At 61.0% G+C, this 230,686-nt stretch carries 205 protein-coding genes, 2 tRNA genes, 4 pseudogenes and 1 riboswitch (2 of these 212 only partly in view); of the genes and pseudogenes, 93 read left to right on the top strand and 118 right to left on the bottom strand.

The annotated features are described in order from the left end of the window. The 4 genes in view from lepB to rpoZ are tightly spaced (at most 36 nt apart) and all read right to left on the bottom strand, a layout consistent with a single transcriptional unit that may run on beyond the window. Positions 1-468, bottom strand: partial view of a signal peptidase I gene (lepB, locus tag GRO01_RS02475; protein WP_083541329.1) — the 5' portion only. The gene continues 327 nt to the left of window position 1, outside the view; only the first 468 of its 795 coding nucleotides appear in the window; it begins with the start codon at positions 466-468; its stop codon lies beyond the left edge, outside the window. A gap of 30 nt (positions 469-498) precedes the next feature. Then, positions 499-951, bottom strand: a complete 453-nt coding sequence (acpS, locus tag GRO01_RS02470; protein ID WP_062508711.1) for a holo-ACP synthase — start codon at positions 949-951, stop codon at positions 499-501. Between the two features lie 4 nt (positions 952-955). Further along, a complete protein-coding gene (locus GRO01_RS02465; RefSeq protein WP_062508702.1) occupies positions 956-3,253 on the bottom strand; it encodes a RelA/SpoT family protein in 2,298 nt (765 codons plus the stop codon). A gap of 36 nt (positions 3,254-3,289) precedes the next feature. Further along, positions 3,290-3,685: a DNA-directed RNA polymerase subunit omega gene (gene rpoZ / locus GRO01_RS02460; protein WP_024716831.1), complete on the bottom strand. Its 396-nt coding sequence runs from the start codon at positions 3,683-3,685 to the stop codon at positions 3,290-3,292. A gap of 200 nt (positions 3,686-3,885) precedes the next feature. Here rpoZ and GRO01_RS02455 point away from each other — a divergent pair, with 200 nt between their 5' ends. Next, positions 3,886-4,494 carry a LabA-like NYN domain-containing protein gene (locus GRO01_RS02455; RefSeq protein WP_062508700.1) on the top strand — a complete coding sequence of 203 codons (609 nt, stop codon included), beginning with the start codon at positions 3,886-3,888 and terminating at the stop codon, positions 4,492-4,494. Further along, positions 4,491-5,054 (top strand): uracil-DNA glycosylase family protein, encoded by a 564-nt coding sequence (locus GRO01_RS02450; RefSeq protein WP_062508698.1) that lies wholly within the window; start codon positions 4,491-4,493, stop codon positions 5,052-5,054. The genes GRO01_RS02455 and GRO01_RS02450 overlap by 4 nt, the downstream gene beginning before the upstream one ends. 24 nt (positions 5,055-5,078) lie before the next feature. Here GRO01_RS02450 and msrQ read toward each other — a convergent pair whose 3' ends face one another. Together msrQ and msrP are read right to left on the bottom strand one after the other, a co-directional pair. Next, a complete protein-coding gene (gene msrQ, locus GRO01_RS02445; RefSeq protein ID WP_231490207.1) occupies positions 5,079-5,705 on the bottom strand; it encodes a protein-methionine-sulfoxide reductase heme-binding subunit MsrQ in 627 nt (208 codons plus the stop codon). Further along, a complete protein-coding gene (gene msrP / locus GRO01_RS02440; protein ID WP_062508696.1) occupies positions 5,705-6,643 on the bottom strand; it encodes a protein-methionine-sulfoxide reductase catalytic subunit MsrP in 939 nt (312 codons plus the stop codon). Before msrP ends, msrQ begins: the two co-directional genes overlap by 1 nt. Positions 6,644-6,723: 80 nt before the next feature. On the opposite strand from msrP, the gene GRO01_RS02435 reads away from it, so the two are divergent. Continuing rightward, positions 6,724-7,596, top strand: a complete 873-nt coding sequence (locus GRO01_RS02435) for an NAD(P)-dependent oxidoreductase (RefSeq protein WP_062508812.1) — start codon at positions 6,724-6,726, stop codon at positions 7,594-7,596. Between the two features lie 68 nt (positions 7,597-7,664). After that, positions 7,665-8,273 carry a superoxide dismutase gene (locus GRO01_RS02430; protein WP_011253320.1) on the top strand — a complete coding sequence of 203 codons (609 nt, stop codon included), beginning with the start codon at positions 7,665-7,667 and terminating at the stop codon, positions 8,271-8,273. 90 nt (positions 8,274-8,363) lie between these two features. On the opposite strand, the gene yajC is transcribed toward GRO01_RS02430, so the two are convergent. Further along, positions 8,364-8,708 (bottom strand): preprotein translocase subunit YajC, encoded by a 345-nt coding sequence (gene yajC, locus GRO01_RS02425; protein ID WP_024716829.1) that lies wholly within the window; start codon positions 8,706-8,708, stop codon positions 8,364-8,366. Positions 8,709-8,827: 119 nt separating this feature from the next. On the opposite strand from yajC, the gene GRO01_RS02420 reads away from it, so the two are divergent. Next, positions 8,828-9,697 (top strand): ATP-binding protein, encoded by an 870-nt coding sequence (locus GRO01_RS02420; RefSeq protein WP_062508694.1) that lies wholly within the window; start codon positions 8,828-8,830, stop codon positions 9,695-9,697. A 64-nt stretch (positions 9,698-9,761) separates the two neighbouring features. Here GRO01_RS02420 and GRO01_RS02415 read toward each other — a convergent pair whose 3' ends face one another. Then, positions 9,762-12,161, bottom strand: coding sequence for a TonB-dependent receptor (locus GRO01_RS02415; RefSeq protein WP_062508692.1), 2,400 nt, complete (start codon positions 12,159-12,161; stop codon positions 9,762-9,764). 254 nt (positions 12,162-12,415) lie between these two features. Between GRO01_RS02415 and GRO01_RS02410 the strand changes: the two genes are divergently transcribed. Further along, the gene (locus GRO01_RS02410) at positions 12,416-13,576 is read left to right on the top strand and encodes a Rieske 2Fe-2S domain-containing protein (protein WP_231490205.1); all 1,161 of its coding nucleotides are present in this window, start codon (positions 12,416-12,418) and stop codon (positions 13,574-13,576) included. 1 nt (position 13,577) lies between these two features. After that, on the top strand, positions 13,578-14,585 hold the full coding sequence (locus tag GRO01_RS13695) for a bifunctional GNAT family N-acetyltransferase/(deoxy)nucleoside triphosphate pyrophosphohydrolase (RefSeq protein WP_062508690.1): 1,008 nt from the start codon (positions 13,578-13,580) through the stop codon (positions 14,583-14,585). 1 nt (position 14,586) lies between these two features. On the opposite strand, the gene GRO01_RS02400 is transcribed toward GRO01_RS13695, so the two are convergent. Then, positions 14,587-15,480 carry an SMP-30/gluconolactonase/LRE family protein gene (locus GRO01_RS02400; RefSeq protein WP_062508687.1) on the bottom strand — a complete coding sequence of 298 codons (894 nt, stop codon included), beginning with the start codon at positions 15,478-15,480 and terminating at the stop codon, positions 14,587-14,589. Positions 15,481-15,579: 99 nt separating this feature from the next. Between GRO01_RS02400 and GRO01_RS02395 the strand changes: the two genes are divergently transcribed. Beyond that, on the top strand, positions 15,580-16,350 hold the full coding sequence (locus GRO01_RS02395) for a competence/damage-inducible protein A (protein ID WP_062508685.1): 771 nt from the start codon (positions 15,580-15,582) through the stop codon (positions 16,348-16,350). Positions 16,351-16,396: 46 nt separating this feature from the next. Here the strand turns inward: GRO01_RS02395 and GRO01_RS02390 are convergent, their stop codons facing one another. The 3 genes from GRO01_RS02390 to GRO01_RS02380 all read right to left on the bottom strand — a co-directional run bounded on the left by GRO01_RS02390 (position 16,397) and on the right by GRO01_RS02380 (position 18,800). Continuing rightward, on the bottom strand, positions 16,397-17,371 hold the full coding sequence (locus GRO01_RS02390; RefSeq protein WP_062508683.1) for an acetyl-CoA carboxylase carboxyltransferase subunit alpha: 975 nt from the start codon (positions 17,369-17,371) through the stop codon (positions 16,397-16,399). Positions 17,372-17,434: 63 nt separating this feature from the next. Continuing rightward, the gene (locus GRO01_RS02385) at positions 17,435-18,370 is read right to left on the bottom strand and encodes a tyrosine recombinase (RefSeq protein ID WP_083541328.1); all 936 of its coding nucleotides are present in this window, start codon (positions 18,368-18,370) and stop codon (positions 17,435-17,437) included. Between the two features lie 10 nt (positions 18,371-18,380). Further along, positions 18,381-18,800, bottom strand: a complete 420-nt coding sequence (locus tag GRO01_RS02380; RefSeq protein WP_062508679.1) for a hypothetical protein — start codon at positions 18,798-18,800, stop codon at positions 18,381-18,383. A gap of 60 nt (positions 18,801-18,860) precedes the next feature. Here GRO01_RS02380 and aroB point away from each other — a divergent pair, with 60 nt between their 5' ends. The 8 genes from aroB (at position 18,861) to mtnK (ending at position 29,076) form a co-directional block, all read left to right on the top strand. Then, the gene (aroB, locus tag GRO01_RS02375) at positions 18,861-20,552 is read left to right on the top strand and encodes a 3-dehydroquinate synthase (protein WP_083541327.1); all 1,692 of its coding nucleotides are present in this window, start codon (positions 18,861-18,863) and stop codon (positions 20,550-20,552) included. A 316-nt stretch (positions 20,553-20,868) separates the two neighbouring features. Continuing rightward, complete coding sequence (locus tag GRO01_RS02370; RefSeq protein ID WP_062508677.1) at positions 20,869-22,008, top strand: OmpA family protein; 1,140 nt, start codon at positions 20,869-20,871, stop codon at positions 22,006-22,008. A 168-nt stretch (positions 22,009-22,176) separates the two neighbouring features. Continuing rightward, positions 22,177-22,740 carry a GtrA family protein gene (locus tag GRO01_RS02365; RefSeq protein ID WP_062508675.1) on the top strand — a complete coding sequence of 188 codons (564 nt, stop codon included), beginning with the start codon at positions 22,177-22,179 and terminating at the stop codon, positions 22,738-22,740. An 81-nt stretch (positions 22,741-22,821) separates the two neighbouring features. After that, positions 22,822-25,461, top strand: coding sequence for an alanine--tRNA ligase (gene alaS / locus GRO01_RS02360; RefSeq protein ID WP_062508672.1), 2,640 nt, complete (start codon positions 22,822-22,824; stop codon positions 25,459-25,461). Between the two features lie 116 nt (positions 25,462-25,577). After that, positions 25,578-26,261, top strand: a complete 684-nt coding sequence (locus GRO01_RS02355; protein ID WP_062508670.1) for a carbonic anhydrase — start codon at positions 25,578-25,580, stop codon at positions 26,259-26,261. Between the two features lie 17 nt (positions 26,262-26,278). Then, on the top strand, positions 26,279-27,121 hold the full coding sequence (locus GRO01_RS02350; RefSeq protein ID WP_174787389.1) for an endonuclease/exonuclease/phosphatase family protein: 843 nt from the start codon (positions 26,279-26,281) through the stop codon (positions 27,119-27,121). Positions 27,122-27,193: 72 nt separating this feature from the next. Continuing rightward, positions 27,194-27,892, top strand: a complete 699-nt coding sequence (locus tag GRO01_RS02345; RefSeq protein WP_062508668.1) for an NUDIX hydrolase — start codon at positions 27,194-27,196, stop codon at positions 27,890-27,892. Further along, positions 27,889-29,076, top strand: a complete 1,188-nt coding sequence (gene mtnK / locus GRO01_RS02340; protein ID WP_062508666.1) for an S-methyl-5-thioribose kinase — start codon at positions 27,889-27,891, stop codon at positions 29,074-29,076. Before GRO01_RS02345 ends, mtnK begins: the two co-directional genes overlap by 4 nt. 37 nt (positions 29,077-29,113) lie before the next feature. Here mtnK and GRO01_RS02335 read toward each other — a convergent pair whose 3' ends face one another. Both GRO01_RS02335 and rpsD read right to left on the bottom strand, forming a co-directional pair. Beyond that, complete coding sequence (locus GRO01_RS02335) at positions 29,114-30,661, bottom strand: peptide chain release factor 3 (RefSeq protein WP_062508804.1); 1,548 nt, start codon at positions 30,659-30,661, stop codon at positions 29,114-29,116. 166 nt (positions 30,662-30,827) lie between these two features. Beyond that, the gene (gene rpsD, locus GRO01_RS02330) at positions 30,828-31,445 is read right to left on the bottom strand and encodes a 30S ribosomal protein S4 (RefSeq protein ID WP_062508664.1); all 618 of its coding nucleotides are present in this window, start codon (positions 31,443-31,445) and stop codon (positions 30,828-30,830) included. Between the two features lie 364 nt (positions 31,446-31,809). Here rpsD and GRO01_RS02325 point away from each other — a divergent pair, with 364 nt between their 5' ends. After that, complete coding sequence (locus GRO01_RS02325) at positions 31,810-32,280, top strand: BON domain-containing protein (protein ID WP_062508662.1); 471 nt, start codon at positions 31,810-31,812, stop codon at positions 32,278-32,280. A gap of 102 nt (positions 32,281-32,382) precedes the next feature. Then, positions 32,383-33,511, top strand: a pseudogene (locus GRO01_RS02320) (MFS transporter). Here the strand turns inward: GRO01_RS02320 and GRO01_RS02315 are convergent. Then, entirely contained in the window at positions 33,465-34,859 is a 1,395-nt protein-coding gene (locus GRO01_RS02315) for an MATE family efflux transporter (RefSeq protein WP_062508660.1), read from the bottom strand. The pseudogene GRO01_RS02320 and the gene GRO01_RS02315 sit on opposite strands and share 47 nt — an antisense overlap. 85 nt (positions 34,860-34,944) lie before the next feature. Here GRO01_RS02315 and cysS point away from each other — a divergent pair, with 85 nt between their 5' ends. The 4 genes from cysS to GRO01_RS02295 are packed head-to-tail and all read left to right on the top strand — an operon-like array spanning position 34,945 to position 38,965. Beyond that, positions 34,945-36,303 (top strand): cysteine--tRNA ligase, encoded by a 1,359-nt coding sequence (gene cysS, locus GRO01_RS02310; protein ID WP_062508658.1) that lies wholly within the window; start codon positions 34,945-34,947, stop codon positions 36,301-36,303. A gap of 2 nt (positions 36,304-36,305) precedes the next feature. Further along, positions 36,306-37,082, top strand: a complete 777-nt coding sequence (locus tag GRO01_RS02305) for an RNA methyltransferase (RefSeq protein ID WP_062508656.1) — start codon at positions 36,306-36,308, stop codon at positions 37,080-37,082. Between the two features lie 4 nt (positions 37,083-37,086). Beyond that, positions 37,087-38,088: an ion channel gene (locus GRO01_RS02300; protein WP_371857369.1), complete on the top strand. Its 1,002-nt coding sequence runs from the start codon at positions 37,087-37,089 to the stop codon at positions 38,086-38,088. After that, a complete protein-coding gene (locus GRO01_RS02295; protein ID WP_231490202.1) occupies positions 38,081-38,965 on the top strand; it encodes an aldose 1-epimerase family protein in 885 nt (294 codons plus the stop codon). The genes GRO01_RS02300 and GRO01_RS02295 overlap by 8 nt, the downstream gene beginning before the upstream one ends. A 41-nt stretch (positions 38,966-39,006) precedes the next feature. Here the strand turns inward: GRO01_RS02295 and gltX are convergent, their stop codons facing one another. From gltX to alkB, 5 genes are all read right to left on the bottom strand, one after another. After that, on the bottom strand, positions 39,007-40,341 hold the full coding sequence (gene gltX, locus GRO01_RS02290) for a glutamate--tRNA ligase (protein ID WP_062508653.1): 1,335 nt from the start codon (positions 40,339-40,341) through the stop codon (positions 39,007-39,009). 99 nt (positions 40,342-40,440) lie between these two features. Further along, complete coding sequence (locus GRO01_RS02285) at positions 40,441-40,905, bottom strand: hypothetical protein (RefSeq protein ID WP_141306747.1); 465 nt, start codon at positions 40,903-40,905, stop codon at positions 40,441-40,443. After that, a complete protein-coding gene (locus GRO01_RS02280; protein WP_081108444.1) occupies positions 40,902-42,104 on the bottom strand; it encodes a nicotinate phosphoribosyltransferase in 1,203 nt (400 codons plus the stop codon). Before GRO01_RS02280 ends, GRO01_RS02285 begins: the two co-directional genes overlap by 4 nt. Next, positions 42,101-43,492, bottom strand: a complete 1,392-nt coding sequence (locus GRO01_RS02275; protein WP_062508649.1) for a class II 3-deoxy-7-phosphoheptulonate synthase — start codon at positions 43,490-43,492, stop codon at positions 42,101-42,103. The genes GRO01_RS02280 and GRO01_RS02275 overlap by 4 nt, the downstream gene beginning before the upstream one ends. 47 nt (positions 43,493-43,539) lie before the next feature. Then, positions 43,540-44,193, bottom strand: coding sequence for a DNA oxidative demethylase AlkB (gene alkB, locus GRO01_RS02270; protein ID WP_062508647.1), 654 nt, complete (start codon positions 44,191-44,193; stop codon positions 43,540-43,542). Between the two features lie 219 nt (positions 44,194-44,412). Between alkB and GRO01_RS02265 the strand changes: the two genes are divergently transcribed. Together GRO01_RS02265 and GRO01_RS02260 are read left to right on the top strand one after the other, a co-directional pair. Next, the gene (locus GRO01_RS02265) at positions 44,413-44,820 is read left to right on the top strand and encodes a hypothetical protein (protein ID WP_174787388.1); all 408 of its coding nucleotides are present in this window, start codon (positions 44,413-44,415) and stop codon (positions 44,818-44,820) included. 64 nt (positions 44,821-44,884) lie between these two features. After that, positions 44,885-45,709: an alpha/beta fold hydrolase gene (locus GRO01_RS02260; protein WP_062508643.1), complete on the top strand. Its 825-nt coding sequence runs from the start codon at positions 44,885-44,887 to the stop codon at positions 45,707-45,709. A 6-nt stretch (positions 45,710-45,715) separates the two neighbouring features. On the opposite strand, the gene GRO01_RS02255 is transcribed toward GRO01_RS02260, so the two are convergent. The 3 genes from GRO01_RS02255 to GRO01_RS02245 form a co-directional block, all read right to left on the bottom strand. Continuing rightward, entirely contained in the window at positions 45,716-47,755 is a 2,040-nt protein-coding gene (locus tag GRO01_RS02255; protein ID WP_062508640.1) for an FUSC family protein, read from the bottom strand. A gap of 80 nt (positions 47,756-47,835) precedes the next feature. Continuing rightward, positions 47,836-49,230 carry a glutathione-disulfide reductase gene (gene gorA / locus GRO01_RS02250; RefSeq protein ID WP_062508638.1) on the bottom strand — a complete coding sequence of 465 codons (1,395 nt, stop codon included), beginning with the start codon at positions 49,228-49,230 and terminating at the stop codon, positions 47,836-47,838. 25 nt (positions 49,231-49,255) lie between these two features. Next, positions 49,256-50,143 carry a ferredoxin--NADP reductase gene (locus tag GRO01_RS02245; protein ID WP_062508636.1) on the bottom strand — a complete coding sequence of 296 codons (888 nt, stop codon included), beginning with the start codon at positions 50,141-50,143 and terminating at the stop codon, positions 49,256-49,258. Between the two features lie 135 nt (positions 50,144-50,278). Here GRO01_RS02245 and GRO01_RS02240 point away from each other — a divergent pair, with 135 nt between their 5' ends. Then, on the top strand, positions 50,279-52,789 hold the full coding sequence (locus tag GRO01_RS02240) for a helicase-related protein (RefSeq protein ID WP_174787387.1): 2,511 nt from the start codon (positions 50,279-50,281) through the stop codon (positions 52,787-52,789). A gap of 36 nt (positions 52,790-52,825) precedes the next feature. Here GRO01_RS02240 and GRO01_RS02235 read toward each other — a convergent pair whose 3' ends face one another. The 10 genes from GRO01_RS02235 to GRO01_RS02190 form a co-directional block, all read right to left on the bottom strand. Beyond that, positions 52,826-53,239, bottom strand: a complete 414-nt coding sequence (locus tag GRO01_RS02235) for a helix-turn-helix domain-containing protein (protein ID WP_231490200.1) — start codon at positions 53,237-53,239, stop codon at positions 52,826-52,828. Between the two features lie 435 nt (positions 53,240-53,674). Beyond that, positions 53,675-54,415 (bottom strand): META domain-containing protein, encoded by a 741-nt coding sequence (locus GRO01_RS02230; RefSeq protein WP_062508634.1) that lies wholly within the window; start codon positions 54,413-54,415, stop codon positions 53,675-53,677. A 12-nt stretch (positions 54,416-54,427) separates the two neighbouring features. After that, complete coding sequence (gene serS, locus GRO01_RS02225) at positions 54,428-55,690, bottom strand: serine--tRNA ligase (protein ID WP_062508632.1); 1,263 nt, start codon at positions 55,688-55,690, stop codon at positions 54,428-54,430. Positions 55,691-55,717: 27 nt separating this feature from the next. Further along, a complete protein-coding gene (gene tatC / locus GRO01_RS02220; RefSeq protein ID WP_011253278.1) occupies positions 55,718-56,503 on the bottom strand; it encodes a twin-arginine translocase subunit TatC in 786 nt (261 codons plus the stop codon). Continuing rightward, positions 56,500-57,102 (bottom strand): hypothetical protein, encoded by a 603-nt coding sequence (locus GRO01_RS02215; protein ID WP_062495815.1) that lies wholly within the window; start codon positions 57,100-57,102, stop codon positions 56,500-56,502. Before GRO01_RS02215 ends, tatC begins: the two co-directional genes overlap by 4 nt. A gap of 9 nt (positions 57,103-57,111) precedes the next feature. After that, complete coding sequence (gene scpB / locus GRO01_RS02210; RefSeq protein WP_062448566.1) at positions 57,112-57,723, bottom strand: SMC-Scp complex subunit ScpB; 612 nt, start codon at positions 57,721-57,723, stop codon at positions 57,112-57,114. Further along, the gene (locus GRO01_RS02205) at positions 57,699-58,463 is read right to left on the bottom strand and encodes a segregation and condensation protein A (RefSeq protein WP_062508630.1); all 765 of its coding nucleotides are present in this window, start codon (positions 58,461-58,463) and stop codon (positions 57,699-57,701) included. The genes scpB and GRO01_RS02205 overlap by 25 nt, the downstream gene beginning before the upstream one ends. Positions 58,464-58,473: 10 nt before the next feature. Then, positions 58,474-59,595: an SPOR domain-containing protein gene (locus GRO01_RS02200; RefSeq protein ID WP_062508628.1), complete on the bottom strand. Its 1,122-nt coding sequence runs from the start codon at positions 59,593-59,595 to the stop codon at positions 58,474-58,476. Then, positions 59,592-61,400 (bottom strand): arginine--tRNA ligase, encoded by a 1,809-nt coding sequence (gene argS / locus GRO01_RS02195; RefSeq protein ID WP_062508626.1) that lies wholly within the window; start codon positions 61,398-61,400, stop codon positions 59,592-59,594. Before argS ends, GRO01_RS02200 begins: the two co-directional genes overlap by 4 nt. 43 nt (positions 61,401-61,443) lie before the next feature. After that, positions 61,444-62,607 carry a deoxyguanosinetriphosphate triphosphohydrolase gene (locus GRO01_RS02190; RefSeq protein WP_062508625.1) on the bottom strand — a complete coding sequence of 388 codons (1,164 nt, stop codon included), beginning with the start codon at positions 62,605-62,607 and terminating at the stop codon, positions 61,444-61,446. 233 nt (positions 62,608-62,840) lie between these two features. On the opposite strand from GRO01_RS02190, the gene GRO01_RS02185 reads away from it, so the two are divergent. Then, entirely contained in the window at positions 62,841-63,185 is a 345-nt protein-coding gene (locus tag GRO01_RS02185; protein ID WP_062508624.1) for a HesB/IscA family protein, read from the top strand. A 4-nt stretch (positions 63,186-63,189) separates the two neighbouring features. After that, positions 63,190-63,966, top strand: coding sequence for an exodeoxyribonuclease III (xth, locus tag GRO01_RS02180; protein ID WP_062508623.1), 777 nt, complete (start codon positions 63,190-63,192; stop codon positions 63,964-63,966). Positions 63,967-64,006: 40 nt separating this feature from the next. Here xth and GRO01_RS02175 read toward each other — a convergent pair whose 3' ends face one another. The 5 genes from GRO01_RS02175 to GRO01_RS02155 all read right to left on the bottom strand — a co-directional run bounded on the left by GRO01_RS02175 (position 64,007) and on the right by GRO01_RS02155 (position 69,556). Next, the gene (locus GRO01_RS02175) at positions 64,007-64,279 is read right to left on the bottom strand and encodes a YXWGXW repeat-containing protein (protein WP_062508622.1); all 273 of its coding nucleotides are present in this window, start codon (positions 64,277-64,279) and stop codon (positions 64,007-64,009) included. A gap of 199 nt (positions 64,280-64,478) precedes the next feature. Continuing rightward, positions 64,479-65,042, bottom strand: a complete 564-nt coding sequence (locus tag GRO01_RS02170) for a ferritin-like domain-containing protein (RefSeq protein WP_062502168.1) — start codon at positions 65,040-65,042, stop codon at positions 64,479-64,481. A gap of 129 nt (positions 65,043-65,171) precedes the next feature. Beyond that, positions 65,172-66,968, bottom strand: coding sequence for an aspartate--tRNA ligase (aspS, locus tag GRO01_RS02165; RefSeq protein ID WP_062508621.1), 1,797 nt, complete (start codon positions 66,966-66,968; stop codon positions 65,172-65,174). A gap of 81 nt (positions 66,969-67,049) precedes the next feature. Continuing rightward, positions 67,050-68,633 carry an FAD-dependent oxidoreductase gene (locus tag GRO01_RS02160; RefSeq protein ID WP_062508796.1) on the bottom strand — a complete coding sequence of 528 codons (1,584 nt, stop codon included), beginning with the start codon at positions 68,631-68,633 and terminating at the stop codon, positions 67,050-67,052. A gap of 143 nt (positions 68,634-68,776) precedes the next feature. Next, the gene (locus GRO01_RS02155; RefSeq protein ID WP_062508794.1) at positions 68,777-69,556 is read right to left on the bottom strand and encodes a DUF2076 domain-containing protein; all 780 of its coding nucleotides are present in this window, start codon (positions 69,554-69,556) and stop codon (positions 68,777-68,779) included. A gap of 154 nt (positions 69,557-69,710) precedes the next feature. Between GRO01_RS02155 and GRO01_RS02150 the strand changes: the two genes are divergently transcribed. The 3 genes from GRO01_RS02150 to GRO01_RS02140 are packed head-to-tail and all read left to right on the top strand — an operon-like array spanning position 69,711 to position 74,674. Then, positions 69,711-70,589, top strand: a complete 879-nt coding sequence (locus tag GRO01_RS02150; RefSeq protein ID WP_041112029.1) for a glycine--tRNA ligase subunit alpha — start codon at positions 69,711-69,713, stop codon at positions 70,587-70,589. Then, positions 70,582-72,636 carry a glycine--tRNA ligase subunit beta gene (glyS, locus tag GRO01_RS02145; RefSeq protein WP_062508620.1) on the top strand — a complete coding sequence of 685 codons (2,055 nt, stop codon included), beginning with the start codon at positions 70,582-70,584 and terminating at the stop codon, positions 72,634-72,636. Before GRO01_RS02150 ends, glyS begins: the two co-directional genes overlap by 8 nt. A gap of 4 nt (positions 72,637-72,640) precedes the next feature. Further along, positions 72,641-74,674, top strand: a complete 2,034-nt coding sequence (locus GRO01_RS02140; protein ID WP_062508619.1) for a DUF2075 domain-containing protein — start codon at positions 72,641-72,643, stop codon at positions 74,672-74,674. Here the strand turns inward: GRO01_RS02140 and rodA are convergent. The 5 genes from rodA to GRO01_RS02115 all read right to left on the bottom strand — a co-directional run bounded on the left by rodA (position 74,671) and on the right by GRO01_RS02115 (position 80,513). Beyond that, positions 74,671-75,861: a rod shape-determining protein RodA gene (rodA, locus tag GRO01_RS02135; protein ID WP_062508617.1), complete on the bottom strand. Its 1,191-nt coding sequence runs from the start codon at positions 75,859-75,861 to the stop codon at positions 74,671-74,673. The two genes, GRO01_RS02140 and rodA, sit on opposite strands and share 4 nt — an antisense overlap. Further along, positions 75,858-77,867 carry a penicillin-binding protein 2 gene (mrdA, locus tag GRO01_RS02130; protein WP_062508615.1) on the bottom strand — a complete coding sequence of 670 codons (2,010 nt, stop codon included), beginning with the start codon at positions 77,865-77,867 and terminating at the stop codon, positions 75,858-75,860. The genes rodA and mrdA overlap by 4 nt, the downstream gene beginning before the upstream one ends. A 77-nt stretch (positions 77,868-77,944) precedes the next feature. Next, on the bottom strand, positions 77,945-78,511 hold the full coding sequence (locus tag GRO01_RS02125; RefSeq protein WP_062508613.1) for a hypothetical protein: 567 nt from the start codon (positions 78,509-78,511) through the stop codon (positions 77,945-77,947). A 5-nt stretch (positions 78,512-78,516) separates the two neighbouring features. Continuing rightward, positions 78,517-79,446, bottom strand: a complete 930-nt coding sequence (gene mreC, locus GRO01_RS02120; RefSeq protein WP_062508610.1) for a rod shape-determining protein MreC — start codon at positions 79,444-79,446, stop codon at positions 78,517-78,519. Between the two features lie 17 nt (positions 79,447-79,463). Beyond that, positions 79,464-80,513 carry a rod shape-determining protein gene (locus GRO01_RS02115; RefSeq protein ID WP_062033912.1) on the bottom strand — a complete coding sequence of 350 codons (1,050 nt, stop codon included), beginning with the start codon at positions 80,511-80,513 and terminating at the stop codon, positions 79,464-79,466. Positions 80,514-80,797: 284 nt separating this feature from the next. On the opposite strand from GRO01_RS02115, the gene GRO01_RS02110 reads away from it, so the two are divergent. Continuing rightward, the gene (locus GRO01_RS02110) at positions 80,798-81,052 is read left to right on the top strand and encodes a YMGG-like glycine zipper-containing protein (RefSeq protein ID WP_062508608.1); all 255 of its coding nucleotides are present in this window, start codon (positions 80,798-80,800) and stop codon (positions 81,050-81,052) included. A gap of 48 nt (positions 81,053-81,100) precedes the next feature. Next, positions 81,101-81,589, top strand: coding sequence for a hypothetical protein (locus GRO01_RS02105; protein WP_062508606.1), 489 nt, complete (start codon positions 81,101-81,103; stop codon positions 81,587-81,589). Positions 81,590-81,614: 25 nt separating this feature from the next. Here the strand turns inward: GRO01_RS02105 and GRO01_RS02100 are convergent, their stop codons facing one another. From GRO01_RS02100 to GRO01_RS02090, 3 genes are all read right to left on the bottom strand, one after another. Next, positions 81,615-82,382 (bottom strand): sulfite exporter TauE/SafE family protein, encoded by a 768-nt coding sequence (locus GRO01_RS02100; protein ID WP_083541323.1) that lies wholly within the window; start codon positions 82,380-82,382, stop codon positions 81,615-81,617. Between the two features lie 165 nt (positions 82,383-82,547). Then, a complete protein-coding gene (locus tag GRO01_RS02095; protein ID WP_062508604.1) occupies positions 82,548-84,119 on the bottom strand; it encodes a 2-isopropylmalate synthase in 1,572 nt (523 codons plus the stop codon). Between the two features lie 208 nt (positions 84,120-84,327). Further along, on the bottom strand, positions 84,328-85,152 hold the full coding sequence (locus tag GRO01_RS02090; protein ID WP_141306745.1) for an N-acetylmuramoyl-L-alanine amidase family protein: 825 nt from the start codon (positions 85,150-85,152) through the stop codon (positions 84,328-84,330). Positions 85,153-85,710: 558 nt separating this feature from the next. Between GRO01_RS02090 and GRO01_RS02085 the strand changes: the two genes are divergently transcribed. Then, on the top strand, positions 85,711-88,503 hold the full coding sequence (locus GRO01_RS02085) for an Rne/Rng family ribonuclease (RefSeq protein WP_062508790.1): 2,793 nt from the start codon (positions 85,711-85,713) through the stop codon (positions 88,501-88,503). 89 nt (positions 88,504-88,592) lie between these two features. On the opposite strand, the gene GRO01_RS02080 is transcribed toward GRO01_RS02085, so the two are convergent. Together GRO01_RS02080 and xseA are read right to left on the bottom strand one after the other, a co-directional pair. Beyond that, positions 88,593-88,955 (bottom strand): hypothetical protein, encoded by a 363-nt coding sequence (locus tag GRO01_RS02080; RefSeq protein ID WP_062508599.1) that lies wholly within the window; start codon positions 88,953-88,955, stop codon positions 88,593-88,595. A gap of 36 nt (positions 88,956-88,991) precedes the next feature. After that, complete coding sequence (xseA, locus tag GRO01_RS02075) at positions 88,992-90,545, bottom strand: exodeoxyribonuclease VII large subunit (protein WP_062508597.1); 1,554 nt, start codon at positions 90,543-90,545, stop codon at positions 88,992-88,994. A 66-nt stretch (positions 90,546-90,611) separates the two neighbouring features. Between xseA and purD the strand changes: the two genes are divergently transcribed. Together purD and GRO01_RS02065 are read left to right on the top strand one after the other, a co-directional pair. Next, the gene (purD, locus tag GRO01_RS02070) at positions 90,612-91,841 is read left to right on the top strand and encodes a phosphoribosylamine--glycine ligase (RefSeq protein ID WP_062508595.1); all 1,230 of its coding nucleotides are present in this window, start codon (positions 90,612-90,614) and stop codon (positions 91,839-91,841) included. Beyond that, entirely contained in the window at positions 91,838-92,527 is a 690-nt protein-coding gene (locus GRO01_RS02065) for a hypothetical protein (RefSeq protein ID WP_062508593.1), read from the top strand. Before purD ends, GRO01_RS02065 begins: the two co-directional genes overlap by 4 nt. Here the strand turns inward: GRO01_RS02065 and GRO01_RS02060 are convergent. Genes GRO01_RS02060 through polA form a run of 3 tightly spaced genes read right to left on the bottom strand, consistent with a single transcriptional unit; the run spans position 92,507 to position 97,619 of the window. Beyond that, positions 92,507-94,162 carry an ABC transporter substrate-binding protein gene (locus GRO01_RS02060; protein WP_062508591.1) on the bottom strand — a complete coding sequence of 552 codons (1,656 nt, stop codon included), beginning with the start codon at positions 94,160-94,162 and terminating at the stop codon, positions 92,507-92,509. The genes GRO01_RS02065 and GRO01_RS02060 overlap by 21 nt on opposite strands. Next, positions 94,163-94,771: an SCO family protein gene (locus GRO01_RS02055; RefSeq protein ID WP_062508589.1), complete on the bottom strand. Its 609-nt coding sequence runs from the start codon at positions 94,769-94,771 to the stop codon at positions 94,163-94,165. Positions 94,772-94,784: 13 nt separating this feature from the next. Then, the gene (polA, locus tag GRO01_RS02050) at positions 94,785-97,619 is read right to left on the bottom strand and encodes a DNA polymerase I (RefSeq protein WP_174787386.1); all 2,835 of its coding nucleotides are present in this window, start codon (positions 97,617-97,619) and stop codon (positions 94,785-94,787) included. Between the two features lie 116 nt (positions 97,620-97,735). Between polA and GRO01_RS02045 the strand changes: the two genes are divergently transcribed. Together GRO01_RS02045 and GRO01_RS02040 are read left to right on the top strand one after the other, a co-directional pair. Beyond that, positions 97,736-98,707: an alpha/beta hydrolase gene (locus GRO01_RS02045; RefSeq protein ID WP_231490198.1), complete on the top strand. Its 972-nt coding sequence runs from the start codon at positions 97,736-97,738 to the stop codon at positions 98,705-98,707. An 88-nt stretch (positions 98,708-98,795) separates the two neighbouring features. Continuing rightward, a tRNA-Arg gene (locus tag GRO01_RS02040) sits at positions 98,796-98,872 on the top strand. Between the two features lie 113 nt (positions 98,873-98,985). On the opposite strand, the gene GRO01_RS13505 is transcribed toward GRO01_RS02040, so the two are convergent. Then, positions 98,986-99,237 (bottom strand): site-specific integrase, encoded by a 252-nt coding sequence (locus GRO01_RS13505; protein WP_264787742.1) that lies wholly within the window; start codon positions 99,235-99,237, stop codon positions 98,986-98,988. Between the two features lie 49 nt (positions 99,238-99,286). Here GRO01_RS13505 and GRO01_RS02030 point away from each other — a divergent pair, with 49 nt between their 5' ends. Further along, positions 99,287-99,787 carry a hypothetical protein gene (locus GRO01_RS02030; RefSeq protein WP_062508587.1) on the top strand — a complete coding sequence of 167 codons (501 nt, stop codon included), beginning with the start codon at positions 99,287-99,289 and terminating at the stop codon, positions 99,785-99,787. A 344-nt stretch (positions 99,788-100,131) separates the two neighbouring features. Here GRO01_RS02030 and GRO01_RS02025 read toward each other — a convergent pair whose 3' ends face one another. Continuing rightward, a complete protein-coding gene (locus GRO01_RS02025) occupies positions 100,132-100,725 on the bottom strand; it encodes a hypothetical protein (protein WP_141306741.1) in 594 nt (197 codons plus the stop codon). A 159-nt stretch (positions 100,726-100,884) separates the two neighbouring features. Here GRO01_RS02025 and GRO01_RS02020 point away from each other — a divergent pair, with 159 nt between their 5' ends. Both GRO01_RS02020 and GRO01_RS13690 read left to right on the top strand, forming a co-directional pair. Continuing rightward, positions 100,885-101,634 carry a C1 family peptidase gene (locus GRO01_RS02020; protein WP_062508585.1) on the top strand — a complete coding sequence of 250 codons (750 nt, stop codon included), beginning with the start codon at positions 100,885-100,887 and terminating at the stop codon, positions 101,632-101,634. Beyond that, entirely contained in the window at positions 101,631-103,280 is a 1,650-nt protein-coding gene (locus tag GRO01_RS13690; protein ID WP_062508583.1) for a collagen-like triple helix repeat-containing protein, read from the top strand. The genes GRO01_RS02020 and GRO01_RS13690 overlap by 4 nt, the downstream gene beginning before the upstream one ends. A gap of 230 nt (positions 103,281-103,510) precedes the next feature. On the opposite strand, the gene ade is transcribed toward GRO01_RS13690, so the two are convergent. Continuing rightward, the gene (ade, locus tag GRO01_RS02010) at positions 103,511-105,208 is read right to left on the bottom strand and encodes an adenine deaminase (RefSeq protein WP_062508581.1); all 1,698 of its coding nucleotides are present in this window, start codon (positions 105,206-105,208) and stop codon (positions 103,511-103,513) included. A 58-nt stretch (positions 105,209-105,266) separates the two neighbouring features. Next, positions 105,267-106,103: a pantoate--beta-alanine ligase gene (gene panC, locus GRO01_RS02005; protein ID WP_062508579.1), complete on the bottom strand. Its 837-nt coding sequence runs from the start codon at positions 106,101-106,103 to the stop codon at positions 105,267-105,269. Positions 106,104-106,177: 74 nt separating this feature from the next. Between panC and GRO01_RS02000 the strand changes: the two genes are divergently transcribed. The 4 genes and pseudogenes from GRO01_RS02000 to GRO01_RS13770 all read left to right on the top strand — a co-directional run bounded on the left by GRO01_RS02000 (position 106,178) and on the right by GRO01_RS13770 (position 112,456). After that, the gene (locus tag GRO01_RS02000) at positions 106,178-107,401 is read left to right on the top strand and encodes a TIGR03862 family flavoprotein (protein ID WP_062508577.1); all 1,224 of its coding nucleotides are present in this window, start codon (positions 106,178-106,180) and stop codon (positions 107,399-107,401) included. A 4-nt stretch (positions 107,402-107,405) separates the two neighbouring features. Then, positions 107,406-108,846, top strand: a pseudogene (locus tag GRO01_RS01995) (helicase HerA domain-containing protein). A gap of 108 nt (positions 108,847-108,954) precedes the next feature. After that, complete coding sequence (locus GRO01_RS01990) at positions 108,955-111,336, top strand: TonB-dependent receptor (RefSeq protein ID WP_062508575.1); 2,382 nt, start codon at positions 108,955-108,957, stop codon at positions 111,334-111,336. Between the two features lie 11 nt (positions 111,337-111,347). Continuing rightward, positions 111,348-112,456, top strand: a pseudogene (locus GRO01_RS13770) (glycerophosphodiester phosphodiesterase). 73 nt (positions 112,457-112,529) lie between these two features. Here the strand turns inward: GRO01_RS13770 and GRO01_RS01980 are convergent. The 11 genes from GRO01_RS01980 to tkt all read right to left on the bottom strand — a co-directional run bounded on the left by GRO01_RS01980 (position 112,530) and on the right by tkt (position 125,032). Continuing rightward, complete coding sequence (locus tag GRO01_RS01980; RefSeq protein WP_062508571.1) at positions 112,530-113,057, bottom strand: type 1 glutamine amidotransferase domain-containing protein; 528 nt, start codon at positions 113,055-113,057, stop codon at positions 112,530-112,532. 57 nt (positions 113,058-113,114) lie between these two features. Further along, positions 113,115-114,557 carry an aldehyde dehydrogenase gene (aldA, locus tag GRO01_RS01975; protein ID WP_062508779.1) on the bottom strand — a complete coding sequence of 481 codons (1,443 nt, stop codon included), beginning with the start codon at positions 114,555-114,557 and terminating at the stop codon, positions 113,115-113,117. 139 nt (positions 114,558-114,696) lie between these two features. Continuing rightward, the gene (locus tag GRO01_RS01970) at positions 114,697-115,569 is read right to left on the bottom strand and encodes a LysR family transcriptional regulator (protein ID WP_062508569.1); all 873 of its coding nucleotides are present in this window, start codon (positions 115,567-115,569) and stop codon (positions 114,697-114,699) included. 51 nt (positions 115,570-115,620) lie between these two features. Further along, on the bottom strand, positions 115,621-116,148 hold the full coding sequence (locus GRO01_RS01965) for a YaiI/YqxD family protein (protein WP_062508567.1): 528 nt from the start codon (positions 116,146-116,148) through the stop codon (positions 115,621-115,623). Positions 116,149-116,151: 3 nt separating this feature from the next. After that, complete coding sequence (locus GRO01_RS01960; protein WP_062508775.1) at positions 116,152-116,688, bottom strand: gluconokinase; 537 nt, start codon at positions 116,686-116,688, stop codon at positions 116,152-116,154. Between the two features lie 2 nt (positions 116,689-116,690). Beyond that, a complete protein-coding gene (gene rpiA / locus GRO01_RS01955) occupies positions 116,691-117,386 on the bottom strand; it encodes a ribose-5-phosphate isomerase RpiA (protein ID WP_174787384.1) in 696 nt (231 codons plus the stop codon). Next, on the bottom strand, positions 117,383-118,123 hold the full coding sequence (gene pgl, locus GRO01_RS01950; protein ID WP_062508565.1) for a 6-phosphogluconolactonase: 741 nt from the start codon (positions 118,121-118,123) through the stop codon (positions 117,383-117,385). Before pgl ends, rpiA begins: the two co-directional genes overlap by 4 nt. Beyond that, positions 118,120-118,980 (bottom strand): Cof-type HAD-IIB family hydrolase, encoded by an 861-nt coding sequence (locus GRO01_RS01945; protein ID WP_174787383.1) that lies wholly within the window; start codon positions 118,978-118,980, stop codon positions 118,120-118,122. Before GRO01_RS01945 ends, pgl begins: the two co-directional genes overlap by 4 nt. Before the next feature lie 106 nt (positions 118,981-119,086). Continuing rightward, positions 119,087-120,085 carry a phosphogluconate dehydrogenase (NAD(+)-dependent, decarboxylating) gene (gene gnd, locus GRO01_RS01940; protein WP_062508563.1) on the bottom strand — a complete coding sequence of 333 codons (999 nt, stop codon included), beginning with the start codon at positions 120,083-120,085 and terminating at the stop codon, positions 119,087-119,089. A 3-nt stretch (positions 120,086-120,088) separates the two neighbouring features. Next, the gene (locus tag GRO01_RS01935) at positions 120,089-122,962 is read right to left on the bottom strand and encodes a bifunctional transaldolase/phosoglucose isomerase (RefSeq protein WP_062508561.1); all 2,874 of its coding nucleotides are present in this window, start codon (positions 122,960-122,962) and stop codon (positions 120,089-120,091) included. A gap of 12 nt (positions 122,963-122,974) precedes the next feature. Continuing rightward, positions 122,975-125,032, bottom strand: a complete 2,058-nt coding sequence (gene tkt / locus GRO01_RS01930) for a transketolase (RefSeq protein WP_062508559.1) — start codon at positions 125,030-125,032, stop codon at positions 122,975-122,977. A 122-nt stretch (positions 125,033-125,154) separates the two neighbouring features. On the opposite strand from tkt, the gene GRO01_RS01925 reads away from it, so the two are divergent. The 4 genes from GRO01_RS01925 (at position 125,155) to GRO01_RS01910 (ending at position 128,204) form a co-directional block, all read left to right on the top strand. After that, on the top strand, positions 125,155-126,174 hold the full coding sequence (locus GRO01_RS01925; RefSeq protein ID WP_231490196.1) for an MBL fold metallo-hydrolase: 1,020 nt from the start codon (positions 125,155-125,157) through the stop codon (positions 126,172-126,174). 51 nt (positions 126,175-126,225) lie between these two features. Further along, complete coding sequence (locus GRO01_RS01920) at positions 126,226-126,726, top strand: ankyrin repeat domain-containing protein (RefSeq protein ID WP_172492894.1); 501 nt, start codon at positions 126,226-126,228, stop codon at positions 126,724-126,726. Further along, a complete protein-coding gene (gene hisC, locus GRO01_RS01915) occupies positions 126,723-127,790 on the top strand; it encodes a histidinol-phosphate transaminase (RefSeq protein ID WP_062508555.1) in 1,068 nt (355 codons plus the stop codon). The genes GRO01_RS01920 and hisC overlap by 4 nt, the downstream gene beginning before the upstream one ends. Positions 127,791-127,928: 138 nt before the next feature. Then, positions 127,929-128,204 carry a hypothetical protein gene (locus GRO01_RS01910; RefSeq protein WP_024716948.1) on the top strand — a complete coding sequence of 92 codons (276 nt, stop codon included), beginning with the start codon at positions 127,929-127,931 and terminating at the stop codon, positions 128,202-128,204. A gap of 52 nt (positions 128,205-128,256) precedes the next feature. Here the strand turns inward: GRO01_RS01910 and GRO01_RS01905 are convergent, their stop codons facing one another. Continuing rightward, positions 128,257-129,141 (bottom strand): glycosyltransferase family protein, encoded by an 885-nt coding sequence (locus tag GRO01_RS01905; RefSeq protein WP_231490194.1) that lies wholly within the window; start codon positions 129,139-129,141, stop codon positions 128,257-128,259. A 21-nt stretch (positions 129,142-129,162) separates the two neighbouring features. On the opposite strand from GRO01_RS01905, the gene GRO01_RS01900 reads away from it, so the two are divergent. The 3 genes from GRO01_RS01900 to GRO01_RS01890 all read left to right on the top strand — a co-directional run bounded on the left by GRO01_RS01900 (position 129,163) and on the right by GRO01_RS01890 (position 131,488). Then, on the top strand, positions 129,163-130,446 hold the full coding sequence (locus GRO01_RS01900) for an aminopeptidase (protein ID WP_062508553.1): 1,284 nt from the start codon (positions 129,163-129,165) through the stop codon (positions 130,444-130,446). Further along, a complete protein-coding gene (locus GRO01_RS01895; RefSeq protein ID WP_062508767.1) occupies positions 130,443-131,006 on the top strand; it encodes a hypothetical protein in 564 nt (187 codons plus the stop codon). The genes GRO01_RS01900 and GRO01_RS01895 overlap by 4 nt, the downstream gene beginning before the upstream one ends. 65 nt (positions 131,007-131,071) lie before the next feature. Continuing rightward, positions 131,072-131,488, top strand: coding sequence for a hypothetical protein (locus GRO01_RS01890; RefSeq protein WP_062508550.1), 417 nt, complete (start codon positions 131,072-131,074; stop codon positions 131,486-131,488). Here GRO01_RS01890 and fliJ read toward each other — a convergent pair. Further along, positions 131,485-131,910, bottom strand: a complete 426-nt coding sequence (gene fliJ, locus GRO01_RS01885; RefSeq protein ID WP_062508548.1) for a flagellar export protein FliJ — start codon at positions 131,908-131,910, stop codon at positions 131,485-131,487. The genes GRO01_RS01890 and fliJ overlap by 4 nt on opposite strands. Positions 131,911-131,923: 13 nt before the next feature. Then, the gene (gene fliI / locus GRO01_RS01880) at positions 131,924-133,282 is read right to left on the bottom strand and encodes a flagellar protein export ATPase FliI (RefSeq protein WP_062508546.1); all 1,359 of its coding nucleotides are present in this window, start codon (positions 133,280-133,282) and stop codon (positions 131,924-131,926) included. A gap of 190 nt (positions 133,283-133,472) precedes the next feature. On the opposite strand from fliI, the gene GRO01_RS01875 reads away from it, so the two are divergent. Beyond that, positions 133,473-134,219 (top strand): response regulator transcription factor, encoded by a 747-nt coding sequence (locus GRO01_RS01875; protein ID WP_062508544.1) that lies wholly within the window; start codon positions 133,473-133,475, stop codon positions 134,217-134,219. 73 nt (positions 134,220-134,292) lie between these two features. On the opposite strand, the gene glmM is transcribed toward GRO01_RS01875, so the two are convergent. From glmM to secA, 16 genes are all read right to left on the bottom strand, one after another. Then, positions 134,293-135,651 carry a phosphoglucosamine mutase gene (gene glmM, locus GRO01_RS01870; protein WP_062508542.1) on the bottom strand — a complete coding sequence of 453 codons (1,359 nt, stop codon included), beginning with the start codon at positions 135,649-135,651 and terminating at the stop codon, positions 134,293-134,295. Positions 135,652-135,747: 96 nt separating this feature from the next. Beyond that, a complete protein-coding gene (ftsH, locus tag GRO01_RS01865; protein WP_062508540.1) occupies positions 135,748-137,652 on the bottom strand; it encodes an ATP-dependent zinc metalloprotease FtsH in 1,905 nt (634 codons plus the stop codon). A 171-nt stretch (positions 137,653-137,823) separates the two neighbouring features. Then, positions 137,824-139,005 (bottom strand): tRNA lysidine(34) synthetase TilS, encoded by a 1,182-nt coding sequence (gene tilS, locus GRO01_RS01860; RefSeq protein ID WP_062508539.1) that lies wholly within the window; start codon positions 139,003-139,005, stop codon positions 137,824-137,826. 62 nt (positions 139,006-139,067) lie between these two features. Further along, complete coding sequence (locus GRO01_RS01855) at positions 139,068-139,937, bottom strand: tetratricopeptide repeat protein (RefSeq protein ID WP_062508534.1); 870 nt, start codon at positions 139,935-139,937, stop codon at positions 139,068-139,070. A gap of 143 nt (positions 139,938-140,080) precedes the next feature. Beyond that, the gene (gene pal / locus GRO01_RS01850; protein ID WP_062508532.1) at positions 140,081-140,560 is read right to left on the bottom strand and encodes a peptidoglycan-associated lipoprotein Pal; all 480 of its coding nucleotides are present in this window, start codon (positions 140,558-140,560) and stop codon (positions 140,081-140,083) included. 286 nt (positions 140,561-140,846) lie between these two features. Continuing rightward, positions 140,847-142,358: a glycoside hydrolase family 32 protein gene (locus tag GRO01_RS01845; RefSeq protein ID WP_062508530.1), complete on the bottom strand. Its 1,512-nt coding sequence runs from the start codon at positions 142,356-142,358 to the stop codon at positions 140,847-140,849. Positions 142,359-142,463: 105 nt separating this feature from the next. Continuing rightward, a complete protein-coding gene (gene tolB / locus GRO01_RS01840) occupies positions 142,464-143,825 on the bottom strand; it encodes a Tol-Pal system beta propeller repeat protein TolB (protein ID WP_062508529.1) in 1,362 nt (453 codons plus the stop codon). A 16-nt stretch (positions 143,826-143,841) separates the two neighbouring features. Continuing rightward, complete coding sequence (locus GRO01_RS01835; RefSeq protein ID WP_141306739.1) at positions 143,842-144,837, bottom strand: energy transducer TonB; 996 nt, start codon at positions 144,835-144,837, stop codon at positions 143,842-143,844. A gap of 12 nt (positions 144,838-144,849) precedes the next feature. After that, a complete protein-coding gene (tolR, locus tag GRO01_RS01830) occupies positions 144,850-145,290 on the bottom strand; it encodes a protein TolR (protein WP_062507451.1) in 441 nt (146 codons plus the stop codon). Positions 145,291-145,293: 3 nt separating this feature from the next. Then, the gene (tolQ, locus tag GRO01_RS01825; protein ID WP_172492883.1) at positions 145,294-146,085 is read right to left on the bottom strand and encodes a protein TolQ; all 792 of its coding nucleotides are present in this window, start codon (positions 146,083-146,085) and stop codon (positions 145,294-145,296) included. A gap of 29 nt (positions 146,086-146,114) precedes the next feature. Beyond that, positions 146,115-146,540 carry a tol-pal system-associated acyl-CoA thioesterase gene (gene ybgC, locus GRO01_RS01820; RefSeq protein WP_041111982.1) on the bottom strand — a complete coding sequence of 142 codons (426 nt, stop codon included), beginning with the start codon at positions 146,538-146,540 and terminating at the stop codon, positions 146,115-146,117. A gap of 52 nt (positions 146,541-146,592) precedes the next feature. Further along, positions 146,593-147,642 carry a Holliday junction branch migration DNA helicase RuvB gene (ruvB, locus tag GRO01_RS01815; protein ID WP_041111981.1) on the bottom strand — a complete coding sequence of 350 codons (1,050 nt, stop codon included), beginning with the start codon at positions 147,640-147,642 and terminating at the stop codon, positions 146,593-146,595. Then, entirely contained in the window at positions 147,639-148,241 is a 603-nt protein-coding gene (gene ruvA, locus GRO01_RS01810; RefSeq protein ID WP_062507449.1) for a Holliday junction branch migration protein RuvA, read from the bottom strand. Before ruvA ends, ruvB begins: the two co-directional genes overlap by 4 nt. Continuing rightward, entirely contained in the window at positions 148,238-148,744 is a 507-nt protein-coding gene (gene ruvC, locus GRO01_RS01805; RefSeq protein WP_062507447.1) for a crossover junction endodeoxyribonuclease RuvC, read from the bottom strand. Before ruvC ends, ruvA begins: the two co-directional genes overlap by 4 nt. Then, the gene (locus GRO01_RS01800; RefSeq protein ID WP_062507445.1) at positions 148,741-149,490 is read right to left on the bottom strand and encodes a YebC/PmpR family DNA-binding transcriptional regulator; all 750 of its coding nucleotides are present in this window, start codon (positions 149,488-149,490) and stop codon (positions 148,741-148,743) included. Before GRO01_RS01800 ends, ruvC begins: the two co-directional genes overlap by 4 nt. Before the next feature lie 34 nt (positions 149,491-149,524). Continuing rightward, complete coding sequence (gene secA / locus GRO01_RS01795; protein WP_062507467.1) at positions 149,525-152,296, bottom strand: preprotein translocase subunit SecA; 2,772 nt, start codon at positions 152,294-152,296, stop codon at positions 149,525-149,527. A 314-nt stretch (positions 152,297-152,610) separates the two neighbouring features. Here secA and GRO01_RS01790 point away from each other — a divergent pair, with 314 nt between their 5' ends. From GRO01_RS01790 to GRO01_RS01770, 5 genes are all read left to right on the top strand, one after another. Continuing rightward, a complete protein-coding gene (locus GRO01_RS01790; RefSeq protein ID WP_062507443.1) occupies positions 152,611-153,549 on the top strand; it encodes a peptidylprolyl isomerase in 939 nt (312 codons plus the stop codon). A 4-nt stretch (positions 153,550-153,553) separates the two neighbouring features. Further along, entirely contained in the window at positions 153,554-154,789 is a 1,236-nt protein-coding gene (argJ, locus tag GRO01_RS01785) for a bifunctional glutamate N-acetyltransferase/amino-acid acetyltransferase ArgJ (protein WP_062507442.1), read from the top strand. A 98-nt stretch (positions 154,790-154,887) separates the two neighbouring features. Continuing rightward, positions 154,888-156,117 (top strand): NAD(P)/FAD-dependent oxidoreductase, encoded by a 1,230-nt coding sequence (locus GRO01_RS01780; RefSeq protein WP_062507440.1) that lies wholly within the window; start codon positions 154,888-154,890, stop codon positions 156,115-156,117. Between the two features lie 79 nt (positions 156,118-156,196). Beyond that, positions 156,197-156,946 (top strand): 2OG-Fe dioxygenase family protein, encoded by a 750-nt coding sequence (locus tag GRO01_RS01775; protein WP_062507438.1) that lies wholly within the window; start codon positions 156,197-156,199, stop codon positions 156,944-156,946. Positions 156,947-156,998: 52 nt separating this feature from the next. Then, positions 156,999-157,538 carry a hypothetical protein gene (locus GRO01_RS01770; RefSeq protein ID WP_174787382.1) on the top strand — a complete coding sequence of 180 codons (540 nt, stop codon included), beginning with the start codon at positions 156,999-157,001 and terminating at the stop codon, positions 157,536-157,538. Positions 157,539-157,560: 22 nt separating this feature from the next. On the opposite strand, the gene GRO01_RS01765 is transcribed toward GRO01_RS01770, so the two are convergent. Continuing rightward, positions 157,561-157,634 (bottom strand) — tRNA-Gly (locus tag GRO01_RS01765). A 109-nt stretch (positions 157,635-157,743) separates the two neighbouring features. After that, positions 157,744-157,823: riboswitch (SAM riboswitch) on the top strand. Between the two features lie 72 nt (positions 157,824-157,895). On the opposite strand from GRO01_RS01765, the gene metZ reads away from it, so the two are divergent. The 4 genes from metZ (at position 157,896) to GRO01_RS01745 (ending at position 161,325) form a co-directional block, all read left to right on the top strand. Further along, positions 157,896-159,089 (top strand): O-succinylhomoserine sulfhydrylase, encoded by a 1,194-nt coding sequence (gene metZ, locus GRO01_RS01760; protein WP_174787381.1) that lies wholly within the window; start codon positions 157,896-157,898, stop codon positions 159,087-159,089. A gap of 41 nt (positions 159,090-159,130) precedes the next feature. Further along, entirely contained in the window at positions 159,131-159,604 is a 474-nt protein-coding gene (apaG, locus tag GRO01_RS01755) for a Co2+/Mg2+ efflux protein ApaG (protein WP_011253193.1), read from the top strand. Between the two features lie 85 nt (positions 159,605-159,689). Beyond that, the gene (locus GRO01_RS01750; RefSeq protein WP_062507432.1) at positions 159,690-160,856 is read left to right on the top strand and encodes a bifunctional 2-C-methyl-D-erythritol 4-phosphate cytidylyltransferase/2-C-methyl-D-erythritol 2,4-cyclodiphosphate synthase; all 1,167 of its coding nucleotides are present in this window, start codon (positions 159,690-159,692) and stop codon (positions 160,854-160,856) included. A gap of 34 nt (positions 160,857-160,890) precedes the next feature. After that, complete coding sequence (locus GRO01_RS01745; protein ID WP_062507430.1) at positions 160,891-161,325, top strand: lysozyme inhibitor LprI family protein; 435 nt, start codon at positions 160,891-160,893, stop codon at positions 161,323-161,325. An 80-nt stretch (positions 161,326-161,405) separates the two neighbouring features. Here GRO01_RS01745 and GRO01_RS13675 read toward each other — a convergent pair whose 3' ends face one another. From GRO01_RS13675 to aat, 11 genes are all read right to left on the bottom strand, one after another. Continuing rightward, entirely contained in the window at positions 161,406-161,537 is a 132-nt protein-coding gene (locus GRO01_RS13675) for a hypothetical protein (RefSeq protein ID WP_255314061.1), read from the bottom strand. Positions 161,538-161,691: 154 nt separating this feature from the next. Then, entirely contained in the window at positions 161,692-162,387 is a 696-nt protein-coding gene (locus GRO01_RS01740; RefSeq protein ID WP_062507429.1) for an ATP12 family protein, read from the bottom strand. Next, the gene (locus tag GRO01_RS01735; RefSeq protein WP_062507423.1) at positions 162,384-164,924 is read right to left on the bottom strand and encodes an AsmA family protein; all 2,541 of its coding nucleotides are present in this window, start codon (positions 164,922-164,924) and stop codon (positions 162,384-162,386) included. Before GRO01_RS01735 ends, GRO01_RS01740 begins: the two co-directional genes overlap by 4 nt. Then, on the bottom strand, positions 164,921-165,928 hold the full coding sequence (locus GRO01_RS01730; RefSeq protein ID WP_062507421.1) for an RluA family pseudouridine synthase: 1,008 nt from the start codon (positions 165,926-165,928) through the stop codon (positions 164,921-164,923). The genes GRO01_RS01735 and GRO01_RS01730 overlap by 4 nt, the downstream gene beginning before the upstream one ends. After that, a complete protein-coding gene (locus GRO01_RS01725) occupies positions 165,925-167,334 on the bottom strand; it encodes a replication-associated recombination protein A (protein ID WP_141306791.1) in 1,410 nt (469 codons plus the stop codon). The genes GRO01_RS01730 and GRO01_RS01725 overlap by 4 nt, the downstream gene beginning before the upstream one ends. Positions 167,335-167,460: 126 nt before the next feature. Continuing rightward, positions 167,461-170,661: a DUF3971 domain-containing protein gene (locus GRO01_RS01720; protein WP_231490047.1), complete on the bottom strand. Its 3,201-nt coding sequence runs from the start codon at positions 170,659-170,661 to the stop codon at positions 167,461-167,463. Positions 170,662-170,787: 126 nt separating this feature from the next. Further along, positions 170,788-171,294 (bottom strand): thioredoxin-dependent thiol peroxidase, encoded by a 507-nt coding sequence (bcp, locus tag GRO01_RS01715; RefSeq protein WP_083541205.1) that lies wholly within the window; start codon positions 171,292-171,294, stop codon positions 170,788-170,790. Positions 171,295-171,357: 63 nt separating this feature from the next. Beyond that, positions 171,358-171,735, bottom strand: a complete 378-nt coding sequence (locus tag GRO01_RS01710; protein WP_062507415.1) for a hypothetical protein — start codon at positions 171,733-171,735, stop codon at positions 171,358-171,360. A 165-nt stretch (positions 171,736-171,900) separates the two neighbouring features. Then, complete coding sequence (locus GRO01_RS01705; protein ID WP_141306790.1) at positions 171,901-172,503, bottom strand: hypothetical protein; 603 nt, start codon at positions 172,501-172,503, stop codon at positions 171,901-171,903. 2 nt (positions 172,504-172,505) lie between these two features. Next, positions 172,506-173,432, bottom strand: a complete 927-nt coding sequence (locus tag GRO01_RS01700) for a DUF4412 domain-containing protein (protein WP_062507410.1) — start codon at positions 173,430-173,432, stop codon at positions 172,506-172,508. Then, positions 173,429-174,091, bottom strand: coding sequence for a leucyl/phenylalanyl-tRNA--protein transferase (gene aat, locus GRO01_RS01695; RefSeq protein WP_062507463.1), 663 nt, complete (start codon positions 174,089-174,091; stop codon positions 173,429-173,431). The genes GRO01_RS01700 and aat overlap by 4 nt, the downstream gene beginning before the upstream one ends. Positions 174,092-174,196: 105 nt before the next feature. Between aat and GRO01_RS01690 the strand changes: the two genes are divergently transcribed. Beyond that, complete coding sequence (locus tag GRO01_RS01690; protein ID WP_062507408.1) at positions 174,197-174,400, top strand: hypothetical protein; 204 nt, start codon at positions 174,197-174,199, stop codon at positions 174,398-174,400. On the opposite strand, the gene GRO01_RS01685 is transcribed toward GRO01_RS01690, so the two are convergent. After that, the gene (locus GRO01_RS01685; protein ID WP_062507406.1) at positions 174,387-174,776 is read right to left on the bottom strand and encodes an MAPEG family protein; all 390 of its coding nucleotides are present in this window, start codon (positions 174,774-174,776) and stop codon (positions 174,387-174,389) included. The two genes, GRO01_RS01690 and GRO01_RS01685, sit on opposite strands and share 14 nt — an antisense overlap. Before the next feature lie 27 nt (positions 174,777-174,803). Next, a complete protein-coding gene (locus tag GRO01_RS01680; RefSeq protein ID WP_062507404.1) occupies positions 174,804-175,643 on the bottom strand; it encodes an EcsC family protein in 840 nt (279 codons plus the stop codon). Positions 175,644-175,772: 129 nt separating this feature from the next. On the opposite strand from GRO01_RS01680, the gene GRO01_RS01675 reads away from it, so the two are divergent. Continuing rightward, complete coding sequence (locus tag GRO01_RS01675; protein WP_062507402.1) at positions 175,773-176,291, top strand: hypothetical protein; 519 nt, start codon at positions 175,773-175,775, stop codon at positions 176,289-176,291. A 12-nt stretch (positions 176,292-176,303) separates the two neighbouring features. On the opposite strand, the gene GRO01_RS01670 is transcribed toward GRO01_RS01675, so the two are convergent. Then, on the bottom strand, positions 176,304-176,720 hold the full coding sequence (locus tag GRO01_RS01670; protein ID WP_062507461.1) for an EVE domain-containing protein: 417 nt from the start codon (positions 176,718-176,720) through the stop codon (positions 176,304-176,306). Between the two features lie 162 nt (positions 176,721-176,882). Between GRO01_RS01670 and GRO01_RS01665 the strand changes: the two genes are divergently transcribed. The 13 genes from GRO01_RS01665 to GRO01_RS01610 all read left to right on the top strand — a co-directional run bounded on the left by GRO01_RS01665 (position 176,883) and on the right by GRO01_RS01610 (position 189,998). Beyond that, on the top strand, positions 176,883-177,644 hold the full coding sequence (locus GRO01_RS01665) for a heme ABC transporter permease (RefSeq protein WP_062507400.1): 762 nt from the start codon (positions 176,883-176,885) through the stop codon (positions 177,642-177,644). Beyond that, the gene (locus tag GRO01_RS13270) at positions 177,641-177,808 is read left to right on the top strand and encodes a hypothetical protein (RefSeq protein WP_167494559.1); all 168 of its coding nucleotides are present in this window, start codon (positions 177,641-177,643) and stop codon (positions 177,806-177,808) included. The genes GRO01_RS01665 and GRO01_RS13270 overlap by 4 nt, the downstream gene beginning before the upstream one ends. Beyond that, positions 177,805-178,308, top strand: a complete 504-nt coding sequence (gene ccmE, locus GRO01_RS01660) for a cytochrome c maturation protein CcmE (RefSeq protein ID WP_062507398.1) — start codon at positions 177,805-177,807, stop codon at positions 178,306-178,308. The genes GRO01_RS13270 and ccmE overlap by 4 nt, the downstream gene beginning before the upstream one ends. A gap of 7 nt (positions 178,309-178,315) precedes the next feature. Continuing rightward, positions 178,316-180,295 carry a heme lyase CcmF/NrfE family subunit gene (locus GRO01_RS01655; protein WP_062507396.1) on the top strand — a complete coding sequence of 660 codons (1,980 nt, stop codon included), beginning with the start codon at positions 178,316-178,318 and terminating at the stop codon, positions 180,293-180,295. Positions 180,296-180,307: 12 nt separating this feature from the next. Continuing rightward, complete coding sequence (locus GRO01_RS01650) at positions 180,308-180,862, top strand: DsbE family thiol:disulfide interchange protein (RefSeq protein WP_062507394.1); 555 nt, start codon at positions 180,308-180,310, stop codon at positions 180,860-180,862. Continuing rightward, entirely contained in the window at positions 180,859-181,329 is a 471-nt protein-coding gene (locus GRO01_RS01645; RefSeq protein WP_062507392.1) for a cytochrome c-type biogenesis protein, read from the top strand. The genes GRO01_RS01650 and GRO01_RS01645 overlap by 4 nt, the downstream gene beginning before the upstream one ends. A gap of 5 nt (positions 181,330-181,334) precedes the next feature. Next, positions 181,335-182,075, top strand: coding sequence for a c-type cytochrome biogenesis protein CcmI (ccmI, locus tag GRO01_RS01640; RefSeq protein ID WP_062507390.1), 741 nt, complete (start codon positions 181,335-181,337; stop codon positions 182,073-182,075). Beyond that, positions 182,072-182,353 carry a hypothetical protein gene (locus tag GRO01_RS01635; protein WP_062507388.1) on the top strand — a complete coding sequence of 94 codons (282 nt, stop codon included), beginning with the start codon at positions 182,072-182,074 and terminating at the stop codon, positions 182,351-182,353. Before ccmI ends, GRO01_RS01635 begins: the two co-directional genes overlap by 4 nt. Before the next feature lie 130 nt (positions 182,354-182,483). Beyond that, entirely contained in the window at positions 182,484-183,482 is a 999-nt protein-coding gene (locus GRO01_RS01630; RefSeq protein ID WP_062507386.1) for a hypothetical protein, read from the top strand. 55 nt (positions 183,483-183,537) lie between these two features. Then, positions 183,538-184,434, top strand: a complete 897-nt coding sequence (locus tag GRO01_RS01625) for a DMT family transporter (protein WP_062507383.1) — start codon at positions 183,538-183,540, stop codon at positions 184,432-184,434. Between the two features lie 125 nt (positions 184,435-184,559). After that, positions 184,560-185,963, top strand: a complete 1,404-nt coding sequence (locus GRO01_RS01620; RefSeq protein ID WP_062507381.1) for a class II fumarate hydratase — start codon at positions 184,560-184,562, stop codon at positions 185,961-185,963. A gap of 123 nt (positions 185,964-186,086) precedes the next feature. Then, entirely contained in the window at positions 186,087-187,571 is a 1,485-nt protein-coding gene (locus GRO01_RS01615; protein ID WP_062507379.1) for a S10 family peptidase, read from the top strand. A 204-nt stretch (positions 187,572-187,775) separates the two neighbouring features. Further along, positions 187,776-189,998: a histidine kinase dimerization/phosphoacceptor domain -containing protein gene (locus GRO01_RS01610; RefSeq protein ID WP_231490043.1), complete on the top strand. Its 2,223-nt coding sequence runs from the start codon at positions 187,776-187,778 to the stop codon at positions 189,996-189,998. Positions 189,999-190,081: 83 nt separating this feature from the next. On the opposite strand, the gene purF is transcribed toward GRO01_RS01610, so the two are convergent. The 3 genes from purF to GRO01_RS01595 are packed head-to-tail and all read right to left on the bottom strand — an operon-like array spanning position 190,082 to position 192,313. Then, positions 190,082-191,521, bottom strand: a complete 1,440-nt coding sequence (gene purF / locus GRO01_RS01605; protein ID WP_062507377.1) for an amidophosphoribosyltransferase — start codon at positions 191,519-191,521, stop codon at positions 190,082-190,084. A gap of 26 nt (positions 191,522-191,547) precedes the next feature. Next, a complete protein-coding gene (locus GRO01_RS01600) occupies positions 191,548-192,111 on the bottom strand; it encodes a CvpA family protein (RefSeq protein ID WP_062507374.1) in 564 nt (187 codons plus the stop codon). 1 nt (position 192,112) lies between these two features. Next, positions 192,113-192,313: a hypothetical protein gene (locus GRO01_RS01595; RefSeq protein ID WP_244926363.1), complete on the bottom strand. Its 201-nt coding sequence runs from the start codon at positions 192,311-192,313 to the stop codon at positions 192,113-192,115. A gap of 428 nt (positions 192,314-192,741) precedes the next feature. Between GRO01_RS01595 and GRO01_RS01590 the strand changes: the two genes are divergently transcribed. Next, a complete protein-coding gene (locus GRO01_RS01590; RefSeq protein WP_062507369.1) occupies positions 192,742-194,604 on the top strand; it encodes a Hint domain-containing protein in 1,863 nt (620 codons plus the stop codon). A 116-nt stretch (positions 194,605-194,720) separates the two neighbouring features. Here the strand turns inward: GRO01_RS01590 and hemA are convergent, their stop codons facing one another. Then, entirely contained in the window at positions 194,721-195,938 is a 1,218-nt protein-coding gene (hemA, locus tag GRO01_RS01585; RefSeq protein WP_062507367.1) for a 5-aminolevulinate synthase, read from the bottom strand. Continuing rightward, positions 195,935-196,894: a LysR family transcriptional regulator gene (locus GRO01_RS01580; RefSeq protein ID WP_062507366.1), complete on the bottom strand. Its 960-nt coding sequence runs from the start codon at positions 196,892-196,894 to the stop codon at positions 195,935-195,937. Before GRO01_RS01580 ends, hemA begins: the two co-directional genes overlap by 4 nt. Positions 196,895-196,993: 99 nt before the next feature. Here GRO01_RS01580 and GRO01_RS01575 point away from each other — a divergent pair, with 99 nt between their 5' ends. Together GRO01_RS01575 and GRO01_RS01570 are read left to right on the top strand one after the other, a co-directional pair. Beyond that, the gene (locus tag GRO01_RS01575) at positions 196,994-197,698 is read left to right on the top strand and encodes a pirin family protein (RefSeq protein WP_062507365.1); all 705 of its coding nucleotides are present in this window, start codon (positions 196,994-196,996) and stop codon (positions 197,696-197,698) included. A gap of 163 nt (positions 197,699-197,861) precedes the next feature. Continuing rightward, positions 197,862-198,260, top strand: a complete 399-nt coding sequence (locus GRO01_RS01570; protein WP_062507363.1) for a YidB family protein — start codon at positions 197,862-197,864, stop codon at positions 198,258-198,260. Between the two features lie 45 nt (positions 198,261-198,305). Here GRO01_RS01570 and GRO01_RS01565 read toward each other — a convergent pair whose 3' ends face one another. Next, positions 198,306-199,277 (bottom strand): EAL domain-containing protein, encoded by a 972-nt coding sequence (locus GRO01_RS01565; protein WP_231490038.1) that lies wholly within the window; start codon positions 199,275-199,277, stop codon positions 198,306-198,308. 290 nt (positions 199,278-199,567) lie between these two features. On the opposite strand from GRO01_RS01565, the gene GRO01_RS01560 reads away from it, so the two are divergent. After that, the gene (locus tag GRO01_RS01560; protein ID WP_062507359.1) at positions 199,568-200,851 is read left to right on the top strand and encodes an MFS transporter; all 1,284 of its coding nucleotides are present in this window, start codon (positions 199,568-199,570) and stop codon (positions 200,849-200,851) included. Here GRO01_RS01560 and GRO01_RS01555 read toward each other — a convergent pair. From GRO01_RS01555 to GRO01_RS01545, 3 genes are all read right to left on the bottom strand, one after another. Next, positions 200,848-202,455: an NAD(P)/FAD-dependent oxidoreductase gene (locus tag GRO01_RS01555; protein WP_062507357.1), complete on the bottom strand. Its 1,608-nt coding sequence runs from the start codon at positions 202,453-202,455 to the stop codon at positions 200,848-200,850. The genes GRO01_RS01560 and GRO01_RS01555 overlap by 4 nt on opposite strands. Then, positions 202,455-203,072, bottom strand: coding sequence for a TIGR00645 family protein (locus tag GRO01_RS01550; protein WP_062507355.1), 618 nt, complete (start codon positions 203,070-203,072; stop codon positions 202,455-202,457). The genes GRO01_RS01555 and GRO01_RS01550 overlap by 1 nt, the downstream gene beginning before the upstream one ends. Before the next feature lie 64 nt (positions 203,073-203,136). Further along, on the bottom strand, positions 203,137-203,718 hold the full coding sequence (locus GRO01_RS01545) for a DJ-1/PfpI family protein (protein ID WP_062497638.1): 582 nt from the start codon (positions 203,716-203,718) through the stop codon (positions 203,137-203,139). Positions 203,719-203,878: 160 nt separating this feature from the next. Here GRO01_RS01545 and GRO01_RS01540 point away from each other — a divergent pair, with 160 nt between their 5' ends. The 3 genes from GRO01_RS01540 to GRO01_RS01530 all read left to right on the top strand — a co-directional run bounded on the left by GRO01_RS01540 (position 203,879) and on the right by GRO01_RS01530 (position 207,507). After that, positions 203,879-204,934, top strand: coding sequence for a cation diffusion facilitator family transporter (locus GRO01_RS01540; RefSeq protein ID WP_062507353.1), 1,056 nt, complete (start codon positions 203,879-203,881; stop codon positions 204,932-204,934). A 9-nt stretch (positions 204,935-204,943) separates the two neighbouring features. Then, positions 204,944-205,837: a cation diffusion facilitator family transporter gene (locus tag GRO01_RS01535; RefSeq protein ID WP_141306737.1), complete on the top strand. Its 894-nt coding sequence runs from the start codon at positions 204,944-204,946 to the stop codon at positions 205,835-205,837. Between the two features lie 200 nt (positions 205,838-206,037). Beyond that, positions 206,038-207,507: a chloride channel protein gene (locus GRO01_RS01530; protein WP_371857368.1), complete on the top strand. Its 1,470-nt coding sequence runs from the start codon at positions 206,038-206,040 to the stop codon at positions 207,505-207,507. A gap of 27 nt (positions 207,508-207,534) precedes the next feature. Here GRO01_RS01530 and GRO01_RS01525 read toward each other — a convergent pair whose 3' ends face one another. Further along, complete coding sequence (locus tag GRO01_RS01525; protein ID WP_062507349.1) at positions 207,535-208,344, bottom strand: acid phosphatase; 810 nt, start codon at positions 208,342-208,344, stop codon at positions 207,535-207,537. A gap of 157 nt (positions 208,345-208,501) precedes the next feature. On the opposite strand from GRO01_RS01525, the gene GRO01_RS01520 reads away from it, so the two are divergent. Next, positions 208,502-208,804 carry a SelT/SelW/SelH family protein gene (locus tag GRO01_RS01520; RefSeq protein WP_062507348.1) on the top strand — a complete coding sequence of 101 codons (303 nt, stop codon included), beginning with the start codon at positions 208,502-208,504 and terminating at the stop codon, positions 208,802-208,804. Positions 208,805-208,813: 9 nt separating this feature from the next. Here the strand turns inward: GRO01_RS01520 and GRO01_RS01515 are convergent, their stop codons facing one another. Further along, positions 208,814-209,185: a response regulator gene (locus tag GRO01_RS01515; protein WP_062507346.1), complete on the bottom strand. Its 372-nt coding sequence runs from the start codon at positions 209,183-209,185 to the stop codon at positions 208,814-208,816. A gap of 25 nt (positions 209,186-209,210) precedes the next feature. Then, the gene (locus GRO01_RS01510; RefSeq protein ID WP_231490049.1) at positions 209,211-211,232 is read right to left on the bottom strand and encodes a GAF domain-containing protein; all 2,022 of its coding nucleotides are present in this window, start codon (positions 211,230-211,232) and stop codon (positions 209,211-209,213) included. Positions 211,233-211,617: 385 nt separating this feature from the next. Between GRO01_RS01510 and GRO01_RS01505 the strand changes: the two genes are divergently transcribed. Further along, positions 211,618-212,613, top strand: coding sequence for an MIP/aquaporin family protein (locus GRO01_RS01505; RefSeq protein ID WP_083541207.1), 996 nt, complete (start codon positions 211,618-211,620; stop codon positions 212,611-212,613). 43 nt (positions 212,614-212,656) lie between these two features. Here GRO01_RS01505 and GRO01_RS01500 read toward each other — a convergent pair whose 3' ends face one another. The 3 genes from GRO01_RS01500 to GRO01_RS01490 are packed head-to-tail and all read right to left on the bottom strand — an operon-like array spanning position 212,657 to position 216,004. Continuing rightward, positions 212,657-213,697 carry a WD40 repeat domain-containing protein gene (locus GRO01_RS01500; RefSeq protein ID WP_062507342.1) on the bottom strand — a complete coding sequence of 347 codons (1,041 nt, stop codon included), beginning with the start codon at positions 213,695-213,697 and terminating at the stop codon, positions 212,657-212,659. Then, positions 213,694-214,692, bottom strand: coding sequence for a CobW family GTP-binding protein (locus GRO01_RS01495; RefSeq protein WP_062507340.1), 999 nt, complete (start codon positions 214,690-214,692; stop codon positions 213,694-213,696). The genes GRO01_RS01500 and GRO01_RS01495 overlap by 4 nt, the downstream gene beginning before the upstream one ends. A 19-nt stretch (positions 214,693-214,711) precedes the next feature. Beyond that, positions 214,712-216,004: an O-antigen ligase family protein gene (locus GRO01_RS01490; RefSeq protein WP_062507338.1), complete on the bottom strand. Its 1,293-nt coding sequence runs from the start codon at positions 216,002-216,004 to the stop codon at positions 214,712-214,714. 90 nt (positions 216,005-216,094) lie between these two features. Between GRO01_RS01490 and GRO01_RS01485 the strand changes: the two genes are divergently transcribed. Further along, positions 216,095-217,093, top strand: coding sequence for an aldo/keto reductase (locus GRO01_RS01485; protein ID WP_062507453.1), 999 nt, complete (start codon positions 216,095-216,097; stop codon positions 217,091-217,093). A 5-nt stretch (positions 217,094-217,098) separates the two neighbouring features. Here GRO01_RS01485 and GRO01_RS01480 read toward each other — a convergent pair whose 3' ends face one another. Next, positions 217,099-218,187: a glycosyltransferase family 4 protein gene (locus tag GRO01_RS01480; RefSeq protein WP_141306735.1), complete on the bottom strand. Its 1,089-nt coding sequence runs from the start codon at positions 218,185-218,187 to the stop codon at positions 217,099-217,101. Between the two features lie 211 nt (positions 218,188-218,398). Between GRO01_RS01480 and GRO01_RS01475 the strand changes: the two genes are divergently transcribed. The 3 genes and pseudogenes from GRO01_RS01475 to GRO01_RS01465 all read left to right on the top strand — a co-directional run bounded on the left by GRO01_RS01475 (position 218,399) and on the right by GRO01_RS01465 (position 223,242). Then, positions 218,399-219,997: a putative bifunctional diguanylate cyclase/phosphodiesterase gene (locus GRO01_RS01475; protein WP_062507333.1), complete on the top strand. Its 1,599-nt coding sequence runs from the start codon at positions 218,399-218,401 to the stop codon at positions 219,995-219,997. Between the two features lie 535 nt (positions 219,998-220,532). Further along, positions 220,533-221,293, top strand: a pseudogene (locus GRO01_RS01470) (IS5 family transposase). 374 nt (positions 221,294-221,667) lie between these two features. Then, positions 221,668-223,242 carry a glycosyltransferase family 61 protein gene (locus GRO01_RS01465; protein WP_083541168.1) on the top strand — a complete coding sequence of 525 codons (1,575 nt, stop codon included), beginning with the start codon at positions 221,668-221,670 and terminating at the stop codon, positions 223,240-223,242. Positions 223,243-223,609: 367 nt separating this feature from the next. On the opposite strand, the gene GRO01_RS01460 is transcribed toward GRO01_RS01465, so the two are convergent. Next, positions 223,610-224,569, bottom strand: coding sequence for an IS481 family transposase (locus tag GRO01_RS01460; protein WP_062506963.1), 960 nt, complete (start codon positions 224,567-224,569; stop codon positions 223,610-223,612). Between the two features lie 207 nt (positions 224,570-224,776). Next, positions 224,777-225,976 (bottom strand): HAD-IIIA family hydrolase, encoded by a 1,200-nt coding sequence (locus tag GRO01_RS01455; protein ID WP_231490009.1) that lies wholly within the window; start codon positions 225,974-225,976, stop codon positions 224,777-224,779. 162 nt (positions 225,977-226,138) lie between these two features. Between GRO01_RS01455 and GRO01_RS01450 the strand changes: the two genes are divergently transcribed. From GRO01_RS01450 to GRO01_RS01435, 4 genes are all read left to right on the top strand, one after another. Beyond that, the gene (locus GRO01_RS01450) at positions 226,139-227,593 is read left to right on the top strand and encodes a glycosyltransferase family 4 protein (RefSeq protein WP_062506964.1); all 1,455 of its coding nucleotides are present in this window, start codon (positions 226,139-226,141) and stop codon (positions 227,591-227,593) included. Beyond that, positions 227,590-228,963, top strand: coding sequence for a glycosyltransferase family 4 protein (locus GRO01_RS01445; RefSeq protein ID WP_062506965.1), 1,374 nt, complete (start codon positions 227,590-227,592; stop codon positions 228,961-228,963). Before GRO01_RS01450 ends, GRO01_RS01445 begins: the two co-directional genes overlap by 4 nt. 157 nt (positions 228,964-229,120) lie before the next feature. Continuing rightward, entirely contained in the window at positions 229,121-230,224 is a 1,104-nt protein-coding gene (gene mtnA / locus GRO01_RS01440) for an S-methyl-5-thioribose-1-phosphate isomerase (protein WP_062506966.1), read from the top strand. Positions 230,225-230,279: 55 nt separating this feature from the next. Then, on the top strand, positions 230,280-230,686 hold the 5' end (the start) of the coding sequence (locus GRO01_RS01435) for a DUF2272 domain-containing protein (protein ID WP_062506985.1). Its footprint extends 514 nt past the window's final position; the window shows 407 of its 921 coding nt (coding positions 1-407); it begins with the start codon at positions 230,280-230,282; its stop codon lies off the right edge, out of view.

The following is a 230,686-nucleotide window of genomic DNA, read 5'->3' as shown; positions in this document are numbered from 1 at the left end:
GCGGTCGCCGCTGAGAAGACGGTTGTTTTCGTCTAAAACTTCGTAGTGACCCAGTGACGTACGGGGGACTTCGATACCATTGAGGATCAGCTTGCCGCCCGTAACCTGAATATGATCGCCGGGCAGGCCGATGATGCGCTTAATGTAATCCACCGACGTATCACGCGTGAAACGGAAAACCGCAACATCACCACGATGAGGCTCGGAACTTAGAATCCGGCCGCTGAAGACATTCGGGGAGAACGGGAACGAGAAGCGCGAGTACCCGTAGCTGAACTTCGAAACCAGCACGAAATCGCCGATCTGAAGCGTCGGGATCATCGAGCCGGACGGGATATTGAAAGGCTCCACTACAAGCGATCGCACGGCGAAGACAGCCAGAAGCAGCACGCAGAAATAGCGGATGCTCTCGCCCAGCGTCTCTTCGCGGCGTGCGGGCTTGTCGCCAGCACTTTCTGAACCCTGCACGGGCCTGTTCTCCTTGGTCATGAGACGCTCTTAACGCAGCTTGACGGCGTTGGCGAGCGCTTCAATCGGTGCAGTCGATCCCGGAGGAACGGATTGGATAATGACCTGCGCAAGAGCGAAGGGAGGATCATCGGTCAGACTGACAAGAAGCTGTGTGTCCTGTCCTGCTGGCGTCAGTCGCTGAAGGGCCTTCTGCGCGCCGCCTGAAAGGCGCAGTTCGGGCGCGCCGCTCGGGCCATTACAGATCCCGATGTCCTGAAGCTGAACGCCCTCTGCAAAACCGGTTCCCAGCGCTTTTGCACAGGCTTCCTTCGCGGCCCAGCGCTTGGCATAGCTGCCCATCCGCGCAGCGCCCGAAAGGCGGTCAGCGTGGGTTCGCTCAGTCTCGGTGAAAACACGTTTGAGAAAGCGGTCACCGAAACGTTCGACACTCTGTTCAATACGCGAGATCATGCACAGGTCCGTTCCCATGCCGAGGATCACGTGCTCATCCCTTGGCGCGCTCGACCTGCATGACGCCTACAGCCGTGCGGAACGCTGCGATCAGGGATGACAGATGGCGCAGATCCTTCACTTCAAGATCCACGAGGATTTCCATGAAATCGAGCTGGCGGTTTACGATCTTGAGGTTGATGACGCTGCCATTGTGCTTGGCCGCAACATTGGTCAGCGTCGCAAGGACTTCAGGCTCGTTGGCCGCCACAACGGACAGACGGGCCGTATAAGGCTCCGCACCCTGACGGCGACCAAGGGCCTCGTAATCCCAGTCCACTTCCAGAAAGCGTTCGGGCGTATCGGCAAAGCTGGACAGATTCTGGCAGCCGCGGCGATGGATGGTCACGCCCTTGCCCTGCGCGATGATCCCGACGATCGGATCACCTGGCAGCGGACGGCAGCATCCCGCAAAGCTGACGGCGATACCTGAACCGATTCCCTTGATCGTACTGCCTGAATGGGCGGCCGTGTTCTTGGAGCCCGCATGCCCTGCGCCGAGCATGAGGGACTGGCCGAAACGCGGAGACAGGCCCGGCACCATTCTCGGCGCACGCACACTCTGACGCAGTTCCGGATAGGCCGTATTGACCACATCCTTGGGGCCAAGCTGACCGTTTCCAACCGAGACGTACAGGTCTTCCACCGATGCCTGACGCAGTTCCTTAAGAATTCCGTCGAGAACTTTTTCAGAACCGTCCACACCCTCCTGACGGAAGGCCTTGGCAATGGCAGCACGGCCGTTATCCAGATGGACCTGACGCTGCTGCTGCGCCACGAAACGCCGGATACGGGCACGCGCCTTGCCGGTTGCGACAAAGCGCTCCCAGGACGGGGATGGCGTGCCGCCACGGGCCGTCATGATCTCGACCTGATCACCATTCTGCAGCTCATGCCGCAAAGGCATCAGGCGACCATTGACCTTCGCACCCACGCAGGTATCGCCGACCTGACTGTGCACGGCGTAGGCGAAATCGACGGGCGTTGCGCCGCGCGGCAGGGAAATCAGCTGCCCTTTGGGCGTGAAGCAGAAAACCTGGTCCTGATAGAGCTCGAGCTTGGTGTTCTCAAGAAACTCGTCGGGAGCCTGACTGTCTTCGAGAATTTCCAGCAGATCCTGGACCCAGCGCAGCTTGCGGGTCGGAGCGCCGAACGCAGACGACAGGGCAGCGGCTTCGCGCTCGCTCGGGGTCGCATGTTCCTTGTAGGCCCAGTGCGACGCCACACCGTTTTCAGCCAGATCGTGCATTTCCGCGGTCCGGATCTGGACCTCGATCTTCTGGTTGCGCGGATGACGCAGGGTCACGCCGGTATGAAGGCTCTGGTATCCGTTGGCCTTGGGCGTGGAAATGTAATCCTTGAAGCGCCCGGCGATCATCGGATAAGCGCCGTGGATCGCTCCAAGCGCCATATAACAGGCATCGCGCGTCGGCACGAGCAGACGAAACGCCATGATGTCTGAAAGCTGTTCGAACGCCACGTTCCGGCGCTGCATCTTTTCCCAGATCGAATAGGGCGATTTCTCACGTCCCGTAACCTCGACCTTGTCGATCCCGGTTTCGGCACACAGGGCCATCAGTTCCTGACGGACCTGCTCGATAACGTCCGCCCCCTGCCCGCGCAGAAAGTTCAGGCGTGCTCGAATCGTCGCGTCGGCTTCGGGCTCAAGCTGGGCAAAGGAAAGGTTCTGAAGCTCCGTCTTGACGCGATCCATACCGATACGCTCGGCGAGAGGCGCATAGATATCCATGGTCTCGCGCGCGATACGCTGTCGGCGATCCGTGCGCTGCACATAATGCAACGTGCGCATGTTGTGCAGACGGTCGGCCAGCTTGACGATCAGAACACGGATATCCCGCGACATGGCCAGGACGAGCTTGCGGAAGTTCTCGGCCTGCTTGGTACGGTCGGACTGAAGTTCAAGCCGGGTGAGCTTCGTCACGCCATCGACGAGAGCCGCAACATCCTCGCCGAAACGGGCTTTCAGGGAGTCACAGGAGACGCCGGTATCTTCAACAGTGTCATGAAGCAGACCCACCATGATGGACGTTGCGTCCATGCGGAAACCGGCAAGGATATTGGCGACAGCGATGGGATGAGTGATGTAGGCATCGCCATTATCGCGGCGCTGCTCATTATGGGCATTGGCCGCAACATCATAGGCGGCTTCGATCCGGGACAGATCGGCAGACGGATCATAGCTTTCAATCCGTCTAAGCAGTCCGGCAATGGACGGTTTGAAATCGCCGGATGCTACGGGCGAGAGCGCATTTGGAGGAGATGCATCAGGCATGAAGCATGTCCTCCTTTCAATGAACCCTGGCAGAAATCAGCGGCGACCCCGGCCACCCAGTTCGGCTTCGATGGCTGCCGCTTCATCAGCGGACATGTTCTCGGCCATATGAGCATGTTCTTCTTCGGTGGAGACATCCTGCAGACCGAAAATGTTCTGGTCCGTCGGGATAAGATCCAGCACTTCTTCGTCAACAGGCTCCGGCTCCGGCGCACGGGCCAAGGAGCGGATGATGCCTTCGCGAAGGACGGGCAGGCTCACCTTGTCTTCGGCGATTTCGCGCAGGGCAACGACCGTGTTCTTGTCGTTTTCACGATCCAGACGGATTTCCTCACCGCGCGACAGGCCGCGTGCACGCTGGGCAGCGAGCAGAACCAGTTCAAAACGGTTAGGAACCTTCTCGATGCAATCTTCGACGGTTACGCGCGCCATGCGACAGGCCCCCTTCGGGTAAGACTAAGGAATAAAATAAGAGAGAATGCTGGCAATAACATGCGGTTCATGCGATTGCAATCCGCACCTGCCTCACCTCCGGAATTGAACCTGAGTGCATCCAAGCTCGTTCGCAGCTGGAAGGCAGCTTTTGCCCCTGTCGCACAGGGGAAAACATTTTACATACCAGGATTACCATTATGCTTCTGCGCCAGAACGAACGCACAGCCCTTTTCATCGACGGCGCCAGCCTCCACCACGCAGCCCGCAACCTAGGTTTCGAAGTCGATTTCCGCAGCCTGCGCAAACTGTTTGAATCCGAATGTCTTTTCCAGCGTGCCTTTTATTACGCCGCCATGCCCGAGACGGACGATTATTCCCCTCTCCGTCCCCTGACCGACTGGCTGGCCTATAACGGCTATCATCTCGTGCTGAAAAATGCGCGGGAGTTTACGGATCATTCAGGAAGACGGCGTATCAAGGGAAACATGGATGTCGAACTGACAGTGGATCTTCTGGAGCAGGCCGGCCGTCTCGATCATGCCGTGATCGTGAGTGGTGACTCCGACCTGCGGCGCGCCGTGGAAGCGGTGCAGGCGCGCGGGGTCCGGGTTACGGTCATTTCCTCGATGCGCTCGACGCCCCCGATGATCGGGGACGACCTGCGACGTCAGGCAGACCAGTTCGTTGAACTGGCAGATATTGCGCCGTCGTTCACACGCCGTCAGGCAGAGCCGCGCAATTCCACGCGGCAGGGGCCCGTTCGTCATCCGGCCGATATCAACAGTGACGAGACCAGCGATTCATGACACTTCGGGCTTCTACCGGAACGATCACCGCACCGCCTTCACCTCCTGCCTCGTCGGAAGGTGTACGGCCGGGCATCGGGCCATTATCGGCAGAACTGCTGATCGTCTGTCTTGATCCGGAAGAAGCCACAAGCACTCTGGGGTCCTTTCTGAAGGCCAACCAGATCGTTTTTGATGCTGCGAATGCCGGGCCGGACTCCATCGTCGGGCGGATTACGACCGTCATGCAGCCGCTTTCTCCCCAGCCTTTGGCTCTGCCTGCCGAGCTGGAAGTCTGCAGCGCCGCGCTCTGTACGGAGCTGCAGAATATGCACCGACTCAAGCTGGTCCTGACGCTCGGGATCAGCGCCCATATTGCTGTTCTGGGCGCTTGCGGAATTCCGCTCTCGCGACTGGATTTCCGGCCCGGCGAAATTACCCACCTGCCCGATGGGCTGCTTCTGGCAGATGGATGTCATTTCCCGACAAAGCCCTTCCCGTCCGACATGCTGGCCCAGCGTCGTTCGGCGCTGACGGAACTCTCCCCCAAGATCCGCGCAGCATTACGTCCAACAGCCTGAACCTTTCTGCTGAAAAACTGTTGTCTAGAGCCTGCTTCCTGCCTGAAAACGCGGCAGGAAGCGGCTCAGCAGGACGATGGCCAATGCCGCAAGGTACGGTGCGGAGACACTGTTCAGCGTCTTGAAGGACAGGAAGAAATGTATTCCAGCCAGAACAGCGGCTGGAAAGATCAGACTGTGCAGGAGCTTCCAGCGTCGCTTTAGCAGACGCATGGAGAACATGTTGGATGTCTGCGCCAGCGGGATGAGCATGAAGAGCGCGCTCATTCCGAAAATGATGAAATAGCGGTGTGTGACATCCGTCCATAACACAGACCAGTCAAATCCGTGGTCCAGCCCGGCATAGGCCAGCAGATGCAGACTGGCATAGAAAAAGGCCAGCAGGCCGGTCAGGCGCCGGTACCGGAGCAGGTTCAGGCCAGTGAAACGTCTCAATGGTGCGAGAGCCAGACAGACCAGCAAAAGTCGGAAAGCCCACAGGCCCAGTGACCGCTCAAAGACGTTGACCGGATCCGCACCAAGTGCGCCGTGCTGACCCTGCCAGACGAGCCAGAGCGCCGGTGTCATGCCAAGCGGATAAAAAACGACACGCCAGTGCTTCTTCAGTTTTGCGCCCATAGGAGAAATGACGCGCGCTTCGTCAGCCGGCATCAGAAGTTTTTCCGCAGATCCATGCCGCGATACAGATCTGCGACCTGCTCACCGTAACCATTGAACATCAGGGTCGGCTGTCGCGTGGCACCGAACAGGGAATGTGACCCGATAACGCGCTCCGTCGCCTGACTCCAGCGGGGATGATCGACCTGTGGATTGACGTTGGCGTAGAAGCCGTATTCGTCCGAAGCAAGTCTGTTCCACGTCGTTGGTGGCTCATGGTCCAGCAGACGAATGCGCTGGATCGACTTGATGCCCTTGAAGCCATATTTCCACGGAACAACGAGGCGGATGGGGGCGCCATTCTGGTTCGGCAGGGTCTCACCATAGATTCCTAGCGCCAGCAGGGTCAGCGGATTCATGGCTTCGTCCAGCCGCAATCCCTCGACATAAGGCCACTGAATGCCTGAGAGACCTTCGTTCTGACCGGGCATTTCTGACGGGCGCAGAACGCTCTCGAAAGCGACATGTGTGGCTTTGGGGTCCGGGTCCGCGTCCTTCAGAAGGGATGCAAGCGGAATGCCATCCCAGGGGATCACCATGGACCAGGCTTCCACGCAGCGCATGCGGTAAATGCGCTCTTCAATCGCCGGAGAATGCAAAAGCTGGTCGATGTCCAGCCGAACAGGCTTTCGGACCAGTCCGGTGATTTCGAGCGTCCATGGCAGCGGATGAAAGTCCTGCGAATGTGCAGCCGGATCGCCCTTGTCCATACCAAATTCATAGAAGTTGTTGTAGTGGGTCACGTCATCGTGAGGCGTTGGCGTGAGGCTCCCCGAATAGGGCCCGGAATGCGTTTGAAGCGCGGCGGCACGGGCCGCAGTCGTCAGCGCCCCCAGGGCTGTGGCCCCGCCGATGAGACTGCGCCGGGAGAGATACATCTCCTTTGGAGTGATCTCGGATGGCAGAGGACGGGGATAGCGAAAAAGCACCATGATCAATTTCCGGATTTTGCGAAACTCTGGCACCCATGATGCGTGAATCTGTTGCAACGCATCACAAGGAGCCAGTTTCCATGTCCAGTCCAAAGATCGGTTTTATCGGTTACGGTGCCATGGCCCAGCGCATGGGGGCCAATCTTCGGAAAGCCGGTTATCCGGTTGTGGCGTTCGCCCCGTCGGGCGGCAAAGACGAGACGGAAATGCTGCCATCGCCACGTGCCATCGCGGAAGCAGCGGATGTCATCATTTTATGTGTGCCGAATGACGCTGCGGAAAACCAGTCGCTTCATGGTGAGAACGGTGCTCTTGCCGGACTGACACCCGACAAACTTATCCTTGATACGTCTACTGTTTCTCCTGATCAGGCCGACGCTTTCGCAAGGCTTGCTGCCGAACATGGGTTTTCACTGCTCGACGCTCCCATGTCCGGTAGCACGCCTGAAGCCGAGACGGGTGATCTGGTCATGCTGGTCGGCGGCGATGATGCCGTGGTCAAGCGCGCCCAGCCGGTCCTGGACGTAATTGGAAAACTGACGATCCATGCCGGTCCTGCCGGTTCGGCGGCACGACTGAAGCTGGTCGTGAACGGTGTGATGGGCGCCACGCTCAACATCATCGCAGAAGGTGTGACCTACGGGCTTGCCGCAGGGCTGGATCGCGATGTCGTGTTCGAGACGCTCCAGCAGGTGGCCGTTGTCAGCCCGCATCACAAACGCAAGCTGAAGATGGGCCAGAACCGCGAGTTCCCATCCCAGTTCCCGACCCGGCTCATGTCCAAGGATATGGGACTGCTGCTGGATGCCGGGCGTAAGGTCGGCGCATTCATGCCGGGCATGGCGGTTGCCGATCAAGCACTGGCCCTTTCGAACCGTCAGCACGCAAATGAGGATTATTCGGCCCTCATCGGTGCGATGGAACACAGCGTTGCCAATCTTCCCCATAAATGAGAACGATATGCAGGAGCGACCGTCCCTGAGGGTGGTCTCCTCGTCTTATTCTGCCAAGGAGTGACATCATGGCTTTTGAACTTCCCCCCCTGCCCTACGCAGAAAACGCTCTCGCCGGTGCCGGCATGTGCCAGGAAACGCTGGAACTGCATCACGACAAGCACCATCAGGCCTATGTCACGGCGCTGAACGGTTTTGTTGAGAGCAAGCCGGAGCTGGCTGGCAAGACGCTTGAGGAGATCATCGCATTCTCCTACGGCAAGCCCGAGATCGCTCCGGTCTTCAACAACGCAGGCCAGCACTGGAACCACATCCTGTTCTGGAAGAATCTGTCCCCCAAGGGCGGTCAGATCCCGACCGGTCTGGAAAAAAAGATCGCTGAAGACTTCGGTTCCGTCGAAGAGTTCAAGAAGCTCTTCAAGCAGGCTGCTACGACGCAGTTTGGCTCCGGCTGGGCCTGGCTGGTGCTGGACAAGTCCGGCAAGCTGGCTGTCACGAAGACGGCAAACGGCTCCAACCCGTTGGCCGAAGGTCAGGGCAAGGCGCTGCTGGGCCTCGACGTGTGGGAGCACGCCTATTACCTCGATTTCCGCAACCGTCGTCCGGACTACATCACGAACTATCTGGACAAGCTCGCCAACTACGAGTTCGCGGAAGCCGAGCTGAAGTCTGCCTGATCCCTTCCGGGTTCATCAGAATAAAAAAAACGCCCCGTCCGGTTTTCCGGGCGGGGCGTTTTGCATGAACGGGCCTTTTGGAAGACCGGATCAGGAATCGTTGGCGGGCTTGTCGCGCGGCATGATGTTCGTGATCGTGCTGCGGACGATCTTCACACGTACGCCCTGGGCGATCTCGACATCCACTTCGTCGCTGTCATCACGGGTGGCCTGCACGACGCCGACGATACCGCCGGCCGTTACGATCCGGTCACCGCGACGCAGGGAGCCCTGCTCGTCACGCAGCTTGCGGGCGCGCTGCTGCTGGGGGCGGATGAGCAGGAAATAGAACACCACGAAGATAAAAATCATCGGGGCGAACTGAAGCACCTGCGGATTGGACAGCAGGCCACCACCATCGGCGGCCTGGGCGGAAGAAATGAACAGACTGCTCATGGATGTAAGGGTCCAGTCTTGAGTGAAGCTGGCGGGGACCATATCGTCCGGGGGCTGCCCGTCAAGCACGGCGCCGATGTCTTTTGATCTCAACTCCTTTCGTTCCGGGACCGTTTTCCATGACCGACCATGCCCTGCTCAGTGTTCTCGAACGTATTGCCGATAGTCTGGAGCGGATGAGCCCGCCCCCACCGAGTGCGGACATCCTGCACAGACATGACGCCTTTCTGTGGCAGGCCGCTCTGGGCGTTCTGACCCCGGTGGAGAAGGTTTCGGGCGTGCCGCTGTCGCTGCTTCAGGGCGTGAAGCGGCAGATGGATCAGGTCATGACCAATACCCGGCATTTCGCCGAAGGCTTCAGCGCGAACAATGTGATGCTGTGGGGCGCGCGCGGGATGGGCAAGTCCTCACTGGTGAAGGCGTCCGTCGCGGCTGTGAACGAGGAACAGCGGGCGAAGGGTGGCGGGACACTTGCGCTGATCGAGATCCAGCGTGACGAGCTGTCTTCGCTGCCGAAGCTGCTGGCCGTCCTGCGCACCACGAAGCGCCGCTGCATCCTGTTTTGTGATGACCTGTCGTTCGAGAGTCAGGATGCGGACTACAAGTCGCTCAAATCCGTGCTTGATGGCGGAATCGGTGGGCGTCCCGAGAACGTCCTGATCTATGCCACATCGAACCGGCGTCACCTGATGCCGCGCGACATGATCGAAAACGAGACGGGCAGTGCGATCAACCCGTCGGAAGCCATTGAGGAGAAGGTCTCGCTTTCGGACCGCTTTGGTTTGTGGATCGGGCTGTATGGCGCAACGCAGGACGATTATCTGGCGATCGTCGAAGCGTATGCGGCTTATTACAGGCTGCCGGTTCCGCGCGATGAACTCCGCCGGAAAGCCCTACAATGGGCGATGGCGCGCGGCAGCCGGTCCGGCCGTGTGGCCTCGCAGTTCATCAGCGATCTGAGCGCCGAACTTGGTATCCCGCAGGGCTGAAAAACAGTTGGTTTGAATCAAAAAACGGCGGGGCACAGTCCCCGCCGTTTTTGTTGTGCGCCTGTTAGAACGACGCGCTGATGGTGCCGAAGAATTCGCGGACGGGACCGCGCTCCATGGACTGGTAGTCACCCACGGCGGGGTTATCGTTCTCACCCATCATGGAGATGTATTTGGTGTTGAACAGGTTATAGACGTTGAAGCTTGCCGTGACGTCCTTGAGGACACTCAGCTTGCCGAAACGGTACTGCGCACCCGCATTGGCGAGCCAGTAACCGCCGATCGAAGTGTCATTCATGAAGCTGTAGTAACGGCGGCTGTAGTAATTCGCATCGAAATGCGCCGTCATGCCCTTCCAGCTATAGGCCACGGAAGTTTTGTACATCCACGCCGGATAGTTGACGATATTCTTGCCCGCCAGCGCGTAATAGCCGCCGACCGTATCAACATTCCGGTCGTAGGTGCCCTTGTTGTAGCTCAGGTTGTTGCTGATACTCAGGCCATCAATCGGGGTGATGGTAATGTCGCCATTCGCACCCGTCATCGAGATATGACCGAAATCAATGACCTGCGAGACCGGATTGGTCAGGGAGCCGACCGCGGCCGCCAGGATCGGATGGATCAGGCTGGCGTGATAGACGGTAGCGTTCGCCTGAAGGTATTTCGACGTATAGCGGTAGCCACCGAGATAGACCCAGGCCTTGGACGGCTCGAGAGACTTCTTCTGGGCCTGAAACGTGGCCTGATCCTGCACGGAATAGACCGAGTTCGCCACGCCATAGGCCGAGACTTCATAGGCGCGCATGTTCTCGGCCACGTCCACATAGATCTCGTGATGGCGGTTGATGTGCCAGTCCAGATTGACGTGCGGCAGGAAGGCCTGTGAGGCGGTCAGGGAGCCGTTCGGCAGGGCGTCGGCGCCTGTCCAATCGGCATTGTTGTACTGCGCACCGCCGGACGTGGTGGCCGTCATGGACTTGAAACCGGCATGCAGCGTCAGGCCCTGGGCAAGCTGGATGCTGTCCTGCAGGTGGAACTGCATGACGTTCGTGGTCCACTGGAAGTTGTAGCCTTCGAGGAAGGCCGGCCCATAAACGTCATAAGGCCCAACGGCCTTGAGCGGCGCACCCTGCCCCAGAAGCGGCTGCTGGTAATTGAACAGCCCTGCCTGCTGGTTGTTGTTCTCATACCAGACGCCGCCCTCGAAAGTGTGGCGGCCCCATTTATAACGCAGACTGGTGTCGAGGCCGTAACGCTCCTGACGGTTCTGCCAGACTTCTTCGGAGAACGGCGCACCGTTCGGTGAGGGATCGTCCGAGTCCGTATAGCTGTAATAGCCGGTCTGACTGTGACCGTAGATCGTGGTGTTCCAGGTCAGGTGATCGGTCAGGGCGAGGTCAAAGTGCAGACCGCCCATATAGTTGGTTTCGGCCTGGCCACCGTCATACATGGCGATATTGGAGCCATCGATGCCCGGCACATTCCCGTAACCGGCCGGCAGCGCGCTGGTCCCGTTAGCGATCCCGTAGGCCAGACCGTAATTCGGATAGAGATGCGGCGTGCGCCAGCCGAGGTTCTTCAGGATCCCGATGGACGTATCCGGATAGTTCCACTGGGCCAGGCTGGACCAGTTGAAGAAGGCCGACATGCGGCTGCGTTCATTAATCGGCTGGACGAGCTTGGCATCGACCTGCTGCATGAACTGGTCGCCGCCCCCCATCCACATGCCTTCATCGGTGCGGGCATAGGACGTGTAGAACTTCGTGCCGGTCGGGTTCAGCTTGCCGGAGTCCAGACGGACATAGGTGCGGTATGAGCCGTAGCTGCCGAAGGACTGGCTGACCTTGCCGCCGCGCTTGTCCTCGGGATCCGATGAGCCGATCTGGATCGTGCCGCCCAGCGTGTTGGTCGAAGGCAGTTCGACCGAGCCCGCACCCTGCGACATACGCATGGACTGGATGTCGTCGGGGATGATGGCAGAAGCGAGGCTCATGCCACTGACGGACTGGTACGTCTGATCGTTCAGCGGCACGCCATCCACCGTGACGCCCATCTGGTTCATGAAGAACCCGCGGACGTAGAGATTGGCACCGAAGCTGTCGATTCCGAACGGATCGGTGGAGGTGAAGCTCACGCCCGGCGTGCGGTCCAGCATCTTGTAGGCACTGGTTCCGGGGACATACTGGCGCATGATGGCTTTGGAGACGGCCTGCTCGGCGTCACGTCCGGTCAGCTGGCGCCCGGTGACGGCCACGCTTTCCGTCGCATGGGCATCCAGTTCCGTCGTGCGGTGGCGGGCTGGCGCGGCAGTCTTCCGACCTTGCGCGGTCGGCGCAGATGCGGTGACGGTAGCCTTGTCCTTAGATGTCGGGTGATGGTGAACGACATGAGGATCAGCCGCCAGAGCCGACTGACGGACTGCAAACAGTGCGATGGAGGAAAGAAGCAGGGATCTGGTTCGCACCGTGGCCGAAACTCCGGAATAGGGGATTTATGATCTATGGGAAGCGGTCTCCTAAACGTGCCTGTCCGCCCGGAAAAGCGCCAGTCCCGCAAGATGATGTTTCAATGACACGAAAATGGTGGTTTTTCTGCTGCATGTTGCGGGAAAGACGCGATCTGAATGATGCGAATGATCTCTTCCTGAACTAGGGCTTTGCCTGTTAGGTTCTCTGCGCATTTGAAAATGTCGCGGTTTCATCTTGGATCAGGATACTCATGTCGCAGACTGTCTCTGCCCCCTCTGACGCCACGCAGGGCGCCGATCATGTCATCGACCCGAATATCGGTGAGTTCTCCCCGGTAGAAGAGGTGGTTCGGAAGACCGGGGATCTGCGGCGCATCCGCTCCAATCCCGATTACTGGTATCCGGTCGCTTGGTCCCGCGAACTCAAGCGCGGCAAGACCATCGGCACGCGCTATGCCGGACAGCCGATCGCGCTGGTCCGCCCGATGGACGGCACGGTGTTCGCGCTTGAGGATCGCTGTGCCCACCGGCAGGTTCCGCTCAGCCTCGGTAAAGTCAGCGGTGAAGCTGTTCAGTGCTGCTACCACGGCTGGGCCTATGGCCGTTCGGGCCGCTGCATTGATGTGCCCTATCTGGGCAAGGGCAAGTTGCCGAACGGTGTGCGGACCTATCCGTGCCGTGAGGAAGGCGGGCTGATTTTCATCTTCCCGGGCGATCCGGCGAAGGCCGAAAGCACGCCCTTCCCGCAACTGGGCTCAGTCGGTAACCCCGAATACAAGACCCGCCGCTTTGGCGAGACGGTCGGCTGCCATTACAGTTTCATGCATGAGAACCTGATGGATATGAACCATCAGTTCATGCACATGAAGCAGATGGGCCAGATGAAGCCGCGTTTTCTCGGTGGCAAGGACGAGCCCACGCTGGTCGAGGCGCGCTACAGCTTCGCGCGGACTGGCGGCAAGCAGCCCTGGGGCGAGACGTTCATCTTCGGTGAGCGCCGCGATGCCAGCGAGAAATACGCCCACAAGGACGTCATGACGATCCGGACGGAATATCCGTACCAGACGCTGCGCATCGCAACGGGCGATGAGCCGCCGGTCATGGATCTGTGGATCGTCTATGTGCCGCAGGACGTGGAAGAGAAGACGTGCCGCGTGTTCGGCCTGCTGTCGATCCGTCGCCCGAAGGCGAAGCTGGTTCTGGACATCGCCTGGCCGTTCCTGATTGCGTTCACCGAGCGGATCTTCAAGGAAGACCGGGACATCGTGGAACTGGAGCAAGCCGCGTGGAACGAACTCGGCGGCGACCATAATCAGGAAGTCTTCCCGGTCATCAACATGCTGCGTCGCCTGCTCGCACGGTGTGGCGTGCCGATGGAGCCGTCCGACAAGCCGCAGGGTTCCACGCCCTGATATGACTCCAGACCTCAAGGCAGGGACGCTCGTTCTCCGCGCCCTGCAGCCGGAAGACGCACCGGCCATTCACCGTCTGGTCAATGACTGGAGCGTCGTGCGGATGCTCAGCAGCCTGCCTTTTCCCTATCCACGGGAACTGGCGGCGGAGTGGATCGAGTCCACGCGCAGGGACAGCGCACAGGGAAACGCCCATCATTTTGCCATCACCCGGGAAGCCACCCTGCTCGGTGCCATGGGGCTCGTGCTGTCCGATGACCGGCGCGCAGGGTCTCTGGGATACTGGCTGGCACCCTCGGCGTGGGGACAGGGCATCACGACGCTGGCAGGGCAGCGGGTCGTGGAATGGGGCCTGACGGTCCTGAAACTGGAAAAGCTTACGGCTGCAGCAGCGCAGGATAATGCGGCCTCTGCTGCTGTTCTGAAAAAGCTTGGCTTTCAGAAAACCGGAACATCGAGCCGCCGGTTCGTCTCCCGCGGACAGGAATGCCCCGTTGATCTGTATGAGCTGACGCGGGCCGCGTTCCTTGCTGGAGTGCAGGACATTTCGGATGCGGAGCCCCCTCCTGCTCCAGCCGTTGCGGCTCCCGTTGTTCCGGCGACAAAGCCCCGGACACTTCTGGTTGTGGCTGCGGCTCTTCTGGATACGCAGGGACGGATCCTTCTGGCGCGCCGGCCGGAAGGAAAGCGTCTTGCTGGACTATGGGAGTTTCCGGGCGGCAAAGTCGAACGGGATGAAACGCCCGAGCAGGCGCTGGTTCGGGAAATGCGCGAGGAACTCGGGCTTGATCTGTCCGGAGCGTGTCTGGCGCCGTTTACATTCGTCAGCGAGAACGCCGGGCCGTTCCATCTGCTAATGCCGCTTTATGTGGTGCGGCGCTGGCGGGGTGTGCCAACGCCGCGGGAAGGCCAGGCTCTGGAATGGGTCGCGGCCTCCGATCTGGGCCGCTACACCATGCCTGATCCTGACCTTCCGCTAATCCCGCTTCTGCAGGAGCTTCTGGGTTAGGTCAGCCGTTCAAACGGAAGACCTGCTGTGGAACACCCGGAACATCCGTGCGGAAGGCGAACAGGGAGCCGGCCTGCGGTTCCTTTTCGAGCGTCTCGGCATCAAGCCCCTTACGCGCGGTCGTCACAAAAACCGTTTTCAGGTCATCGCCGCCGAAAGCGACTTTGGTAACGTTTGTGACGGGCATGGGAATCGGTGGCAGTTCCGTACCATCCGGCTTGAAGCGCGCCACGCGGCCGCCACCCCAGGTTCCGCACCAGACGGTCCCTTCGCTGTCTGTCACGATCCCGTCAGGATAGCCGTGATCCAGACGGGCAAAGATACGCTCGTTCGCGAGATCGCCATCTTCTTTGATATCAAAAGCGTAGATCGTCTGTTCCGGGCTGTCGCAGACATAAAGAACCTTGCCGCACGGCGAGATGGCCGGGCCATTAGAGACGGTATAGCCTTCGTCGTGATGAGTGATGTTCAGGCCATTCGCGTCATGCACGATGCGATAGATCGAGCCGGACGGATTTTCCTCGCCATCGTCCATGGTGCCGAACCAGACATGGCCCTGCGGATCGACACAGCCATCATTGAGGCGGTTGCAGGGCTTTTCGGCTTCCACAATCGTGTGATCGGAAAAACCGCCTGTGCGCGGATCAAAACGGCGCAGACCGTCCGGCATGCCAGCGAGGAACGTGCCATCAGCGACGGGAAGAAGGAACGCCACACGATCCGGCGCAGACCATGTCTGATGATCGCGGCTGGAGGGCGTGAAGCGATGGATTTTCGCTTCCAGGATATCGACGAAATACAGGGACTTTTCGCCAGCAATCCAGACAGGGCCTTCCCCCAGCGTTGCGCGCAGATCGAGGATGCATTCGGGCTGATGTAGCGGGGTGCTGGTCATGTGTGCTCCTGACGAAAACAGAATTTCAGGCCGGGTTTCTCCTCGACAACGCGAGGCGACCCGTTACGTTCTGTGGCGAAGACTATCAGGAGCGGACACATGCTTCAAAAAACTGCCTGTTTTCTCGTCATCGGCAACGAGATCCTCTCGGGGCGCACGCAGGACGCCAATACGCGGGTTCTGGCTCAGGCCCTGAATGAGCAGGGCATCCGGCTCATGGAAGTGCGAGTCATTCCCGATATCGAAGAGCGCATTATCCGCACCGTTCGCGACTGCAGCGCCGCCTTCGACATCGTTTTCACGTCCGGCGGCATCGGGCCGACGCATGATGACATCACGGCTGAATGCGTCGCAAAGGCCATGGGTGCGCCACTGGTCCGGCATGAGGAGAGCTTCCGCCTGCTGGAAGCCGCTCTTGGAGCGGACCGGTTCAATGCCGCCCGCCAGCGCATGGCCTATCTGCCCGCAGGGTCTACGCCGATCCTTAATACGGTTTCGGTGGCGCCCGGATTTAGTATTGGCAATGTGCATGTCATGGCCGGGGTACCATCGATTTTTGCCTCGATGGTCGCGTGGCTGGTACCGCAGCTTGAAAAAGGTGCGCCGCTCGTCTCCGCAAGCTGGCATGCGGCCGGGCTGAAAGAAGGCGATTTCGCAGCCGATCTGGCGACGTTGCAAAAGAATTTTCCGACGATTGATCTGGGGTCTTACCCCTATCATCTTCCGGAAGGCGCAAGCGGCGTAGCGCTGGTGGCGAAGGGATATGACAGCGAAACCATCGGGAAGGCTGCGCTGGCGCTACACGATCTTATCATGGCGCATGGGCGTGAACCGCTTTCAGGCGAGCCCGCGCACAAGCAGACAGCCTGAAAAAAACAAAAGCCGCTGCGGAGAGGCAGCGGCTTTTGAAAACGTCTCAGTGCAGAGGCGTGCGGGTCATGGACAGGAACTTGTCCCGGCGCTTCTGGATCAGCGCCGGCCCCGTCAGATCCTTGAGCGAGGCCAGTTCTTCCGCAATCGCGTTGCCAACGGCCTTGACGGCTTCGTCCGGTGCGCGCTGTGCACCGCCGACCGGCTCGGGAATGATCCGGTCGATCACGCCAAGAGACTGAAGGTCCTGTGCGGTGAGTTTGAGCGCTTCGGCTGCGGCCGGTGCCAGCTTCGGATCGCGCCACAGGATGGATGCGGCGGCTTCCGGCGAAATGACGGAATAGATCGAGTGCTCGAGCATCAGGATGCGGTCACCTGCACCAATGGCGATGGCACCACCCGAACCACCCTCACCGATCACGGTCACGATCAGGGGTACGGGGGCCTTGAGGCAGACATCGATCGATTTTGCGATGGCCTGGGCCTGTCCACGCGCTTCGGCGTCGATTCCGGGCCAGGCACCGGCGGTGTCAATGAAGCTCAGGATCGGCAGGCCGAAGCGACCGGCCATTTCGACCAGACGCTGCGCCTTGCGATAGCCTTCGGGGCGGGCCATGCCGAAATTATGCTTCAGGCGCGTTTCGGTGTCGTGGCCACGCTCGGTTCCGACAACAACGACCGGCTCCCCACGGAAACGGGCCAGACCGCCGATCATGGCGTCGTCGTCACCAAAGGCGCGGTCACCGGCCAGCGGCGTGTAGTCCGTTACCAGCTGATGCACGTAATCCAGAGCCTTCGGGCGCTGGGCGTGACGGGCCACCTGCACTTTCTGCAACGGCGTCAGCTTGGCATAGGTCGTGCGGAGCTGCTTGTCGGCCTTTTCAGACAGACGGGCAATCTCGTCATCGATATTGATGCCGCTGGTGCCGGAGTCCTTGCCCTGGCTGCCCATCTGGCGGAGTTCGTCGATCTTGGTCTCGAGTTCGGCGACCGACTTCTCGAAATCTAGGAATTGGCGCATGGCCAGCCCGATAGCACGCCTGCGCGTTCGGAAACAGTCCCTGCGACAGGCGGAATGATCTGTTCAGTCCATGTCGACCGGGGCCGCGTCTTTCCGTGCCAGCGGATGATGCGCCGCCACGGCCTGTCTCAGGCGTTCGGACATGACCTGCGTATAGATCTGGGTGGTCGCGATATCGGCGTGACCCAGCAGCATCTGCAACGCCCGCAGATCGGCGCCATGCGCCAGAAGATGGCTGGCGAACGAATGCCTCAGAACGTGTGGGCTGACACGGTCGGGGTCTAGTCCGGCTTTCAGGGCACAGGCGAGCAGGATCTTGTCGAATCCCTGCCGCGTCAGGTGCTTCTGAGGGTTGCGTCCCGGAAAGAGCCAGGGGCTGCCGAGATCGCGATCGAAATGCACGAGCTGGTCCGCAGCGTCCCGCGCGCTCTGGGATAAAGGCACCAGCCGCTCCCGGCCGCCCTTGCCCCGCACAAGAAGCATCGGGCCACGGACATACACACAGGATGCCGGTAAGGCCAATAGTTCAGAAATGCGCAGACCAGTCGTGTAGAGGAGTTCCAGCGCGGCACGGGAGATGATGTCCCGGCGTTCATTTTCATGACCGCGCGTCCCGCTTTCCAGCAGGCGACGGATTTCGTCCTCATCCAGCGGTCTGGGAAGGGACGATGCAATTTTGGGAGCCTGCTGACGTTCGGTCGGATCGTCCTCACGCACCGACTCGAGCATCAGGAATCGATAGAACTGGCGCAGGCAGGACAGGCGTCGTGCGGCGGTTCGGGCCGCCAGTCCTGCGCGGGACAACTCCGCGAGATAGGACTGGACCTGGCTGCCCTGCGCATCGGCCAGAGGAACCGGTGCGCAGTGGGCGGCGAAATCGGCGAGGTCCGAAGCGTAGGCCTGCCGGGTTTTCAGTGCCGCGCCACGCTCGGCGGCGAGCATTTCCAGAAATGCCTCGACATGCCTGTCGCCTCCCCGGTCGTTACTGGTACGCGCCACTGCCGCTCGGTCAGTGAGCGGGAGCCGGAGCCACAGGTGCAGCAGGCATGGGCTGGGCGGGAGCGGTTTTCGGAGCCGGCATCGTCGGCAGCGGTGTTGACGGCGTCAGAGGGGCAGCAGCGGGAACAGCGGCAGGAGCAGCCGGCGCTGCTGCGGCAGGGGCCGGAGCGGGCGCAGGCATCGGTGTCACGGAAGGAGCCTGCGCAGGCTGGGCCGCAGGCACGGGCGGCATGGCCGGGAGGGCGGCCTGGGGTGCTGTGGACATAGCAAAAGCGCCGCCCGACAGGTCCTTGTGAACCATGGTCTGTGCCGGTGGCGTGGCGGTCATGCCCAGACGCAGGAACGCTCCGCCCACACCCAGGACAAGAAGGACGGCAACGGCCCCGCCAATCAGCGGCAGGCGGGAAAAGGAACGATCGGTAATGGCCATGGGACAGGGTCTCGAAGTGAGGGCAGGACGTGTTCCCTCTCCTATGATACGTAGCAGGGCATGTCACGCCTGCCTTTTCCCCCTTCAGCCAAGCCGCAACCCTTTTTCTCTCCCGATGGCATACCGTCGCGTACGGTTGTCCTCGTCGGAATGATGGGTGCCGGCAAAACCACCATCGGACGGCGCCTCGCCCAGATCTGCGGACTGCCTTTCGTGGATGCCGACATTGAGATCGAACGGGCCGCCGGCTGTTCGATTCCCGAAATCTTTGCCCGACATGGCGAAGCATCGTTCCGGGATGGTGAACGCCGCGTCATTCAGCGACTCCTCGATGGGCCACCCTGCATCCTCGCCACGGGCGGAGGCGCCTGGATGGACGCCCAGACCCGTCGTCTGGTCCGCAGGCATGCGGTCTCGATCTGGCTCCGGGCGCCGGTGCATGTGCTGGTGAAACGGGTCGCCGGACGTGCGGGACGGCCACTGCTGGCGCAGGGGCGACCGGAAGAAGTTCTGGGGCGTCTGGTCGGGTTGCGTTACCCCGTCTACGCCGAGGCCGACATCATTATCGATTGTGGAGATGAAACCGTGGAACAGGGCGTGCAGCGGGTGCGGGAAGTTCTGGGAGAATATCGCAGGCCGGAGGCTGTGCATGTCTCGCTCAGCCACCACAGCTATGATGTGCTGATCGGGCCTGACCTGATTTCGCGCGCAGGAGCCCTGCTTGCACCGCACCTGCCTCAGAAGCGTGTGGTCGTCATAACAGACAGGACAGTTGCCGAACTGCATCTGCCCCGGCTTCTGGCCTCGTTCGAGGAAACCGGCATCCGTGCGGATGTGATTGCGGTTCCCGGCGGCGAAGAGAGCAAGTCCCTCCCCTGCTACGGGGACGTCATGAACCAGCTCCTGTCCACCGGCATCGAGCGCAAGACAACCATCGTGGCACTGGGCGGCGGAGTCGTGGGCGATCTGGCCGGGTTTGTTGCGGCAACGGCTCTTCGTGGGCTGCCATTCGTACAAATTCCCACAACGCTTCTGTCACAGGTGGACAGCAGCGTGGGCGGAAAGACTGGCATCAATGCCGTGGCCGGCAAGAACCTGATCGGCGCCTTCCATCAGCCTATTGTGGTTCTTGCTGACAGTTCCGCGCTGGCAACACTGCCGCGCCGTCAGCGCGTTGCGGGCTATGCCGAGATCGTCAAATCCGGCCTTATCGCTGATCCGGAACTCTTTGCCTGGTGTGAGACCCATGGACGCGATGTCTTGGACGGTGATCCGGAAGCCCTGACGCAAGCCGTTCGTCGAGCCTGCGCTTTCAAGGCATCCGTTGTTGCCGCTGACGAGAAAGAACAGGCTGCCGTTGGCGGTCGTGCCCTGCTCAATCTGGGACATACGTTCGGACACGCTCTTGAAGCGGAACTGGGATATGATGGTCGCCTTCTGCACGGTGAAGCCGTCTCGATCGGAATTCACCTGGCCATGGCCCTTTCGGTAGAGCTCGGTTACGCCTCTGTCGAAGACCTCCAGCGGCTGGACCGTCACCTGCGGAGTCTGGACATGCCCGTCAGTTTCGACTGGTTCAGGGAATCCTTCTCTGCAGATGTACTTCTGAACCATATGACTCGGGACAAGAAGATGCAGGACGGCAAGGTTGCGTTTGTTCTGTTACGCGGGATCGGCAGGGCGTTCACGACGCGCGAAATTCCCTCAGAAACAGTGCGTAATCTTCTGATTACTGAGGGCTGCCATCCGTGAGGAATGTTAAAATTCCGTCACATCTAAGCTAAATGACTGTTTTGCTTCTCTTTTTGCATAGCTGCTTTCTTCCGGAAGCGCTGGCTTCTCGTGAAACCTTGAGCTAAGCCAGCGTAGACGCGAGGCGTAGATCGTAAAGCGGGCGAAATGGATTGTGGCTTTTATGTCACTCCCCTTCCCCGAGTAGAGCTGGAAGACCCTGACTGGCTTTGTCGAGGGGAACTCTGAGTTCTATATGCGCTTATGCATCGCGCTGGGTCCGTTGGTTAAAGCATTTTCCAACGGCTCGAACGTTAGTCACTAAGAGGACGAAAACATGCGTCTCCGCACGGCACTCCTTGCCATGACGTCGATGGTCGCCGCACCGTCGCTTGCCATGGCCAGCACGATCACCGGCCCCTATGTCAACATCGGCGGTGGTTACAACCTGGTTCAGCAGCAGCACGGCTCCTTCTCGCCGACGACGCAGGCTGACGGCACGAGCAGCAATGCTGCTTCGAGCTCCCGCTACCGCCACCATGACGGCTTCACCGGTTTCGGTGCATTCGGCTGGGGCTTCGGTAACGGCCTGCGCGTTGAAGTCGAGGGTCTGTACAACTACTCCCAGATCAACCATCGTCGTCCCACGGCCGTCAACGGCTCGACCCATGGTTCCGATCAGGCTTATGGCGGCCTCGTCAATGTCCTGTATGACATCGATCTCGCCAACTTCGGCCTGAACGTTCCTGTTACGCCGTTCGTCGGTGTCGGCGCTGGTTACCTGTGGCAGCACTACAACCCGACCACCACCCAGTATGACAACGGCAATGTGAACCGCATGGGCGGAACGCAGGGCAGCTTCGCATACCAGGGTATCGTCGGTGCAGCCTACGACATCCCGAATGTTCCCGGCCTTGCCGTCACGACCGAGTACCGCTTCATCGGCCAGCAGTTTGCTGATGGTCCGTACCGCTCCACGTCCTACAATGCTTCCGGCATTCACAAGGGCAACGTGAATTTCGACCCGCGCTTCTCGCACCAGTTCATCCTGGGCCTGCGCTATGCCTTCGATACGGCTCCGCCGCCGCCGCCGCCGGCTCCGGTTGTTGTTCCGCCGGCACCGACCCCGGCCCGTACGTATCTCGTGTTCTTCGACTGGGACAAGTCTGACCTGACGGGCCGCGCCCGTGAGATCGTTGCCCAGGCAGCCCAGGCTTCCACGCACGTCCAGACGACGCGCATCGAAGTCAACGGCTACACGGATAACTCTGCTGCTCACCCGGGTCCCCGCGGCGAGAAGTACAACCTGGGTCTGTCCAACCGTCGCGCTTCCAGCGTGAAGGCTGAGCTGATCCGTGACGGTGTCCCGGCTGCTGCCATCGACATCCACGGCTACGGCGAGTCCAAGCCGCTGGTTCCGACCGGCCCGAACACCCGCGAGCCGCAGAACCGTCGCGTCGAGATTATCCTGAAGTAATTCAGACATGATCTGACGCCGGGGTCTTCGACTTCGGTTTTGAGAAAGGCGTCCTTCGGGGCGCCTTTTTCTTTGGGCAAATGCAGCGTTCATAATGAAACTCCGCTTGCGATTGCCTTTCCCGACACGCTAGAGCCAGCACACCCCGATATTCCGGAGACATGTTCCTTGCGACGCAGCCGTATTTTTTATCCGCGCAGCCGACCGGAAATCATCGATCAGTTCCTTCGCTTTGGAACGGTCGGTGCACTGGGATTTCTGGTGGACTGGGGTACCGTTTCCCTGCTTCGCGTTCCGGCAGGGCTGATTGCGGCAACCCTGATTGCCTATTTTGTGGCGGCAACCGGCAACTGGTGCCTTAACCGTTTCTGGACGTTCCGGCTGTCATCAGCAGAGAACCAGCACATGGTTCTGCAATGGCTGCGGTTCCTGCTGGCCAATTCTTTCGGATTTCTTCTCAATCGCGGCATGGTGTTCCTCCTTTACGCAACACTTCCGCTGACAGTGCACTATCCTGCGGTTGCGCTGGCGGCAGGTGCCCTGTGCGGCATGGTGGCCAATTTCAATCTTTCCCGCCGTCTTGTCTTCCGAACACAGACACCCGAAACGCCACTCGAACTGGTTCAGATGGCCGTTGAAATTCCTGCTGCCGGCCTGATAGCCCCCGAACCTGAGCCGGATCTTTCCGCCCTCCCGAATGACAGCATTCGAACGCATGACCGCAATGACTGAGGGCTGCATTTCCAAGGCAGCGACAATAGTCTAGGACAGGCATATTATTCCCTGTCTTCCTGGAACTGACGCTCCCTTATCATGACCAGCACCAACGATATCAGATCGGCCTTTCTCGAATATTTCGGTTCGCAGGGCCACCGCATCGTTCCTTCGGCATCTCTGGTGCCGCAGAACGACCCGACACTGCTGTTCACCAATGCTGGCATGGTGCCGTTCAAGAACGTCTTCACCGGTCAGGAAACACGCCCCTACTCCCGCGCTACCACGGCGCAAAAGGTTGTACGCGCGGGTGGCAAGCATAACGATCTCGACAATGTCGGATATACGGCGCGCCACCACACGTTCTTCGAAATGATGGGCAATTTCAGCTTTGGCGATTACTTCAAGCCCGAAGCCATCGAATTTGCCTGGACGCTGCTGACGCGCGATTTCGGTCTTCCGAAAGACAAGCTGCTCGCTACTGTCTATGCGGAAGACGAGGACGCAGCCGATCTGTGGAAGAAAATCGCCAGCCTGTCCGACGACCGGATCATCCGCATCGGCACCTCCGACAATTTCTGGCGCATGGGTGACACGGGTCCGTGTGGTCCGTGCTCCGAGATCTTCTACGACCACGGCGACAGCGTGTTCGGTGGCCCTCCGGGAAGCCCGGATGAAGACGGTGACCGCTTCGTCGAGATCTGGAACCTCGTATTCATGCAGTTCCTCGACCAGCCGGATGGCTCGCGCGATGCTCTGCCCCGCCCATCGATCGACACGGGCATGGGCTTGGAGCGTTTTGCCGCGATCATGCAGGGCAAGCGTGACAACTACGACACCGATACGATGCGCGCACTGATCGAAGCTTCGGCCGAAATCATGCATCAGGACGCCGATGGTCCGTTCAAGGCCAGCCATCGCGTTGTGGCCGATCATCTGCGCTCCACCGCGTTCCTGATCGCCGATGGCGTTCTGCCGTCCAAGGAAGGCCGAGGCTATGTGCTGCGCCGCATCATGCGGCGCGCCATGCGCCACCTGCACATCATGGGCGCAAAAGAACCGGTATTCTATCGCCTGCTTCCGGCGCTGATCCAGCAGATGGGTGCGGCCTATCCGGAACTCGTCCAGCATCAGGCGCTGATCGCGCAGACGATGAAGGGTGAAGAAGAGCGTTTCACCGCCCTGCTGGAACGTGGCCTGACGCTGCTGTCCGACGAACTTGACCGTCTGGGCGACAAGGAAGCTCTTCCGGGTGATGTAGCCTTCAAGCTCTATGACACGTTCGGTTTCCCGCTGGATCTGACGCAGGATGCGCTGCGTGAGAAGGGTCGTACGGTTGATGAGGCCGGTTTCGAGACCGCCATGGCCGAGCAGCGCAAGCGTGCGCGTGCGGCTTGGGTCGGCTCGGGCGATGCCGCAACTGAAACGGTCTGGTTCGACGCACGTGACAAGCACGGTCCGAGCGAGTTCCTCGGTTATGTGGCCGAAAAGGCCGATGCCGAAGTCCAGGGGATTTTCCGCGGCAATGATGAACTGGCCGAGGCGCCGGCTGGTGACGACACGGTCGCAATCCTGCTGAACCAGACGCCGTTCTATGGCGAAAGCGGCGGTCAGGTTGGCGATCATGGAACGCTGACGGCTCCGGGCGTACGCGTCGAAATCACTGATACGCAGAAGCGCAACGGCGATCTGATCGTGCATTACGGCAAGGTTGTCGAAGGCACGCTGAAGCCGGGCATGGCAGTTCATGCCGAGATCGATCACGCGCGGCGCACGGCGGTTCGTGGCCATCACTCCGCAACTCATCTGCTGCATGAAGCCCTGCGTCGGCAGATCGGCACACATGTCACGCAGAAGGGCAGTCTGAATGCGCCGGAGCGTCTGCGCTTCGATATCAGCCAGCCGCGTCCGCTGACGGATGAAGAGCTGGCGGCGGTCGAGGCCGAGGTCAATGCCCGCATCCGCGAGAATGCACCGGTCGAGACACGCCTGATGACGCAGGACGAAGCCGTAGCGGAAGGGGCCATGGCGCTGTTCGGCGAAAAGTACGGTGATGAGGTCCGCGTGGTCTCGATGGGCAAAGGCGACGACGATCGCGCGGCCTATTCCATCGAGCTCTGCGGCGGCACGCATGTGGGACGCGTGGGCGAGATCGGACTGTTCCGGATCGTCTCGGAAAGCGGTGTCTCGGCTGGCGTGCGTCGGATCGAGGCCGTCTGTGGTCTCGCTGCGGAAGCCATGGCGCTGGAAACCGAAGACCGTCTGAAGCAGATTGCGGATCTGCTCAAGGTTCCGGTTGCCGATGCTGCATCCCGCGTGGCGGCACTTCTGGAAGAGCGCAAGTCCCTGACGGCGCAGGTCTCCGACCTGCAGCGCAAGCTCGCGACCGGCGAAGGCACGAGTGCCACGGAGAGCATCAACGGCATCACGCTTTCCGCGCGTGATCTGGGCGATGTCAGCCCGAAGGAACTCAAGGGTCTGGCGGAAAGCATCTCCAAGCAGATCGGGTCCGGTGTCGTGGCGCTGATGTCCAATGCTGATGGTCGCGGTAGTATTGTAATCGCCGTGACCAAGGACCTGACGGACCGTCTGGATGCCGTGAAGCTGGTTCGTGAAGCCTCGACCCTGATGGGTGGCAAGGGCGGTGGTGGCCGTCCGGACATGGCGCAGGCTGGGGGTCCAAACGCAGATTCGGAGGCCGTGTTTGCCATGCTGCGCACGGCGCTAGCAGCCGCATAAGAAACACGTCATGGTATGTCAGGGCAGTAACAAAGCATGGGTTGACCGGAATCATGCTTTACCTGCCCTGACAAAGCCTTCTAACTGCCCGGTAGTTCAAGATGAAGGAGAACACCATGGCCTGTGGTCGTGATACTCTGGCGAAACTGCTGGGCGGTGTCCGCAAGTTCGAGACGGACGTCTATCCGGAGAATGCGGAACTGTTCGAGAGCTTGGCCTCCAGCCAGTCTCCGTCCACCCTGTTCATTACCTGCGCCGACAGCCGGATCAGCCCCAGTCTCATTACCCAGACGGAACCGGGCGAGCTCTTCATCGTGCGTAATGTCGGCAACATCGTGCCGGCTTATGGCGAGATGCTCGGCGGCGTATCATCCGCGATCGAATACGCTGTTGGCGCGCTCAAGGTGAAGAACGTCATCATCTGCGGTCACTCCAACTGTGGCGCCATGGGCGCGCTGATGGACCTGAACTCGCCGAAGCTGGACAGCCTGCCGACGGTCAAGAGCTGGATGCGCCATGGCGAAGCAGCCCGCGCGGCTCTGGGCGATCTGAAGGCCGAGGATGCCGGACCGGAAGACATCCGCTCGCTCGCAGAATACAACGTGCTGCTCCAGCTCGTACATCTGCGGACGCACCCCACGGTTGTCCGCGCACTGGCGCAGGGTGAACTGAAGCTTCAGGGCTGGTTCTACGATATTCCCAAGGGCGAGATCCTCATTCTCGACGAGGGAACGCGCAAGACGCGCACGGTTGAAAGCGTGCTTGAGGAAATCGGCACCACCGAAGGACAGGCAGCCTGAGGCAGGCCGTTGCTTCCATGCTGGCCGGCTTTTTTCTGGTCGGCAGCATGGGACCTGTTTCTGCCCATACGATCAAACTCTCGACCTGGAACATGGACTGGCTGACATTGCGCCCGTCCGGAGATCCGGCTTTGCCGGAAGATGTTCCAGGCGGCGAGCACCGCGACTTCCAGAAACTCGCGGCCTATGCCCGGCATCTGAACCCGGATGTCGTGGCATTTGAGGAAGTGGACGGCCCGATCGCCGCGTCCCGTGTTTTCAGTCCGAAAACCTATCAGATCATTCTCACGCCCGATCCTGTGGTGCAGCGGGTCGGCGTAGCCGTACGGCGCGATCTGCATGTGACGGTCAATGATGAACTGTCGGCCCTTAATGTAGCCGGGCCAGAGGCCACCCATCAGTTACGGGGCGGTCTGGATATCACCATCAGCGATGGTGTCGCAAACCTGCGGCTTCTGGTCGTGCACCTCAAGACGGGATGCTGGGACCAGCCGCTGAACCAGCGCCAGCACTCCTGCCCGACCCTGTACCAGCAGGTCCGCATCATGCAGGACTGGATGCTGGAGCGGCAGGATGAGGGCGAGGCCTATGCCGTACTGGGGGATTTCAACCGGCGGCTGACGCTGCATGATCCGCTGATGCAGCAGATTGAGGCCGAAACGCCCGTTACGCTTACGACGGCCGGCAAGGCCAGTCCCTGCTGGGCCGGCGAATATTTTATTGATCACATCCTTCTGGGAAATGCCGCGCGGGACTGGCTCGTGCCGGACAGTCTGCGGGTCATGACCTATAAAAACGATACGGTGCTAGCCGGGCTTTCGGATCACTGTCCGGTTTCGGTCCGGCTTGAGATGCCCTGAAGAAGCGTTGCCGGTCCGGCTATTCCGGTCCATGAAAGACGGCCTTTCCGCCATCCCTGTCTGGAGCGCCCGATGTCCCTTTCCCGATCAGACTGGCCCGTAACACCTCTGGCTTCTGCGGTTGCCGTCCAGATCGGACGTTCCATGCCAGAGCTTTCACCGGAGCTCGAAGCCCGTGTTACCCGGCACTGGGATGAGGCGCTACGAAAACATCCGGCGCTTTATAACGGGCGTGTTTTTTGTGCAGATACGATCGGGCCGGACGTCATCACCGGGCACTGGTCGGAATACCGGCGCGTGCTGGCGCAAATGCAGGAGCCTGATCTTTATGGACCTGATGTTCTGCGCCCCCTGGCCGTGGTTGGTCTGCTGCGAACGACGGATGGAATTGTGATCGGCCAGCGGTCGGAAAAATCCATTTACCTGCCGGGGTACTGGCAGGGCACACCGGCCGGGAATGTGGAAAGCCGCGATGGAGAAGCGGATATTGATCTCGCGGCACAGCTCATAGCGGAATGTCGGGAAGAACTTGGCCTGACCGATGCGGAGTGTCGCGTCGGGAGGTGTCTGCTGGCCTGTGAGCATCCGAATACACATATCGTGGATGTCGGGATGGAGATTACCGTTCCGCTGGATTTTAAGGCCCTCCAGGAACGCTGCCACCGTCTGGGCAATGCGGAATATCGGGCGCTGATGCTGGTTCAGCCCGGGACTACGCTTCCGGAACGTCTTGTCCCCACACTGTCTGCCATGCTGGAGCAACAGCAATGACCTATCGTATTCTGAATGATGCCGGCCTGCGCGACTGGCTTGCGGAGCAGCCGGAGCTGTCAAAGCGTCTGGGCGGTGTGGCTTCGGACTGGTCCATCCGCGAAGTCAGTGACGGCAATCTCAATACAGTGTTTCTGGTGGACGGTCCTGCCGGTGCGCTGTGCTGCAAACAGGCTCTTCCCCATGTGCGGGTCGCGCCGGACTGGCCCATGCCGCTGGAGCGGGCGCTGTATGAGGCCCGCTATATGCGGGCCGTGGCACCGGCCGTTACAGGGTTGATGCCGAAGCTTTTCGCTTATGACGCGGATCTGTTCCTGCTGGTCATGGAATGTCTGACTGAGCATGAAGTCCTGCGTTCGGCGCTGATTGAGGATCAGGCTGAGCCGGGGTTTTCCGCCGTAATCGGGACCTATGTTGCCCGGACGGTGCAGGCGACGGGCTGGGTGAACCAGCCGTTCGAGACCGGTGCGCGCCTGCTGGAGCAGTTTTCCGGTAATACCGCCCTCACCCGCATTACGGTTGATCTGATCCTGACGGACCCATACCGCATCTGTGACCGCAACCCCGAGCCGGAAGCGGGTCTGGCGGATGATGTGAAGGCGCTCCAGACCGACCAGATCCTGCATCGTGCCGTGGGACGGCTTCAGGACCGGTTCCTGACGGCGCGGCAGGCGCTATTGCACGGGGATCTGCATACAGGGTCCATCATGCTGGATGGCACGGATGTGCGGGTCATTGATGGCGAGTTTGCGACGATGGGACCGATTGGATTCGATTGCGGACTTTATCTGGGCAATCTGGCGCTGCATCTCTGCGCGGCTCCACAGAAGGCAGTGGCACTCAGAGCGGAGATGGTGGCGTTCTGGCGAAGTTTCTCCGAAGAACTCCGGTCCGGCCTTCAGGATGGAAGCGGGGATATGTGGGCGCTGTCCGGATCTGCCGGACGGCAGGATCTCATTGAGACGTTCCTGAAAGACATCCTGCGCGATACGGCCGGGTTCTGCGGACTGGAGATGATCCGTCGCACGGTCGGGTTTGCACAGGTTGCGGATTACAGCCTGTGCAGCACGGAAAAAGACCGTCTGCTGGCGCGACAGAAGGCGTTGCAGATCGGGCGAACACTGATCGTGGAAGGCGCGTCGCTGCGATCCTTCGACGGTGTTCTTTCCCTGATGGGACTGTAAAAAAGCCCCGCTCCTTGCAGAGCGGGGCTTTTTATTTTCAGGCGGCTGACATGCCGATCTGTTTGATGTCGTGGAATGCGAGATCGGGGTTCATCTCGATGGTCCGGCGCATCATGAAGGATGATGTTGCGAGGAAAACCGGATCTCCATCCAGATCATCCGCCATGGCGGACCGGTTCAGGTCCTGGAAGGCCTCGATCTTTGCACGGTCGCCGGTGATCCAGCGCGCCAGCGTGTAAGGCGTGCTTTCAAAACCGATGGCCACACCATATTCGCCCTGAAGCCGGGACTGAAGCACGTCGAGCTGAAGCGTTCCAACGACACCGACAATCGGCGAGAGCCCATCCTGCGGGCGGAAAAGCTGGACGACGCCTTCCTCGGCCAGTTCTACAAGAGCCTGACGGAGCTTCTTGGCCTTCATCGCATCATCAAGGCGGACACGGCGGAGGATTTCGGGGGCGAAGTGCGGCACGCCGGTGAAACGCAGGTCTTCGCTCTCGCTCAGCGTATCGCCGATCCGCAACGTGCCGTGGTTCGGGATGCCAACAACGTCGCCACCGAATGCCTCTTCGGCAAGCTGACGGTCACGGGCAAAGAAGAACTGCGGCGTGTGCAGGGCAAACTGCTTGCCGGTCCGGACATGCTTCAGACGCATCCCGCGGGTCAAGCGGCCGGAGCAGACGCGGGCGAAGGCCATGCGGTCGCGATGGTTGGGATCCATGTTGGCCTGAATTTTGAAAACCAGCGCCGTGACCTGATCTTCGCTGGCCTTCACTTCCCGGGTCTCGGTCTGCTGGGCACGGGGAGCCGGACCATAGGCAACGAGCGCGTCGAGCAGATCCGTAACGCCGATTTCCTTCATGGCCGAGCCGAAGAACACCGGAGACAGATGACCGGCATCGAAGGATTCACGATCGAATTCCGGTAGAGCGGCTTCGGCCAGTTCGACTTCCTCGCGCATCTGGATGATGCGGGGATCGTCCTCGCCGACCGGCTCCTTGGTGTGCACTTCCTTCGTACGCAGGTCGTAAGTGCCGATGAACTTGGCGGCCCGTCCGATCGGCCAGGTCGCCGGGGACGTATCGAGAGCCAGCGTGTTGGCGATCTCGTCAAGCAGCGCGAAGCAATCCTGCGCCTCGCGGTCCATCTTGTTGATGAAGGTGACGATGGGAATGTCGCGCAGACGGCAGATTTCGAACAGCTTGCGGGTCCGGTCCTCGATGCCTTTCGCGGCGTCGATGACCATGACCGCGCAGTCCACGGCCGTCAGGGTACGGTAGGTATCTTCGGAGAAGTCTTCATGGCCCGGCGTGTCGAGCAGGTTGAAGACGCAGTCACCGTATTCGAAGGTCATGACCGAGGTCACGACGGAAATGCCACGGTCGCGCTCGATGCCCATCCAGTCGGACTTGGTACGGCGGCGCTCGCCCTTGGCACGGACGTTGCCCGCCATCTGGATGGCGCCACCGGCACGCAGGATACGCTCGGTCAGGGTCGTCTTACCGGCATCCGGATGGGAAATGATTGCAAACGTACGCCGGCGAGCGATCTCGCGGGTAATTTCCGCGCTGGGGGCTTCGGACATATGAACTCCGATAGGAACGGGACGCCCGGAGCCGTACCAGAACGCCGCAAAGCGGCACTGGCCGCGCATCCGGGCGGTGAGCCTGAAAACAGAAAGCGCCGGACGGGAAACCCGCCCGGCGCTTTCCGGTCGCTTTCTGATCCGGGCCGCAGGGCCCGGGATCGGATTAGCGGGAGTAGAACTCGACGACCAGGTTTGGTTCCATCTGCACCGGGTACGGCACATCGGAGAGAACCGGGGTACGCAGGAACGTGCCCTTCATCTGGCGGTGATCGACGTCCACGTATTCCGGCGTGTCGCGCTCACCCGTCTGGACAGCGTCAAGCACGATGGCGAGCTGCTTGGAGGAGTCACGAACCTCGATGACATCGCCTTCCTTCACGAGGTAGGATGGGATGTTCACCTTCTTGCCGTTGACCGTGACGTGGCCGTGGCTGATGAACTGACGGGCTGCGAACGGCGTGATCGCGAACTTCAGACGGTACACGACGGCGTCCAGACGACGCTCCAGCAGACCGATCAGGTTCTCGGACGTATCGCCCTTGCGACGGACGGCTTCGTCATAATACTTGCGGAACTGCTTCTCGCTGATGTTGCCGTAGTAGCCCTTGAGCTTCTGCTTGGCCATCAGCTGGATGGAGAAGTCAGACGGCTTCTGCTTGCGGCGCTGACCGTGCTGGCCGGGGCCGTATTCGCGACGGTTGACCGGGGACTTGGCACGACCCCACAGGTTGACGCCGAGGCGGCGATTGATCTTGTACTTGCTCTCAAGACGCTTTGACATGGGTTGACCCCTGTACTCATCAGAACCGCCCTATGCTGCATGGCGGTCCGTTTTGTTGTGCCGGTAGGCCCTTCCCCGGATTGGGAAGGACGGGCGCGCACCCAGATGCCGGGCCGGCGGGATGCAGAATCCCGCGCTGATGGTCCGGCCGGTACGTCCACGTTTCCGGCTGTGCCGTCGCGCCTACAGGAGTCCTCACGACGGGTCAATCAAAACCTGCTTGCAAGCCCTGTCATTTTCTTGCAGTGGGGGCGCGGAAAATGCGCAACCACTTCACGTCTGGTTGCGCTAACGGTCCGGAACTTCCCTTTCGCCTTTCCGAAGGCTTCCCTGGGGGAGCAACACGCTTTTTCGAGTTTCCTGTATGAAAATCTATCGCTTCAATCCCAAGGCCGGTCGTATCGGCGAAGGCTCCCTCGAAGGACTGGTGCAGTCCCTTGATGCGCCCCTGCCCCCCAAGCCCGGGGAAAGCGTCATCAAGCGTGCCTTCAAGAAATTTGGCCTCGCCCAGATGCACATGTCCCATCTGGTGATCGACGACCGCACGATCTATCTGCGCGGCAAGGCAAACAGTGCCAAGGAACGTGACCAGATGATCCTGGCCGCCGGTAACGTTGCCGGTGTTTCCGCAGTCGAGGCCGAAATCGCCGTTCCGGCCGGAACACCCGACCCTGAATTCCTGGAAATCAAGACCAGCAAAACGCTGGACGAAGTGGCCGACAAGCTGCCCCAGGATGTCACGGGTGATGAGCTCCTTGATGCAAATCAACCGCTTGTCACATCCAAGGATGACATTTATCCGGGTCAGACCATCCGTCTGCCAACCGAGAACTGATCTGTACTCAACGGCTCCTCTCCGTCGGGGAGCCGTTACCGTTTTTCATTATCCGGCAATGGCAGCACGGTCCTGACCTCCATTCCCGGATCTAGTTTTTTTATGGACTCCATCGAACCTCTCGACGTCGAACGGGTGCGCCCACCCTACGGTGTCGGACCGGCCATGCTGTCCCTCATGCTGGCGACTTTCACCATCGGAACCGGCGAATTCGCCATGATGGGACTGCTGCCGGAATTCTCCCATTCCCTGAACATCACCATTTCGCAGGCAAGCTGGGCGATCTCGGCCTATGCGATGGGTGTTGTCATTGGCGCACCGCTGATTGCGATCCTTGGCGCCCGCCTGCCCCGCCGCACGCTCCTGCTCTGCCTGCTCTGCCTGTTCATCACGGGCAATATCGGCAGTATTCTCATGCCGGGCTTTGCCGGTATCGAACTCATGCGCTTCATCACGGGGCTGCCTCACGGGGCCTTCTTTGGCGTTTCGGCGCTGATCGGCGCGTCGATGGTCGAGCGTGCCCGGCGTGGGCTGGCGCGTGGCTTACGGCAGCATCGCAGCACTGGGCGTACTGTGCTTCGCAGGCATCTGGTTCTTCGCGCCACGGGACAGGCCGCATCCGGGCGCAACGGCACTGTCTGAACTCGGCGCATTCAAGCGACCGCAGGTCCTGCTGACGCTGCTGACCAGCGCGGTCGGATTTGGTGGCCTGTTCGGAATCTACACCTTCCTGACGACTGGCCTGACGCAGGTGACGCATCTGCCGGGCTGGCTGGTCGCAGTCTATCAGGTCGTGTGGGGTCTGGGCATGGTCGCGGGTAATGCGCTTGGGGGAACCATGGCGGATCGCAGCATTGACCGGACAGTGATCGTCTCGCTGACAGCAAGCATCGTTTTCATGCTGGGGTTCTGGCTGCTGCTGCCCTCGCCCTATGCCATGCTGCCGGTCACGTTCCTGGTCCCGGCCGGGATCATCATGCTCTCCCCGGCCCTGCAAACGCGCCTGATGGAAGTTGCCGGAGACGCGCAGACGCTGGCAGCCTCGCTCAATCATTCAGCCTTCAATCTGGCCAATGCCTTTGGCGCCTGGCTGGGCGCCGTACTGGTCAGTTCCGGGCTGGGACTGGGATCGGTTGGCTGGGGCGGAGCCGTGTTCTCGGTTCTGGGTCTGCTGATCTATTTCATCACGATGTGGCAGGAACGGGCTTGCGCATCACACGCAGCAGCCTGATGCCGAAGGCCACGCAGGTCGTGGCCAACGCCAGCGCCATGCCGATCCACAGGCCTTCCACGCCAACATGCTGGTGGAAGGCCAGCCACCCTCCGAAAACCAGACCAATCAGACCGTAACTCGCCACGGCGATGATCATCGGAGTAATGGCATCGCCACAGCCCCGAAGCGCGCCACTGAACACACATTGCAGGCCATCCACGATCTGATAGAGCCCGGCGGTCCGCAGAAGGATGACGACGAGTGCCGTGGTCTCGGGATCGGGGGCGCGATTCGAGAAATAAAGTGGCAGGATCTTTTCCGGCCAGATCAGCAGCAATGAGGATGTGGCGAGACTCCATATCAGGACGATGCCCGTACCGGTCAGGGCCGCGCGACGGCTCTGCTCCATACGGCCCGCACCACGCCAGTATGCCACGCGGACATTGGTCGCCTGCCCGATGGCCAGACACACCATGAACAGCAGCGAACTGACATTCAGCGCCACCTGATGCGCAGCCAGACTGTGGGTTCCGAGCTCGCCAGCCCGCAGGCTGGTGATCTGGAACATCAGGATTTCTGCGGCCGCTCCCATCATCATCGGGCCGCCAAGCTTCAGAAGTTCCTTCACAACAGGCCACTGCACGGCGGCGGGCTTCAGCACGGCACGAACGCGCGGATGGGTCAGACACAATCCGAACAGCGCGAAACTGACGACCCATCCGGTCAGCGTCGTGGCGGTTGCAGAACCGTAAAGTCCCATGGCCGGGAGACCTGCCCAGCCATGGATCAGGGCAGCGTTGGTCAGACCGTTGCAAACCGCCATGGCGGGCATGATCCAGAGCAGCAGCGTCTCCGCCCCAAGCGCCGGAAGCGCCACCCGCAGAACGCCGATGATGGCAAGATCAGGCAGAAGCGACAGCAGCAGGATGTCGATGAAACGGCTGCCATGTGTGACAACCTCGGCAGGCTCACCGATGGCACCGAAGATCGTCTTCGAGAAGGCCAACAGCAGCGCGCACGGAATGAAGACCGCGATGGCCAGCATTACCGTGGCACTCATGACGCTGCGACCGTCATGGGACGCCTGTCCATGATCCTGAGCCCCGCGCCCGTGTGACAGAAGCACTCCTGCCCCACCGAGAATGGCCTGGAACGTCACCATCGTCGTGAAAAAGAACGTGCTCGACAGACCGCCAATGGCAACCTCCGTCACGCCAAGGCCACCGAGCAGAATCGTGTCGGTCACCCCCATGGCCATTTCGGAGAGCTGCGACAGGGCCAGCGGCAGGGCAACCCGCAGAAGGGCCAGCGCGTGACTGCGCTGGGTTGTCGGATCGGTCGGCGGACTGGAAAGGGCACTGCTCATGCGCCCCCTATTACAGGGGCCAAACGCGCCGACAAGAGCAACAAGGCTGTTGCACCTGAACCAAGGCTGGCGCATTGATCGGCATATGGCCGATCCTGCTGCAAACGTGCTGCGCCTGCACGATACCCATCTTCGCGAAAAGCGACCGTTTACGCCCCTCGATCCTGCGAATGTGCGCGTCTATTTCTGTGGACCGACCGTCTATGACCGCGCGCATCTGGGCAATCTGCGCGCCATGATGTGCGCGGATGTCCTCATCCGCCTGCTGCGCACGATGTATCCGCGCGTGACCTATGTCCGCAACGTGACCGACGTAGACGACAAGATCAACGCACGCGCCAAAGAGAACGGGGAGGACATTTCCGCCCTGACCGAGCGTACGACGCAGGCCTTTCATGAAGATCTCGCGTCACTCTTCATTCTGCCGCCCGATATCGAGCCGCGCGCGACCCATCATATCGACGACATGCTGGAAATGATCGCGCGCCTGATCGAAAACGGACATGCCTATGAAGCCGAGGGGCATGTCCTGTTCGCAGTACGCAATTTCCCGTCCTATGGTGCGCTTTCGGGGCGTTCGCTGGATGACATGATTGCGGGTGCGCGTGTTGAAGTCGCGCCATACAAACGTGATCCGGGCGATTTCGTACTGTGGAAGCCGTCCGAGCCGGATCTGCCGGGCTGGGACAGTCCGTATGGGCGTGGACGTCCGGGCTGGCATATCGAATGCTCGGCCATGTCGCACCGTTATCTGGGCGAGAGCTTCGACATTCATGGTGGTGGCGACGATCTGCTGTTCCCGCATCATGAGAACGAACGCGCGCAGTCCATGTGCTGCTACCCGCATGGCAAGTTCGCCACGCACTGGGTCCATAACGGGATGCTGCTGTCGAACGGCGAGAAAATGTCAAAATCGCTCGGCAATTTCTTCACGATCCGCGAAGTGCTGGACCGCTCGCCCGCCGAGCCGCTGCGCCTGCTCTATCTGGGTGCGCATTACCGCTCCACGCTGGATTTCAGCTGGGAAAAGCTTGAAGAAGCACGCCGGGTTCTGGACCGGCTGTACCGCGCCCTTGAACGCGGAAACGCACAGCCCGGCGCCGCCGTCCCCGCTGCGGTCATGGACGCCCTGTGCGATGACCTAAACACGCCGCTGGCCATTGCCGCCCTTCACCCGCTGGCGGATGCCGCCATGCAGGGCGATCAGGACGCGGCCTCCAGCCTGCTGGCCGCCGGAAAGCTGCTGGGCCTGTTCAATGTCACGCCTGCCGAGTGGTTCCAGTCCGGTGTGGATGCCGGCGCCATTGAAAAGCTGATTGAAGAACGCCTTGCAGCCCGCAAATCCCGCGATTTCGCCCGTGCCGATGCCATCCGTGCGCAGCTTTCAGCCGCTGGCATCACTCTTGAAGATGGCCCTGGTGGCACAACATGGCGGAAGGCGTAACAATGACCGGACGTGACGGCGGGGCGAATATCGGCCCTATCGGTGATTTCGATCCGGTCGTGATCCTGGTGCGCCCGCAGCTTGCCGAAAACATCGGCACAACCGCGCGCGCCATGGCAAACGGCGGCCTGTTTCATCTTCGCATCGTGGCGCCACGTGACGGCTGGCCGCAGGAACGCGCCTGGTATGCGTCGTCGGGCGCGGACCGGATTCTGGATGCGGCCCAGGTGTTTGAGACCGTGGATGATGCGGTTGCGGACCTGCACCGCATTTTCGCGACCTGCCCGCGCCCGCGCCATGTGGTCAAGCCGGTCATGACCGCGCGCGGAGCCGCGGCCGAACTGCGCGTTGCGTCCAATCGTGGTCTGCGCACCGGTATCCTGTTCGGCCCCGAGCGCGCCGGGCTGGACAACGAGGACATGGCCCGCGCCGATACGCTGGTCCGCTATCCGCTCAACCCGAAATTCATGTCCCTGAACCTCGCACAGGCCGTGCTGATCATGGCCTATGAGTGGTTCCTGACCGAGGACATGACGCCGCCGCGCGAACTCATGACCAATGAGACGCATGTGGCGACGAAGGGCGAGATGGACAATTTCATGTCCCATCTCATCCGCGATCTGGATGAGACGAATTTCCTTCGAAATGAGCAGAAACGCCCCGGCATGGTGCGGAACCTGCGTCATTTCTTCACCCGAGGCGAAGTGACGGAACAGGAACTTCGCACCCTTCATGGCGTGGTTAGTGAACTGAGCAACGCCCGCAGGAACAGGAGCTGATCCCATGATCCACTGGCGTCACAGGAAACGGATGGAAGCCCGACCTGATCCTGGAGCGCCAGTCCATCCGGAGACGCACGAAACGGTCGTCGAGACCGTCAACAAGATCCGGGCGCATGTCCTTGAAGAGAACGGCCGGAGCGACATCATCCGGACCGGTCTGGATGCGGGGATTTTCGGAGACCTTTACCATACCCTGATGACCATGAGCTGGTTTGCCTTCTTCTGGGCATCCATGGGTCTGTATCTGGTCATCAATGTCGCCTTCGCGCTGCTGTATTACCTCATTCCGCACAGCGTAAGCGGAGTGCCTCATGGCGACTTCCTGGATGATGTTTTCTTTAGCGTGCAAACCATTTCGACCGTCGGTTACGGCACCATGGCCCCTGTCGGGCGGCTAACGAACACGATCGTCTCTTTTGAAGTTCTGGCCGGCATGATGCTCAATGCCCTGGCGACGGGGCTGGTGTTTGCCCGTTTCTCCCGTCCCCGCGCACGGGTGCTGTTCAGCCATGTGGCGGTCGTCTCCTATGACGACGTGATCCCGACGCTGACGATCCGCCTGGCCAACCAGCGCCGCACGCTGATCCTCTCGGCCAATATCGAAATGACCCTGACGCGGCTGATGCCCGATGAGCGCGGGCGTCTGGTGCGCCGCTTTGACCGGCTGACGCTGGTGCAGTCCCACATGCCGATCTTCCGGATCAGCCTGAACGCGACCCATTTGATCGACGAGCACAGCCCGCTCTACGGCCTCACTGCGGAGACGCTGATCGGCCAGAACGCGGAAATCATTATCACAATGGACGGTACGGACGAGATTTCCTCCCAGACCGTTTTCGCCCGTCACGCCTATGAGATCGGACATGTCAAACACGGCTACCGTTTTTCGGATATGATCCAGAATCGTCCGGATGGTCGGGTGGAAGTCGATTTCCGTCGCTTCCATACGACCGAGCCGGGCGATATGCCCGTGGCACCTGAACAGGAGACATCCCATGACTGACCACATGACGGATGACAGACATGATTTCGGCACCGGCCTGCTGAAGGCTTCGGTCAAAAGCCACGGCGCCGAACTGGTCGCACTCAGCCGGGGTAATGATGTGCTGCTCTGGGAAGGCGGACCGGCCTGGCCGAAGCACTCCCCGATCCTGTTCCCGATCGTGGGAACGCTGCCGGACGATGCTTCCACACTGGATGACAAGCCTGTCCATCTCGGACGGCACGGATTTGCCCGGAACCGCAGCTTCCGCTGGATTGCGCAGGACGTGGATAGCTGCACACTTGAACTGGTAGACGATGCGGAAACCCGCGCTGCCTTTCCGGCCGCTTTCCGGCTGAGGGTGGTCTATCTCATCGAGAACGAGACGCTGCGTGTCTCTTATCACCTGCACAATCCGTCCGACACGGCGACGCTTCATGCCTCGCTCGGGGCGCATCCGGCCTTTCGCTGGCCGTTGAAAGACGGTGTGGCGAAAGACAGCTACAGATTGCTCTTCGAATATGACGAGCCGCTGCCCATACGCCGGATCGATGCTGACGGGATGCTTCTGCATGAGAAGTTCCGCACGCCTGTCCGGGAAAACATCCTTGAACTGCGCGATGCGCTTTTCGAGAAGGACGCGATCATCATGGACCGCCCGGAGAGCCGATCGCTGGACATGACCGGACCGGACGGGCACGGCATCCGTGTGGCCTGGGGTGGATTTCGCGAACTGGGCCTATGGGCCAAGCCGGGCGCGGAGTTCCTGTGTATCGAGCCTTGGTACGGCTACACGACGCCGGCTGGCTTTACGGGTGATTTTTCACATAAACCCGGCCTGCTTCATCTGAAGCCCGGCGAGAAATGGACGGCATTCTGGTCCGTCAAAACCATCTGAAAAACGGTCCGTCGTGCCGTACTGGCACGACGGACATGATTTCAGGCCTGAATGGCATCCCGCAGACGGGCGACCGTCCGCTCACGGCCCATCAGACCGAGCAGAACATGCAGTTCCGGTCCTGCGTCCTCACCCGTCAGAGCGAGACGCAGCGGCATGAACAGGCTGCGTCCCTTGCGGCCCGACTGTTCCTTGAGTGTGTTGGTCCAGTCCTTCCACGTCTCCTCACCCCACGGCTCGGCCGGGAGAGTGTCGAGGGCCTGCTGAAGAAACTCACGGCCTTCGGGCTGGGACGGCGGAATGATCGTGCCATGCACCACATCCCACCAGTGCGGAATTTCAGCCGACAGATCCACATTGCCACGCACCGCATGCCAGAACGTCTCGTCGGCTTCGGGCGGAAGATGGATCTTTGCGGCTTCGAACGGCAGGTTGTGCAGCGCACGCCGGTTCAGGGCGAGAAGCTGCGTCATGTCGAAACGAGCGGCCGACTTTGAGACATGCGAAATGTCATAGGCCGCAATGGCCTCGTCCATCGTCATGACCTGCGGATCATCCGAGGAGCCCACGCGGGCAAGATAGGAGACGATCGACATCGGCTCCAGCCCATCCTGACGCAGGGATTTCAGAGCCAGCGAGTCAAACCGCTTGGACAGCTTGCCACCATCGGAGTCCAGCAGAAGCGGCAGATGCGCGAAGGTGAAATGGTCGGGCTTTGCACCCAGAGCTTCGGCAATGTCGATCTGCACGCCGGTATTGGTCACATGGTCTTCGCCGCGGACGATATGGGTGATGCCCATGTCCAGATCGTCGATGACGGAGGCCAGGGTGTAGAGGATCGTCCCATCCCCACGCACCAGAACCGGATCGGAAATGGCTGTCAGCTTGACGGAGCACTCGTCCATGACGAGATCCTGCCACTTGCGGCTGCCATCGCTGAGACGGAAGCGCCAGTGCGGCGTCTTGCCGTTGGCTTCCGCGCGGGCGCGCTGATCGGCGGTGAGCTTGAGCATCGCACGATCATAGATCGGCGCCTTGCCGGCACGGATGCGGGCTTCGCGCTTGGCGTTCAGCTCATATTCCGTCTCGAAACAGGGATAGAGACGGCCAGATGCCTTCAGCTTTTCGATGACTTCGGCATAGCGGTCGAGACGCTCGGACTGGCGCACATACTCGTCCCATTTCAGCCCCAGCCATGACAGATCCTTGCCGATGGCTTCTTCATATTCGGGCTTGCCACGGCTGGTATCGGTATCGTCGATCCGCAGCAGGAACTTGGCGCCGTTATGGCGTGCGAAAAGGAAGTTGGCGACGGCAAGGCGCGCATTACCAACATGCAGGTAACCGGTGGGGGACGGAGCGAAGCGCAGTTTCATGACGCCTTAATGCCGCATGATGCGCCGCGTTGCCAGAGCGGGTTTTTATGAAGCGCCGCGTACAGGAAGGAGCGTATGCCCCTTCCCTGCACCGGGTGTTCAGTGACGGATCACTTCGTGACGGTTTTCGTCATCATCCTCGTCATCATCATCCGGCGGACCATTGATTTCCTCATCATCGACGAGGCGACGCGGATCAATGGCGCGCCAGTCCCGCTCCATCGGCGTAGCAGGCGTGGCCGCGAAGTCTTCAAGCTCCGTGGAGGACTTCCAGCCATCTTCACCGGCATCCACAACTTCGGCATTTTCACCAAAGGCGAACCAGTTTTCGAGAACTTCCTTGCTGCTCGCGCCCGGTGTGCGGCAGCGCTCGATGCTGTCGCGGACATAGGCGCGGGCATAGGCATTGGCGTGCATCAGGTCGATGAAGTCTTTCACGACTTCGACCGTATCGTCCTCGTCTTCCGACGCGCCGGACAGGTCGATGATGCGTACGCTCCACGAACCCGGCTGTGCGCCGTTTTCGGGGGCGCCTTCGACAGGGTCAATCGTATCGTCGGTCATGATGTCTCCTGGCTGTCACGGGCCTTCTGGAGCAGGAATTCGCGTCCAAGCTTGACGCGGGGCTGCCCGTCATAGGCCACGATGTCAGCCGTTGCATAGGTTTCGGACCAGCGGTCGGGAATGAAGGACCCGCTGCCGATCACGTCGATCGGGGCATGAGCGTCCCGCATCGTCGAGCATTTGGCGACGTTGAAGCCGGAGGATGCGACGATCTTCACATGATGGAAACCGGCATGATCCAGAGCTTCGCGCATCCGCCAGATGGCTGCGGCCGACACACCCGTTCCCACCAGATCGCGCAGTTCCTGATCGGAACGGTAGCGGCGGATGGTGCCGGGCGTGTGACGCTCAAGCACACCATATGAGGTCTGGGGGTCCAGTCCTTCAAGGAAGCGCCCGCCATGTGTATCGAGACGGACGCTCAGATGGCCCTTCGCGGCACGCTCGGGGAAGCGACGGCAGACAGCAAGAGCGTCCGTAATTTCCTGCCCGAAGTAATCCACCAGAACCGTCAGCGGATCGTTCGGATAGACCTCGTCATACATCTCCGCCGCGCGCAGCGTGGAGCCGGCATAGCCGATCAGGGCATGGGGCATCGTGCCCAGACCGGCATCGAGACCAAAGAACCCGGCCGTGGCGTCATTGGCATTGCCGATGAAACCGCGGGCCCCTTCCTTCTGCGCTGCGCGGGAGCCAACACCTGCGGCATAGGCCATCTGTTCCTGCATTTCGAAACCCGCGCAGTGCCGGGCATCCATGGCAAGGAACGGGATGGTCGGCAGGGCCATGGCCATCTGATAGGCGTTATGGGCCGCCACGCAGGTGGAGCCGATCCGCTGGAGGACCAGCGTCTCGAGCGGGGCCAGTCGGACAAAGCTGCCGGTCAGGTACAGCAACGGTTCACCCGCGCCGACCCATTCGCCCTCGGCGTACATTTCCCGGCAGTGCAGATCGAAGCCCTGGGCCTTCGCCACGTTCTTCAGCCACTGCACGACCAGTCCGCAGGCCGCGATCACCGGACGGCGGATGAACACCGCATAGGTGACGCGGGAATCCCCGAAATGCTCCACGATGTGCCGCGTTCGCCCGAAATAGGCGTCCGTTCGCGCTTCGATGGTTTTCTCGTCCAGCGGGCCGAGTGTTCCAAGCGCGCGCCGAAGTGCGGCCTGAGGAGAATTCTGGGGATCGGAAGCGGTCATTCTTTCTTTCCTGCTCGTCCCGTCAATTCCTGAGCAAGAAGGAAGGCCATTTCAAGTGACTGTTCCGCATTAAGGCGCGGATCACAGAATGTTTCATAGCGGCCGCCCAGATCATCCTCGGTGAGACACTGTGCGCCGCCGATACATTCCGTAACGTCCTGACCCGTCATTTCAAGATGGATCCCGCCCGGACGGCGGCCAATGGCCTCGAACACATCAAAGAAGCCGAGCACTTCTCCGAGGATATTATCGAAGGAGCGGGTCTTGATCTTGCTGGCCGTGGTCGTGGTGTTGCCGTGCATCGGATCGCACAGCCAGGTCACGGTGCGGCCGGTGCGGTTCACGGCATCGAGCAGCGGCGGCAGGTGATCGCGGACCTTGTCCTTGCCCATGCGCGAAATCAGCGTGATACGGCCGGCTTCATCCTTGGGATTCAGGATTTCGAGCAGCTTCTCGAGATCCGCAACCGTCGTGGTCGGGCCGACCTTGATGCCGATCGGGTTCTGTACGCCACGCAGGAACTCGACATGCGCGCCGTCCGGCTGGCGGGTACGGTCACCGATCCACAGGAAATGCGCCGAGCAGTCGTAGTAATCGCCGCTCGTGCTGTCCACGCGGGTCAGGGCCTGTTCGTAGGGCAGCAGCAGGGCTTCGTGGGACGTGTAGAATTCCGTCTCGTCGATCTGCGAGGCCGAACCGTCAAAACCGCAGGCACGGAGGAACGACAGCGTCTCGTCGATGCGATGGGCCAGATCCTGATAGCGGGCTGCCAGCGGGGAACGCTCGACGAAGCCGAGATTCCAGCTATGGACCTGATGCAGGTTGGCATAACCGCCATGTGCGAAGGCACGCAGCAGGTTCATCACGCCGGCGGACTGGAAATATCCGGTCTCCATACGGGCGGGATCGGGAATACGGGCCTCGGGCGTGAACTCGGGACCGTTGATGATGTCACCGCGATAGCAGGGCAGCGTCACGCCATCGATCGTCTCGGTATTGGACGAGCGCGGCTTGGCGTACTGGCCTGCCATACGGCCGATCTTCACGACCGGCACCTTGGCGGCGAAGGTCAGGACAACAGCCATCTGGAGCAGGACGCGGAACGTGTCGCGCACGATGTCGGCGGTGAACTCGTCGAAGCTCTCGGCGCAGGCACCGCCCTGCAGGACGAAGGCCTCTCCGCGCGATGCAGCGGCCAGGCGCGTCTTGAGGCGGCGGGCTTCACCCGCAAAAACCAATGGGGGGTATCGATGCAGACGAGCTTCGACAGCAGCAAGCGCCGCTTCATCCGTATAGGATGGAGCCTGGACGATGGGACGGGAACGCCAGCTTGCAGGAGACCAGGACATCGTGTTGGTGGACGTCGGGGTCTGGCTCGAGGGGTGCATCAAATGCCCTCCGGAAGGATGTGAATGCGGGAGTTGCGGGGGGCTGGTTATGGCTGAAAAAGCGCGGCGTTGATAGCGCGAAACGTCAGATTGTATCGCATGGCACCTGTCTGCTGATGGAATGTTTCACGGACGGGCGAGACGCCGTGCCACGCAAACCGGGAGGGACCGCCCCAGACCACAACGTCACCATCCAGAAGTTCGATGGTGCGTTTCGGGTCCGTCCGGCTTGAACCACCAAATGAAAAACGCGCGGGTACGCCAAGGGAAACCGAGACAACCGGGGCCTCGGGCATTCCCTCATCCCTGTCTTGGTGCAGACCCATTTTCGCTCCCGGTCCGTAGCGATTGATGAGGCAGGACGCGGGATCGAAGCCTTCATAACCCGCTTCAGTCGCCGCCCGGACTGCAAGGTGACGAAGTGCGTCTGGCATGGCAGGCCAGGGCTGCCCGCTCTGCGGATCGGTTCGGGAATAGCGGTATCCCGACGGATCGGCGACCCAGCCACAGGCTCCGCAGGAGGTCATCGCAGCCGACATCGAACCCATGCGGGTACGGAAATGGCGAAAAGGCGCCTGTGCGGAGACCTGCGCAATGGCTTCATGGAGTGCTGGCGCTTCGGACAGGGCAAAGCCGGGCAGCCACACCGCCCCCTCGGCCAGGATGGTTCGCGGACGGACGGACGCCAGAAGATCATCCATCAGTCACCGCCCCGAACCGGAAAAACCCGTACTGATATCGTCATGTCCTCTGATATGGGGCGGCTCTGAAACGGTTCCAGAGGAAAAGAAGTCTTGAACACGGGGGAAAGCGGGCCGATTATAAACTGATATGCCGCCTTGCCGGGGATGTCAGAGCCTGACGTCACGTTTCCTCCGGGAGGCAGCCTTGTTGTCATGATCGGCCAAGGACCGGATCACATGTTGTCCTCTTCCCGTTTCTTCTGCCATGCCCTGCTGGCGACCGCTCTGCTGGGAGGGGCGGCACAGGCCCAGACCGCATCCTTCGGTCAGCCTTACGCGGCTGGCACGACGCTCTCCCCGCAGCCCGGCCAGAGCGATGCGCAGCCGCAGACCACGACTGGCGGTGAGCATTTCCGCGCCCGTGGCCATCGCAAGCCGCCTCCGGGTTATTCCGACACACCGTCCACCGAGTTTGAGCATGGCCCCGATCCGGACCATGAAGCCGGTGTGGAGCGCGATTCCGTGACAGGTGCGAACCTGTCCAAGTTCGGTTCATCCTATCAGGGCAGCAACAACACGCAGTCTGGTCAGCTTGGCGATGCGACCGGCAATGGCTATGTCGCTCCGCGCGGAAACGGCTGGTAAGACGCAACCAAAGTCGCGACAACAAGTTCTGGTCCTCAGGTAAACGCCTTCGAGGATCAGAACCATGCCGTATATCACCGCTACTGATGGAACGAGCCTTCACGTCAAGGACATGGGGGCCGGAAAGCCCGTCATCCTGATCCATGGATGGCCCCTCACCGGGGACATGTGGGAAAAGCAGACACTGGCGCTGGTCGAGGCGGGTTACCGCGTCATCACCTATGACCGCCGCGGATTTGGTCAGTCCGGCCATCCGATCAACTGCTACGATTACGATACGCTGGCCGATGATCTGGCCGTCATTCTCGAACAGCTTGACCTGTGGGATACAACGCTGGTCGGCTTCTCCATGGGTGGCGGTGAAGTCGCGCGCTATCTGAGCCGCCATGGCCGGTCGCGTATTTCTAAGACGGTGCTGCTGTCTTCGGTGGTTCCCTTCCTGCTCAAGACATCCGACAACCCCAAGGGGGTGGATATTTCCGTCTTTGACGGCATCAAGCAGAAAATCCGTCAGGACCGCTTCGGCTTCCTGAAAGATTTCATTCCCGATTTCTACGGCGTCAGCATGATCCATCACCCCGTCAGTCAGGGCGTGCTGGACTGGTCATTCCTGTTGGCATCCATGGCGAGCCCGATGGCAACGCTGGACTGTGTGGATGCGTGGGGTACGACAGATTTCCGGCCGGACCTGCAGGCTTTCACCGTCCCGACACTGGTGATCCACGGCACGGCTGATTCTGCCGTTCCCGCCGATATTGCGGGTCAGAAAGCCGCGGCAGCCATTCCGGGTTCGACCTGGATTTCCTATGAAGGCGCGCCGCACGGGCTGTTCATGACCCATGCCGAGCGGGTGAACGAAGACCTGCTGCGGTTCCTCGCTACGCCCTGAGGCGCGTCAGAATGCGCCTTTGAGGAAGGCCCTGCTGACCGGCATTTCGGTACGCACGATCAGCAGGGACCCGATCGCCAGAACCAGATCATGGCGGATCGACGGATCCTGTGACTGGCGCTCCAGAGCGTAGAGTTCGTCCAGTGTGGGGTCGATCGTGGCGGAGGTGTGCGTCAAGGGCAGCTTGCGCCGCAACAGGTTCCGCACCATCCCGTCGACTGCCGCGACAGCCGTATCCGGCAGGCTTCCATGCTGGGCGAGCTTTCGCAGCATCAGCACGTTTCGCCCAACTGTCAGAACCGAGAGCGTGCCGCGCAGCATCGCTTCCGCACGATCGCTGGAGAGCGAACCGGCAAATCGCACGGCGCGCTCCATGCTCTGCGTGCCTTCGTTGATCCAGACATATTCGTCCATGACTACACCCGGCAGCGCCAGCCGGCGCAGACTGCGCTTGAGCTGGTACCGCAGAACTTCGCCGGCGCGTGCTGGCGTAAATGGCAGGACAGCCCGGAAGATGATCACACCAGCACCCAGCCCCAGCAGCAGAGCGATCGTGGTGTTGAACCAGCCGATTTCGTTGATGCGCCCCTGATTATCCATGCCGAGCAGGAACGGAAAGAACGTGCCGTAAGACGCGGCCATGACAGCCGTGGACGGATTGCGGGACGCCAGGCCGCCCAGCATCATGAAGAACCCGGCGACCAGACAGAAGAACGGATAATTGGCTGTTACCGGCATGACGATAAAGACCGGAATGACGCTCGCTACGGCAGCCCAGACAGCGCCATAAAAGAACGCAGCACTCAGCAGGACGGTGTTCTCGAAAGTCGCAAAACGCGCGCAGACCACGGCGATGAACGTCAGGAACACACTGCCCTGTGGCCAGGCCGTAACCTCCCAGACATAGGCCCCGAACAGCAGGGCCGCGGTCGTACGCACGCCGTTGCGCATGGAGGCGCGCCAGTCGGGATTACGGGTCAGACGATGACGTTCGGAAACCGGCGCGCCATCCACGCTGGCGCGATAGGAGCGCAGCGTTTCGCACAGATCCGACAGCATGACTTCCACACCGGTCAGGATGATCCCTTCATTCAGGGAGTCCTCGTCGTCACGCGGCAGAATGGTCTGCATCCGGCCCCGGCACTCGGCCAGAAGGGCCTCGGCCTGAACCAGTGCTGCGATGCCGCGACGATCGGTCACCAGACGCTCCGGCATTCCGTCCAGAGCACTGGCCATGTCTTCAAGGAAAGGTCGCAGGGCTTCGGGCTGATGCGTTACGGCCGTCATGCGCGTGCGTAGGCCGAGTCCGCGTGACAGGACGCGCGCGACCAGACCGAGCGTGACATAGGCGTGCTCGACCTCGTTGCCTTCGCTGCGGATCTCGATGCGGCTGAATTCGATCTGATCGCTGGAGGCCTGAAGCGAGCCCAGAAGGGTCGAAAGGTCGTCCGTCGCCCCCCTCTTCTGGCGCAGAACATCCGTTAATGCGGGGATAGCACGGGTCAGGATGGCCTGAAGGCGTTTGCGCAGTTCCTCACGCGCACGGCCTGCGACGTTCGGCAGGGCAATCATGCCCATCGCCGTCTCGCAGATCACGCCAAGGAAAATATAGGTGCCGCGGGCCATCGCCACATTGAAGACGTGGTCAGGCTCCTTGACCGCACCCAGCGCAATGATGGTGCAGGTATAGCCGGCCAGCACGAGGGCGTAGCCGCGGAAGTTATGCGTCAGCGTTGCGAGACCAGCACACAGCCCGACCCAGAGCGCCAGTGCCGGAAGGAACAGCCAGGGATATTGTGGAAAGGCCGCCATGAGCACGATGGCCATCACCATCCCGATCACGGTGCCAACGAGACGCCACCGGCCCTTGGAAATACTCTCGCCGCGGGAGTTCTGGGCGACAATCCAAACGGTCATGGCAGCCCATTGCGGCTCACCAAGCTCCATCCACAGCGCGATTGCCAGCGCCAGAAGCGCTGCGATCGTGGTGCGGAGAGCGAACATGACGGACGTGATGGACGGGGCAAACAGCCAGCCAAACTTCATGCCCGGTGCTGCCCTTCAGAAAATTTGTGACGGCCCGACTGCGGGGCCTCCGTAAGACCGTTACGCGCCGCCATGATGGTTCAGCCTGCTTTTCGGGGGACGTGACGTGTGAGGCTCCGCATGGTCACGAACTCCTCCGCACTGGTGGGGTGCAGGCCGATCGTGCGATCGAAATCCCGCTTGGTCAGCTTTGCCGTGACCGCAATGGCGAGGCCCTGAATGATTTCCGGCGCATCAGGACCGATCATGTGCGCACCGAGCACAATCTTGCTCTGTGCATCCACAACCAGCTTCATCAGGGTCTTGCCCTTGCGGCCCGAAAGCGTCTGGCGCATCGGCGTGAAGCTGGATGTGTAAATATCCAGATCATGGCTCTGGGCAGCCTCATCTTCGGTCAGGCCGACCGTAGCGAGCGGCTGGGAGAAGAACACGGCCTTGGGGGTTGTGGCGAAGGACCATTCGCGGCCCGGTTCACCAAACAGGCGCTCGGCCAGAATGTGACCTTCGGCAATGGCGGTAGGTGTGAGGTTGTAGGTGTCCGTCACGTCCCCAATGGCATAAATGCCCGGCACGTTGGTCGTCGCATCATCGGGCTTGGCCGGAATACGACCATCCCAGGTGGCAACGCCGGCATTGTCGAGCTTCAGCGGCGCCAGATTGGGGTGACGGCCCGTCGCCATGAACACGCAGTCCGTCTCGATGACATCCCCGCCTTCAAGATGCAGACGATAGCCGTCCGCAACCTTTTCGATCCGCTCCGGAGAGCGACCGGGATGCGCCTTGATGCCGTTCAGCGGCAGCAGTTCGGACAGATGGGCGCGCATTTCATGATCGAAGCCGCGCAAGGGGAGCTGCTGGCGGAACACCAGATCTACCTTCGAACCAAGCCCCGCGAAAATTCCGGCAAATTCGATACCGATATAGCCGCTGCCGATCACGGCGACGCGCTCGGGACGATCAGAGAGATGGAAGGCATCATCCGAGACGATGGCATGTTCCGCGCCGGGAATGTTCAGACGCGTGGGCGTGGATCCGGTGGCAATGACGATGTTCTTCGCCCGGACACGCTGGACGGACGCATCCGGCGCCAGTTCGGACGGGCCGATCTCGACCGTATGGGCGTCCACGAAGCTGGCATCGCCCGTAAACAGCGTGACCCCGGCCTTTTCCAGCATCGAGACATAGATGCGGTTCAGGCGTTCGATCTCACGGTCTTTGGCGCTGATCAGCGTGGACCAGTCATGCGCAACCGGTGTGACGTCCCACCCGTAGGAAGGGGCATCGGCGATCTCGCGGCCATATTCGGCCGCATAGACCATCAGTTTCTTGGGCACGCAGCCGAGATTGACGCAGGTTCCGCCCCAGTGTCGGCGCTCCGCAATCGCGACGCGCGCTCCGTTCTGGGCGGCAATGCGCGCACAGCGCACGCCGCCCGAACCGGCACCAATAACGAACAGATCAAAATCCTGCATCATCCCGGCCTTTCGTGCCTTTGTGACCTCAGCGCTCGGCAAAGGCCTTTTCAACGACATACGAACCCTGATGGCTCATATTGCCTTCCACGAAACCCATACGCTCGAGAAGGGCTTCGGTGTCGGCAAGCATTTCCGGCGAACCGCAGATCATGACGCGGTCATGCTCGGGATCGAGCTTGTCGATACCCAGATCCTCGAAGATCTTGCCCGTCTCGATCAGCTTGGTGATGCGATCGGTCACGGCATAGTCTTCGCGGGTCACTGCCGGGTAGTAGCGCAGCTTGTCCTTGACGAACTCACCCAGGAACTCGTGCTCCGGCAGCTCGTGGCGGATGTGGTTCTCATAGGCCAGCTCGCCCGAGATGCGGACGGTGTGGCTGAGGATCACGTTCTCATAGCGCTCGTAAGCCTCGGGATCCTTGATGAGGCTCATGAACGGCGCCAGACCCGTTCCCGTGGACAGGAAGTACAGGTTGCGACCCGGCTTGAGGTTGTCGAGCAGCAGCGTGCCAACCGGCTTGCGGCCGATCAGGACCGTATCGCCCACCTTCACGTGACGCAGACGCGAGGTCAGCGGGCCATCGGGAACCGCGATGGAGAGGAACTCCATGTGGTCTTCATAGTTGGCGGACGCGATCGAATAGGCGCGCAGGAGCGGCTTGCCTTCGACCTCGATGCCGATCATCGCGAACTGGCCGTTCTCGAAACGCAGGCCGGGATCACGCGTTGTGGTGAAGCTGAACAGGCGGTCCGTCCAGTGATGGACCGTCAGCACCTTCGCCGGATACAGATGGGCGTATTCCTTGCTCGGCTCGGCAAGGCGGTACTGCTTCGGATGGCCTTCGAACGGCATCAGGCCAGTCAGGAGCTCGTCAATGGTCGGAGTCGGGGCGGCAAAAGTCGGGGTGGACATGTCTGGTTCTGTCTCCGGTTCGGAACGGATAACAGGTCACGGACCTGATAATGGTCGGGTCTTTTAGCCCAATCGTTGCCGCTCGGGAAACCCATGCGCGTTGAAGCGCATGCCGGAATGACGCACAAGACTCTTATGACAGACGACTCCATGCCGGACGCCACTCTTTCCGACTCTTTTTCCCCGGCCGAACGCGCCCTTCAGCGGGCCGAGGCCGAATTCGGGACCCCGCTCGACATCACGCCGCGCGAGCGCCCTGCCCTGCTGCGTCAGGTTGCGCGCAGGCTTGAAGGGCCGGAGGCGACCCTTTCCCATGACGGGCTGATCGAAGCGCTGTGCGTCGTGCGCCGCAAGACCTGGGCGTCCCAGCTCATGAATGTGTGCCGCAGAGCCGGCGAGGTCTGGGTCGGCAAGCCGGATACGCAGGAAGCCGCGGCCCGCATGCATGATCCGCGTGCCGACATGCCAGCCCTGCGCCGGACGCTTGATGATGTCCTGATGGCGCGCTGGCAGGAAATGGGCGACTCCCCGCGTGCCGTGCTGGAGGATGTCCGCGCCGATCTGGCCGATACGGGTGTGATCCTGTCGAGCGGCCAGCTTGAAAAGCTGTCCCAGAGCATCGCGGCCGCATTTGGCAGCGTCGATCTCGGCTTCGAAGACGATCTTCGGATTGCGGAAGAACGCCGCGCCCGCGAACAGGCCGATATTCAGGCCCGTGCGGAAGAACGCAGGGCGCGTGAGCTTGAGCGGCTGCGTCAGTGGGAAGAAGGGCTGGTCAGCTTCGATGAGCTGCCGAATGCCCTGCACTGCTCGCGCCGCGAAGCCCTGCGCTGGATTGCCGAAAACCGGATTCCCATTGCCCGCCGCGAAACCCGTCCGGACGGGATCGAACTGTTCTTCTTCGATCCGTCGGAGCTCAAGCGGCTCCGGACTTTCCTGCCGCAATGGCGCAGCGGAACCAAGGACCGGCCGGAAGTTCTGGATCTGGGCAACAAGGCGGGTAATGCCGCCATTGCCCGCGTGGCTGCGCTGGACCGGTTTGCCGGGCATTTCCGCACGGCGCGTGCCCTGAAACGCCGCATCACGCTGGTGACCGGACCGACGAACTCCGGAAAGTCCTATACGGCGCTCAATGCGCTGGCGAATGCCGAGAGCGGTCTGGCGCTCGCGCCGCTGCGGCTGCTGGCCCACGAGTTCCGCGAGTCCCTGCTCTCACGCGGTGTTCCGGCATCGCTGTCTACGGGTGAAGAGCGGATCGAAATGCCGGGGGCGCGCCATCTGGCAGCGACGGTTGAGATGTGTCCGTTCCATAATCCGGTGGATGTGGCGATCATTGATGAAGCGCAGATGCTGGCCGATCCGGACCGTGGGGCCGCCTGGACGGCTGCCATCATGGGTGTCCCGGCCCGGCATGTCTTCATCCTCGGCGCGCCGGACTGCATCCCGCTGGTCAAGCGCATTGCCGAGCTTTGCGACGACCCAGTGGACGAGATCCATCTCGAACGTAAAAGCCCGCTCAAGGCGGGTGAGACGCTGCATCTGGATGAACTCAAACCCAGCGATGCTGTCATCGCCTTCTCCCGCCGTGAAGTGCTGGATCTGCGCGCCGAGCTTATGGCGCGGGGGCGTCGAGTTGCCGTGGTCTATGGTGCTTTGAGCCCGGAAGTCCGTCGTGCCGAAGCCGCCCGCTTCAACAGTGGGGAGGCTGATATCCTGATCGCAACGGACGCCATCGGCATGGGGCTCAACCTCTCCATCCGCCGCGTCGTGTTCAGCGCGCTGCGCAAGTTCGATGGACGCCAGACCCGCGATCTGGTCTCGCAGGAAGTCAAGCAGATCGGCGGTCGCGCGGGGCGTTACGGCAAGCATGAAAGCGGTCTGGTCTGCGTGCTCGCCGGTGCTGGCAGTCCGAGTTTCGTCCGCAAAATGCTGAGCGCCCCGCCCGAAGAGATCAAGGAACTGCGCCCCCTCGTGCAGCCGGATTCGGACATTGTCCGGGCCGTGGCCGAAGAGATCGACAGCGATAGTCTCTATGGTGTCCTGACCCGCATCAAACACGCCGTTCTGCGGGCGGACGATCCGAATTACCGTCTGGCCGACATGGAGCAGGCGCTGGAAATCGCGGCCGCTCTGGAAGGCGTGGAAAACCTCGATCTTTCGACGCGATGGACCTACGCCATGTGCCCGATTGACGAGCGGGACAATGGTATCCAGCGGCTTGTCCAGTGGGCGGCCGATCATGCGGCCGGACGGTCAGTGCCGCCGCCGGGTACGGGACGTTTGCCACATCCGGAACAGGCAGGGCGCGAAGAGCTGGAGCGGGCCGAGAAGCGGCACAAGCGGCTGGTGGCCTGGCGGTGGCTGGCGCTGCGATTTCCGGATGCCTATCCGGCCCGTCAGGATGCGGAAATCAACACGTCCATTCTCAATGACTGGATCGAGCAGGTTCTGCGGACGCAGAGCCGGATGCGCGAAAGCCAGAAACAGCAGCGCAGCGGTGGTCGTCCAGGAGGCCGTTCCGGTCGCGGCGGGCCGGACAGATCGGCGGGCAGATCATCCTTTTCGGGACCCAAAAAACCCGGAGGCAAGACCTACCCTGCAAAGGGTGGAAAGCGTCCGGGAAGCAATCGTCGGCGTCCGTCCTGACGGAGTTCCGAGCCTGACAGAAGACAGGCCCGGATTTCAGGCGCTTTTGGACTGATCAGGTGTTTTGATACTCTGCGCTTCGTCAGCCGTATGACGCACGCGGCGTTCGATCCATTTCTGGGCCTGAAGTTTGATGAGCGGATCGAGCTGCCTGTAGAGCATGAGCATCGTATTTTCATCAGGCGTGAGCGTTTCCTGAATGGCCTTGTAAGCCATTCCGGTGAGCAGGACTTCGGGCTCGACGCCCAGCACCTGAGCGAGACTTCCCAGATGCTTGCCGACATGGCCCGAACGGCCCGTTTCCCAGAACGCCACGGCCGAACGTGAAATGCCGACTTTCTCGGCCAGTTGCCGCTGGCTCAGTCCTGCCATTTCCCGAAGAAGCCGGATGCGGCGCCCAAGCTCAAGCCCCGGAGAAAGTTGTGCCGGGGGAATGGCGTCTTTGGTCAATTTCGCCTCCGTCTCTTTGATCCATGCTCTGAACGCCGTCTCTGAAACATGCGTCGGCGCAAGTGACTGGCCCTCTATCCTGAAACCAACCCTGCCTGCCCCCAGGATAATGATTTCTCTTACATCACCAGAACCCTCTTCAGCGACTGGCGGAGAAGTCCATTTCTGTCCCAGCCCAAGCTGGATCGTCGTTTTCATCAGTAAGCCTCCGGCCTGCTAACAGTGGCGCGCCACGCCATGCGACAAAACTCTCTGCCGGTCAGAGTCCCCCCATTTTTGTGGGAGAGGTCTTGTCTGATCAATCATTTGAAAGACAGCGATAGCCGGATCAGACTAGTCCTGTTTGTCATTACAGGGGAAGAGGTTCGATACCCCCCGGTCCTTTGAAAAACGACGTATACGGCTAAAGTTTTTTTGAATTCCGGTCTGCGGTAGCTACTGGGCGTCCTGGGGGACGAGAACCATTGGGCCAGACGAATCACCTGAATGCAGCACGAGGTGCTTTTCGCCGTCACGTGACCATGATGTCACGGTTGGGAGGAATGCCCCGATCTGGCGTTCCTGCGCCATGAGGGCTGGCAGACAGGCCTTGCGGGTCATGGCGAAGGGCAGAAAGCGCAGTGTCTGCCCTTCCAGCCTGAAATGTCCCATCAGGCGGTTACAACCATCCGTCCCATAAACGGTTCCGTCCTGTTGCAGCGTCAGGCCCGGCGCATCCGCCGTGCTGTCGAAACGTAGGTCGCCCACGCTCTGGATCCGCCATGCACCATAAGGTGCACTGACGGGGGTACCGGCGACATGTCGGAGCAGCAACTGGGGATGATCGAGGGGCATACCACCATCCGGGGTCGCAAAGAGCCGGCGCCCTTCCACCGTAATTTCCGCATTCAGCACGTAATGACCGCCCGTCGGGAGGGCCGGATAGGTCAGCGTATAGGGAATGGGAACACCACGATGAATGTCTTCGCGCTGTTCGGCCATGACCAGTGGGGCGCCATGCGTCGCACCTGTATCCTCGATCCAGACACTGAGGACCGCACCAGGCGGCAGGGCCATGCGCTCACGGTACATAGCCTGACCGTGCAGTGTCTGCATGCTGTCCGCCTCGGCGGGGCATGAAGCGAAAACGGAGCCTGCGGCCAGCAGGGCCAGGGCGAAACGGCGGATCGTGATCATGCCTTGCATTCCTCAGCCGATGCGGTTCAGCCCGCCCATATAGGGACGCAGAACCTCGGGGATATCGATGCTGCCGTCTTCGTTCTGATATGTTTCCATAACAGCGATCATCGTCCGACCGACAGCGAGACCGGAACCATTGAGTGTATTGACGAAGGCCGGTCCATTCTCGGCACGATAGCGCGCATTCATGCGGCGTGCCTGAAAATCGCGCGTATTCGAGCACGAAGAAATTTCGCGCCAGGCCTTCTGCCCCGGAAGCCAGGCTTCCAGATCGAACGTCTTGGCCGCACCAAAGCCTGTATCGCCCGCGCAGAGCAGCATCCGGCGGAAGGTAATGCCCAGACGCTCCAGAACCGTCTCGGCGGCCTGCGTCATGCGCTCATGCTCGGCGTCGCTGTCTTCGGGCTTCACGACGGAGACCAGCTCACACTTTGTGAACTGGTGCTGACGCAGCATACCGCGGACGTCGCGCCCGGCCGAACCGGCTTCGGAGCGGAAGCACTGGGACAGTGCGGTCATGCGGATCGGCAGGGCGTCGGCCGGGAGGATGTCGCCCATGACAGAGGCCGTCAGCGGGACTTCGGCGGTCGGGATCAGCCAGCGGCCGTCTTCGGTGCGGAACGAATCCTCGGCAAACTTGGGCAGCTTGTCCGTGCCATACATGGCGTCGTCATTGACCAGCAGCGGCACGCTGGTTTCGCTGTAGCCGAACTCGGTCGTGTGGGTGTCGAGCATGAACTGGCCTAGCGCGCGTTCCAGACGGGCAAGCGCACCACGCAGGACGACGAAGCGCGTGCCCGACAGCTTGGCGGCGGTCGGGAAATCCATCAGCCCCAGCGCTTCGCCCAGTTCGAAATGCTGCTTTGCCTCGAAAGCAAATTCGCGCTTCTCGCCACGGACATGGACGACGACGTTCTCGTCCTCGCTCTTTCCATCCGGCACGGAGGCATCGAGGCGGTTCGGCAGGGATTTCAGCACGTCGTCGATGCGGGTCTGGATCGTGTTGGCACGCTCTTCCAGGCCGGCGATCTGGTCACGCAGGGCCACGGCCTTCGCTTCGATCTCGGCAGTGTCGAGCTTCTGGCGCTTGAGCAGGCCGATTTCCTTGGCCAGCGCCTTGCGTGCGCCCTGCGCTCCCTGAAGCGCAGCCAGTGCCGCGCGGCGTTCTTCATCGTCACTGACAAGCTGCTGTCCCACGGGTGACAGGCCCCGACGTGCGAGAGCAGCGTCAAAAGCGGCCGGGTCGGCGCGCAGGGCTTTCAGGTCATGCATGGTTCAGGGCTCCGGCAGGTCTGGTCATCAGTCTTCATCAGCGGCCATGGGTTTCGGTTCGACGAACCGGGCCGTGAGGATGGATACCTCGTACAGGGCGACGAGGGGAATGGCGAGGCTCAGCATCGTAATCGCATCAGGTGGGGCGATCACGGCGGCCACCGCAAAGGACGCAACAACGGCATAGCGACGAAAACGCTTGAGCTGCGCCACGCTCAGCAGGCCGACACGCACCAGCAGGGTCAGCACGACGGGCAGCTCGAAACAGACTCCGAAGGCGAGGATCATTTTCGTGACCAGCGTCAGATATTCCGAAACCTTGGCCTGAAGTTCGATCTGCATGCCGCCATTGGTGCTCTGCGGCGTCTGGAACGACAGGAAGAACTGCCACGCGTAAGGGAACACCACGTAATAGGCGAGTGCCGCGCCGATCAGGAACATGATGGGCGTGGCGATCAGGAACGGCGCGAAGGCACGCTTTTCGCTGCGATACAGGCCCGGCGCGATGAAGATCCAGGCCTGAATGGCGATCATCGGGAAGGACAGGCAGGTCGCACCGAAAACGGCCACGCGGATATAGGTGAAGAAGGCCTCATACAGCGCAGTATAGATCAGGTGCGGCTGCTCCCCGTTCTTGCGCATGATGTTGCCGAGCGGGGCCGCTAGGAACCGGTAGATCTCGCCCGAATAATGATAGCAGATGGCAAAGGCGATCACGAAGGTCACGATGGACCAGATCAGCCGCTTGCGCAGCTCCACGAGGTGCTCGAGGAGCGGCATCGGCGTGTCATTGATGCTGTCGGTATCGGTCATTCGCCGTCCTTTCCGCTCGCAATGGTCACGCGCCGGCCGGCATGGATGGCGCGGACGGGCGGCAGGATGTCAGGGGCGCGCCAGCGGGAGCGCTCATGCAGAAGCCGCCTTGCCGTGCTGGGGGGCAGAATGGACGGAGCATCCACGACATCGTCGTTGGGCTCGGGTTCCGGTTCGACGGGGATGTCTGCGGCCGGCTCGAACTGCGGACGGGCATTATAGGGCACCGTTTCCAGATCGGTCAGGGGCGGCGGGGGAAGCGGTGGTGCCGGCGGAACTTTCGGAAGATCCGCAGCGGACGCTTTTGCGGGCGTGTCGAGTTCCAGACTGCGCCGGATGGAATTGTCGCCGTCGATGGCCTTCGTGACACGGTCGCGCAGGTTGAAGTTCTTCAGGTCCCGGAACTGGTCGCGCGCTTCGGAGAGATCGGCTTCACGGACCATCTCGTCCACATGGGACTGGAATTCTGCCGCCATGCGCCGCATCGCCTTTAACCCGTTCGACAGGGTGCGGATGGCAACCGGCAGGTCCTTCGGGCGGATGAAGACCATCGCCACCATCACGAACAGCGCGATTTCCGAGAAACTGAAGTCAAACATGCATCATTCCTAGCCTGTCTGCTCCGTTCCGCCTACGGCAGAAGCATCGTCTTCTGCTTCCGTGGGCGCGCGGTCCAGCAGGAAGTCTTCCCGGCGGGGCAGCCCCCGCAGATCCGGCAGACCGAAACTTTCCAGAAAACTGGCCGTGGTGCCCCACAGAACCGGACGTCCTGGAACTTCCTTGCGACCTTTAGGGGCAATCAGACTGTCTTCCAGAAGGGCGTCGAGCACCGCCTGCCCGAGCGAGACGCCACGGATGGCCTCGATTTCGGCGCGGGTGCAGGGCTGGTGATAGGCGATGATGGCCAGTGTTTCCATCGCGCCGCGACTCAGACGACGGGGCTTTTCCACGACTTTGGTCAGGGCGGACGCGAATTCCGGTCGGGTGCGGAACTGCCATCCCCCCGCGACCAGCACCATTTCCACCGCATGATCAGCGTAGCGGCTCCGCACAGCCTCAAGCGCCTCTTCGACGGGCACGGGAATGGATTGTGCAGTTAGAAGCTCGGCAATGGCCGCAGGCTTTACGGGCTCAGGGCTGGCGAAAACGAGTGCCTCCACGAGAAGGCAGGCCCGGTCGAGCATTGCGGGATCCGTCATGAGGGCGTGGCCGCCCGCCATTCGATTTCTCCGAACGCCTCGGGCTGGCGCAGTTCAAGCGCCCCGCCCTTGGCCAGTTCCAGCCCCGCCAGCAGCGTGCCTGCAAGAGCGGCATTGCGCCCGTAAGGCCCCTCTTCGCCGTCCAGTTCATCCGGATCCGGCAGAAGAGAGGTCAGGGTCTGCCAGCCGACAACATGGTCTGTCCCGAGCAGGCGCTTGAGGCGGGAGAGCGCATCCTGCACGCTCCAGTAACGGCGGGCGCGCGGCGCATAGACGCGCCTGCGCCCGGTCCTGCGTCGGGCTGAAAGATAGGCCGTGATCAGAGCCGGCATGTCCACACGCAGGCCGGAGCGGTCGATTTCGGTATGGTCTTCCCCTTCCCCGCGCCGGAACACGTCGATGCCCAGACGGGGCTGTTCGGCCAGCCACCGAGCGGCGGCACGCATCCGTTCCAGTTCGATCAGGCGTTCCTGAAGCAGCTCAATCGCGTCTTCGGCGTCCGGGTCTTCGCTCTCGGCAGGCAGGAGCAGCTTGGATTTCAGCCAGGCGAGCCAGGCCGCCATGACCAGCCAGTCCGCCGCCAGTTCCAGCCGCAGGCTCCGCGCTTCCGCACGGGCCTTGTCCACAACGGCCAGATACTGCTCCACCAGTTGCAGGATGGAGATTTTCGCCAGATCCACCTTCTGCTTGCGGGCCAGATCGAGGAGCAGGTCCAGCGGCCCCTCGAACCCGTCAAGCGTCAGATGCAGTGTCTCGCTCAAACGCCAGCTCTCAGAACTGGGCCGGCGTACAGGCGACGGACTGCGCGTGCAGCTTCACGCAATAGGCCCGTGCAGATTTGAGATCCGCAAAGCCACCGATCCGCAGACGCACGAAGGTATGGTCCCCACGTGTTGTCTTCTCGAACAGCGGCGTATGGCCTGCGAACAGGGCCGGTGCCTGATGGCGCAGACTGTCCCATTCCTTGCGGGCCGCAGCCTCGCTGTCGAGCGCGCCGAGCTGGACTTCATGCGTTCCCCCGGATGTCTCGGCTTTTTCCGCAGCCGGAGCGGCGGCTTTCGGCGGTCCGACATTCTCAGGCTCCGGAACCGGCGCGGGAAGCGGCTTTTCGGCCGGTCGTGCAGCATGATGGACAGGCGCCTCTTCCTTTTTCGGCGCTTCCTTGGGCGGTGCAGCCTTCGGCGCCTCGGCAGGTGGGGCGGCCTGATCCTGCGGCTTTTCTGGAACCGTCGCAGGCAGGGCCGTGCCCGGAGACATCTGTCCCGTATCCGCAGGCGCGGCAGCTTCCGGCGAGATGGCAGGCGTCTGGGCTGTCGGCGCATTATCCGGTGCTGCACCCTCTGTCTTGGGAGCATCGGTCTTCGGTGTTTCCGGCGCAGGCGTTCCGGGCGGGACGCCGTACTGGCGGGCCAGTGCCTTCGTATCCGGCTGCTCCGGACCCGGGGCGAGATGTGCCTCGCCGTTGCCGGTCATGTCGGTGTCGCCGTCATCGCCGCCCATGATCTGCATCCCGCCCGGATCGGCCGGACGGTCCTTCACCGGGCCCGGCGGCGGTCCGATGATGGGAATGCCGCCATGATGGCTGCCCATGAGCGACCAGCCGCCGACAGCCAGCAGCAGCACAACGCCGATACCGACCGCACCACCAACCAGCTTGCGCGTGGCGGGATCATTGCCCAGTACGGACGTCAGACGCCCTGCCCCGGACGCACCGCCAGCAGCAGCCGCACGGCGACGCAGCGGGGGTTCGTCGTCATAATCGTTGCTCAGGCGCTCGCGATCGAAACGCGCCTGCGGACGCGCTCCCGGAGCCGGACCCGCAGGCTGTTTCGGGGTACGGGCGTAATCGCCCGGATCGGGGCGGTTACGGTCCTGATCGTTTTCCGGGGTCATCGCATTTCCTCTACCGGCACGACGCCGAGAATGGTGAGGGCACAGCGCAGCGTTCCCGCAATGGCCGAAACCAGCGCCAGCTTGGCGAGGCTGGTGGCGCGGTCGTTCTCATGCAGGAAGCGCAGGGTGGTGTCTTCGCGGCCCCGGTTCCACAGGGCATGGAAGTCGGAGGCCAGATCAATGCAATAGGTCGCGATCCGGTGCGGCTCGCGGGCCGTGGCGGCAGCTTCAACACTGCGCGGGAACGCGGCCAGACGGCGCAGGACGGCCAGTTCCACGTCCGAAGACAGGTTGGTCAGATCAGCACCGCACAGAGCTTCCGGCGTTACGGCATCAGCGCCAAACATCGTCTCGGCGGAACGCAGGACCGAGCGGCAGCGGGCATGGGCGTACTGGACGTAGAACACCGGGTTGTCGCGTGTCTGGGCGACGACAGCGTCCAGATCGAACTCCATCTGCGCATCGGCCTTGCGGGTCAGCATCGTGAAACGCACGGCGTCACGCCCCACTTCGTCCAGCAGGTCGCGCAGGGTGACGAACGTCCCGGCACGCTTGGACATGCGGACGGGCTCGCCGTTCTTCACGACGCGCACGATCTGGCACATCACGACTTCAAAGCCGGTCTTGCCATCCGTCAGGGCGGAAATGGCAGCCCGCATGCGGGAGACGTATCCGCCATGATCGGCACCGAGCACGTCGATCAGAACGTCGGCGTTTTCGGCCTTCTGGGCGTGGTAGCCGATGTCGTTGGCGAAATAGGTGTTGGTGCCGTCGGACTTGCGGAGCGCACGGTCCTGATCGTCGCCGAATTCGGTGGAGCGGAAGAGCATCTGCGGACGGGCTTCCCAGTCTTCCGGCATCTTGCCCTTGGGCGGCTCCAGCACGCCTTCATAAAGCAGGCCCTTGCTGTCGAGCTTGGCGATCGCGGCATCCACACGACCACTGGCCAGCGTTTCGGCTTCGCTGGCGAAGACTTCGTGCGAAATGCCCAGCGCTTCCAGATCTTCGCGGATGGCCGCCATCATCTGCGTCAGGGCTTCACGACGCACCGTCTCGAACCAGACGGACGGATCGGCCGGGCCACCGTCAGCGTTGGCGAGTGTGCGGCCATGCTTGTCAGCGATGCTCTGGGCGACAGGGATCAGGTACTCGCCCTGATATTGCAGGCCGTTCGGAGTGAGCGGGCTGAAATCGTCGGCGGAAATCTCCGTGCCGATGACCTGAAGATAGCGCCAGTACGTAGCCCAGGTCAGCGCGACGACCTGCGTTCCGGCATCGTTGATGTAGTATTCGCGCGTGACGGTGTTGCCGGCCGCTTCGAGCAGGTTGGCCAGCGCATCACCGACCACGGCGCCACGGCAGTGGCCGACATGCATTGGGCCGGTCGGGTTGGCGGAGACATATTCCACGTTCACGCGCGTCCCCTGCCCCATCGTGGAGCGGCCGTAGCGGTCGCCGGCCTTGAGGATCGAGACGGCAACGCCCTGCAGGACTTCAGGCTTGAGCGTCAGGTTCACGAAGCCCGGACCTGCGGCTTCAGCCTTGGCGACTTCCGGCAGGGCGGAGAGCTTCTCGACCAGTTCGGCGGCGATTTCGGCGGGTTTGCGGCGCGCAGGCTTGGCGGCGAGCATGGCGGCGTTCGTGGCCATGTCACCGTGGGACGGGTCGCGCGTGGGGGTCAGATCGACGCGCTGCACCACCTCTTCCGGCAGGCCGGGGACGACCGATCGCAGAGCGTCGCACACCTGAACCCGGGTGCGGGCAAAGAGACAGTCAGTCGTAAGGGTCGTGGTGTCAGCGGCCATTTCAGCTCGATTCCTGTAACGCGTCTTCAGATCAGAGGCTCTATCAGCCCAGCACGGAGAGGTCCGTCAACCGTCGATGTTCTTCCATCGCGAAACGATCGGTCATTCCGGCAATATAATCGGCCACCAGACGCCTGCGCTGCACGTCATCGGCGGCTTTCGCACGGCCCCGCAGCGGATCGGGCAGAAGGCCGGGATCTTCGGAGAGAATGTCGAAGATTTCCCGGACCGCGATCTTGGCCTTGCGCGCCATGCGGTTGACGCGCCAGTGCCGGTACATGCGGGCATAGAGGAACTTGCGGATCGCCTTGTTGGCCTCGCGCATTTCCGGGCTGAACGCCACGACCGGATATCCGGCATGGCGAATGTCGTCTGCCGATTGCGGGTTGAGCGCTTCGAGGTTCCGGCGTGTCTGATCCGTCAGGTCGGTCGCGAGCTGGTTGATGACGACGCGGATGGTTTCGTGACGCACGCGCTGGGCCTGATCGGACGCCTCGCGCCCGATCAGCCGCTCCATGTCGCGCGACCGGCGCAGGGCCTCGCCGACCAGTGGCAGGTCTTCGATGTCTTCGAAGGACAACAGCCCGGCACGCAGACCATCATCGAGATCATGCCCATGATAGGCGATATCATCCGACATAGCCGCGACCTGCGCTTCGGCCGAGGCGTGGCTTTGCAGGTCCAGATGGTGCTTGGCGTCGTATTCCACGAAATAGGGCGTGGGGCGTTTGACAGGACCGTTATGCTTGGCCAGCCCTTCCAGCGCCTCCCAGGTCAGGTTCAGACCGTCGAAGGCATGGTAACGGGCTTCAAGCGCGGTCACGAGGCGCAGGGACTGGGTGTTGTGGTCGAAACCGCCCCAGTCCTTCATGGCCAGCGCGAGCGCGTCCTCTCCGGCATGGCCGAACGGCGTATGGCCGAGGTCATGGGCGAGCGAGACGGTTTCTGTCAGGTCCTCGTTCAGGTCCAGACTGCGGGCAATGGAGCGGGCAATCTGCGCGACTTCGAGCGAATGCGTCAGGCGCGTGCGAAAGAAATCGCCTTCATGGTTGATGAAGACCTGCGTCTTGTATTGCAGAGTACGGAACCCGGCCGAGTGCAGCACGCGGTCACGGTCCCGCTGCCAGGGGGAGCGGACGGGGCTTTCCACTTCGGGATAAAGCCGTCCCCGGGAGCCGGAGTCCTGTACCGCGTAGATCGCTACCATCAAGACATGTCCTGTGTGTGAGCCGTCTGGCTGTGAACCCTGCCCCGAAGCCTTATGGCCGGTAGAGCGCCGTTTCCGGCCGGATCACAGTTTCATTCTACGCCAGCCCGGCGTGCGTGCAACCACGGAGCCTTTGCCCTTCGGGCGTCTCTGACCATATAATCAGGACCGCAGCCGTCTTGCTGGGCCTCACGGGGTCCAGCCGCCTTTTCAGAGTCCGGGAACACACGCCCATGTCCGACACCGTGCCTTTCAGCATTTCCGCCAGCGCCGCCGCCCGCATCAAGGACATCATCGCCGCCCAGCCCGAGCCGGAAGGGCTTGCGCTGCGCGTTGCGGTTCTGGCCGGCGGATGCAACGGGTTTCAGTACCAGTTCCGGCTGGAGCGGGATCAGGCGACGGATGATGTCGTCATCGAGCGCGATGGCGCGAAGGTGTTTGTCGATACGACCAGCCTGGATCTGCTGGAAAACGCCGAGCTGGAATTCGTGGACAAGCTGATGGGGGCGCATTTCACGGTCACGAACCCCAATGCCGCCTCGTCCTGTGGCTGCGGCACCAGTTTCTCGCTGGCCTGATCCGATGAATGCCACGCCGTTCACCTTCGCAAGCTGGAACATCAATTCCATCCGCGCCCGCGCCCATCATGTTCAGGACTGGCTGGAGCGCCATCCGGAATGTGACCTGCTGTGCCTTCAGGAAATCAAATGCGAGGACAGCCAGTTCCCGGCGGTGTTCGCGGAAACCGGGCTGCATGTCGCGACTTCGGGGCAGAAAGCCTATAACGGCGTGGCGCTCATCGGGCGGCGGCCTTTCACCGTCACGCATCATACGCTGCCGGGATTTGAGCATCCGTCTGCCCGCTATATCGAGACGGAAATCGACGGCATTACGATCGGCAATCTCTATCTGCCCAACGGCAATTCCGGCGGCGAAGACGGTTACGCGACCAAGCTCGCCTTCTTTGACGCGCTGGCGGCGCGGGCGCGAGTTCTGCTTGATGCGGAAAAGCCGTTCGCGTTCATCGGGGACTTCAATGTCTGCCCGACGAGCGAGGACCTAGCCTCAACCAGCCTGCCGCCGGATGATGCGCTGATCCGTCCCGAAAGCCGCGCAGCCTTCCGGCGTCTGGAATGGATGGGGCTGACGGATGCGCTGCGGGCCCTGTATCCCACGGGGCGGTATTACACGTTCTGGGACTATCAGGCGGCGGCTTTCCACCGGAACTCGGGGCTGCGGATCGACCATGCGCTGCTCTCCCCGCGCCTGACGGAGCGGCTGAAATCCTTTGAGATCGACAAGGACGAGCGGGCCAAGGAAAAGGCCTCCGATCACGTTCCGGTTCTCGTCACGGTCTGAGACCAAAGGGGCCGGGAGCATTTCCCGGCCCCTCGCCCGGTCAGGCATGACGCAGACCGGGTCTTCGCGTCAGATGGCCGGGTTGCCACTGATAGCCGTTTCCGCTCCAGCGCCAGTGCCCCGGAACCCAGCGCATGTCGCCTCCATGAGGCGGGATGGGCTCGGGCAGGACATGAGGTGGCGGGGGTGGCTGGCGGTAGGGGCCGCTATAGGGCACGAACTGTGCATGGGCTGTTCCCGTCATTGGCGCAATCGCCATCGTACCTGCAAACAGGGCGGAAACAGCCAAGATCCCTGACAGATGTTTCAGCATTAATGCTCTCCTTTCCATGACGCATTGTCACGGAAAGATGATGGCCCGATTCTATTGGCGCAGCTGCGGCGCATCTGTGGCGGAATCCGGGCAGTGCATGATTTTATGTTTCCGGTCTCAGCGTTCTGGGCGTGAGCATAAAAAAGGAGCGCTTCCCGTGGCAGGAAGCGCCCCTTTTAAAATGCCCGATTAAGCCGGATCAGTTCAGGAAAGGCTTGCCTTCGTGAGCGACCAGCAGGTCGTGCAGGTCGGTGGCGTGATCTTCCTCGTCGGCCAGAAAGCCTTCGAGCATGATGCGGGTCGTGGGATCGTTGTCGCCGAAATAGCGGATCAGTTCCTGATAATGCTCGATCACAACGCGCTCGGCGATCAGGTCCTGCTTCACCATCTCAACGAGATTGCCACCATTGCCGTATTCAGTGGCGGAACGCGTGGCTAGACCTTCGGGGTTGAAGTTCGGCACGCCGCCAAGCTGGTCGATACGGTTGGCAGCGGCCAGCATGTGTTTGCGCTCGGAAGCTGCGTGTTCGTTGAACTCATTGCCAACGCTTTCGCTGGTCAGGCCTTCAACGGAAATCGCGTGCATCGTGTAGCGCAGGACGCAGACCAGTTCGGTCGCAACAACGGCCTGCAGAATGTCGATCGTCTTCTTGACGTCGCCTTTGTAGGTGGGGGTTACAGCGCCATCGTCCAGAGACTTCTTTGCGTTTTCACGCAGCGTCTGGACGTCTGTCAGGAAGGCGTTTTTCGTATCTTCGGCCATGATGGGTCTACCCGCTTGCTAGAGAGCTTTCCCTCACAACGCAGGAATGACGAAGTGTTTCAGTGCCCGACAAAAAAAACCGGCGTCTTCGGAATTGAAGACGCCGGTCTGACAGGGAAATGAAAGATCTTACTTGCTGGCGGTCGGCTTGGGCTTCGGCAGGTCCAGAGCCAGATGCAGTTCCTTCAGACGGGCCGGTTCGACCGGGGCCGGCGCTTCCATCATCAGGTCCTCGCCGCTCTGATTGAGCGGGAAGAGAATGACTTCGCGAATGTTCGGCTCATCGGCCAGCAGCATCACGATACGGTCCACGCCCGGCGCTGCACCACCATGCGGCGGGGCACCGTAACGGAAGGCGTTCAGCATGCCGCCGAAACGCTCCTCCACGACCTCGGGGCCGTAGCCTGCGATCTCGAAGGCACGCAGCATGACCTCTGGCAGATGGTTCCGGATAGCGCCCGAGGACAGTTCCACGCCGTTGCAGACGATGTCGTACTGATAGGCGTTGATCGTCAGCGGATCCTGTGTGTTCAGCGCTTCAAGGCCACCCTGCGGCATGGAGAACGGGTTGTGCGAGAAGTCGACCTTCCCGGTTTCCTCGTTTAGCTCGTACATCGGGAAGTCCACGACCCAGCAGAAGCGGAAGGCGTTCTTCTCGATCAGGTCCAGCTCGGTTGCGACCTTGGTGCGCACCACGCCGGAGAACTTGGCGACTTCATCGCCCTTGCCTGCGGCGAAGAACACGGCATCACCGGCCTTGAGACCGCAGATTTCACGGATGCTCTCGACGCGATCGGCTTCGAGGTTCTTGGCGATCGGGCCCTTGCCGCCCTCTTCCTCGAAGATGATGTAACCCAGACCGCCGGCACCGTTTTCACGCGCCCAGCTGTTCAGCTTGTCAAAGAAGCCACGCGGACGATCACCCGCAGCCGGAGCCGGGATGGCACGGATCTGGCCACCGGAGGCTGCGATCTTGGCGAACAGACCGAAACCGGAATCGCGGAAGGCATCCGTAACGTCCTTAATGATCAGCGGATTACGCAGGTCCGGCTTGTCGGAGCCGTAGTCACGCATAGCGTCGGCATAGGGAATACGCGGGAATGCACCATCCGTGATCTTCCAGCCTTCGGGCGTGAATTCGTTGAACACGCCGGCAAGGACGGGTTCGAGCACGGTGAAGACGTCTTCCTGCGTGACGAAGGACATCTCGAAATCGAGCTGATAGAATTCGCCCGGGCTGCGATCGGCGCGGGAGGCTTCGTCACGGAAGCAGGGTGCGATCTGGAAGTAACGGTCGAACCCGGCGACCATGGCGAGCTGCTTGAACTGCTGCGGAGCCTGCGGCAAGGCGTAGAATTTGCCCGGATGCAGACGCGCCGGGACGAGGAAGTCGCGCGCACCTTCAGGGGACGAAGCCGTCAGGATCGGGGTCTGGAACTCGGTGAAGCCCTGCTCGATCATGCGCTGGCGCAGGCTCGTGATGACCTTGCTGCGGAGCATGATGTTCTGGTGCATCTTGTCACGGCGCAGGTCGATGTAGCGGTACTTCAGGCGCAGGTCTTCGGGATAGTTCTCGTTGCCCGCCACCTGGAACGGCAGGACTTCGGCGCTGGAGCGAACCTCAAGGGCATCAGCCAGGACTTCGACGTCACCGGTCGGCAGGTTCGGGTTGCGCTGCGAGCCATGACGCACCACGACCTTGCCAGTCACAGTGATGACGCTCTCGACGCGCAGGCGCTCGGCCTTTTCCAGCAGGTCCGTACCAGCGGGAATGACGATCTGCGTTACGCCGTAATGGTCGCGCAGGTCGATGAACAGCAGGCCGCCATGATCGCGCTTGCTGTGCACCCAGCCGGAAAGGCGGACAATCTGCCCGGCGTTTTCCTCGCGCAGGGCGCTACAGTCATGGGTGCGGTATGGATGCATGTCGGGCCTCTTCAACGTCCTGTGCGGATAAGTGGGCGCAGGAAGCCGGGACGGCCCTCTCATGTCAAGTTTTCTGCGACTTCAGAGGCCGCTTCCGGCCTTTTCCTTCAGGAAACCATCGAAATCGACCGCAGCCCGCGCCATATCAGCGGCATGCCCGGCCCCGGCCAGTGCGATGGGGCTGCCATCCTTGATGTAGGTGGCAAGGAACTTGAAACCGCGGATATCGCCTTCCAGCGCCACGTTATCGAAGTTTTCGCCCCAGCCCAGAAGCTCGATCTTCTTGCCGAACTGCTGCGTCCAGAACCACGGCATCGGCACATTGGGCGTATCGTGTCCCATCATGGCGAGGGCCGCGATCCTCCCCTGCACTTCGGCATGGCGCCAGTGCTCGATTCGCCGCGGGGCGCCATCATGAAAGACGGCGGAAGCGTCCCCGGCCGCATACACGCCCGGATAACCGCCCGTATCGCCGTCTCTGGTCACGCGCATCTGGGAATTCACAACAATCGCACCGCTCTTATCGCGCTCCAGACCTGAGACGTAATCCGTGGCCGGGGTGACACCGACGCCCAGAAGCACAAATGCGGCAGGCAGGCGCGTCCCGTCATCCAGTTCCACACCGGACGCCGTTCCGTCCTTGCCGTCATCGGCATAGATTTTCGTGACCCGCGCATCCGAAACGAACGCCACGCCGTTTTCTTCATGCAACTGGCGCAGACGGATGCCGATTTCACGGCCGAACTGCTTTTCCATCGGGATTTCAGTATCGGAAATGATCGTCACCCCGACACCGCGCTGGCGCAGGGAGGACGCCGCTTCAAGCCCGATGAAGCCCGAGCCCACGATCGTGACGGCCAGATTGGGGTCCAGAATGGCAGCAATGCGTTCGGCATCTGCTTCCCGGTGCAGCGTATAGACGCCCTTCATGTCCACGCCCGGAATATCCGGCTTTCTAGTGACAGCGCCCGTGGCGATCAGGACATGGTCGGCCGTCAGTTCCGTCCCGTCCTGTAATTTAGCCTTGCGCGTCCGCGGATCGAACTGCGCTACATGGCCGCGGACACGGGTAATGCCGCGTTCACTGTAGAACTCCTCGTCGCGCACCGGCGGTGCATGGGCCTTTTCGGATTCGCTGACGAGAACGGTCTTGCTCAGGGCCGTGCGGTCATAGGGAAGATCCTTTTCCTCGCTCACCATCGTGATGGTACCGGCAAATCCTTCCGCCCGGAGCGTCACCGCCGCACTGACAGCCGCAGCCCCGGCGCCGAGGAGCAGGACGCTCTCGTTTTCCTGCCGCTTTTCCGGTGCCTCACGCTGCATCGGCCTGAGCCCGACCAGCACACGGCCATCAACAACCTGAACGGGATATTGCGGCAGGGGATCGAGCGCCAGCGGCTCAACCAGACTGCCATCCACCGCATCGAAAACGGCCTTGTGCCAGGGGCAGACCAGAACGCTCCCCTTCTCCGTCCGGCAGAACGCTCCCTGTTCCAGCGGCGCTTCCTTGTGCGGGCATTTGCCAGCAAAGGCATGCACGCTGTCGCCATCCCGGATGACGACCACCGGTGTTCCATCCAGGGAAAAAGGCATGATCTTCCCATCTTCGAGCGCGTCGAAAGCGGAAAGGTCGCGGAAATCAGCGTTCGGGGTGGATTGGGGCATCGGATATGGCCTCCCGGCTGGGGAATTGGGAACAGTCATAAAAGCGAACGCAGCATAGGGCGCCGGGTTGGCAAACATCAAAAAGCCCGCCCGGACACATGGTCCGGACGGGCTTGAATGGTGCCTGCCTGATGAAGGCGGGATCAGAACATGTCGTCGAATCCGCCACCGCCGCCGTCGCCACCACCGAAATCTCCGCCGCCGCCGACATCACCACCGCCGCCGAAATCAGAATCGGAGAAGCTGCCAGCATCGGTCCCGGCGCCACCGAACGGATCGGAGGCCGAGGCGTCACCGCCATAGTTGTTGATGATGGTGTCGCCACCCGCACCCCAGCCACCGGCAGCATCTCCACCAGCACCGTGATGATCGGAGAACAGGCCTTCAAGCGCGTTGGCGGCCATCATGCCACCAGCCACACCTGCGGCCGTCGTCAGGGCCGAGCCAAGGAAGCCCGAGCCGCCGCGCTGGAACATGCCCGGCTGATAACCCGGCGGATAGGCATATTGCTGCTGCGGCATGAAGTTCGGTGGCGGAGCAGCCTGCGAGCCCCAGCCCGGCGGCGGTGCCGACTGCTGCGGACGGTTGCCGCCACCACCAAACAGGCCACCGAACAGTCCCGGCTTGGAGCCGCCCGACTGCTGCGCCTGCGCGAGCTGCTGCTGGGCCTGCTGGAGCTGGAACTCGAGTTGGCGGATGCGGTTCTGAGCCTGCGCGAGCGCGGCTTCCTGCACCACGGCCATCTGCGTGACGCGGTAGCGGGCTTCCGGATATTTCTGGAAGTTCTCGGCGATGAAGCGGTCCGCTTCAGGGTCGATCGGCGGCAGGGGCGCGGCCGGTGGCTGTCCAGGCCCCGTGACCTGCGGCCCTCCCCCGACACGGGCGACGAAACGGGCGATCAGATCGCGTTCTTCGTTGTTCATCGTCATCATCCTTCCAGATGAAGAAATTGCAGAGCGTCAATCATATGATGCACTCGCGCCCAGTCTACAAGATCGGCGAAATGACGCTCCCTTCCGGTTAAGGGCCTGTGCCTGTAAGGTGGCGCCCGATTTCTGCCAACCGGAGCCTATCGAATTGTCTGCGACCCGGCCGCTCTGCTTTCAGGACCTGATCCTGCGCCTTCATCAATTCTGGTCCGAGAAGGGCTGCGCCATCCTGCAGCCTTACGATACCGAACTCGGAGCAGGCACGCTCTCCCCTCACACCACGCTCCGCGCGCTCGGCCCCAAGCCCTGGGCCGCCGCCTATGTGCAGCCCTGCCGCCGTCCGTCTGATGGCCGTTACGGTGAAAACCCGAACCGCCTTCAGCACTATTACCAGTACCAGGTGCTGCTCAAGCCGACGCCGGAAGACAGCCAGCAGCTTCTGCTCGACAGCTACCGCGCCATCGGGATCGATCCGGAACTGCACGATATCCGATTCGTCGAGGATGACTGGGAAAACCCGACCATCGGTGCCTGGGGACTGGGCTGGGAAGTCTGGTGTGACGGGATGGAAGTTTCGCAGTTCACCTATTTCCAGCAGGTTGGCGGCATTCCGACCGTCATGCCGTCCACGGAGTTGACCTACGGGCTCGAGCGTCTGGCGATGTATGTGCAGGGCGTCGAGAACGTCTACGACCTCGACTTCAACGGCAAGGGCCTGACCTATGGCGATGTGTTCCTGCGCGCCGAACAGGACTACTCGCGCCACAATTTCGAGCTCGCCGACACGCAGATGCTGCTGACCCATTTCAACGATGCCGAGCGTGAGTCCATGCGTCTGGCCGAGGCCGGCGTGGCCCAGCCCGCCTATGACCAGTGCCTCAAGGCCTCGCATCTATTCAATCTGCTCGATGCGCGGGGCGTGATCTCCGTGTCCGAGCGCGCATCCTATATCGGGCGCGTCCGAGCGCTTGCCAAAGCCGCCTGCGAAGCATGGCTCGCCGGTGAGGAGGAGACGTCCCATGGCTGAACTCTTTATCGAACTGTTCAGCGAGGAAATCCCCTCCGGCATGCAGGCCCGCGCGGCCGACGATCTGGGTTCGCTGCTCACGAAGGCACTGGATGGCCTGAATCCGCGCGATCTGCGCACATTCTTTGGCGCCCGTCGCATCGCAGCAATCCTGACTGTCGATGCCGAAATCCCGGCCCGCAGCGTCTCCGAGCGCGGCCCGCGTGAAGGCGCGCCCGAGAAGGCTCTGGCCGGGTTCACCCGCAAGCATGGCGTCACGCCTGATGAGCTGACGCTGGAAAACGGCTTCTGGGTCCTGAACAAATCGCTCGATCCGGTGAGCGCAGAAAGCCGCGTGGCCGAGGCCGTGCCCGAGCTTCTGTGGAAGTTCCCTTGGCCGAAATCCATGCGCTGGGGTGCGGGCTCGAACTTCACCTGGGTCCGCCCGCTGCGCCGGATCGCCTGTCTGCTGGATGGGCATGTCGTGCCGTTCGCCCTCGCCCGTGAAGGGGATGATGCGCATGGTCTGAAGGCGTCCAACCTTTCCGAAGGTCATCGCTTTCTGGCACCGGGTCCGTTCGAGATCCTGTCCGGCCAGCAGTGGCAGGAAGAGCTTGAGACACGCTCGGTCATCGTGGATATGGACAGCCGCCGCGACATGGTGCGCACCGGTGTGGCGCGTCTGGCGGACCAGCATGGTATTACGGTCGTGCAGGATGACGGGCTGGTTGATGAAGTCTGCGGACTGGTCGAATATCCGGTGCCGCTTCTGGGCAAAATCGACGCAGCATTCATGGATCTGCCGGCCGAAGTGATGCAGGTCTCCATGCGGATCAACCAGCGCTATTTCGCCCTGCGCAATCCGGACGGCAAGGCCGCGCCCTATTTCGCCTTCGTCGGCAATCTGCCGTTCAAGGATGGCGGCAAGCTGACCACGGCCGGCAATGAGCGTGTGCTCCGCGCCCGTTTTGCCGATGCCCGACATTTCTGGGATCTGGATCGCAAGACCAAGCTGGCCGACCGCGTTCCGGCGCTGGCGGCAGTGACGTTCCATGCCAAGCTCGGCACGCAGGCCGAACGCGCCGAGCGGATCTCGAAGCTTGCGGGCACCGTGGCGCAGGCCATGTGGCTTGATGGCGCACAGATTGCCCAGGCCGAGCGCGCAGGTCTGCTGGCCAAGGCAGATCTGACAACCGGAATGGTCGGCGAGTTCCCCGAACTTCAGGGCATCATGGGCGGCTATTATGCGGCGCATGATGGCGAGGACGAGGCCGTCTCCCGCGCGGTGGCCGAGCATTATCTGCCGCGCGGTCAGTCCGACGACACCGCGAAGGCACCGGTTTCGGTCGCTGTAGCTCTGGCAGACCGGCTGGACCTGCTGGCCGGGTTCTTCGCCATTGGCGAACTGCCGAGCGGTTCGGGCGATCCGTATGCGCTGCGTCGTGCAGCACTCGGCATCATCCGCACAATCCGTGACAACGGGCTGCGTCTGGACCTGACGGAACTGTTCGCACAGGCCGCTAATGGTCGGACGGGTGGCGAGCTGGCCAAGCTGCCGGACTTCATTGCGGAGCGCCTGCGCGTGCAGCTTCGCAGCGAAGGCGAGCGGCATGACGTGCTCGCTGCAACGCTTGCTGGTGGTCTTGATGGCGATCTGGTCCGGCTTCTGGCCCGGACCTCAGCGCTGTCGGAAATGATCCAGACGGAAGACGGGCGCAACCTGCTCGCCGCCGCCAAGCGCGCCGCCAACATTCTGCGCATCGAGGACAAGAAGGACGGCCCGCATACCGGCGCGCCTGATCCGGCTCTCTATACGCAGGATGAGGAACGCGCGCTCGCCGGCGGTCTGGATCAGGCCGTGCCTGCGATCGAGACGGCCCTGAAGGAAGAGCGCTTCACCGATGCGATGCAGGCCATTGCGGCTCTGCGCCCGACGCTGGACCGCTTCTTCGAGGCCGTAACCGTCAATGCGCCGGAACCGGAAGTGCGGGCCAATCGCCTCAAACTGCTGTCCCGCTTCCGCGAGACAACGGCCCTGATCGCCGATTTCGGCCAGATCGAGGGCTGAAGCCATGGGAGCGTGGTGGTCCGGATCCGTCACCACGTTCCTTCACACTCCCCCGGACCAGCTCTGCGCCGCCCTGTCCCACAAGGTGGTGCAGAACCGTTTCCAGGGCGAGCCGCAGCAGGCTCGTGCCTGGGAAGCACAGATCGATCTTCTGCGTAATACGCTTCCCACAATTCCCAACGCACAGGACTGGCAGGTTCTGTTCGAGTTCCCGATCCCGCGCCTGGGCGGACGGATCGACACGGTTCTGGTGTCGCCTGGCGCAGTTTACGTGCTGGAATTCAAAATCGGATCGTCCAGCTTCGACGCGTCAGCCCTCTCCCAGACGGAAGGCTATGCGCTTGACCTGCTGGATTTTCATGCCGCTAGCCGGACTCATCCGCTTATTCCCGTTCTGGTCGCCACGGATGCGCCGCCCCGCGCCCAGACAACGCCGCTTCTGCTGCCTTTGGGCGTCACAGAGGTTCAGCGCGTCAATGGGACCGGACTGAAAACGCTCCTGACCACGCTGGCAGTGCAAACGGCTCATACCGAAAATCCGCTGATCCCCGCGCAATGGGAACATGCTCCCTACGATCCGGTCCCGAGCATTGTGGAAGCGGCCCGGCAGATTTACGCCACGCATAGCGTTGCCGATATCCACACCGCCCGTGCGGATGCGACAAACCTGACGCAGACCTCGGCCTGCATCGCCAGCATTCTGGAAAAAGCCCGGACGGAAGGATGCAAGGTGATTGTGTTCGTCTCGGGTATTCCCGGCGCGGGCAAGACGTTGTGTGGGCTGAAAGCGGCTTTTGCGGATGGGAGCGATGGGACAGGGGCGACCTTCCTAACGGGCAACCCCACCCTTGTTTCGGTGCTGCGGGAAGCCCTGACGCGCGATACGGTCAGTCGATGGCAAAAGCGTCCCCTCGTGGAGCAGCGGATGGAATCCACCATCCAGTCCCTGACGAAATTCCGCGACCACTATGTCGGGCGGCCCGCGGAATGTCCGCCTGAACAGGTCATGGTCATTGACGAGGCACAGCGATGCTGGACGCAGGCTCAGGCTGTCCGCAAAAGTGCGTCGCGGCATGTGAAGCTGACGGAGTCCGAACCTGCGCATCTGCTGGACATCATGGGACGGCATGACGGTTTCGCGGCCATTCTGTGCCTGATCGGGCATGGGCAGGAAATCAATGACGGTGAAGGCGGCTTGGCCTGCTGGGGTGAAGCGCTTCTGAGCCGCCCGGCATGGCGCGTTGAAGCCGCTCCGGATGTGATCGGAACCGGGGATCTGACGCATCTGCCCGCAACACTTGAAGCCGGGCGGCAGCGTTTTCTGCATCTTGGTGTGGCCGTCCGCTCCCTGCGCGAAGAAACCGCACCGCGCTGGGTCAATGCCGTTCTGAATGGAGACGTCGAGACGGCCCGGCGTCTGGCCGCGCAGACGGATCTGCCGTTCCGTCTCACACGCAGTCTGGACGATCTGCGTGCGGGGCTGCGCCACCGGTCGCGGCTGACCTATCGGTGTGGGCTGGTGGCAAGTTCCAAGGCCAAGCGGCTGCGGGCCGAAGGGCTGGGCTGTGAAGTTCCACATATGGACGACAAGGCCGTCTCCCAATGGTTCCTGAACCGCTGGGTTCCAGATCGGGATATCCGGGCCTCCGACGCGCTGGAGACCTGTGCGACGGAGTTTGCCATTCAGGGACTGGAGCTGGATTTTGTGGGGTTGTGCTGGGACGGCGACCTGATCCGTGCGCCTTCAGGCGGTCGCTGGCAACCGCGTCGTTTTTCAGGCACAAAATGGGCCAATGTCAGCTCAGCAGAAGCGACGCTGTGGCGGCTGAACACCTATCGCGTTTTGCTGACACGGGCACGTTACGAAACGCTGATCTGGGTGCCGAAAGGCAGCGCGGATGATCCGACGCGCGATCCGGAAACGCTGGACCGGATTGCGGATTTCCTGATGACGTGCGGCGTGCTTCTTCTGGAGCCTGCGGCCCCTGCCCAAGCCTTCACTTTGCAGAACGATCTGGCAGACCTGCTTCAGGATTAGTCGTCGTCATCGTCTTCCGTGCCGGGATCACGCTCGTTGCGATGGACCCAGGCCGACATGAGCAGGCCGAAGCCGAACATCATCGTCAGCATGGCCGAACCGCCATAGGAAATAAGCGGCAACGGCACGCCACCGACCGGGATGGCGCCCATGACCATCGACAGGTTCACGGCGCAATAGAGGAAGAAGTCCATCGCAATGCCCAGACCCAGCAGTCGCCCGAACTGGTTGCGGCTGCGGATGGCAATGAGCATGCCGCCCATGACGAGCGTGCCCAGCAACGTGATGACGGCAATCCCACCGACAAAACCCCACTCTTCCCCGATCATGGTAAAGATGAAGTCCGTCTGTTTTTCCGGCAGGAAGTTCAGCTGCCCCTGACTGCCATGCAGGTATCCCTCGCCCCACATACCGCCGGAGCCGAGCGCAATCTTCGACTGGATGATGTTGTAGCCCGCTCCCAGCGGATCATGCTCGGGGTGCAGGAACGTATCGATCCGGGCCTTCTGGTAGTCGTGCAGATGGCTGTAGATCAGCTTGCCCATGAACGGCAGCGGCGCCACGAGCAGCAGGATCTGCCACAGCCGCATCCCGGCTGCGAAGAACATCGTCGCGCCGATGACGCCGATGATGGTGGCTGTTCCGAGATTGGGTTCCTTGAGCACTAGCAGGACCGGCAGCAGCGTCAGCAGCGCAGGCGGGATCAGGCGCAGCGGATTGCCCATCCGCTCATTGCCGATGCGGTGAAACCAGGTCGCCAGCATCAGAACGAGGCCGATCTTGGCAAATTCGGACGGCTGGAACTGCATACCCGCCAGATTAATCCAGCGTTCCGCCCCCTTCCCCACATGCCCCATCCGCAGCACAAGCGTGAGCAACGTGACCGAGAGCAGATAGATCGGCACCGATGCCATGCGCAGGATGCGCGGACTGACGAGCGAAACGGCGATCATCATCACCAATCCGAAGCCGAACCGCACCATCTGCGGCCCGGCAAACGGCTTGGCTGACCCGCCCCCTGCCGAGTACAGGGCAATATAACCCACGCCTGCCAGCAGACAGACCAGCAGCACATAGAGCCAGTTGACCTGAAGCAGCCGCGCCATAGGCCGAAAATCAGGCTCCGCGCGAAGAAGGCGGCGGTCGGATTTGAGGAAGCCGAACGTGTTCAGGCCGTTGCGTCTCATTGCGGCGCTCCCGGATCTAGCTGCCCCTGCCCTGTGGGCTGCGAAGCCGGAGCGGACGCAGTATCCGCAGGCTGTGCACCCTCTGCGGCAGGCTCGGTGGCCGGAGCAGACACGGGTGCAGGTGGACGGACATCGCTGGCCGGATCACGCAGCAGGGCGTCAGTCATGATGAGCTTGGCGAGCGGGGCTGCCTCATCTGCACCCGCATTGCCGTGCTCCACGACGACGGAAACCGCATATTTCGGATTGTCGTAAGGCGCAAAGCAGATGAACAGCGCGTGTGGACGGTATTCCCAAGGCAGGTTCATAGAGTTGAAATGCCCGGACTCACGCAGCGCACGCGAGACACGGCGGACCTGTGCAGAACCTGTCTTGCCGGCCATTTGGATGCCGGGAAGGTCCAGTCGGGCTTTGGGCGCCGTACCATGCGGCTCGTTGACGACCGCGAACATACCCCCGCGTACGACGTCCAGATAATCGGGAGGCAGATCAACCTTCGCCGCCTCATCCAGAGATGCCAGCGGAGAAAGTTGATCGTTAGTCGCCCGCAACAGATGCGGCTGCACGTTCCGACCGGATGCGATGCGCGAGACATAGGTTGCAAGAGCGAGTGGCGTGACCTGGACAAAGCCCTGCCCGATACCGGCATTGACCGTATCACCACCATTCCAGTGGAATCCGTGCCGCTGTCGCCATTCCGGAGTCGGAATGACGCCGGAGCGGACATGCGGCAGTTCGATGTCCAACTTGACGCCCAGCCCCATCGCATTACCGACCGCCTGAATTGGGTCCATCCCACACCGACGTGCCACTTCATAGAAGTAAACATCGCAGGAATATTTCAGGCCTTCATGCATGTTGATGAGGCCATGTCCCCAGCGGTTCCAGCAATGGAAGCGCACACCGCCCAGATCGTAATATCCGGGGCAGTTGAAGCGGTCATGCGCGGTGACGGAACCGGATTTCAGGGCGGCCAAGGCCACGGCCGGCTTGAAAGTAGAGCCGGGCGGATAGAGGCCGGACACTGCCTTGTCCACCAGCGGGGTGCGCGGATCATTGGCCCATTCGTTCCACTGGGCATGGCTGACGCCGGAATCGAACAGTGACGGATCGAAGGACGGCGTGCTGACCATCGCCATCACCTCGCCATTGCGGCAGTCCATGACTACGGCACTGGCCACACGATCCTCAAGACGGTTGAGCACCTGCTTCTGGAGGACGGAATCCAGCGTCAGGCGGACATCTTCACCCTGCTGACCTTCCACACGATCGATCTCACCAATAACGCGCCCGACCGCGTTGACTTCCATCTCCACGGAGCCCGGTTCACCGCGCAGTACGGCTTCCTGCGTCTGTTCGATCCCGGCACGCCCGACACGCATGCCTGGCAGCGAAAGCGTCGTATCCTTCGCCACGTCCTCTTCATTGGGAGGCGCGACATAGCCGACGATATGGGCCGTCAGATCCTTGAACGGATAAAGCCGCGTCGATCCGACATCGACCAGCACGCCTGGCAGAGACGGCGCATTAAGCTCGATCCGTGCCATGTCGTCCCAGGACAGAAACTCATGCAGCGTGACGGGGACGTATTTATGAACATGCCGCAGGTCACGCTCGATCCGGGAGCGGTCATGCTCGTCCAAAGGAACGATCTGCGAAAAGCGTTCGATGACGGCCGGAATATCGGTCGTCTCTTCCGGCATCAGAAGCGCACGCCAGCTCACCTTGTTGTCTGCCAGCGCCACGCCGAAACGGTCATGGATTGTGCCACGCGCCGGGGCCAGAAGGCGTTTGCTGGTCCGGTTGCGCTCGGCAAGCTGGCGCAGATGGCCGCCATCCACGACCTGCAGATTATACAACCGCCGCCCGAGTACCCCGAGAACTCCCGCCTGCACGGCCATGACTAGCAGCGCACGACGCGTAAAGACACCGCGCCCCGAGCGGACAGGCTCAACCTGACGCTTCTGGCGTATCCGCGACCGGAAAGGAGTATTTCGGGAAAACATCAGGGCAGAAATTCAGGATCCGGAAAAGAAAACAGCCTTCCGCTCCGCACGCCATGTGCGGACCATGAAAGATGCTGTCAGGCCTGATCGGGATTGGCGAAGGTGCGACGTCCCCAGACAAACAGCGCGGTCAGGCTGGGATAGATACCGATTGTCAGCGCCGCCTGAAAGAGGCCGGGGATGGGAGAGAGTAGCGCAACCGCATGCAGACAGACGAGAGCCCACTGAAAAAAGGATGCGAGCACGACAAGAATGCTGAAAATCAGCCATCCCGCGATGAAGCCCAGACGGGACAGACCATAGCGCCAGTGATGCGAGACACCATAAATCACCAGCAGTGACAGCAGGACAGTTCCCGGCGGCCCGAAGCTGAAGATCTCCACCACCAGTCCGCACAGGAACACTGCCAGAGCTGGCATGGAGCGCGGGCGGCTATAGGCCCAGAACCAGACTGTGCACATCGCAATCCCAAACTGAAGCTGCGCCTGTCCGGGAATGCCGAACGGTGCGGAGAGCAGGATCGCGGAAAACATGATGAACAGGGACGGCATGGCCGCCCGCGCCGCCATGTCGAGCGCACGGCGGAAGGTCTGTTTCGGCTCGACGGCGGAATGCAGATGCGGCGTGGAGTTCTCGGCAACCATGGCGCTTACTGCCCTCCCCGTCCCGGCATGTCCGGAAGGTTGGGCAGCCATGAAAACGGCAGCGGACCGGTCAGCGGGTTCTGCGGCAGTTTCTTCACGCGCACACGGCCCGGTGCGTCCGGGGCATGCGAGTCGTCATCGCCGTAATCGAACACGCGGACGATATCCAGACGGTCCAGATCCGCATCCGGCACCACGACCGGCCGGTTCGGCGCACTGTAATGGACCGTGCCGACCGGCAGTCCGGCCGGCATCGTGCTCTGGCCGCGGGTTTCCACGCGCTCGCCTTCAACGGGATGATGGTCCTGCGGATAAAAGATCAGGCAGGGCGAAGCTGTGTCATCACCGGCCATGATCGCATCGCTATGCGAGCTGCCGAGTGTAACAGGAATACGGCTCGCATCGTCATTGATCATCAGGACGCGGACCGTATGAGGCCCGACTTCCGTCACACGTCCCAGCAGTCCGGCGGCATCCAGCGCAACATCCCCGATCCGCACATCATGGCCGCTGCCCACATCCAGCAGGACCGCGCGTGAATACGGCCCACCATCGTCACGCGTCACGCGGCCGGTCACATACTGGGGTACCGTCTCGGGGATCCAGTGCAGGCTTTTCTTGAGGCGGCCATTTTCTGCCGCGAGCGCCACGGCGACATCATACCAGTGTCGCAGGGCGCGGTTTTCATCACGCAGACGGGCGTTTTCCTTCGCCAGATCCGTCGCACCACGCAGATCCGTCAACCAGACCTTTGCCCGCTCCTGCGGCCAGACCAGACCATGATAGGCCGGGGCCATGAAATCCGTTGCCATCAGTCGCACCCCGTCAACCGCCGGACGACGGACAAGCCCCAGAAGGACAAGCCCGACCGCCAGCAGGATCAGGATGGGCAGGACAGCCTTTGCAAGCACCTGCCGGGCATGGATGGACAGCATCCGGCGTCAGCGAGTCCTCAGTACATGCTGCTCAGAACGCTGCGCAGACGGCGCATTTCCTCAAGCGCCCGCCCCGTTCCGAGTGCCACACAGGACAGGGCGTTCTCTGCAACCGTCACGGGCAGACCCGTATACAGACGCAGCACTTCATCCAGACGGTAGAGCAGCGCGCCGCCACCGGACAGGACGATGCCCTTGTCCACGATGTCGGCAGCCAGTTCGGGTGGCGTATTTTCAAGCGCGGTCGTCACGGCATCGACGATCTGCATGACGGGTTCGGCCAGGCTCTCGGCGATCTGGGCCTGGCTGACGACCACTTCGCGCGGCACGCCATTGATGAGGTCACGTCCCTTGATTTCCGTCAGCGGGCCGTCCGGATTTGCGGGATCATCCGGCATCATGGCCGAGCCGAGTTCGATCTTGATGCGCTCTGCCGAGCTTTCACCGACCAGAAGATTATAGGTCTTGCGGATATAGGAAATGATGGCTTCGTCCATCTTGTCCCCGCCCACGCGCGCCGAACGCGCATAGACGATGCCACCCAGCGAAATGACGGCCACTTCCGTCGTCCCGCCGCCGATATCCACGATCATGCTGCCCGAAGGCTCCGTGACCGGAAGGCCCGCGCCGATGGCTGCCGCCATGGGCTCCTCGATCAGCATCACCTTGCGCGCGCCCGCACTCTCGGCACTTTCCTGAATCGCGCGGCGTTCAACGGCCGTAGCACCGGAAGGCACGCAGATAATGATCTGCGGGCTGGCGAAGGCGCGGCGGTTGTGAACCTTGCGGATGAAATGCTTGATCATTTCTTCCGCAACTTCAAAATCCGCAATCACGCCATCGCGCAGCGGACGGATGGCAGTGATGTTTCCCGGCGTGCGTCCGACCATCTGCTTGGCTTCGTTACCAACCGCAAGAACCTGTTTCTTGCCACGCACTTCGGCGATCGCCACAACGGAGGGTTCGTCGAGGACAATACCACGACCTTTGACGTAAACGAGCGTGTTGGCAGTGCCGAGGTCGATGGCCATGTCGGCAGACATGAGACCCAGCAGACGAGAAAACATCCAAAACTCCTGGCGCGGCTCTGTGCGGGGGACAGATGGCGGATCGTGATTGCGGGGCGGTTCCCCGCGGGTGGACTTAACCAGACCACGCAGGTTCAGCAAGGCCCGAGGATGCAATATAATGCGCGCTATCCTAACGGATCGTACAGATCCCATCCGGGGACATGGAAAAAAATAATCGTGGGCCCTGATCCTGCCACCCTTCTGTCACGTTGTGTCTGTCTAAATCCGCAAAACCGTTCCGGCCATCACAGTTTCCGGAACGCCCAACAGGATGTTTTGTCATGAAGACCTTCACAACTCCCCGCTTTCTGGCCGCTCTGACTCTCTGTGGTGTGGCTCTCGCCGGATGCGGCAGCCCGTATGACAGTGGAGCCCGTGCCGGTTCGGGCGCCCTGATCGGCGCAGGTGGCGGTGCGGCAATCGGTGCGCTCGCAGGCGGCGGGTCAGGTGCGGCCATTGGCGCCCTTGCCGGAGGCGGCACAGGTGCGGCAGTGGGTGCAGCGACGACACCCAACCGCCCACGCAACGGATATTGAGCTATAAGCAGAGCTCACTTCCGTTAGAGACGATCAAGGATTCGGACTATGAGGACCGCTTTTTCCCACTCTGCCCTGCGCGGTACGGCGCTGGTCGGAGCATTCGCCACAGTCATGGCTCTGGGTGGATGCGAAGGGAATTATGACCCTGGCTCACGCGCACTGGGTGGCGGCCTTCTTGGCGGCGGAACCGGTGCGGCCATCGGCGCGCTTGCTGGCGGCGGTCGTGGTGCGGCCATCGGTGCTCTGGCCGGTGGCGTTCTCGGTGCAGGCGCCGGCGCTGTGACCACGCCCAACCGTCCGGGCTACCAGAGTGGTTACCCCAACGGCCAGCAGCAGGGTTACTACCAAAACCAGCAGGGGGCCTATCCGCAGCAGCAGGGCCAGTACATGCAGCCGCAGTACCAGTGCCCACCCAACACCAACTGCCAGCAGCCGCAATATCCCAACGGCTATCCGCCCAACAGCGGATATTCCCAGCAGGGCGGCTATCAGCAGCCCCAGCCCCAGAACTATCAGGGCGGCTACGGCTACTGAGACCTGAGTGCCAGGGTGGTCCCGCTCAGACCATCCTCAGGCCGATGATTGCCAGAAGAATACCCAGAAACCATCTCTGGGCATTCTCTGGCAGGCGTCCTGCCAGCAATGTTCCGAGCAGAATGCCGGGGATGGACCCCATCAGCAGTTCCACTAGCACAACGGTATCCACTGCGCCCTGAAGCCAGTGACCGCCACCGGCCAGCAGCGCCAGCGGCACGGCATGTGCGATATCCGTCGCCACGAGTTCACGCGTGCTGACCCGTGGATACAGCACCGTCAGTGCCGCCATGCCGATGGCCCCCGCCCCCACCGATGACAGAGTGACCAGCGTTCCCAGAACCGCCCCCAGCACGACCGTCAGGATATCGACTGTCTGCGGACGCAGTGTTCCGGCGCCGGTCGACCATTTCTGGAGCCAGGGCTTGAACAGAATGGCCGGAACCGTCAGCAGAAGCGCCACGCCCAGCACTTCGGTAATCAGCTTCGAGACAAACGGACTCGGACCGGCATGATGCAGAAAGATCAGACACAGCAGGCCCGCAGGCAGGCTGCCCACCATTTGCAAAAGCACGACCCTCCATCGTACAACACCATGGTGACGATTGAGCGCCGTTCCAAAGATCTTGGTGATGGCAGCGTAGAGCAGATCCGTGCCCACTGCCGATTGCGGTTTAACGCCAAAAAGCAGGATCAGCAGCGGTGTCATCAGGGAGCCGCCGCCCACACCGGTCATTCCGACCAGGAATCCTACCAGCAGTCCTGAAAGCGTGTAGAGCCATGAATGCGGCATGACGGTCCCTTGTCTCGGCCAGAAAGGGAACCATAGCGATCGTGCTATATTTGTCTACTGTCTATACAAACTATTAATTATAGTTATTTATAGCTGTGTTAAAAAAAACAGGCATGTAGATGTCTCCACATGCCTGTTGTCCTACAAAGCAGGGCGCCTGAAAGATCAGGAAAGCGCTTCCGGCTCCGTCCGCTCACGCTTGGTCAGGAGCTTGTTCAGAGCGTGGATATAGGCGCGGACGGCCGAGACCACCGTATCGGCATCAGCACCCTGCCCGTCCACGAGCTTGCCGTTCTCCTGCAGACGGACCGTCGTGCGGGCCTGTGCATCCGTGCCTTCCGTGACGTTAGCCACAGAGAACAGGGCCAGTTCAGCCGTATGTGGGAATGCTTCACCAATGGCACGGAAAGCCGCATCGACCGGACCATTGCCGCTGACTTCGGCGTACTGGATGGCACCATCGACGCTGATTTCAAGCTTGGCACGGGCCTTCTGCTTCGTCCCGGAGGCCAGCTCCAGCGCGATCAGATGCACGCGCTCATGATCGCGGCTCTCGTCATCGACGAGGGCACGGATGTCATCGTCGAACACGACCTTTTTGCTGTCGGCCAGATCCTTGAAGCGTGCGAATGCGGCGTTCAGGGCCTCGTCTTCCAGCGGCGGGTAGCCAAGCTGCGCCAGCTTGTCGCGGAACGCCGCGCGGCCGGAATGCTTGCCCATGACCAGCGAGGTCTTGTTCCAGCCTACGCTCTCCGGCGTCATGATTTCGTAGGTCGCGGCGTTCTTCAGAATACCGTCCTGATGGATGCCGCTTTCATGCGCGAACGCATTGCGGCCGACGATCGCCTTGTTCGGCTGAACGTCGAAGCCCGTGATCGTCGCCAGCATGCGGGACATGCCCAGCAGCTTCGTCGTCTCAATGCCAGTCGTCTTGCCGTACTGATCGTGGCGCGTACGCAGCGCCATGACGATTTCTTCAAGCGCCGCATTACCTGCGCGCTCGCCGATTCCGTTGATGGTGCATTCGATCTGGCGCGCGCCACCTTCGACAGCGGCCAGCGTATTGGCGACGCCGAGACCCAGATCATTATGGTTATGCGTCGAGAAGATTACCTGATCCGCACCCGGCACACGCTCACGCAGCATGGTGAAGATGGCGCGCATTTCTTCCGGCGTGGCAAAGCCGACCGTATCAGGGATGTTGATCGTGTTGGCGCCATTGCGGATCGCCATTTCCACGCAGCGGCACAGGAAATCGGGTTCGGTCCGCGAGCCATCCTCGGCGGACCATTCCACGTCATCCGTGAACTGGCGCGCCTTCTGGTTACCCGATGCGATGATTTCCAGAACCGTTTCCGGCTCCATCCGCAGCTTGTACTTCATGTGCAGCGGCGAGGTGGAAATGAAGTTGTGGATACGCGGACGTTCGGCTTTCTTCAGCGCCTCGCCACAGGATTCGATGTCACGCTTGCCACCACTGCGGGCCAGACCGCAGATGACCGATCCACGAACTTCCTCGGCAATGCGGCGCACGCTCTCGAAATCGCCTTCGGACGCCACGGGGAAGCCGGCTTCGATCACGTCCACGCCCAGATTGCTCAACGCATGGGCCATGCGGAGCTTCTCTTCGAGATTCATCGAAAAGCCGGGGGACTGCTCGCCATCGCGCAGCGTGGTGTCGAAGATGATGACGCGGTCGTCGGCGATCGTGCCGAAGGACGGATGGTGGAAGCTCATGATTGTGATCGTCTCGTCTGGTTCAGGAAAGTTTTTTGTCTGTCATCCCCTGAACGCAACGGAGCGCTGTCCGCCTTGGAAAGGCGTTCAGGGGCCGATAAGTCGAAGCGAGAGGATCGAAAGAAACGTCATGGCTGCGTTAAATGACCGATTCTTTCGTCATGCGCAACCCGCATGACCGTGAAGCCTTCATTGCAGAAATGTCAGATCAGCCGGTCATGATGCCCGGATGAGAGGTAAAATAACGGTCTATGGCCGTTTTCATGGCGCTGGCGACCTGCGTGCGATGCACGGCCTGACGCAGCGCTGCTTCATCCAGTCGATTGGACATGAACCCCATTTCCACCAGCACCGATGGAATTTCAGACGATTTCAGGACTACGAAAGCCGCATGACGTGACGGATGGGTCAGCAGACCGATCCTGTTACGGAACGAATTGACGACGCTTGCCGCCATATGCGCGGAGCCACGACGCGTCTCTTCGGAAACAAGACTGGCCAGGATCTGCTGTACGTCGGGAGACATGCCGTGAAAGGCTGGCCCGGCAAAGCGGTCCGCACTGTTCTCCGTGCGCGCAAGGGACGCGGTTTGCGCATCAGAGGCCCCGCTTGAGAGCGTATAGACACTCGCCCCGCGCACATCCCTGTCATGCAGCGCATCGGCATGCATGGAGATGAAAAGATGCGCCTGATGCCGCTGGGCCAGTTCAACGCGCCCTTCCAGCGGGATGAACCGGTCTTCGGAGCGGGTCATGGCAACGCGGTACTGGCCCGATGCGAGAAGCTGTCGGCTGAGTTCGGAGGCTGCGGCTTCCGAGATATGCTTTTCATAAGTACCGGAAATCCCGATCGCGCCAGGATCTTTTCCGCCATGTCCGGGATCCAGCATGACGAGCGGCTTCGGAGGGGCGGCCCCGCGATGCACGGCGGGGGCGGACAGTTTCTTATGCAGCGGATGGCGCCCGAATGCCGCAACGGGCGTCAGCAGCGGCAGCCCCGAAAGACCACTTACCAGTGTGCGTCGCGTCAGCATCCCTTGTTCCCAGCGTCCGGCGGTGAATAACGGGGCGATCATACAGCACAAAACCCTGTCAGGAACATGGCATGAAGCGTCTGCAAAACAACGCACGGGCAAATGAAAAACGCCGCGCTTGCCACGGGGGGCGGTTTCGGTCATCCTGCGTGACAGGGACCTGTAAAGTGCGGTCCGACCGGACACGGGCTCAAGCCTTTCCTGTGCCGCTCCCGCCTTTCCATGTCTCTCCGCCACGACGTCCCGTCGTTTGACAGATGCGCGACTAGCCCTCCGTACCCTGTCCTGACCGGACCGAACTGGCGATCTTATGGATTCCGGTACAGGCCAGCTGCCCGTCCGGATCAGGTTTTTCATCCGGCTCCAGACTCTGGACCGGCCGTCTGTTCAGGGGACGAATGTCACTCAACGTGCTCGCAGCCAGCAACCTCACCGGAACGGGACCCAACGTGTCCCGCCGCTGTGCGTTCGGACTGCGCCGTTCCCTCCACCCCACACAATCTGACGCTCCCCCCGGCCAAGGCAGCCATCGCGGAGCGTCGTGGAGTTCAGTTTTCCATGACCAAGCGTATGCTCATCGACACCACACACGCGGAAGAAACGCGTGTTGTGGTCATGGATGGTGACCGCGTCGAAGATTACGACGTCGAGACATCGACCAAGAAGCAGCTCAAGGGCAACATCTATCTTGCCAAGGTCATTCGCGTAGAGCCGAGCCTTCAGGCCGCTTTCGTCGAATATGGTGGCAACCGCCACGGCTTCCTCGCCTTCAGCGAAATCCATCCCGACTATTTCCAGATCCCTGTCGCAGACCGCGAAAAGCTTATCGCGCTCCAGGAAGAAGAAATTGCCGAGCGCGGTGATGCCGGCGATGATGCCGAGACCGAAACGGTCGCTGAAGATGCCACGGACAGCGAAGACGGCGACAACCATGACCGTCGCGCGCCCGAAACCGTCGGTGGCGAGCACGATACGGGTGAGGAAAGCGCATCGTCGCGCCGCACGGCCCGTTTCCTGCGCAATTACAAGATTCAGGAAGTCATCCGCCGCCGTCAGGTGCTGCTGGTGCAGGTCGTCAAGGAAGAGCGCGGCAACAAGGGCGCGGCCCTGACCACCTACATCTCCCTGGCCGGCCGCTACTGTGTCCTGATGCCCAACGCCCTGCGTGGCGGTGGTGTTTCGCGCAAGATCACGTCCGATTCCGATCGTCGTCGCCTGCGCGACATCATCGCGGAGCTGGACCTGCCGAAGTCCATGGCGATGATCGTCCGCACCGCCGGTGCCGGCCGTCCGGCTGCGGAAGTGACGCGCGACTGCGAATATCTGCTGCAGCTCTGGGACGACATCCGCTCACACGCCCTGTCCTCGGTCGCGCCGACGCTGGTCTATGAGGAAGCAAGCCTCATCAAGCGCGTTATCCGTGACCTGTATTCCAAGGACATCGAAGACATCCTCGTGGATGGCGAAGCAGCCTGGAAGAGCGCTCGCGAGTTCATGCGCCTGCTGATGCCGAGCAACGCCAACAAGGTGAAACTCTGGCAGAACCGGGGCCAGAGCCTGTTCGCACGCTACAATGTCGAAGGCCATCTGGATGCGATGTTCTCGCCGACGGCCCGTCTGCCGTCCGGTGGCTATCTGGTCATCAACCAGACCGAAGCCCTCGTCGCCATCGACGTGAACTCCGGCAAGTCCACCTCCCAGCGCAACATCGAGGAAACGGCCCTGCGCACGAACCTCGAAGCCGCCGAGGAAGTCGCCCGCCAGCTGCGTCTGCGTGATCTTGCCGGTCTGGTCGTGATCGACTTCATCGACATGGAAAGCCGCCGTCACAACGGACAGGTGGAAAAGCGCCTCAAGGAAGCTCTGCGCTCCGACCGCGCCCGCATCCAGGTGGGACATATCTCCCATTTCGGTCTGCTGGAAATGTCCCGCCAGCGCCTGCGTCCGTCCATTGCGGAATCCGTTCTCACCCCCTGCCCGCACTGTCAGGGCACCGGATTCATTCGTGGGACGGAAAGCTCGGCCCTGCACGTCCTGCGCGCCATCGACGAGGAAGGCGCACGCCAGCGTTCGGCCGAGATCGAAGTCTATGTGGGCTCGGACATCGCGCTCTACATCCTCAATCACAAGCGCTCCTGGCTGGCGGATATCGAACGCCATCACCGCATGCAGGTGGTTTTCCGCACGGAAGAGAACCTTGCCGCGGCTGACATGCGCATCGAGCGCCTGAAGGCCCAGACCGCTGCACCCGAGCGTCAGATCGAGCGGGCTCCGGAGAACGTCCGCACGATTGAGATCATCGAAGAGCAGGCTCCCGCTCCTGTCGCCCTGCGGACGGAAACGCCGGTTGTCGATGCGGAAATCATCGAAGACGTCGTGGCCTCCGAAGGCGATGAGGAAAACAATGGGGGCCGTCGCCGTCGTCGTCGTCGTCGTCGCGGTGGGCGTCGGGAACAGAACGGGGATGTGTCGGCAGCGGAGACGCAGCAGGCCGCACCGGTTTCCGAAAGCCGCGATGCTCCTGCACCGGAGCAGGCTGACGAGAACGGCATCATTCCGGGCCGTCGTCGCACCCGCTTCAAGCGTATCGTCAAGGAAACCGAAGGCTCCGACACGGCCGTTGCGGAGCCCGTGTCCGAGACGCGGGATGTGGCGCCCCAGCCCCAGCGCAACACTGCACCTGCGTCAGCAAACCGCACGCCGCGCCGTCGGGAAGAACGTGAGGAGCGTCCGGCACAGCGTCGCTATACGGGCCCGACCCCGGCCGATCCGTTCGGTGGCAGCTTCGACATCTTTGATGTGATCGAGCAGGCGGAGTTCGAGGGCACGACCCAGGCTCTCCAGACCGGCATCAACACGCCGACGGAAATCGAGATCGCGCATACGCCCGCTCTTGAAACGACCGTTGTCGTCGAGGAACCGGCTGCTGAGGAAGCTCCCAAGCCGCGCCGCGGTCGGGGACGTCGTCCCGCCCGCGCCAAGGAAGTGGAAGCCGCTCCTGCCGAGACGGTTGCCGAAGCTCCTGCGGCCGAAGCCATCCCGGCCCCGGTCGCTGAAGAGCCCGTAGCCGAAGAGGCTCCAAAGCCCCGCCGGACGCGGACACGCCGCACATCGAAGGCAAAGGCTGACGCAGCAGAGGCTTCCGTTACCGAGCCTGCTGCTGAGGCGGCCCCTGCTGCTCCGGCGGAGCCTGCTGCCGAGGAAGCCACAAAGCCGAAGCGGACCCGGACCCGTCGGACCACCAAGGCCAAGCAGGCCGAGGCCCCGACTGATGAAGGGAACGTCCTTCAGCCGGTGAACATCGACGAAGTCGCACCGCCGAAGCGTCGTGTCGGCTGGTGGAAGCGCTGATCCGTCAGCGCGTTCCGCGAGCATGAAAAAGGCCGGTCGGGATGTCCCGACCGGCCTTTTTATTTGGGACTGTCAGCCCCGCGAGTGCCTTAGCGGCAGACGCTCTGGGCTCCGGTTGTCGCAATATAGGTGCCGGTCAGCGGCTGGAAACAGGCATTGCGCGGGCAGGAACTCGTACTGGCCAGGCTCTGCGGATAGATGGCTCCGGCTGCCTGGGCCTGTTCCTGAAGGGCTGCTCCACAAAGCGGTGTGTTGAGCGGCGCTGAAGGATCGTTGAACAGCTTCTTCTTGCCATCCTCAGATGTTTCTTCCACCAGACCGGGCGCAAAATCCTGCGGCGGGATTTTGGCCTGCGTCAGAGGCGAGCCCGCAGGACGCGCTGGCGCCGTCGGCTGCTGGGCACAGGCTGCAAGCAGCGGCAGGGCAACGAGACTCAACCAGAACGAACGCATGCAGACTCCGGATCACAGATCGGGTGGATGAAAGAGTTACAGTCCAAGATCGCCCTGTGGCGACAGGCTGTCCAGTCTTGCCCCACGATCACCGTCGGCGAAAGACAGAACGACGCGATCCGCAACAGGACGGGCCTCCGCACTCGTGACAGGCTGCCCGTTCACATCCTGCACCAGGACATAGCCCCGACTGAGAATAGCACGGGGCGAGACGGCCTCAAGATGGCTGCCCAGTCCCTGAAGCCGGGCCTGCTGGAGGCGAATGGCGCTTCTGAGAATATCGGGCGACAGGCGCTGGCGCTCCGTCCGGAGCTGGAAGGTTTGGAGCGCGCGCTGCCAAGCCGTTTCAAGTTCGCCCGACACCATGCGCAGCGCGGCCCGGCGACGTTCGATCAGCAGTTCCAGACTGGGAAGATGGGTCGTCGGCGCCGTCAGGCGGGCGCGGGCACGGCTGACGAGAAGCTCTGGAGCGGGCAGACGCAGAGCCTGCAACCGTGCCCGACTGCGCCCGATCAGAAGCTCCGGCGATGGCAGGTGCATCCCCGGCGCATCCAGCCGGTTGCGGATGCGCATGACGAAAGACGGAAGCGCCAGATCGAGACGCTGGCCGCGATCGTCCAGACGCATCCTGGCGGAATTCAGCAGACCCGGCAGATCGGGCAGACGGGCGGCGGCCTGATCCAGTCGCGCGCGGGCCGTCTGGATGATGCGGGTGAGCGCACCCGTCAGACGCGCATTGCGATGCGCCATGTCCGCGACCATTTCCGAGCGCAGAGGCACGGCCATTTCGGCAGCGGCGGTCGGTGTGGGCGCACGACGATCCGAGACGAGATCAATCAGCGTCGTGTCAGTTTCATGGCCAACAGCGGAAATGATCGGCACCGGGCAGTTCGCCACAGCACGCAGGACGCGCTCGTCATTGAAGGCCATCAGGTCTTCAAGCGAGCCACCGCCACGCGCGACGATCAGCACATCAGGCGTGCGCGGACGGCGGACTGACATGCCTTCGATGGCCGCTGCGATCTGGGCTGCCGCCCCTTCGCCTTGGACCGGAACCGGCCAGAGCAGCACATCCCGCGGGAAGCGACGACTGATCGTCGTAATGATGTCGTGCAGCACCGCGCCGGAGCGCGATGTGATGACGCCGACCAAAGACGGCAGGAACGGAATGGCTTTTTTGCGCTCGGGCTCGAACAGGCCCTCTTCAAGCAGCTTGCGGCGCAGGCGCTCGATATTGGCGAGCAAAGCCCCCTCGCCCGCGAACTCCATGCGGTCGATGATGAGCTGATAACTGGACCGCTCGCCATAAGCCGAGACGCGGCCGGTCGCGATGACCTCGTTGCCGTTCTCCGGAGCCATACCAAGCCGCGAGACACTCCCTCGCCAGATCACACCGGCGATCTTGCTGCCTTCATCCTTGAGCGAAAGGTAAATATGGCCGGACGGATAGCGCTTGAGTTCCGTGATCTCACCGCGCACGCGGACACGGCCGAATCCGCTCTCCAGCGTGCGTTTGATCGCCCCGGAAATCTCGGAAACCGAATATTGCGGAACATTCCCGCGGATCGATGCGCCATCACTCTCCATCATGCCGCCAGTCTATGCTACGCACGCCCTCAAACGAAGCCCACGATTGCATAATAAAGGATAAGCGGAATGCGCGTTTTGCTGGTCGGGTCCGGAGGGCGTGAACATGCCCTGGCTACATGTCTTGCGCGCTCACCGGGTCTGACCGCCCTTTATGCGGCACCGGGCAATCCCGGCATGGCGTCTGTCGCAACGCTCGTTCCGCTCAAGGCCGATGACGTCGCGGGACTGGTGCGTTTTGCGCAGGAGCAGAAGATCGACCTGATCGTGCCCGGTCCGGAAGCGCCGCTGGTGGCCGGTCTGGCGGATGCCTGCGCCGAAGCCGGTATTCCGTGCGCGGGTCCGACGAAGGCTGCGGCCCTGCTGGAAGGCAGCAAGGCGTTCACGAAGGACGTGGCGGATGCGGCTGGCATTCCGACGGCACGCTGGGAGCGTTTTGACGAGGAAGCCCCGGCCATTGAGTTCGTACGTCGTCGTGGCGCGCCGATCGTCATCAAGGCGGACGGTCTGGCTGGCGGCAAGGGCGTCGTCGTGGCCCAGAGCGTGGAAGAAGCCGAAGACGCCATCCGCAGGCTCGGTATGCCGCTCGTGATCGAGGAATGCCTTGTGGGCGAGGAAGTCTCGCTCTTCGCGTTCTGCTCGGATGACAAGGCCGTGCTCATTGGTGCCGCGCGCGATCACAAGCGCCTCGGTGACGGTGATACCGGCCCGAACACCGGCGGTATGGGTGCGATTTCTCCGCCCCCCGCTTTCGGGCGCGAGATGCAGGAAAAGGCCCTCGACATCATGGTCCGCCCCATGCTGGCCGAGATGGTCCGTCGTGGCACCCCGTTCCGGGGTGTGATTTTCGCCGGGCTGATGCTGACGACCGAAGGGCCGAAGCTGATTGAATACAATGTCCGCTTTGGCGATCCGGAAGCACAGGCCCTGCTGATCCGCCTGAAATCGGACCTGCTGCCGATCCTCGCCGCACTGGCGCAGGGCAGTCTCGAACACGCAGCGGCAGAATTTTCCGACGAGCACTCGATCTCGCTGGTGCTGGCTGCGAACGGCTATCCGGACGCTCCGAAAAAGGGTGGCCGGATCAGCGGGATCGAACGCGCCGAAGCCGTTCCGGGCGTCTCGGTCTTCCATGCGGGGACGAAGCTGGCTGATAGCGTTCTGGTCGCGGATGGCGGGCGCGTCCTGACCGTCTGCGCAAAAGCCGCGACGCCTGAAGAGGCCCGCAAGCTGGCCTATGAAGGTGCGTCCGCAATCCAGTGGGAGGACAAGATCTTCCGCAACGATGTCGGCCTGTGACGGATGGACCGGCACTGCTGGTCCGGAAGATCTATCGGGAAACCGAAGCCCTGTATGCAAGGTTTGCTCCCGAAATGGGACAGGCTGCGCTGGGCTACCGTATTCTCTACGGTCCCCCGCGCCCCTGTCCCGATATTCTTTTCATCGGCTTTCAGCCAGGCGGGCGCGCTCAGGATGCGCTGGACGGGCTCGCCGAAGGTCAGCATATCTCATGGCCATCCCGATTTGAATTTGCAGCAGCACCCTGGCCGCTGGCGCGCGCAATCCGCAAAATCTTCAGCGTCGAAGATCTGGACCGATGCACCGGGTTGAATCTTGTTTTCTTTCGTGCGCCTTCAATGACCGCATGGCGACAGATCCCACGCCCGGTTCGCAAAGAGCTTGAGCGCTTCTCACTGGAGAAATGCGAGGAGATTGTGAAGGTCCTGTGCCCACGCATGATCCTCGTCATTGGTCTTGGGACTTTTAAGGCTTTGGCGCAGGGGCTGCCGGTTTTACGAAAAGAGCATTCGCGGCGGCCGGATGTGCTTGCTCGGGAAGGCCAGATTTGGGGCTTTCCGGCCATTGGCGTGGCACATCTCACAGGCAGTCGCATCAACCGTCATGATGCCGACAGGCTGGCCGCTTTTCTTCGGGACAAAACAGGTTTTCACGCAAACCCTACGTCACTGCACCCAGACATGTGAAAACACCATGTGGTTCAGCAGCGTCGAATAATAATTGCCGAGCCGTTTGGAGACGAAATCGACGGTGCGCATCTGGATCATCGGCGCGCCGGGCATCTGGTCCATGATGGCACGTCCAGCCTCCTGCCAGAGCGGGGCTGCTTTTTCGGGATCGGTCTGTGCCATGGCCTGACCGAACAGGGACTGGACATGCTGGTCGCAGAAGCCCGTGAAGTTCGGGGAGACGGCCGAGTTCGGGTGGTAATTATCACAGCCGAACAGGTCGTCGAGGAAGGTTGAGGCCGATGGATAATCCGCAAACCAGTAGGCCAGTGCGATCTGGACATGATTGGCAGTGTTCTGCTCATAGGACTCCGCAAGACCAGCCGTAATCGGACGTAGCTGCGCGTTCAGGCCTATGGACTGAAGGGCATTGCGCAGATAGGTGCCCATTCCGAGCTCCATGGCGCGATTGGGGACCACCAGCGTGACGGAGGCGCCCTCCGCACCGGCTTCATGGATCAGGCGGCGTGCCCCTTCCACATCCTGCGGGCAGCTCATTCCCAGATCGGCACCGGGAATACCGTGAGGCACCATCTGGCACAGTGGTTCGGAAATCGCGTCCCCACCAAACAGGATCGTCATGGCATGGCGGTTGACGGCCATGCTCACCGCCCGGCGCACGCGGACATCCGTGAACGGCTTTTCATGGATGTTCATCGCCAGATAATACAGACCTAAAAGCGTATTGATATGCACCTGAGACGTATATTGCGTGCCCAGTTCACCAAGACGGTCCGCTGGCTTGGCGTCCAGCATCCAGTCATAGCGTCCCTGTTCAACGGCCGTGACCTGCGCTTCATCCGAAAGGCCGAAATCATATTCGATCCGATCCACGAAGCCATCGGTCTGAGCCTGCGGGTTCCAGACATGGAAGTGCGGATTGCGCTCCAACACCATGCCGTGGCCCGGATCATATTCCGTAATCCGGTACGGTCCTGTCCCCGGAGCGGTTGTCCCGCCCAGATCATGTGGCGGAGTGCCTGCCGGCAGGATCACGGCATGAGGAAATGCGAGTTTGTACAGAAACTCGCCATCCGGTTTTGTCAGATGAAAGACGATCTCGCCGGTATCCGGATGCCCTTCCACCCCTGGCAGCGTACAAAGGTCAGGCTTTTCCAGACATTCTTTCGCGCCTTCAATCCCGCCATAGAAGGAAGCTGCCGTCGGGCTTCCCGCGCGATAGATGCGGCGGAAAGACGCCACAACATCCTCAATCCGCACGGGAGAACCGTCTGAAAAACGCAGACCCGGGCGCAGATGCATGCGCCATGTCAGACCGTCCGGACTGATCTGCGGCATGGCATCGGCAAGATCCGGCACCACTTCCAGCCCCGCCGTTCCCGGAACCATGCGGAACGTCAGCAGCGGATCGTACATGTTGAGGAACACCTGGATGTACTGTGTTCCGTAATTGATCTGCGGGTCCAACGTACCGCCGGGACCGTCCGCTGTCAGGTGCAGCGTGCCGCCACGATGGGGACTGCCGAGTGTAATCCCGTTCCAGTCAGGCGGGGTCTGCTCCCCGGCTCGGGCCTGAGAAATTCCCAGCCCCAGAGCCATTCCTATCGCAAGAAGCGCAGCCCCCCGCTTCATTCAGCGCTTCGCCAGTTCACGCAGACGCGCGATCAGCGCATCGGCATTACCATCAGCCGGAATGGTGCCGGCATAGCGGGCGTTCGGGTCCATGATGACGATCTGTGGCGCGGGAACAAAATGGTCCCCCTCTTTCTGGAGCGGCGCATGATATTCGGCCGTCATGGCCTTGATCATGTTCGGCGTGGCCGTAAACGGCATGACATGCGGCGCGACCGGAAGGACATATTCCTTGAGCGGATCAGCCTCGTCGAACGGATTGAGAGAAACGGCCAGCGGTGAGACGCGGATACCTTCCGGACGCAGCGTGACCAGCGCCTGTTCCATGCTCTTCAGCACGGGCTTGCACTTTTCCTCGGGGCAGTTGGCGTCGAAGAACCAGACCAGCATCCAGGTATTGTGGAAATCACCTTCGGTGACGGTGCTCTCGCCCAGCGAGTCCAGACGGAAACTGCCGCCGACTTCATTACCATTGGACTGGACCAGAAGGCCCGGACCACCATTGGACGCAAGATGGAAGCCGACATATCCCAGAACGGCCGCAACGGCGAGAACGCTCCAGATGATGCGATTGCCGACCCGCTTGCGGCGTTCGTGATTGGTCTGCATGACCTTCCTGTCTTTAATGTGCGTCAGCCCAGCTTGGGCCAATACCGGTTTCTACCTCAAGGGCCACATCGAGTTTGGCGGCCCCTTCCATTTCGGTGCGAACGAACTCCGCCAGCGCCGTCGCGTCCTGCTCCTCGACTTCGAAGAGCAGTTCGTCATGCACCTGCAATACCGTGCGTGCCTTCAGACCTGTCGCTGGCAGACGCCGCGCCAGATGGACCATGGCGCGCTTGATGATGTCCGCTGCCCCGCCCTGAAGCGGCGCGTTGATGGCCTGACGTTCTGCATAGGCACGACGGGCACCGTTCTTTTCAGTGATGCCCGGCACATAGCAGCGGCGACCGAACGGCGTCGTGACGTAGCCGTATTTCTTCGCTTCTTCCTTGGTCCGCTCCATATAGGCGCGGATGCCGGGATAGCGGGCAAAATAGGCGTCGATATAGGAGCGTGCCTCACCTGCCGAAATCTGAAGCTGCTGCGCCAGACCGAAGGCCGAAATACCGTAGATGATGCCGAAATTGATAGCCTTGGCCCGGCGACGGGTCAGCGGGTCCATGCCTTCGAGCGGAATGCCGAACACTTCGGACGCCGTGCGGGCATGAATGTCCTGTCCCAGACGAAACGCTTCAAGCAGCGGCTCGATCTTCGCAACATGCGCCAGAAGACGCAGTTCGATCTGGCTGTAATCCGCCGACAGCAGAACACAGCCTGGTGCCGCCACGAAGGCCTTGCGGATGCGCGCGCCTTCTTCGGTGCGGATGGGGATGTTCTGGAGGTTCGGCTCGTTCGAAGACAGCCGCCCCGTCGTGGTGATGGCCATCTGGAAGGACGTATGAACCCGCTGCGTGTCCTGATCCATCTGCTGGACCAGCGCATCGGCATAGGTGGATTTCAGCTTGGCCAGCTGACGCCAGTCCAGGATCTTGCGCGGCAGGTCATGCCCCTGCTCGGCCAGTGATTCCAGAACCCCGGAATCCGTGCCCCAGCTTCCGCTTTTCGTCCGCTTGCCGCCGGGCAGCCCCATTTCATCAAACAGGATTTCGCCAAGCTGCTTGGGGGAGCCGACATTGAAGCTCCGCCCGACCTGCGCGTGGATTTCCTGCTCGATCGTCGCCATGCGTTCGGCAAAATCGGCGGACATGCGGCGCAGTTCGGTGGCATCCACCTTGATGCCGACATCTTCCATATCCGTCAGGATCTGGATCAGCGGACGTTCGATTTCCTCATACAGCGCCAGCGCCTTCCGGATCCGCAACTGCGGACGCAGCACCTGCCACAGACGGAGCGTGACATCGGCATCCTCGGCGGCATAGGCGGTCGCGGTATCAATCGCCACCCGTGCAAACGGAATGCGTTTGCGCCCCGTTCCCGTTACGGAATCATAGGTGACGGGCGTGTGTCCCAGATGTAGCTCCGACAGCTCGCCCATGCCCTGCCCGTGCTCACCGGCGGACTGGGCGTAGGAAATCAGCATCGTATCGTCGATGGGCGTGATTTCGGGAATGCCCGCGCCACGAAAGACGGTCAGATCATATTTCGCGTTCTGGAACACTTTGAGGACGGACGCATCCTGCAACAGCGGCTTCAGACGCTCCAGTGCTGCGGCGCGGTCCAACTGACGGACAAAAGCTTTTCCGGTCGAATCTTCTTCAAGCAGGTCGAGCATGGTTTCGTGCAGGAACGGCACGTAACAGGCCTTCCCCGGCGCAACCGACAGCGACAGCCCGACCATATTGGCCTGCCGCGCATTGAGGCTGTCCGTTTCGGTATCGACGGCAACGACGCCCGCAGCCCGAGCTTCCGCGATCCAGCGATCCAGCGCGTCCATGTCCGTCACGGTCTCGTAAGGACCATAAGCCGCATCGGGGATCGTGACGGCCGCGGCTTCTTCACGTTCGGCAGCCTTGTCCTCGGGCCGGACGATCTGACGTGTGAACGGGCGCGGCTTTGCGGCCAGACCCAACCCCATGCGCTGGATGATGGAATGAAAGCCCATCTCCTCAAGCCAGTCCCGCAGGGTTTCGCGGACAGGCTCGCGGCAGCCGAGTTCGCTGATCGGCTGCGGCATGGGCGCGTTGTCGTCCAGCAGCACCAGCCTGCGGGACATGCGCGCGGCATCGGCATGTTCGATCAGATTGTCCCGACGTTTGGACGCCTTCATGCCCGGCGCGGCTTCAAGGATCTGGTCCAGCGTGCCGTACTCGTTCACAAGCTGCGCGGCACCCTTGGGACCAATGCCGGGTACACCGGGAACGTTGTCGGTCGAATCCCCCATCAGCGCCTGCACGTCCACGACCTGATCGGGACGGACACCGAACTTGGCCTCGACCTCGGCCTCGCGGATCGGCTTCTGCTTCATCGGGTCCATCAGCTCGACGCCGGGACGCACGAGCTGCATCAGATCCTTGTCGGACGAAATGATGGTACAGCACCCACCATCCGCCACGACCGCTTTTGCATAAGCGGCAAGAAGATCGTCCGCTTCCCAGCCGGCAAGCTCGATCGACGGCACGTTGAAAGCCGCCGTGGCGTCGCGGATCAGTCCGAACTGCGGGCGCAGGTCTTCCGGCGGCTCGGGGCGATGGGCCTTGTACTGCGGGTAGATCTCGTTGCGGAACGTCGTGCGACCGGCATCGAAGATCACCGCCAGATGCGTCCCCACATGGTCCCGCAGCAGACGCGCCAGCATGTTCGTAAAGCCATAGACCGCATTGACCGGAACGCCCTCGGGGCTGCTCATCGGCGGCAGGGCATGGAATGCGCGGAAGATGAAGCCGGACCCGTCGATCAGTACCAGATGGGGCTTGCCCGAATCAGGCTTTCCCAGATCAGGTTTTTCTGGCGGCACGAATGTCTCCCTTCTCGCCCCGAAGGAGCGGACGTTCTAAAATCCTCGCGATGATAGGCCCATTCCCCTCCGTTTCAAACTGCCTCGCACGTCTTTCCTTCGGACTGACCTGCCTTATGGGACTCATGGTTCTGCTTGGGGGCTGCACGGCGCCACATATGCCGGACCTGCACCCGACAGCTCAGGAAACAGCGCTTATTCCTCCAACCCTTACCCTCACCATGTCGGACGGGGCTCATATTCCGCTGCGGCTGTATCCCGCAGACACACCCGAACCACGCGGCATCATCCTTGCCTTGCATGGATATGGAGACAGCCGGGATGCCTTCGAATTCGCTGCCCCAACTTTCACCTCCGCAGGCTTTACGCTCGCCGCGCCGGATATTCGCGGCTTTGGACAGACAACGGAACGGGGAAGCTGGGCCGGTAGGGCAAGAATGGTGCAGGATGCACGTGAAGAGGTTCTCTGGTTGCGTACCCGCTATCCGGACACACCCATCCACGTCATGGGAGAGAGCATGGGGGGCGCGATCGCCTTGCTCCTTGCGGCATCAGACACACCCGGCATCAGCAGCACGATCCTGCTTGCCCCCGCCGCCCTGGATATTGGCCAGCCCTGGGAAGCCATTCTGGGCGGCATGGACCTGCTCGCCCCACACTGGAAGCTCGATGGCTCCGCTGTGCCCGGCCACCGGGTTGCGAGCGACAATCTCAAGGCACTGCGGCGGCTGTATTTCGATCCCCTCACCCTGCACAGTTCGACGATCCATCCGCTCTACGGCCTGACTCTTCTGATGCGGGCCGCCTACGATTCCGCACCAAAAGCCCGTCTGCCGCTGCTCATTATTTTCGGCGGAAGAGACCAGTTCGTCCTGCCGCCTTTTACGGCCCGCCTGCTCCGGAAACTTCCACAAGGGACCCGGATTGATGAACTGCCCGGCGCCCATCATCTTCTCAGCCGGGACCGCAGGGGCGCGGCGCAGGACGCTGTCGCCTGGCTGACAGACCCAGACCAGTTCCTACCCTCGGGGGGCGACGTCGCCGCAGCCGCGTGGCAGGCCACGGCCCAGACACAGGTTTTTCCGTAAGCTCGTCACGGAGCGGAAAACGGCTTGATCGAACTTTCAAAAAAGAGGGCTGGCAATCTGTCGCCGAAGCAGTTATCTGAGGGCGCATGGACCTGTAGCTCAGCTGGATAGAGCGTTGCCCTCCGAAGGCAAAGGTCACGCGTTCGAATCGCGTCAGGTCCACCACCAATTTCAAAAATCGCTATCTTCCGCCAGTTTTTCGGCAGGTTTGACACCTTCCGGGACAGGTTTTTCAGTCGACCTTCCTTAACGTCGCCAAAGGTGCCAATTCCATCTGCTTACTTAGCAGCGCGGATATAGCGGGCGACTTCGCTGAGGCTCTGATGGCCTGCGATGGCGGCGATTTGGTGGGTTGTGTAGCCGGCTTCTGCGAGCCTTCGGGTCGCGGCTTTTCTTAGACCATGCGGGGTGGATCGGGCTTTCCCTCGTCCGAAATCGCAAAAACCACTCAAAGCGGCAGCTTGACACATCATTCTTCTGGGTGCGCGCAACTTTACTTTCCTATGAGGAAGCTTTCCGAACCGCGCCATCGCCCTTGCTGACCGCCCCTGAGGCGGTTTTTTCATGTCTGGAGACGTCATGCGTAACCGCTTCCTCGCACTCAGCCTCGGTACCATCCTTCTCGGATCTACGGTGGCGTGCACCACGACAACCAACACAGCCACGTTCGACACGGCCGCGCTCAACAATGACGCCACGGCCATCGCCTATGCAGTTCAGGCGATCGAGGGCATCCCCGAACTGGAAAGCCATCTGTCTGCCTCGGACAAGGCAAAGTTCGACAACCTGATTGCCCAGATCCGCAGCGTGACCGCGCAGGTCGCAGCTAACTCGAACGGTTCCATCACAGTTGCGACCGGCAAGGACTGGGCCAAGTCTCTCGGCACGGATCTCCAGACCCTGCTAGCGATCGCCACCCCGATCGTGAAGGTCTATTCGCCGTCCGCTGGCACCTACATGACCACGGTTCAGGCCATGATCCCGCTGGTCGAGGCGCTGGCTGGCGTAACGGCCTCCCCGTATGCCGCGCCGCTCCAGTCTCCGGAGCTGATCCGCGCCCGCATCTATCAGGGCGTCTGATGCGCGGGATCTGGCACGCCGTTCTCGTCGCCGCATCGGTCTGGCGGCTGGCCAGCATGTTCTGGTTTTGCGTCCGATGACAAGAGCCGCCTTTCGAGGCAATTCCTTGCCGCCAATTGCTACACCTTTGCAGGTACGATACTCTTAAATCCTAACGAAGAGTTGCGGGTTGACGAGGCGAGCGGAAAGAAACAATCGTCCGATAAAAAGATGAAACAGGTACTTTTCGATAGCTTACATTCTCAAGATACAAATGAAATTTGGATACTACTTACAGTTTCATCGTAGATTAAATTTTTGTTAGAGATAACTGCTAGATATCTCCAATAGAGGTGTGATCTCAATCAAACATTAACGTCGAACCCAAAAGCATCCACTGTCATTTGTCTGATCTCCTGCAAATTTTTTAGACTCTTCTTACTGATATCGGCGCTATACTCTTTTCCTTGGTAGGTTACTGTTACTACAGATCCGTGGAAGCTTGATCTTATAATTACCTGCGGCCCTTGGCTATCTGTATTAATATTGTTGTCATTCAGTGAAGTGCTTCTAGATCGACCGGGAGTAGCCATAGCTTGACTTGCATGCGCTATACCGTGACGCACAAATTCTGCTTCTGGGAAATATTCTTCGTACAATTCTTGTGCTCTATGAATTAGATCAATTTTGACTATTCCATTCGTATCATTACATAGAGAAACATTATTCGCCAATTGTATTAAACTTTTTTTGAAATAATAAACGGTCGAGATAGCGTCTCGCGCTGCAACTTCGGAAAGTTGATAATTTGATTTTGGGTCATTAAAATTTTCTAACCCCATTTTTGACCTGAAATAATCAAATAAAACTAGAGCAGAATAAAAATTATTTTCTAATTTTTTAAGACTTTTACGTGCATTAATAACACAAAAACAATATTCTGACGGTTCAGATTTCATATCAACATCCTGTAAGATTTATAAGAGTAAATATTTTTATCTTCAAGTTAATATCTAATTTTTAACATAAAATCTATAATTTTTACTACTTAATACACAACCGTGATTGCAAAATCCCCAGCATTCACTGACCGTGTGGCTTTTTTTATTGGGATATCAATGACCTACAAACTCGGCAAGCGCGCGCCCAAACATGACCCGCGCACCTATCGCCTCGGCCGGGTGCTGGCCGTGCGTCTGCCGGCTGTGCCGGCCGAACGCGACTGGTCGCAGACTGTGCCCTATCAGATGTGGGGCAATGACCGCTTCGGCTGCTGCGCTTTCGCAGCGCATGCCGCTCTGGTAGCGACCTGGACAAAGGCCGCGCAGGGTCTGGTCATGCTCTCGACCGAGATCGTGCTGGCGAATTATGCGGCGCTCACGGGCTTCGACCCTGCGACCGGGGCCAATGACAACGGCACCATCCTGCTGGACGAGCTGAATGCCTGGCGGCGTGACGGGCTGCTGCGGCCCGGGCAGACATGTGACTACCTGACCGCATACGGCTCGATCGTTCCTACTGACGTGGTCGGCATTCGCCGTGCCATTGCCTATCTCGGCGGCGTGCTGGCGGGCGTGCAGGTGCCACAGGGCTTTCTGGATCTGGGCCTTGGTGAAACCTGGGACTGGGATGCCATCTCAGACCATACGCCAGCCGGTGGCCATGCCATCGCCCTCGTGGGCTACAATCCAGAAGGCGTGTTCTTCAACACTTGGGGCACGCGCACCTTCATGCCCTGGGCGACCTTCACGCGGATTGCGGACGAGGCTTACGGCCTGCTGTCGCGGGAGAACTGGCTGGGCGTTCCCGGCACGGCTCCGACCGGTGAAGACTTCGACGCGCTTCTGGCTGAAGTGAGGGCAGCATGACTACGGTTCACAATCTGACACCATCCCCGCTGCGGACGATCGTTCTGCAGGGATGCAACGGGACAGTCTCTCAAGTTACTTTCTGTCCAAAATCTTCCGCTGAATGTCTGGATTATACGCTGGATTTCTCGGCACTTCTGTCCGGAACGGGCGACACGCTGACCGCAATCAGGTCAGCAACGGTCATGACGGCCGCGAGCGAAGACTACGCCCTCACGATCGTGTGGAGTGCCGTAGCGGGCACGCAGTTGGTGACGTTCCTCGCCAGTGGTCAGCCAAACACCACCCAGAAGATCCTGATCGAGGTTGAGACTGCACAGGGCCGCGTCTATTCTGTGATGGCGGTTCTCCAGATCACAACCTTAACGCCAGCAACGGCTCTGCCATCAGACGTCCCAGTCGATACCCTGACAAACGGCAAGGTGCTGATTGCAGGCGTTGAGGCGCTGCCGACCGGGTATTCGTCCAACGGACAGGTGGTGATGGTGACGGAGGATGAAGCCCCCGTCGGCACGCCATCATTTGAGAGCGTCGCAGCGGAATCCTATTCTGGAGACGGTTCGGGCCTGAATGTCACAGCCGCCGCAAAGACGCAGACGATTGCAGAATGGGTCGCGTCCCTGTCGGGCAGCACAAATGGCGTTGGCGTCAAGTCCATTACAGCGACGCAAGGCACAGTGACAGCGGGCCAGCCTTCTACTGTTACGCTGACTGCGACACTTACGGACGGAACGACATCACAGACGACCTTTGAGGCCCCAGCAGGTGCAACCGGTGCAAAAGGCGAGACGGGCGCACAAGGCGAGACAGGCCTGACCGGGCCTCAGGGTCCCAAGGGCGATGTCGGCGAGACTGGACCGGCTGGTGCTACGGGCCCGGCAGGGTCAGATGCGGATGTGACGGCTGCGACTATAGAAACAGCCCTCGGCTACACACCTGCTGCCGGGAAGAATTACTTCCCGCTGTCGATTAACGTGACACCAAATGCAGATGGATCCACCCCTGCATTGCCTGCAATCTGTCGTTCGGAATCCACAAACCAGAACAGTGGGGGGCTGTTTACGATAAATGATAGTCCGACGTCCGGACCAATTCTGCAAATCGGGCTTGAAAGCAATTATTTCAACACAAACTTTTTCACGATCCGCTCATCGAATAGCCAGAAACCAGCCTTATCACTTCTGGGAAACGATGGTTACGGTGTAAGTATAAACGCCACCAGATATCAGGACGGTACCTGGGTCAGCACTTCGCAATGGCAAGGTGCTGACGGCCAGGGCGGCGCTTGTGGCTTCATGTTTGTAAATGGGTACACAAACGGCGCATATTGGAAGATCCAGTGCGATACATCCGGCGGAAACGGATGGCCGAGAGACATTCAGCTTATTGCTGGCAACAGCGACAATTCCGCATGGCAGGAAACGCCGCTTGTCTCATTCAAGTCGCAGGAAAGCGTAGCGGTTTTCGCCAATGAGCCGCAAGTGTCCACCACCTACACTTTCGCAACTCTTCCGGCGAACCCAACCGCGTGGCAGCGGGCACTCGTGACGGACAAATCTATCAACGGTGGGGCGCAGGGCGTCATGGCAATGTGGAACCCGAATGCGAAAGCATGGACTGGCCTGAGCGGGGAGACGCTGACATGAGGGCGTTGGCACGTTAGGGGGCTTCTTGTGCCTTCTCGGCGCGCTCGGCCGGATCCGTCGCGCCCGTCACGATCAGCCAAAAGCTGGCGTGGTTAGCGTATCCGATGTCTAAAGCTGGACGGCAAACCGGATAAGCCGGCGCCCTATTAAGACAGGGTATGGATGCCCGAAAGGTCAGGGCTCCAACCGGCATCTTCCGATCATGAGCCCTGACCCGCGCACGGCTTCGTCTACACGACAGTCATGGTCCGGACGTCAATCATCCCGAAATCCGTGATCTTGAGATAGGGAATGACAGGCAGTGGAAGGAAGGCCAGTTGCAGGAATGGTTCTTCCAGAACCACCCCCATGTCCCTAGCCGTTTTCCGCAGAACGATGAGATCGTCCCGTACCTGTTCGTAAGGTGCATCACTCATCAGACCAGCAACCGGAAGACACAGTTCCGCCAGTATCTTACCCGCGCGAACCGCGACGAAACCGCCACCGGTTTTCTCCAGATGGTTCACCGCACAGGCCATGTCCCCATCATTGGTTCCAACGACGCAGATGTTATGGCTGTCATGGCCTACGGACGAGGCCAGCGCCCCATCTGTCAGGCCAAAACCCCGCACAAAACCGCGTCCGATATTGTCATTATGTCCATGCCGCGCCACGACGCAGACCTTGACGACATCCTGAACGGAATCAGAAAGCACACACCCATCTTTTTCCGGCAGATCCAGATGCAGGAAATCCGTAATGATCTGCCCCGGAATCAGTCCCATAACCGGGCGATTTGCACCGTTTCCTTGGATACGCATGTCCTGTGCAGTAACAGGATGAGGCAGCTTCACGCTTTCAAGCCCGACGGGCGATACGATCTCGCGGCTGGAAAATAGCGCGTCATTCACAAGGCGCCCGGCCGAAATGACGTCTGAAACCTGACAGCGTTCCAGATCATAGAGCAAGACAATATCCGCGCGCTTGCCCGGCGCGATCTGTCCACGATCCTTCAGGCCAAAAGCCGTGGCTGCGGACAGTGATGCGGCACGGTATGCAGCCAGCGGCTCAACGCCAAGCTCGATCGCCCGGCGGATCAGGAAATCCAGATGGCCCTCATGGGAGATTTCAAGCGGATTGCGGTCATCGGTGCAGAACGCGAAGAACGGCGAGGTCGCGACGTTCAGCAACGGCACCAGCGCCTCAAGATCCTTGCAGACCGATCCTTCCCGGATCAGAACCGTCATGCCCTTGCGCACTTTTTCCAGCGCTTCATCAGCAGCGGTGGCTTCATGATCGGTTGAAATGCCGGCCGCCAGATAACCGTTCAGAGGCTTGCCGCGCATGAGCGGTGCGTGACCGTCGATATGCCCGTCCGCAAAAGCGGCCAGCTTGTCCACGCAGCCCGGATCGCCGTTCAGAACGCCCGGAATGTTCATAAATTCAGCCAGACCGATCACTTTCGGATGGTCCCGATAGGCCAGCAGATCATCCACGTTCAGAACCGCGCCCGATGTCTCCATGGAGGTGGCTGGCACGCAGCTTGAGAGATTGACGCGCAGATCCATGATGGTCCGCTCGGCAGCGGCCAGAAAATAATCGAATGCCGCACGTCCCAGCACATTGGCCATTTCATGCGGGTCGCAGATGGCTGTCGTCACGCCATGCGGCAGGACGCAGCGATCGAACTCGAAGGGTGTGACGAGCGAGGATTCCACGTGGAGATGGGTATCGATGAAGCCCGGAACGGCGATCCGGCCTGCACCATCGATCGTTTCTACCCCTTCGTATTCACCATAGGTCCCGACGATCCTGTCACCGCAGATGGCGATATCGGTCGGAATGAGATCACCCGTGACCAGATCGAACAGCCGGACGTTCTTAATGACCAGATCGGCGGGTTCGTGGCCCTGACCCTGGGCCACGCGACGCATGATGGTTTTCTGCATGCCTGAAATCCTCCGTACGTCAGCAGTTCATGCTTATACCGCACGAAGGGGGAGCAACTCAAAGCGGCATGTTGTCGATCAGCCGGACCTCCCCGGCCCGCACGGCCAGAAGCGCCAGAAGCGCCAGCGCGTTATCAGAACAGGGCTGTTCGCGGCGGAACGTGTCTGCGTTCACAACCGTCGCATAGTCGATATCCGGAAGTCCGGCTTCGGTCAGGACCGCGCGCATGGCATTTTCCAAAACGTCCACATCCCGCTCGCCATTGCGGAACAGCCCTGCGGCTTCCTGCAAAGCCTGAAACAGGGCTGGCGCTTTCTGGCGGTTTTCGGTCGTCAGACGCACATTACGGCTGGAACGGGCCAGACCATCCGCTTCCCGCGCGATCTCGCAGACCACGATTTCAACCGGAATATCCAGATCCGCCACAAAGCGGCGCACAACCGCGCATTGCTGGGCATCCTTCTGCCCGAAATAGGCCCGCTGCGGCTGAACGATGTTGAACAGTTTGGTCACCACCGTCGCCACACCGGAGAAATGTCCGGGACGGGACTGGCCTTCGAGTTCTTCCGCAACGCCGCCGACTTCAATCCGGGTGACTGCACCGGACGGATAAAGCACATCGGGCGTCGGCAGAAACACCAGATCGGCCCCGGCCTCTTTCAGAAGCGCCAGATCGCGCTCGGGATCGCGCGGATAGGAGGCATAGTCCTCATTCGGCCCAAACTGCGTGGGATTGACGAAAATACTGACGGCCACCGCGCCATTTTCCGCCTTCGCCCGCCGGACCAGTCCGAGATGGCCTTCATGCAGAAATCCCATGGTCGGAACGAAACCGAGGGTCGGATAAGCCGTCCGCGCTGCCCGAAATGCCTCGATTGTCTCAAAAACCTGCATGTCATGTCCCTTCCCGGCTGAAACTGCGGGCGCGGAGCCTGACAAACCCCGTTCCACATGGCAATCAGGCGCTTATGAATGCTGCGCCCCCTTCTCCATCCGTCGCCATTATTGGAGCCGGTCCCGCCGGATTATTCGCGGCAGAAATCCTGTCCGCGCGGGGATGCAGGGTGCAGGTTTTCGACCGGATGCCGAGCGTGGGGCGCAAGCTGCTCATGGCCGGTCGCAGCGGCCTGAACCTGACACATTCGGAGCCACTGGACCGTTTTCTGAGCCGCTATGGCAAAGCACGAAACTGGCTCGAACCCGCCATCCGCGCGTTTCCGCCCTCCGCTTTGACAGAATGGGCCGAGGGACTGGGACAGACCTGCTTTTCCGGCTCCTCAGGGCGCGTCTTCCCCACGGCCATGAAAGCCTCTCCCCTGCTGCGTGCCTGGCTCCAGCGGCTGGTGGAAAAGGGCGTTCAGATCCACACCCGGCATCGCTTTATAGGTTGGGAGGGCGCGACACTGCACTTCGAGACGGCGGACGGACAGAGATCTGTCAAAGCCGATGCGACTGTTCTGACAATGGGCGGGGCAAGCTGGTCCCGGCTGGGTTCGAACGGCCGCTGGGCGGATTTCATGACGGATGAGACAGCGCCTTTCGCTCCCGCGAATTGTGGTTTCCTGCCCGACTGGCCCGCCGATTTCGCGACCCGACACGAAGGCAGCGTGCTTCATTCCGTGGGTTTAAGCTTTGGTACGCGTCAGACCCGCGGCGACCTGACCATCACATCCCGCGGACTGGAAGGCTCGGCGCTCTACGCGCTCTCGGCGGATCTGCGGGACAGGATCACAGCCGAAGGACGCGCAATCCTTACGCTCGACCTGCGCCCAACGCTTTCAGTCAATGACGTCCTCAAACGCCTGCTGGCCCAGCGGGAACGCGAAAGCCAGAGCAACCGGCTACGCAAGGCCCTGTCGCTGGATGCCCCCTCCCGCGACTTTCTGAAATTCGCCACCCCGAAAGACGCCACCCCGCTCCAGCTTGCCCAGACAATCAAGGCCCTTCCCCTGCCACTGATCGGTATGGACGCGCTTGATCGCGCCATCTCGACAGCTGGCGGCGTGCGTCAGGATGCCGTGGACGAGCGGTTCATGCTGAAATCCCGCCCCGGTGTTTTCGTGGCGGGGGAAATGCTGGACTGGGAGGCGCCCACGGGCGGTTATCTACTTCAGGGGTGTTTTTCCACGGCCCATGCTGCGGCAAATGGCGTCCTTGGGTGGCTAGAATCGTCCAATTCCGCTATCGCCTGACGCCATGACATCCATCGTTCTCGGACAGGGCCGCGACGGCTCCGACACCTGCATTGATCTGCCGGAACTCCTGGCCACGCGCCTGCTGGTCCAGGGCAATTCCGGCTCGGGAAAATCGCATCTTCTGCGGCGCCTGCTGGAGCAGACAGCCACCCTCGTCCAGCAGGTCATGATCGATCCGGAGGGCGATTTCGTCACCCTGGCCGACCATTACGGCCATCTGGTGATCGACGTTGAAGACCAGTCCGAAGCCAGCCTGCGCGCAGCGGGCGAGCGCGTGCGTGCTCATCGCGCCTCCGTCGTGCTAAACCTCGAACAGGTCGAAGCCGAAATGCAGCTTCGGGCGGCCGGCGCGTTCCTCAACGGTATGTTCGAGGCCCCCCGCGCGCACTGGTATCCCGTTCTTGTCGTGGTCGATGAAGCCCAGCTTTTCGCGCCTGTGGCGGGGGGGCGATACATCCGATGAAGCCCGGCGTCTGTCGCTCGGCGCCATGACGAACCTCATGTGCCGTGGCCGAAAGCGCGGTCTGGCTGGTGTCATCGCAACACAGCGTCTTGCCAAGCTGGCCAAGAACGTCGCGGCCGAGGCGTCCAACTTTCTGATGGGCCGGACCTTCCTTGATATCGACATGGCGCGCGCTGCCGATCTTCTGGGCATGGAGCGCCGGGCGGCGGAATCTTTCCGGGATCTGGCGCGCGGTCAGTTCATGGCGCTCGGCCCGGCCCTGAGCCGTCGCCCGAAGCTCGTAACCATCGGTCCCGTCACGACAGCAAGCCATGCTACCGGCCCGGTTCTCGTGCCACTTGAGCCCGTCTCGGCTGAAGACCTGAGGGATATCATCCTCGAACCGGTTCAGGAATTTACACCCCGTCCCCGCCGGGACTCCCGCCCGCCCCCGCCGGACCTTCTGGCACAGCTCGACGCCTATGGAGCCGAGCGCGAGGCCGAAGAGCCCGCTCCCGCAGCAGCCGCAATAGAGGCTGATCCCGATCAGCTCTGGGAACTGGTGGCCGAGGTCGTGGCCGGTGAAGGCTCGGACTATAAGCCGCTGGCCACCCTGTATCAGGACTTCCAGCTCCGGGCCCGGATTCAGGGTCTGTCACGCAATGTTCTGGAACTGGGGCCATTCCACCGGATGCTGGCCACCATCCGCGCCGGGCTGAACCGCGAGCGTTCCGAAAGCGAGGACTGGAAGCAGGCGCAGGCCATCGCCGCGACCCTGCCTGAGGACGTGCAGGGCGTCTTCCTGCTCCTCGCCCGTACGGCGCTGGACGGCGAAACCTGTCCGGGTGACGAAGCTCTGGCGCGCGCCTATGGCACGCACTCGCTGGGCCGTGCGCGGCGGCAGCTGAACTATCTGGAAGAGCGCGAAGTCATCGTCCTTCAGGACACGCCGCTTGGCCGTCGCGTCGCCATCGTCGGGCTAGGATGGCAGACCGCCTGACTGTCATCGTTCTGTCACGTCACGTTCACAGGAGCTTCACACGCAGTTCTTTAAGGAAAGATTAGGTTTCGCCGCATTCGATCTCTTCTCCATCCGGAAAGACTTTCAATGCCGCGCAACCTGCTGCGTTCCCGACTGCTTCTGACCGTTTTCTGCTCGCCATTTGCGCTGGCCGCAGCTCTGCCCCACTCTGCCGATGCAGCACCGGCAGCCACAAAGAAAACCACAGCCGCCCGGCATGACGCCAAACACAAGGCCAAGGCTGAAGCCGTCGCCGGTGGCAGCGAACAGCTCGTCATCACTGCGCGCCGCACCCGTTCCGAACAGGCTCTGGGTCGCGTTCAGCTCCAGCGGATCCTGCCGGGCGTGAACCCGGTCAAGGCGCTCGAAATCCTGCCGGGCGTCGTGTTCAACAACGCTGATCCATGGGGCAACAACGAGCAGAACTCCTCGCTCTACGTCCACGGCTTCAACCAGAACCAGCTTGGTTATACGCTCGACGGCATCCCCCTCGGCGATCAGGCCTATGGCAACTATAACGGCCTGTCCCCGCAGCGCGCGGCCATCAGCGAGAACATCGGCTCGGCGTCGGTCTCCTCGGGTGCCGGTGCGCTGGGCACAGCGTCAACGTCCAACCTTGGCGGTACGCTCCAGTTCACGACGCAGGACCCGCTGAAGAAGCGCGGTGCGCAGATCGAACAGGTTTTCGGCAGCTGGTCCACGTTCCGGACCTTCGCCCGCCTCGATACGGGTGAGTTCGGCCACGGCAACTCGGCCTATGTGTCCTTCTCCCGTCAGGATGCCCGCGCCTGGGACTTCGCCGGTCATCAGGGCGGCTATCAGGTCAATGCGAAGTTCGTCCACAACAGCGAGCACGACCATTTCTCGACCTTCTTCGACTGGTCCCAGAAGGTTGAGCCCAATGAAGACAGCGTTACGCTGCCACAGGGTTACGGCATCTATGTCCGTCCGTTCACCTATCCGAATTTCAACTATGCCAAGGCCAACGCCAATGCGGTCGGCCTGAACTATCGCAATTACTATTCAGCGGCCCAGCGTGAGGATTTCCTCGCCTATTCAAAGTGGACGCATGATTTCAGCGAGAACCTGCACTGGGACAACAGCATCTATTATCACCATGATCTGGGTGAAGGTGTCGTGGCCGGTCCGATTTCTGCCGCCGGTCTGCCGACGCTGTTCGCTGCCTATTATCCGGGTCAGGATCTGAACACCGTCTTCGGTGGCTCGGGCTATGCAACCCGCACGACCGAATACTGGGACAACCGCGGCGGCCTGATGTCCACGCTGCGCTACCATCTCGGCAAGCACTCGATCGAACTGGGTGGCTGGTATGAGCGCAACAACAACACGCAGGCCCGTCGCTGGTATCCGCTGGACGCCAACAACCCGACCACGCCGTACGAGCGCCAGCAGAACGCGCTGATCGACCAGTACACCAACAATTTCTACACCAACACATTCGTCACGCATCTGCAGGACAACTGGCAGATCTCGAAGAAGTTCTCCCTGATGGCGGGCTTCAAGTCCGAGCTGGTCTATACGAACGGCACCCTGCCGGTCGCTGCAAAACCAGGCTCGCTCTCCCCGTCGTATGCCGTAACAGCACCGGGTGGCGAAATCGATGCCGCCAAGCCGTTCCTCCCCGCTTTCGGCGCGGTCTGGGACATCACGAAGCATGAACAGTGGTTTGCCAACATTCAGGAAAACATGCGCTCCTTCCAGGACGCAGGTTACGGCAACGCGACCCCTTGGGGCGCCACCAGCCAGGCGGCCTTCGAAGAGTTCAAGAAGAACGGCAAGCCCGAAACCTCATGGACGTATGAGACCGGTCTGCGTGAGCACCGTCAGATCCATCTTGGCCCGCTGACGGCTATTGAAGGTCAGGTCGAGTACTATCACGTCCACTTCTCGAACCGCCTTCTGGCTGTTGCGACGACGCAGACCCTGTCGTCCATCATCGGGTCGGCCACCACGCTTGCAAATGTGGGCTCGGTCACGACGGATGGTATGGACTTCTCCTTCACCACCCATTTCGGCCCGCATTTCTCGCTGTATAACGCGCTGTCCTACAACAAGTCCGTTTACAACGATAACTACAGCACGGGTTCGAGCGTCATCCATACCGCAGGCAAGAACGTCGTCGGCATGCCGGACTGGTCGGAGAAGTTCGTCTTCACCACCAACTGGGGCAACGCTTACGGCCAGTTCACCGGTGACGTCATTGGCAAGCGCTATGCGACCTACACCAACGACATGTGGGCCGCGCCTTACGCCCAGTTCAACCTGAACGCGGGCTATACCTTCCGCAACATTCCGCATCTGGCGTCCCTGAAGGTGCAGGGCAACATTACCAACCTGACAAACACCAAGGGATGGTCCACGATCAACGCGACCCAGACTTCGGGTCAGTTCTCGGCCTATCCCATCGCGCCGCGCATGTTCTTCCTGAGCATCAGCGCCGCCCTGTAAGGAGTTCCGTCATGCTGTCACGCCGCCACGCACTGGGCCTGCTGGCTGCCGGAGTTCCCGCTCTTCACCTCCGGGCAAAGGCGGCGCCGTCACTGGCTCCCCAACCTCTCGTATTCGCCCATCGCGGGGCCTCGGCCCTGCGTCCGGAGCACACGCTGGCCTCCTATGCCCGCGCCATGATGGACGGTGCGGATTTCATCGAGCCTGATCTTGTCATGACAAAGGACGGCCATCTGGTCGTCCGCCATGAGAGCAATATTGCCGGCACGACGAACGTGGCGGACCATCCGGAATTCGCGTCCCGTCATCGCACACTGAAGATCGATGGCAAGAACGAAACCGGCTGGTTCACCACCGATTTCACACTGGCCGAACTCAAGACCCTCCGGGCCCGTGAGCGTCTTTCCACGATCCGGGTCCACAACACCCGCTATGACGACCATTTCGAAATCCCGACCTTCGAGGAAGTCATCGAGCAGGTCGCAGCCCAGTCGGCCGCGACAGGCAAGGTCTTTGGCCTCGTGCCGGAAATCAAGCATTCCACGCATTTCAACAGCCTCGGCCTGAACCCTGAAGCCGCGTTCCTGCGGACCATCGCCGCCCACGACTACACCCGGCAGGCCCCACTGGAACTCCAGTCTTTTGAGACCGGCAATCTGTGGGCCGCATCCGGACGGACGTTCTGTCCATAAATCCGCAGGCACGTCTGATGCTGCTCATGGGCGAGCGCAAGGACGTCCCGCCGGATCTTCTGGCAGCCGGCAAGACCACGACCTTTGGCGACCTCATGACGCCGGAAGGCCTCAAGGAAATCCGTCGCTATGCCGACGTGATCGGCCCCTCTAACACGGACCTGATCCCGCGTGACAGCAAGGGCGCCTGGCTTGAGCCCTCCACGCTCGTAACCGATGCCCATAAGGCCGGACTGCTGGTCCATTCCTATACGGCACGGCCGGAAAACCACTTCCTGCCGGCCCAGCTGCGCAGCGATGCCGGAGATGCCGCCCGCAACCCCAGAGGCATGATCGCGGAAGTTCGCCGCTATCTGGATATGGGGATCGACGGCTTCTTCACGGATGATCCCGCACTGGGACGCATTGCCGTGAAGGGCATGATCTGAAAGCCGTTGCCCAACAAAAAAGGAGGCCTCCCTGACCGGGAGAGCCTCCTTTTTTTGTGGCCTGACAGATGTTTCAGGCGATCTTGAAATGCTTGATGATTGCCTTGTTGAAAGCCGGAATATCATCCGGGCAGCGTGAGAAGACATAAGGTCCGTCAACCACGACCTCATTATCCACCCAGGATGCACCGGCATTTTCCAGATCCGTCCGGATGGCCGGCCAGGACGTGACAGTCCGGCCTTTCAGTTCGTTTACTTCAATCAGCGTCTGCGCGCCGTGGCAGATAGCGGCGATCGGCTTGTTCGCTTTCACGAAAGCGCGGGCGAATGCCACGACATCCTTGTTCATCCGCAGCGCATCCGGAGAAGCCAGACCGCCTGGAAGCAGCAGCGCATCGTAATCCTCGGCCTTTGCATCAGCAATCGCCAGATCGGCGCGGATCTTATTGGACGGATAGATATCCTTGTTCACGGCCTGGAATTCCCCTGCCTTAAGGGAAATGACCGTGACGGTCGCACCGGCTTTTTCCAGCGCTTCCTGCGGGCCCGTCAGTTCGATTTCTTCGAGGCCGTCAGTGGCCAGTGCAGCGACTTTTACCATGGTTCCGGTCCTTTCAGAGAATGCGGGCGACGAAAGACGCCGCCGCCCGTCAGAAAATTATGCGTTGAGATAGATGGTCTTGGTCTGGACGTAAGCTTCCATGCCATGCTGTCCGTCCTCGCCGCCCAGGCCACTTTCCTTGTAGCCGTGATGGAAGCCCTGTGGCGCTTCACCACCCGGACGGTTCACATAGACCTCACCGAATTCCAGATCGCGGGTCATACGCAGGATCCGGCTCAGATCGTTTGTGAAAAGATAGGCAGACAGACCGTAGCGGCAGTCATTGGCCCAGGCGATCGCCTGATCGAAATCCTTCACGCGGATCAGCGACATGACCGGACCGAACACCTCGTTATGAACGATGTCCATGTCCTGCGTGACATCCGTCAGCAGCGTCGGGGCATAGAAATAGCCCTTGTCATACACGCTGCCTGTCAGACGCTTGCCGCCAATGGCGAGACGTGCGCCCTGACGGACAGCATGCTCGACCATTTCATGCACCTTGTTGAGTTCGTCCTCGCTCACCTTCGGGCCCATATCCGTGGAAGGGTCCGTCGGCAGACCAACCTTCAGAGCCTCGATCTTCTCGCGGACCTTCTGAACGAACTTGTCGTAAACGGCCTCGTGGATATAGGTGCGCTCGTTGCAGGTGCAGACCTGACCGGCATTGTTGAAGCGCGCCGTGACTGCGGCATCAGCCGCACGGTCGATATCGGCATCTTCCATGACCATGAACGGTGCCTTGCCGCCCAGTTCAAGCCGGACTTCCTTCAGCGTCTCGGACGCAGCGGCCATGATCTTCTTACCGGCCGGGGTCGAGCCCGTCATCGTGATGAGCTTGATGTCCTTATGCGCCACCAGCGGCACACCGACATCCTTGCCATCACCCGTCACGACGTTGATGACACCGTGCGGAATCTTGGCTTCCTCGACCAGCTTTGCCAGATGCAGGCAGGCCAGCGGTGTCAGTTCATGTGGCTTGACGACAATCGTATTACCCGCGGCCACAGCCGGGCCGATCTTGCGGGCACACAGAGCCAGCGGGAAGTTCCAGGCCGTAATCGCGCCGATAACGCCCAGCGGCACACGGTCGATCAGGATCTTCTCTTCCGGAGAGCTGCCCGGGATGATCTCACCCTGAAGGCGCAGCACGTTCTCAGCCGAGAAACGCAGCAGACCGATTGCAAAATCCACCTCGATCCGGGCTTCCTTCAGCGGCTTGCCCATTTCGGACGTGATGATGGCGGCCAGTTTTTCCTTGTCGCGCTTCACCAGATCCTTGAGCGCGTGGATGTAATCGGCACGCTCGGTGGCCGTACGGCGGCTCCAGCCAATGAAGGCCGATTTCGCGGCAGAGACAGCCGCATCCACATCAGCCTGACCGCCCTTGGCGACTTCGGCGACGACAGCTTTGGTGGCCGGGTTTTCAACCTTGATCCATTCTCCGCCCTTCGGTGCGACCCAGCTTCCATTGATGAAGAGATTGTTTTTTTCAGTCATGAAGGTTCCTGCATTTTCTGTGTGGCGACCATGCGCTCCGTGATGAAACAGACGCATCAGCCAACCAGCAGTTCATTCGATGACCGTAAGGTGCAGGCATTCTCTCATAATAAAAAGTGATGATTCGTAAGCTCAGGACTCACTTTTTGTGAGTGTCCGGATGTGTTGGCGCATGGTCCAGAAATCTCCGCCCCAGATCATTCAGTCCCGGCTCACGCCAGATGAAATAGACTTCACTGCCTTTCAGATCTTCCGGATACGTAAACACAATTCCTTCACGGCGCCGTCTTTTCACCTGCGAGTGGATACTGTGCGGAACGCAGGAAATGCCCAGTCCAGCCTGAACGCAGGCAAGAATGACGTCATAGGATTCGACCGTGTGGATAATCGCATTCGAGACGCCATGCCGCTCAAGCCAGGTCTCGAAATAGCGCCGGTAAAAGCAGTCGGTGTTGAACAGGAAAACGTGCTGCCCGTCCCGTGCACCCTTCTGTCCTTCCGGCATGGCGAGCGCCAGTTTCTCGCGAAAGGCAAAGCGGCTTTCCATCAGGGGATGAACGATCGGCCCGTCCGTCAGCGCAAGATCAATCTCCCCATCTGCCAGCATCCGCTCCAGCGTGTAGGTCGGGCGCAGGAACATCTTGAGTTCCACGCCGGGACAGGCTGTCAGGAAATCCGGTACGATCTTCGGCAGATAGCCTTCAAGCGCCACATCCAGCGCGCCGATATTCAGGATCCCGCGGGGACTGCCCTCAGCGAACAGATCCGTCAGGGACTGCGCCCCGGAGACGACCGGCAGAGCCTGCCGGTAAAAGAGCCGCCCTTCCGGTGTGAGGATCAGACGCCCCTTTTCACGCAGGAACAGCTCCTGCCCGACCAGAAGTTCCAGTTCCTTGAGCCGTGCCGTCACGTTGGATGCCACGCAGTTCAGCCGGCGGGAGGCCGCAATAACCGTCCCCTCCTCCACAACGGCGCAGAACATTTCAATCTGGGCAAGGCGGAGCGGATTCATGGGAAGTCCTCAGCGGGAAAAGTCATCCGCCGGAAAAACATATCCCCAGAATCAGGGAACATCTCCGGGGAAGGGCCTGTGGATTGTTTGGGAAGAACTGGGGACCGTTCTGGCCAAGGCAGCTTTCCTGCGGAGTCGCACGATGAGTGTATCGAGTGCGGATAAAAACCGGCTCCGGTCGGCTTTGCCGAAGGACGGATTATAGGTCGTGACCGCCCCCGTCTCGCGCAGACCCTGCATCAGATCGCGCATGGCCGAGACCATGCCGACAGAGCGTTCGTCAATTTCCTCGCCATTAGGACGCAGGACGGAAGCCTGTTTCGCCAGACAGCGCACGGCGAGCGGAACATCATTGGTGATGACGATATCCGCAGGCGTTGCCTGTTCCGCAATCCAGTCATCCGCCACGTCCGGCCCTTCCGGCACCACGACGCGTTCGATAAGCGGAGACTGCGGAATGTTCATCCAGCTATTGGCAACAATGACCGTCTTAAGGCCGTAGCGTGCCCCGACGCGGTAAATCTCGTCCTTGACCGGGCACGCATCGGCATCCACCAGAAGCCGGGTGGTCTCGGCCATGGATCAGTCCTCCGTCTGAAAATGACGGATCAGTTCCTCCAGCACCACATCGGGGTGCTTCTCGCCCGAGACCCGGATCACGGGCTCGTCGTCGCCAGGTACTTCAAGGGTTGCAAGCTGGCTGGGCAGCAGGCTTGCTGGCATAAAATGCCCTTCCCGGCGCTGCAAGCGGTCCGCAAGTTCCCCGGCTGACGTGTCGATATGTACGAACTCGATTGGTAGGTCCTCCCCGCGAAGCTGCTCGCGATAGGAGCGCTTGAGCGCGGAACAGGTCAGCACCGCACCATGTCCGGCTTTCACCTGTTCGCGCAGCCAGTCATGACAGAGCGCAAGCCAGGGGGCACGATCCGCATCGGTCAGCGGCTGACCAGTGCTCATCTTCTCGACATTAGCCGGCGGGTGCAGTGCATCGCCTTCCTGAAAATGCCAGCCCAGACGCGTGGCCAGACCGGTTGCAACCGTCGTCTTGCCTGTTCCGGACACCCCCATGACCACGAGAAAACGCGGTTTCAGACCCATTTGCGTTTCGTGTTCCGTCATCTTCATGGCTCCCAGTGCTCCACACCATCCGGCGTCGCCACGAGGACTTCGGACGCCATGTTGAGAAACATGCCGTGCTCCACGACACCCACAATCCGGTCGATTTTCTCGGCCAGCTTTTCGGGCTCCTCGATCGGACCGAAATGGCAGTCCAGAATCATGTTGCCGGTATCGGTTACAAACAGCGATCCGGCCCGGTCCGTCCTCGGCTTCACGCCGCGTGCGCCACAGGCCGCCAGACGTTCCGCCGTGCATTCCCAGCCGAAGGAAATGACTTCCACCGGCACTGGCGCCCGTTCGCCCAGCAGGTCCACGGGCTTGGTGCCGTCCACGATCACCACGAACCGCTTGGCCGCCTGCGCCACGATCTTCTCGCGCAGCAATGCCCCGCCCAGCCCCTTGATGAGGTTGAGCGAACCGCGCTGGACCTCGTCCGCACCATCAATGGCAATATCAATCCGGCGATGCGCCCCGAAATCGGTCAGCGGAATCCCGGCCTTGAGCGCCTTGTCCTCACTGTCATCGGAGGTGGGGATGCCGAAGATCTCCAGACCCTCCTTAACACGCTCGCCCAGACGCTCGATCATGTAAGCCGCCGTGCTGCCCGTCCCGAGCCCCACGACCATGCCGCTCTTGACCATGTCCGCGGCTTCACGCGCAGCCGTGCGCTTGTGAACGTTCATATCCGTCCCGCTCATGCGCCCTCTCCCACCGCAGCGCGGTCTGCAAGAATGACGATCCGTCCTTCGCTCGTCACCCGTGCGGACGGGATGGAACTGTCGCCTTCGACCAGACGCTCCAGCATCTCGACCTTGGAGGCGCCCGTCACGAGGAACACGACCAACGCGCTGGACTGGATGGCGGGATAGGTCAGCGTGATACGTTCATAAGGTGCTGTGGACGGTGCAGCCGTTCCGACCCAGGCCTTCCGCTCCTTCAAAACCGGCTGTCCCGGAAACAGTGACGCCGTGTGACCATCAGTGCCCAGACCCAGCATGACCAGATCAAACAGCGGGCGCTGCGGATCGAGCGCGGTTGCCCCATAGGCGGTCTGAAGGGTCTTTTGGTAAGCCTTCGCATCTTCTTCCGCCGTGCCACCGGTCGGAATGGCGTGGACGTTCTGCGCCGGCACCGGAACGCGGGACAGCAGGACAGACTGACCGACCGTGTGATTGCTGTCGGCATGACCTTCCGGCACGTGACGCTCGTCGCCGTAGAAAATCTCGACACGTTCCCACGGGATCAGCTTTGCGCGGGACGGCGTGGCCAGGATCTCGAACAGGCGCTTGGGCGTGGAACCGCCGGACAGGGCAACCCGGAACGGGCCATCCGTCTTGGCCAGGATCCCTTCAACGAGAAGATCGGCCATCCGCAGGGCAACTGCTTCTGAATCAGGGAGGGTTTCCAGCGTGGCGGCACGGATGTCGGTGGTCATGGATTGGGAACTCTCGGCAGGATGTAGCGCTCGACGGCCTTGGCCCAGCCATCGCGCTCGTTGGTGTCTGTGAGAACCTGCGCGGCGGCTTTCACATCGTCTTCGGCCTGTCCCATCGCAATGCCCAGGCCCGCGACCGAAAACATCGGCAGGTCATTATGGGCATCGCCAAGACAGGCAACCTCATGCGGCGCAATGCCATGGGCAAGCGCCAGTTCACGAACGGCCTCCCCCTTGTTGGCAAGGGCCGGGGTCACGTCGAGAAGAATATCGGAAGAACGGCGCACGCTCGCATCGCCCTGAAGCATGGCACCAAGCTCGGTCTCGACGTCCTGAAGCAGGCTGGTATCGCTGCTCACGCCCATCACCTTGCCGATCCCTTCGAACTCCTTGCGAAGATCGGGAACCTGATGCGGCGTCAGGCCGGTAATGCCCTGTTCGTGCTGCACGAAGGGCGTATAGGCGTCCTTCACCATCCAGTAGGACTGCCGCAGGAACCACGTTTCGATCCCGTGCAGATGCAGCATGTCATGCACGATCGACAGCACATCCGGAGACAGAACACGGCTGACGGACGTGGTGCCGTCAGGTTTGAAAATGATGCCGCCATTGAAGCCGGCATTCTGCCCGGTCAGGCCGAGCTGCTCGATATAGGGAACCATGGCAGCGGGAGGGCGCGCACTGGCCAGACAGAGGGGAATTCCGCGCTCCTGAAGCGCCCTCACCATGGCCAGCGTCGAAGGCGCGATGGTCTTGTCCGGCGTCAGAAGTGTCCCATCCATGTCGGACACGACCATCTTGATGATCTGTGGCAGTGGCGGGAGAGCCGCATGGATGGCGTCGAGGTCAACGGACATAGGAGCCCCTGTAAAAACCCCCGTCAGAGTCTTTGCGGGGGCTGGCTGGTCATCAATGGCAAAACCATACCCTGCCAGCCAGTCATTGCCCATGAGGGGCGCAGGCTTATTTCTTCTCGACGTGTCCGCCGAAACCGAAACGCTGTGCCGAGAGAACCTTCTCGGCAAAATTATTACCCGACCGCGAACGGAAGCGCGTGAACAGCGCGGCCGTCATGACCGGGGCCGGCACGTCTTCCTCAATGGCGGCTTCGATCGTCCAGCGACCTTCACCGGAATCCGCGACTTCACCGGAGAACTCGTTGAGGGTCTCTGAACGGGTCAGGGCCTCGGCCGTCAGATCGAGCAGCCAGGACGACACGACACTGCCGCGACGCCAGACTTCCGCAATGTCGCCCATGTTGAGCTCGAACCGGTCCTTTTCCGCAAGGATCGGAGAGTTCTTGCTCTTCATGATGTCGAAGCCTTCAGCAAAGGCCTGCATCATGCCGTATTCGATGCCGTTATGGACCATCTTCACAAAATGGCCCGAACCGGCGGGACCACAGTGCAGATAGCCCTGCTCGGCCCGCGGATCATGCCCTGCCTCGTCACGCCCAGGCGTGCGCGGCACATCCCCGATGCCCGGCGCTAGCGCGTTGAGGATCGGATCAATGTATTCGGCGGTCTCTTTCGTGCCGCCGAACATCATGCAGTAGCCGCGTTCCAGACCCCAGACACCGCCTGAAGTCCCGACATCGACATAGGAAATGCCCTTTTCAGCCAGTTCGGCCGAACGGCGGACATCGTCCTTGTAGTAGGTATTGCCGCCATCAATGATGATATCGCCACGACCCAGAAGGCCTCCAAGCTGTTGGACGCAGTCTTCAGTGATGGCGCCCGCCGGCAGCATGACCCACACCACGCGGTGTTCATCGCCTTCAAGGAGCTTTGCCATGTCGGCCAGCGTGTCGGCAGGCGTTGCACGCCCGGCTTCACACCGTCCGACGACGGAGGTGGTCACTTCCGGCGTGCGGTCATGCACGACGACATCATGTCCATGGCGGGTCAGACGGACGGCAATATTGCCGCCCATCCGTCCCAGTCCGATGATTCCGATCCGCATGACTTATGCTCCTGCCAGTGCTTTATGGATCGCCGTTTCCAGAGCCTTCAGCCCGTCCTCCAGCGGTCCATCGATATGAACGCGGAGGGCACGACGACCACGGGCCGCGAGCACCTCGAAATCGCCTCGCGCCTGTGCCGCTTTCACGACACTGAAGCTGAAGCCATGGCCCGGAACCGGCACATCCGCCGCATCCGTTGCCGTGACCTGCAGGAACACGCCACTGTCGGGGCCGCCCTTGTAGGCCTGGCCTGTCGAGTGCAGGAACCGGGGCCCGAATTCGGCAGCTGTCGCCACCTTCAGTGCGTCCCGAAGTTCCATGCGAACGGACTGTGCCCAGTCCCGTGTCTGCTGGTCGCGCCTGATATAGGCGAGCAGCCCGACATAGTCACCAGCCTTCACGCGATCGAAGAGCGCCTTGAGGATGGAGACGGCATCGCCCTTGTTTTCAAAGACTTCGGTGTTCTTCGGATCTGCATAGAAGGACAGCGGACCATCCTTTGCGAACGGCGTTTCCTCCGGCAGAGAACCCGTTTCGGCATAGGCCGAAGTCAGCTTGCGCGTCTCGAGCTTGCTGAACTCCACGTCCGGCTGATCGAACGGGTCGATCCCCAGAACTGCGCCTGCCACAGCCGTAGCGAATTCGAACAGGAAGAAAGCCTGTCCGATCTGGGCCTTGTCTGCCAGACGGATGGTGACCACCGGTGCACCTGCGGCACGAAGGGCACCAAGGCGACTGTCGGGAACGTCATCACCCAGCAGCAGATCCACGAAGATGCGATCGGTGCCGTACACGTCCGGCGTGCCGAGTTCTTCCTCGTCGATGGGAATAAGGCCAACGCCCTTTTTGCCCGTGCTCTCGGCGATCAGCTGCTCCAGCCAGGCACCCAGCGAGGCAATGCCTTCGGACGCCAGGATCGTGACCTTGTCACGACCGAAGCAATGCGCGGCATGTCCCAGGATCAGACCCAGAACCGCACCCGGATTGGACGACGGCGGAGCACTTCCATCACAGGATTCCACCATCAGGCGCGTCACCGTCAGCAGCTTGCGGACGTCGATGCCGCTCGCAGCCGCCGGGACAAGACCGAAGTTGGACAGGACCGAGTAACGGCCACCAATCTTCGGATCGCCGTAAAACACACGCCAGAAGCCGTTTTCCTCGGCCACTTTCTGCATGTGCGAGCCCGGATCGGTGATGGCGATGAAGCTGTCACCGGGCTTCTTGCCGAGAGCCTGCCCTGCCACCTGCCAGAAATGCGCGAACAGGATGTTCGGCTCCAGTGTTCCGCCGGACTTGCTGGCCACGATGAACAGCGTGTTCTTCGGATCGATAGCCTTCTCGAAGGCCGTGACCTGCTGCGGATCCGTGCTGTCGAGCACATGCAGCTTCGGCCAGCCTTCGCGCTGTCCGAAAGTCTCAGCGAGCACCTCGGGACCAAGGCTCGAACCGCCCATGCCCAGAAGCAGGATATCCTTGAAGCCGCGACTGCGGACATCGCGGGCCAGAACTTCCAGCTCCTCAATATGCCACAGACGATCCTGCACAACCGTCAGCCAGTTCAGCCACCCGGCTTCCGGACCATTCGTCCAGACGGACGGGTCCTTCTTCCAGATACGACGCAGACCGCCACTATGGCTCCAGTCCTTTTCCGCTCCGGCCACATCGTCACGCAGGTCCGGCGGAAGATCCGCGCTAACCCGCAGAAGACGGTCGCCCAGCACGGCCTCGCGCTTGGTGGCAACGGCTGTCAGCAGCGTATCGAAGGACACGCTGAACGCCGCACAGCCATCCTTGACCAGCTTGGCCGTGATCGCGTCCAGCCCCAGTCCAAGCCGCTCGGCTTCGGCCATCACATGCCGCGCCTGATCGACATTTTCCGTCAGGCTCGCACGGGACTTGCCGTGATCGCGATAGGCGTCGAAGGTTGCGGGCGGGATGGTGTTGACCGTCTCAGGACCAATCAGCTCCTCGACATACAGGACGTCGGAATAGGCCTTGTCCTTGGTACCGGTGCTGGCCCACAGCAGACGCTGCGGGTTCGCGCCCTTCTCGGCCAGCGCCTTCCAGCGCGGACTGTTCCGGACTTCCAGATAATACTGATAGGCCATCTTGGCATTGGCGATCGCCACCTTGCCGCGAATGGCCTTCAGGGCTTCGGCTTCCGGATCACCCGCTGCAACGCGACGGTCGATTTCCGCGTCGATCTTGCCGTCGATACGGCTGACAAAGAACGAGGCTACGCTGGAAATGCGCGAGATTTCTTCGCCACGGGCCACACGGGCCTCGAGACCGGAAATATAGGCTTCCAGAACCGCCTTGTATGCGTCCAGCGAGAACAGCAGCGTCACATTGACATTGATGCCGTCCGCGATGGCTTCGCGGATCGCACCCGTACCCTCTGCCGTCCCCGGGATCTTGATCATCAGGTTGTGACGTCCGACTGCTTTCCACAGGCGGCGCGCTTCGGTGATGGTCCCGTGGGCGTCAAAGGCCAGATAGGGGGAGACTTCGAGGCTGACATAGCCGTCCAGCCCCTTGGTCTTTTCAAATACCGGATCGAGCACTGCACAGGCCGCACGGATGTCGTCGATTGCCAGATGCTCGTACAGTTCGCCCGGAGACAGCCCCTCGCCTTCGAGCAGCTTGCGGATCTGCGGATCGTATTCCGTACCGTGACCGATGGCCTTCTCGAAGATGGCCGGGTTGGATGTCACACCACGCAGGCCGTCATCATCAACCAGTTTACGGAGACTGCCATTCTCCGTGAAGCTGCGCTGGATGAAGTCCAGCCAGGGAGACTGACCGTAATTCTCAAGGTCGCGCAGCACGCTGCCGACTTCGTTCAGACCGGTATTGGAGATTGTGTCTGCCACAGGATCTCTCCCTTACTTGCCGCGCAGAGCCTGACGCTTTGCCGCGTCATAGACTGCTTCCGGCGTGAAACCGAATTTCGTAAGAAGTGCAGAGGCCGGAGCCGACGCACCGAACGTGTTCATGGCAATGATCGCACCACCCAGACCGACATAACGATCCCAGCCGAAAGCCGCGGCCTGCTCGACCGCAACACGACCGATCACATCAGGCGGCAGCACGGAATCGCGGTATTCCTGGCTCTGCTCTTCGAACAGGTCAAAGCTCGGCATGGACACGACGCGGGCCCTGACGCCCTCTTCCGTGAGCTTTTCGTAAGCAGAGACCACGAGGCCGACTTCCGAACCCGAAGCGATCAGGATCACGTCCGGCTTGCCGTCACAGCTCGCCAGCACATAGCCACCCTTCGCCAGACCGGCGGCGGACGCATATTTCGTGCGGTCGATCGTCGGCAGGTTCTGACGGCTCAGGGCCAGCACAGCCGGCTTGTGCGTCATCGGGATCAGCGTGCGCCAGGCTTCGGCCACTTCGTTGGCGTCGGACGGACGGATCGTCATGATACCCGGCGTGGCGCGCAGCTGGGCAAGCTGCTCGATCGGCTGATGCGTCGGTCCGTCTTCACCCACACCGATGGAGTCATGCGTGAAGATGTACAGAACCGGCAGCTCCATGATGGCCGACAGACGGATCGGGGCCTTCATGTAATCAGAGAAGATCAGGAAGCCCGAACCGTAAGCGCGGATACCCGACAGCGCGATGCCGTTGCAGATGGAGCCCATCGCATGTTCGCGCACACCGAAATGGATGTTCCGGCCGCCATAGTTGCCATTCCATTTTTCCGGCTGGAAGGAGCCACCGCCCTTGATGTCCGTCTTGGTGGACGGCGTCAGGTCAGCAGAGCCACCGATCATCCAGGGCAGGTTCTTCGCAACCGCGTTCAGCACCTGACCCGAGCTTGCACGTGAGGCAATGCCCTTCGCATCCGCATCGAAGGTCGGGATGTCCTTGTCCCAGCCTTCCGGCAGACGATGCTCGATGATGCAGTCGATTTCAGCCGCAAGCTCCGGATGCGCCTCGCGATAGGACGAGAACAGCTCGCGCCATTCCGCATGGGCTTCCGCGCCACGCTTGCCGAGACCCTCGGCGAAGTGCTCCTTCACGCCGTCCGGCACGTAGAAGTCCGGAGCGTCTTCCGGCCAGCCATAGGCCTTCTTCGCACCCTTGAGTTCTTCCGCACCCAGCGGCTCGCCATGTGCTGAAGCCGTACCGGCTTTCTTGGGCGCGCCATAACCGATGACCGTCTTGAGAACGATCATGCTCGGGCGATCCGTCACCGCACGGGCGGCCTTCAGCGCAGCGATAATAGCGTCGACGTCATTGCCATCCGTCAAGGTCTGCACATGCCAGCCATAGGCCTCGAAGCGCTTGCCCACATTTTCCGTGAAGGCCAGATCCGTCGAGCCTTCGATGGAAATCTGGTTTGAATCATAGATCCAGGTCAGGTTGCCCAGCGCAAGATGCCCGGCGGTGGAAGCGGCTTCAGAGGCCACGCCTTCCATCATGTCGCCGTCACCACAGAACACTGTTACATGGTAGTCGAACAGCTTGAAGCCCGGACGGTCATAACGCGCGGACATCCATTTCTGCGCGATGGCCATGCCGACAGAATTGCCGCAACCCTGTCCGAGCGGACCGGTCGTGGTCTCGACTCCAGCGGTAAAGCGGTATTCCGGATGGCCCGGCGTCTTGGAGTTCAGCTGGCGGAACTGGGAGAGATCTTCCACCGTCAGCGAGGGGGCGTCGACAACCTTGCCGTCCTGGATGTCCTTCACGCCCGTCAGGAACAGGGTGGAGTACAGCAGCATGGAAGCATGACCAACCGAAAGGACGAAACGGTCACGCGCCGGCCAGCACGGATCGGCCGGATCATATTTCAGGTCATGCTGCCACACCGCATACATTGCCGGTGCAAGCGCCATGGCTGTGCCGGGATGGCCGGAATTGGCGCGTTCGACACCTTCCATCGAAAGGGTACGGATCGTATTGATGGCGAGTTGGGGAAGCGTACTCATCGGAATGGGGTCTCCGGCTTGTGACTGACGGGAAGAAACGCAACGATATCTCCCGCACATTCTGCTGCCACAGCATGACGCGAAGTCGCGCCGGACGCAATGGCTGATTGGTAAACCATATTGTGAAACACGCTCTTGTGCTTGATGACAACCTGCCACATTTCGACGGGCGTCATTACCGAAACCCAGAGGCCTGGCGTCCTGACGAAACACGGACAGCCCGCAAGACATCCCAGCGGATCGGAAACATCTTCAGATGGCAGGTGGGGCTGCGTCCCCGCTGGCCGGATGCCCTGCCGCCCCAGAAAGCCTATCCGCAGGTTACGCCCGCTCCGGGGGAATGCTGCGTTACGTTCATCGGTCATGCGACCGTTCTGCTCCAGTTTGGCCGCACAGGACGCGCGCCCCTGCGGATCATCACTGATCCGGTCTTCTCCGAACGCTGCTCCCCCTTCCGCAGTTTCGGTCCCCGTCGTGTCCGTCCGCCCGGCATCACCCTTAACGCCCTGCCCCGCATCGACATTATCCTCGTCTCGCACTGTCATTACGATCACATGGACCTGCCGAGCCTGCGCGCCCTGGCCGAACGTGACGACCCGCTCTGCCTGTCGCTGCCCGGCAACCGCCGCCATCTGGAAAAGGCCGATCTGCCGCGCATTGCCGAGCTGGACTGGTGGGAAAGCATGACCGATGATGGTGCCTGCATCACGGCCACACCGGCCCTGCATGGCAGCGCCCGCACGCCGCTCGACGCCAACCGTGCGCTCTGGGGCGGCTTCACGATCGAAGCGGATGGTCACACGGTGTTTTTCGCGGGCGACACGGCCTGGGGTAAGCATTTCGACGCGATCCACCGCCGCTGGCCAGACATCGATCTCGCCATCCTGCCCATCGGGGCCTACGACCCGCGCGACCTCATGCGTCGCGTCCACATGTCGCCCGAAGAAGCCCTCATGGCCTTTGATACGCTCAGGGCAAAACAGGGGCTGCCCATTCATTTCGGAACCTTCCAGCTCACCGACGAGGCCATTCTGGAACCCCCGACCCGTCTGGAATTCGCCAGCCGTGGAGCCGGACGCCCTTTCCAGGCTTTGGAGAACGGTGAGAGCCTCGCCCTTCCGCCCGCTGACACAAAAAGCTAACCTCTCCTCCGACAACACCCCGCGAGGGGACACCGCCATGTGGAAACCGTCATGAACGCCCAGAACGTCACTTTCACGTCAGACCAGATCACCGCCCTGTTCATCGACGCGGCCCGTGAAGGCGATACCGACCTCCTGACCCAGTTTCTGGACGCCGGCATGGCCATCGATACGCCCGACAGCCGCGGCTACACCGCGCTGATCGTCGCCACCTATAACGGCCACGCGGACGCCACGCGCCTGCTGCTGGACCGTGGTGCCGATACGGAAGCCACCGATCTCAAGGGCGCCACGGCCCTGTCCGGTGTAGCCTTCAAGGGCCTGACCGACATCGCGACACTTCTGCTCGATCACGGCGCGCAGGTGGATCACGCCAATCATGCCGGTCGCACGCCGCTGATGTTCTCCATCATGTTCAACCGTGAAGACATGGCCAGAAAGCTTCTGGCGGCTGGAGCAAACCCGGACCTGAAGGACGCAGATGGTGTCTCCGCCCGCGATCTCGCTGAACGCCAGCTCATGACCGGCCTGTTCACCGGAACGCCCGCATGAGCCGTTTCTGGAACCGCCGCGTCCGTGACCTGCACCCGTATGTCCCGGGCGAACAGCCCAAGGTCGCGGATCTGCTGAAGCTCAACACCAACGAGTCTCCCTACGGCCCGAGCCCGAAAGTGCTCGATGCCATCCGGGACGCCGCATCTGACGACCTGCGCCTGTATCCGGACCCGACGGCGGCAGTTCTTCGCGACACCATCGCCACGCGCTTTGGCACAACGACGGACCGCGTCTTCGTCGGCAACGGCTCGGACGAAGTGCTGGCCCATGCCTTCCGTGCCCTGTTTCACGATGACGCGCCGGTCCTGTTCTCGGATGTGACCTACGGCTTCTATCCGGTCTATTGCGGCCTGTTCGAACAGCCGTTCCGCCACATCCCGCTCAATGACGATTTTGCGATCGATATCGACGCCTATACCGGCGACTGCGGCGGCATCATCGTCGCCAATCCCAATGCGAATACGGGCATCGCCCTGCCGTTGGAGCAGATCGAAACGCTCCTGAAGCGCCATCCGGACCGGACCGTTATCATCGACGAGGCCTATGTCGATTTCGGGGCGCAGTCCGCCATTGAACTGACACACCGGTATGACAATCTTCTGGTAGTCCAGACGCTGTCCAAGTCCTATGCCCTGGCAGGGCTGCGTGTGGGTTTTGCGATCGGCTCCCCGGAGCTGATCGAAGGTCTCATCCGGGTCAAGGACAGCTTCAATTCCTATCCCCTCTCCCGCCCGGCACAGGCCGGGGCCATCGCCGCGATCCAGGATACCGACTGGCTTGCGGACATCACGGCGCGCGTCATCGCCAGCCGTGACAGGCTGGTCCCGGAGCTTGAAAATCTTGGCTTCCAAGTCCTGCCATCCTGTGCCAACTTTGTTCTCGTGCACCATACGGAGCACAGGGCCGGAGACATCGCCGCCGCACTGCGCGAGCGGGCGATCCTGGTCCGGCATCTCTCAACCCCGCGCATCCAGGACTGGCTGCGCATCTCGATCGGAACGGACGAGGCCTGCATACGCCTGACAGACGCTTTGCGGGACATCCTCTCTCCCCGATCCTGAATTAACCGGACGGTAATACTCCGTCCCCCATAATCATGAGCCAGACAGGGCCAGCCGGGCACGCTTTCGTGTGCTCCATCCCGCCATCCCCGGATGAGCGGGAGGCCTGTGAATGTTTCATGCGGAAAGACAGAACACATGCGTGCATTCCAGGGACAGATGTCCGACAATCAGCCTATTCGCCGTAATCAGGCCGAAAAGGAAAAACAGCTTCGGGACCTAAAGGAGACGATCGCGTCCATGAAGTCCCACACCTCTCCGACACTGAAGGAGAGCATCCAGCGCCGCATCCGCGAACTGGAGGTCGAACTGCGCACCATCGCGCGTGAAAAGGCTGCCAAGGCCGCCAATCCGGACGCCCAGTCCGACCGCCAGCGCCGCCCGCCGCGTCGCAACACGATCCGCTCCATGTAATGGCGGCTTAAACGGCCGGTGCAGAATTCCCTTCTGCACCGGCCGTTTTGCATCAGGCGTCCTGCTCGACTGCTTCCCGGGATGCCGCATCCCAGGCCGCCGGCCCCATCAGCCGCAGCCGTGCCGGATGAAGCCCGTCGGTCTCTGTCAGGACATAATACGCCGTATATTCGCCGGTCGGCCTGCCCGGCCTGTCCTTCAGCAGTCTGAAAACATTCCGGTCCGCTGTCATCTGCGTCCCGTCTCCGGCCAGAGGCTGGTTCCACATATCCAGAGCTTCCGGCACCCGCGTCCGGTCGATCATCAGGCAATTCGGATCGACAAACCCGCCATAGCTTTCCCGGAAAATCCCGCCCCCGATCCCGACAGACTCCCACTGGTCCTCGCAGATGGGCATCAGCGTCCGCGGATGTACGAACCAGCGCCCGGCCCAGGCCCAGTCCTGCCCCTCGATCGCCGTCAGCAGGGAAGACAGGTGATCCGGCGCCCACCAGTTGTCGTCGTCGAGATAGGCGATCCGCGGCGCGTTCGAGAGCTGGCTGAGCACACTGCGCAACACGCCCCCATCCTTTGCACGGCCAAATCCGCCATGCCGCTGGGACGTGGAATAGCCGGACCACAACACTTCGACGACCCAGCCGGATGGCCGTCCTTCGACAGCATGCTGCATCAGTTCGTCAGCACCCTCTCCCGGAGCACAGTCCAGACCGATCATGATCTGGACCCGCAATCCGCCCTGCTGCGCGAAGATGGACTGAAGTGCCCGGACGATACTCGGCCTCAGCAGGCTCGGCATGACGACCGCAACATCGAATGGCCGCTGGTCTGGCTCGCCGGCATCGGCGAAAATGTGAAGTCCGGGTTCCATGTCGGCGACGATACTGCGCGTCCGCAGACCTGTCACGTCACAGCCTGAGCCTCCGCTGCTCTCTTGCACTTCGGCGCTCCAGGGCACACCATGACGGACAGAATGATCACTGCGAAAGAGTCCAACGTGTCCGTTCCTTCCACCTTTTCGCACGAACAGCTGCTTGATCGCCTGGGCGAGGTTGCCGTCCGCGTTGGCCTGAACATCGCGCCGGGCCAGCAGCTACTCATCACAGCACCTCTGGCTGCCGTTCCGCTGGTCCGTCGCGTGACGGAACACGCCTACAAGGCTGGCGCCTCCCTGGTGACGACGCTGTATGCGGATGACGAGACCACGCTGGCCCGCTTTATCCACGCCCCGGACGACGCCTTCGACGTCGCCCCAACCTGGCTCGCTGACGGCATGGCCCGCGCTTTCCGTGAAGGCGCAGCCCGCATGGCCATCACGGGTGCCAATCCGACCCTTCTGAAAGGTCAGGATCCCGAGCGCATTTCCCGGGCCAACCGTGCCAATTCCAAGGCCAACCGCCCGGCGATGGAAATCATCACGCAGTTCGCCGTGAACTGGAACATTATCGCCTGCGCCACCCCGGCCTGGGCTGCACAGGTCTTCCCGGAATTTCCGGCCGACGAAGCTCTCGCCGCCCTGTGGGATGGAATCTTCAAGGCCTCCCGCGTCGACGTGGCCGACCCGGTCGCCGAGTGGAAAGCCCATAACGCCCGCCTGCACGCCCGGGCGAAATACATGAATGACAGCCGCTTCGAGGCCCTGCATTTCAGCGGCCCCGGCACCGATCTGACGGTCGGCCTTGCGGACGGGCATCTCTGGGCGGGCGGCTCGGAAAAATCGGGCAACGGCATTGTCTGCAACCCGAACATCCCGACGGAAGAAATCTTCACGACGCCCCATCGCAGCAAGGTCGATGGCCGGGTCAGCAGCACCAAGCCGCTTTTCCATCAGGGCACGCTGATCGACAACATCGCGGTCCGCTTTGAAAACGGGAAGATTGTCAAAGCCTCCGCAAGCCATGGCGAAGACGTGCTCAAGCGCATCCTCAGCACCGATGAAGGCGCCGCTCGGATCGGTGAAGTGGCCCTCGTGCCGCACTCCTCGCCCATCTCGGCCAGCAAGATCCTGTATCGCAACACGCTGTTCGACGAAAACGCGTCCAGCCATATCGCTCTCGGTCAGGCTTATACGAAGTGCATGGTCGATATCGAAGGCTTGACGCCGGAAGAACTGCTGGAGCGAGGCGTCAACGACTCCCTCATCCACATTGACTGGATGATCGGTTCGGACAAGATCGATCTTGATGGTCTCAAGAATGGCAACCGCGTGCCATTGATGCGCGCTGGCGAATGGGTGCAGGCATGACATTTCCCCGCATGACAGGGCTCTCGGCCCTTCTCGTTTCCGCTGCAATGCTGCCGCTGGTGGCACATGCACAGTCTTATCCGTCGCCCGCCTATCAGGGTGGCGTCCCGAGCCAGAGCCAGACCCAGATCGACGGAAGTGCACCCGTTCAGGGTGCCCCGGCCCAGCAGGCTCCGCAGGTCTCACCACAGGTTCGCGCCGATACGGAACGGGCCATGCACTATCCGCTGCCGCCCGACTTCATGACCCGGGCCGCAGCGACAATCGCTGAACTCCAGGCCCGCAACATCCAGCCGCCCAACTCCCATGGCACGAGCCTTGGAGACACGATCCGGCAGATCAGTCAGGTTCCAGGTCTGGCGCCCGTCCTGCAAAGCCACGGCTTCACGCCTGAAACGTTCGTCATGGGCATGACGGCCTTTGGCATGACGCTCGCTGCCAGCAACGGTCAGCTCCCGAATGGTATGCCCACCCCCAATCCGGCTAACGTCGCGCTATTCAAAGCCCAGCCCGGGCAGGTCTCGGCCCTGATGCAGGCCATGGGCAACCCGCCACACTGAACACGGACAACGGCCGGTCTTTTTAAAAAAATCCGGCCATCTCCTTTCTCAAATCAAAGATCAGAATGTCCATCAAACTCGACCTTGCAATCCTGCCTGCCCTGGATATTCTTGGCATGGCACAGTCAGGCGCCCTGCTGCGCGCCGAACGCGAAACGCCGCCGGATGGCATACCGGTCTTCGTGACCCGGGCCGGTTGGGATGAACTGAGCGCGACACATGCCGAGCATCACGATGCGCCTCATACGGTGCTTCTCCCAGCACTTGAGAAAGCCGCCGCACGTATCCTGTCACACGCTGCCGAAGCCGCATTACGCAATGGCGAAATGACACCGGTCCTCACGATGCCTAGCGATCTCTTTCCCAGTGATCCGGATCTCGTTCTGGCCTTCGTCCGCGACAATACGCATCCTGTCGCCTGCGCCCTGATCGGCACGGCTGCTCAGATTGAAGCAGCCTTACGCGGACATAAATCTCCTTAAGCCCGGCCGAACTGACGGACGGCGAGTTCATCCAGAACATTCTGTTCTTTCCTGAGATCGGCCTGTCGTTCCTCTTCCTTCTGCTCGTCGCGCAATGTCTTAACGGCTTCCATGGCTGCTCTGGCCGCAATCAGTGCCGAGCGCACGGTTTCGCGGTCCAGCGCAGCCTCACGACAGCGCGCCTGAGCCTCGGCCACCGCCTTTCGCCCCAGTGGAAGCCAGCGGCTGAATGCTTCAACAGCACCGTCTCCCGCCGTGGGGCCGGAAGCGACCCGCTGCTCGTTCAGGATCTCGTCCTGAGCAGCAGCCAGTTTCTCCTCCGCAGCAGCTTCACGCGCCACGGCTTCCGCAAATCTTTGTTCTACAACATTAAGTTCCTGCTCCCGCAGGGTGATCAGTGTTTCGAGAGGTGAGCGTTCCATCGAGGTGTGTCCTTCACGCTGCCTTCACGGGAGCGTTCTGTGGAAGAGTCTGCATGATCTGCGCCAGCTGCCCAAAAGCCTCTGCGCGCGTGGAGCGTTCGTCCCGCCCCTGAGACAGGAACGCATTCAGTCGTGGCATCAGCGCGATGGCTTCATCCACCTCATGATCCGTACCTGCCTTGTAAGCTCCGAGCCGGATCATGTCGGCCATCCGCTGATAGGTCGCCATGGCGGCCCGTGCACGCCGCGTCAGGTCATTTTCCTCTGCTGAGTTACAACGTGGCACGGCACGAGACAGGGATCGCAACACATCAATGGCAGGATAGCGTCCCTGTTCACCGATCTTGCGGTCCAGAATGATATGGCCATCCAGAATGCCTCGCACGGCATCCGCAACCGGTTCGTTCTGATCGTCACCTTCCACAAGAACCGTAAAAAGCGCCGTGATCATTCCCTGATCCGGATAGCCGGGGCCCGCTCGTTCCAGAAGTCGTGGCAGCTCGGCAAAGACCGAGGGAGGATAACCACGCGTTGCGGGCGGCTCTCCCGCAGACAGACCGATTTCACGCAGCGCCATGCAAAAGCGGGTTACGCTGTCCATCAACAGCAGGACCGATTTGCCCCTGTCCCGAAAATATTCAGCAATCGCCATAGCGGACAATGCAGCTTCACGACGCATCAGAGGCGGTGAGTCCGAAGTTGCAATCACCAGAACACTACGGGCCAGCCCTTCCGGCCCAAGATCATCCTCAATAAATTCGCGGACCTCACGTCCGCGCTCCCCAACCAGAGAAATTACTGCAACATCGCATTCCGCGCCTTTCGCCAGCATCGACAGCAATGTCGATTTTCCAACGCCCGATCCGGCAAAAAGTCCGAGCCTCTGACCACGACGGCAGGTCGTGAACGTATCCAGCGCGCGCACCCCAAGATCAATACGCTCACCCAGACGGGCACGACTGGCCGCATTTGGTGGAGGGCACTGGATTGGCTGCCGTTTGAACGAAGGCAGCAACGGTCCCTTCCCGTCAATCGGCTGTCCCAGCGGATCGACAACCCGCCCCAGCCAGTCTTCACTGACGCTCAACCCTCCCTCACGGCGATTCAGCGGGACTTTGGCCTCACATCCGGGACCGATCCCTTCCAGAGAGCCGAAAGACATGAGACGCGCTACCGCCCCCTGAAAACCCACAACCTCGGATTGCACTGATCGGCCATCCCGTGCCTTGATGGCAACTCGATCACCAATCGTAACGAATCCCTCGAGTCCAATAACGGTTACACACAGACCCACAACATCCCTCACACTGCCCGTCACCCAAGTGCAGGTAAGATTGGATAATGCCTCGAGAAGTCTGTCGTAATCGCTCATGACGCCAGTTTTCGACCGTTTTCTGCGGTTTGATCCGATCTTCAGAACCTACAACCTGCCGGTTAAGGCATCCCTAACGTTCCCCCCTAACGGGAAAAATAATGACAATTTTACGATTTTTGATCTATGTCTATCGACATGCACAACCTTGGGTAGTAACCATTAGTTCACCAAGCCGGGAGTTGAGAACATGCGAATTCTTCTTGTCGATAGCGATCAGTCCGCCGCCGCCAGCCTGTCCCAGATCCTGCGGGCTGCGTCTTTCACCGTGGACCACACCCCATCCGGTGAAGAAGCGATCGAGATGCTTCGTCATTACGACTATGACGTTGTTGTACTTGAGCTGATGCTGAACGATCTTGAAGGATATGAAGTCATCCGGCGTGTCCGGACGGCCCGCATCACGACGCCCATCCTCGTCCTCTCCGCCCTGCTTCGTCCCCAGGCTAAGATCCGGGCCTTCTCGATGGGTGCGGATGATTACATGACAAAACCTTATGATGCCGGCGAACTGGTCGCCCGTCTTCAGGCCGTCATGCGCCGCTCCCGCGGGTTTGCCGAACCAAAACTGCGCGTTGGAAATCTAGAACTGGACCTGAACGGCAAGAACGTCACGGTCGATGGGGCCCCGCTACATCTGACGGGCAAGGAATATGCCATCCTGGAGCTTCTGGTCATCCGCAAGGGCTCGGTCCTGACCAAGGATGCGTTCCTCAACCACCTTTACGGTGGTATCGACGAGCCGGAAATGAAGATCATTGACGTCTTTATCTGCAAGCTGCGCCGCAAACTGCAGAACGTTGGTGCAGGTAACCTGATCGCCACCGTATGGGGCCGTGGCTATATCCTGCGCGAAGACGAGATCACAGCCACCGCCGCAATCACGGGCAGCGCGCCCCAAAATATTGCTTCTGTCATGTCTGCTGCCACGGCCTGAGCCTGCATCTGCTCAGGCTGGCTTTCACTCCCGCGTAAAGCTCCCGTCACAGCCAGGGCGCAGCAGGCCCGCTTCAGACGTGAGCGATAGCGCGAATGACGTCACAGACATGGTCCACGACTTCATTTACCAGCGCTTCATCCTGTGCCTCTGCCATGACGCGGATCAGAGGCTCTGTTCCACTGGCACGCAAGACAAGACGGCCACTCCCAGCCAGTCGCTCATCTGCCCAGGCCTTGGCTGCCGCGAGATCAGGACTGCTCATCGGGCTCGTTCCTGAATAACGGACATTCTTCAGAAGCTGCGGATAAGGCGTAAAGAAGCGACAGACTTCACTGGCCGGCCGCTTGGTTTCAACAGATACCGCCAGAACCTGCAACGCTGCAATCAGACCGTCACCTGTAGTGGCGTAATCGGACAGGACCATATGCCCGGACTGCTCGCCCCCGAGATTAGCCCCGATTTCGCGCATCCGCTCCACGACGTAACGGTCGCCAACCGCCGTCCGCTGAAGTTCAAGACCGTTTTCCGCCAGAGCCTTTTCCAGACCCATATTGGACATCACGGTCGTCACCACGGTATTGCCGCGCAAGCGGTCGTGCTGCTTCCAGAAAGCCGCAATCAGACCAATGATCTGGTCTCCATCGACAAGATCGCCATTCTCATCCGCGATCAGAACACGGTCCGCGTCACCATCCAGCGCAATACCGAAATCCGCACCATGTTCCCTGACAGCTGCACACAGGGTTTCCGGATGCGTCGATCCCACACCGTCGTTGATGTTCAGTCCATCAGGCGAGCAGCCGATCTTGATGACTTCCGCACCCAGCTCCCACAATGCCGTGGGTGCCACGCGATAGGCTGAGCCATTGGCGCAGTCGATGACGATCTTCAGACCATCCAGACGCAGGCCACGCGGAAAAGACGCCTTTGCATTCTCAATATAACGCCCGGCCGCATCCGTCAGACGCGAAGCCCGACCAATCTGCGCCGGAGAAGCCAGACGACCAGACAGATCCTGCGCCATCAGGTCTTCGATTTCACCCTCGACTTCATCGGACAGCTTGAAGCCATCCGGCCCGAAAAGCTTGATTCCGTTATCCGTGAAGGGATTATGAGACGCCGAGACCATGACACCCAGATCAGCCCGCAAAGACCGTGTCAGCATGGCAATCGCCGGGGTCGGAAGCGGCCCGACCAGAATGACGTCCATTCCGGCAGACAGGAACCCTGCAACCAGCGCACATTCCAGCATATAGCCCGAAAGACGCGTGTCCTTGCCCAGAACAACGCTGTGGCGGCGGTTCTGGCTTCGCATGAAGTACAGACCGGCCGCCTGCCCCAGTCTCTGCGCAACCTCAACCGTCATGGGGGCAGTATTGGCCGTTCCCCTGATGCCATCAGTACCGAACAGAGACCTTTTGGTGGCCATAATGAAGTATCCTGCCTGTCTGCCAGAAATAAAAAGGGCGCGGCACCGAGGATAATCTCCTCAATGACGCGCCCACTGGTGCGATTTGCTGCCTAATTAACCCGCCTGAGGCGCCGGATCAAACGCTCCGGGACGCGTCGTCGGGACAGATGCGCGACGGTTATCCGGCATCTGCTCATCATCCGACGTCCGCTCGATCGCTTCACCGCGCATGATGCGTCCTACGTCATCACCCGTCAGCGTCTCATATTCGAGAAGCGCCGCTGTCAGGCGATGCAGATCGTCAAGGTGTTCCGTCAGCAGATCATGGGCCTGCTTGTAGGCCGTATCGATCAGGACCTTGACCTCCTTGTCGATCTCCCGCGCAGTCTCTTCAGAAATGTTCTTGCTCTGTGTGACCGAGTGGCCAAGGAACACTTCCTGCCCGTTATCGCCATAAGCGATCATGCCAAGCTTGTCGCTCATGCCCCATTCAGTGACCATCCGGCGCGCAAGATCCGTCGCGCTCTTGATGTCACCCGAAGCACCGGCGCTGACTTCCTCACGCCCGAAGATGATCTCCTCGGCAACACGACCACCCATAGCAATGACCAGACGCGCCAGGCACCATTTGCGGCTGTAGGAGATATTATCCTTCTCCGGCAGCGTCATGACCAGACCAAGCGCACGCCCACGCGGCACAATGGTCGCCTTGTGGATCGGATCGCTACCCGGCGTGAAGATGGCGCAGATGGCGTGACCGGACTCGTGATAGGCCGTGGAACGCTTTTCGTCTTCGGTCATGACCATGGAACGGCGCTCCGCCCCCATCATGACCTTGTCCTTGGCTTCCTCGAACTGCGCCATGTTGACAGTGCGACGTCCCTGACGGGCGGCCATCAGAGCAGCCTCGTTCACAAGATTGGACAGATCCGCACCCGAAAAGCCCGGCGTTCCGCGCGCAATAACCTTGGGATCCACGTCCGAAGACAGCGGCACTTTCTTCATGTGAACACGCAGGATCTTTTCACGCCCGGCAACATCGGGGTTCGGCACGACAACCTGACGGTCAAAACGGCCAGGACGCAGCAGAGCCGGATCCAGAACGTCCGGACGGTTGGTCGCGGCAATCAGGATCACACCCTCATTGCTCTCGAAGCCATCCATCTCGACCAGCATCTGGTTCAGGGTCTGCTCACGCTCATCATTGCCGCCACCAAGACCGGCGCCACGATGGCGACCCACGGCATCGATTTCGTCAATGAAGATGATGCAGGGCGCGGATTTCTTACCCTGTTCGAACATGTCACGCACACGGGATGCACCGACACCGACGAACATCTCCACGAAGTCCGAACCGGAAATCGTGAAGAACGGGACGTTGGCCTCACCTGCAATGGCGCGCGCCAGCAGCGTCTTACCGGTACCCGGAGGACCGACCAGCAGTGCGCCCTTGGGGATCTTGCCGCCCAGACGGGTGAATTTCTGCGGGTCACGCAGGAACTCGACAATTTCCTGAAGTTCGGATTTTGCTTCGTCAATTCCGGCGACGTCTTCGAACGTCACACGGCCGGTCTTCTCCGTCAGCAGCTTGGCACGGGACTTGCCGAAGCCCATGGCCCGGCCACCCCCGCCCTGCATCTGACGGAAGACCATGAAGCACAGTCCCACCAGCAGCAGAACCGGCAGGTAAGCTCCGACATAACGCAGAATCGGACTTTCCCCGCTCTCCATCGGCTTGGCCGTCACTTCGACGCCTGCAGATGTCAGACGGGCCGGAAGGCTCGGATCAAGCGGCGCATAGGTATCAAAAGACGTCCCGTTCGTCAGCGTCCCGGAAACATTCTGCTCCTGAATCACGACCGAACGGACCTGATGCTGATCCACGTCATGAATGAAATCGGAATAGGCGATCTGCTGGGCTGCATGCTGGCCGCCACCGGGCTGGAAGGCTGTCAGCACTGCCATTCCGACCACGATGATGACCACCCAGATCGCAACGTTACGGCCTAAATTGTTCATCTCGCTCTCTGTCGTCCTTCAGACTGTTCCGTCAGATGCAGTCCGGGATCCCCCGTCACAACTGGCCGACCGGTCACATTCTGCGTTGACTTCATAACATAAGCTTCCGCGTCCACGATCCTACCCCATCACAGGCAGGAAAACGCATTTCTTGCATTTTTGAGGCTCTTTTTACGTCTGCAAACGATTTTCTCCGGTCACAGGCACCCCGGCCGCCCAGACAAACCCGGCTTCCCCGGCCTTTTCGCCGATCCGGGGCCATAAAACCAGCCGGCCCTCATGCCACACGCCCGGAAGACACCGTGCGGCCGCAGACGGAACTCCCAGCCTGCGCAGATCAAGCGCATGGACCGCATCTCCAAGAGCCCCGACCAGACTTCCGCTCGGGACATCCGGCGTCAACAGGCGCCAGCGTCCATCCCAGACTACGCCTGCCTTGGCATCGATCGCCCCCCCCATCGCTTTTTCTTCCCGAACCAGAATTACCCCGTCGCCGAAACGCCCCGCTGGCCTTACGTGCACGCCCGATAATGTGCCCTCACCCTGTTCCATCAGCCGCAGCAGGGCCTCGCGGGCCGGGCGATAGGAACTGCCGGAAACCAGACGGACCAGCGCCGCCAGCGTCTCTTCACGAACTCCGCTTCGCTCCAGAAACACCCAGCCCTCAGGGTGCCAGACGGCATGATGTGCAAGGCTGATGGCCAGTTCCGCTTCAATCCGCTGGCGCTCTCGGATAGCGCTGGTCCGCAGCAACGCAGCCTCACGTCGCTGCTCAGACGTCAGATCCTGCCGCCAGCGCACACGCTCGAACCGCCGGTTGGCATTCGACGGATCCTCGATCCAGGGCAGGTTTTCCGCTTTCAGTGTCTGACGCAACCGATCCTTGGACAGCGACAGAAGCGGTCGCACAAGCCTGATCCGTCCGCGTATGGAAACAGGCTGAATACCGCTCAGACCCGCCGGCCCGCTCGCACGCAGGCTCCGCATCCATACCGTCTCATCCTGATCACCGGCATGATGCGCGACAAGCAGATCCAGACATCCCGCAACGACACAGGCCTCTTCCAGCGCCTCGAACCTGGCCTGCCGCGCCCGCTCCTGTAACCGACTTTTGGGAAACGGTGCCAGCGTCAGGAGCCGCGCTGCCACACCCATTTTAGCGAGGCGCCCAACTGTCAGACGGGCTTCGGCGTCTGATTCAGGCCGCAACGCATGATCGACCACGAAGGCCACGACATTGCGCCGCCAGCGTCGGGCCAGAAACGCGAGCGCCATGGAATCGGCACCGCCAGAGACGGCCAGACCGACCGGTGCCTCCGCCATATCCGGAACCCAAGGCCCCAGAACTGCCATTAACCCGGCGAATTCCCGTTCTCCAACAGGCAGAGCGGGATCAGACCCTATTGGAACGGACGTCAATGACAGGCAGCACGGCTCCGGAACGTCCTTTCGGCCGTCTTGACCCGCGGGGCTGGCGTCGGAAATTCCGTCTTGAGTTTGTCCAGAGCCTGACAGGCCGATCCCTTGTCCCCAAGCGCCAGCATTGAAGCGGCCACACCCAGAAGCGAATCCTGAGCTTTCAGGGATTTGGGAGCCTTCGTATAGGCATCATAATAGGCCACAGCTGACTGACGGTACTGCTTCTGCCCCGCCAGAGACTGTGCCAGCAGGAACTGGGCATCCATCTTGCCGGACACACTATGCGCTGTTTTGACAGCAAAGCGCGCATTGCTCTCTGCATCCGTATAGTTGCCGGATTTGAGAGCCGCATTTCCGCTCTTCAGAGCATCCAAGGCCGTTTTCGGCTGTTCCGGTGTCTCCGACACAGTGGCAGGAGCCTTGTCCTGTGCCGCCACCTTGGCTGGAGCGGCCGGTGCCGAACCACCACCATTCTGCGATGCAAACTGCATGTCAGAGATCTGCTTGGACACGCTGGCCTGGTTGTCGCGAACCGAATTGCTGAGCTGATCAAGTTCGCCGCGCATCTGGCGGTTCTGCTCTTCCAGAGCCGAAACACGTTCCAGAAGTTGCGCCGTCAGGTTGCCGTCTCCGACAGAAACCTGAGGCAGTGCCGTTGCACTCGGTGCGCCCAGATTGCCAGCTCCGTTCTGAACCTGCGAAAGCTGCTGCCGAAGGGAAGCAATCTGGTCCTGCAGGGCGATGGCTTCGCGTGAGGAGATTTCCCCGCTGTCAGGCGCGTCCTGAGCCAGGACCGAAACCGCAGGCGACAGAACGGAAAGAGCCGTGCCCAGAAAGACGGCACGCAGGGAACGGGACAGCACCATAACGGATCTCCTGAGACAGACTCGCAGTCACGGGCACGCAGGCAGGTTTTGCGCGCAACATGGCCCAGTCATAAAACAGAAACGGCCGGGGGATAATCCCCCGGCCGTTCATCATCTCAGTCCGTATGGGCCGAAACGTCGGTTCAGCGAACGGACGTGATGGCGTTACGGTTCTGCGACCAGGACTGCTCGTCATCGCCATCGGCGGTCGGACGGTCCTTGCCGTAAGAGATCGTGGTGATGCGCGAAGCGCTCACGCCCTTGGCGACCAGATAGTCGCGGGCTGCGTTTGCACGACGCTGGCCGAGAGCAATATTGTACTCTTCCGTGCCGCGGTCATCGCAGTTGCCAGCAACCTGGATGCTGACCTGCGGGTACTTGGCGAGCCATGCAACCTGCTTGTCCAGCGTTGCGCGGGCTTCTTCAGTGAGCTGGGACTGGTTCAGCTCGTAGAAGACGCGGTCACCGACATTGGCGACCAGATCGGCTTCGCTGCCGGGCGTCGGGCCAGCTTCCTGAGCGACGGCGCCTGCGCCGTTGCTGTCACCCTTGTTGGTGTTGCCGTTGGAACAGGCTGCGAGAACAAGCGCCAGACCGAGCGCGCCAAATACCTTGAACTTCATGTGTCTCAATCCTGAGAACGGCCCCACAACTGGAACCGAATGCGGAAAATGCCGCGTTATTCCGGACCACTCCCCTTCAGATCGGAACACTCAGGAATCGGTTGCGATCCTGCGGTGCATCCCCTGAAAAACAGTGGCCATAAGCGCCCATACTCATGACTCAAATCATGGGTCAAGTGTCGTGTTAACGCCGCTCAGGCACGGAAAGTTCGATTCAGATTCGGAACCAGAAATTTCGGCATAAATGTCACAGCTGTCCTGACGAATGTGGCAGAATTCTGCCATATCATCGGAACCATTGCGCTTTCACACCTTTGAAACATGCGCTGCCTGCGTAGCAGCCCAGCGTCACGGTCGTGGCATGGGACGGCGGAAAGATGACCTCCGTCATCCTCACAAGGCCATCACTGGCAAAAACTTCGACGGAACTCCGATCCACGATCACCCGCAGACGCACCCGGTCCTCCACCATTGAAAGGGGTGCGACATGCCGCGTCGTAAAGGTTTCGTCAGGCACCGGAACGCCGGAACGACTACGATCCACGACCAGTTCCTGCCGCCCCGGATCGTAAAGAATTTCCGTACCAAACCGGCCGTCCCCGGTTGCCGCGACAGTCAGGACCGCCACATCCGTCCCTGGCTCAATGACCAGTTGCAGGTCGAGAACGGCATTTGCGAAAGCCGTACAGCCCATGACACCATCAGGCAGAACCCAGGGTTTCCCCGCCTCGGGACGGATTTCACCTGCCGCAAAGACTTCTTCCGGAGTACCCAGACTGATCGGCTGCTGTCTCACGACCAGCGTGCCATCCGACTGCCGGGCCAGAGACAGATGTGCCGGCAGGGTCATCTGTCCGCGCCAGGGCGACGTCGGCACGTGGTTGGCGTAGTTCCAGTTTCCCATCCAGCCGATGCTGAGCGGCTGGGGCGTACCCGCAAAGCAGACGATCGCATAATTGTCCGGCCCGTAATCCATCCAGCGATACTGCCAGGGATCATCCGTCGCCGCTGGCTGGTGAGCAGGCGTGAAGACCGTACCGTCAAAGTCACCCACGTAATAGAACGTGCCCGATCCGCCCGTCAGGCCTCCAGGATTGACACTGACGATCATCACCCAACCGGTACGCCCGCCCTTACCCTCAATAGGCAGACGCACCAGAACCGGCACTTCCCAGAGCATATCCGGCGTATGATAGCCGGGCGGACGGAAATCGCTCAGGAACTCCCAGTTCAGGAAATCAGTGGAGCGGAAAAGCTTGACCACCTGCTGCTCGGCTTCAACCGCCGTCAGCACCCAGTATCCACCCTCTTCGTACCAGCACAGCGCCGGGTCACGGAAATTCTGCGAGGCCGGATCAAGCGTCAGAACCGGGTTATGCCCATAGCGGACCCAGTTCGCCCCACCATCCAGACTGAAAGCCACCGAAACCGCCTGTGTCCCGTCTTCCTGCACCCCGGGCATGTCCCGGAACACGCTGGTATAAAGCGCCAGAAGCGGCGGCTTTTCCAGCGTGCCCAACCCGCTGCGATTGTCACGGTCATAAATCACCGTACCCGAATAGATCTGCTCCTGCGGCGTGGACGGCAGGGCAATCGGCTGCTCTTCCCAGTGCAGCAGGTCGCGGCTGGTGGCATGCCCCCAGGAAATATAGCCCATGACAGGCTCAACCGGATTGTGCTGGTAAAAGAGGTGATACACCCCGTTGATCAGGATCGGCCCGTTCGGATCATTCATCCAGTTCCGGGCCGGGGCGTAGTGCAGCAGCGGGCGCCACTGCCGTGTCTCCTGAGGGGACATGGGGAATTCTCCTGTCAAAACCGTCCTTGCGACGCCTTACAGGAAAAAGGGTTCCCTACCCTTTTGCAAATCCGCGCTCCCGGACCGGAAGCGCGGACCATGACCTTATCCGTTACGCGGAGACCAGGCCGGGTCGGACGCCCCGGTGGAAATGCGGATTGGACGCTCGTTGAAGCCCGTGATGTCGATCGTGCCGATACCGGAGGCAAACCCTGCACCACCCGCACCCGATGCGCTCTGACGGCAGAATGCCAGCACACGACCGTTCGGACAGAACGTGGCGCCATCTACCGTAAAGCCCTGCGTGAGGATACGCTCGCCTGTACCGTCCGGATTCATGACGCCCAGCGAGAAGCCGCCGCCACCGATCCGGGTAAAGGCGATCAGGTCTCCACGTGGGGACCAGACCGGGGATCCATACTGGCCGCTGCCATAGGAAATCCGCTTTGCCGCCCCGCCGGATGCGCTCATGATGTAAAGCTGCGGGCTGCCACCACGATCGGAGTTGAACACGATCTGGCTGCCATCCGGGCTGAAGCACGGGCTGGTGTCGATCGCGCCATTGGAGTTGGTGAGCTGCCGCTTCGCACGCGAGGCCAGATCGACCACGAAGATGTCAGACCCGCCACCACGCGTTGCGGACAGCACCGCCGAGCCACCCGTCGGCGAAAAACGCGGCGCAAAGGAAATGCCCGCGAACTCACCCAGGATCTGCTGACGGCCAGAGGCCAGATCGAACAGATACACGCGCGGACGGTTGTTGGCGTAGGACATGAACGCGATCTGATCGCGCACCGGGTTGAAGCGCGGCGTCAGCGTCAGCCACTCGCCGCCCGTCAGCATGCGCTCGTTGGCGCCATCCTGATCCATCAGGGCCAGACGGGTGATCTGGTGATGGCGCGGGCCGGTCCGGGCAATATAGGCGATGCGGGTGTCGAAATAGCCCTTCTCGCCCAGCATCCGCTCATAGATCACGTCAGCAATGATATGCGCGATCCGGCGCCAGTTGGACGTCGAAGCCGTATAGGCCGTGCCCTGAAGCTGCTGGCCGGAGAGCACGTCCCACAGACGCATCTCGACGCGCACACTGCCAGAACCAATTGCCTGACCGGCCACAGCCGCACGGGCGCCCTGAGCCTTGAGCGCGCTGAAATCCGGCGTGGAGCCCGGCGGTACACTGCCGCTCATGACCTTGAACAGACCGGTGCCGTTCAGATCGGACGAGATCACGCCGGAAATCTGCTCACCCAGTCCCGCACCGAAATTCGGGATGACAATGGGGATCGGCTCCTGACGGGCCTGATCGACAGTAATTTCGGCTTCACCGGGGCCGGAAGCCGCACCGGACTGTGCAAAAGCCGCCAGAGGCGTCGCCAGGAAACCACCTGCGGCGGTGGCTCCCAGAACGGAGCGGCGCGAGAACAGCGCGCTCAGGGCCTCGGCTTCGGTATCGGGAATGAAGGACATGAGACTTCCTCGTGGATTACGGCCTGAAGACAAAACGCAGTTCATGCGTCTGACCAAGCATCTTGGAGGGGATCGGCAGATGGGCACAGGTGGGGCTCAGCACCGCATCCCGCGCCCGCTCCGCCAGAACGCGATAGGACGGGTCAGACGCCATTTTCGCAGCCGTTTCAGGCGCAAATTTGACGATCCGCGCCTCGCCGGTCGCGTCAACGGTCACAACCATATGCGCGACAAAGCTCGCATAGTTCCGCGCTTCGGTGTCTTCGGTGTAGCAGCGGCGCACGGACCCACCGATGGCCTTCTGATCCGCCATGGACAGGGACTTTGTGATGTCACCATTCGGCACCCCACCTCCGTTCGGCGCACCACCCTGCGGCGGGTTGGCCTTCGCGGTCGGCGCATGGGTCTGCTTCTGGTCAGCGCGGAAATTATCCAGCGTCGCCAGCAGCGAATGACTGTCCGCTTCGGTTTTCTTCGCCGCATTCGGCTGCGTCATATGCGAGAATTTCGGCATATCCGGCAGCTTGTCGGCCTTCTGCGTCTGCGGGCTCGGCGGTGCAACCATCGTCGATTTCGACGGCGGTGACGGCTTGGGCGGCGACGCCGGCACAGGCTCGGGCGACTCATCCGTCATCTTTGGCGGCAGCTTGATGTCCGGCAGCTTCTGCGGCGGCGTCTCCGGCGGAGGCGGCACGGGCTGAGGCGGCGGTGGTGGCGGAGGCGGCTCTTCCGTCGGCGCCTTCAGAGGTGGCGTCGGGGCGGGAGGGGCCTCGTTCTTTACGGGTGCGGGGGCCGGAGCGGGCGCAGGCGCCGGATGATCGCCCTTGACCGGATGGGTCGGTGGTCCTGCCTGTTCGAATTCCATCTGAACCGTGGGAGGCTCAGGCGGCTCGGGCGGTTTTTCGGGTGGAAGCTGCACAAGCAGATACGCGATCAGCCCCAGGTGAATGGCGGCTGATCCGTAAAGCGCATGACGAAAGCGCCTGTTGTCAGAGCGGCGTGGACGCACCACGGCAGCGGCCTCTTACTGGCCGCTCTGGGGCTGCTGCGCGAGAAGCGCAACATGCGTGAAGCCACCCGACGTAATCTGTCCCATGACCTGCATCACCTGCCCGTAGTCGATATGTGCATCGGCCCGGACGAAAATACGATGGGTCGGATCATTCTGCGACTGCGCCTTGAGCTGGTCGATCAGCTGGTCGGACGTGACCGGCTGGTCCCCCAGATAGAGCGATCCGTCCGTTTTCAGGGACACGGTGATCGGCTTGGAATCCGAATTGACCGGGCTGGCATCCGTCTTCGGCAGATCCACATTAACACCGCTGGTCAGCATCGGCGCTGTCACCATGAAAATGATGAGCAGCACCAGCATGACGTCCACCAGTGGCGTGACGTTGATTTCCGACGCGGGCCGACGCTTACGGCGTCCGCCACCTCCAGCCCGTCCTCCCGCAGACATTCCCATGGTTCAGGCCTTCCCGCCGGTCGTATCATCCGCACGTTCCTCGGACTGACGCGACAGGATGGCCGCGAACTCGGTGCCGAAGGCTTCCATGCGGTCAGCAAACTTCTCGAAGGAATTGCTCAGACCGTTATAGGCGATATAGGCCGGAATGGCCGTCACGAGGCCGATCGCCGTGGCGAACAGGGCTTCGGAAATACCAGGTGCCACGACCGAAAGGTTCGTGTTGTGCATCTGCGCGATGGACGCGAAGGAATGCATGATGCCCCAGACCGTTCCGAACAGACCGACGAACGGTGCCACCGGACCAATCGTCGCCAGAAAGATCAGACGGCGCGTCAGACGGTCGTTCTCACGCATGATGGTGATGTCGATCGCACGGTCCACGCGCTCGCGCACGCCACCCCGCGACAGGTCGATCCCGCCGATCCGGGCCGAACGGCGCCACTCACCCATGGCCGCACCAAACACGGCCGCCATCGGATGCGTCGGACGCGCCCCATCGGATTCGTAGAGATCGTCAAGCGATCCGCCCGACCAGAAACGGTCCTCGAACTCGGTCGCCTCACGGTTGACGCGACGGATGAGAATGATTTTTTCCGCGATGATCGCCCATACGCCGGCGCTGCACAGCAGCAGACCCAGCATCACCAGCTTTACAACGATGGAGGCGTGCAGGAACAGGTCCAGAGGCGAAAGACCGGCCGCACCGACCGCCCCAAGCGCACTCGAACTTACCTCATGATCCACTGTTCTCTCCTGTACAGATCCTGTCCCTTGCGGGTCAGGACTCTCCATTGCACTTCATGACGAAACAGGAAAGTGGGTCAGACCTCTCCTGCCTCCAGTTTTCTTACTGCATCACGCCACCGGGGCGGAATTTTGGCAGGTTTCATGTCCGCAGCGTTCAGACAGGCCAGCTCAACGTCGATAACCGTAGCTGTTTCGCCACCCCCGGAATAATTCCGGACGGTCTGACAAAGTTTCAGCCGCGTCGGAGTCATGGCCTCCAGCGCCGTCTCGATTTCCATCTCGTCATCGAGTCGGAGCGGCGAGCGATACCGAAGTGCGGCCTGACGCACGACGAAGACCAGTCCGAAATCGTTCAGAAGCTCGGTGACGGACGCATCCGCATCCCGCATCGCCTCGCTCCGCGCACGCTCGGCAAAGCCCAGATAGCGCGCGTGATAGACGATACCGCCCGCATCCGTGTCTTCGTAATAAACCCGGAACCTGATCTTGTGCGTGGCCATACTGTTTCTCCAGTCATGGTGCGCCCGGACCCCGAACCGTGTTCAGGGCCTTTCAGGGCGCGGAATCGTCCTGCTCCAGCGAGGAGAGCAGATCCACCTGACTCGCCGGCGGCGTCAGGCCGAGATGACGCCATCCCGCCTCACCCAGCATCCGCCCGCGGGCCGTTCTCAGAACCAGCCCTTCCTGGATCAGGTAGGGCTCGATCACGTCTTCCAGCGTATCGCGCGCTTCGGCAAGCCCCGCCGCCAGCGTTTCCACACCGACCGGCCCACCATGATGATGCTCGGCAATCCGCTTGAGATAGCGCCGGTCCATCGCATCCAGCCCGCGTTCATCAACCTCAAGCCGCCCCAGAGCCGCATCCGCCAGCGCCCGGTCCACGACCGCATGCTTCGACACCAGCGCAAAATCCCGCACCCGTCGCAGCAAACGCCCCGCAATACGCGGCGTCCCACGGGACCGGCGGGCGATTTCTTCCGCCCCGTCATCCGTCAGGCGCATCCCGAGCTTCAGAGCCCCGCGCGAGACGATCGCCCGAAGTTCTTCCGGCGTATAGAACACCAGCCGCAGCGGAATCCCGAACCGGTCCCGCAGAGGCGTCGCCAGCAGACCGGCCCGTGTGGTCGCAGCCACAAGCGTAAACGGCGCCAGATCAATCCGCACGGACCGCGCAGCCGGCCCCTCGCCGATGATCAGATCGAGCTGGAAGTCTTCCATCGCCGGATAGAGCACTTCCTCGATCGCCGGCTGGAGGCGATGGATCTCGTCAATGAACAGCACATCGCGCGGCTGGAGATTCGTCAGGATCGCCGCCAGATCGCCTGCACGCTGGATGACCGGCCCGGACGTCGCCCGAAACCCCACACCCAGTTCACGCGCCACGATCTGCGCCAACGTCGTTTTACCCAGCCCCGGTGGCCCATGCAGCAGCACATGATCCAGCGCTTCATTCCGGGCCCGAGCGGCCTCGATAAAGATCGCCAGATTTTCGCGGCTGGCCTTCTGGCCCGTAAAGTCTGCAAGCGTTTCAGGCCGCAGACTGCCCTCACCCATATCCTCGGGCTGACGGGCCGGATCGGTTTCGCGGTAGTCGTCGCTCATCGCGCGAGATCCTTCAGGCTCAGCCGGATCGCCAGATCAAGCGTCGCATTCTCGTTCTCGGCCAGCACCTTGCTCAGCACAGGCCAGGCCTCGGCCCGACGGAACCCAAGCCCCGCCAGCGCCAGCAGCGCATCATTCTCGACACTAGGCCCCGAAACGATCCCCGGTGCAGATACGGTCCCGCCCCCGCCCGGCATTTTCGCGACCTTGTTGCGCAGCTCGCTCAGGATCCGGTCCGCCAGACGCGGCCCGACACCGGCCGCACGCGTCAGCGCCCCCTTGTCCCCGGCATTGATGGCCAGCAGAAGCTCACCCGGACTGTTCGCCGAGAGGATCGCCAGCGCCACTTTTGCGCCCACGCCCTGCACGGTCGTCAGCAGCCGGAACCAGTCGCGTTCATCCGTCGTCGCAAAACCGAAAAGCTGGATCGCATCCTCGCGCACGATCGTCTCGATCAGCACACGCGCCACGGAAGGCGGCTGCGGCAGCGCCGCCAGCGTGCGGATCGAGGCCGAGACCACATACCCCACACCATTGACGTCCACGATGCAGCGCTCGCCTTCGATCTGCCCGACAAGTCCGGTCAGCTGCCCGATCATGCCATGCGCTTTCCGGCCACGACATGGGCCGCACTTGCCCGGTGATGGGCATGACAGATCGCAACCGCCAGCGCATCGGACGCATCGGCCTTGCGGATCTCAGCGCCCGGCAGAAGCCGCTTCACCATCATCGTCACCTGTTCCTTGGTCGCAGACCCGGTCCCGACAACGGATTTCTTGACTGTCATCGCCCCGTATTCCGCAACCGGCAGCCCTTCATAGGCGGGTGTCAGCAGAGCCACCCCACGTGCATAGCCGAGCTTGAGCGTCGAGGAGCCGTTGCGGTTAACGTAAGTCTCCTCAACGGCCGCCTCGGCCGGAGCATATTCACGGATCAGCTTTTTCAGCGCGCCATGCAGCTCACACAGACGCAATGGCACGGATTCGGACCCATCGGTCCCGATCACACCCGAAGCCACATGCTTCAGGTGATTGCCGTTCACGTCGATGATGCCCCAGCCCATGAAACGCAGGCCGGGGTCAATGCCCATCAGACGGATCAAGCAGCCAGCGCCTCAGCCACGTCGTCGGGAATATCGAAGTTTGCATAGACGGCCTGGATGTCATCGCTGTCTTCCAGCACGTCGATCAGCTTCATAACCGAGCGTGCCTTGTCCTCGTCCAGCGTCACGCTGTTTTCCGGACGCCAGTCGAGCTTGGAAGACTGCGCCTCACCAAAACGGCTCTCAAGCGCATCCCGCACGGCGAAGAAATTCTCCATCGCGCAGGTCACTTCGTGGCCTTCTTCGGTCGTCTCGGCATTATCCGCACCGGCTTCGATCGCGGCTTCCAGCATTTCGTCCTCGGAAGCCACATCCAGCGGGTAGCTGATCACGCCCAGACGCTGGAACATGAAGGACACCGAGTTCGTCTCACCCAGCGAACCGCCATGCTTGGAGAACGCCGCACGGACTTCGCCCGCCGTCCGATTACGGTTGTCCGTCAGACCTTCGACGATCAGCGCAACACCGGCCGGGCCATAGCCCTCGTAACGCACTTCCACATAATCATCGCCACCGGCAGCACCGGAGGCCTTCTTGATGGCACGCTCGACATTGTCCTTGGGCATGTTGACTTCACGCGCCATGGAAATCGCCGCACGCAGACGCGGGTTGGACGCCGGGTCAGGCAGGCCCGAGCGCGTCGCAACCGTGATCTCACGCAGGACCTTGGCGAACTGTTTGGCCCGCTTGGCATCCTGCGCACCCTTGCGGTGCATGATGTTCTTGAACTGTGAATGACCGGCCATCGGTCGCTCCTTCCTCTATCGTCGTGTCAGAGGCTCAGGCGAGCCTGCCATGACAGTGTTTGAACTTCAGACCCGATCCACACGGGCAAAGGGCGTTGCGCGGCGTCTCCGCATACCAGCGCTGAAGCGTCGCCGCATCAGGCTCCACACCCGTCGGGACGGGCTGCGGACGCGGCGGCATAGGAGCAGCAGACGAAAAACCCGCCATCGGCTGCGGCGCCGGAATATCGGCCCCCGTTCCCGTTGTTCCCTGCGCGAACAGTCCCGCAGGCTCCTCGGACGGACCGGACATCTCGGTGTTGATGACCGGGAACGGTGGCGGCTCAGACACAGCCTGGATGCGGCACATCGTCTCCGTCACGCGGATGCGCATGTCGTCCAGCATCGCCGTGAACATCTGGAAGGCTTCCTGCTTGTACTCGTTCAGCGGATCACGCTGACCGTAAGCCCGCAGACCAATACCCTGACGCAGCTGGTCCAGCCCATGCAGATGCTCTTTCCACACCGCATCGAACGTCGTCAGCACGACCTGCTTCTCGATCAGACGCATCAGCTCGGGGCCCATATTGGCCGTCCGTGCTGCCTGCGCCTTCGCGGCTTCCGCCTCGATCCGCTCGATCACACCTTCGGAATCCATCCCGTCTTCCTTGGCCCAGTCCGCAATCGGCAGATCCAGGTTCAGGATGCGGGAGACTTCCTTCGTCAGCCCTTCCGTATCCCAGGCCTCGGCAAAGGATTTCTCGGGAATATGCGCATGCACCAGATCCTCGATCGTATGCTCGCGCAGCTCGGCGATCACACCCGACAGATCGTCCGTCGCCATGTATTCCCGGCGCTGGGCGTAAACCTCCTTGCGCTGGTCATTCATGACATCGTCATATTTGAGCGTGTTCTTGCGCATGTCGAAGTTGCGCGCCTCGACCCGTTTCTGCGCCTTCTCCAGAGCCTTGTTCAGCCAGGGATGAACAATCGCCTCGCCTTCCTTGAGCCCCATCTTCTGCATCATCGCGCCCATGCGGTCGCTGGCGAAAATACGGATCAGATCGTCTTCAAGCGACAGGAAGAACCGCGAGTTGCCTGGATCACCCTGACGTCCCGAACGGCCACGAAGCTGGTTATCCACGCGGCGGCTTTCATGCCGCTCCGTGCCAATCACATACAGACCGCCCGCCTTGTGAACTTCGTCATGATGCTCTTCGACGATCGCGCGGATATTCTGCTCGACGGAGTCACGCTGCGCCTCGTCCTCGACGCCCTCGGTGCTGGCCTTGACCAGCATCTCGATATTGCCGCCGAGTTTGATGTCGGTTCCACGGCCCGCCATGTTCGTCGCGATCGTAATGGCCCCCGGCGCACCCGCCTGCGCCACGATGATCGCTTCCTTCTCATGCTGGCGCGCATTCAGGACATTATGCGGAATGCCGCGCTGCGTCAGGATATGCGAGAGATATTCGCTATTCTCGATCGACGTCGTACCCACGAGAATGGGCTGGCCGGTCTTGTGAATATCCCGGATCAGATCAGCCACGGCGTTGAATTTCTCGGCCGCCGTCAGATAGACCTCGTCATCCGTATCAATCCGCTTGACCGGCAGATTCGTCGGAATTTCCACCACATCGAGGTGATAGATTTCCGCGAATTCATCAGCCTCGGTCATGGCCGTACCGGTCATGCCGGACAGCTTCGGATAGAGACGGAAATAGTTCTGGAACGTGATGGAGGCGAGCGTCTGGTTCTCCTGCTGGATCTCCACATGCTCCTTGGCTTCCAGCGCCTGATGCAGACCATCCGAATACCGGCGCCCGTCCATCATACGACCCGTGAACTCGTCGATGATTACGACCTTGCCGTCCCGTACGATGTAATCCACGTCCCGCGTGAACAGCGTATGCGCCCGCAGGGACTGCTGGACGTGATGAACGACGGCGACGTTATGAATGTCGTACAGCCCGCCTTCCTGAAGCACGCCGGCTTCGGCCAGAAGCGCCTCGATCCGGTCGGAACCATGCTCGGTCAGCGTGACAGAGCGAAGCTTCTCGTCCTTGTCGTAGACATCCGGCTCCTGCACGAGCTTCACGACCACATCATCGACAGAGCGGTACAGGTCGGAGCTGTCATCCGCAGGACCGGAAATAATGAGCGGGGTCCGCGCCTCGTCGATCAGAATGCTGTCCACCTCATCCACGATCGCGTGGTTGAACGGACGCTGCACCATGTCGGCGAGCGAATATTTCATGTTGTCGCGCAGATAGTCGAAACCGAACTCGTTGTTCGTGCCGTAGGTGATGTCAGCGGCATAAGCCTCACGACGCTCTCCATCCGACAGGTTCGGGACGATCACACCCGTCGTCAGCCCGAGGAAGCTGTAGAGGATGGACATCTCTTCCGCGTCACGCCGCGCAAGATAATCGTTCACCGTGACGACATGCACGCCTTTGCCGCTCAGCGCATTCAGATAGACCGCAAGCGTCGCGACAAGGGTCTTGCCCTCACCGGTCCGCATTTCCGCGATCCGGCCGGCATGAAGAACCATGCCGCCGATCAGCTGCACATCAAAGTGGCGCTTGCCCAGCACGCGGCGCGACGCTTCGCGGCAGACCGCAAAGGCTTCCGGCAGCAGGCCATCGAGGGTTTCGCCCTTTTCCAGCCGCTCCTTGAACTCGGTCGTCTTGTGCCGGAGCTGCTCGTCAGACAGGGCCTGGACCGCAGGCTCCAGTGCATTGATCTCGGGCACACGGCGCTGATACGCCTTGAGCGTGCGATCGTTGGCAGAACCGAAAAGGGCGCGGGCGAGGCGTGCGAACATGCTGAACCTTGAGATGCCGAAGACCCGAAGCGCCAGCTCTTTCCACAACCGGAAAGACCCGCCACACCGGGCCGTCAGGATTTTCACGTCTGCTGGAGATAGGACCCGGGCCGCGAAGGGTCAATGGAGAGCCCGTCGCGAACCCCGATGAAATGTCCTCATTGTCATCGTGGTGTCACATCCGCGCCCCGCTTTCCGACCCGGGCGGCCCTGCGTGAAGGAATGGTAACAGACCGCACCCTTGCAGGGCGGACCAGCCTTTGTCATGGTGCAGGCCATCCTTATTTTCAGGTCACATCCGAGGTAGTTCCCACATGCGGCTTTCCCGCTCCACTTTCGCTCTTGCCGCCCTTCTGGCCGGTACGTCGGTTGCAGCATCCACGGCTTTCGCCGCTCCGGCTGCAGCCCCTGCAGCTCCTGTCGCAGCAACTCCCGGTGCAGCCGCTCCGGCCGCCGCTCCCAACCCGGATATGCTGATCGCCACCGTGAACGGTGCGAAGATCACCCTCGGTGATGTGCAGCGTGCAGCCGGCAACCTGCCGCCGCAGGCCCGCCAGATCCAGCCGTCCGTCCTGGTTCCGCTGATCGTCAACCAGCTCGTTGACCAGAAGGCCGTGCAGTTCGCCGCCGAGAAGGAAGGCCTGAACCACAAGCCGGACGTGAAGGCTGCCATGGACGCCGCTGCCGCGAATGCGCTGCAGAACGCCTATCTCGAAGAGAAAGTCGGCCCGCTGGTCACCGATTCCGCAATGCATGACTTCTACCAGTCGCATTACGCGAACAAGAAGCCGGAAGAAGAGATCCACGCCCGCCACATCCTCGTGGACAGCGAAGCGCAGGCCAAGGACATCATTGCCCAGCTCGGCAAGGGCGCTGATTTCGGCAAGCTTGCTGCCCAGCTGTCCAAGGACAAGGGTTCGGCTGGCGCGAACGGTGGCGATCTCGGCTGGTTCAAGAAGGAAGACATGCTGCCGGCTTTCTCCGCAGCTGCTTTCGCCATGAAGCCGAACACGATCTCCCAGACCCCGGTTCACACCCAGTATGGCTGGCACGTGATCCAGGTCCTCGCGACCCGTACGGCCCCGATCCCGACCTTCGATCAGGTCCACGACCAGGTCCGTCAGGAGCTGATCCGCGACAAGGTGCGTGACATCGTTCAGTCCGCTGAGTCCCAGGTGAAGGTCGTTCACTACGACGCACAGGGCAAGGCCATCCCGAATGCAGCTCCGGCTGCCGCACCTGCAAAGAAGTAAGTCCATGGCAAAGCCGCTCCCCGTCTCTCCGCTCGCTCGTCCGCTTCCGGATCTTGCAACGATTGCGGGCGTGCGGCTTTCCGCCGTCGCCGCGGGCATCCGCTATCAGGGCCGTACGGACCTGATGCTTGCGGAGTTCGTCCCCGGCACGGTTGCGGCAGGCGTCTATACGAAGAATGCCTGCCCGGGTGCTCCGGTCCTGTGGTGCCGTAGCGCCCTGACGACCCCTTATGCCCGCGCCCTGCTCGTCAATGCAGGCAACGCAAATGTCTTTACCGGCCGCGCCGGAATGCAGGCCTGCGAAGACTGCGCGGACGCAACCGCACAGCTTCTCGACTGCCCCCCGCAGGATGTCTTTCTCGCCTCCACGGGCGTTATCGGCGAAAAACTGCCCCAGGACCGGATCATCGCCGCCCTCCCCGCTGCAAAAGCCGGGCTGAGCGAAGATGGCTGGGCCAATGCAGCCTGCGCCATCATGACAACAGACACCTTCCCCAAGGCTGCACGCCGTGACGTGACGATCGGTGGCACCCCCGTCCGTATCCAAGGCATTGCCAAGGGATCGGGGATGGTGGCCCCCGACATGGCCACAATGCTGGCCTACGTCGCAACAGATGCCAGACTGCCGCAGGACGTGCTGCAGTCCCTGCTGGCCTCCGGCTGCGCCCAGAGCTTCAATTCCATTACCGTCGATTCGGACACGTCCACTTCGGACATGCTGATGATTTTCGCGACCGGACAGGCCGATAATCCCGAGATCGACGACGTCAGCGATCCCGCTCTCGCCGAGTTTACCCTTGCGCTGAACGATCTCCTTCTGGAGCTCGCGCTGATGGTGGTCCGCGATGGTGAAGGTGCGACAAAGCTTGTCCGCATCGCTGTGACAGGCGCTGAGTCCAATTTCTCGGCACACCGCATTGCCCTGTGCATCGCCAATTCTCCGCTCGTCAAAACCGCAATCGCAGGCGAGGATGCCAACTGGGGCCGCGTGGTCATGGCCGTTGGCAAAAGCGGCGAACCCGCGGACCGAGACCGCCTTTCTGTCGCCATTGGCGGCACGTGGATCGCGAAAGATGGCGGCGTCGTCGAGAATTATGACGAAGCTCCCGTGGTCGCCCATATGAAGGGTCAGGAGATCGAAATTGCCGTCGATCTCGGCCTCGGTGACGGACAGGCCCGTGTCTGGACCTGTGACCTGACGCATGGCTACATCGACATCAACGGCTCCTATCGCAGCTGAGCACCCCAACACGTCACCGAGAGCGGGGCTTGTGCGTCCCCGCCTCTGCCGTTAGCAAACCCGAGTGCCGTTTCGCACTTGATATGAGGAAAAAGTCCATGTCTGCTGCAGCTCGCGTGCTTGTTCTTGGCGGTGGCGTTGGAGGGCTTGAGGCTGCCGCCGCGCTGGGCCGTCGCCAGAATATTTCCCTGACCCTCGTTGACCGCAGCCCCGTCCATTACTGGAAGCCGTCCCTTCACGAATTCGCTGCGGGAACCATGCAGCATCAAGGCAACTGCATCCCCTTTACCGATACAGCCGCCAAATTCGGGTTCACCTTCGTTCAGTCCAGCCCGGTCGCGGTCAATCGCGAAGCTAAGACCGTCTCGCTCGAGAACGGCACGACGCTCCCTTACGATTACCTTGTGGTCGCTCTGGGCTCACGTGCGAATGATTTCGGCATTCCGGGCATTGTCGATCACTGCATGTTCATCGACAGCCTCAAGGACGCCGACGCGCTGTTCGCCACGTTCCGCGACGCCGTACAGAAGGCCCGTGCTGCTGGCGAAAAGCTGTCCGTCGGCATCGTCGGTGGCGGCGCAACCGGCGTTCAGCTGATCGCCGAGCTATGCAAGTCCATCGATGACGCCCGCGGTCTGGGTCCGGCTGTCCGCAAGTCCCTGCTGGATGCCGTCCTCATCGAAACAGGCCCGCGCATTCTCCCGGCCTTTCCCGAAGCCGTCTCGACAGCCGCAACACGGCAGCTCGAAAAGCTCGGCATCTCCGTGCTCACCGGCGCCATGGTCGTTGGTGCGGATGACACCGGCTTCAATCTCAAATCCGGTGAGCACATCACGGCCAGCCTTCGTGTGTGGGCCGCTGGTGTGCGCGCTTCGGATGCCACGAACCTTCTTGAAGGTCTGGAACGTGGCCGCTCCGGTCAGCTCGGCGTGACCACCACGCTTCAGACCACGCAGGACCCGGCAGTCTTCGCCATCGGCGACTGCTCCCGCATCGACGCCGCCCCGATCGCCCCTACGGCTCAGGCCGCACGCCAGCAGGGCCAGTATATCGGTCGCGCCCTGCCGGAAGTCATCGCTGGCAAGACCCCTGCCCCCTTCGTCTACAACGACCGCGGTGCCGTCGTGGCACTCGGAGATTACAACGGCTGGGGCATGCTGGACGCCAAGCGCAGCTTCGGCGGCGGCGTTCTGTCCGGTCTGGCCGCCCGCCTGATCCATGAGGGCCTGTACCGCCAGCATCTCGCAGGCATCCTTGGCATCACCCCCACAGCCTGCAGTACGCTCCGCGAACATCTTTCGCCGGTCAAACCCGATCTGGGCGCCTGAAATCCTTTTCAGAGCCTTGCCAAAAGGGAAATAAGGGGCGCAGCATCATCGGATCCTGCGCCCTCTGGTTCGAGAACTCATGAGTCCTACCGATCTTCCCCCTCCCTTTGACAGGGTTCTGACCGGCATCGAAGACACGCTGCTGGAAAAAGGTTTTTCCTTCCTTCAGGCCGACACCTCCCGCCCCCTTCTGGAACAGGAAGGCCTGACCGACTGGCAGGGCTTTGCCGAAAGCTGGAACCATCTCGGTCTTGACCGCTACATGGCGGATGGAGGCCGTTACCGCCGCCGCCGTTACGCGACATTCGCCGTCTCGGCCGACACCATCACCCGCAAAAAGCACCAGCCCCATTATCAGAGCCGGGACTATAACCTGCTCAATGGCGGTGTCGAACGCTGGTTCCCCGCCGTCACTGACTCCATTGCGACACACCCGGCCATGACAGCCGCAATCCGCACGATCAGCCGGATCGCGGATGCCCTGACACCGCCGACGGAAAAGCCCCCGGTCTGGCATGTGGAAGTCCACCAGTTCCGCATTGAAGCCCGCACCGGCAATGAAGGCCGCCCTACTCCGGAAGGCCTGCATCGCGACGGTGTGGACTGGGTTCTCGTGCTGATGGTCGCCCGCCACAACGTGGAACAGGGCGTCACCACGATCCATGACATGCGCAGGGAACCGCTCGGTTCTTTCACGCTGACCAACCCGCTGGACGCCGCCATCGTGGACGACCACCGCGTCTATCATGGCGTCACGGCCGTCCAGCCCGTTGATCCCTCACAACCAGCCTATCGGGACGTGCTGGTGGTGACGCTCCGTCACGAATGACACCCGAAGCTTCACAGATGTTCTTCTTCAATTTCGTGTTATGACAGGTCTCATGTCGATCCAGCAGATTCTTTCCCGCCCCGTGGCGGTTCTGGCCCTGTCCTTCATGCTCCCCGGAGCCCTGTCCTGTGCGGATGCCGCGACAGGCAAGACCCGCCATCACACGCGGCATACGGCGCAGTCGGCCAATGCCGGTGCGGCCCCCGTCATCCTCACGGCCCATCCGGGCACGAAGCTGGATGAAGAGGCCCGCAAACTGAACGAAGACGATCTTCAGGACGCAGCCAAACACCATGACCAGCCGGTCGTGCTCGTCGGCTCCGCCCCGCTGTCTTCAGGCAAGAATGACGAAGCCCTGTTCGTACAGCTCCAGTCCGCGCGCCTCTGCGGTTCCGCAGGCTGCACGACATCCGTCTATCTGAAGCACAACGACACCTGGAACACGGTTCTGGACTCCGTGAACGGCGACATTTCCGTGCTGCCCACGCGCCACAAGGGCATGCATGACCTGCTGGTCAGCCCGAATGACCGATGGGTCTGGAACGGCAAGGAATATCAGGACACGCTCAGCGCACCGCCGATGCCCAAATAACCACTGATTTTTCAGGAAACTCTGGAGCGGGCGAGGGGAATCGAACCCCCGTATGCAGCTTGGGAAGCTGCCGTTCTACCATTGAACTACGCCCGCTAACGGCCCCGAGCATAACCGCTCCGCGATCCCTTCGCAATCCGCCTTCAAGGTGTTGACGCAAAACCGAAATACGGCTCATAGTCCTGCCCGTCAGAAACGTCATGGCGTGCCTGACCCTCGTGATTTGAGCGGCCGGCTTGCGGCGAGGCTAAAGAACTGCGCTAAAGAGGCCCTGCGTCGTTATCGAACGATTTCCAGGACTTCCACGGCCCGCCACATGCGCCCTGCACAACAGGGCGTTTTATGGAGGGACACATCATGTCTTCAGAAAACTGGCGCACAGCCACCCGTCTCCTGCACGAAGCCCCGAACCGCACCGAATTCGGCGAAACGTCCGAGGCGCTCTTCCTGACCTCCGGTTTCGTCTATGACAGCGCCGAACAGGCCGCCGCCACCTTCACGGGCGACGTCCAGCATTTCCAGTATTCCCGCTTCGGCAACCCGACGGTCGACACGCTTCAGGAACGCCTTGCCCTGCTCGAAGGCGCCGAAGCCTGCGTCGCCACCGCGACCGGCATGGGTGCCGTCTCCTCAGCCATCCTGTCATCTGTGAAGGCTGGCGACCGCGTCGTGGCCTCCCGCGCCATTTTCGGTTCCTGCTACTGGATCGTGACCAACCTCCTGCCCCGCTACGGCATCGAGACCGAACTGGTGGACGGCACGGATTACGACGCCTGGGAGCGCGCCCTGTCCAAGCCGACAGCCGCCGTGCTGATCGAAAGCCCGTCCAACCCGATGCTCGACGTCCTCGACATCGCCCGCGTTGCCGAACTGACGCACAAGGCCGGCGGTCTGCTGATCGTGGACAACGTCTTCGCCACCCCGCTCGGCCAGTCTCCGCTCAAGCTCGGCGCAGACGTGATCGTCTATTCCTGTACGAAACATATCGACGGTCAGGGCCGCGTCCTCGGCGGTGCGGTGCTCGGTTCCAGCAAATGGATCAGCGAGACGCTCCAGCCTTTCACCCGCAATACCGGCAACGCCCTGTCGCCGTTCAATGCCTGGGTTCTGCTCAAGGGTCTGGAAACGCTCCAGCTCCGCACGGATGCCATGGCCCGCAATGCCGCTGCTGTAGCCGATGCGCTGGCCGAACTGCCGGGAATCGTTCAGGTCCGCTATCCGGGTCGCGCCGACCATCCGCAGCATGAGCTGGCCAAAACGCAGATGAACAATGGCGGCTCCATGGTCGCGTTCGTGGTGGACAAAGGCCGTGAGGGCGCATTCGCCTTCATGAACGCCTTCAAGGTCATCGCGATTTCCAACAATCTCGGCGATGCCCGCAGCCTGGCCACCCATCCCGCCACGACGACGCATATGCGCGTCAGCGAGGAGGAACGCGCCCGTCTCGGCATCACCGATGGCGCCATTCGCCTCTCAGTCGGTCTGGAAGATCCTGCAGACCTGATCGATGATCTCAAGCGTGGTGCGGCAGCTGTCGCGGCCCTCGCATAAGTTTTCCTGACAAATGCCCGGGATGGCTTTACAATGGCGTCATGCCTGACAAGTCATCCCACCCCCATCTGCACGCCGATCCCGAGACGGCACTCGCCGAAGCCATGGAAAGCGCACCCCGCTTCAGCGAAACCACGGACGACGTGACGGTCACGGTCCGGACCTTCTGGCTGGACGACCAGTCCCACCCCGAAGACCATCAATACGCCTGGGCCTACCACATCAGCATCGAGAACGAGCGGAAAGACACGTTCCAGCTCCTCTCCCGCTCTTGGGAAATCGTGGACGGGCTTGGACGGAAAGAACATGTCCACGGCGATGGTGTCGTTGGCGAACAGCCGGTGATCGCGCCCAACGAACAGTTCGACTACACGTCCGGCGCCATGCTCACAACGCCGACCGGCTTCATGCGCGGCACCTATCACATGGTCGAGCCGCGCTCGGGCCATCGCTTCGACGTCAGCATCCCCGTTTTCAGCCTCGACAGCCCCCACGACAGCACACTGGTGCACTGACCGGGCCGTGGGCGGGCCACACGGACACGCAGAGGAACAGTCACACAAGCTTGACGTTCCCGCCGTCCCGGCCCATTCCTCCCCCATGCGTATCGCTGCCCTCCTTCTTGCTGCCGGTCGTGGCCGGCGCTTTGACGCCTCCTCGCAGAGCGGGGAAAATTCTTCCAAGCAGTTCCGGATGCTGCGGGGCAAACCCGTGATCCGCCGCGCTGCCGAAGCCCTCCTGCCGCATGTGGACGTGCTCCTGCCGGTCGGGGACGATCCCCTGCTGGCCGACAGCCTCGAAGGACTGGATGTCATGCCGCCCGTCAGCGGTGGCGCGGAACGCCATGACAGCGTGCGCAACGGCCTCGAAGCCCTGGCGAAACTGCCTGAACCGCCCGATCTGGTGCTGGTCCATGACGGCGCCCGCCCCTGCGTTCCGGCAGAAGTCGTGCAAAACGTTATCAACGCCCTGAAAACCCATGAGGGCGTGATCCCGGCCGTCGCCGTCATCGACACGATCAAGAAGGCCAAAGACGGCATTATCATCGATACCGTCCCGCGTGACGGGCTGTGGCGCGCCCAGACCCCGCAGGGTTTCCGCTTTGGCACCCTGCTCGAACTTCACCGCACCCATCGCGATGCCCGCACCGACGATGCCGCCCTGCTCGAACAGGCTGGCCATCCGGTCGCAATCGTCGAAGGGTCGGAAGACAATATCAAACTGACTGTTGCGGAGGACCTGATGCGTCTTGAAGGTGTGATTGACCGGAACCTGCTGCCCCGCGTCGGACTGGGCTATGACGTCCATGCCTTCGAGGAAGGCCGCAAACTGATCCTGTGCGGCATCGAGGTGCCCCATACGAAGGGCCTCGCCGGACATTCCGACGCCGATGTGGGCATCCACACGCTGTGCGACGCCATTTACGGCGCGCTGGCCGAAGGCGATATCGGCCGCCACTTCCCGCCTTCCGACAACGAATGGAAGGACATGGATTCGGCCCGCTTCCTGGTCCATGCCGGCGAGCGCATCCGCGAGCGCGGCGGCTTCCTCGTGAATGCCGACGTCACGCTGATCTGCGAACGCCCCAAGATCGGCCCGCACGCCGAAGCCATGCGCAACCGCCTCGCCGAGCTTCTCAAGGTCAGCGTCAGCCGCATCTCGGTCAAGGCCACGACCTCCGAGCGTCTGGGCTTCACGGGCCGCGAAGAAGGGATTGCCGCCACCGCCACAGTGAGCATTATGGTTCCCGATACCGGAGAAGCCTGACCTTCATTTCACTGCCCATATACGGAGCATCGCCATGAGGATCCGCCACCTGCCCGTCTGTTACGTCACGGCCCTGCTGCTGGCCCAGCCGGCACTGGCGGCCCCGATATGCTCCAGCAAAACGACGCCAGAAATCCAGTCCTGCTTCAGCTCCCGTCTGGCCCAGGCCGAGGCACAGCTGAAGCGATACACGGAAGCGGCGCTGCGGCGGATGCAGGGTCCGGGCACTGCAGCCCGGACACAGGCGGACTTCCACAAAGCTGAATCAGCCTGGTGGGCTTTCCGTGAGGCAGAGTGCAAGGCGGTATCAGACCGCTGGTCAGACGGCACAATCAGGACGTCCATGGAACTGTCCTGCCGCCTGAAACTCACGGAAGAGCGGACCTACGAACTCTGGCAGAACTGGCTGACTGCTCCGGACCGGGCAACCCCGATCCTTCCCGAACCCGCAATCAGCTCCCGGAATTGAACATTCCAGCCCTGAAGACACAAAAAAGCCCGGCACTCACAAAGGAGGCCGGGCTTTTTCATATCTGATTGTGCCGGGGCTCAGCCGTGAATGGCACAGACCACGACAATCAGCGGTGTGGCTGCCAGAAAGAGCCATGCCCCGATGGAGCAGGTCTTCACAACACGGGTACCCATGTGACGCAGCAACGGCCTACGAACGGATACGGACATATCTTCCTCGAATCTGACAGTGTTCGACAGATCCGGAGATAGCGCCTGTCCCTGAGCCGGGGCGAGTCACCAATCATCTCGTTCTGTCACATGGCAGGAGCTTCAATGATCCCCGAATATGGCAAGATCATGCCCCATTCAGGGCATTTTCCTCTCAGATCGAAACCTGTCGCCCCAGTGTCAGAAACATGCCCGCATCGAGAATATCCTTCTCGCGGTTTTCCATGGTGCGGACGAGTTCATCATCCTGCCCCCAGGTCGCAAGCTGGGATTTTTCATCATTATTGGCCCAGAGCACCGCATCCACGAGGCTCACAGCACCACCCACGACCGCAAGCGACAGAAGCAGACTGCCCGTCGCCTGCGCCAGAACGCCCAGAACCGCGAGTTCCAGATCGCTCTGCATCGCCAGAAGCTGCCCCAGAGCCTCCAGATAGCCCTCAGGCTGCACAACCGGCATGAGACCATCCGTTACAATCGGGTGGATCCCGTAACCTGAAAGCCAGGCAAAAACCTGCTCTGCAACCGGGCTGATGCCGTCCGCGCAATAGCACAGACCATCATCCACCCCGAATCCGAGAAGCATGTCCCGCGTCGCCTGCGGATCAGGCGCAATGCGCTCGATCATCGTCCCGGCCATCCGCGTCAGAGGCAGCGAGTCCGGCGTGAAGGATGCCCCTTCCGCAATCTGCCCCCACTCCCCCGCAATGGCCTCGGCCAGCGCAGAGGAACGCACGGCAAGAACCTTTCCCTGCGGCAGCCGGATGGGACGCCCGTCCAGACGCGGCTCGAACAGCCCGTTCTCCTGCGCGACCGAAACTGCTTTCCAGAAACGCTTGTGCCCGCTCAATGCAGAACTCCCAGAGCCCGCAGGATATCCCCGGCCTTCGAATGATGAACCTTGACCGCCGCAGGAGCCGGACCTGCCTGCCCTTCCCGTGCCGCAGCCAGCGGTGCGGTGCAGGGATCGGCCGCATTGCTGTCCCCACCGATCGTCACATGAAAGCGCCCGCCCGCATCACGATCCTGCTCGACATGCGGCGCATCCAGCGTCCCCGTGACCACAACCGGCGTGGAGGCCCCGGCCCCTTCAAAATCCACCACTGGCAGAAGGTGCAGGTCCAGAGCCTGCGTCCCAAGCCCCACCGTGCCGCTTCCCGATGTGGAGAACCGGCCGGACTGAAGCCCCAGCGTATCGAGATGCACCACATCGCTGGCAATGTTCATATGCAGCCCAAGACAGCGGAGCGACCGTGCGCCTTTCCCCAGCACCACACTCGCCGCAGACCCGGCCAGCTGCCCGAGCAGCTCGCTCTGCACCTGACCATCCACAAGCGACACACCCAGATGCCCGTCCAGCGACCGGCGCAGCTCGTCGGAACTGTTTCCCCTGGCAGAAAGCTGTCCCACGATCTGCACAGGCCCCTGAAGAAGCTGCGGCATGCCCAGCTGTTTCTCCAGCAGCCCAGCCGGAAGCATCAGCGGCTGGAACGTCACGCTGCCCGTCACCGGAAGCGCGCTGGCATCCAGTTCCGCCATGCCCGAAAGCGGCAGCCCCTGTGCCTGCCCTGAAATCGGGTCCAGACGCAGATGCCCGCCCGACAGTGTCAGACGCGTCGCAAGATCAGTGTATTCACGGCCCGCATACACAACCCTGTCTGCGGAAAGATGCAGATTCAGATCCTGCGCCCGAAGTCGCCGGACCCAGGACGGTGTCAGATCAGGTGTGCTGGCAGCCACCGATGCGGCGGACGAATGATCCGGCGCACTCGGAACGGCGCTCTCATCCTGCGGCGACACAGGCTTTGGCGCGGCAATGCCCGCTCCCGGAAGTGCCGCCGGCGCTGCGGGAGCGGGCGCAGCAGATGGTGCAGGCTGGAGCCACAGCCCCTTGAGCGCATCCAGATCCATCCGCGCAGAATGCAGCTTTCCGCTCACAACCGGTGGCACGTCATGCCCCAGAACCAGCGCCAGAGCTCCGTCCAGCGCTACTTCCTGACTGCTGAACTGCAATCCGTCGAGCGTCATGTTTTCGCGGTCATGCCCGTCCAGCGTACCATGCAGACTGACGTCATGCAGAACCGCACCCGGCAGATAGAGCGTCTTGCTGCTTCCTTCCGCCACGAGATGCCCGTTCTCCGCTCCGATCGTCCCCGAAAGGGCAAAACGGGCGCTGTCCTGTGCATTGAGCGCAGGCGCACCGGACAGAAGCGTCGTCTGGCTCCGCAGCTGCACCGTCAGCGGAACAGCGGTCTTCAACCCGTCGCGCCAGGCCGCAAGCGCCTGCTGCATCGTCCCCGCCCCGCCTTCAACATGCCAGGCCGTGTCCCGCCACTGCGTGTCCGCCGTGACGGTCAGTGCCGCATCCGGCCCCGTCGCATCGACATGCAGGTTCTGCAACGCGCCCTGCCGCAGCCCGACATAACCGGCATGCAGATGTACCCGCGTCGGATTCATGCTGCCCAGAACCTGATGCAGTAGCGCATCTCCAGTCAGTCCCGTCAGCGGACCGGGACTACCCTGAACCGCCACATCCCCGCCAAGGGCCGGGACATTGGGAAGATTGGCATGCGGGAACAGACGGTGCGCATCCTGAAGATTGGGCCACTCGCCCTGCGCCGTCAGAACCACGTTTTCCATCCGTGACGGATTGCCGATCCGCCCGTCCAGATTCAGCCAGTCGCGCTTTTCGCCATCGCCCAGCGTCGTCCCGATGCTGAACGCCCAGGGGTCCGTTCCCCGGATCTGCGACAGATTGCCGACATGTCCCTTGAGCGTGAACGGCGTGCCCGCATGATGCCCCTGAAGGCTGATCCACGGGCTCGGACTGCGCAGCCCGTCCAGATCCAGCGTATCGACACCGAACGAACCGCTCGTACGGGTCAGACGGTCGTTCCAGAGCACGGCAGCCTGCGCGACATGCAACCCGTCCAGAGACAGATCCCAGTGCGCATGAATCCGCTGCCCGCTCCGTCCACGCACAGGGAGCGAGGCGTCCTCGTTCTCACGATCCGGCGTCAGGGACCAGTTCGCCTGCCCGTCCAGACCGCGCACCAGATTCACCGTCGCCCCTTCGACCACGAAGTCCTGAAACCGCACTTCCCGGTGCAGCAGGGCAAAGACGGCGATCCCGGCATGGATCGTATGGGCCTTGAGAACCGGCGTCTGTCCATCGCGCGTCAGCACGACGTCAGACGCCTCAAAGGCCGGCCAGGGCAGAAGCTGTACCGACGAATGACGGACCTGCATCGTAAGCCCTGTCTGGTGCTTCAGCGCCACAGCCACACGCTCGCGCAGCGCGTCCTGATCGATCAGGACATGCGTGGCCACACTCACACCCACAATGGCAACGATGACGGCAATCAGAACGCCGGTCAGCTTCTTCATTTTGCAGGCCCCCGGCCCTTGCTGCTGCTCCCACCCCGGACGCGCTTGGGCGCCGGCGTCTCACCCGGCACGAAGCCCAGCGTGCGGAACGTCTCGCGCATATGCGGCGGCAGAGGTGCCGTCACGATCAGGCGCCCCCCGGCAGGATGCGGAATATCAAGCTGGCGCGCATGCAGATGCAGCCGGTCGATGAACCCTTCCGGATGCGCGGCCTTCCCGCCATAGCGCGGATCACCAACGATCGGCGTCCCGATGGATTCGGTGTGCACGCGAAGCTGATGCGTCCGCCCGGTCAGCGGAGACAGCTTCAGCCAGCTCAGCTTCTTGCCCGCCGCATCGAGCGTCTCATATTCCGTCTTGGCTGAAGCCGCGTCTTCCTCATCGCGTGACGCCGCAATCACCAGAGCCGCGCCACCCGCACCGATCTTCGCCAGAGGCTGATCGATAATGCCGGATTCCGGCGAAGGCCGCCCGACAACCACAGCCCAGTACGTTTTCTCCACATCGCGCCCACGGAACGCCGCCGCAAGCTTCGCCGCCACACCCGGCGTGCGCGCAATCAGCAGAATGCCCGACGTATCACGGTCAATGCGGTGCACCAGACGCGGCCGGTCCCCACCCTCGGTCCGCAGACCATCGAGCATCATGTCCACATGCTTGGTAATGCCCGGACCGCCCTGCGTCGCAAGGCCCGATGGCTTATCGAGAACCAGCAGATGCTCGTCCTCGTAAATCACCATCTTCTGGATCTCGCGCGCCAGCATCGGATCCGGCGGCGGCAGGGGCGCGGGCTTGTCCACATCCGGCAGCGGCGGGATGCGCACGCTCTGTCCGGGGATCAGGCGCGTATTGGTCTGAACACGCCCTCCCTCCACGCGGATCTGTCCCTTGCGGCACAGTTTCTGGAGCGCGCCCTGCGTCAGATTGGGGTAGTGACGTCTGAACCAGCGGTCGAGGCGAATATCGGCCTCATCCTCGGTCACGATGCGGTTGGTAACTGTCATGGTTCGCGGGATGCCCTCTTGGCGGCCCGCATGTCCAGAAGTTTTCTGATACGCCCCTCATGTCCGCGGTCCGTGGGATGATAAAGGGACGCTCTGGGCATCCCGTCCGGAAAGTAGTTCTGACCCGAAAACGCGTCCTCGCTGTCGTGGTCATATTCATAGCCCTTGCCGTACCCGATATCCTTCATCAGACTCGTCGGCGCATTCAGGATATGCGATGGCGGCATCAGACTGCCTGTATCGCGCGCCAGAGCACGCGCCGCCTTATAGGCCGCATAGACCGCATTGGATTTCGGTGCGGTCGCCAGATGCACCACAACCTGCGCCAGCGCCAGTTCCCCCTCCGGAGAGCCCAGACGCTCATAGGTCTGCCATCCCGCCACAGCCATCGGCAGCGCGGAGGGATCGGCCTGCCCCACGTCCTCGGCCGCAAACCGCGTCAGGCGCCGGGCGATGTAGCGCGGGTCTTCCCCGCCCTCCAGCATCCGCGCGAACCAGTACAATGCCGCATCCGGATCACTGCCGCGCAGCGATTTATGCAGCGCGGAAATGAGATTGTAATGCTCTTCCCGGTCCCGGTCATACAGGATCGCCCGGCGCGACAGGATTGCCGCCAGATCGCGCGGCGTGAGCACTTTTGATGGATCAAGCGCCACAAGCTGCTCGACCATATTCAGCAGATACCGCCCGTCCCCATCCGCCATGGCGCGCAGACTGGCCCGCGCTTCCGGATCAAGCGGGAGCGGACGGCCGACTTCCTCTTCCGCGTGCACCAGCAGGCTCTCAAGGCTCGCATCATCCAGCCGGTTCAGCACCAGAACCTGGCACCGCGAGAGCAGCGCCGCATTCAGCGCAAAGGACGGGTTCTCCGTGGTCGCCCCCACCAGAACCACCGTCCCGCGCTCCACATAGGGCAGAAACCCGTCCTGCTGCGCGCGGTTGAAGCGATGGATCTCGTCCACGAACAGCAGCGTCCCCTTACCCGTCGCCGCCTGCTTCTTGTCCGCTTCCTCAAACGCCCGTCGCAGATCCGCAACGCCAGAAAAGACAGCCGAGATCTGCGAATAGAACAGGCCTGCCCGCCCGGCCAAAAGCCGTGCGATCGTCGTCTTGCCACATCCCGGACCGCCCCAGAGGATCAGGCTGGACAGCGTGCCCCGCGCCAGCATCCGCATGAGTGTTCCTTCAGGCCCGAGCAGATGATCCTGCCCCCGCACGTCTTCCAGCCGCTTCGGCCGCAGACGATCCGCCAGAGGCTGCGTCCGGGAAGGCGGCCGGCGCTGCACCTGCGGCGCCTCGATCGGGCGTTGCTGCCGCATGTTCTCCGGAGCGCGGGACGGGCCATGGCCTGAAGTCTGTCCCGGAGCACGGTTCGCTTCCGGAGCGCCGCCGAAAAGATCTGTCATGTCGGTCACTGGCGTCTCCCGCTCCCCGGTCCATCATCAGAAGGTCTGCCCTTCCAAGATAGGGAGCCCTGCCGGTCAGGAAAATCCCCGGCTTCACCTTACCGGAGCATAACCCTGACCACGGCCTTAATGAAGAATGCGCCGCAGCACACCGGGCAGCAGCATCGATAGCGGATTGACCGACAGATCCGGCCTCTCGACCGTCCCGTGCAGTTCAAACGTCGCCGCCAGCAGGCCGCCGCCCTTTTCGGGAGACAGCAGATGCCCCAGAACCGGCAGCCGTCCCGGCAGCGCATTGAGCCCGAACAGCGGGACGATCGTCCCGTTCAGGTTCAACTTAGACGTTGTCAGGTCGATCGGCCCTTCCATCGTGGCCCCAAGCGCCTGATTGCCGATCACCCCGTCATGCAGCACCAGCAGGTTCCCCGCCAGACTGAGCCGGGTGGCCAGATGACCGATCTCGAACCGGTCCAGATGATTGGTCAGCCAGTGCAGCGGCGACAGATCCGACACCGCGGTCAGGCTCAGAGGCGGCCGCAGGAACTGCGACGGCCCCATTTCCACATGCCCACGGAACGGCGGCAGCCCGCCCCACAGCCCGGCCGATTTCGTGTTCCGCCCTTCCGGAATCTTCCGCACTGTCGTCTCGTCCGGCGTAAACACCCCATCCAGATGCGTCTGCCCGCCCCGGATACGGTCATACAGCCCCAGGCCCTCAAGCAGCGTTCCCAGATTGTCGATATCCAGCACGAACGGATGCTCACGTCCCGTATCGGCCAGTACCGCCCGGACCCTTGTTGGCGCATCCAGTGCAAACCGCCCCGATGTCAGATGCCCGTTCCGCAGTTCGATCTGCGAGACGACACCCCCAACCTGCGCCTTGGGACCATAATAGACATGCGGTGCATTGAGACTGATGGACCAGTTGTCTCCCATCGATGCGCCTTTTGCCTTCGCACCACCTGGCGGTGCAGGCGGGGCCGCCGTCTGGGGATGCGGTGCGAACATCGGCGCCAGATCCAGCGGATCGGCATCGACCGTCACGCCGATCGGCTGCTCCACACTCTGCGGCAGGGCAATGCGCGCATCGCCCTCCGTCCGGCCGATCCGGAAGCCCTCAAGCACGATCCCCGTCAGCTTGCCCGCACGCGTGACACCCCGCCCCGCGACCGAAAGCCCGGTCCCATGCGCCTGTAATCCGTCCAGAACCACCATCCGGCCGTTCTGAAAGCCGATATGAGCCATGGCTGTTGCAGGCTCGCCCAGCGGCTTGGCCCAGATCGGCACGGTCAGCGCCGCCTGGGCCATGTCCAGCGACAGCTTCAGATCGGACGTCTCATTGGCCTGCTGCACAAAATGCGCATTCAGAACCGCATGTCCGTCAAACAGTCCGCCCGGCGCAATCCGGGCCTTCGCAGCAGACACCGGGTCCAGAACCGAACGCGCCTCAATCGTCTGCAACACCCGAGACGGCGCCCCGCCCTGGAAGTTTTCATGCAGCACGACATGCGTGGGAATCCCCGCAAGACGCCCGTCCACCGTCAGATCCAGCGCATCCTCGGTGGCAGACATCGTCCCCGACGCCCCGTCCACCGGCTGCCCCATCAGAACATTGCCCAGATGCACGCCGGAGAACGTGGCCTGTGTCCAAACATGGAGCGCCCCGTCCGGAATATGTGCGACAAGCGGCAGCGTCATATGAACATGCGCATCCACCATCCCCGAAGGCTGCGTGAACGGCAGCGGATGCCGCGCCAGAAGATGCAGCCGCGGATGCGCCAGCGCGGACATAAACCCCTGTAACGGCCCCGTCAGATGCGTGGAAATATCCCCGGTCTGGTCCTTGGCATACAGGTCGCCAATCCGGATTTCCCCATCCGGCAGCAGCACGTTTTCCTTCACACCCGTGGACTGCACACCCTTGCCCAGATCAATGACCAGCGTGTCCGGCCCATCGAAATGCAGCGAGGCCTCCAGCCCTGTCGCAGGCGGAACGGGCCGCAGCCAGTGCACCGTCAGGCCATGCCCACTCAGCTGCCCCTGAACCGAGACCGGCATGATTCCATCCGGACCCTTATCACTGTGCAGATGGGCCTTGACCTCAAGATCGCGCCCGGTTCCGTCCGTGATGTTCTTTGAAATCCAGCGCCGGCCACCCTTAACGATGGCAGCGGGCCAGATGGAGCCCAGCGTGGCAAAGCGGATGCCGTCCAGCCCGGCTTCCGCATCTCCATCCATGACCTTGGGTTTCTGCAGATCATCCAGCCTCAGACTGGCTGAGGCATGAACATGCGTCAGCGCCTCCCCGCTATCAGCCACATCAAGCCCGGCGGACGGCACCTCAACCGTGGCCCCGCCCTGCACGCCCGGATGGTCCATCCGCAGATGCACGGTCGCCTGCCCGGCATGAAGATGGATCGGATCGGCGGTTTTCTGAAAAACCTTACCATCGCCCAAGGACAGCTTCAGCACGAGGTCCAAAGGCTGTTCGTCCATACCCTGAGGCAAGAATATCGCCCGTGCGTCGAGCGCCACCGGAACATGCCAGTCCGCAGCCAGCGGATTGAGAGCGCCAAGCTGGGCGGGCTCAAATGGTGTACTGTTCAGATGCAGCTCACCAAGTTTTCCGACCTGCCGTGCCTGCGCCGTCAGCGTGGTCTGGAAACCGTCGAGCATGATCCCGGCCTGCCCCGTTCCCGTCCAGACGAAATCCTGCCCATGCGGCACCATACGAAGACGGCGCGCATGCATTTCCACAGGCCCGATCACGGCGGTCCGGTCCTGTGGCAGACCGGCAAGCGTAATGGCGACGTTATGAACATCAACGGCGCGGAGACGATCCAGCCGTGTCGGAACGCCACGCCCACCGCGCTTCTGCTCCGGCAGGTCCATGTCCACATCGCCATCGGGCAGTCGTCGCAGGGCCAGCGTGGCGTTTTCGAGACGCAGGGTCCGGGGCGCGATCACCCCTTTGAACAGGGTGCTCAGCGACAGGACGGCATCAGCCTCGTCAGCCCGCTCCGCAATCAGATTATCGTATCGGGTGACTTTCAGCCCGCGCGCCATCAGCACCAGCCCGGCAGGAACGCCGCCAGCGGAGGGCTGCCACTGAATGCGCAGCGTCTCCCAGCTCAGCCGGCCGGCCGGATGCCCCGGACGCTTGCCCGCCGCAATGGCCACAGGCTCCACAAGACGGGAGACGCGGGTGATATCCACCGGTCCATGCGCCAGCTCCCACAGGAACACGCTGCCCGCAGCAGCCGCGAGTGCAACGGGCGTCATGCAGATCAGCGCAACCCAGCGCGCAATATGGAAATGCCGGGGCATATGAGGCCCCGGCCGGAACGGACGAAAACGCCTGTGAGGAGGGCGCGGGAAGTCGGGGACGGCCATAGACGGTCATCGGCGCGTTTCCGGCCAGTCTCCCTCGTAAAAAGTTTTCAGATGAAGCCGTCAGGCTTCTGAAGAGAGATCCCGGAAGGCTTCAGCCACCAGTTCGGCATGGGTCGCAGGCTTCACCTTGCGCCACACATGCCGGATGATGCCTTTGCCATCGACCAGGAATGAACTGCGCTCCATTCCCATATAGGTCCGCCCGTACATGGATTTCTCAACCCATGTTCCGTAAGCCTCGGCCACGGCATGATCCTCGTCCGAGGCCAGCGGAAACTCCAGACCGTATTTCGTGGCGAATTTCTCGATCTTCGCCACCGGGTCGGGGCTGACACCGATAATGGTCAGACCATCAGCCTCGAACTTCGGCAAGACTTCCTGCAACCCGCAGGCCTGCGTCGTGCAGCCCGGCGTATCCGCCTTCGGATAGAAATACAGCAGATAAGGCTTCCCGCTCAGCCCCGCGCTGCTGACAGTGCGCCCGCCCGAAGCTGGAAGCGTGAAATCTGGCGCGCGATCGCCCGGCTGAAGGCCGGAAGGCTGGGAAGTGGCTGTCATGAGCGGCATGATTGCCTGACCCGTCCGGCACGATCAAGGCAAACCGGACGGAAACCGTTCAGTATCCCGAGATCAGTAACCCGGATACATGCCCGGATAGGCCGGAACCGGCTGCGGCGGGCCGTAAACCACCCGTGGCTGAGGCGCATAGACAACGGGCGGCGGGGCATAGACCACCTGCGGAGGCGGCGGAGGAGCATAAGGCTGCGTCAGAAGCGCACCGCCCACGGCCCCGAGTGCCAGACCACCGAGAATCCCGCCGACAATCGCGCCGGAATGATCGCGGTACCCACCATGCCAGCCTCCGCGCGGACCGCCATATCCATATCCCGGACCACGCCCGCCACCATGCCAGTGCGCCTGTGCCTGCGGCACAATCGCGTTCGGAACAATAGCGGAGCCGATCAGCAGGGGAGCGGCCATAAGAACTGCACGTGTGATGCGACGCATGGCATCTTTCTCCTCAAAACATATGGACCAGAAGCCCCTGCGAACAGGAACTCCCTTCGTCCATGAGAAAGATCATGCCCGCCGAAAATGGCAGCAAGAGGCGTCAATCATGGCAGGAGGCGGACAAATTGTAACAGCACCCTGTAACACGCCTACCCGCCGGTTTCAGCGCGGCGGATCGACCCGGTGATAGCCCGGCGGCGGATCGAAAATCTCGACGGGCTGCGGCACGCGGCTGACGGATACTGCCTCCAGAACCGGCCGGCCACCATGCGTCGCACCCAGCATCAGCCCGTCATCCGTGTAACAGAAAGCAGTCGTCTGGCTGTCGCTGTCCGCGCTTTCCCAGATCGTGCAGGGCTCTCCTGCAATCCTGCCCTGCCCCAGATTGCGCCAGAACCCGGCCGCAGGTGTGCCGGGCGTCGCAAAGCTGTCGCTACCCGGCGCGGATGTGACGGTCGCCGTGTGGTTCGTGCTATCCAGCACCATGAGGGTATGTGTGCGATAATCCGTCAACATGATTGTCGCCGAACCCTCCGGCTCCACCCGCTGACGCCACAGCGCGGACGTCCAGCGCATCCGCTGATGCAGATGCTGCCCGTTCGGCCCCGTAAGAACATAGACGATATCGGCGTCATGCAGTGGCGTTACGAGCGGAGCCTGAACCGGAGGCGGCGTCACTGACGGCACATCCGCTTTCGCCGCAGATCCAAAGACGGCACCCAGCAGAAGACAGACCGCACCACCAACGACGCGCACGAACGGCATTTTCACTTCCGGTTTCCATCCGCAGGGCCGCTGGGCGGCTGATCCGGGGCAGACACGGACCCATCTCCCGAAGAATCGTTCGGAACGGAAGGCTGCGTCGTATCGGGCTGCACAGGCTGGCCGGGCAGAGGCGCGGCAGGGCCCGGCATTGCTGTTTCAGGTGCTGGCGTGTCGTGGCTGCCGATGACAGAATTATCGGAGTCCGAATTGTCAGGAGATGTCGGCTCAGGCGTTGTCGTCTTCATATCATTGCTTGAAGCCTCGGGAACCGGCGACGGCGTCGCGCTCCCCGCTTCGCTCTGATGCGCAGGACGGGCTTTCGGCTCCAGCACATGAAAGCCTGCCGGCGGCTCGAACGTTGAGGCCGGGATGTCCTGATAGGTCACCGAAACGGCCTTGATGGAGCCTTCGACGCCATCCGCATCGACACCGTTTTCCGCCAGAATGACACCGTCATCCGTCACGCAGGCAGTCGCCTTGCCGTGGCTGCTCTGGATGTTCCAGCGTTCGCAGGCCACCCCCGCCACGGTTTCATGACCTGCCGCCGTGTACTGCATGTCCAGATCAAGCATGAACGGATTATGCAGCCCATGATTGGGGTGAAGGCGCGTATAGACCTGCTGCTTCATCATCACGAGCGTCACCTGCTGCGCCGGACGATCGAGAATGGTCACGCCATTGCCATCCTGCGAGTCGATCCGCAGCAGATCGCCCGCACCCGAGAAGGCGACCTTTACCGTATCGGGACCACCCTTGGTCGTGCTCGACGGCGTGGAAAGCTGATAGACGACTGTTACATCCCGCGTTGGCGTCAGGCGCGGATGATCGTCCGCATGAGCCTGTTCCGGCAGAGCGCCAGCATACAGCCCCGCGGCCAGTGGCACGGCAAGCGCGGCGTGTAGGAAAGCGGGGCGCGAGAAAACAGTCATGGCGGATCTCCGGCAGGCGCGCGCAGTGACGCAATGGACTCCCGCAGGGCCTGAAGGCTGAAATCCTCAGGCCAGACCGCGCGCACGGTCAGCGCCTGATGAAGCAGGGACTGATAGTTCGCCGCCGAAATCCCGATACCGCCCAGCCCCGTCAGATGGGGCGTCGTGTATTGTGTATCCAGCAGTGTGTACCGTCCCTTGCGCAACCCCGCGACAAGATGGACCAGCGCCACCTTAGAAGCATCACGTTCGCGCGAAAACATGCTCTCGCCGAAAAAAGCCCCCCGCAGGGACACACCATACAACCCACCAACCAGCTTTCCGCCTTCCCGGACCTCGATGGAATGGGCGTTTCCCTGACGGTGAAGCGCACCGTAAAGCTTGCGGATCCGCTCGCTGATCCAGGTCGTCTCCCGCCCCGGCGCAGGCTCGGCGCAGGCCAGCATGACCTCATCAAAAGCCTGGTCCGCCGTCACAAGCATTCGCCCCGACATGACCAGCCGCATCAGCTTCTTCGGAACATGCATCCCGTCGAGCGGCATGATCCCGCGCTCTTCCGGCAGATACCAGGCCAGCTCCGTGCTTTCGGCATCGGGCGCCATGGGAAAGATCCCCCCGGCATAGGCCTGAAGCAGAAGATCCGGGGTTATCTCGTCCATGATGGTACAGTCTTTACGTGGAGCCTGATGCGAAACCGCAAGGGAAAACATGGCCGTACTGATAGCGCCCATGATAGGAGTGGACCACCGACAGGGAGATCGCCAGTGCCGCTAGCTTTCATTTATGCCATCATTCTCGTCATTCTTGGCGCCCTGCGCCTTGCGATGCCGGAAGCGCATGGCCTGCTGATGGTGCTCGCCAAGATCAGCGCCGGCTGTCTCGTAATATCGGCACTCGTGGATCTGTGGATGATGCGTGAGGGAAGCGAGCCTCCGTCCATGACAGAGGCGTCGTTTACAGCAGACTGATCAGCACCAGCAGAAGCCCGGCGATCGAAATGCCCCAGATCAGGCTGCGCACCGGCCCCCAGCCAAAGGCATAGGCCGGAATATAGACGACGCGGGCCAGAAAATAGATCCCCGCCCCCCAGCCCGTCAGCGGGCTGTAATGGCCCGACACCCATGCCAGAAGCACGGCGCCGATGAAGATCGGCAGCGTCTCCGCCAGATTGGCCTGCGCACGCTTCAGACGCGCCGCCATTCCCGTATAACGTGGCGGGTCACCGTCGCGGTTGCTGCTCGCCCATTGCAGACCGTCCTGCTGGCGGCAGGCCGCGGCGGTCAGGAAAAGCTGGACGACTGCCAGCACCAGTGTCCATCCAAGCCAGACAAGACCGATCGGCATGGGCTTTTCCCCGGAAGTTCCTGAAAATCAGGAAAATGTTTCAGATGTGCCCGTTCCCCCTGCACGCAGGTCGGCGGCCGCTTCCTTAACGGCCAGTCCATGCGTGCGTTCCAGACGGCGGATCGTGAAATGTGCCCGCGCCAGCGCACGATAATGTGCAAGGAACGCCGCATTGAGCGATGCACCACACAGCGCACCCGCCACCGGCACCATCTGCAGCGCGAACTTGCGCGACAGCCCGATCCCGTAATGCGAGGCGACTTCAGCCATCAGCATCACGATCGGCCGTCCCCGCAGCAGCGCCCGCGCCGAGAAGAACCCGAGTTCGCCTTCGTCATCATTCTGGCGTGCCGGGAAACTGCGCAGCGCAAAGACTTCCAGACAGGCCCGACGCGTATCTTCGTTCCGAAGGTCTTCGCCTTCCTCACGGGCAATGCGCGCAATTTCGCGCATGATCGTCAGCGTCGTGAAGCCAACATCCGGCGCCAGACCGAAGATTCCTCCAAAGCCACCCAGCGCACCGGAGACGGCAACGGCAGCCTGCCCCATATTCTCACGTAACGGATCGCGGACGGCAGGCGCATCATTATCGATGCCCAGAATGGCGACCTTGAAAGCGCGTTCGATCGCGACTTCCGCCGTCTTGTGGAACTTCTCCTGCACAGACGGCGCAAGTCCCAGTCCCTGCATACCGAGTCGCGTGGCCTGTCCGACGGCGCCGCCCATCAGGTCTGCAAGACGCACGAGCACGCCGCGGCCCTGTTCCACCTTTTCGAGAACCGACTGAAGCTGGGCAAGGGAATCCCCGTCCAGCGCCATCGAAGCGAATTCGCTGGTCGGAAGCTGCGTGTCATTCACTGCGGTCATGACGATCAAAACTCCTGTTCGTAAGACCCGAAACCGTTTACCGGATAGCAGGTTTCATATCCTAACATGGCGCCATCATGGGGATATCGGCTCCATGAGGCCACTGGTAGGGTGAGGAGAATTACAACAATGACCGTATTATCGCGCTGGATCCTGTCTGCTCCGCTGGCAGCCAGCCTCCTCATCCCGGCCGGTTTTTCGGCCCATGCCGCCACGACCCATACCCGCCATCACGCATCGCACGGCACGGCCAATCTTCCGCAGATGGGGCCGAGCGCAGGCCAGATCGTCGGCGCACCCGCCAAACCCCTGACCCCGGCACAACAGGCCGCCCTGCCCGACGAAGGCGCCCCGCCTCCGCCGCATGGCTATACGGAGGTGGAAGACTCGGAAGCAGCCCTCGCCAGCTACAGCGACCGCGTCCGCACGCATCTTCCCGTCGGCATGCCCGGCACCAACGCCCAGCAGAAAACCAACGGCCCCAACAACCTGCCGTCCCATTTCTCGATCTTCGGCATGCCGGTGAAGTTCAACGCACCGGTTCAGTCACCTTATGAAGACGAAGACTCCCCAACGAGCTATGCCGGCCATCCGGTCAACGGTCAGACCAACATGCTCGTGAACGGCGACTCCTCCGCCATTCACTGACAACACGCGTTTTCAGGCGCGTGTCCAGCCCCCGGTCCCTGTCAGGTGGCGGAACTCCGCATCCGTCACCGGCGCCACGGACAGTCGGGACTGTTTCAGCAGCGCCATTTCCGACAGAGCCGGATCAGCCTTGATGTCCGCGAGGCTCACGGGATGGGCAAACGCCCCCCTCGCCTTCACATCCACACAGACCCAGCGCGGATCATCCGCCGTCGGATCCGGATAGGCTTCCCGCACAACCTCCACCACGCCGACAATGCGTTTCTCGCTTACCGAATGGTAGAAAAGCGCCAGATCGCCGGTCTTCATGGCCGAGAGATTGTTGCGCGCCTGATAGTTGCGCACCCCGGTCCAGGGCTCGACGCCGTTCCGGACCTGCTCCGCCCATGAAAACGCTTCGGGCTCCGATTTCACCAGCCAGTACGCCACGGTCCACTCCTGCCGCATGGGCATTTAACGCTCAATTCCGTGAAACGTGATAACAGTGATCGGAATAATGGGACAACGCGCCTCTTCCGAATATGATTGCTTCGGACTATTTCAATAGGGAACTAATCGCCGCGTTACCAATCTGCCGAGGTCCGTGTCCCTGTGCGCCCTACCCCCAACCTGCTCCATCGCTATGCCAATCCGGGGCAGTTCCTGCGTCTGGCGCATGCGCTCCTGCCCTGGCTGAGCAGCGGCGCCATCCTGTTTCTGATCGTCGGCGTCATCTGGGGCCTGTTCATCGCTCCGGCCGACTGGCAGCAGGGCGACACCGTGCGCATCATGTATGTGCATGTCCCGATGGCCTGGCTGGCCTCCTCCTGCTACCTCGGACTTGCGGTCTGCGGCGTGCTCTCGCTGGTCTGGCGCCATCCGCTGGCGGATCTCGCTGCCATCGAAATCGGACCCGTCGGCGCCTGCGCTGCCGCCCTGTGCCTGATTACCGGTTCGCTCTGGGGTGAGCCGATGTGGGGCACATGGTGGGTCTGGGACGCGCGCCTGACCTCGATGCTGGTGCTGTTCTTCCTGTATCTGGGCCATATCGCCCTGATCCGCGCCTTCGATGAACCCGCCCGGGGCCAGCGCGCCGCCGCGATCCTCGCCCTTGCCGGCGTGATCGACCTGCCGATCATCAAGTTCAGCGTCCAGTGGTGGAACACCCTGCACCAGCCCGACAGCATCACCCTGACCGGCGCACCCACCATGTCCATGATGATGCTCTGGCCGCTGCTGATCTGCACGATCGGCTTCACGCTCGGTGTCGCGGCCGTCATCTTCACCCGGCTCAGCGCCGCCATCCATGAAAGCCGCGCGCGCCAGCTTCTGGCCCGTTCGCGCCTCGACCGCAGGGACAGCCAAGTCGCATGATGCATCTCCCGAACCACTGGCCCTACATTGCGGCCTCATACGGCCTGACGCTGGGCTGCTCGCTCGTCCTCGGTGTCGGTGCCGCCCTGCGCCTGCGGAAATCCAAGGCCCGTCTGGCCGCCGTTGAGGGCCATGCCCGCCGTCGTGAAAGGTCAGCATCATGACCCGCAAGACCCGTCGCCTCTGGATCGTCATCGCCTGTCTGGCCTGTGTCGGCTCCGCCGCCGCCCTGACGCTGCGGGCGTTCTCGTCCAATATCGTGTTCTTCATGGCGCCCTCGCAGGTGAAGGCCAACCCGCCTTCGCCCGACCGCACCATCCGCCTCGGCGGCATGGTCATGGCCGGCAGCCTGCACCGCATCAACGAGAACGGCACCCCCGTGAACGCCTTTGAAGTCACGGACGGGCAGGCCGCGGTCGAGGTCCATTACACTGGCATCCTCCCCGACCTGTTCCGCGAAGGACAGAGCGTCGTCGCCCTGGGCACCGTCCAGAAGAATGGCGGCTTCACGGCCAGCGAAGTCCTCGCCAAGCATGACGAGACCTACATGCCCAAGGAAGTCGCGGACGAACTCAAGCGCACCGGAAAATGGGACCCGCGCTTCGGCAAGGCTCCGGACGCGTCGAGCTGGGACACCATGACCGCAAAGAAAGCAGGGGGCTGACCGCCTGATGTTCGGACCTGAACAGGGCCATTTTGCCCTGGCTCTCGCCTGCGTGCTTGCCCTCGTGCAGTTCGCTGTCCCGCTCTGGGGCGCAAACCGCCGCGATGCCCGCCTCGTGGGGCTCGCGCCCTATCTCGCGGTCTCGCAGCTTATCGCGCTGGGCTATTCGTTCCTGTGCCTCGTCATGTGCGCTGTCAGCGACGATTTCTCGGTCCAGAACGTCGCAGCCAACTCCGCCGTCTCCAAACCGCTGCTCTATAAGATCACCGGCATCTGGGGAAACCATGAAGGCTCTGTCCTGCTCTGGACGCTGATCCTCGCTGTCTGCGGCGGCGCGGTCTCGCTGTTCGGCCGCAACCTGCCGGACATCCTGCGTGGACGCGTTCTGGCCATTCTCGGCGGCGTCTCCGCCGGGTTCCAGATGTTCTGCCTTCTGACATCCGATCCGTTCGACCGCGTCTTCCCGGCTCCGATGGACGGTCAGGGCATGAACCCGCTCCTGCAGGATCCGGGCCTCGCTTTCCATCCGCCCATTCTCTACACCGGCTATGTCGGTTTCGCTGTCCCCTTCGCCTTCGCCGTCGCCGCCCTGATCGAAGGCCGCGTCGATGCGGCATGGGGCCGCTGGGTCCGTCCCTGGGCCGTGGCGGCCTGGTGCTTCCTGACCTGCGGCATCGCGCTGGGCTCCTGGTGGTCCTATTATGTGCTGGGCTGGGGCGGTTACTGGTTCTGGGATCCGGTGGAAAACGCCTCTCTCATTCCCTGGCTGACGGGCACGGCCCTCGTGCATTCCGCCATCGTCGTGGAAAAGCGCGAAGGCCTGAAAATCTGGACGGTCCTGCTGGCCATCGCGACCTTCTCGTTCTCACTGTCCGGCACCTTCCTCGTCCGCTCGGGCATCCTGAACTCGGTCCACGCCTTCGCCAACGATCCCGCCCGTGGTGTGTTCATCCTGGCCCTGCTCGCCATCGTCATCGGCGGCTCACTCGCCCTGTTCGCATGGCGCGCGCCCTCCCTCACCTCGACCGGCCTGTTCTCGCCGATTTCGCGTGAAGGCTCGCTGGTCCTGAACAACATCCTGCTCTGCTCGATCTGCGCCGTGGTCGTGACCGGCACGATGTACCCGCCCTTCATGCAGCTTCTGGCTGGCCGCACCATTTCCGTCGGCAAACCGTTCTTCGACGCCGCCACGATCCCGCTGACCCTGCCGCTCCTGCTGGCCATGGGCGTCGGCACGGCCCTGCCGTGGAAGCGCGCGCAGCTCGCCCGGACCTTCTCGCATCTCTATGCCGCCGCCGGCATCGCCGCGATCGGTCTGGTTCTGTGCTTCTGGAAGCTCTCCGGTGTCCTGCCCATCGCCTGCGGCGCGCTCGCCATCTGGGTCATCGCAGCCTCCGCGTCTGACGTCCTGCGCCGGATCGGCATTGGCCATACGTCCGCACAGGGCGTGTGGGAGCGTATGAAGCACCTGCCGCGCTCAAGCTGGGGCGCGGCTCTCGCCCATATCGGCGCGGGCATCACCGTGCTTGGTCTGTGCGGCATGTCGCAGGCGCAGCACGCCATCGTCGAAGTCCATATCGGCGAGACCCGCTCGCTGGCCGGCGACGACTGGACGCTGCTCGACGTGCACGACTATATCGGCCCGAACTACAAGGCCATGCAGGCCGACATCGCCATCCGCCATAACGGCAAGCTCGTGACGATCCTGCATCCCGAAAAGCGCGACTTCACGACGCAGAGCCAGACCACGACCGAAGTCGCCATCCACACCAACTTCATCACCGATCTGTACGGCGTGGTCGGTGACCGGCACGGTACGGGTAAGTACACGACCTACGTTCTGCGTCTGCACCGCAATCCGCTCGCGCCCTGGATGTGGCTGGGCGGACTGGTCATGGCCATTGGCGGCGCGTTCTCGCTGTCCGACCGCCGGATGCGGATCGGCGCCCCCAAGCGCGCCGCCGCCCGCAACATGGCCCGTGCCTGAGGAGAGAGGGACATGAACGCAACACGACGCGGCATCCTCACGGCCGTTCCCATCATCGGCGCAGGCGTCCTCGGTGTCGGCTTCTGGCGGATGCTGAGCGACATGCGCAGCGGCGCCTTCGACCCGCGCGCCATCAAGAACCCCAATGTCGGCAAGCCCATCCCGAGCTTCGCCATGCCGGGCCTCCCCGGCCTCGGCGACGGCTTCACCGATGCGGAACTCAAGGCCCAGCACCGCCCGGTTCTGGTCAATTTTTTTGCCTCATGGTGCATCCCCTGTGTGGCGGAAATGCCCGGCCTGCGCGCCATTTCGCGCAACATGCCGATCTGGGGCATCGCCTATGAAGACAAGCCCGAAAACGCCAGCGCCTTCATCCAGCGCGACGGCTCCCCCTATGCCCGCGTCGCGTCCGACCGTCATGGCCGCGTCGCGATCGACTGGGGCGTGACCGGCGTGCCAGAGAGCTTTCTGGTCGCACCCGGCGGCCGGATCATCTGGCATGGAAGTGCGGCCCTCGATCCCCAGATCTACGAGGCGGAAATCCGTCCGAGGCTGGCCGGATTATGAAGGCATCCAGACGCTTTCCGGCGCTGCTGCTCGCCGCTGGCCTGATCGGCGGTGGCGTAGCCCTCGCCGTGGACGATCCCGCCGAGATGCTGCCGAACCCGGCGCAGGAAAAGCGTGCCGAAGCCATCGGTGCGCATCTGCGCTGCCTCGTCTGTCAGAACGAAAGTATTGAGGACAGCAGCGCGCCCCTCGCCCGCGATCTGCGCAAGGTCGTGCGCGAGCAGGTCTCGGCCGGAAAATCCGATCAGCAGATCATGGACTGGATGACCGAACGCTACGGCGAGTTCATCCGTCTGGCCCCACAGTTTTCATGGTCCACCGCCCTGCTCTGGCTGATGCCGGCGCTCGCGCTGGTGGCCGGACTTGTCATTGCATGGCGTGCGACGAGACGCCGCACCGTCGTCACGCCTGCGCCGCTCACGGATGACGAGCGCGCGCGTCTGGATGCCCTTTCGGGCCGGGAGTAGACTTTTTGTTCTGGTTGGGAATCCTGATAATCGCGGCGGTGGCCCTGTGTCCCGCATTTCTGGGGCTGCGCACCCTGCGCCGGCGCGTCAACGCCCGTGACTCCGCCCTCACCCTGTATCGTGGACAGCTCGGCGATCTAGAGCGCGACCACGCCCTCGCTCTGATCAACGACGAAGAATACAAGGCCGCCCGTCTGGAAGTTCAGCGCCGCCTGCTGGCCACGGATGGCGAAGCCGCCGTCGAGGACCTGAACACGGAACCGGCCAAGCGCAGCCGCGTCCTGCCGGTCGCAGCCGTCGGGCTCGGTATCCCGGTGCTGGCCTTCGCGCTTTATATCGTCAACGGTCATCCCTCCCTGCCGCCCCAGCCCCTGAGTGGACGGCAGACGGGCCCGGACGCGAAGGGCCTGCAGATGATCCACAAGCTCCAGACCGAAGTGGCCACCATCCCTCCCGGATCGCAGACCTATGCGACCGGACACTTTCTTCTGGGACAGGTCGAAGCAAAATCCGGTATGACGGATGCTGCGATCCGCGACTGGAAGGCCGCGCTCGACGCCCATTTCGAGCCCGAACTTGCTATCCGCCTCGCCGAGCTTGAAAGTCGCAACGGCAGCCATATCTCTGGTGAAAGCCTTGACCTCTATCGCCGCGCCCTTGCTGCGGCACCGGCCGACGCGCCCTGGCGCATGGCTGTGGAAGCGCGTATCGCCGTTGGCGAACATCAGGAGAATAACGGCCAGTGAGAAAACCCGAAGCCAACGCCATCGCGCTGTGCCCCGTCTGCCGCCAGCCCATGCGTCCGACATCGGAGAAATGCCCGAACTGCGGTGCCGAGCGTCATTACGGCCCAAGGATCATCGAATCCGCCGTCTGCGCCTTTGCCGGCATGGTCCTGCTTGCAGCGGTCTCAACCCTGCTACTGCCGATTTCGCTGTGGACCATCCTGTTCGCCGCCATCGGGCTCGTGGCCGGTTTCCTGTTCTCCCACAACCGTTTCAGCGGCGATCGCTGGCTGAAATAGCCTCCCGTCAGCCCCGCATCAGGGGCTGAGACAAACTTTCAGACAAAAACAGACGATCAGGTTCCGTGAACCCGAAAGGGAAAACGATCGTTTCCGTTTTATCCGTCACTGTCTGGAAGTCTGTGAAGCCGTGCGCTTTCCGCTGGATCTTGTCCTGTGCCTGTCCATAACCGCGACCGTACTGGTTCCCACGTCCCGTGCCAGCGCCGTTCCGGGAGATGAACAGGCCTATTCAGGCTCCCTGTTCTCCCCGCCCACGCCGCTGCCAAAAGCCGGCGCATTCTATGTCGAGCCCTATCTCTATGTCGGCTCGCCCGTCGGGCAGTTTGGCTCGCAGGGAGACTATCATCCCCTGCCCGGCGTCCAGCGCTCCGTCAGCTCACTTGTCATTCTGAAATACGGCATCACCAACCGCATCTCGGTCTATATCACGCCACAGGTCCAGTATTCCTGGCAGCGATCCGCAACACCGTCCGGTCTGAAATTCACGGATCTGCCCTTTATGTTGCAAGGCGTGGCACTGGATCGACAGAGCAGGCTCTGGCCCGGAAGCTGGCAGCACACGACCCTGACCGTCGATCTCGGCATGAATTTTCCAACGGGAAGCTACGACCGGCTGTCGCGCGCGCAGGATGGCAGCGGATCGGGCGTCTATTCCTTCCGCTACGGCCTGATCGACCAGACAGGATTCAAATTCGGTTCCATGCGACCCTTTCGCGTCCGCCTCTGGGCCACCGGAATCCAGCCCGTTGCATCGACATCCCTGAACGGACAGAGCGTTTACGGAACCGGCACAGGATTTTCCGGCCGCGCCCACGGCGAAGCCTTCGGCAATTTCGGCGGATCCGTCGAGTTTTCCCTGACTCGTCATCTCGTCCTCGCACTCGACATGATCCGGGACTGGTCAAGCGGCTCCCATGTGCAGGGACGCCAGATCCTCCAGACCGCACCAGCCGCCCAGAACCTGTCATTCAACACGCCCGCGGAAGACGACTGGTTCGCCGCACCTGCCATCGAATATAACTGGAACGCCAGCACTTCCATTCTCGGCGGCGTCGGTCTGACCCTTTCAGGCCGCGACACAACCCGTCAGGTCATCGGGACGCTGGCCTTCGAACATACATTCTGAAGCCCCGCATAAACTCCGTCTCCCGTTCGGGAAATATTCCTGATAATGGGCAATCATGACACATTCTTCCGGGCGTTTCCTGCCGTTCTTCGTCGCCGTGGCCATCCTGTCATGGGCGAGCGCCTACCCTGTCGTCCGGATTGCGCTGCATGATCTGGCGCCCGTCCCGCTGGCAGCACTACGCTATGCGGTGGCAGCAGTCATGGCAGCCCTGTGGCTGTGCTGGAAACGCCCGCAACGACCGCAGACCCGGGACATCCCGCAGATCCTCGCCTGCGGACTCCTCGGGATCACGCTCTATAATATCCTTTTCAACTGCGGCGAAATGACCGTCTCCTCCGCTGCTGCCAGCTTCGTCATCAGTGCCGCGCCATTGATGGCCGGGCTTCTGGCGATGGTCTTCCTCGGAGAGCGCATGTCCCCCTGGGGCTGGGTCGGATCACTCCTGAGTTTCAGCGGAGTTGCCCTTATCGCCATGGGACAGAGCGGCGGCTTGGCCTTTGGTTCAGGCGCAACACTGGTCTTCGGCGCCGCCGTCTGCGCAGCGTTCTATACGATCCTGCAAAAACGCCTGATCCACCGTTACGGGGCCCTGCCCACGATTGCTTATGTCCTGATTTCCGGTGCGGTCTTTCTTGCGCCCTGGCTTCCACAGGGATTGGAGAGCTTCGCGCACGCCTCATGGCAGGGGCAGGTTTCCGTGCTCGAACTCGGCATCTTCCCGGCCGCGTTCGGCTACGCCGCCTGGGGCTTTGTGATCGGCCATCTCGGTGCATCCCGGGGAGCCGCCCTGCTCTATCTTCTGCCCCCCGTCACGATGGTCCTGGCATACATCCTCACCAGCGAAGTCCCGTCCCTGCGCACCCTGCTCGGCGGTGCAATCGTGATGGCGGGTGTAATCCTGACCAACACTTACGGCCGCCATCCGGTCGCCCAGACCGTCGAATCCTGAACGGCATTTTCCCTGTGACGGCATCCGGATTTTCTATGGCTGTCTTCCTTTGTCCTGCGGCGATTGTGCGATAATTTCCCCCGTGGAATGAGCCGGACCACCCGCAGGAAAGCCGAAAACAGACAATGAGCCGTACCGAAACCGATGGCATGGGCCCGATCGAAGTCGCTGACGATGTGCTGTGGGGCGCGCAGACCCAGCGCTCCTTGAAATATTTCAGCATCGGCCGCGAACTGATGCCGCATGAAATGATCGAGGCCTATGCGATCATGAAGCGCGCCTGCGCCACGGCCAATGCCGCGAGCGGCCGCCTGTCGCAGGAGCGTGCCGATCTGATCCATACCATCTGTGACGAGATCACGAAGGGCAAGCATGACCGGATGTTCCCGCTTCATGTCTGGATGACGGGCTCGGGCACGCAGTTCAACATGAACGTCAACGAGGTCATCGCCAACCGCGGCTGCCAGATCACCGGCAATCCGCTCGGTAGCAAGACACCGCTGCACCCGAACGATCACGTCAACATGTCGCAGTCCACCAACTGCAACTTCCCGACCGCCATGCACATCGCGGCCGTCCTCGGCACGCATCGCCGCCTCATCCCGGCCCTGACGCGCCTGCGCGATGCCATGGCCGCCAAGGCCGAGGAATGGCGCGATCTGGTCAAAGTGGGCCGCACGCATCTTCAGGATGCTGTTCCCATCACGCTGGGTCAGGAATGGCACGGCTATGCCGGGATGCTGACGGACAATATCGCTCGGTTGGAACAGGCCCGCGATGGTCTGTTTCCCCTCGCCCTTGGCGGCACGGCACTCGGCACCGGCGTCAGCACGGATGAAGGCTTCGATCGCCGCGCCTGCGCAGAAATCGCCCGCCTGACCAGCCTGGGCTTTACGGCTGGCGAGAACAAGTTCGCGCTTCAGGGCGCGCATGATGCACTCGTGCATCTGTCCGGCGCGCTGCGGACGACAGCGGGCAGCCTGTTCAAGATCGCCAATGACATCCGTCTGCTCGCCTGCGGCCCGCGCGCGGGTCTGGGCGAGCTGCACCTGCCGGAGAACGAGCCTGGCTCCTCCATCATGCCGGGCAAGATCAATCCGACGCAGGCCGAAGCCCTCGCCATGCTGGCCCTTCAGGTCATGAGCAACGACGTCGCGGTTGGCCTTGGCGGTGCGGCAGGCATGTTGGACATGAATGTCTACAAGCCGCTCATGATCCACAACATCATGCAGGGCATTACCCTTCTGCATGACGGATCGGAAAACTTCCGCCGCTTCCTCGTCGAAGGCACGAAAGCCAATACCGACAAGCTGAAGCAGGATCTGGAACGCTCGCTCGTCCTCGTCACGGCGCTCTCCCCCGCCATCGGCTATGACCGCGCCTCAAAAGTCGCGCATCACGCCATGGAAAAGAACCTGAGCCCGCGTGAAGCCGCGCTGGAACTCGGCTTCATGACATCGGAAGAATACGACCGCTTCGCCGATCCGCGCCTGATGCTGCGCCCCAACATCACGCCACCCAAAAGCTGATCGCGCTTCCGGCCTACAAAACGCTGCTGCATGACGAAAACTTCATGCGGCAGCGGTAGCCGTTGCGTCTCAGGACTGATACGGCGGAATATTCCTGTTTCTTTCCCCGGAGATGCCCGTCAGATGATGACCCGCCGCGCAGCCCTGCTCGCTTTAACGCTCCTCTCCCCCATCTGTACGGCCGCGGCGGCCGACGCTCCCAAAACCGAAAACGCCAAGCCGTCCGATACCCTGACCGGCGAAGCAGCGCTCCTTCCCGCGGATTCCGTCACGCACCATCATCTGGGCGGCATCGCCTATACCGCCCATGCCGGCACGCTCATTCTGCGCGACCATGACGGCAAGCCAACTGCCCGCATGTTCTACGTGTCCTACACCAAGGACGGCGTTCCGGCCGGAACCCGCCCGGTCTCGTATTTCTTCAATGGCGGTCCGGGTGCGGCCACGGCCTATCTGAACCTCGGTGCCGCTGGCCCCAAGGCCCTGACCATGCCCGCCAAGGACCCGACGGACGGCACCCACGCGACGATGGGTGACAACCCCGACAGTTGGCTCCCCGTCACGGACATGGTCTTCATCGACGCCGTAGGCACGGGCTATTCCCGCCCCGCCGATACGGCCAAGGCCGGGGACCAGTTCTACGGCGTCAAACAGGACGCCAGCGCCTTCGCCAAGGCCATCGGCCTGTGGACGTCGGCAAACGGTCGTGAAGCCTCGCCGCACTATCTCGTGGGCGAAAGCTATGGCGGCATCCGCTCCATCCAGGTTGCGAATGCGCTGCAGATGGAACAGGGCATCCTGCTCAACGGCATCGTGATGATCTCCCCGGCCATCGAGATGCCTCTGCTCGACACGGACGAAAACCCGCTCTCCGCCGCCCTCATGATGCCAAGCCTGATCACATCGCATCAGAGCCCGAACGTGACGGAAAAGACCGCCGAAGACGCCTATCAGTGGTCCCTGAACACCTATCTGCCGAAAATCGCCGGCAAGCTCCCGTCCGGCACCGAAGGTCAGGCGCTTTACGCCGAGATCGCCCAGCGGACCGGTCTGCCGCAGGATGTGATCGCCCGTCAGCACGGCATCCCCGCCATCGGCTCGCATGACATCATGTCCCGCGACGGCCGCCTGTACGGGCTGTACGACTTTACCCAGTCCATCGCCGACCCCGCCGCCGATGGTCTGGACGAAAGCCCTGATCCGACGCTGTTCGGCTTCGGCCGCGCCTATGGCAATGCTTTTTCCGGCTACGCGGCCAATGAACTCGGCTTCAAGACCCCGCTGACCTACGACCTGCTCTCCCTTAAGGTGAACGGAAGCTGGAAGTGGAGTTCGGGTGGTCCCTCGCCGATCCACCAGATCCCGGTCCTCAACCGCCTGCTGGCGCTCGATCCCGGCCTGCGCGTCTTCGTGGCCAATGGCTATTATGACGTGGCCTGCCCATTCGGAACGGCACACTGGATGAAGGATCATCTGACGGTGGGTGCAGATCGCGTGTCGCTGCATCTCTATCAGGGCGGCCACATGCTCTATACGCGCCCGGCCAGCCGCCATGCCCTCTCTGCGGATGTCGCCTCCTGGATCCAGGCTGACAGCCGACAGCCCTGAAACAGAACGTCATAAATTGACAGCCCCGGTAGAGGAACAGATAATGGACAGAATGATATCTGGACCTCCGCTGGTCGGGCCTTCCCGAACGCGGAAGGCATCCACAAACCGAGTGCTCTCTATGTCCGCTGCTCTTCAAACTGCCCCTGCTGATTGCAGACAGTCTGCCCTGCGGACAGTCTCTTCTTTCAGGCGGACCTCCTCTTGACCGTCCAGCGCACAGCCGCCTCCGAGCCGGGCTACTCGCTGGAACACGCCGTCACGACCTCCTGTGACCGTGAGCCGATCCACCGTCCTGATGCCATCCAGCCTTACGGACTGCTGCTGGTCGCTGACAGCACGACCCTGACCATCATCGGTGGCGCAGGTGATATCGAAGGGCGTCTTGCACCGGACTGGCTGGGACGTCCCCTCCCCGCGATCCTGGAAGTCCCGACAAGCCGTTTTCACGACGAAAAACATCCCTCCCTGTCCGATCTGCGCGTGCCGGGCCTGAAAGGCGAGACCTTCAGCGTCCTGCGACACGATCAGGACACGCATATCCTCATCGAACTCGAACCGGTCGAACCGCATAACCTGCTGACCTGGGATATTTTCGGCGAGATCGACCGCACGGCCGACCGTTTCGAACGGTGCCCCGATACGGCATCCGTCTGCCGTCAGGGCGCCACGATCTTCCAGCGCCTTACCGGCTTCGACCGCGTTCTGGTCTACCGTTTCATGGAGGACGGCACCGGCCGCGTTGTCGGGGAAAGCCGCAACGACGCCTTCCCGTCCCTGATGAACCATCACTTCCCGGCCAGCGACATCCCCGCGCAGGCCCGGGCGCTCTATCTGCGCAACCGCATCCGCGTCATCCCGGACATCACCTACGAGGCCGCCTCCATCCGCCCGCCCGAAGCCGGGCTTGCGGGGCTCAACCTCAGCGATGTCCAGCTCCGCAGTGTCTCGCCGATCCATCTGCAATACATGGCCAATATGGGCGTGCGGGCCTCGGCCTCGGTCTCACTGGTCGTGGATGGTGTCCTGTGGGGTCTGATCGCCTGCCATAATGCGACGCCGCGTCGCCTCTCCGAAGACGTCCGCGCTGCCTGCCGCACGCTGGCAGGCGTCATGTCACGGCAGCTGCGGAACAAGGAAGAGCTGGTTACCTATCAGGAGCGTCTGCGCCTGCGCAATGCGATGGAGTTCGTCACGTCCCATTTCGACGTGCGCCACCCCATCGAGAGCAATCTGCGCAGCTTCATGGGCGAGTTGCAGTCCCTGTTCTCCTGCAACGGCTTTGCCGTGATCAGCGGCGAGACCATCACGGCAACCGGTGTCCTGCCGGATAGCGAGAACCTGCACAAGCTGCATGACTGGCTGAGGATGGGCACCAATGGCGGCATTTTCACCAGCGCCATGCTGGGCAAGGACTACCCGCCCGCAGCCGACTGGCCCGAACGCTCTGCCGGCATCCTGGCCATTACGCTCCCCTTCCGGACACCGATGTGCCTTATCTGGAGCCGTGTCGAAATCATCCAGACCATCGAATGGGCCGGCAACCCGCACAAGGGCGATGAGGATGACGACGGCGTCCTGCGTCCCCGAACCTCGTTCAAGACCTGGGAGCAGACCATTCGTGGTCACAGCCTGCGCTGGACAAACGAACAGAAGCAGGCCGCCCGTCGCCTCCGTCGCGTTCTGATCGCGGACTACCAGACCCAGCAACTCCGCGAGCTCAATGCAACGCTCGCCGCCACGCTGGAAGAGCGCGAAAGCCTGCTGCGCCAGAAGGATTTCCTGATCCGCGAAGTCAATCACCGCGTCCAGAACTCCCTGCAGATGGTTGCTTCCTTTCTCAAGCTCCAGGCCCGCAGTGCCGCGAACGAGGAAACCACAACCGCGCTGACCGAAGCGCAGCACCGCATCGCGGCCATCGGTCTCGTACATCGCCGCCTGTACCGCGACGAGCATTTCGGTGTCGTGGATCTCGGGCGCTATCTTGAAGAACTGATGGAAGAGCTGTGCTCGTCCCTTGGCGAAGACTGGCACCAGCAACTGCGCCTCGCGCTCTTCCCGATCATGATTTCAGCGGACCGTGCGATCAATATCGGCCTCGTCCTGACCGAACTGGTCATCAATGCCAGCAAATACGCCTATGACGGCAACGCAGGCCCGCTGCATGTCGGTCTGGCCCAGACCAGCGACCGCCTGATCCTGACCGTCTCGGACCAGGGGGAATGTACGCCCCAGCTCAAGGGCACGGGCTTCGGCACACGCATGATGAATGCCGTAGTCAGCAGTCTTGCCGGCACACTCACCTACACGACCCTGAATCCGGGCCTCGAAGCCGTCATGACCCTGCCTCTGGACTCAGTGCTTCCCACGGAAGCCGATGCCAGTACGGAAGCCGCACTGTCCCAGATCCCCTACCCATATCCCTGAGACACCCTTCAGTCTTCGGATACAAAAAAGGCGCCTGACCACTGGTCCGGCGCCTTTTTTCATATCCTGAACAGGAAGTAACCTTACGCGACCAGATTGCCTTCCTTGTCCACCAGTTCGATCGGATAATCCCCGGTAAAACAAGCATCGCAGTAACGGCGCGCACCCTCGGCCCGGTTGGCATGACCCAGCGCCCGGTAAAGTCCGTCAAAGCTGACGAAGGCCAGACTGTCCGCACCAATCGCCTGTGCCATTTCCTCAAGCGTATGCGTCGCCGCCATCAGCTTGCTCTCTTCCGGCGTGTCGATGCCATAGAAGCAGGCATGTTTCGTCGGCGGAGACGTAATGCGCATATGCACTTCCGTCGCACCAGCCGCGCGCACCATATCCACGATCTTGCGGGACGTCGTCCCACGGACAATCGAATCATCCACGAGGATGACCCGCTTGCCCGCCAGAACCGGCCGGTTGGCGGAATGCTTCATCTTCACGCCAAGATTACGGATCTGGTCCGTCGGCTCAATGAAGGTCCGGCCCACATAATGGTTGCGGATGATGCCAAGCTCGAACGGAATCCCGCTCTCTGCCGCATAGCCGATCGCAGACGGCACGCCGGAATCCGGCACCGGCACGACAACATCAGCCTCGACCGCACTTTCTCGCGCCAGTTCACAGCCAATCTGCCGCCGGGCTTCATAAACCGGCTGTCCCTCGAGCACGGAGTCAGGCCGCGCAAAGTAAATATATTCAAAGACGCAGAACCGGCCGCCCTTGTCCCCGAAAGGCCGCAGGGAACGCAGCCCGTCATTATTGATGACTACAATCTCGCCGGGCTCGATATCCCGGACATAATCCGCACCAATGATATCCAGCGCGCAGGTCTCACTGGCCAGTACCCAGCCACCATTACCCTGCTCATAGCCCGGCATCCGGCCAAGAACGAGCGGACGCACCCCGAGCGGATCGCGCATGCCGATCAGGCCGTCATCCGGCGTCAGCGTAATGAGCGAATACGCACCCTTCACCTGCTTGACGGCATCGATGAAGCGATCGAGCACGGTCGTATAGAGCGAAATCGCGATCAGATGGATGAAGACTTCCGTATCCGTCGAGGAATGGAAGATACACCCGCGCTTGACCAGCGCCTGCTTGAGCGTCGCGGAATTGGTCAGATTGCCGTTATGCGCGACGGCCAAGCCACCGAACTCATAATCGGCATAAAGCGGCTGCACGTTACGGACATGCGTGCCGCCCGTCGTGGCATAGCGGTTGTGACCGATGGCCACCGTGCCGGGCAGCGTCGCCATGACGCGACTGTCACCGAACACGTCGCCGACTAGCCCCAGACCTTTGTGCTGGTGGAACCGTTCACCATCGAAACTGACGATACCGGCGGCTTCCTGTCCGCGGTGCTGCAGGGCATGCAGGCCCAGAGCTGTCAGGGCCGATGCATCAGGCACACCCCAGACGCCAAAAACCCCACACTCTTCGTACGGGCGGTTGAGACTGTCGGACTGGGTCATGCGGCTGCGGCCTTTCCGGACTGGTTTTACAAGGACGCGTCATGGCCGCTTGTGGCCGGAGACGCAAGATGTGGTTGCAGGAAATGAGGCAGATAACCTGTCAGATGGGTCGCCCCGGCGGCGATGTAAGGCCCAATGAGGCTTCCCTGCATCACATAGGTCATCCAGGACCCGAAAAAAGACCCCGCCAGAAGATAAAGCACGATCAGGGCCACATAACCGCGCGCCACCCCGAACACGGCCCCCAGAATACGGTCCACGCCCCCGAACAGCACACCCCGCGCCGCCATACCGATCCGCGCGCCGATCATGGTGAAGACCAGCAGCACGATCACGAACAGAATCGCCGTACTCGCGCTGCCAGCCAGCGCGGCCTGATGCAGATAAGGCTCCAGATAGGGCTCGAGCAGTCCATGGAACCGATAGGTCAGGACAATCGCCCCGACCCAGGCCAGCAATCCGGCCAGTTCGGTCGCAAAACCCCGTGTCAGCCCCCACAACGCCGAAAGCCCCATGATGACCAGGGCTGCGATGTCGAGACGGGTCAGATCGTCAGGGTTGATATGGGACAGGTCTGGCAAAGGCGGCATGTCACGGCAGCTTCGTCGAGCGGAAACGGCCCCCCTTGTAGGGACGGATGCCATTGGCGCGCAACTCGTCCGCCAGACGGATGCGTTCGTCGATCTCTTCCCAGACCAGCGCGGCATCAATATCGCGCGCCTTCCAAATTCTTTCCAGAAGCACAATGAACGCTGCACTGTCCCGCACAAGGGCCGGCCGGTCGTTGATCATGACATCAAGCACACAGGAGGCACCAGCGACCCCCAGCCGCTGTGAAAGCTTCGTGGCTTTCCGGTTCTTCCGGAAAGGAACCGATTTTTCCTGTGATGCCATTACAACATGATGAGCGGAAGACCGTTGGCAGGCAACCCGGTCACCGTCTTTTCCTGATGCGATCCTGCGCTGTTTTCTTCATGGAGGAAGCATTTCAGCGCCGATTCACATGACAGTTGGCTCCAAAAATCATTCCGGCAAGTGATTGGAAAATCACCATTTAATATTTTGTAATTGTCGTTTTCATTTTTGAAACACGAATGATGTTGCACTCGAATTACCCAATAATTAACTCTTCTCCTGAGACAACGCGTCACAAGTTAGGTCAAGGACTTTTCCCCCGCTTTCCAGCGGCATGGCTCCTGACCTCATCAGGACTCAATGACATGACAAACTACTGGATGGGCGGCGCAACCGGCGACTGGTTCGTTGCTGCAAACTGGACCACAAACACTGTCCCCCAAAGTGCAAACTGGGATGATGTAGTCGCCGGTACGGCCGACAACCAGACGGTCACGATCACTGCTACGCAGGCGAATGCAAAGAACTTTGGCACACTGACGGTCAATCCCAATGCGACACTGAACGTCACGGTTACGTCTTCCGACGCCAGCGCCACGGTTTTCAACACCAACCAGCTGACGGTCAAGCCGGGTGGAACGATGAATATCGCCACGTCTGGTGCGGTAAGCCTTGGCAGCAATCCGACCGTTAACGGAACCCTGCAGATCAGCGGCAATCCGACCGTCACGATCAACAGCCATAGTGTCGGCGGCGCGGGAACCCTGATCCTTGACGGAACGTCTCTGGGCAACGCTAATGCCATGTTCCAGATGGGATCGTCACTGACGACCGTCCTGCAGAACGGCGCATCGCTGTACGTCAACAATGCCGTTGCCGGCAAAGAGATCATCTTTGGCCGTGACGCAGTCAATGGTACGCCCAGTCAGCTTGTCTTTTCCGATTACCAGCAGACGGTCCAGACCCCGATCACAGGGTATGACGCGAATTCCGTCATCACCATCGAAAAGGGGAACTACACCCCTGTCAGTGCCACATTCACCAAGAATGCGGGCTCGAATTACACGCTGACCATCACCACCAATCCGGGTGGGAACAACATTACGCTTACGAACGTCTCCTTTGGTCCGAATTCCGGTGTCGGCACCCCAAGCATCGTGACGAATGCCGACGGAAGCTGGAGCGTCGTCAATGGTGCGACCGGATATAACGGGCAGATCTGCTATCTGGCCGGGACCATGATCCTGACGCCTGACGGTGAACGCGCCATCGAAACGCTGACGGCTGGTGATCAGATCACGGTCCATGAAAACGGTGCCACCCGCACGCAGACCATTCTGCGCGTCGGCCATGCCCATGCGACAACCGGCACGACCGGACATGCGGACATGGATGCCGTTCCCGTGCGTATCCGTGCCGGAGCACTGGCCGATGGCGTTCCCAGCCGGGACCTGCTGATCACGCCCGAGCACTGCATGATGCTTGAGAACAGCTTCATTCCGGTCCGCATGCTCGTCAATGGCATGAGCATTGTCTATGACCATGCGATTACGGAGTACGACTACTACCACGTGGAAACAGAACGGCATTCGGTTCTGGTTGCAAATGGTGCGCTGTCGGAAAGCTTTATGGACGCCGGTCATCGCCCCTCTGCCCTGATGCAGGGCAATACGGTGAGCCGCCTGCACGGCCTGAGCTGGGAGAAAGACGCAGCCGTACCGCTGGTCACCGACCGCAAGCATGTTGAGCCCGTTTTTGCGGCACTTGCCCTGCGTGCGGAAAAGCTCGGTTATGCTCCCGTAAAGACCGATCTGACCACACAGGCTGCAGACGCGACCCATCTCGTTCTTGAAGATGGAACAGCCCTGTATCCGATCCGTGTGCGCGGCGAACAGTTCGTCTTCATGCTTCCCGAAGGCTGCACGAGCGTTCGCATCATCAGCGCAGCTGGCCGTCCGGCTGACCGCATCGGCCCCTTCGTCGATGACCGTCGCACACTGGGCGTTCTCGTGGGTGAAGCCACTCTGTGGAGCGGCGAGCAGACGCACCGTCTTTCGACGCATCTTTCAGACCCGTATGCCGATGGCTGGTGGGGCATTGAAAACAGCAGTGCCCGCTGGACCGGTGGTAACGCCCGTCTGGATCTGGGGTCGGCACTGAAGACGTCTGGTGGCATCCTCAGCCTCCAGATCCTCGGTCACGGTATTCAGACCCAGGCTGCGGCCTGAGCGTCATCTGCACCGTTGATTAACACTAAAAAAAGGCAGGCCCCGAAAGGGTCTGCCTTTTTTAGTAATCGCTTCTTAAAGAGGGACGATGGGAGCCATCAAAGCTCCCCCCCTTCTCAGGCTGCAGCGGACTTGGACGTCTTGAGCTGACGCTCCTGCCACAAGGTCGCCAGAGCCTCGACCAGTTCGTCGATCATCTCGTTCGTATGCAGCGGCGTCGGCGTAATGCGCAGACGTTCCGTGCCACGCGGGACAGTCGGGAAGTTGATCGGCTGGATGTAGTTACCAAACCGGTTCAGCAGTTCATCTGAAAGATTGCGGCACAGTTCCGCCTCACCCACCATGACCGGAACGATATGGCTCGGGTTCATGACATGCGGGATGCCGGCCTTGTCCAGAGCCTGACGCAGATAGGCCACGGCCCGCTGCTGCCCTTCACGCTCGGCACTGCTATTGCGCAGGTAACGCACGCTGGCGAGGGCACCAGCCGCAATCATCGGCGGAAGAGCTGTGGAGAAAATGAAGCCAGACCCGAAGGAGCGGACAAAGTCGCAAAGCGCGGCGGATGCAGCAATATAACCACCCACAACGCCATAACCCTTGCCGAGCGTACCCTCGATCACTGTCAGGCGATGGGACAGACCCAGCTTTTCGGCCACACCCGCACCGTGATCGCCATACATGCCAACCGCATGAACCTCGTCGAGATAGGTCATGGCACCATATTTGTCGGCCAGATCACAGAAGGCTTCGATAGGCGCGATATCACCGTCCATCGAATAGACAGACTCGAAAGCGATGATCTTCGGAACATCCGCCGGAAGCTCTTTCAGACGACGCTCCAGATCCTCGACATCGTTATGACGGAAGATCTGCTTCTCGGCGCGGGAATGACGGATACCCTCAATCATGGACGCATGATTGAGCTCGTCGGACAGCACAACACAGTTACGCAGACGCCCCGCGATAGTGCCCAGCGTCACCCAGTTCGACAGATAACCGGAATTGAAAAGCAGCGCGCTTTCCTTGCCATGCAGGGAGGCGAGCTCTTTTTCCAGCTCCACATGATAGTGGTTGGTGCCCGAAATATTGCGGGTTCCGCCTGCTCCAGCGCCCGTTTCGTCCAGTGCCGTATGCATGGCTGTCAGGACTTCGGGGTGCTGCCCCATGCCGAGATAGTCGTTCGAGCACCAGACCGTGACATCACGGCCCAAGCCATGATGGAAAGCCTTGGGGAAGTTACCGGCCCGGCGTTCCAGATCCGCAAAGTAACGGTAGCTGCCATCCGCATGCAGACCGTCAAGGGCGGACTGAAACATCGCATCATAGTTCATCGCGTTTTCTCCTGCCCGGCACTGTAATCCTGTGACACGATCTCGCCAAGCACTCTCTCCAGATAAGCCAGCAGAACCCGCAGCCGGGCTGACATCTGCGTCCGCGTAGCCCCGCATCCCGTGACAATAAACCAGACAGACAGTTCGGCCCCCGTCCAGCCGGGCAGCACTTCTACAACCCGGCCGCTTTCCAGATCCGGCCGCAGCATGAATTCCGGCAGAAGCGCGATCCCCAGACCCGCCCGGATGGCTGGCAGGAGCATATCCCCGCTATTGGCGGTCACACGCCCTTTCAGTCTCACGGAAGCCTGCCGGCCATCTTCATGTTTCAGACGCAGGAAATCCGGAACCGGCGCATTGGCATAAAGAAGGCCCGGCTGCCCCGCCAGATCCTCGGGATTTTCCACCTCGCCCAGCCGGGCACGAAACTGCTCCGAACAGACAAACCGCGTGACGGACCGGCACAGCAGAAACGCCTGCCCCGATACGGCCGGACGGAGCAACCCGGACGTAATCCGGACAGCCGCCTCAAACCGCCCCGCAAGTAGATCCACAACCCCGTCATCCAGATTCATATCCAGCGTGATGTCCGGATAGCGTTCCAGAAATCCGGGCAAGGCGGGCCCGAGCACCTCGCGACCGAATGTCATAGGCGCCGCCAACCTAATCAGACCCCGCGGTGTGGCCGTGCCTTCCCGCAATTCGGCTTCCAGCCCTTCACCTTCCGAAAGGATGCGACGCGCCCGCTCAAGACATTCCGCTCCCTCTGCGGTCAGGGAGAGATGACGCGCACTGCGCTGGAACAGCGTCGTTCCAAGCCGATGCTCAAGACGCCCCATGATCTTGGAGACAGTCGGCGCCGAAAGCCCGAGGGAACGCGCGGCGGCAGCAAAGGAACCGCTTTCCGCCACCCGCGCAAACACGGCCCAGCCTTCCAGATCAGGCAGGCCGGTCATGTGGTTTCTGGAAACTTCACATTTCCATCCTTTCCATTTTCTTCATGACCTCCCTACCCCATTATCTGCAACAAGACATCAATTCAGGAGCATGATCCCATGCTGGACATCAGACCGTTCGCTTCTCTCGGCCACGCCGATCACGGCTGGCTCGACGCCCATTATCATTTCTCCTTTTCGGATTATCACGATCGCAACCGCATGCATTGGGGCCGCCTGCGCGTCTGGAATGACGACCGCATCGCACCCCATAACGGCTTTGGTGCACATCCTCATCGCGACATGGAAATCATCACCTATGTCCGCACCGGCGCCATCACGCATGAGGACAGCCTCGGCAACCGTGGCCGGACAGAAGCGGGAGACGTGCAGGTCATGTCCGCAGGCAGCGGCATCGTCCATTCCGAATTCAACCGGGATGACGACGCCACAACACTCTTCCAGATCTGGCTGATTCCAGATGGCACAGGCGGCAAGCCGTCCTGGGGCACACGTCCGTTTCCGCGCCATGAACGCAACGGCCGGTTCGTCCCGCTTGCCTCGGGTTTCCCGGAAGACAACGCCCTGCCCATCCGCACCCGTGGCCGTGTTCTGGGCGCGACCCTCAAGGCCGGTGAAACGCTAACCTTCGAGACGGACAGGAGCATGTTCTCCTATCTCGTTCCGGCGACCGGAAGCGTGGAGATCGATGGTCAGATCGTCGGACACAGGGACGGTGCGGCCCTGAGCGACGTGGAAAGCATTACCCTCACCGCGCGGGAAGATGCAGAAATTGTTCTGGTGGAAAGCGCCGCTTTGCGTTGAACCGTGTCTGCATCAGAAGTGTGACAACACGCCCATTTCCTGTGACAAACAACACAGAAAGGTGTTTCCAGATGCCGGCACCCTTTGGTCAGAGAAAACGTTCTGGATGCAGGGCCACCAGCCCGGCAGAGGCCCGTTTTCTCCTGACGAAAGGAGCCTGACAATGACCGCTCAGAACACATTCACATCCAAGTCTCCGGCCTCTGGCACCGGCCAGACCGAAGCCCAGGCTGCAACATCCGTCTTCATCCGTTTCGGCGACTGGCTGAGTGGTGCAAGTACGGATCGTTCAGGCATGACAGAAGTCACCATCAAGATGATGAAAGAGGACTGCCAGCTGGCCACAGCGATTAGTGAAATCCGGCTTCCCCCCTCCACACCCCTTTCGCCGGAACAGGTCGAAGATCTGATGGGAGAGAGACGTCTGAATCACATCTGTGAAGAAACCGGACAGTCCCCCGAGGCGGTCGAGAATGCGCTGACCGAGGTACTGCCGATGCTCGCCTCCATGCTTCGGGAAAACCCGGAACGGCTGTTCAGTTATCAGTGCAAGATCAACTGAACACTCCGTTCCAGACTGAAGTCCTGCACATGGCGGGAGGTCTTTTTACAAACCTTCCGCCGTTCTTGCCATGCGTCGACGGCGTGGTCGTCCCGCCGTCTCTTCAAAACGTTCGGTGATCTGTGCCGTCGTTTCAGGCGTGGCAAGCACCGTTCCCGATGCTTCCACACACCCAACTTTCTGAACAAAAGAAAGCAGATCAGCTGAATCCACGCCGACACCCCTGACCTTGAGACCCAGCGCTTTGACTGCATCCAGAGCCGCCCGATAAAAAAGCATGGCTCCTTCATCCAGAACCGGTGCATCGCCGGACTGTTGCCAGCACATCCCGGACGGGGTGAGCATGGACACATCGAACTGCACCCCATCCAGCAACCCGCCCATGGCGCGTTCACGCAGCAGGCTCAGGCTGGATGGCGCGCTACCAAATCCCCCAAGAAAAATCTGACACCCCTGATCGCGCAGAGCAGACAGGGTGTAACAGGTTTCCTTGTCGTCCTGCGCCAGACCACTTTCCTGGAATACAAGATCGAGCCGACTGACCGGAAAACCACTGTTCTGAAGAACGGCATTCAGGCGGCCATTGAAATCCCCATCCGGCGCCTGATCATCTTCCAGAGACACCATCAGACGCATACCGTCGGGCCATGTCGCCGCCTGCGAACACGCATTTCCCAGCAGATCCGAGTCAAACTCCCGCTGCTGCTGCCCCAGGCTCTTGCGACGGCTCTTGCGCAGTGTCCGGCGCGGAACCGAGAGCCAGAGCTGGCTCATATCCACCTGTGCCCCGATTACCTTGTCTGTGCTACTGCGCCCCATCACGAAACGAGGCAGCCACCGCAATGGTGACAGTGCGCTCTTCTGTCGTGCCCTGCGGCTCCGCAGGGTCGTGGCAAACATCCCTGCACTCGATGCAGTGATGGCTGTGGCATAACCGGCGCTACCTTCCGGCAGTTCAGACAGTCCATCTGCCATGACTGTCCGGCCGGCATGCAGGTTCTGAGGGGCTGCCGGCACCGAGGTCGCTCCCTGTCCTAGATCATCCAATGCGGACACCTCCGTTCTTCATGTCAGGGACAATGGCGCCCAACAGCCTAATTTTTCCTTAATGCGGTGGGCTTTTCTGATGCACATTGAAGGACATACGCTGTCTCATACCCATCCGCCCTATTCTGCAGTGCCCCTCCAAACTCTTCGTTCGATCAATCCGGACAAAGCTGTTACGGTTTCTCGTCCGGATGTTCTTCCGGGCCTGTGACACCCCTTCGGCACGGGTTTTCTCCGTGACCGGGACAGGACCTTTCTGCATGACGGATGCCACGACCCGCTCCGCCGTACCTCCTTCTTCCCAAGGCTCGCTGCGTGCCCTCCTGCCCTACTGGCAGGTCACTTTTGCGTCTTTTCTGGGCTGGTTTCTGGACGCTTTTGACCAGACGACACTCATGTTCACGCTGCCGGATATCGCCCATGATTTCGGGTGCACGATTGCCGATCTGGGGGCTGTTCTGATGGGACAGTCCATCGGACGTGCCGTCGGGAATACCGGTTGGGGGTGGCTGGCTGACCGCTATGGTCGCAAGCCTGCTTTCATGCTTGGCGTGGTGTGGTTTGCGGTCTTTTCCGCTCTGACAGGCCTCTCCCATCACTTTTATGTGCTCATGGCCGTGCAGTTCATGTTCGGAATCGGCTTTGGGGGCGAATGGACCGCATCGGCCGCACTTTTGATGGAAAGTGTGCCAGCCTGGACGCGCCCGATGGCTTCGGCGCTCATGATGTCCGGCTACGAAGTCGGGTATTTTGTTGCCGCAGCCGTGCAGGCACTGGTGCTGCCGCATTATGGATGGCGCATCCTGTTCTTTATCGGTCTGGCTCCGGCCCTTCTGGCGCTGTTCGTGCGGATTGGCGTGCCCGAGAGCCCAGTCTGGCTCCGCAACCGCGAAGCCCGGCTGGCACAGGGGCGCCGGGAACATATCCAGCCGAAACTGCGTCCGAAATTCCGCCTGACTGGCGCAGCCTTTCAGGCCATTGCGTTTATGAGCTTTCTCGAATTCCAGAAAGCCGCGATCTACACCTATTATCCGACGATCCTGCGCGGCAGCCATCATCTGACGCAGCAGGCGGTCTTCTGGCCCGTCACGCTCTACTGCCTTGGATCATTCAGCGGAAAAGTATTCTGCGGCTGGCTGGCCGAACGGTTCGGGGAAGTCCGCGTCATGCTCAGTGCACTGGTTGTCGTGATGCTGACAATATGGCCGTTCCTGAGTGCACCTGGCTGGAACATGCTGCTGATTGCCGCCTTCGTCATGGGCGCGGCGGCTTCGGGCATCTTCGCCCTTGTCCCACATTATCTGGCACAGCGCTTCCCGTCTGACACACGCAGCTTCGGTATGGGACTGGGTTATGCGCTCGGCTCCATCGGGCAGGGCATGGCACAGAAATTCGTGCCCATGTTCGGCCCCACAGCCCTCACCCTGCCTCTGTCAGCGGAGATCTTCGTGCTGGGCACCAGCCTTGTGACCGGTGCCATCGCTCTCATCCGCCCGAAAGAACTTCCGGGCGAACACATGGAAGGCGACGAGACGGCCTCTTAAAGAGAGGCCGCCAGCCACTCCGCCGCGCGGATACCATCAATCCCGGCGGAGAGGATGCCGCCGGCATATCCTGCGCCCTCGCCCGCTGGGAACAGGCCCCGCAGCGTCGGACTTTGCCCTTCACGGTCACGACGCAGCCGGATCGGAGAGGACGTCCGCGTTTCCACGCCGGTCATGACCGCATCTTCCATCGAAAATCCGCGCAGCTTGCGCTCGAACTGCGGCAGGGCCTCGCGGATGGCATCCGTCACGAAAGCCGGCAGGCATTGCGTCAGATCCGTCGGCGTCACACCCGGTTGGTATGACGGCACGACCGCACCGAGCGATGTAGACGGACGGCCTGCCAGAAAATCCCCGACCCTCTGCGCCGGCGCGTTGTAGTTGCTGCCACCCGCGACGAACGCAGCTTTTTCCCATTTCCGCTGAAAAGCCATGCCGCCCAGCACGTCGTCCGGAAAATCCAGTTCCGGCTTCACTTCAACGACGATACCGCTATTGGCATTACGCTCGGCCCGCGAATACTGGCTCATGCCGTTGGTGACGACCTGTCCTTCTTCGGATGTCGCCGCCACGACCTGCCCTCCAGGGCACATGCAGAACGAATAGACCGCACGGCCATTCGAGGCATGATGGACGAGTTTGTAATCCGCCGCCCCCAGCATTTCATGCCCGGCGCTCGCCCCGAAACGGGCCACGTCGATCACCGACTGCGGATGCTCGATCCGCACACCGATGGAGAACGGTTTGGCATCCATTTCCATCTGAGCATCACGCAGCATCTCGAACGTATCGCGCGCCGAGTGTCCGACAGCCAGAATGACACGTTCCGCCGGTAGCGTTTCACCATTGGACAGACGCAGGCCGCGCAGACACCGCTCCGTACCCTCGCCTTCCATGTCGAACCCTTCCACGCGGGTCTCGAACCGGTACTCACCGCCCAGACGCTCGATTTCGGCGCGGATGAACATGACCATCGTGACCAGCCGGAACGTACCGATATGCGGTTTGGAAATGGTCAGGATTTCTTCCGGCGCTCCCGCGCGCACGAATTCTTCCAGAACATGCCGCCCCAGATGGCGCGGGTCCGAAACGCCGGAATAGAGCTTGCCGTCCGAGAACGTCCCCGCCCCGCCCTCACCGAACTGCACGTTGCTTTCAGGCGTCAGGACGGATTTGCGCCACAGTGCGAACGTATCGACCGTCCGGGAACGTACATCCTTGCCACGCTCGATGATGATGGGTTTCAATCCGGCCTGTGCCAGCGTCAGCGCCGCCATGATCCCACACGGTCCCGCGCCGATCACGACGGGACGCGGCATGCCTTCAGGCAGCGTCGCTTCCGGCGGATGATAGGTCATGTCCGGCGTCGGCCGCACATGCTGGTCGCCTTCATGCGCCGCCAGTACCGTGGCTTCATCGGCAACATCGCAGTCCACATTATAGACCAGCACGATATGGCCACGCTTGCGGGCATCATATCCACGACGCGCCACATGCAGGGCCTTCAGGCCTTCCGGGGCAATATTCAGACGCGCAAGCACAGCCTCACGCAGCGCCTCTTCCGGATGATCCAGGGGCAGGCGCAGTTCGGTAATACGGATCATCAGTGGTGCCCGTCCCCTGCCGTTTTCGAGACAGCCGGCGCCGGATCAGCATGATGCGTGTCCGGGGAGCCTTCCATGATCCGGTCCATAATGGCCATCAGCACGCCGGAAACGACAAAGGCGAGATGGATACCTACGCTCCATTCCAGAGCCCGCGTCGAGGTCTCGTCCACGCGGATGAAGTCTGCCAGCACATGGATCGCGGACATGGCCACGATCGAGGCCATAAGCTTGATCTTGATGTCCCCGAACGTGACATGCCCGATCCAGCTCGGATAATCCTCATGGCTGCGGATATCGAGGCGCGAGACGAAATTTTCGTACCCCGAGAACATGACGATCAGCAGCAGGTTGGCCAGCAGAACCAGATCGATCAGGTCCAGAACGCCGACGAACACGTCGTCGAAATCCAGCCCTGAGGCTTTCAGTACCAGCCCGAGCAGCTGCTGGAAGAACTTGAAGGCCACCAGAAGCAGGCCAACCGTCAGACCAAAATAGAGCGGCGCCGCAATCCAGCGTGTCGCGAAAAACGCGCGCTCCATGAGGCCTTCCGCACGGCCAAAACTGCCGCTGCGTTGTCTGGGCTGCGGATCGGGAGAATGAGAGGAAGTCGTCATGCTCCCTCTCTACGATTTCAGGCTACGTTTCGCCACAGTGTTGTGAACGCTTAGCGCAAATCCCTTACGGCGTGATCTGCGTGCCCAGAACCTTGAGGAACTGCCCGATCCAGGCGGGATGCGCGGGCCAGGCCGGTCCCGTCACGAACTGGCCGTCCGTCACCGCACCATCCATCGGAACGGACTGGTATTCGGCACCGGCGAGCAGCACTTCCGCCCGGCAGGCCGGATAGGCCGAGATCTTCTTCCCCTTGATAACGCCTGCCGCCGCCAGAAGCTGCGGACCGTGACAGACAGCCGCGACCGGCTTGCCGCTCTCGACGAAAGCGCGGACCAGATCCAGCACACTCTCATCGGTGCTGAGCTGTTCCGGCGCGCGACCGCCCGGAATGACCAGCGCGTCATAGGCGTCGGCCGTCACACCCGCATAGGTCGCGTTCAGCGTGAAGTTATGGCCGCGCTTTTCGGTATAGGTCTGGTGCCCCTCGAAATCATGAATGGCCGTTGCGACCTGCTCCCCGGCCTTCTTGCCCGGCGAGACGACATCGACCTTGTGCCCGACCAGAAGCAGCATCTGGAACGGCACCATGATTTCATAATCCTCGACGAAATCACCCGCGATCATGAGAATACGCTTTTCAGCCATCGTCTCTTTATCCTTCTTCGTGTTCACACCCCTGACGCATCAGGAGCGCTGCCGTTCATATCAGTCACGACACCATGCCGCGCACGGTTCGGCAATAGATATGGGACGACCGCCTCACATGCAGTAAGGTCGTCCCTCAATTCTCACAGCACTGGCCTCCATGACCTCAGATCCCCATCACGACTGCGCCTGCGATCACGATCATCATGGCACCACCCTTCCTCATGAGCATCACGCGCATGATCATGTGGACCATGATCATGATGACCATCACCATGATCACGACCATTGTGACGGGCACAGTCATGGGTTCGGCTTCGGGCATGCCCATGTTCATGCCCCTGCGAGTTTTGGCACGGCCTTTGCCGTCGGCATTTTTTTAAACACGGCCTATGTCGCGGGGGAGGCCCTGTGGGGCGTCTGGGCCCACTCCATGTCTCTGCTGGCGGATGCGGGACACAATCTGTCAGACGTGCTTGGCCTCGCCGGGGCCTGGCTGGCGCAGGTTCTGGCCACGCGCCCGTCCAGCGCGCGCTTTACCTACGGCCTGCGCCGCTCGACAATCCTTTCGGCCCTTGCGAACGCCACGATCCTGCTGCTCGTCACCGGTGGCATCGTCTGGGAATCCGTCCTGCGCCTGTTCTCGCACCAGACTGTCCAGGGCGAGGTCATCAGCTGGGTGGCGCTGGTCGGGATTGCCGTCAATGCCGTGACAGCCCTGCTCTTCATGAAAGGCGCATCGAGCGACCTCAACATCCGTGGTGCCTTCATGCACATGGCGGCCGATGCCGTCATGGCGTTTTCGGTCGTCATCGCGGGGCTGCTGATCGCGTTCACGGGCTATACGATCATCGACCCGATCATGAGCCTGATCGTATCGGTTTCCATCGTGATCGGAACATGGTCGCTACTGCGGAGCTCGCTGAACCTGGCGCTCGATGCCGTCCCGGCGGGAATCGATCCTGACGCCGTGCAGGCCGCGCTCCTGTCGCTTGATGGCGTCTCCGGACTGCATCACCTGCATATCTGGGCCATGAGCACGACCGAGACCGCCCTGACCGTTCACCTCGTCTGCGATCCCACGAAACCCGTCAGCACGGATCTGGTCATCGCCCGCGCTGCCGAACTCATCCGGACGCGTTTTGACATCGCCCATCCTACTTTCCAGCTTGAAACCCGGCCTTCAGTCTGCGACACGCACCAGCCCTGCTGCTGAGGACATGTCATGACATCCACCCGCATCAAGGTCGCCCGCGCCTCTATCGTGCTGAGTGTGGTGGTGCTGGCCATCAAATACGCGGCCTATCTGGTCTCGGGCTCGGAAGCCCTGCTGTCTGACGCGATCGAGACCATCCTGAATGTCGTCGCAGCCGTCGGAACGCTTTGGGCCATGTCCGTTGCAGCCCTTCCCGCCGACGATAACCACCCCTATGGCCACGGCAAGGCGGAGTATCTCTCCGCCGTCATCGAAGGCGTGCTGGTCGTCCTCACCGCCATCGGCATTCTGGTCATCGCCATCCATGACTGGCGCCACCCCGAACCGGTCAACGCGCCCTTCTCCGGTGTCGCGCTTAATGCGCTGGCCGGACTGGTCAATCTCGCCTGGGGCCGCACCCTGATCACGGTCGGCCGCAAACAGTCCTCACAGGCCCTTCAGGCTGCGGGCGAGCATGTGGTCTCGGATGTCTGGGCGACGGTAGCACTCGTTATCGGCGTGTCGCTGATCCCGCTGTTCAAATGGGACCGGCTCGATGCCGTGCTGTCCGCTCTGGTGGCGCTGAACGTCATGCGCGCGGGCTTCTCCATGATGAAGCACTCCCTGTCCGGGCTGATGGACGAAGCGCCCTCGCCCGAACAGATGGATGCGGTCAAGGCCGTGATTTCCGAAAGCGCCACGGGTGCGCTCGAGGCCCATGACCTGCGCATCCGCAAGGTCGGCGCCCTTTCCTTCGTGGAGTTCCATCTCGTGGTCCCGAGCACGCTTACGGTCCACGATGCCCACGAGATCTGCGACCAGATCGAGGCCGCCATCCGCTCGGAACTTGGCCGCGCCTCCATCCACATCCATGTCGAGCCCGAAGACAAGGCCAAGCATTCCGGCGCTCTGGTCCTGAGCTGACGCCCGTTCAGAACCGTGGCGAATCCGCCCTGACCGTGCGGTTTATGACACAGTTGGAGGCGGATTGGCCCTTCTGCGCCCCATCGGTCGAGAACCCTTGACCCTCCTCCCGCGTTGGTGGCAGGTGCAGATTATCAGCGCACGGGCCTGAACCGGGCGTATCCTCCACAGCCTGACCCTCCCTCCCGGACGTCCGAATATTGGCCGATACACCGCCTCCTTCTCCCGTCGCCGCTGTTCCTCCCGAGCCTCCGGTGACGGACACCCGCTCTTCGCAGCATGCCATGCGCCGCAAGGACCGCATCCTGCATCTGCGTCGCTCGGCCAAGGTGACGACAAACCAGTGGCGCCGCACGGCGGTTTACTGGGTAGGCGCGGTTCTGGTCGGCATCGTGGCTGTCCTGTTCGCCCGGCTGGGTGACTGGGCGGCTGGCGTACGTCATCACATCGTGGCCTGGCATCCCACCGCCATGCTGGTCGTCGCCCCTGCAGGGCTGGCCCTCATAACATGGGCCACGCGCACCATCTTCAAAGGCGCGCAGGGCTCCGGCATCCCCCAGACGATCGCGACCCTGCATATCGAGAACGTCACTGTCGTGGACCGCGTGCTGTCCCTCAAGACGTCCCTCGGCAAGATCCTGCTGACGTCTTTCGGACTGATCTGCGGCGCCTCCATTGGCCGTGAAGGCCCCAGCGTTCAGGTCGGCGCGTCCATCATGCACGCTTTTTCCCGCCTGCTGGGACAATCCAACATCGCCGCCCGACGCAGCATGATCCTCGCCGGTGGCGCTGCCGGCATGGCGGCCGCGTTCAACACGCCGCTAGCGGGCATCATGTTCGCCATTGAGGAGCTGTCCCACTCCTTCGAACAGAAGACCTCGGGCCGCACCCTGACGGTTGTGGTTCTATCCGGCGTCACCGCCATCGCACTGATCGGAAACTACACCTATTTCGGCCATGCAGATGTGGACGTGCCGGTCGGTACGGCGTGGATCGCGGTCCTGACCTGCGGCATTCTTGGCGGCCTCGCGGGTGGCAGCTTCTCGGCCATTCTCATCAAGGCATCGCGTGGCATTCCCGGCCGCATGGGTCAGTTTGCCGCCACACGCCCGATCGCTTTTGCCGCCGCCTGCGGCTTCGTGCTCGCCCTGATCGGTCTCGTCTCCAAGGGCGCAACTTACGGCACGGGCTATGATCAGGCCCGTGCCATTTTCAACGGCACCGAGCATTACCCGGCTTCATTCTTCATCCTGAAATATCTGGCGATGATCGTCTCATACTGCTCCGGCATTCCGGGCGGTATGTTCGCACCATCCCTCGCCATTGGTGCGGGGATCGGCGGCTGGGTGGAACAGTTCCTCCCCCACACCACGCCTGGTGCTGTCGTACTTCTCGGCACCGTCGCGTATTTCTGCGGCATGTCGCAGTCGCCTCTGACAGCGACGATCATCGTCATGGAAATGTGCGACAACCAGCAGGTCACGCTGGCCCTGCTGGCCACCTCCTTCCTGGCGTTCGGCGTGTCAAAAATGATCTGCCCACATTCGCTCTACAGCAGTCTGGCCGACCGGTTCATGGAAGCCAATGACCGCGGGCGTCACCACAACCATTCCCCACCATCTGTCCAGCCCGCGCTAACACCTTCCGAAAGTGAAAAAGCGGCGTCCTGATCTTTTAGCACGCTACTCTGCAGCCTCTTATGGCTCTGTCAGCAGCGAGTGCACCGCAGCATCATGCTCTACGGCGCATCGGCCGGCGTCAGGAGCCGCAGCGTCCCCCTGCATCGCGAGCAGTTCGCGACGCGCCGCAGCCAGATCGTCCTGAAGCTCCGGATTGGCCAGCAGCGTATCCATCAGTGCTGAAGCGTTCAGATACCCGGCCTGAACGTCAGACTTCCAGTGCGCGCCACAAACGATCCGGCTTTCTCCAAACACACGCCCGCGCTGAAGAATGGCAGAAGCATGTTCTGGCATCAGATGCGCCAGAAGCAGCGCCATCCCATATCCCGCTGTCGTATGACCGGACGGATAGGAGGCATGCAGCCCCAGCCCTTCAGGCGACGTACAGATCGGCAGGTTCGTGCCCACGAAAGGCCGGGTGCGATGCCAGTATTTCTTGACCTCAGACGTCCGGTGACCAACGACATGACGGATCCGCTCCAATACGCGGGCCAGATGCGGCGCCTTGGCCAGATCAATGTCAAAACCCGCCGCACAGGAAAAATCCCGGACCAAATGGTCTGGCGACAGATCCGCATCGCTCTGCGCAAGTGTCCAGCGCGGCGTGTCCTTCAGCGCACGCGTCACACGGAACACCCGGTCATCATCCAGCTGCGCAGCACTGTCAGGCGCAGGAGGCGGGGCAAGAACAAGGCGTTCGTCCGGAGCAGCGCTGTCCGGCAGGATCCCAGCCTGAACCGAAGCAGTTTCATGCGTTGAAGACGCACAGCCGGAGAGAGCAGTCGCACACAGGACAAACGCAACGGGCAGACGAAAGGCAGAATGCATGGGCCAGCAAGTTCCAGTCAGGACAAAGGAAGGAAGTAAGGAAAGAACAATCCGTATCCTTAACGTTCACTGCCCGCCTCGCGAAGACTTTGACGCGTGAAAACCTCATGACAGTCTGTGTCACCGGAACATCCTACAGCCTCAACAGGAGCCACTCATGACAACGCCGCTGCCCCGCATTTCCATCCGCTACTGCACCCAGTGCAACTGGCTGCTCCGTTCAGGCTGGATGGCACAGGAACTGCTGTCCACCTTCGGGCAGGCACTGGGTGAGGTTGCCCTGATCCCCGATACCGGAGGACGCTTTGAAATCCACGTCAATGACACCCTGATCTGGGAGCGCAAGCGCGACGGCGGTTTTCCGGGCCCGAAGGAACTGAAACAGCGCGTCCGGGACGTTATCGATCCTGACCGTGACCTCGGCCATACGGATCGCCCTGCATCCCAGCCCGAAACCTGATCCGATGGATCAGGGCATCGTCTCGAATGTCTGCCTGATCCGGTCGAGGCTGTAAGGCTTGGGAACAAACATACCACGGACCGGCAGGCGCACCTGATCTGCCGGCATGTCCGCCGAGGTCAGGATGATTTTCACCGGAGGCCAGCGTTTGCGGGCGATGGCGGCGAGTTTCTGCCCGTCATCACCATCCGGCAGATGGATGTCAGCAAACAGGTAGCGGATCGACGGATCCGTTTCGAGAAACGCAATTGCTTCCGCTGCCGTCCGGGCGCTCAGAGTCCTGAAGCCGGCATCCTCGAAATAGTCCTCGGACATCATGCGAATAAACACGATATCTTCAACAATCAGGATCGTTGGCCGTGTGTCAGGGTCCTCCGGCATAAAAATCACGGGTCTCCAGTCAGTATCAGATCGTTGCGAGCGACAGGGTCGGGGCGGTCAGATCTGCACATAAACCCGTCGAAGCATAACGAAGTTCCGTTTTTCCGTATCGACCCAGTCCGGCCTTGAGAAGACGCACGCCAAACCCCGTCCGCTGCGGCGGTGTGACGGCCGGACCACCCGTCTCCCGCCAGCACAGCGCCATGACAGTTCCGCCATCCGTATCCGCAATCGTCCAGTCCAGTGAGACCTTGCCTTCCGGCACGCTCAGCGCCCCGTATTTCATGGCGTTCGTCGCCAGTTCATGCAGCAGCATCGAAAAAGACGTCGCCGTATCCGGCCCCAGCTTGAGAAACGGCCCCGACACCAGAACCCGGCTCTCCACACCCAGCGGCGTCAGCACCCCGCAGACCAGACTGGCGAGATCCGTGGACTGCCAGTTCCGGCGCATCAGCAGGTCATGCGCCGCACTGAGCGCGACCAGCCGGGACGTGAAGGTCGTCAGCGGCCCCTGATCGTCCACGCCCCGAAAGCCCTGATGGGCCAGGCTCTGCACGATGCTCAGCGTGTTCTTCAGACGATGCAGGATCTCATGATTGACGATCTCCTGACGCGCCTCGGCGTCCCATTCGTCAAGCGCCGTGAAAACCCGGTCTGCAGCCATGCGGATGAAGGACGTCTCATCCAGCGTCCACTCCCTGGGCGTTGCGCTGTGAACGAACAGACATCCCGTCAGCTCGCCATGGTCCATTTTCGGTACGACAATCTGGGCCTCGACCTGCACCGCACGGCACGCTTCCTGCTCCTCATGCATCCAGGACGGATTGGAGAGATCATCAAGAATGAGCACCGCCCCGCTGCGCAGGAAATTCGAGACCCGGCGGAAGGACTGAAACGAAAAGCTCCCCGCGATCGGCGGCACATCGGGCGCGCACCATCCCCGCTCGACAGTAAAGAGTTCGTCACGCACCGAAACCGCTGAAAACCCAACCCGCTGAACATCAAGCCGGTTGCCCAGAAGCTGGCACGCTTCATCGAGCGCCTGCTGTCGCGTCGTGGCCGTCCGCAAAGCGTCTCCGACGGCCAGAAGCGTTGTCAAACGGCTGATCGCATTCCGTTCGGGCGTGATGTCCTGAATCGTGCCGATCAGCCGGATGGGGCGGCCGTCCTCGTCACGGTCCAGCACGCCCTGACGCAGGATCCAGCGTTCCTTCAGATCGTCCGCGCGGATGATGCGGTATTCCAGCTTCAGAGGCGCGGACCCGTCCAGCAGCTGTGCCAGAACCGGAATCTGCGCTCTGTCCTCCTCATGCACGCACATGACCCACTCAGCCGCCGTCACGATCTCCCTGACGGGCACACCGATGATCCGGCAAACTTCCGGGGAGACGGCAATATCCCCGCTGCCCAGATCATATTCAAAAATTCCCACGCCCCCGGCTGCGCCCGCAGCCTGCTGGATGGCGTATTTTTCGACGGCCCGGCGCCGTTCCGCATCGGCCTGCCGTGCCTGTCGCGTGGCGCGTTCGCGGCGGATCTGCTGGGCGGCCAGACGCCGCTCCTGCGCCACCGTCTCCCGGCGCATCCCCATAAGACGCATGGCCTGCCGTGCCAGAGCCCCCAGCCCGTTATGCTCCTGCGGCGAAAGACCTTCGGGGCGTGTCTCAAGATCCACGACACACAGCGTGCCAAAAATCTCGTTCTCGGCCGTAAACAGCGGATATCCGGCATAGAACCGCAGACCCGGCACGCCGCAGACAAGACCGTTCTTCCGCGTGTCAGGATCCGCCATCATGTCCGGGATCACAACCGGCGCCCTGAGCGCAATCACCGCAGCACAGCCGGAATTGGCAAGCGCGCCCCTTGGCTGGTCCGTTCCGAACCGCGCGGAAAACCAGAGCTGGTCCCCGTCCAGAATACTGACGAGCGCAATCGGCGCCCGGCAGAGCGCCGCTGCGGCAACGGCAATATCGTCGAGATCGAGATCCGAAAATGCCTGCAGATCCCCGTATGCAGTCGGATCAGCCGGAACGTCCGATGAAAGCACTGTCTTCAAATTCTTTTTCTGAATGGAATCCGTGCTCTGCATGGCACGAACATAGCGTTATTTCATCCTTGCACAATCCAGCGTGAACCGGTCAGCGAAATATGTTCCGGAATCATAACATATAACCATCATCAATCGGCCCGTATGACGACTCAATCCCGGACATCGTCACGGCATCGTGACCCCAGTAGACGCAAAGTGCTCCTACATATTAGAGAGACGCCGCGAAGAGTTCCGCAATGGATGTCATGTGTTTCGCGCATCGTACCGCCACGAATACATGGACGAGGTCATGTCAGAACAGAAATCCGTTCCGGAAGAGGAAGAAAGCACTCGGGAGACACATCACCCCCATCTGCACCTTCCCCACTTCCATCTTCCACACATCAAGATCCCCCAGATCCACTGGCCACATTTCCATATCCACTTCCACGACCGCCCCCTTGCCGGTGATCCCCATCCTGAACGGCCGTTCCACTGGAATCTTTACGGATGCGAGACACTCGCCACCGCCATCCTGATGATTGCGGGCCTGACCTGCGTGATCTTCCTGTCTGCACCGGGCACATTCTTCAGCACCCTGCTCGCCCCTTATCCTACCTTGCAGACCGCCCTGTGCGGCCTCTGCTTCGGTCTCGCGGGCACGGTCGCCGCCATGACGCCGTTCGGAAAAGTCAGCGGCGCCCATCTTAACCCCTCCGTCACCCTCGCCTTCATGCTGTCGAAGAAAATCGTCTGGATCGACGCACTGGGCTACATTATCGCGCAGATCCTGGGCGCTGCACTCGGCACCGGCGCCGTCTATGCTTTCGGGATCATCTTCAAGCCCTGGCACCTGTTCTCGACGGAAGTGCATTACGGCGCGACCGTCCCCTATACCGATATCTCGATCTGGTATGCGCTCGGCTCCGAAATCCTCGTGACCGGTCTGCTCATCATGATGCTGTACTGGCTGGCAGCCCATCCCCGTTACAAGTGGATCACGCCCTGGATTGGCGGCCTGTTCTTCTTCGTCATGAACCCGATCACCGCCTGGATGTCCGGCAACAGTGCCAATTTCGCCCGCAGCTTCGGCCCGGACCTGTTTGCCGGTAACTGGAACGGATTGTGGATCTATCTTTTCGGACCATTCATCGGCTCATCCCTCGCCGTCCTGCTGATCCAGTCCGACATTCTGGGCAAGGTGCATCTGCTTGAGGCGCGTCTGGTCAATTTCGGCCATCACGGACGCGTCCCCCATCTCGAAGACCCCGATTTCAGACACGCCGCCCCCGAACATTACGATGCCTATCGTGCCCATCTGGAATCCCTCGCACGCAAACAGGCCCCTGACGCCACAGGCGATCTCCAGCCCGGCGACATAGAAAATGGGCCGGCCTGAACAATCAGACCGGCCCGTTCCCCTGTAACATCAGTTCCGACAATCAGTCCCCGCTGGACAGATCGATCGCGGCCAGAACGCCGTCTTCCGTCCCGAAAACCAGAGACCCGCCCTGAGGCGTGAAGGCCAGCGACGTGACCTTTCCACGCTTCGTATCCTGTCCGGAGCACAGCGGCAGGACGCGCTGGTTATTGCCACCGATTTCCGCGAGCACGACCGTCCCGTCTTCATAGCCCGCCGCGATGATGTCTTCCTTCGGGTTCGGACAGACCGCACTGACGAACAGCCCCGGCAGACGCGCCAGTTCGGCCGGCGCCTTACCCATCGGCCCGCCGCCAAAGAACGGCCACAGGATGATCGCATCCGCACCGGCCGTTGCCAGCCAGCGGCCATTGCGCGTAAACGCCAGCGATTTCACCTGCTTCGGATAGCCGCTCATGCGCATGTTATGCCCGTCCGACAGACGCCAGCCATGCAGGTCATTTTCCTGCATGGATGTCACCAGCGCCTCGCCGCCCGGATGGATAGCAATCGCGATATGGCTGCCCTTCCATTCAAACGGCCGCACGGTATCGACCTTGGCCTGCACGAACCACATCGACGCGCCATTATAATGTGACGCTGCGATCCGCTTGCCCTTCGCATCGAACACGATGCCGGTCACGGTCGAGGGATGCTCCAGAACCTTGAGCGTTTCCCGTCCTTCCGCCTTGCGGACCTCGATCTGCTTGCCCATCGAGAACGCCAGATGGTCCAGCGTGCTCGCCACGCAGTCGATCCAGCGCCGGCCCTCATGCAGGGTTTCGCTCCGCCCGTCAGCGAAAGTCCGGACGAGCTTTCCGTCCTCGCCGCCCGACAGGAACGCATCCGGAGCGCAATCCTGCGCCAGACACAGCCCGCCATCATGCGCAGCTACAACGGTCCAGCTTTCCGGATCACGCAGACGGTCCCGCGGGATAAGCACAAGCTCCCCGTCCGCCGTCAGCGCCGCAAAGCTGTTGCCATCCCGTGCGGAGACCACATGCACGACGGGGCTCTCGAACCGGCGCTCTCCGCCCCGGTCCGTCAGAAGATCACCCATCATTCCGCAATGCAGCTTTCAAAACCGCGACGAAGCTGCGGACGGTTGAGATTGCGGCCGATGAACACCAGACGAGATTCCCGGCTCTCACCCTCACGGAACGGACCGATGAAATCGCCATCCGCCATCATATGCACGGCCTGAAACGCAAAGCGGTCCTTCTCACCCTTGAAATGCAGGATGCCCTTGGCCCGCAGAATGTCCGCGCCCTGCTCCTGAAGAATCGCCCCGATCCAGGCCTGAAAACGGCGCTGGTCGATCAGGTCCTTGATACTCAGAGAAATGCTGGTGATGCCCTCTTCGTGCGAGTGATGCTCGTTCTCCAGAAAGTCCGGCATCGTCTTGAGCGCACGCGTCAGATCGAAGCCGCCACGACCAAGAATATCCGTCAGCTTCACGCCGCCATGCTGCGCCTCATGGATCTGCGCCACCGCATTAATCTTGCGCAGACGGGCCACGATCTCCTTGCGGCGTTCTTCATCCGCAAGATCAACCTTGTTGAGCACGATCACATCCGCAAACGCGATCTGGTTCACAGCCTCGGGGCTTTCATCCAGCGTTTCCATGACGTTGAACGCATCCACAACCGTCACAACCGCGTCCAGGCGCGCCTTCTCCCGCAGGTTCTCGTCCACGAAGAACGTCTGCGCGACCGGAGCCGGATCGGCCAGTCCGGTCGTCTCGACAATGATACCGTCAAAGCGATTCCGCCGGCGCAGCAGACTGCCCAGAATGCGGATCAGATCCCCGCGCACCGTGCAGCAGATGCAGCCATTGTTCATTTCGAACACTTCCTCGTCGGCATCCACCACGAGGTCATTATCGATCCCGAGTTCGCCGAACTCGTTCACGACAACCGCATATTTGCGGCCATGCTCGGCCGTCAGGATATGATTGAGAAGCGTCGTCTTGCCGGCGCCGAGAAAGCCGGTGAGAACCGTCACGGGAACGGTTCCGGTCCGTGCCGGGGTCGCAGTTGTGTCAGGGGTGCTGGACATAAGGCCTCCGTAATCTGCCTTACGATATAGGCCGGTCCTTGCCCGCTTGAAACCCGTCCCCATCCCGGAATGTCCGATAGGCCAGCGCCAGCCCCAGAAGCAGGAAGCCCCAGCCGCTCAGGGGCAGGTTCAAGAAGTCCGACGACGACGCGATCGGCCATTCCTGGATAAACACCGCCGCAAACAGGCCGATCGAAATGGCCGCACCATTCCGCCCCGGCCAGATCGCCTTCAGCCAGGTCGCGATCATCAATATGAACAGGATAAGCCCCGGCACCCCGGCATTGACCAGCGCCTGAAGGTAATGGTTGTGCGGATGCTGCACACACAGATCCAGCCATCCCTTCTCCGGCACGGCGTTGGACAGCCACGCCAGCCCATGGAACGTGGCCGGATCCGAACAGAAATGTCGGTAAGCGTCATACCCCTGTCCGATCCAGGGATGCGCTTGTGCCATCACGACCGCATGGGTGTAGATTTCCCCGTAGGGCGATTGGCCAAAATGCGTCAGCTGCTGCCGCGCCAGCGTTACGAGATGGAAGAAGCTGCCCGGCGAGAACACCCGCGCCACCAGCACCAGAACCGGCAGCATCGCCGCCGCCGCCAGTGCTGCCGGACGCATTGGCCGATAGAGCAGCGCACACACCCCGATCCCCAGCAGGGACAGTGCAAGCGGCATCCGCTGCCCGGCCAGAACCATAATTCCAACTGCCAGAACCGTGGCCATGCACAGCCCCAGTGTCCGCACCAGACGGCTGCGAGCCCCTTCGGCCGCAGCACATCCGACCATCAGCAGCGGCAAAATCAGCCGGGACAGAGGTGCTGCAGCCCGCGGATGCGCATACGGCCCCGTCAGCGTTCCATCATGAAAGCGCGGAATCCCGAACAGATTGCGCCCGAATACCGCTTGGATCAGCATCTGCAACGCGATATAAATCCCGCACGCACAGGTCAGCCACAGCACACGCCGGCGCCAGACCGCATCCTTCAGCACCCAGCAGCCCAAAGCGGCGGCTGCGAGTGGAAAACGGATCGCCAGCAAAGACTGCGTCAGCGCCCCATGCCCTGGCGCCACCCACAGCGTGCACAGAACCTGCCAGCCCCACCAGCAGAACGTGGCTACGACCCAAGGCTCCCGGAACCAGTCCCATCCGCCCTGACGCCGCCCGGTCAGGCCCGAATGCAGCAGAAGCAAAACGGCCAGAAGATCAAGATCGGCCTCACCTGCCACACGCACATGCGTCAGGGCCAGAGGCAGGACCACGGCAGCCCAGCGGCCGATCCGGGTCAGGACGGAAGGAGAGAAACGCATCTGGCGTGGATGGAAGGTTTCACGATTTCATGCAACCACTTCCAGCGCGATACGCTTTTTCGTTACTGTCCATTTCAAGTGGAGACACTCATGGCTTCCGACACCATCCGCATCCCCGGCATCGACACCTCCCTTTCCCGTGTTGCACTCGGCACATGGGCCATTGGCGGCTGGATGTGGGGCGGCCCCGATGATGACAATGGCGTCCGCACCATCCACGCCGCCATTGATGAAGGCATCAACCTGATCGACACCGCCCCGGTTTACGGCTTCGGCCATTCCGAGGAAATCGTTGGTCGGGCGCTCGCAGAGAAGCCCAACAAGGCGCATGTCGCCACGAAACTCGGGCTGCACTGGGTCGGCGAAGACGAAAAGAACATGAAAGTTTTCCGGGATTCCCGCCCGGCCCGCATCCGCAAGGAAGTCGAGGATTCGCTTCGCCGTCTGCGCGTTGAGACAATCGATCTCGAGCAGATCCATTGGCCCGACGACAAAACCCCGATCGACGAGAGCGCCCGCGAACTCCAGAAACTCCATCAGGAAGGCAAGATCCGCGCCCTCGGCGTGAGCAACTTCTCGCCTGAGCAGATGGACATTTTCCGCGAAGTCGCTCCCCTCGCCACGATCCAGCCGCCGCTGAATCTTTTCGAACGCACCATCGAAAAGGACATCCTGCCCTACGCCGAGAAGCACAACGCCGTCATTCTCGCCTATGGCTCGCTGTGCCGCGGCCTGCTGACGGGCAAGATGAACCGCGACACAACCTTCCCGAAAGACGACCTGCGCTCGAACGATCCGAAGTTCCAGAAGCCGAATTTCGAGAGATACCTCGCTGCTGTCGAGGACTTCGAAAAGCTGGCCCAGAAGCGCGGCAAGTCCGTCATGGCCTTTGCCGTTCGCTGGGTTCTGGATCAGGGCCCTGTCATCGCCCTGTGGGGTGCCCGCAAGCCAGAGCAGGTCTCAGGCGTAAAGGATGTGTTCGGCTGGTCCCTGACCGATGAGGAAAAGAAGGCCGTTGACGAAATCCTGGCCCGTCACGTCCCGAACCCCATCGACCCCACCTTCATGGCCCCTCCCGCCCGGGACTGAAGCCATCAGGGCTGCGGCGCGCGGTGAGCAAACGCAATTGCCTCCCGCCGCAATTCCCCAAGTCGCGTCCGGGCTGCCCCGACATCAAACAGGGCAGCCCGCTCCCGGCCTTTTATTCCCAGCTGTTCTCTCAGATGATCGTCATCCATCAGACGGCTCAAAGCCTGCTCCAGCGCACCCGGCTCATCAGGGTCCGCCAAGAGCGCCGCATCCCCAACCAGATCCGGCAATGCTCCCTTAGGCGACGCCACGACCGCCGCACCACATCCCATGGCTTCCAGTGCCGTCATACCGAACGGTTCCTGCCAGCGACTGGGCACCATAACGATGGCAGCCTCGGCCATGGCTTTCAGCACCCCGTCATGAGGCACATATCCCGTCATCATGACCCCTGCGGTCGCAGCAAGAGGCCGCAGCTTTTCCAGATAAGGCGTTTCTGGCGACTCAGGCCCAAAACGGTCTGCTCCCATAATAATGGCCCGCCACTCCGGATGAGCCGCACGGACTGCCCCCCAGGCCCTTACAAACGCATCCACGCCCTTGTCCGCGACGACCCGGCCTGCAAACAGGATCGTCTTCTGCCTCTGGGCAAAAGGACTGTATGGCAAGGCAGACAGATCGATACAGTTGGGCTGCATTTCAGTCCGGATCGAACCGCAGTTCTCACGAAAACGCTGGATGACCCACTCTGAAACACCACAGACCAGAACATGCCGCGCTAGTTCCTCCCGCTGCCGTACCGAGCGCGCGCCGCGCATCGTGCAGGGATCATTGTGCAAAACCAGCCTGACAGGCCCGAATCGCGCCAGAAAACGCGCCAGATCAGGCCGGTTGTGAATTTCCGTCAAAGCCGGCTGGCAGGAGCGCACCATTGACATACATGCCAGACGCAGACGCCACCCTGACGGCAGGGGAACACGAGGCAGGATTAACGGAAAATACTGACCACCCGGTAAAGGCATCCTGATCTGTCCCAGGCCAGCCACGACGTCCGAAATGCCCGCAATCCGGCTGACAAGCAGGGAAATCGCCCCTGCCCGTCCCGCTTCATACCGCTCACGAGGCGGTAAAATGGTCAGCACTTTGTAACTCATTGTATCTCGTTCTCTTAATTGAAACATTTTGTTTCAGTTAGAGTGTTTCCTGACTGTCTGACATTTCCAGTTTCTTAACAGAAACCGGGTCATCTTCCTGGAGGACAAAGGGACGGAAATGATCGTGAATATTCCTAGAGAAAGCAGCGGGGAAGGAGGCCGACAATGTACGGATGGCCACCCTCCAGAGCCTGCGCTCGGGAAAAACGTCATGGCCCTCTTTCCCATCCATCATCTCGCCGATGCCGCCAGCGAAGGACTGGCCATTCTGTATCAGGGCCGGATTATCGAAGCCAACAGGCCGCTCCTTTCCTGCGTCGGAACCGATCTGCAAAATTTTCCTACCCTGCGCGACATTCTGTCCGGTGCGCTCAAGGCCCCGCCAGACAACAGTTATCGTCCCGGCATGTTCCGAACACTGGAAGGACAGGTCCTGCATGTCCAGTTCAGACTGACGCCCCTGCGCCGTCGGGACCGGGACTGTCTGGCCCTGGCGATCATGTTCCCCCATTCCATGTCCATCGCCTTCGATACTTCTGCTCCGGACACTGCGACAGGACTGTACGGAAAGGACAAGTTCCAGAAAAGTCTTGCAGCCTTTTTCGGAAACGGGACAACCCAGCAGCCTGCAGGCATTCTCTTGCACGCCAACATCAACCGTTTTCGTACCATCAACGAGCGTTACGGCACCCAGGTCGCCAACCGTGTCCTGACCGAGGTCGGACAGCGCCTGAAAACATTTCTGACCGAGGACTGCATCATCGCGCGCCCGGCTGGGGATGAATTCGCCATCTTCTGCCCTTTTCCCTATGAGCATCCGGCTCAGGCGACCCGCTGGGCCCAGATCATCCGTGACGTTTTTCACACAACGCTTTCAGTTGCGGGGCACAGGATTCATCTGACCGCCAGTATCGGCTGCTGTGTCATTCCGTTTGATACCTATCGCTTCGAAACGGCATGTCATTACGCCGAACTGGCCCTGAACGAGGCTCGCCGTCTCCAGTCACCGGACTGGGTAAGATTCAACCCGGTCATGCAGGCAGACATCCAGCATCGCTCCGAACTGGAGCATGACCTGCAACACGCACTCGAGACGAACCAGTTCTTTCTGGAGTTTCAGCCGCTCATCTGCCTCAAAACCAATACAGTCGAATGCGTTGAAGCTCTTCTGCGCTGGCAGCACCCCGTGAAAGGCGTGATCTCCCCAAACGAGTTCATCCCCATTGCAGAAGAGAGCGGCCTCATCGTTCCGATCGGCCGTTGGGTTCCGCTTGAAGCATGCGCTCAGGCAAGCAGACTACCCGCCCATATCAGGATCGCCGTCAATATTTCTGCCGTCCAGTTCCTGCATGATGACATGTACGCCGCTGTAATCCAGACCCTGTTTCAGACAGGTCTGGCTGCGGACCGGCTCGAACTCGAATTGACCGAAAGCATTTTCCTGGAAGCTGTCCAGCGCAATCTGGACACCATGAGCAAGATCCGTACCCTGGGCGTAAAGATCGTCATGGATGATTTCGGGATTGGCTTCTCAAGCCTCAATTACCTACGAAGCTTCCCGTTCGACCGGATCAAGATCGACCGGTCTTTCATACGGGACATGCTGAATGATCCCCAGGCCGAAAGCATTGTCAGCGCCATCATGACACTGGGTCATGCCCTGTCGATGGAAGTCGTGGCCGAAGGCGTTGAAACGACTGCACAACTCGACATGCTGCGCCATACATCCTGTAGCACAGCCCAAGGCTTTCTGATGGGTCGCCCTGCTCCTCTGGTCAATCTAGCGTCATATCCCGGAATAGACGAATAAAGAGACCACGAAAATTTCCTTCGATCACCTATCCCTAACAGAGTCCAGACTTGTGCTCCCGTGTAAGCCGCACCCGCCTCACAACACGCCGCACCTCTCGCAGCCGACGATATTTCTCAACTGCCGTAAAAGGCACTTTATGCTCTTCATCAAATGAAAACCCCCCTTTCATGCAACGGGGAAACATGACACTAAGATTCCACTGGTCTCCTATAAGATGCCATTGCCTTTCCATCAGCGCTTTTGATACAAATTGCAAATTTTGAAATCTGCTCTGTCGAGCATTTCTTGGTTACGTTAGCAAAAGATCTATTAGGTACTGTTGACATAAGGTCTTTACAGGTTGGGGCGAACGTAATTCAACGTTGGTCTTTGCAAGGACCTGCGGATACATGTCAATCCAACGCATCAGGGACGGGTGATAATCGAGTTCCTTCTTACTCTTGAGCCCAAAATGTTGGGTTCGTCTAGCTAGGCTCAGGCCCCATTGATATAGGCGGTCGGATGTGATTCAGGCTCCTTGAGGAGACTGAAGATGAGTGAGCTGCACTGGCTGACGGACGAGCAGATGGATCATCTGCAGCCCTTTTATCCCGAAGAGCCATGGCAAACCTCGCGTTGATGATTGTCGTGTGTTGAGTGGGATCATTTTCGTGAACAAAAAATGGTCTGCGCTGGCGTGATGCACCCTGCAAATACGGTCCACACAAGACGCTCTACAACCGCTGGAAGCGCTGGAGTGCTCTGAGGATATTCATCCACATGATGGATGGACTGGCTACCGGCACGGTAGAGCCTCAGACGATCATGATTGATGTGGCCTCTCTCAAGGAACATCGCACAGCTTCGAGCCTGCGGTTAAAAAAGGGGCTCCAGGCCGTCTGATCGGGCGCACCGAAGGCGCGATGAATACGAAGCTGCATGTCGTCACCCACCGGAGCGGACGTCCGTTCGACTTCTTCATGACAGCAGGCCAGATCAGTAATTACACCGGTGCGGCTGCCCTTCTAAAGGGTCTCCCCTCAGCCGAATGAATGCTGGCAGACCGGGGCTATGATGCTGACTGGTTCAGGGAGGCCTTGGAGGAAAAAGGGATCACATCCTGTATTCCGGGCCGGAAATCCCGAGGGAAACCCATAAAATACGACAAGCGGAAATACAAAAGACGCAACCGTATCGAGATCATGTTCGGGAGACTCAAGGACTGGAGACGGGTCGCAACACGCTATGACAGATGCCCAACAGTCTTCTTCATTCTTCTCGGCAATCTGCCTCGCCGCAACCGTCATGTTCTGACTAAGAGTCCTGAGCCTAGGGTATCTGGGTCTGGTCGATGACGAACAGATACTTAACCACTTCAAGCAGATGCGCCGCATCCCCACCCGTTATGACAAAGGCGCCCTGTCTTTCTTGAACTTTCTCAATCTCGCCGCCGTAAGGCTCCGGATCAGGTCTTTTGCCAAGGTGATCTAGCTTATTGAAAAGGTAAAAACTTAACTATCTTTATAAAGCGAGATACAATGACAGCACGGCATTTTGATCTCGATTAGGGCTAAAACTACAGAAGGAATTTATAATGATACTCCATGATAGGAATCAAATATACAACATAAAACGAAAATGATACTTAAAACCAATACGTAATTGCCCTTATTGTAAAGGAAGATAAGATGATAGAGAAAAATATTAATGTAGATTTACTTGGTTATTGCAATTCTCACAACATAACAGAAGATATAATATCCAAATATCCAGAAATAATACAATATGGATCAGCAATAATTATTCCAACAATAAACCATTCCCCACAATCCGGGGTTTTTGATATATATGGAAATGCAATTCTTTCTGCTGCCCTTATAAATGGCAAAGAAAAACATCTGGGTCATGTTAATCCTTCTTATGCATCAGATGTGAATATTAACTTTTGCCCAGCGAAAACAAAAAACATTTATTGGGGTGGATGCATCGTAGGCCATTATGGACATTTCATAATGGACGTTTTACCAAGATGGTGGGCTTACGGTGAATATAAAAAACTTGGATATAAATTAGGAATAAATATAAACGACTGCACCGAATCTGAAATTTTTTCCACTGATTGGTTTCGACAATTTTTAAGTATTATGGATATATCATTAGAAGATATTCATATATTTAAATATACAACCTTAGTAGAAAATTTATGTGTGCCCTACTCCCTCATTATGGATAGAGCATACTATCACGAGAAACTTTCTTTATTTTTTAATAGTATTGGAGAAAAGGTAGAAAAATTAATTCCTTCTTATAAATTTAATGGGGAATATTACTTATCTAGAAAAAAATTACGACATGGGACAAGAAAAATTGTCAATGAATCTGAAATAGAAGAGATAATGATAAGAAATGGCATTGAAATTTTATACCCTGAAGAAATGACCGTATATGAACAGATAGCTATTTTTAGGCGTGCCCGTGTATATGGTTTTCTTAGTTCAGCGTTCCACAATAGCGCATTTTCAAAAAATTCAGAGGGATTATGTTTTTCTTTAGAAAAGAATATAAATAGATCGTTTTCTCTATTTGATAGTTCATCAAATTCTAAAATAATATATGTAGATACTCCAAATATCAACACAGAAAACGACCCTGAATTCTATGTATGTACAAAGGTAGTTTCCTTAGACAGATTAGAAGCCACACTAATTGCGTATAAAAATAATATTATGGAAGATGTAGTAAGCTACGAAAGGAATAAAAACAAATATTTTTATGATAACAAGAAAAATGGACCATTTCTCTTGGAAAATTTTCTTGGAGAAATAGCTTTTTTTTCGGAAACTGGGAAAGAAATCGAATTTAATATTGAAGGCAAAGAAAAAATTATAGTTTTTTTATATGGTGATATAGCATTTTTTTGTCACGAAAATAATAAAAGCTTTATATATGGAGGTAAATTCTTCAGCGCCATCAAAGACTTATCGAATAACAAATATTCATTTAGAGATATAGATAGTGATCTGTATATGTCTATAAAAGACTCCAAAAGCAGACGAATACTATCATGCGATCGAAAGAACAAAATGGGCTGGGAGGAATTTTCATTAATAGATTATAAATCCAACGAAAATTATTTTCTATATTTGTTGGAAAACCTACCCAGACTAGGAAATGATAAAAATAACACTGATACTTATCCTGAATATTCTAAAGGATTGAAGTGCCTGGCTGAAAATTTATGGACAAAAATTAGAAAATTATAGGATATTTAATACAATTTTGATAAATATTGTAATTTTTTTTCATTATGCTAATTAATACTCAAATAACGCTTGGAAGACTGGGAGCAAATATTTCTGTACATGAGGTTAGCCCCATGGCGACGAAGATCATGACCTGTGCCACATCGACGCGGCGTTCGTAATCACTCACGAACCGCTGCTATGGGGCTCCTCCATCCAAGAGTCCTCTTGACCATCCAGCATCGCGGCACCCTTTTAATCTCCTTTGCTCCGTTGGACGATTTCGACGATAAAAACCAGATGAATTGTCTTGTTTATTAATTTCAGGCAGTCATAGGCGCCATAAGTGCACAAATACTCACTCATGCTCAACGCTTACAGATCATATCTAGGTGTTTAGTCCCAGGGTTTGATGGGTTGGATTGATGATGAATCTTTCTGGCTCTGAAGTCCATATTTTGCAGACATATTCGTAAGGTGTGAGGCCACTGAGGGTCTTGAACCTTCGCCCGAAATTATAGGCTGCCATGAAGTCGTTGAGGTGTGTCCTCAACTGCTTATGACTGTCGTAATGGAAGCGTTTGACGGTTGCTTCCTTGATTGTCCGGTTCATCCACTCAACCTGACCGTTCGTCCAGGGATGATTGGGTTTCGTCAGACGATGTTCGATCCCGTGGGCTTCGCAGATCATGTCGAAGCGCACGGGACGCGACCAGGCCGTATTGCGATTACGGGGTTGGTCAGCGAACTGGATCCCATTGTCGGTCAGGATGGTGTGGATCCGGTAAGGGATGATGCTCAGGAGATGTTCGAGGAATTCCCAGGCTGTCTTCCGATCGGCTTTCCCGACGAGTTGTGTGACAGCGAATTTGCTTGTCCGGTCGATAGCAACGAAGAGGTGCAGCTTGCCCTCAGCAGTCTGGACTTCGGCAATATCGATGTGAAAAAAGCCGATGGGATAGCGTTTGAAGCGCTGGCGTTTGGGCTTGTCTCCCTCGATGTCCGGCAACCGTGAGATCTCGTGACGCTGAAAGCAGCGATGCAGGGCCGAACGTGTCAGATGAGGAATGCTGGCCTGCAGGGCATAAAGGCAGTCATCCAGCGGCAGTAAAGTATGCCGGCGAAAAGCGACTGCCATTGCTTCTTCGGTTTCTGTCAGGCTCGTTGAGCGAGGCTCTTTAGGGCCAGTTTTCTGATCTTCGACAGTCTGGCGCTTGCGCCATTTTGCAACTGTTTTCGGGTTGATCCCGAACTCCTCGCTCAGCGCTGCGAGCGAAGCCTGCGATCGCTGTATTGCTGCTCGCACGGCGTGCGTGGTCGTGGCGTTGCCACGACGTATCTGTCCCATAATGCTTCCTTCCACTCACGTGGAAATACCACACCATCAAACCCCGGGACTAAACACCTAGCTACAGATCTTAAATCACATCAGAACAATTTTACATAGACTCTATGTCGTATTGAGTGAAGCTTAATTTAGTATTTTAAAATTTTAATGAAATGAATTCAAAAAATCATGATGCCAAATGATAATATAGAATCCAATATTGAAAATTTATTCTGAGAAAGCCTCTATTTCGAGAATATCTTTCCCAACAATCAAATCTGACAGACTGCGCACACCCACAGGCATACCTTCAATTCCTGCAGCTCTCGCAGCCTGCATGTCAGACGGTTGATCGCCAAACAGAACACAGCGATCCGGATCAAGCTCCCACCGGTTCAGCAGATCAACAATCATGCCAGGTGCCGGCTTGCGATCCTCACTGGCTCCACAATATTCTTCGACCCGTGCTTCAGGATGCATTGGGCAGTAGCGCCAGTCATCCACGGTTCCCCCGTGTTGGCGAATGGTGTCAATGACCCAGACCATGAGCTGCTGGAGATCTTCCTCGGAGTAAAACCCACGGGCGATGCCAGACTGATTGGTTACGATAAAGACGTGATATCCCGCCTCGGTAATACGTGCGATGGCATCCAGAGCTCCTGGCTCCCACTCGAACCGCTCGCGCGTTCCGACCCATCCGAAATCCCGGTTGATAACCCCGTCACGGTCAAGAAAAACTGCCGGGCGATGCAGGATCCTCGGCAACTGTCGTCCGACCTTCTCAAGGTCATGTAAGTCGCTGACCTGATGACATGTTCCAGCCAGTCTCACTCCATTCAGATCACCATGCCGTGCAAGGCCGGGCAGCACATCATCCTGTAGGCTGCAGTTTTTTGTGAGGGTTTCGAGAATTGACGCCTCGAAAAGACAAACCCCCGTCATGCCTGGTGCTATCTCCCGATCTTTTCCATTCTCGGAATTAAGAGACACCTTATCTGCCGCAGTCACATCGACATCCGCCTGCCTGACTGTGCTCAGCAAAAGCCAGTGCCCCTGCCCAGCGGAACGCAGAAAATGAGACAGATTGCAGGAAAACAGAACGTTGGCATGACAGAAAAGAAAACGCTCTTGCAGATGCTGCCGGGCATGAAGCAGTGCACCGCCTGTACCATAGCCACAAGGCGTATATGAGATCAGCATACCTGCCGGTTTGGGGAGAAAAACCAGAAGGCCTTCGATTGCCGCCACAATCTCCGACGAATGGGCTTCAGTGAGAAAAACGAATTCCTTCACGCCGAAGCGCTGCAGCTCTCTCAGGAGCCATGCAAGAAATGGTCTGCCCGCACAGGACATGAGCGAAACAGGCAATGCCGAGGCCACAGGACGTTCAAGCAGAATAACACACTGACAGACCGTAACCCTGCGCATACCGGTAATCTCCGTTATCAGTGCTTTGCAAACCGTTGTCATCCACAAGGTCGGAGCCTTGGCCCTCCCCTTGCTCATCCGTCAGGGCTTACCTACACTTTGAACCACTATTGTTTGACAGACCGGCCTTGCCCTCGGTCGCCACAAAGCTAGTCCGGACATATGAACACAGATTATACCATCTGGATCGACGTAGAAGACATCTTCCAGTATTTTGAAAACAACTCGCGGCCCAGCGGCATCCAGCGGCTTGTCTACGAAATACTGCACGTTATCCGTAAGCAGGCGGCCACAAAACCAGGGATTGGCAACATTACCCTGATCCGGCGTGGACAGGACGAGACACAGCTTTTCTCTCCCGTTTCCTTCGATGACCTCGAATCTCTCTTTGAGGCCAGCGCAGATGAAAAAGTCGTGCATGACAGCCGCCCGGTACCCCGGTCGCGCCCGACACCACGTGCACTGGTACGACGGCTGCGCCATACGGTTATCAGGCGTATCGAGAGCCTGCCACCCGAACTGGCCCGCCCGCTTCTGATCATGGCGGTCAATCAGCTGCGGGCCCTGCGCCTGCTACGCAGTTTTGCGGCAAAGCAGTTCCGCCGTACACGTCACTCCGCGGCACCACCGGCTCAGACTGCTGTCCCTGTCCGTTCCCAGGCCACTTCCCTGAATGGTGTTCCGAAGCCTGGCGATATCTTCCTGATCCTCGGTGCCGCATGGTCGGAGCCCGGTTTCGGCGAAAGACTGGCCGGCATGCGCAAGGCCTACGGGATCCAGCCTGTCCTGCTTCTGTCCGATCTCATTCCGGCGATCCGGCCGGAATGGTGCGCGCTGTCCCTGATCCGGGACTTCAAGCACTGGCTGGATACGACACTGCCCCAGTGCGGCCGCCTGCTGGCCATCAGCCATGCTACGGCCAAGACCATCGAGCACTATACCCGCAAGCATCGCCTCAAGCTGCTGGCTCCCGTACAGACCGTTCCAATCGGTAGCGGCTTCGGCCCTCCCCGCAAGGTCGAAGGGGAACGCCCGAAGGGTCTGCCCGCACCGGAGACCTATGTCCTGTTTGTCTCCACGATCGAGGCGCGCAAGAACCATATTCTGGCATTTCGGATCTGGCGCCGTCTCGTTGCCGATCTGCCTCCCGAACAGGTTCCGACGCTCGTTTTCGCAGGACGGGTCGGCTGGCTCGTTTCCGATCTCATGCAGCAGCTTGAAAACACCGAATGGCTGCGCGGCAAGATCCGTCTCCTCAGAGATCCGTCGGACCATGAACTGGCGCATCTTTATGATGGCTGCATGTTTACGCTCTTCCCCTCACTGTTCGAAGGCTGGGGCCTGCCAGTAACGGAAAGCCTCGTGAACGGACGTCCATGCGTCGCCTCGAATGCGACTTCCGTTCCGGAAGCCGGCGGCCCGCTGTCGCGCTACTTCGATCCCGAAAACATTGATGAGGCCTATCGCGTCGTCCGCGAGACAATTGAGGATCGTGAAGGCCTGAAGAAATGGCAGGAAGAGGTTCAGACACAGTTCAAACCTACCCCTTGGGAAGATACTGCTGACGCCATTCTTGATGCCTGCCATGCGGCGCACGTGGCCGGGAGGACGTCATGACCCTCTGGATCGACGTCGACGACCTGCTCTTTCACCTCATTCACCACGGTATGCCCAGCGGCATCCAGCGGGTGATGTTCGAACTCAGCGCAGCCCTGCGCGCACTGCATGGAGACAACGTGCAGTTTGTCCGCCGCGGGTTCGACAAAAAAGATCCACGCGATTTTCAGACTGTTGACTGGACGGTTATCGACACGCTCCTGCGGCAGATCATGAAGGACAAAAATGCAGGGACAAAAAAACCTGCCATGTCCCTGTTCTCCGCCATGCAGCAGACCGAGCACGAAACGCCCCGAAAAATGTTCTCCACATTCCTGCACATGGAAGGACAGGTTCTGGGCGGCCTGGCCAATCTGTGGGCCGGTCTCGCACGACTGGCCGTCAGTGAAAGCCGTGCGATCATCAGAAAGCGCCGTCAGCAGTCAACATCCGCACAGTATGTCGAAGGAACAGCACTGGCTGACATCGCTCAGCCCGGTGATGTCTTCCTGACGCTCGGCTCTCCCTGGCATCATGAAAACTATGCGCAGAGCGTCCGGTGGATGCGGGACGAACTGCGCATGTCCTTTGCGCTTCTGATGCACGATCTTGTTCCCATCCGCTGTCCGGAATGGTGCGATCTCGGCATCATCACGACCTTCCGGGCCTGGCATCATGCCGTCCTGCCGCTGGCAGACATGATCTTCGCCAACAGCAGGGCCACGGCGCAGGACGTCCAGTCCTATCTGGCCGAGGAAGGCATCGGCACGGATATCACCGTCCAGCATGTCCCCATGGGCACGGAGTTCGGACTGACCGACACAACCATGGCTCCCGAACCTCTGGTGAATGAGCCTTATGTCCTGTTCGTCTCCACCATCGAGGCCCGCAAAAATCATATGCTCCTCTTCCGCATCTGGCGTCAGATGCTCGAGGACATGCCTGCCGAGAAGGTTCCGCTCCTCGTCTTTGCCGGCCGTCCGGGCTGGCTTGTTTCTGACCTCATGCAGCAGCTCGAGAACACCCGCTGGCTGGATGGAAAAATCCGCTTCATCCAGAACCCGTCTGACGCCGAACTGCGACGCCTTTATGCCGATTGCAGCTTCACCGTCTTTCCATCTTTCTTTGAAGGCTGGGGTCTGCCTGTCACCGAAGGGCTGGCGATGGGCCGCCCCTGCATTGCTTCAAACACGACATCCATTCCCGAGGCCGGTGGCGCGCTGGGGCGTTACTTCAACCCCCGAAACCTCAAGGAAGCCTACACCCTGATCCGCGGCACCATTGAAGATCCTGAAGGTCTGGCTGCATGGACGCAGAAGGTCCGAACCAATTTCAAACCTGTGCCCTGGACCGACGGGGCAAAGGTTATCCTTGAAAACGTTCTGCGCTGACTGCTTCCTCGGACCCTGTGTGTAAAAGTTTCACGCACAGGGTCTTGAGTCAGGCCCACAGATCGCGCACATGCAGGGCCCCGGTTCAGCGTGCGCCGGCCCTTTCCCGGCCCTGTTGCCGCTCCCTCTCCTTTCCGGCATCCCAAGGAGCGTTCCCTTGAAAATCAACGGCATTCCCTATCGCAGCCTCTGGCGCCCGTCCGATGACAATCGCAGCATCCGGATTTTCGACCAGACCCGCTTTCCCTGGAACGTGGAGATCCTGGAACTCCGGGACGCAGATGCCGTCGCTGAAGCCATCACCACCATGCAGGTTCGTGGAGCGCCGCTGATCGGAGCCGTTGCGGCCTATGGTCTGGTTTTCGCGTTGCAGGACGATGCCTCCGACGAAGCACTGGACAAGGCAGCCGCCTTCCTGATCGCCACTCGTCCGACTGCGATCAACCTCCGCTGGGCCATCGAGCGCATGGTCGCACGCCTCAAGACCGTTCCCACAGATGAACGCGTCGCCGCAGGTTACGCTGAAGCCGATGCGATCTGTGACGAGGACGTACAGACCAACGAGGCCATCGGCCGTCACGGGCTGGAGCTGATCCGCGAAATCTGGGAGCGCAAAGGCAAACAGGGACAGGTGAACCTGCTGACGCACTGCAATGCCGGCTGGATCGCGACCGTGGACTGGGGCACCGCCCTCGCCCCGATCTACATGGCGCATGACGAGGGCATCCCCGTGCATATCTGGGTGGACGAGACCCGCCCGCGCAACCAGGGCAGCCTCCTGACCGCACGGGAGCTTGGCAGCCATGGCGTGCCGCATACCGTCATCGCCGACAATGCGGGCGGCCATTATATGCAGGCCGGACGCGTGGACATGGTCGTCGTGGGTACGGACCGTGTCACCGCACAGGGCGACGTGGCCAACAAGATCGGCACGTATCTCAAGGCGCTGGCCGCCCATGACAACAATGTTCCGTTCTGGGTGGCCCTGCCCTCCTCGACGATCGACTGGCGCGTCCGCGATGGCGTGAAGGACATCCCGATCGAGGAGCGCAGCGCGGACGAAGTCCTGTTCATGACGGGGCTGGACAGCAACGGGGAAGCCGGCCGCGTCCGGATCGCACCACTCAACAGCCCGGCGGCAAACCCGGCCTTTGACGTAACTCCCGCACGCCTCGTGACGGGCCTTATCACCGAACGTGGCCGCTGCGATGCGAGCGAGGCGGGTCTTGCGGGTCTCTTTCCGGATCAGGGCGCTTCTTGACGCCCCGGTCGTCTTGGCCCTTCATTCAGCTTGGGAAACAGATCCCCCAACGAGGATAACAGTGCCAGATTCGCATATTTTCAGGCGAGCAGCTGCTACGGCCGCCCTGCTCGCACTGGCTGCATGTTCCAGCCAGCAGAGTGTCCGCCCGTACCCGGCCCGCACGCCGAACGCCCAGTATGCGAACGGAACCACTGGTCCGGTTGGCTATGACAGCCACGTCCCGGATTTCGCCACCCGCAATTTCGAACCGTTCAACCGTCAGGACGTCGCCGCCATCGCCCTGCGCGAATGGCGGATGTTCGGCTCACCCGTCTCGGACGATGATCCCGAAGACCGCCCCGAACCCACCGACGCCGCATTGAAGCCCGAACGCCTTCCCGGCCTGTGGCAGCGCGTTGGCGAGTACTGGTGGATCGGGCAGGACCCTTATGAAACGGAAGTCGGCTGGACGGGCAAGAC

Source organism: Gluconobacter roseus NBRC 3990, assembly GCF_006538885.1.
In the GTDB taxonomy this organism is placed as follows: domain Bacteria; phylum Pseudomonadota; class Alphaproteobacteria; order Acetobacterales; family Acetobacteraceae; genus Gluconobacter; species Gluconobacter roseus.
The sequence above is the reverse complement of the archived record's forward strand: the minus strand, read 5'-3'. Positions and strand labels throughout refer to the sequence as shown.

What these genes read in the sequence shown, in the direction of transcription:
- tatC (WP_011253278.1), bottom strand. Translation starts at nt 56,503, where the DNA reads ATGACCGATACCGACAGCATCAATGACACGCCGATGCCGCTCCTCGAG.
- tolQ (WP_172492883.1), bottom strand. Translation starts at nt 146,085, where the DNA reads ATGGAGAGTCCTGACCCGCAAGGGACAGGATCTGTACAGGAGAGAACA.
- GRO01_RS01555 (WP_062507357.1), bottom strand. Translation starts at nt 202,455, where the DNA reads ATGATCCGTATTACCGAACTGCGCCTGCCCCTGGATCATCCGGAAGAG.
- GRO01_RS01920 (WP_172492894.1), top strand. Translation starts at nt 126,226, where the DNA reads ATGAACGCCCAGAACGTCACTTTCACGTCAGACCAGATCACCGCCCTG.
- ccmE (WP_062507398.1), top strand. Translation starts at nt 177,805, where the DNA reads ATGACCCGCAAGACCCGTCGCCTCTGGATCGTCATCGCCTGTCTGGCC.
- GRO01_RS01980 (WP_062508571.1), bottom strand. Translation starts at nt 113,057, where the DNA reads ATGGTAAAAGTCGCTGCACTGGCCACTGACGGCCTCGAAGAAATCGAA.
- GRO01_RS02105 (WP_062508606.1), top strand. Translation starts at nt 81,101, where the DNA reads ATGAGGACCGCTTTTTCCCACTCTGCCCTGCGCGGTACGGCGCTGGTC.
- GRO01_RS02110 (WP_062508608.1), top strand. Translation starts at nt 80,798, where the DNA reads ATGAAGACCTTCACAACTCCCCGCTTTCTGGCCGCTCTGACTCTCTGT.
- GRO01_RS01970 (WP_062508569.1), bottom strand. Translation starts at nt 115,569, where the DNA reads ATGAATCCGCTCCGCCTTGCCCAGATTGAAATGTTCTGCGCCGTTGTG.
- cysS (WP_062508658.1), top strand. Translation starts at nt 34,945, where the DNA reads ATGGCCGATCCTGCTGCAAACGTGCTGCGCCTGCACGATACCCATCTT.
- GRO01_RS02200 (WP_062508628.1), bottom strand. Translation starts at nt 59,595, where the DNA reads ATGACCCCGGAAAACGATCAGGACCGTAACCGCCCCGATCCGGGCGAT.
- GRO01_RS02260 (WP_062508643.1), top strand. Translation starts at nt 44,885, where the DNA reads ATGCCGTATATCACCGCTACTGATGGAACGAGCCTTCACGTCAAGGAC.
- GRO01_RS01700 (WP_062507410.1), bottom strand. Translation starts at nt 173,432, where the DNA reads ATGACTGTTTTCTCGCGCCCCGCTTTCCTACACGCCGCGCTTGCCGTG.
- glmM (WP_062508542.1), bottom strand. Translation starts at nt 135,651, where the DNA reads ATGGCCACCAAAAGGTCTCTGTTCGGTACTGATGGCATCAGGGGAACG.
- GRO01_RS02190 (WP_062508625.1), bottom strand. Translation starts at nt 62,607, where the DNA reads ATGGTAGCGATCTACGCGGTACAGGACTCCGGCTCCCGGGGACGGCTT.
- GRO01_RS01900 (WP_062508553.1), top strand. Translation starts at nt 129,163, where the DNA reads ATGACGGACAGAATGATCACTGCGAAAGAGTCCAACGTGTCCGTTCCT.
- GRO01_RS01445 (WP_062506965.1), top strand. Translation starts at nt 227,590, where the DNA reads ATGACCCTCTGGATCGACGTCGACGACCTGCTCTTTCACCTCATTCAC.
- GRO01_RS01575 (WP_062507365.1), top strand. Translation starts at nt 196,994, where the DNA reads ATGCTGGACATCAGACCGTTCGCTTCTCTCGGCCACGCCGATCACGGC.
- GRO01_RS01540 (WP_062507353.1), top strand. Translation starts at nt 203,879, where the DNA reads ATGACCTCAGATCCCCATCACGACTGCGCCTGCGATCACGATCATCAT.
- apaG (WP_011253193.1), top strand. Translation starts at nt 159,131, where the DNA reads ATGCCTGACAAGTCATCCCACCCCCATCTGCACGCCGATCCCGAGACG.
- alaS (WP_062508672.1), top strand. Translation starts at nt 22,822, where the DNA reads ATGACCAGCACCAACGATATCAGATCGGCCTTTCTCGAATATTTCGGT.
- GRO01_RS02030 (WP_062508587.1), top strand. Translation starts at nt 99,287, where the DNA reads ATGCGTAACCGCTTCCTCGCACTCAGCCTCGGTACCATCCTTCTCGGA.
- GRO01_RS01595 (WP_244926363.1), bottom strand. Translation starts at nt 192,313, where the DNA reads ATGATCAACGACCGGCCGGCCCTTGTGCGGGACAGTGCAGCGTTCATT.
- GRO01_RS02100 (WP_083541323.1), bottom strand. Translation starts at nt 82,382, where the DNA reads ATGCCGCATTCATGGCTCTACACGCTTTCAGGACTGCTGGTAGGATTC.
- GRO01_RS01525 (WP_062507349.1), bottom strand. Translation starts at nt 208,344, where the DNA reads ATGCATTCTGCCTTTCGTCTGCCCGTTGCGTTTGTCCTGTGTGCGACT.
- GRO01_RS01680 (WP_062507404.1), bottom strand. Translation starts at nt 175,643, where the DNA reads ATGACCGCAGTGAATGACACGCAGCTTCCGACCAGCGAATTCGCTTCG.
- GRO01_RS01495 (WP_062507340.1), bottom strand. Translation starts at nt 214,692, where the DNA reads ATGTCCAGCACCCCTGACACAACTGCGACCCCGGCACGGACCGGAACC.
- GRO01_RS01515 (WP_062507346.1), bottom strand. Translation starts at nt 209,185, where the DNA reads ATGCCGGAGGACCCTGACACACGGCCAACGATCCTGATTGTTGAAGAT.
- GRO01_RS02465 (WP_062508702.1), bottom strand. Translation starts at nt 3,253, where the DNA reads ATGCCTGATGCATCTCCTCCAAATGCGCTCTCGCCCGTAGCATCCGGC.
- GRO01_RS01500 (WP_062507342.1), bottom strand. Translation starts at nt 213,697, where the DNA reads ATGATGGGTGATCTTCTGACGGACCGGGGCGGAGAGCGCCGGTTCGAG.
- GRO01_RS01655 (WP_062507396.1), top strand. Translation starts at nt 178,316, where the DNA reads ATGTTCGGACCTGAACAGGGCCATTTTGCCCTGGCTCTCGCCTGCGTG.
- GRO01_RS02280 (WP_081108444.1), bottom strand. Translation starts at nt 42,104, where the DNA reads ATGACCGCTTCCGATCCCCAGAATTCTCCTCAGGCCGCACTTCGGCGC.
- GRO01_RS02435 (WP_062508812.1), top strand. Translation starts at nt 6,724, where the DNA reads ATGTCCAGTCCAAAGATCGGTTTTATCGGTTACGGTGCCATGGCCCAG.
- GRO01_RS02175 (WP_062508622.1), bottom strand. Translation starts at nt 64,279, where the DNA reads ATGCTGAAACATCTGTCAGGGATCTTGGCTGTTTCCGCCCTGTTTGCA.
- GRO01_RS01535 (WP_141306737.1), top strand. Translation starts at nt 204,944, where the DNA reads ATGACATCCACCCGCATCAAGGTCGCCCGCGCCTCTATCGTGCTGAGT.
- GRO01_RS01710 (WP_062507415.1), bottom strand. Translation starts at nt 171,735, where the DNA reads ATGCGTCGCATCACACGTGCAGTTCTTATGGCCGCTCCCCTGCTGATC.
- GRO01_RS02240 (WP_174787387.1), top strand. Translation starts at nt 50,279, where the DNA reads ATGACAGACGACTCCATGCCGGACGCCACTCTTTCCGACTCTTTTTCC.
- panC (WP_062508579.1), bottom strand. Translation starts at nt 106,103, where the DNA reads ATGCAGGTTTTTGAGACAATCGAGGCATTTCGGGCAGCGCGGACGGCT.
- aat (WP_062507463.1), bottom strand. Translation starts at nt 174,091, where the DNA reads ATGGACGAGATAACCCCGGATCTTCTGCTTCAGGCCTATGCCGGGGGG.
- GRO01_RS02450 (WP_062508698.1), top strand. Translation starts at nt 4,491, where the DNA reads ATGACACTTCGGGCTTCTACCGGAACGATCACCGCACCGCCTTCACCT.
- rpsD (WP_062508664.1), bottom strand. Translation starts at nt 31,445, where the DNA reads ATGTCAAAGCGTCTTGAGAGCAAGTACAAGATCAATCGCCGCCTCGGC.
- GRO01_RS02345 (WP_062508668.1), top strand. Translation starts at nt 27,194, where the DNA reads ATGTCCCTTTCCCGATCAGACTGGCCCGTAACACCTCTGGCTTCTGCG.
- mrdA (WP_062508615.1), bottom strand. Translation starts at nt 77,867, where the DNA reads ATGTTTTCCCGAAATACTCCTTTCCGGTCGCGGATACGCCAGAAGCGT.
- GRO01_RS02275 (WP_062508649.1), bottom strand. Translation starts at nt 43,492, where the DNA reads ATGCACCCCTCGAGCCAGACCCCGACGTCCACCAACACGATGTCCTGG.
- GRO01_RS02370 (WP_062508677.1), top strand. Translation starts at nt 20,869, where the DNA reads ATGCGTCTCCGCACGGCACTCCTTGCCATGACGTCGATGGTCGCCGCA.
- GRO01_RS02380 (WP_062508679.1), bottom strand. Translation starts at nt 18,800, where the DNA reads ATGGCCATTACCGATCGTTCCTTTTCCCGCCTGCCGCTGATTGGCGGG.
- tkt (WP_062508559.1), bottom strand. Translation starts at nt 125,032, where the DNA reads ATGAGTACGCTTCCCCAACTCGCCATCAATACGATCCGTACCCTTTCG.
- GRO01_RS02095 (WP_062508604.1), bottom strand. Translation starts at nt 84,119, where the DNA reads ATGAGCTTCCACCATCCGTCCTTCGGCACGATCGCCGACGACCGCGTC.
- GRO01_RS02455 (WP_062508700.1), top strand. Translation starts at nt 3,886, where the DNA reads ATGCTTCTGCGCCAGAACGAACGCACAGCCCTTTTCATCGACGGCGCC.
- tolR (WP_062507451.1), bottom strand. Translation starts at nt 145,290, where the DNA reads ATGGGAATGTCTGCGGGAGGACGGGCTGGAGGTGGCGGACGCCGTAAG.
- GRO01_RS02000 (WP_062508577.1), top strand. Translation starts at nt 106,178, where the DNA reads ATGAATGCTGCGCCCCCTTCTCCATCCGTCGCCATTATTGGAGCCGGT.
- GRO01_RS01990 (WP_062508575.1), top strand. Translation starts at nt 108,955, where the DNA reads ATGCCGCGCAACCTGCTGCGTTCCCGACTGCTTCTGACCGTTTTCTGC.
- metZ (WP_174787381.1), top strand. Translation starts at nt 157,896, where the DNA reads ATGTCTTCAGAAAACTGGCGCACAGCCACCCGTCTCCTGCACGAAGCC.
- GRO01_RS02335 (WP_062508804.1), bottom strand. Translation starts at nt 30,661, where the DNA reads ATGTCCGAAGCCCCCAGCGCGGAAATTACCCGCGAGATCGCTCGCCGG.
- GRO01_RS01520 (WP_062507348.1), top strand. Translation starts at nt 208,502, where the DNA reads ATGACAACGCCGCTGCCCCGCATTTCCATCCGCTACTGCACCCAGTGC.
- GRO01_RS02155 (WP_062508794.1), bottom strand. Translation starts at nt 69,556, where the DNA reads ATGAACAACGAAGAACGCGATCTGATCGCCCGTTTCGTCGCCCGTGTC.
- GRO01_RS02410 (WP_231490205.1), top strand. Translation starts at nt 12,416, where the DNA reads ATGTCGCAGACTGTCTCTGCCCCCTCTGACGCCACGCAGGGCGCCGAT.
- GRO01_RS01800 (WP_062507445.1), bottom strand. Translation starts at nt 149,490, where the DNA reads ATGGCCGGTCATTCACAGTTCAAGAACATCATGCACCGCAAGGGTGCG.
- hisC (WP_062508555.1), top strand. Translation starts at nt 126,723, where the DNA reads ATGAGCCGTTTCTGGAACCGCCGCGTCCGTGACCTGCACCCGTATGTC.
- GRO01_RS02060 (WP_062508591.1), bottom strand. Translation starts at nt 94,162, where the DNA reads ATGAAGCGGGGGGCTGCGCTTCTTGCGATAGGAATGGCTCTGGGGCTG.
- GRO01_RS02325 (WP_062508662.1), top strand. Translation starts at nt 31,810, where the DNA reads ATGAAAATCTATCGCTTCAATCCCAAGGCCGGTCGTATCGGCGAAGGC.
- GRO01_RS01855 (WP_062508534.1), bottom strand. Translation starts at nt 139,937, where the DNA reads ATGGTGCTGTCCCGTTCCCTGCGTGCCGTCTTTCTGGGCACGGCTCTT.
- rpiA (WP_174787384.1), bottom strand. Translation starts at nt 117,386, where the DNA reads ATGAGCGGGACGGATATGAACGTTCACAAGCGCACGGCTGCGCGTGAA.
- GRO01_RS01570 (WP_062507363.1), top strand. Translation starts at nt 197,862, where the DNA reads ATGACCGCTCAGAACACATTCACATCCAAGTCTCCGGCCTCTGGCACC.
- GRO01_RS01845 (WP_062508530.1), bottom strand. Translation starts at nt 142,358, where the DNA reads ATGTCCCCTCAGGAGACACGGCAGTGGCGCCCGCTGCTGCACTACGCC.
- GRO01_RS01580 (WP_062507366.1), bottom strand. Translation starts at nt 196,894, where the DNA reads ATGACCGGCCTGCCTGATCTGGAAGGCTGGGCCGTGTTTGCGCGGGTG.
- GRO01_RS01560 (WP_062507359.1), top strand. Translation starts at nt 199,568, where the DNA reads ATGACGGATGCCACGACCCGCTCCGCCGTACCTCCTTCTTCCCAAGGC.
- gnd (WP_062508563.1), bottom strand. Translation starts at nt 120,085, where the DNA reads ATGCGGATCGGAATCATCGGACTGGGACGGATGGGCGGCAATATTGCC.
- GRO01_RS01910 (WP_024716948.1), top strand. Translation starts at nt 127,929, where the DNA reads ATGCGTGCATTCCAGGGACAGATGTCCGACAATCAGCCTATTCGCCGT.
- ruvA (WP_062507449.1), bottom strand. Translation starts at nt 148,241, where the DNA reads ATGATCGGGCAGCTGACCGGACTTGTCGGGCAGATCGAAGGCGAGCGC.
- GRO01_RS02055 (WP_062508589.1), bottom strand. Translation starts at nt 94,771, where the DNA reads ATGCAGACCAATCACGAACGCCGCAAGCGGGTCGGCAATCGCATCATC.
- GRO01_RS01960 (WP_062508775.1), bottom strand. Translation starts at nt 116,688, where the DNA reads ATGACGGAACACGAAACGCAAATGGGTCTGAAACCGCGTTTTCTCGTG.
- GRO01_RS01460 (WP_062506963.1), bottom strand. Translation starts at nt 224,569, where the DNA reads ATGGGACAGATACGTCGTGGCAACGCCACGACCACGCACGCCGTGCGA.
- GRO01_RS02350 (WP_174787389.1), top strand. Translation starts at nt 26,279, where the DNA reads ATGCTGGCCGGCTTTTTTCTGGTCGGCAGCATGGGACCTGTTTCTGCC.
- GRO01_RS02390 (WP_062508683.1), bottom strand. Translation starts at nt 17,371, where the DNA reads ATGCGCCAATTCCTAGATTTCGAGAAGTCGGTCGCCGAACTCGAGACC.
- GRO01_RS02400 (WP_062508687.1), bottom strand. Translation starts at nt 15,480, where the DNA reads ATGACCAGCACCCCGCTACATCAGCCCGAATGCATCCTCGATCTGCGC.
- ruvB (WP_041111981.1), bottom strand. Translation starts at nt 147,642, where the DNA reads ATGAGCGACGACTACCGCGAAACCGATCCGGCCCGTCAGCCCGAGGAT.
- GRO01_RS01625 (WP_062507383.1), top strand. Translation starts at nt 183,538, where the DNA reads ATGACACATTCTTCCGGGCGTTTCCTGCCGTTCTTCGTCGCCGTGGCC.
- purD (WP_062508595.1), top strand. Translation starts at nt 90,612, where the DNA reads ATGCGCGTTTTGCTGGTCGGGTCCGGAGGGCGTGAACATGCCCTGGCT.
- GRO01_RS01675 (WP_062507402.1), top strand. Translation starts at nt 175,773, where the DNA reads ATGACCGTATTATCGCGCTGGATCCTGTCTGCTCCGCTGGCAGCCAGC.
- aspS (WP_062508621.1), bottom strand. Translation starts at nt 66,968, where the DNA reads ATGCATCCATACCGCACCCATGACTGTAGCGCCCTGCGCGAGGAAAAC.
- GRO01_RS01965 (WP_062508567.1), bottom strand. Translation starts at nt 116,148, where the DNA reads ATGGCCGAGACCACCCGGCTTCTGGTGGATGCCGATGCGTGCCCGGTC.
- GRO01_RS02090 (WP_141306745.1), bottom strand. Translation starts at nt 85,152, where the DNA reads ATGCTGACGCGACGCACACTGGTAAGTGGTCTTTCGGGGCTGCCGCTG.
- GRO01_RS02045 (WP_231490198.1), top strand. Translation starts at nt 97,736, where the DNA reads ATGGGACTCATGGTTCTGCTTGGGGGCTGCACGGCGCCACATATGCCG.
- mreC (WP_062508610.1), bottom strand. Translation starts at nt 79,446, where the DNA reads ATGCTGTCCATCCATGCCCGGCAGGTGCTTGCAAAGGCTGTCCTGCCC.
- fliI (WP_062508546.1), bottom strand. Translation starts at nt 133,282, where the DNA reads ATGAGCGATTACGACAGACTTCTCGAGGCATTATCCAATCTTACCTGC.
- GRO01_RS02285 (WP_141306747.1), bottom strand. Translation starts at nt 40,905, where the DNA reads ATGACCGACGATACGATTGACCCTGTCGAAGGCGCCCCCGAAAACGGC.
- ftsH (WP_062508540.1), bottom strand. Translation starts at nt 137,652, where the DNA reads ATGAACAATTTAGGCCGTAACGTTGCGATCTGGGTGGTCATCATCGTG.
- xth (WP_062508623.1), top strand. Translation starts at nt 63,190, where the DNA reads ATGAATGCCACGCCGTTCACCTTCGCAAGCTGGAACATCAATTCCATC.
- GRO01_RS02300 (WP_371857369.1), top strand. Translation starts at nt 37,087, where the DNA reads ATGATCCACTGGCGTCACAGGAAACGGATGGAAGCCCGACCTGATCCT.
- GRO01_RS02080 (WP_062508599.1), bottom strand. Translation starts at nt 88,955, where the DNA reads ATGCGTTCGTTCTGGTTGAGTCTCGTTGCCCTGCCGCTGCTTGCAGCC.
- GRO01_RS01750 (WP_062507432.1), top strand. Translation starts at nt 159,690, where the DNA reads ATGCGTATCGCTGCCCTCCTTCTTGCTGCCGGTCGTGGCCGGCGCTTT.
- GRO01_RS01780 (WP_062507440.1), top strand. Translation starts at nt 154,888, where the DNA reads ATGTCTGCTGCAGCTCGCGTGCTTGTTCTTGGCGGTGGCGTTGGAGGG.
- GRO01_RS01550 (WP_062507355.1), bottom strand. Translation starts at nt 203,072, where the DNA reads ATGACGACTTCCTCTCATTCTCCCGATCCGCAGCCCAGACAACGCAGC.
- GRO01_RS02140 (WP_062508619.1), top strand. Translation starts at nt 72,641, where the DNA reads ATGGGAGCGTGGTGGTCCGGATCCGTCACCACGTTCCTTCACACTCCC.
- GRO01_RS01775 (WP_062507438.1), top strand. Translation starts at nt 156,197, where the DNA reads ATGAGTCCTACCGATCTTCCCCCTCCCTTTGACAGGGTTCTGACCGGC.
- GRO01_RS02170 (WP_062502168.1), bottom strand. Translation starts at nt 65,042, where the DNA reads ATGGCCGAAGATACGAAAAACGCCTTCCTGACAGACGTCCAGACGCTG.
- GRO01_RS01465 (WP_083541168.1), top strand. Translation starts at nt 221,668, where the DNA reads ATGATAGAGAAAAATATTAATGTAGATTTACTTGGTTATTGCAATTCT.
- GRO01_RS02395 (WP_062508685.1), top strand. Translation starts at nt 15,580, where the DNA reads ATGCTTCAAAAAACTGCCTGTTTTCTCGTCATCGGCAACGAGATCCTC.
- GRO01_RS01890 (WP_062508550.1), top strand. Translation starts at nt 131,072, where the DNA reads ATGTCCATCAAACTCGACCTTGCAATCCTGCCTGCCCTGGATATTCTT.
- alkB (WP_062508647.1), bottom strand. Translation starts at nt 44,193, where the DNA reads ATGGATGATCTTCTGGCGTCCGTCCGTCCGCGAACCATCCTGGCCGAG.
- mtnK (WP_062508666.1), top strand. Translation starts at nt 27,889, where the DNA reads ATGACCTATCGTATTCTGAATGATGCCGGCCTGCGCGACTGGCTTGCG.
- gltX (WP_062508653.1), bottom strand. Translation starts at nt 40,341, where the DNA reads ATGAAACTGCGCTTCGCTCCGTCCCCCACCGGTTACCTGCATGTTGGT.
- GRO01_RS01600 (WP_062507374.1), bottom strand. Translation starts at nt 192,111, where the DNA reads ATGCCGCCTTTGCCAGACCTGTCCCATATCAACCCTGACGATCTGACC.
- serS (WP_062508632.1), bottom strand. Translation starts at nt 55,690, where the DNA reads ATGCATGACCTGAAAGCCCTGCGCGCCGACCCGGCCGCTTTTGACGCT.
- GRO01_RS01745 (WP_062507430.1), top strand. Translation starts at nt 160,891, where the DNA reads ATGAGGATCCGCCACCTGCCCGTCTGTTACGTCACGGCCCTGCTGCTG.
- GRO01_RS02025 (WP_141306741.1), bottom strand. Translation starts at nt 100,725, where the DNA reads ATGAAATCTGAACCGTCAGAATATTGTTTTTGTGTTATTAATGCACGT.
- GRO01_RS01770 (WP_174787382.1), top strand. Translation starts at nt 156,999, where the DNA reads ATGTCGATCCAGCAGATTCTTTCCCGCCCCGTGGCGGTTCTGGCCCTG.
- GRO01_RS13690 (WP_062508583.1), top strand. Translation starts at nt 101,631, where the DNA reads ATGACTACGGTTCACAATCTGACACCATCCCCGCTGCGGACGATCGTT.
- GRO01_RS02185 (WP_062508624.1), top strand. Translation starts at nt 62,841, where the DNA reads ATGTCCGACACCGTGCCTTTCAGCATTTCCGCCAGCGCCGCCGCCCGC.
- GRO01_RS01450 (WP_062506964.1), top strand. Translation starts at nt 226,139, where the DNA reads ATGAACACAGATTATACCATCTGGATCGACGTAGAAGACATCTTCCAG.
- GRO01_RS01645 (WP_062507392.1), top strand. Translation starts at nt 180,859, where the DNA reads ATGAAGGCATCCAGACGCTTTCCGGCGCTGCTGCTCGCCGCTGGCCTG.
- ybgC (WP_041111982.1), bottom strand. Translation starts at nt 146,540, where the DNA reads ATGGCCACGCACAAGATCAGGTTCCGGGTTTATTACGAAGACACGGAT.
- GRO01_RS01590 (WP_062507369.1), top strand. Translation starts at nt 192,742, where the DNA reads ATGACAAACTACTGGATGGGCGGCGCAACCGGCGACTGGTTCGTTGCT.
- GRO01_RS02355 (WP_062508670.1), top strand. Translation starts at nt 25,578, where the DNA reads ATGGCCTGTGGTCGTGATACTCTGGCGAAACTGCTGGGCGGTGTCCGC.
- aldA (WP_062508779.1), bottom strand. Translation starts at nt 114,557, where the DNA reads ATGACTGAAAAAAACAATCTCTTCATCAATGGAAGCTGGGTCGCACCG.
- aroB (WP_083541327.1), top strand. Translation starts at nt 18,861, where the DNA reads ATGTCACGCCTGCCTTTTCCCCCTTCAGCCAAGCCGCAACCCTTTTTC.
- bcp (WP_083541205.1), bottom strand. Translation starts at nt 171,294, where the DNA reads ATGCCGCTCATGACAGCCACTTCCCAGCCTTCCGGCCTTCAGCCGGGC.
- gorA (WP_062508638.1), bottom strand. Translation starts at nt 49,230, where the DNA reads ATGATGCAGGATTTTGATCTGTTCGTTATTGGTGCCGGTTCGGGCGGC.
- GRO01_RS01735 (WP_062507423.1), bottom strand. Translation starts at nt 164,924, where the DNA reads ATGAAGAAGCTGACCGGCGTTCTGATTGCCGTCATCGTTGCCATTGTG.
- GRO01_RS01725 (WP_141306791.1), bottom strand. Translation starts at nt 167,334, where the DNA reads ATGACAGATCTTTTCGGCGGCGCTCCGGAAGCGAACCGTGCTCCGGGA.
- pal (WP_062508532.1), bottom strand. Translation starts at nt 140,560, where the DNA reads ATGAAGTTCAAGGTATTTGGCGCGCTCGGTCTGGCGCTTGTTCTCGCA.
- GRO01_RS02430 (WP_011253320.1), top strand. Translation starts at nt 7,665, where the DNA reads ATGGCTTTTGAACTTCCCCCCCTGCCCTACGCAGAAAACGCTCTCGCC.
- GRO01_RS01475 (WP_062507333.1), top strand. Translation starts at nt 218,399, where the DNA reads ATGGCCCTCTTTCCCATCCATCATCTCGCCGATGCCGCCAGCGAAGGA.
- tolB (WP_062508529.1), bottom strand. Translation starts at nt 143,825, where the DNA reads ATGTCCTTCATTCCCGATACCGAAGCCGAGGCCCTGAGCGCGCTGTTC.
- GRO01_RS13270 (WP_167494559.1), top strand. Translation starts at nt 177,641, where the DNA reads ATGATGCATCTCCCGAACCACTGGCCCTACATTGCGGCCTCATACGGC.
- GRO01_RS01545 (WP_062497638.1), bottom strand. Translation starts at nt 203,718, where the DNA reads ATGGCTGAAAAGCGTATTCTCATGATCGCGGGTGATTTCGTCGAGGAT.
- GRO01_RS02255 (WP_062508640.1), bottom strand. Translation starts at nt 47,755, where the DNA reads ATGAAGTTTGGCTGGCTGTTTGCCCCGTCCATCACGTCCGTCATGTTC.
- fliJ (WP_062508548.1), bottom strand. Translation starts at nt 131,910, where the DNA reads ATGGAACGCTCACCTCTCGAAACACTGATCACCCTGCGGGAGCAGGAA.
- GRO01_RS13695 (WP_062508690.1), top strand. Translation starts at nt 13,578, where the DNA reads ATGACTCCAGACCTCAAGGCAGGGACGCTCGTTCTCCGCGCCCTGCAG.
- glyS (WP_062508620.1), top strand. Translation starts at nt 70,582, where the DNA reads ATGGCTGAACTCTTTATCGAACTGTTCAGCGAGGAAATCCCCTCCGGC.
- xseA (WP_062508597.1), bottom strand. Translation starts at nt 90,545, where the DNA reads ATGATGGAGAGTGATGGCGCATCGATCCGCGGGAATGTTCCGCAATAT.
- argJ (WP_062507442.1), top strand. Translation starts at nt 153,554, where the DNA reads ATGGCAAAGCCGCTCCCCGTCTCTCCGCTCGCTCGTCCGCTTCCGGAT.
- ade (WP_062508581.1), bottom strand. Translation starts at nt 105,208, where the DNA reads ATGCAGAAAACCATCATGCGTCGCGTGGCCCAGGGTCAGGGCCACGAA.
- msrP (WP_062508696.1), bottom strand. Translation starts at nt 6,643, where the DNA reads ATGGTGCTTTTTCGCTATCCCCGTCCTCTGCCATCCGAGATCACTCCA.
- hemA (WP_062507367.1), bottom strand. Translation starts at nt 195,938, where the DNA reads ATGAACTATGATGCGATGTTTCAGTCCGCCCTTGACGGTCTGCATGCG.
- yajC (WP_024716829.1), bottom strand. Translation starts at nt 8,708, where the DNA reads ATGAGCAGTCTGTTCATTTCTTCCGCCCAGGCCGCCGATGGTGGTGGC.
- GRO01_RS02305 (WP_062508656.1), top strand. Translation starts at nt 36,306, where the DNA reads ATGACCGGACGTGACGGCGGGGCGAATATCGGCCCTATCGGTGATTTC.
- GRO01_RS01615 (WP_062507379.1), top strand. Translation starts at nt 186,087, where the DNA reads ATGATGACCCGCCGCGCAGCCCTGCTCGCTTTAACGCTCCTCTCCCCC.
- rpoZ (WP_024716831.1), bottom strand. Translation starts at nt 3,685, where the DNA reads ATGGCGCGCGTAACCGTCGAAGATTGCATCGAGAAGGTTCCTAACCGT.
- GRO01_RS01455 (WP_231490009.1), bottom strand. Translation starts at nt 225,976, where the DNA reads ATGCGCAGGGTTACGGTCTGTCAGTGTGTTATTCTGCTTGAACGTCCT.
- GRO01_RS13505 (WP_264787742.1), bottom strand. Translation starts at nt 99,237, where the DNA reads ATGGCGCGGTTCGGAAAGCTTCCTCATAGGAAAGTAAAGTTGCGCGCA.
- GRO01_RS01790 (WP_062507443.1), top strand. Translation starts at nt 152,611, where the DNA reads ATGCGGCTTTCCCGCTCCACTTTCGCTCTTGCCGCCCTTCTGGCCGGT.
- GRO01_RS01895 (WP_062508767.1), top strand. Translation starts at nt 130,443, where the DNA reads ATGACATTTCCCCGCATGACAGGGCTCTCGGCCCTTCTCGTTTCCGCT.
- GRO01_RS02115 (WP_062033912.1), bottom strand. Translation starts at nt 80,513, where the DNA reads ATGTTTTCTCGTCTGCTGGGTCTCATGTCTGCCGACATGGCCATCGAC.
- argS (WP_062508626.1), bottom strand. Translation starts at nt 61,400, where the DNA reads ATGGCCGCTGACACCACGACCCTTACGACTGACTGTCTCTTTGCCCGC.
- GRO01_RS01650 (WP_062507394.1), top strand. Translation starts at nt 180,308, where the DNA reads ATGAACGCAACACGACGCGGCATCCTCACGGCCGTTCCCATCATCGGC.
- GRO01_RS02085 (WP_062508790.1), top strand. Translation starts at nt 85,711, where the DNA reads ATGACCAAGCGTATGCTCATCGACACCACACACGCGGAAGAAACGCGT.
- scpB (WP_062448566.1), bottom strand. Translation starts at nt 57,723, where the DNA reads ATGGCGGGCGGCCACGCCCTCATGACGGATCCCGCAATGCTCGACCGG.
- msrQ (WP_231490207.1), bottom strand. Translation starts at nt 5,705, where the DNA reads ATGCCGGCTGACGAAGCGCGCGTCATTTCTCCTATGGGCGCAAAACTG.
- GRO01_RS01875 (WP_062508544.1), top strand. Translation starts at nt 133,473, where the DNA reads ATGCGAATTCTTCTTGTCGATAGCGATCAGTCCGCCGCCGCCAGCCTG.
- GRO01_RS02265 (WP_174787388.1), top strand. Translation starts at nt 44,413, where the DNA reads ATGTTGTCCTCTTCCCGTTTCTTCTGCCATGCCCTGCTGGCGACCGCT.
- secA (WP_062507467.1), bottom strand. Translation starts at nt 152,296, where the DNA reads ATGTTCGCACGCCTCGCCCGCGCCCTTTTCGGTTCTGCCAACGATCGC.
- GRO01_RS02160 (WP_062508796.1), bottom strand. Translation starts at nt 68,633, where the DNA reads ATGCCCCAATCCACCCCGAACGCTGATTTCCGCGACCTTTCCGCTTTC.
- purF (WP_062507377.1), bottom strand. Translation starts at nt 191,521, where the DNA reads ATGACCCAGTCCGACAGTCTCAACCGCCCGTACGAAGAGTGTGGGGTT.
- GRO01_RS01490 (WP_062507338.1), bottom strand. Translation starts at nt 216,004, where the DNA reads ATGCGTTTCTCTCCTTCCGTCCTGACCCGGATCGGCCGCTGGGCTGCC.
- GRO01_RS02245 (WP_062508636.1), bottom strand. Translation starts at nt 50,143, where the DNA reads ATGTCCACCCCGACTTTTGCCGCCCCGACTCCGACCATTGACGAGCTC.
- GRO01_RS01620 (WP_062507381.1), top strand. Translation starts at nt 184,560, where the DNA reads ATGAGCCGTACCGAAACCGATGGCATGGGCCCGATCGAAGTCGCTGAC.
- GRO01_RS01480 (WP_141306735.1), bottom strand. Translation starts at nt 218,187, where the DNA reads ATGAGTTACAAAGTGCTGACCATTTTACCGCCTCGTGAGCGGTATGAA.
- GRO01_RS01945 (WP_174787383.1), bottom strand. Translation starts at nt 118,980, where the DNA reads ATGTCCGTTGACCTCGACGCCATCCATGCGGCTCTCCCGCCACTGCCA.
- GRO01_RS02315 (WP_062508660.1), bottom strand. Translation starts at nt 34,859, where the DNA reads ATGAGCAGTGCCCTTTCCAGTCCGCCGACCGATCCGACAACCCAGCGC.
- GRO01_RS02020 (WP_062508585.1), top strand. Translation starts at nt 100,885, where the DNA reads ATGACCTACAAACTCGGCAAGCGCGCGCCCAAACATGACCCGCGCACC.
- GRO01_RS02230 (WP_062508634.1), bottom strand. Translation starts at nt 54,415, where the DNA reads ATGATCACGATCCGCCGTTTCGCCCTGGCCCTGCTGGCCGCAGGCTCC.
- rodA (WP_062508617.1), bottom strand. Translation starts at nt 75,861, where the DNA reads ATGAGACGCAACGGCCTGAACACGTTCGGCTTCCTCAAATCCGACCGC.
- GRO01_RS02295 (WP_231490202.1), top strand. Translation starts at nt 38,081, where the DNA reads ATGACTGACCACATGACGGATGACAGACATGATTTCGGCACCGGCCTG.
- tilS (WP_062508539.1), bottom strand. Translation starts at nt 139,005, where the DNA reads ATGGCAGTTCTGGGGCCTTGGGTTCCGGATATGGCGGAGGCACCGGTC.
- GRO01_RS02420 (WP_062508694.1), top strand. Translation starts at nt 8,828, where the DNA reads ATGACCGACCATGCCCTGCTCAGTGTTCTCGAACGTATTGCCGATAGT.
- GRO01_RS01720 (WP_231490047.1), bottom strand. Translation starts at nt 170,661, where the DNA reads ATGCCCCGGCATTTCCATATTGCGCGCTGGGTTGCGCTGATCTGCATG.
- GRO01_RS02215 (WP_062495815.1), bottom strand. Translation starts at nt 57,102, where the DNA reads ATGTTTGACTTCAGTTTCTCGGAAATCGCGCTGTTCGTGATGGTGGCG.
- GRO01_RS01685 (WP_062507406.1), bottom strand. Translation starts at nt 174,776, where the DNA reads ATGCCGATCGGTCTTGTCTGGCTTGGATGGACACTGGTGCTGGCAGTC.
- GRO01_RS01705 (WP_141306790.1), bottom strand. Translation starts at nt 172,503, where the DNA reads ATGCCGTTCGTGCGCGTCGTTGGTGGTGCGGTCTGTCTTCTGCTGGGT.
- GRO01_RS02125 (WP_062508613.1), bottom strand. Translation starts at nt 78,511, where the DNA reads ATGGTTGCCGAGAACTCCACGCCGCATCTGCATTCCGCCGTCGAGCCG.
- GRO01_RS01730 (WP_062507421.1), bottom strand. Translation starts at nt 165,928, where the DNA reads ATGACAGTTACCAACCGCATCGTGACCGAGGATGAGGCCGATATTCGC.
- pgl (WP_062508565.1), bottom strand. Translation starts at nt 118,123, where the DNA reads ATGACCACCGACATCCGTGCCGCCACGCTGGAAACCCTCCCTGATTCA.
- GRO01_RS01485 (WP_062507453.1), top strand. Translation starts at nt 216,095, where the DNA reads ATGGCTTCCGACACCATCCGCATCCCCGGCATCGACACCTCCCTTTCC.
- GRO01_RS13675 (WP_255314061.1), bottom strand. Translation starts at nt 161,537, where the DNA reads ATGTCCGTATCCGTTCGTAGGCCGTTGCTGCGTCACATGGGTACCCGT.